The sequence below is a fragment of the Veillonella orientalis genome (genome assembly GCF_018406505.1).
Lineage (GTDB): Bacteria > Bacillota > Negativicutes > Veillonellales > Veillonellaceae > Veillonella > Veillonella nakazawae.
Genome location: NZ_AP022322.1, coordinates 1,803,357 through 2,034,042, shown reverse-complemented (window position 1 = coordinate 2,034,042; position 230,686 = coordinate 1,803,357). Strand labels below are relative to the sequence as shown.

Sequence of the window (230,686 nt, the reverse complement as noted above, 5' to 3'; positions counted from 1 at the left end):
TTACATACGAGTCATATGACGTGCTATACCTTATGGTAGGCACGTCTTTTTATATGTGTTGAGTATGGAAAAAGAATATATATGGAATATTGTATGTTGGCGTGACGAGGATAGACCTATAAGAATACAGGAAATATAAGGGGTTTTACAATCGAATGGGTAAAAAGTAAACCATTAAATAAGTATATTTTATGCGTAAAAAATTTAACATAATAAAAAGTCATGTTAATAATATGAAAATAAGTTTATATTTGTTTTAAATTTATGATATAATAATCTCCATAGAATGTTGGAGGTGAGAGTATATGAATTTTGTGGGACGTGCTGAAATTATTGAGAGTATCCAGTCCCGTATTGCGATGAATCAAATGAGTTTGTGTGTTGTGTACGGTCCGCATCGCAGTGGCAAATCCTATGTGGCTTCCCAGCTTGTACGACGTCATAAGGCGTTATACTTGGCAGGTCGCATGGCTAATGAAGCAATCCATGTAGCCGATATGAATCGAGCTCTTGAGGCACGTTTTGTTCCTACTGATGAGCAGGACAAATTCGAACCGATCACTAACTTGCAAGAGGCTTTTGAGGGTCTATTTGAAAGCAGTGTGAAAACGCCTCAGACTGTGGTGATTGATGATTACCCTTCCTTGGTGGAGGCTGTACCTCAGTTCCCCATACACTTGCGTGATTTATTAGATACCTATAAAGAAACGAGCCAGTTGAACATCATTTTGATGGCCAATGGTTTAGAACAGCTCGATGGTCGCATCATTGGCGATCGCAGTCTAATCGGTCCCTATGTGTCGGAATATTTTGAGGTAAAACCGTTCTCCTTGGTGGATATGAAATCCTTGGGCCTTCACTATGCGAAGGATGACTTGCGTACCGTATTCGCCGTAACAGGCGGTCTACCTGCGTATGTGCAGTACTTTGATAATGGTGAAAGCATCGATACGAATATCATTAATTTGTTCTTCTCTGTATCGGGTGCCCTATTTGAAGAAACACAACATATCTTACACCGAGATATGAAAAATATAACAGGTGCTAACGCTATCCTGTCTGGCCTTGCTACCCTTGAAAGACCATACTACGTGGAGCTTTTACAAGCTAGCCAAATTAAAAGCGGCACCTTTACATCTCGTTTAAATGACCTCATGGCGATGGGTCTCGTAGGTCGTATCCAAGCGAATAGCCGTGGACCTGCGAAATACGCAGACTACCACTTTACCAATAGCATGTTCCATTTCTGGTACCGCTATGTGTATAAATACTGGGGCGACATCGTGCGTGGCAACGGTGCAGACGTGTACCAAACCTACGTAAAACCACAACTGAAAGACTTTGTGGAAGCTTCCTGTATTGCAATTTAATCAGACAATTTAATCAGACACCACACTTCCTCTGTGGTGTCTTTTTGTGTTGTTTATTTATTTTGCCGTAGTATTCTTTTGAATCTTATTTATGTGCCATATTCTTTTGAATTTTATTTACGTGTCATATTATTTTGATTATATTTCATTTTCAGCAATTATCTATCTAGGTGTATAGTTATGTCCTTTCAGAGATAGAAATTAATATTAGATTGTAACAGAATATGACGGAATTCTAAGGAATTGTCAATTTGTCAAAATCTCCGATCCACGCTATTGTGTAGATAAGCGCTATGCCATGGCAGGAAAGGGGATTTATGTTATACACAAACGAAGAACCGTTAGTACAACGAACCTGTATTAAAACTGCAAGCTTACAATCGGAGAAATTAGTCACTAGAAAATCAATATCTGAAAAAGTACAATCTAAAAAATCACAATCTAAAAAAGCACAATCTGAGGAGCTATCACCTGCGGAAAAAACTTCTAACGAAGTACTTTCTAAGGAACCAAAGTACAAGGTGCCAGAGGAGTTGAAATTACAGACCCTCATTTGTGGGCATCAGGTATTAACATCCTTATCGGATAAAAGCCTTGTGTCGATTTGTCAAAATCCAAATATGCGGATTCAGACCGTTGGATATCAGCCTTGGTCTGTTGATGAGCTGCGCCATGATGCGGCACAAATAGAACTCTGTCGCAGGTATCGACCACTCATCTTGCACTATACGAATCGGACCGGAAACCGCGAGTTTAGGGAAGACCTAGAGAGCTATCTATGGGCCATACTCTTGGAATCGATATATAGCTTTGATCTGAAAGGGGCTGTACCGTTCCCTGGCTTTGTGAAAGCTGGTATTAGATATGGTTATATGCGGTATTGGAAACGAGAACGGTTACGTAATCATCGTGAGATTCATATACCAGATCGTATCACCGAAGATGGAGAGGTCACGTTTGGTATGGATATCTTCTCGTCTGGAGAAAATATAGCGGACATGATTATGACCGCCGATGAAGAACAAAGGCTGCGAGCGCGTCTCGTATGGGCGTTAGGCAGACTGTCTCCAGATCAGCGCGACCTATTGCGTCGCGTTTACGGAGAATGCCAAAGCTTGGTATCGGTCAGTGAAGAGCTGAACTGTAGCCGCCAAGCTATCCAAAGACGTCATGAACGAGCCCTCCGGAAGCTGCGCAGATACCTAACGACGGACTTTAAGAAACTACGAGTACACTAGATACGAATACAATAGGGCTATACATTCATTAGAGATATACACGTATTAAAGTTATATACATATGAGATTCTTAGAACTCTGAATCGATTAGAATATGTAGTGTAAACATATGAATATTAGTCTATTAGAGTCTAGTTCGTATTAAATAATATGTGTTAATATAATTTAATTTCTTATTTATATTCTGATTTTTGTATAATTACATTAATCTCGATTAATAGATATACATAAAATATGCAATTCTCAATTTAAATGAGAAAATAATGACACATATAAGTAACCATTAGTTTTACAAGATCTTAAAGTCTTTAATTTTACATAAATTTCTATAGTTTTGTGTATATATTTACAAATTATACAGACTGATATACAATTAAATCAACAGCAGATTAAAGCATGCGAATCTGCTTTCACAGAACACGTGTTCATTGTATTGTTGAAAGGAATGTTCCTAATTAGAGTGGAGAGAATTCCTATGATAACACATGATGAATTAACAGATATGATGGCCGCTCGGCTATCTAAGGGAGAGGATTTGGATTTGATCTATACGAATCCAAAGAACCACATTGTTTGTTTTATTCCTACTTATGAGCCTGGTGGTGGTGATAGTACGAAGTGCTATTTCGTAGATGGCCGTGAAGAACTGGTCTGTCTGCCGATGCGCACCATTACGCGAGAGCTGGCGGTACAGGAAGGGTTGAGGCCCAATTACATTATGACCAGCGACGGTCGGCGTAGTAGCTATACATCGCCTAAGACCTATGGTCCGCATCTGACCTTTGCCCATATCAAATGTCGGCGCCCTGTCGGCAAAGACGTGGTGTACGGCCTCTTTAACGTGGCTATACCTTATGAATATATCGTTACAGAAGGTCCAGAACCCGATACGAGCTATATTCACGTGGGGAACTTCGCACCGATTTTGGTGTACCAATCTCCGCGTCACGTTAAACACAAACTGAACGAAGCCATGCTAGAACACTGCAACTACGTGCGCAAAATGCTAGCCCGCATCAAACTCAGCCAAAACCTACAAGTTGTGGCCGAACTATTTATCGCCTGGAGAGACCTAACGAGATAACACGTTAGGGGGAAGAGATGGAATAGAAGGGGAGATGAAGTAATAGGGGAGAGAAAAAGGAGGAGAGCTATAGGGAGAAAAATATAATAGAGAAGACAAAAAATAAGGTGATCATAAATAAATAATACGCCTCAAACACTTAAATATATTCCAAAAAGAACCACCCCTGATAGGGGTGGTTCTTTTGTAGTTATCAATCTTAAAATCTATTATTATCCTGTTAATTAATAGCTATTCATTAATTATCTATGCATATTTAATGATTATTAAAGGTATTTATAATGAATTAATTGAATTTTGACATCAAAAAACTGATAATATAATTAATAATGAAAAAAATGTGAAGGTGTTTTGTAGTTGTTTGTAGTCAGGGGTTTTTAGTGTGGGCTTTTTTAGATTTAGAAGATCGATAAAGATTGCACCAGGAATTAAAATCAATCTTAATAAGAAAAGTACAAGTCTTACTATTGGTCGTAGAGGAATCCATACGACAATAAATGGATCAGGTGTTCGGAATACTATAGGTCTTCCAGGTAGTGGTCTTTCATATACTTCATACCAAAAGTTTAATGAGAGTTCCATTGCTAATGGAATTCCTTATACACGTGTCTGTCCTAACTGTGGTCATAATATGAGAAAAGCTTGGGTAAACTGCCCTAAGTGTAGTTTTAATTTATTATCTTTATATAGTAAAACAGAAGCTGATACATCTGAAAATTCTAGTCAAAAAGATATAAAACAAGGGAATATGGATTCAAACACTGTGGAAAATCCTAGTAAAGGTGAGACTGGATGTGGTTGTTTAATCATTATTTTTATAGTTTTTGTTATTTATAGGCTTTTAAGTTGATTATATAGTCATAGTTATAAAAAGTGAGGGTTATTATGAAAAAGTCTAAGAGAGCATGGTTAACATTTGTTACGGTTAGTTCTTGGGTATTAGCGCAATTGGGCTTACCTACTGCTGCGCAAGCTTGGGCACCTTATTCTGATGATTTGCAAACTCTGGATCATACTGGTGCAGTTAATCTCAATAAGTTTAAGGGTACTACGTTTAAGTCTAAAGACAGCTTACCTCAAAAACAAATATTTAATAGTATTGATGGTATTTTTTCTAATGATTTAGTGGAAATGGCACATTATAGTCATAGATCTCATTCTTCCCATAGATCTCATTATTCTCACTACTCTAGTTCTTATGGTCGTGGAGGATATTCTGGTGGATATTCGAGTGGTTCCTCAAGTTCTTCAGATGAAGGCTATGTTGCACCTGCACAACCTACAGATGTTCTCCCAATTGCAGATATACAAAAACAACTTAATGATTTAGGGTATTCTGTTGGAACTGTAGATGGTCAAAAAGGGCCTAATACTGTTCAAGCTATTAAGAATTTCCAAATAGAATATGGGTTACCTGTATCTGGTATTGTGGATTGGCAAACAGAGGCATATTTAAATAGTACTAATATTAATATTGTTCGGGCTGGATTACAACGACATGGTTATAAGTTCTCATCTGGTAGTGGTCGTACACAAGATGTTGTTGCAGCTATATATGATTTCCAAGCTAGACATGGATTACCACAAAATGGTCGTATATATTTAAAAATGAAACAAGCCTTGGGTGTTTAGTATGTCAAATTATTTTATTAGAAAAGAAAATGATTTCATTTATTTTGTTGAGTTGAAGAAAGAGTTTTATGAGCCTAAAGCTGTTATGTATGCAGCGAATATGTTTACAGATCAGTGCCATATTAAAGTTGATGAAGTAGACTTTGATACTGTTGGTGTTTGGTTTAAGTTAAAATTAGAGGCTGATAAAGACAAGTTGGAAAAGTTATTGGGTGACTTTTGTAATGAAGCATTAAAAAAGCAGGTTCAAATTGACTTAGATGATAGATTCGGTAAACTTAGAGAGATTATTTATCATAAAGCTTTTGATAAAGCAGGAGGGATAGACTAGTGTCAGCACTTCCTGAATTACATTATTTACCATTTGGATTTACAGAGTTACCAAATGGGATAATGGTCTTAGTTAATCAAGGTGGAGAACATTTATTTATAAATCGTGATGACTTCAATCATATTTTAAATAAAGATATCGATAGAAATTCTGATTTTTATTTCGCTTTAAAGGATAAACAGTTCTTAGCAGATGATCACGACCTTGAGATTCAGCTTGATGTATTAGCTAACCAACTAAAGAGTAGAAAAGCATACTTAGATGATTTCACATCATTACATATGATTGTTGTAACTGCAAGATGTAATTTTAACTGTCGGTACTGTCATGCCAGTAGTGCAAATGAAAAAGAATATGACTTAGACTTAGATTGGTCTACAGCAAAGCACATTGTGAATAAGATTTTTGAATCTCCATCACCAATCATAAAAATAGAATTTCAAGGCGGTGAACCATTATTAAACTGGCCTATAATTAAAGATATTGTAGAATATGCAGAGATAGTAAACCGGATTGCTAAGAGACGATTAGAATTTGTAATTTGTACTAATTTAACACTGGTTACTAAAGATATCTTAGAGTATTGTAAAAGTCATAATATTGCAATCTCTACATCTCTTGATGGAGATCAAGAGATTCAAAACTTTAATCGTAAGCCACGAGGCCCTATTGATGGATACAAGGTATTTGAAGAAAAGTTAGCTTTAACTAGATCTATTTTAGGGCAAGACGGTGCGTCACCATTGCTAACTGTTAGTAAGACTAATTTAAATAGTTTGCCTCTTGTTGTTGATGAATATATCAAACATGATTTTCATGGGATTTTTATTCGTGCTCTAAATCCTTATGGTAATGCTGTAGATAATGTAAATACGTTAGGCTATTCAACGGAAGAGTTTCTCAAAGCCTATAAGAATGCTTTAAACTATATTATTCAAAAAAATATAGAAGGGTGCCATTTTATTGAATATTATGCAGCATTGCTATTAGAACGTATTTTGACACCTTTTAGTACTGGATTTGTCGATTTGCAATCTCCATGTGGCAATATCATAAGTGGTGTTATTTACGATTATAATGGCTATGTTTATGCCTCGGACGAAGGGCGCATGTTAGCACGACGAGGAGACAAACGGTTCTGTTTAGGTCATGTGAAATCTAATACTTGGAATGAGCTCTTTAAAGGTGATATTGCTAAAGAGGTTGTTAAAGCATCCTGTGTTGAATGTTTACCTGAATGCGCAACCTGTGCATATCAATTGTACTGTGGTGCAGATCCTGTACGATATTATGCGGAAAATGGGACTCTTGAAGGGCATCGACCAAGCAGTAGTTTTTGTCAGAAAACTAAAGGTGCTTTAGATTATATTTTCTATTTACTAAGTTTAAACGATGATAGAATTAATAAAGTCTTTTGGTCGTGGATTAATTATTGAGGTTGATAATGTTAAGTACAAAAATTGAAGGTATTGATATCGAACAACCCTATATAGGTAAAGTGTATATCGAGGATGACTTAATTACTTGTAATAATGGTCATCTCAAATTAACCCTTTCGCCAAATGACTTCCTTAATTATGAATCTGGCGATATTGTCTCTATTATGCCAGATGGGATTGTTTCTATTTTATATCGTACTAGTTGGCAAGATCTGACACTTTTTATTACAAATCAATGTAATAGTGCTTGTATTATGTGTCCTCAAGTCTGTGATAATTCTGGTCATTTTTTGGATATGAATTTACAAATACTTGAATTAAGACCTGAGAATGTAAAGCATATAGGTATTACTGGTGGAGAACCTACTGTTTTTCCTGATGTGGTTGTTGAGTTATTAACTCGGGTCCATGATATATATCCAGATATTCCTGTTTCCTTTTTAACTAATGGACGTGCCTTTAAAAATATGAAATTAGTTGAAAAAATTACGAGTATTGGTCATTCTAAATTACTTTTTTGTATTCCTTTATACGCAGCAAATTATGAGCAGCATGATTATATAGTTGGTAGTAATGGTGCATTTGGTGATACTATTAAAGGGATTTTCAACTTATTTAGAATGAGGCAGTTAGTAGAGATTAGAACTGTTTTATTCAGTAAAACTATAGGCAATATTAAGTTATTAGCTGATTATATATCTAGGAACCTACCATTCGTACGACATGTTGCTATTATGGGTATGGAATATAGTGGATATGCAGCGAAAAATAGTGAGGAATTTTGGATCGATCCTTTTGATTATAAAGATACACTTGATTCTGCGGTATTATCATTACATAGACGAGGTATGATGACATCGATTTATAACATACCTTTATGTTTGCTGACAGAACATGTGCGATTTTTAGCAAGAGATAGTATCTCTGCTTGGAAAAAGACATATCCTGTTAGTTGCAATACTTGTAGTGTAAAAGAACAATGCTGTGGTATTTTTGAAACATCTATCAATATAAGTGAGCATATTATACCTTTATAAAGATATTAGTATGGTAGTTTTGTTAGATTAGGTGAATATGGAACTGATAATATCCATAGATTGAATGTCATTTGATATTACTGTTAGTTCTGGACCAATGGAATTGAGCAAGAGTATTTAAACTTGTTATGGATAACATCTAATATAAAAAAAATAAGGAGAGTACTTTATTTAAGTAGTCTCCTTATTTTTATGACTTATTTACAGGATATTGGGTGTAATAGTCAAATTTGCTTAAATATAATGCTTATTTTATAACTAGTTGTAATTTGTTTTTAGATGAAAAAAATATGAAAAAGTACTATAATTAATTTATTATATTCGTATTTTTATTAGTTGTGTGAGGGGTTATTCATGAAATATTGGGAGTTCCCAGGTGGATTTGGTCTTACACCTACTGGGTCTAATGGTGCAGGGATAGAAACATTCTTAGATAATATTCCTATGTCATTAACTCGTGAGGTTTTACAAAACTCTATTGATGCGCATCAAAAAAATCTTAATGCGCCTGTTCGTGTTGAGTTTAAATTTGAAACGATTCAAGCAAAAGACATTTTAGGTGAAGATGAATTAATAAATGATATTTTGCCTAAAGCTGAAAATTTTTGGAAAGAGAAGAATAATGCAGATACACTGCATTATTTGAAGACCTTTAAGTCGGTACTAACTAGTGAGACTATCGATATGCTAGTTATTAGTGACTATAATACAACTGGTCTAAATAATCAAAACTTCGCATCCCTTATTGAGGGTGATGGTTATTCAGAAAAGTCTGATGAGACTTCGGCGGGTAGTAAAGGTATTGGTAAGGCTGCTCCATTTGCTGCATCTAATTTACGTACTGTTTTTTATAATAGTATGTCTACTCATGATGGCAATAAATTTGCAGGCGTTATTAATTTTGTATCTTATCGTGATGATGAGAAAGTTTCCTTTGATGAATCTACTGCTAGTTATATTACACAAGCACGAGGACGTTTATCTTGTGATATCGAGGTGCCAGTAAGATTTACTCAAAATCGACAAGAGTATGGTACAGACTTGTTTGTAATGGGTTTAAAGAAGATAGAGAATTGGAAAGAAAAGATTATTTTAGCAGTTCTCAATAATTTTCTCGTAGCTTTACAGAATAATAAATTGGAAGTTGTTGTTGGTGATGAAAGAATTAATCAACTGACATTATCAGGCTATTTGAAATCTATTAAAGAAACACTAAAGATTGGTGACTATAATCTTTCTACGGATGAAAGAAATACTTTTTATAATACATACTCTTATTATCTAGCACTTTCATCAGAGAATAATAAAAGATTTTCTATTCCTGAAGAATGGGTAGAAGAATATCCGTTTATAGAGAATACAGGTGAAGCCACTTTGTACTTAGTATTGGATGAAGAACATCCAACAAGACGTGTCCTTCAAACCCGACGAAGTGGTATGACTATTTTTGAAAGAAATCGTATTAATGGCTCTATTCCGTTTTCTGGTGTTTTCTATGCTACAGGTCATAAACTAAACGTTTTTTTGAAAAAGTTAGAGAATGTTAATCATGATAACTGGAGTACGGATCGAGAAGATGATAGTAATAGAAAAAAATCTGAGCAATTCTTAAAGGCCTTATATCATTGGTATAAAGCAAAAGTTGAAGAATGTTTTGGTAGCGAAGATGGAGAAGCTATTAGCGCTTTTGGTTTAAATGATTTGTTGCCTATGATGGCGCCTAAAGATGGGGATGCCGATAAGATTGAGGATAGTGGTATTACTTCTCGAATTAGTAATGTTGCAATTAAAGAGAAAGCCTCTAAGCCGAGTGTCACTGATGAGGCTTCAGAGTCTAAAACATTAGACCGTATTATGACTGAAATTGAGTTAGGAGAGGGTGATTCTACAGGTTCTGGTAGCGAACGTAAAGGTGAAGGTGGAGGAAATTCTTCTGATAATCAATATGGTCATGGTGAGGATGAGCCAGGCGAACAAGGTGAAGTCGATGGTGGAGATCCTAGTGTAAGTGTTAAATTTACTGAAGTAAATAATCCAGATTACTTAAAAATGAAGATTATTGATGTAGATTCTGATAATGGAATGTACCGATTAATTGGTATTACGACTAAACGTAAGAATCGTTTAGGCTTTTCCTTCCAATCTATAGGGGAGAATGGAGTTGCCTATAATAAGACTATAAAAGATATAAGCTCAAAGAGTGGAAATCAAGTTAAATTACATGGTTCTAAAAAGTTTAGTGTAGAAGACTTAGAAATAAATAAACGATTTGTTGTAGATTTTACTATTGAAGATCGTATGCGTGTAAAGATGAAAGGGGTTACATATGAACTTAAAGGCTGATTTATTTCCATATCCTGTTCTAACCCCTGAGTTAGATGATTATCTCGATAATAATAGTTTTGATGCTCAAATTAATGTGAATCCTGAAAGCTCAGGTGTTATTTCTGTTGCTGCTGATTTTAAGCTTACTAATCAAGAATTAAAAGAATTGGTGGATTCCGGTAATGCCCGTTATGCACTTCATGTAGAAGGTGTAGCTAGTAGTTATCGTAAATTGTGGACTAATAATGAGGATCAAACTTTCATAAGAAATACTATATTTGAAGGGGATATTCGTAAAAAGCTACAAATCAATGCTATGGTTATTGCAAATGCGGATATTGATAACTATACAAATATTAACTTCAATGATTTATATTATGACGAAGACTATGCAGTTACAAATTTAAAAAAAGGTGATATTTTAGCATTCTTACCTACTAAAGAAGTTGTAATTGATCTTGACTCTGGTCGTAGTGGAACTGAGTCTATCTTCACTGTAGCACCTCATAACGAGCCATATATGAATGTAGAGTTGAGCGGGGATACTATTGTTTTAAATCTTCCTACAGAGGTATTTTCTATATATAAACATTGTGGGAATAGCATTCAATCTAAAGAATATTTTATTTCACTCTTCTTTATTCCTGCATTAACCTTTGTTTTATCAGAAATTAAGAATAAGAATGTATCAGAAGATTTGGATTGGTATCAATCTATAGATGCATTATTAACGCAAGAAGGAATTAATCTAAATAATGAAAGTACATTAGCTATAGCTCAGCGTTTGTTGAATTGTCCGTTGATCAAAAGTGTACATGATAAATTTGCTGGAGATGAAGTAAATGACTAGATATATTAAATATGTAACGGATGAATTCCTGAAAGAGTTTAAAAATGAATTTCTTGTAAATTATGCTCACCTTTATAAAAGTAATGATATGGATAAGTTAAAGTCAGTTTTTTCTAATTCTAATCATTTGATAGAGACAAGTATCGAGTACAAGTATGAACCATTAGAGGTTGAACCTAAGGAATATGATGCGGATATTGTAAGACGTAATATTAGACGCATATGGCAGAGTCTTAATGTGCTAACTCCAGTTCAAGCTGAAATGGAGAAAATTTGGGTTGCATTAGCGCATACAGATTATCTTGATTATCAGATGGGAATTTTTAACAGTCAAATTACTAATCCTGATAATAAAAAGCGTGAAGAATCTAGTTTAAAGTCACGCACTATTTTTGTTAATGGTGCAAAACGCTCTTTAGCTATACATAATCTTTCAATTTTATGGTGGTTAGCATATTATTTTAGAGATGATCAAAATATAGAAAATCCGTATCATTTAATAGATTTTTTTGTATCTACTCCATATCGTGGTAATGCGGTGGCTCTTTTATCTAGTAATATTATTTCTAATAAAGAAATTGCATTAGGTATTTTGGAGGCCGTAAAAATCCTTATAGAAGAAGAGGGGATGGTTGTAAATCGCTTCCCTTACTCTGAAGCGGGTAAAATCTTAAACGAGGTTGGTGGTGTTAGAATTTTAGATACTCTTACTCGTGAAGAAGTTAAAGATATTCTAATTAAAAATCTTCCTAACTCACATAAAGTATCATTTGTAAATGATAAAGGTGAAGATGATACATCTTTAGCTGTGGCTAAAGAGGAAAATCAAGATATAGAGATTACTGAATTGGAGCGACCGATAGAACCTACTGAAACCAATGATAACGTAATTATTTTGCCCGTAGAGCGTACAGATGCTAATGCTTCGGTGAGTGAAATAAATAAAGTAGCAGATTTTCCTGTTTTAGAAGGTACTACTCAACAAGAAGAAACGGAAGATGATGATATGTGGATTGCTCCTGTGTAAGAGAGGAGTAAGTGTATTCTAGGACTTCTTCAGATGAAAGATTAATTTAAGATAGTTAACATTAATATAATTGATAAAATTAGGATATAGTTAGTTAGTTAATTCCTATGTGTTATTAGGGAGATTTAATATGAAATCAAAAATTAGATTGCTTGTGTGTATGTGTTTTAGTATTGCTTGTTTATTTTCTACTTTAATAGTTGAGGCAGCTCAAATGCCATTAGATTTAGTTATTCGTGCTTCTCAAAAGGTTGCAGGTGACTGGTATGATGCTAGTGGCAATAAGGTATTAAGTATTTCAAACGGATATATTAATGGTTGCCGTATTGTTGATGGTGCTGATTTTGTTGGTGGTTATCCTGGAGCTGGTGTTTTTATTATTCAAGAGGCTCAAGGTAGAAAAGCTATTCATCTAGAGTGGTTGGGGAATGGTGAGCATAGAACCTTGATCATGAATAAAAAGAATCAATTAACTAATCAATTGCAAAAGGAGCATTATGAATCTGTTCGAGGCGTACATTTAGGAATGAATCGACAACAGGTAATTGATCTACTTGGTACACCAAATTCTAGTGAGGTTCGTGGCCGTGAGACACTAAAATATACAGGCTTAGGTCTTAGTATTGTCCTTGACCATAACATGGTCACAGTTATTACGCTTACTGGTAAAAATACTCATTTTGACAAATCTGGGTTGGGTATTGATTCATCTATGATTGACTACTATAACTTCTATCAATTTAATCGAATGCCATCTGAGCTTTCAAAGAATACATTCCAAGGTGTATTCTCTATTGGTCATGGTGAATACATATTCTTTGGTAGCAATGAGGTTTCATTGACTGTTTATAGTAATTAAAGCAGCAATAGTTATGTATTATTGGATTCATGCAATATAGGGTTTATATGGATAGGGTTCTAGCTGTAAATTTAAGGGGAATTATAATGAATAAAAAGTTTTTATTGTTAGCCGGTGTTGTGTCTGTGTTGAGTATGAATGGTTTAACGGTTCATGCAGATTCTACTGTTTCCACGAATAGTGAGAATTTGTTAGTTAATAGGAGTACGAATGCGGATGGTTCTACGAATTATGAGATTTCGACGACGAATTATCCTACATACCAAGGGACGTTTATAGGTTCTGGTGGTGATATTAACCATGGTATTCGCATCGAATCTGATGGTATATCTATTAGTGATACGGTAGAAGAGAATGCTGGCCATCCTGATGATCGTCATTCGCGCATTGGTGCGGGTTACTTTGATATGTATAACGGCACTCATGAGCTCGTTTGGTTAGAGGATTATGGTTTGGCCATCCTCGATCGAAAAGAAAATAAATACATGGCTCAGATGGAGCCTAAAACTTTCACCATGAGCAATGTACAAAGTGGTGATAAGTCTGAGCTCAGTACAGATGGCACGAAGATTGTGCACTATGATAATGAGAACAGCACTGAATACAATACGAATTATGGGTATAACGGGGTGACCATCACGACTACCGATGGGGACCATGATAATGAGAAAACGGTGTCTCTCACTAACAAAGGCCTAGATAATGGGAATAATAAAATCGTAAATGTGTCTAAGGGCGAGGTTTCCAAGACGTCTACTGATGTTATTAATGGAAGCCAGTTGCACGAAGTGAAAACGCAGGTGGACAATAATACGAATCGCATTTCTACGCTCGAAAATAACACGGTTAACATTGGTGACAAGGTCCTTAACAATGCCAAGTCCTATACGGATCGTCAGGTGTCCAAGGTTGGCGCTGCCTCTGCGGCCTTGGCGGGGCTTCATTATTTGGACTACAATCCAAATGATAAATGGTCCTTTGCGACTAGTGTAGGCCATTACAAGAACTCAAATGCGGGCGCTATCGGTGCGTCCTATCAGCCGAACGAAAACTCCATGGTTCATGCTGGTGTTACTCTTGGTGGTGAAAGCATGTTTAACATCGGCGCTTCTTTCAAGGTAGGCGAACAAGATCCAACACTCAAAACAAGCCGCTTTGAAATGGCGAAACAAATTAAAGACCTACAAGCTGACAACGCATCACTGCGTGCAGACAACGAAGAACTACGAGCTGAAGTTAACGAAATTAAAGCAGCACTGAAAAAATTGCAATAAGCATAAATAGGCACGTTCTCTAGGGTATAGTATACTTATACTAATGAGAGAACGTGCCTATTATTGTTTGAGAGGTGTTGTATGAAACTAAAAAGTACTTTGTTGAGCTTAGCTGTAGCAGTAGCTTTCACCATGCCTATTGATGCGGCGCAATATACTGTGCCTGAAGGACAGCCGCCTGTACCAGGGGCTGACGCTAGTATTCCAGATACTGCATATCAGAACTATCGTTACGGTGAAGCTCTGAATGCTAATGCGAGTGCAATTATTTTAGCGCGCAAGCACATATATGAAATGTTAGATAAACAGGTAGAAGAGAATAAAAGAAGTGTAGAAAACGCGGAACGATGGAAAAAATCACATGATACATATATGGACATATCTTCTCATGAATCAACCGTTATTCTGATACATGAAGGTGAACATCAAGCAAAAATTACTGTTCCTATTGTCGTAACAGCGGGTATGTATGGAATCTCTAATGATAAGAAAGAGATAAGCTCTATTGTCTTTGAAAGTAGTGCTCTTGCTGCGTTTATTAGTTCTAATAAACGTTTAGTAGATGATCCACATTATAAATCTGCTAAACAAAAGGGATCTTTTAACTATCCTGGCATTACTAAAGGGTACTGGGCTATAACAGATACATATTATGATAATAATACACCTTTTATGCTTGTAGCGGTTACATTTGATAAACAGCCAAACCATGATTATGGGGTAGCTATTGGCAATATAAATCACCCGATTACAAAGAATTTAGAAAGGACAATGGCTAATTTTGTAATACCTTCTATTCAACCTTTAGATAATTTAGATCAGATGAGTGAAGCGGTTACATGGGGAAATGTTACATATCGTTTGCCTAAGGGGCTGAAGTTAAAATCAGAAACGAATAATGGTCCTAGTTTACAAGGTCGTGTGTATGTGGGGCCAGGAATGGATTTAGTTGTTACAAGAGGTCCTGTAACTAGTAAAGATAATCCAATGCTTGCATATCCTAACCGTGTTTTGAAGAATTTTATTCATAAATCCTCTACACTATTGTTACAAAATGTACCAATCCAATCTGCGATGGTATTGAATAATGGGGTTCCTACATATCTCATGGATCAATATAATCGAGGCAAACAATCACGTATATTCCATTTGATTCAAGATGATGAATATGATTATTTTATGGTGCTTAGTTATAATGATGAAAAAGCTAAATATAATCATATGGAGTTACGAAATATGATGGAATATTTAGATTTTAAAAATGCTAAAGAGTTAAGAAGCAAAACAGAAACAAAGATAAAGAAATAAGTAAAAGATATACATAAAGACCGTACCTGTTGGTACGGTCTTTATGGTATTGCCTTTGGGGCATTAATAGCGCTTATTTGTCTTGGAAAAGACAAATAGCCCTTCGTTATCTTAGATGATTCGATAACTAAAAGGCCATTTCTCAAGATTCTTTGCTTTTAGAGATGAGCCTGACGTTACGACTCGTCTGACTATCTACTTATATTATAGTAAGGTTATGATATATCGTCAAATTGTGATGAATGTGTATAATACGTAATGTGTTGAGGTCTTGTAAAATAAGGAAAACTCCTATTGGCTTAGCCGATAGGAGTTTTTCTTTAGAGAACTCTTTTAGAATGTTCTCTTACATTATTTTTTAAGTTATTCTTTTAAATCATCAGGTATAGCCGGTGGAGCCGGTGGTTTACCCATAGATCTTTCAATGAACACCACAGCCACAAAGACGATGAGGCTGACGATGGAACCGAAGATGATGGACATAATGCCATATGGGTTGCCTACGAATTCCCAGTACACGCCTGCGATAGAGCCGAGTATGATAGACCAAATGCCAGCGCCTGCTGTTGCATTTTTCCATGTGAGTCCAAGTAGGAATGCGGCGAATGGGCCAGCGGATCTCATGGTGAAAGCAAATACGAGCATCGGAATGATGGCTTTGCTTACGAGAGAGATAACGATAGCGATGATGCCGAGGAATAGCACGCATAGACGGCTATATCTAGTGAGCTGAGCATCGGTGAGGCTTTTACCAAAATGATGTTCCACAATATCCTTGGTAAATACAGTAGCAGCGCCTAATAGGTCGCCTGCGCCTGATGAAAGCGTAGCCGATACGACAGCGGCCATAACGAAGCCCGCCATCACTGGAGGCATGAGATTAAGCGCTACCGTTGCCACCGCGTTGTTCGCTTCGATATTCGGGAACTCAGCCAATGCTACGAGGCCCAATACGGCAGGAACGAAGGCAAATAGAGCCATGATAATACCACAAATGATGGAACCAAGAACGGCTGTTTTTTCGTCCTTCGCGGCGAAGTACCGTTGTACGGACTCTTGGCCGGTGGAGAAGGTCATGAAGTACATGATAATAAGGCCGATGATGGTTTTCCAACCAACCTTAGTGAAGCCGAGCTGTTCAGGTGGTAATTTTGCCACTACCGATTCCCAGCCGCCCACATTGTGCAATACGAACGGCACAGCGAGGGAGAAGCCCCCAACGAGAACGAAGAAATGGATAACGTCCGTCATCGTTACGCTCCACATGCCACCGGACATGGTGTAAATTACGAGAACCGCACCGCAGATGAGGATGGCGAGCTCTGTTGAAAGCCCGGTGAGAACGCTAATAATAGTTGCTGTCGCTGTAATCTGTACGCCTGCAAGTGTAATGGTTGCGAGCATAGAGAGAATCGATGTAATGAGATGACTAGAGCCACCGAAGCGACGACCGATGATCTCTGGCACTGTTGTTGCCATAGCACGACGTAAAAGCGGTGCGATGAAAGCAACGAGAATAACCCCAATCCCTGCTGAAACTACGTACCAACCTGCAGATAAACCCCAAGAACCATACGCTTTCGCGGCTACACCAACGGTACTCCCGCCACCGATCTCCGTAGCTGCTAACGTGCCTGCCGTCATAAGAACCCCAATACGACGACCTGCGAGTAGATAGTCAGTACTATCTTTTACACGAATATGACAATACACGCCGACCAATAAATTCAGTAATAAATAGGCACAAACAATGACCCATATAATAGTTAAAGCGTCCATATGCCACCTCCTAAACTACAAACTAGTTAGAGACACATACTAAATTACCCTTACTACTTGCGGTGCATATATCAAGTATAGTTTAATTATCCATAAAAACTGGAGAAAATACAAAGAGGAGTTTCTTGGCGCGTTGGAGAATGTATATATATTAGGAACTAAAAAAATCCCGTCAATGACGGGATTTTTCTATGTATTTATCTGTATATCTCTATTATTCATTTCTTATTGTATCGCATATTAGTTCGTTTTATAATAGACTTAAGATAGTTAGACGAGGTTGGGTCTCTCTTCGTTTTGGAAGGGAGGGATAAGTCTATGAGTGATTATGAAATAATCATGCTCCTTTTACAAGTCTTGGCTATTGTCATTGCTTTTGGAGCCCTAGTAGCCCTTATTTGCCTTACAAAAAGCAAATAGCCCTCCGTTACCGCATGGTAGCTAAGTAAACAGAAAGGCCATTTCCTAATTTTTTACTGATTTAGAGATGAGCCTGACGTCACTACTCGTCTGACTATCTACTTATATTATAGGGATAAAGATATATATCGTCAAATGGAGATAAACCTTATAAATATCAACCTTATAAATAGCAATTAGAAGTAAATCCTATATACTAAATTATAAAATTATTAATAATAGGCACAACCTTGTTTGCATAGTATACTTATGCTAATAAGGTTGTGTTTATTTATGTTATAAATGTGAGAGAAGAAAAGAAGAGAGGGTTTTATGTTACGTAAAAGTGTAATTATGATGGCATTAGTGACTGCTTTCACCATAAATGTAAGCGCTGTGCAGATTGAAGTCCCAGCCGGACAGCCACCTATGCCAGGGGCTGATGTGAGTATTCCTGCTAATGCGTATGAGAATTATCGTCATATTAATGCAGTAGCAGAGCAAAAGGCAGAGTCATTTAGTCAATTTGTAAAATCAAAGCCTACAAATCCTCCATCTTCCTTTGAAAAGCTAAATTCCGAACATCCTGGTTTTGCTAAGGCGTTGGAGCTTGCAGATTATTCGCAGTCTACAGTGGTATTGATTCATGAAGGGGATAAAAATATCAGATTATCTGTACCAAATGTTAGCTTCCGTGGTGATGTTGTAGAAACAGAGGCTGGGAAAGGGCCGTTATTTGCCGTTCAAAGTCTCAGTACATTTTTAGTAGTAGGACCACCTCATGGGAAAGAATTTAGTAAATATGCTGAAGGTGAAGGAAAATATACGTATCCAGGCTTGAGGCATGCCTCTTGGAAGCTCATGTCAAACAATTCTCGCGTAATGTATACGGAATTTACTCCGAATGATACAAAGACAACGTATGGAATTACTTATGGTGGCTGGGTTAATACAGAAGATCCATATCAAAACAAAGCACCTGAGGTGGTGATGAGTAATTATATTATTCCATCCATAGAGTCTTTATCTAGCTTGGATAATTATAGCCAAATTGAGCATTGGGGCAATTATAGCTATCGTATTCCTAAAACGGCTAAATTAATCAGTGAAACCGTTGAAGATGGGGTGTATGATGTGAGACTATATGAAGATACAGGAGCTAAAATACGGGTAATACGTAGCTCAATTAAGGACAAAAAGAAAGATGTAACGATTATTAAGATTCCAATACTATATTTTTTACATAAATATAATGATTTAGAAACACCCACACAATACGCAGTAGTATGGAATAATGGGATTGCAGGTTCTTTGGTTGATGCTTATAAGCCTAATAGCGAATCCTATCTTCGTCATGTTGTGAGAGATTCTATTTACGTTTACAGCTATCGTATTAATTATGATGAAAGTAAAACGTCTTATACACATAAACAGCTAAGAGATATGATCGAATACGTAGGCTTTGATGATGCTGCAAGATTACGTAAAGATCCACAATGGCGAGAAGAAGGGACATATAAGGAGAGTCTTGAAAATAGTTCCATCTTTATTCCATGGTATATGGAATGGATTAAGCTATTGAGTAAATAAGCTGTATTTGACTGTTTAGTTTGAGAGAGGTTTTTATGGTTCAACGTATTTTAATGCTAGCCCTTGTGTTGCTGGCTTTCACCATGCCCACAGAGGCAATCACATTACAAGAATTACAGACATCGCCACAGTTCAAATTAGTTCATGTTCAGGCGATGAATCCTACGATGGAGCGCGGTGGTTTATATATCTATTTGAACACCTATTCTATTGAGGCGACTCATTATGCACCCCCACAATATTCTTTGCGTGGTACCTATTATGTCGTAATAGATACAGATTACCAATCTACGATTGAAGAGAAACAACTTACTGTGGATTATGATACAAACTATTCTCTAGCTACCTTAATCCATTCGTCTCATATGATGAATCCAAGCCCGTCTACGTTGGCTTTGATTGAGGCTAGTGAAAGTAAATCTGGCTTATCTCTAGTGGACGTAGCTGTGGCAAAATATTCATTCGATGGGGCAGCACAGCAAATGCAGTATCGAAATGATATGCGCAAGTTCCCACTCAAGCGAAATAATACCATTATGTATGGTATAGCAGAGGCTATGTTTATGGCTGCCTATCAGCAGTATTTTGATGATATTGTTGTACAGTGAGGTGGACGATGAAACGCATATATTTACTTTCACTATGGTTATTAGCCTGCCTCGTATTGCCTATGAAAGGTCAAGCCGTAGCACAGGCTGACTTATTAAACTCAGAGCGATTTGAGCACATCGATTCGAGTGCTGACTCTGGACGAGGGGATGGAAAATATTTGGACCTTTCATCTGTTAAGCCTGTATCGGCACCGAATGGTCATCGTCGTATCGAAGCGGTCATCTATGTTTCTATGCCTGCTGCTAATATGATTCAAGGACTTTCAGTACAATACGATTACCAAATGGATCGTTCTTTGCGCCATTTAATTAATGCTCATGATCAAGCTCTAAAACAAGGCAATAAGATACCGTATATCTCTATTTGGCGTACAAAACAAGGGAACTCAGGAATCACTGGAACTGTTAATGATGGCGGTACCTATTATAATGATGGACAGATTCGTCAACAACGTGTATATAAAGAAAATCTAAATGCTATGATTCTACCTGCTGATTTTGGTGATGAAAAATATAAATTGCCTAATTTGATGTATAAAAAAGCCTATGGTATTGCCTACGATGATGAGCCGTGATAGCTTATGAATAGTACTAGAATAGTTAAAGCCGTGGATAGACTTAAGTGGAGTACTAAACTTGTTTTAGGGCTCTTGTTAAAGCTTATACTTTTACTTATTTGGGGAGCCTCTATTTGGGGGATTTATACATTACTGTACGATCGATATGTATTAGAAGCATATCCATTAAGAGATTATGTGCCGGTATTGATTTTTTGCTTTGGGAATATTTGGGTTTTACCATGGGTAATTTTATGGTATGAGAAACTATATCCTGTGTTTGATAAACCGAAAATGTATTATAGAGTGAAAGCATGGTTCATTTCTTTAAAAGAACAATCTACCGTGGGTATGTGTATATATAGTTGTATAGATTTTTTAATAAAGTTATGTCTAATAACGTATGGCACTATGGCTGTTTTAGCTGGTTTTATTTTGGTTGGTGTTATATTAGTTATGCCTCTACTTATGATTCTTGGATTGATATTTCGTTAGCTCTTGAAAGCTTTTGAACACGCATATTTTATTTCTGATACGCTCTAAACCTATTTACACAATGTAAAAGCCAAGCTATTCATATTTAGAAATAGCTTGGCTTTTATTAGTGGAGCACTTGTGGTGCTTATTTGTCTTACAAAAGACAAATAGCCCTCCGTTGCCTAGTGTAACTAGATAACTGAAAGGCCATTTCTCTAAATCTTATGTTTTTCGAGATGCGCCTGACGTTACGACTCGTCTGACTATCTACTTATATTATAGGGATAAAGATATATATCGTCAAATGGAGATAAATCTTATAAATATCAATCTTATAAATAGCAATTGGAAGTAACTCCTATATACTAAATTATAAAATTATTAATAATAGGCACGACCTTGTTTGCATAGTATACTTATGCTAATAAGGTTGTGCTTATTTTGTTGTAATGTGAGAGAAAAAAAGAGGGTTTTATGTTGCGTAAAAGTATAATTATGATGGCACTAGCTACTGCTTTCACCATGAATGTAAGTGCTGTACAAATCGAAGTGCCAGCCGGACAGCCGCCTATGCCAGGTGCTGATGCGAGTATTCCTGCCAATGCGTATGAGAATTATCGGGCGGGTAGCTTGAGTAATGTGGGGGCTAGTGATGTTATAAAATTACATTCTGAATCTGATAAGCGTATGGAAATGTATAGAACTGACTGGGGACTAACACAAGATGAAGTCAATCAGATAGCAAGCGATTCTGAGAAGGTGATGGATTTGTTAGTTAATGAGTCTGCAGTTGTGTTGTTGCATGATGATCGTAATAACATCCGAGCATCTGTCCCTGGACTACTATTAGCAAGTAAATATTACCCCAAACGCAGTGATGGTGAGCGTTTATCTATTGTAAGAGAACATTCTGTGTTTTTTGCCATCGGTACGAAACAGAATTATGATGATGCATTAGGCAAACTAAAAACGGACCGAAAAGGGGAGTTTATATATCCCGGTATCACACATGGTAAATGGGCTATTGAAACAGAGTCTTTTGGCGAAAATACGCCTGCTATGGTTGCCGTAGTTGGTTTAGATAATCAGCCAAATCAAGAATATATGATAGGGCTTAGCTACAAAAATCAGCCCGTTACCGACAAGCTTGAGCGTGTTATGAGTAATTATGTAATTCCGTCGATTCACTCTTTAGATGATATGGATCAGTATAGTGAAAGTATCAACTGGGATAATCTCCTGTATCGCATTCCTAAAGGACTTAAACTAACAGCACAGAAGTCATTAAAGGACTCTGCCGAAATAAGGGACTATCGTGGATTAGGTATGCGACTTGTTGTGGCCAAGAAATCTGTAAAGGTAGATGATAAATATATTTACTCCTTTATTAACGAAATTTCGGAGGTAAAGCCAGAAAGTCAAATTATAGGTGATGCACCTATTCAGGCAGCATCTGTTTGGAATAATGGCGTGCCTAGTCTTTTAGTAGATAACTATCAACCAGGTAAAAAATCTTTAATGCATCGATTCTTACGGGATGACAAGAATATATATATTATGAGTTTAGTTTATATTGACGGAGCAGTGCCATATTCTCATATTCAGCTGCGTAATACAGTAGAATATTCTGACTTTGCAAATATTGAAACATTGAGGAATAAGGTAATCCGCATTCAAAGTCAAGAAAAAATGTAATATAGTTATGTGTATTTAGTTTGTATATTTTGATAGGGGTGAACTAATGAGTAAACTCAAATATATCAAAACTATATTAGTACTTTTGCTTAAGGCTTATCTGGTCTATCTATGGATTAACTTTGTAGAGACCTTTACTCAGCTACTCTATAATATCTATGTATTAAAAGTATATTCATTAGAGTATTTCGGCCTATTTCTATTCTTTCTCTTTGGTAATATATGTTGTATTCTGTGGCTTGTTTTATGGTGTAAGCGATTATCGCCAGCTTTTAACAAACCAAAAATATATTATAAAATTAAAGACTGGATACGATCCAAGAAACAAGAAGCACCTATCTATAAAGTCCTATTTGGCAGTTTATTGCTTTTGCTAAAACTATGTCTTGTAGTGTATATCTTAATCGCTATCTCTACTGTTTTAAGCATTCCACTGATAGATTATTAGTATTCTATCAAACGTTAAATTAACTAAAAAGCTGAGCTACTGCGTTGGTTAAGTAGCTCAGCTTTTATTAGTTTATTCGTATATTCATATAATGTAATGCTTATTGTATCGTATATTAGTTCGTTCTATAATAGACTTAGGATAGTTGGACGAGGTTGGGCCTCTCTTCGTTTTTGAAGGGAGGGATAAGTCTATGAGTGATTATGAAATAATCATGCTCCTCTTACAAGTCTTGGCTATTGTCATTGCTTTTGGAGCCTTAGTAGCCCTTATTTGCCTTACAAAAAGCAAATAGCCCTCCGTTGCCTAGTGTGACTAGATAACTGAAAGGCCATTTCCTAATCTTTTTTCAATTTCGAGATGCGCCTGACGTAACTACTCGTCTGACTATCTACTTATATTATAGGGGTAAAGATATATATCGTCAAATTAAGATAAACATTATAAGTACTAATAGCGCTAATCCCTTTATATTCTAAAATATAAACTTATAAATAATACGTAATATGCATAGTCTTATTTGCATAGTATACTTATGCTAATAAGGTTGTGCTTATTTATGTTGTAAAAGTTTAGAAAGATGAGAGGATATATGTTACATCGATTTTTAATAACTCTAGGGCTTATGCTTGCTTTCACCATCCCAGCTCAAGCAATCACGATTGAGAAGCTCACGTCTCAGCCGCAGTTTAAGCAGGTATCTCAGTTTGTATCGGATATTCCTAATATAGACGAGCGTGGCGCGTCCTATATTGACGTGAATACGGTGAAAGTAATCGGTTTTGAGCCGCCTATTTATACAATCAAGGCGACGGTATATAAAGCGTATCAGTGGAATGATGAGAAGGTGATTACCGTTAAGGACATGACTTTCACCTATGATAGTAGCAATTCAGCAGCTAGTAAGGTCTATCGGGCGCAACAGCAAGGGAAAACGGCGATTAATACTGATGCGGGTGCGAATATGGATATGAATGAAGATATGTGGTCTAATCCAGGTATTATGCGCGATGAAGAGGAAATCAGTCGCTTTGGCTTTGATGGAACGCCTCGGCCTATCAATCGTGGTGCCTTTCTGCGCAGACCCGTTGTGAAAGATTCTCTAAATAAAGAGTTTTACGATATCGCTGATGCAGTGTATTATGAAGTATATAAGGAACATTTTGATGAGGTTATTGTTAATTAAATTCTATGTTCGGAGGTTATTATGAAAGCATTTGAAACAAAAGATTATAAGGCGTTTACCATGTTTGAGGAACGTTGGGCTCTTGTTACAGCGGGTACGCTTGATGATTTTAATACGTGTACAGTTAGTTGGGGCAGTATGGGTAACATGTGGGGCATGCTTGGCAATGATATATCTACCGTGACTGTGTACATTCATCCAGCTCGCTATACTCAAGAATTCATGGCGAAATACGATACTTTTACAGTTAGCTTATTCCCTAACAGCCAGCGTAAGGCTCTTGGCTATTTAGGCTCTCATTCTGGTCGCGATGAAGATAAGGTTGCCAATTCTGGTTTAACACCAGTGGCAGTCGGTGATGGAGTGACCTTCAAAGAAGCAGATTTAACATTTGTATGTAAAAAGTTATATGAACACCAATTCGATGAAGCTCATTTGGCAGATAAAATAAAGGAATATTATGCAGCAAACCCTACTGCCTATACTCAAATTGGTCATGATCGTTGGGAACCACATTATATGTATATCGGTGAAGTACTTGAGGCTATAGAGGGCTAGTTTGTTCACGTAACAAATGAGGATGTGCATTCAATTTTCAATTCTTTGGAGTACTGTGAATGCTGTATCTGAGATAAATATATACTTATAAAGAAATAATGAGATATAAAAACAGCCAGTATTGCGATTTGCAGTACTGGCTGTTTGGTTTATACGGCTGATACTATTAGGTTGATTTTGAACGATGTTTTAATGGGCATGGCACTACTTTGTTTCTGGGAATAGAACATGCTCTTTCAGTTTAAAGCTAGGATTATTGGTAGAGTCAAAAAACTCAATCATATTCCGTAATTTTTGAACTTCCTCAGCATGTAAAAAATTTGGATAAATGATGGTATAGATAAAACTATAGGTTCCATCATAGGAGTAAAAGGTTAGGATGTGATCATCTTTATGGGGTTTATAGATGTGTATGGATAGTCCAGGAATATTATTATTCCATATAACGGCATAATTAATATAATCCGATGTTGGGTAGGAATAGTAAATATCCCAGGACGTATTTAACTCCGTTTTAAAATCGTAATGACCATTTACAACAAGTTCATGCGCATATGGGTTCTTAGGAACATTGTCAGTAGAAACAAAGAATATTATGTTCCCTTTTTTGTAGTGTCTAATATCTTGGTGGTCGGAGCCCTTACTTTGACCTTCGTATATGGCGTCTTTTGGTACGCGGTATTGTATACCATTTAAGTTTTCTATGCGTGAATATTGATTTAATTCATTTAGGTTTTGCACAGAAGGAAGCACATAATTAGCCAATAATTTATCTGTAGGAACTTTGTTCAGAACGGGGTTGTTATCATAATAGACAAACCCTGCGTGATATAAGGGATGACGCATGTTATAGCCCTTAAATTTAAAATTGATTGTGTCGATGGTAAGAGTTGTTTTTTTACCGTTTTCAAGGTGTGGCATCTTCATGCTATCCCAAGTGCTGTAGGTAACAGTAGGATATGAAAATACAGCACCCTTTATATCCGAAATGTGTTTTGCTGGCTTGCGTTTTGCCATACCTTTAAAGAAATCACGAACGTCTTTATCGGTTAGTTTATCATAAGCTATTTTTGTGTTACGCCAGTCATAGTCTTTGTAATCAGCATAGTCAATTTCTAAATTAAGACTTCCATTATCGGTAAACACTCGATAGTCCTCAATGGTTCGACTCGGATTTTTGTAACGCCCTATATTATAATCACTTTTTATGCCCGCTACGGGGAATGAAAGTCGAATTTGGTTGTATTTGTCATGAACGGAAATGACCGTATTATGGTAATGTTGACCGCGATATATGGCGGCAGCTTTAGCGTACTCCATTTCGCTTTTGTTAATACCTTCAGTTTTGTCCGTTGCTTTTAGTGTTTCCACATAGTTTGCTACATCCTTTTCAATATCAGGATTCGTAGTTTTGTAATTTATGTAGGCATCCTTTGGAATCTTCGAATCTGCACCAGGAATATTAACGTCGATGGCTCCTACTGATGATAATATGGTGCTCATCATGAAAATACCCGCTAATAGTGGTAGTTTGGTCATGGTAGTATCTCCCGTTTATACTCTCATATCTATTGATCTTGTGTAATCCATAGGCTAAGTTGTTAAGTATAATTATATAACTAAATGACTATATTTTTAAGTTGTATGTGGAATACAAAAAAGGCAGCCCTAAGAAGCTGCCCTTTTTGCATTGTTTATCAAAAGAAAGTGAGACGGTATTTACTAACTGTATTTATAATAACATAGGGTATGGGCATAAAATGCCACATAGTATTGATACAGATTCTTAGTTCTTTATTTTGGCTTTTATGTTACTTTGTATGCCGCATTTTTCTAAGGAATTTATCAAAATAAGTCATAATTTTGATGAAAAATTAGTATATATGAGTCGATAGTGATGGATAGCTTATATAGTGGGTTCTATTGTTGATAACTACTATAAATTGTATATTTTAGCAAAATTATGTGAATTTTAACCCCACAAAAAGGCCAAAATCTGATATAATAATAGTATAGAAATCGATGTATGAAAGGACTAAAAATTTTGAGTGTGAATTGATGTTTTTAGACTCACCTTTGGGCCTAAAAATATCCGTAGTTCTTATAGTTAAATCGATGCGATCGGAACGTTGTATATATGAAACGACTACGCAGATGCGTAGTTTTTATTATTTTGTGTTTGGTATAGGTAGTCCCATGAGTGTAGTGAAGCCCTTATTATGGCTATTAGAACCGTATATCGTATATAAAGCCTATTTGTGGGCTCTCCGCTTTATAGCACATCCAGTGACATGGGAAGGCGAAATAGATTTGTTCTCCTTGACCTTAACGGTGCTACTCATCCTTGATGCGGTGGTATTGCCATTGGTGATTTTGTATTGCCCTGGGTTGAACCATGGCAAGCGCGTTCCTGATTGGATTCGCCGCTTAGGCACGCCTATCTACATCGTTCACAATTGGCTTGATGGCAAGGTTGGCGGCGGTACATCTACGCCGATTGTATGGTTACGCAAAACCTTGCATTCCCTATTGTTATTTATCTATTTGCTAATCCCGCTCTACGTAGGCGGTCATCTCGTGATGGGTCTCGTAGTGGCTCTCATGTATGATGTCCTCGTGTGGGCACATGGAGGTGTGTGATGGCGACTTGCGAGTGGCCTACTACGCCTTTGTATCAGGCCTACCACGATCATGAGTGGGGGCGGCCTATTCATGATGATCGGTTGCAGTTTGAACATCTCTGTCTTGAAAGTCTCCAATGTGGCCTCAGCTGGCTTACGATTTTGAATAAACGAGACATTATCCGAGGCTGCTTTGATCATTTTGATATTGATACGGTTGCTAGTTATGGTGAAAGCGACGTAGAGCGAATCTTGCAGACCGAGGGTATGCTCAAGTCTCGCCCTAAAATCGCAGCAATTATAAACAATGCTTCCGCTTTTAAACGTATTCAATCTGAATTTGGTTCGTTCTGCAACTATATCTGGGCTTTCACAGACCATAAAACTATTATTTATGAAAGCCACCCTGATGGAAATATACCTGCGAAGAATGGCTTGTCCACACGGATTAGTAAGGATCTAAAGAAACGAGGCTTTAAGTTTGTAGGCCCTGTTACTATCTATTCCCATCTGCAAGCCAGTGGCCTTATCAACGATCACGGTAAGGACTGTCCTTGTTTTGACGAGATTAATGCAAATGCAGATATTATCCGACTACCTGCGGATGGTGAGAATTAATATAGTTCTTATTATTCTGTATCTAGCGTTATATTTCTTTACTTGTTTTCAATGCCTGTTGTAACGTATTTATATAATGATTAGTTAACAATAGTTTTTATACATGATTGATGTTACAAAATTGAACTTGTGTTAAACCACACTTTAAGGTGTACACTATAGTCGATGGAAAGATAGCGTTCCATCATATGTCGGCCCGCTTTATATACAAACACATATATTCTCTCTCTCCAAAGCGGGTCTCTCATATACTTCTCTCTCAAAGCTATAAACACAACATAAAGACCTTATCCTTTACTGGATAGGGTCTTTTTGCTATATGTTTTTATCTAGGGCCATATAACGGCATAGATTGGTTGTATACTATGCAGATTGATTTGTTTCGATATAGTTGGTATACTGATGATGAAATAAGCATTTACTTTCACAATTTAGAAAGGGATATATATGATTGGTTTGGGCACGGCCATTAACATTGGCCTCATCATAGCCGGCAGCTTGTGCGGCCTTGCATTTGGTCGGTTTATGAAAGAAAATTTGAAACAGACGCTCATGGTGGTGAGCGGCATTATCGTTCTCCTTCTTGGGATGAGCGGCGCCATGCAGTATATGCTAGTCATTGTAAACGGCACGCTGCAAACGACGGGGCCTATGCTCATGATTATTAGCATGGTGGCAGGCGCTATAATCGGCGAGCTTATCGATCTTAACCGTTGGATTACTGTTTTTGGTGACTGGGTGAAAGCAAAAACTGGCAACACTGGTGATCCGCAGTTTACGCACGCTTTTATTACAGCGTCCCTTACGTTTACCGTGGGAGCTATGGGTGTGCTAGGCTCTATTCAAGACGGCTTGACGGGTAACTATCAAACGCTATTGTTGAAAGGTATCCTCGACGGCATCATCGTTATGGTTATGGTGTCCTCTATGGGCAAGGGCGCATTGTTTTCCTTTATTCCTGTAGGGATTACTCAATGGATTATTACCGCTATGGCTCATATCGCTGCGCCGCTAATGACGCCGAGTGCTATCGATAACCTGTCCTACGTGGGATCTATTCTGATCTTCTGTGTCGGTATTGACCTCATCTGGCCTGGTAAAATCCGAATTGCCAACCTATTGCCAGCCATCTTCGTGGCTATGGGCTTAACATTCTTGCTGTAAATCATACTATAAATAGCATTATAAGAAACCTATATTCTCTAAACCTTTGATATGTACCTTGTACATGAGGTGGAGGATATAGGTCTTTTTATTTTCTGAAATTATTTTGTAATAAAATAACTTATGATATTTCTCCACTCAATCAAGTTAATGACATCCCTCAACCCAATTAAGTTGATAGATATAGATCCTTACGTTCCGAAATAGGTGACCAATAGAGTCATCATAATACTAGGATTTAATTGATGTTTTAGCGAAATCTTTTACCGAAATCATTTATAGAATAAAGTTATTCCACAATATACTCGTTTTACAGATATATATTATTGAGATATACCTGTAAAACAGGTATAATCAAAGGAGAGGTTCTATGATTATCGGCTTTAAAGATAAGGAGACAGAAAAGGTTTATCGACAAAATTTTTCTAAACGCTTTTCACCATTTGTACAACGGCTAGCTCTTCGTAAATTAATGTTATTAGATAATGCTGAATCAATACAAGATTTAAGATGGGCACCAGGTAATCGCTTAGAGTTGTTGCAAGGAACTCGATTTGGGCAATATAGTTTACGGATTAATAGTCAGTATAGGTTATGTTTTAAAGTGAAAGATAGTAATAGTTTTTATGATGTAGAAATTATAGATTATCATTAATAGAGAGGATATATATATGGATAAGTTTATTCCTACACCTACCATTAGTGAAATATTAAAAGAAGAGTTTATGGAGCCATTAGGGTTATCTGCGTATCGATTAGCTAAAGATATACATGTACCCGTTTCACGGATACAGGAGATTTTGAATGGGACACGAGCTATTTCAGCAGATACCTCTCTACGTTTAGCTAAATACTTTGGTGTTTCTGAAGGATATTTTTTGCGGTTGCAGATGGATGCGGATTTACGTATAGCAAAGCTTAGTACAGGGATGGAGGATGTACTAAACTCTATTGATCATTGTAATGCATTAGAACCTGTGGACTGTCAATGAGATATTGATAATTTTCGATATATTTGGTACACTTAATCTATAAATAAATCGTTATAACATTATGTATTACTATAAGGAGACGCTATGTTATTCGTTGAATATCCTAAATGCACAACATGCAAAAAAGCAAAGAAATTCTTAGATGATCATAATATTAAATATACAGATCGTGATATTAAATCTGAAAACCCTACAGCAGAAGAAATCGCTGCTTGGTATCCACAATCTGGTAAAGATTTGAAAGCATTCTTTAATACTTCCGGTATGATTTATCGTGAACAACAATTGAAGGATAAATTGCCAAACCTTAGTGAAGAAGAAAAACTAGCTTTATTAGCATCCAATGGTATGCTCGTAAAACGTCCTATCTTGGTTCTCGAAGACAAAGTTCTAGTGGGCTTTAAAGAAGCAGAATGGATTGAGGCGTTGAAGCTCTAATTTCATAACTTGGGTCAAAGCCCCTATCTCTAAAAGCCTCCATAGCGAGCTAAGTCATTTTTAGAGATAGGGGCTTTTCTTTTTATATGAAATTAGCGTCTTTAACTATGGCCTATTGAAGAGTTTCCAAAGCGAGCTAAGTCGTTTTTAGGGACCTATTTTTTCTAAATATAATAAAGAAATAAGAGTCTTCAACTAGAGCTTTAAAGGGAGAGGTCATTTTTATGATTTTACTCTTTTCCTATTTTGTAATGGAAATGCAGTTCTTTAATTATTTATCGAAAAAATTAATTTGTATATAATTTGTATGTTTTGTATAATATTTACATTGTAGATATACCCCTATGGGTACATAGAGGTTACATTACCTCAGGTATATAAAGTTTACATTACCTCAGGTATATAAAGTTTACATTACCTCAGGTACAAAGCGTTTTAAATTACCTTAGGTACAAAGCGTTTTAAATTACTTTAGGTAGAAAGTGTTTTCAATTACTTTAGGCACAGAGAGTTTCAAATTGCTTAAGGTATAAAAAGTTTTGAATTAGTATTGTTTTTGTGTTGTATTTCCGGAGCAAGTGAGGCCGGTTCTAGTGTATAGAGAGGTCTATATGAAGTTCTTACAGTCTTTATCCGCGCAGGTGTCGTTATTTACGCAAGGTGCTATTTTAGCATTAGGCGTTGTATTTATTCTTTTGGATGTGATTACAGAGTCATTAAATCCCGTTATAGATTTAGCATGGGTAACGGTTCTAGTTTGTGGTTTACCACTACTTATTAACAGTGTTCAAAGTATTTGGGAGCGTTTAGAGATCCATGCTAATTTCCTCATTGTAGTGGCCATGGTGGCGCTTATTTCCATTGGCGATTATCATACGGCGGCCTATGTGGGACTCATCGTACAGGCTGGTTTCTTCTTGGAACAGCTTATTACAGGTGAGTCACATTATACTTTAGATGATGATATGCTGCCTACAATGCCAGCACAACTCGTTGCTATGCGTCAGGGCATTAACAATTATTCATCTGTCATTGTTGTGGCTGTATTGCTATTATCTATGGGCTCCTTTGCATTGACACAGGATTTCAAACATACGGTAACATTGTTATTGGTACTATGCCCATGTTCTTTGGAACTTATTTTAGTGGCGCTTATGATGGGATCCCTTGTGGATGATGCATCTCCTGTATCGGAGCTTTCAAAAGGAATCAAGCAGTCTCATTTAGGTCTACTCATCGTGTCCATTGTATTCCACGTAGCGATCATCTGCGTGGGCGTACTTGGCCTTATCGCTCCTGTTACGGCCGTTGCATTGCACGGTTTGGCGCGACTTGGTCTCGTGTATAATTTGAAAGTTCTTAACAGTTCTTTGTGTATTGCATAATATAAAAAATCCCCTAGTAATGATATGTACCCATTTTCTTGGACACATATTATTTACTAGGAGATTTTTATGTTCATACAACAGCTAGTTGTAGATTATTCTTTTGCTTGGGATTTATCACCAAGTGTGAGAAGTAGGAATACGATAGCGAGGATACATGCACCAACGAGGGCCACGAAGCCGCCATCCCAACCATAAAGGTCAACCATGAGACCCATGAATGCACCAGCACCAGCGGAACCGATAAGGTAACCAAGAAGGCCTGTAAGACCAGTAGCGCCACCTGTTGCTACACGTGGTACCATGTCTGCTGCTTGAAGGCCAATCATCATAACAGGACCGTAGATGAGGAAGCCAATAGCGATAAGTGCTAAGTTATCAATAAGGATATTGCCTGCTGGGTTGAACCAGTAAACGAGGATTGCCAAGATAACGAATAGCATAAAGCAAATCGTAGCTGGAGCACGACGGCCACGGAATACGCGGTCACTCAAATAGCCGCTTACGAGCATGCCTGGAATACCAGCCCATTCGTACAAGAAGTAAGCCCAACGGGAACCTTCTTTTGTAAAGCCTTTCACAGCAGTCAAATAGGTAGGAGCCCAGCTTACTACGCCGTAACGGATGAAGTATACAAAGATATTTGCAATTGCAAGATACCATAAGTATTTGTTATGCAAAATATATTTGTAGAAGATTTCTTTGAAAGTAGTTTTGTTTTCATCACTTACTTCAGCTGCTACTGGTTCGTGCTTGTATTCTTCGATAGGTGGCAAGCCACAGGATTGAGGTGTATCTTTCAACAAGAAGAATGTAACCACAGCCAACACGATAGAAATAAGAGCAGGGAAGAAGAAAATACTATGCCATGTACCAAATAGATAGATACCTAACGTAGCAAGAGGTGCGATGATACCGCCACCAAGATTGTGGGATACGTTCCACCAGGACCACCAAGCACCGCGTTCAGAACGGGAGAACCAAGTTACCATATTTTTCGCATATGGAGGGTAACCCATGCCTTGGAACCAACCATTTAAGAAGGCGAGCACGCACATGATAGGAATACTGCTTAACACACCAGGTAAGGTGCCGAATAATAACATAACTAAAGCACTGAGCAATAGACCTACTGTGGAGAAGTATTTTGGGTTAGAGCGGTCAGACGCATTACCCATGACAAATTTACTTACACCGTACGCTACGGATAAGAGGGTCATGACAATACCAAGATCCGCTTTAGTGTAGCCGTACTCAGCAATCATGTACGGAACAGCCAAACTAAAGTTTTGGCGGATCAAATAGAATGTAGCATAACCAATAAAAGTACCTGCAAAGACTTCTTTGCGAAGACGTTTGTAGGTGGAATCGATTTGCCCCTCTGGTAATCTTTCAATATGAGGAGCTGGAGAGAAGATTGACATCATCACACATCCTTTCTACAAAATGCCATTGTAATCATACCATGTATGACTAAAAGTCGACTATATTTTATTTTTAATTATGATAAATAGTTATTTTAGTGCACCATTATGGGGCTAGCGCATAGGTTGTAGAACATCAAAATATCTTCTATTTAAAAATCCATCTGATTATTAAGATATATGAATGATTACTCATGCATTTGCGTAATATATCAATGCATGAATTATATAATGTCATTAGATCCAGTGTTTGACTATGTTTGGATCTGTATATGAATATTTGTACATATTTTGTTGTTGACACCAATATACCCATATGGGTATAACATAATTATAGGGTATACCCCCATAGGTATACAAAGAAAAATTTAAATGATAAACAACAAACTATAGAGAATAAGCAATAAGCAGATATATGTTGTTTATCCTAGGTCATATACATGGACGCATGTATATAGACCACAATAAATGTGTACAGATCATTATATAAGCTTTTACAGGAGGTACGTATGGAACGGTGGAGTAAAGTAGCAGAGTGGTTTGATTTGAATTGGGAAAAGATTACACTGGTAGTCGGTGGTATCGGTGTAGTATTTAGTTTATTAGGCATTCGTTTGGGATTACCTTTCGACTGGGCCTGGTTCACCATTTTCTTATGTGGTTTGCCTATCGTGTGGGGCGCAGCGGTCGCTATGTACGAAGAGTTTGACGTAAAGGCTGACCTTCTTGTGTCCTTGGCTCTCATCGCGGCTGTGGCCATCGGTGAAGTATTTGCGGCTGCAGAGATTGCTTTCATCATGCAATTAGGTGCCATGCTAGAAGAGTTCACAGTGTCTAAAGCACAAGCTGGTATCGAACGTCTCGTTAAATTGACACCAACCACAGCACGCATCGTTCGCAACGGTAAGGAAGAGGTGTTGCCTGCAGATATCGTAACAGTAGGCGATGTGATCCGCGTATTGCCAGGCGAGGTTATCCCCGTGGACGGCACGATTGTAACTGGTGATACAGCCATCGACCAATCCGTTATGACTGGCGAGTCCATGCCGGTCGATAAAACGATAGGCGACGAAGTATTCTCTGGTACGGTAAACCAATTTGGTGCTTTCGATATGACGGCTACCAAAGAGGGTGAAGATAGTTCTATTCAACGAATGATTAAGCTCGTTAAATCTACTGACCCAGGCAATGCAAAAATCGTTAGCCGCGCTGACCGTTGGGCTACATGGATTGTTGTGATTGCACTCTTAGCGGCGGTTGGTACCTATGTGGTGACTGGTGAAATCATCCGTGCTGTAACCATCCTCGTTGTATTCTGTCCTTGTGCTCTAGTATTGGCTACGCCGGCAGCGATTATGGCGGCTATTTCTAATGCTAGCCAACATGGCTTCCTCGTGCGCCGTGGTAATATTATGGAACGGTTGGCAAAGGTTGATACAATGACCTTTGATAAAACGGGTACATTGACTTACGGCACGCCTGAGGTGACTGCTGTTGAAACGGTAGGCTCCATGCATGCTGATGAATTGTATCGCTTGGTGGCCTCTGTAGAGACTAAATCTGAGCATCCTTTGGGCAAGGCAATTGTGAATGGTTTTACATCTCGTCATGGTGAAAGCTTCAATTCCGTCGACTCTTTCCGCATGGTGCCTGGTAAAGGTTTAGAGGCTACTGTAGAATCTAAATCTGTGTTAGCTGGTAACGAAGCGATGATGATTTTGTCTAACGTGTCTATTTCTGATGCTGTGAAAGATGCTGTTCATGAGCATTTGAACCGTGGTGCATCTATCGTATATGTTGCCGTTGATGGTGTACTAGCCGGTTATGTGGCTTTGGCCGATCGTGTTCGTCGTGAAAGCCGTGCCGTAGTAGAATCTTTGAATGATCTTCGTGTAATGCCTGTCCTATTAACCGGTGATCATGGGACAACAGCTAAAACAATTGGTAACCGATTGAATATTCCTAATGTTATCGCTGACTGCTTACCAGAAGACAAAATGGATACTGTGGCTCAACTGCAACAAGAAGGTAACATCGTTGCCATGGTAGGCGATGGTGTAAATGATGCGCCAGCCCTTAAGAAATCTGATGTAGGCATCGCTATGGGCGGTGTAGGCAGTGATATCGCTGTAGAAGCAGCAGATATTGTTCTTGTAAACGATAATGTGAAGGAAATTCCTCACTTAGTGGCCTTATCTAAACGCATGATGACTACCATTAAAATTAATCTTTCCTTCTCCTTACTTTTGAACTTTGTAGCTATCATCTTGGCTATGATTGGTACATTGCCTCCTGTATGGGGCGCCCTCGTTCATAACGGTGGCAGCCTCCTTGTCGTAGCGAACTCCGCATTACTCTTGCGCTGGGCTTATAAATCTAACCACGTCGTAGAAGATGACAATTCTGTCCTTGTAAAAGCAGCTCGCAAACGCGTCTTTGAAGGGTAATACTATATACTAAATAAAATAGCGCTATCTATTGTGAAAGAAACTCGATACGAGTATCCGGATAGATAGCGCTTTTATTTTATGTGTTATATGTAATCATACCATGATATAAGCGACTTCACTTATATTATGAAATAGATGTTTCTAGTGTCTATTAATCAATATATGTTACAGGATAGCCTTTTGCTTCGATTTCGCGGCGGTTAAGACCGTTTGGTAAGTCTGGATAGCCAATAGCAAGGCTAGCATATACTTTTTCACCTTCTTTAAGGCCTAGTTCATGCATTTTAGCTTGGATGCGTTCGTTGTCTTGAAGGTGACGGATTTGGTTTACCCAGCAGCTGCCAAGATCGAGTTCATTGCAAGCAAGCATCATATTTTGCATAGCACAAGACACATCGGCAAAGTTGTTTGCATAGCTTGCTTGGCTTGCTAGTACGATGAGCGCCGGTGCACCATAGTTAAATACAAATTTACCTTCTGCGGACATTTTAATGATATTCACCATGTAAGGTAATGTATTTTCTGTAATCGGCATTTTGCCGTATTCCTCTTGAACGAGTGTCACTAGCTCTTTGAGCACATCCTGGTTTGTAATGACCATAAAATGTGTCAATTGTGTATTACCACCAGATGGGGCACGGCGGCCAGCATCGAGGACTTGATCGATAAGTTCTCGAGATAATTGATCAGCTTTAAATTTACGCGTACTATGACGTGTTTTGATACATTCTAAGGTGTTCATATAGTCCTCCTATTATTAATTCGCTTTATATAGAATTTCTTTTATTATACTATATGACATAAATCTAGAAAGAAATCATATTAAGTAAAATGAAAAGGACGCTCATAAAATTGCTGAATTAATTGAGCATTCTATTCCAGAAGAATTGGATCATGCTAAACGTCTTGAAGAAGCGATGTCCGCATGTGGTATTGAATTCTAATATAAAAAAATTTTATTAATAGGTTCACAGTTTTATGGTGTGATTTCTGCCCATAAATTCTATAGATGCACTCATTTTCTTAATAAAAAAGAAAAAATATATTAATTAATTGACAAATTTAAAAATATCTGAACAAAGTAGGTTTTTACGTTGACTGCTTGCTGTAGAATTGTGTACAATTAATTTGTAGATTATTGTGTGCATATGGAGGTAGAATATGGCAGAAATTGGCGTACTCGAAGGTTACAAACATAAAGAAGACGTACCTGATGCAGAGTACATGAAATTAGACAACCAATTGAGCTTCCCACTTTATGTAGTGGCGAAGGAAATTGTTAATGCATATCGCAGTCACTTAGATCCGTTGAATTTGACATATACACAATACATCGTAATGATGGCATTGTGGCAATATGGTGATTTGTCCGTAAAAGAATTAGGCCAAGTATTGCGCCTTGATTCCGGTACATTAACACCACTTTTAAAGAAACTAGAAGCAAAAGCATTCTTAAAGCGTAAACGTAGTCGTCAAGATGAACGCGTCGTTATGGTAACCCTTACTGATACAGGTAAAGCATTGCGTGATGAAGCAGTTCATATACCACGTCGCTTGTCTGAAGCTGCAGGCCCGATTTTTGACGTTGAAGAAACCCGTCAAATGCGTATGTTGCTTAACAAATTGTTAGAAGCAATCGATAACGCTAATGCTAGAACAGCAGAGAAGCTTAAGCGCTAATGTAGCGTACTCTAGTAAGATCTCATATGCATACATTCTGTAATTTAATATATCTAATATTTTCATAAAATGTGATATACTATACATATAACGTATTGTACGGAGGTCATGTGAGAATATGACCTGTCGTGAGATGCCGTTAAGGCAAAAGGAGAGCATTATGAATAAAAATTTATTAGGCGCATTTGTATTAGCCGGTACATTATTAGTTGGTGGTGTTGCTAATGCAGCAAACTGGAATGGTTTAGCTAACTATCCAGAGGTTCCAAATAGTGCAAATGGTTCTGAAACATACTTCTTTGATAAAGCATCCCAATTCAGTGGTATTGATAGTAGCCGTAACTACGTATTCGGTATTAATGTAGTGAACATGCATAACAACCAATATGGTGAAGCTACATTGTTCAAATACATTGTTCACCCAAGCTTGCATACTGTATATCGTTTCTCTCCAGATGGTCAAGCGTACCAAATCACTCCTGGTTCTAATGAATACAACATGTTCTTGGCTGCTTGGAAAGAAGTATACGGCACTGATTTCTCTCTCCCAGCTTTATAATTTGATGGCGCAAGCCGTAATAATTACATAACTATTGCTGGTGAAAGCTCCTTTGAGCTTTCACCAGTGTTGTTTATGGAGGTTTCCTATGTCTAAATCTGAATTTGCTCAAGCCTACACGGAGCGAATGTTCCCTGATATTGCAGCCCCTGCAGGTTATATCGACCCTGAGTTTGAAGTATTGTTTGATAATTTCGCCTTTGATGAAGTTATTACCGAAGAGGGTCGCAATGTGCCTGCCAAGGATCGTTTCTTGGCTATCCTTGCCACGCTTGTAGGTGTATCTGCTGTCGATGAATATGCGTTGATGTTACCGGCAGCACTTAACTTTGGCTTGATTCCCGATGAAGTAATAGAGCTCCTTTATCAAGCGGTACCTTATCTTGGCATCGGTCGTGTACGCCCATTCTTTAAGGTAACAAATAAGATTTTTGACTATCGTGGGGAAACTGTTGTGGATCCGTCTCGCAGTACAATCACTAGTGAATCTCGCCTTGAAAAGGGCGTTGAAAAGCAAGTTGAAATCTTTGGTGAGTCTATCCGTAATTCTTACCAAGAAGGTCCTGAAGAGACACGCCACATCAATAAGTGGCTTGCTAATATGTTTGGCGACTACTACACTCGTAAAGGTTTAAGTGTGGCTCATCGTGAAATGATTACCTTCTGTTTCTTAGCGGCTCAAGGTGGCTGTGAACCTCAGCTGAAGGCTCACGTAGAAGGCAACTTGAACGTAGGCAACAGCAAACAATATTTGATTAACATCGCCTCCCAATGCGTGCCGTATATCGGCTACCCTCGTACATTGAATGCCCTTCGCTGCATTCAAGACGGCTACACCGCATGGGAAGCTAAACAATAAGAATTTATGTAATACATCAACGTGTTATGTAATCTATATATGATATATAGTTCATAAACATGTTAGGTAACATATAAAGGAGTTTTATGTTTGATTTAAATCCGATACAGATATTAGCTAGTATTCCTGCTATTATCATCGTTTTTTCTGTCTTTGGATATGCAGAGGCCAAAGTAGCTACCTGGTTTGGCGATCCAACACCTCGGATGGCGGGGCGCCTCACATTATCTCCTTTGGCACACCTTGATTTAATAGGTACTATCTGTATCATTCTAGTTGGATTTGGCTGGCCTAAAGGGATGGCTATTAATCCATCTTACTTTAAAGACCCACGCCGTGATATGAGCCTACTTGCTTTTGCAGGTCCTATAGCAGGCCTGATTACAGGGTTCGTATTTACTTTCATATACGTACTTTTGGGTAATTTGAATCTTATGCAGTCTCCGGGTTTACCAATGGTTATGCAATACATTATTTTGTATAGCATCGGCCTTTCCATTTTCTGCTTAATTCCATTCCCCCCATTACCTGGTTTTAATATCATTTTGCCGTGGCTACCGACAGAATGGCAAATTAAATATTACCAACTAGGGATGATTAACTTGATCTTCTTTATCATCCTTATTAATACACCGATTATTTCTATGGTAATCCGTCCATTGCAACAAACAATTTTCAAAATTTACTTTGCAATCATTGGGACGATTTTATAAATATATTTGGTGAAAGCCTCTACCGTATAGGTGATAAATCTATGGTAGAGGCTTTTTTGTGTTATAAGTATGAACAAAATTATGGTTATATTTATATTAAAAACTATCGATATAGTTCTTAATATATGATATACTGTGTATAGAAATCGTAAATTTTCGATATATTAATGTTATAGTGTATTATTAGATACTATGGATAGAGTAAATTGATCTACTATATCGATATGTAAATCAATACACTAAATCGATACATTAAATTGATACATTAAATTGATATAGTATATAGATATTCAAGTGAATAGAAGAGGAATACATATGGATTTTGAAGAAAATCAAGTGCCAGAAGCGATTCTGGACAAGCTTACAAAGGTGTGTACATGCCGTAGCATTACACGTAAAACGATTAAAGAAGCCATTTTGAATGGTGCTCATACATTTCCTGAGGTAAAAGAAGCAACTCGTGCTGGCACAGGCGCTTGCGGCGGTAAAGGCTGTGGCCCTCGCATCGTAAAGCTCTTAGCAGAAATGAAAGAGCAAGGTAAAATTTAAGGATAAGCAAAAGTTAAGTACAAGCAAAATTTAAGCGTAAGTTTGACCTTAACTTATATAAAGACTATTACTTGGAACTAATACGGTATGTATTCGTAGGTTTTGAGTAATAGTCTTTTTTACGCTCACGATGCACTACATGTATTGGCCTTGTTGGGGTTGTCTTTATTATTTGATATACTATACATAATACTTTTTAGAGATTTTGGAGGTATATATGTTTCGACGTATCGTAGCGGCTACGATGATTGGCGCATTGGCGCTTACAACGGGCTGCGGTTTACATAACCCATTTACTTCTAAGGCGGAGCCTGTAACCTATGAATCTGTGGCACAGAGCGAGCTTTCACCAGAGGAAAAGGTGGACAAATTAGTAGCTAATATGTCTGACGCGGACAAGGTAGGCCAATTGTTGATGATTGGTATCCACGGCAAGACCTTGAACGATGATGCGAAGTTTATGCTCAATGAGTACCGCGTGGGCGGCATCATCTTGTTTGACCGCAATATGGAGTCAAAGGATCAAGTGAAATCGCTCATTACAGATATTAATAAAACTGGTAAAAGCGCCGGTTTAACTCCATTGTTCATCGGCATCGACCAAGAGGGGGGCGCGGTGGCGCGCATGGAGGATCAGCTCATCAAGGTTCCTCCTGCAGAAGAATTAGGTAAAGAACCTATTGAACAAGCGGTATCCTTGGCAAAACAGTCTGGTACAGAACTAAAGGACTTGGGATTCAACATTAACTTTGCTCCCGTAGCGGACTTGGGCTTAACCTATGGCCGTTCCTTTAGCACAAATCCTGATGATGTTGTACGTTATGCCAGCGCTGTAGGTAAGGCCTATGATGAAGCTGGTTTATGGTATTCCTATAAGCATTTCCCTGGCATTGGCAAAACAGATGTAGACTTACATGCGGATACCAGTGTTGTGCCAGTGTCTAAAGAGACTTTGTTGAATGAAGATACGAAGGTATTCGTAGACCTCATTAAGCAGTCTAAACCGAATACATATGCAATTATGGTGTCCCACGCCATGTATCCTCAAATCGATGCAGAACATCCATCTAGTCTGTCTAAAGCGATTATTACTGACTGGCTTCGCAAGGATATGGGCTATAACGGCGTTGTCGTAACAGACGATATGGACATGGGCGCTCTTGCAAAACACTACACCTTCGGCGATATGGCGGTTCAATCTATCTTGGCTGGTAGCGATATCTTGCTCGTGTGCCATGAGTACGAACACATGCAAGAAGCGTACAATGGCCTTATGAAAGCCGTAAAAGACGGCCGAATCTCTAAAGAACGACTCGATGAATCTGTGAAACGGATTTTGCTTATGAAGATAACTAAAATTTCTTAGACTATTTGTTTTTGTTGCAGGAATTAATTAACCATATAACGAATATAGAAAGTGGAAGTACTATTCATTGAAATCGCATCTGAGTTGACACTCGAGGGAGAACTTTGTTATAGTTATTACACAGAGAAACTGTGCGAAGCTTACGGGCAACGTACAACGCTCGTCGACTCAAGGGTCGGCGAGCTTTTTTGTTGTACGCCGAATAGGCATGACTAAACCCCCAGTTAAACTGGGGGTCGATAAAAAATTCTTAGAGAAAAGGAAAGAACCTCCTAGTGATAGAATGAAGTTGGTCTGGCAACCACAACATTTCAACATAGGAGGTTCAATGTCAATGAATGACGTAAAAAGCTTATCACATAGTAAATGGAGATGTAAATATCATATTGTTTTTGCTCCAAAGTATAGAAGACAAATAATTTATGGTCGGATAAAAGCTGATGTAGGTAAAATCTTACGAGATTTATGTAAGAGAAAAAATGTAGAGATTATTGAAGCGGAATGCTGTCCGGATCATATTCATATGTTAGTAACGATACCACCACATTTAAGCGTATCGAGTTTTATGGGATATTTAAAAAGTAAAAGTAGCCTCATGATATTCGATAAACACGCAAATTTAAAATATAAGTATGGAAATAGACATTTCTGGTGTAGAGGATATTATGTGGATACGGTAGGACGATATGAAGGAGCGATAAAAGAGTATATTCGCAATCAACTACAAGAGGATATAGCGCAAGATACATTAAACTTTAAAGAATATACCGACCCGTTTACGGGTGAGCCAGTAAAATAGGCAAAATAAAAGCCCCCGAGTAGGGGGCAGCCAGTGGTAATAGAGTGGTTGTCAGATCATTCAATGCCCTCTTTAGAGGGCCACCACTAGAGAAAGACCCTTATAGGGTCAGAGCAAACCACCCGTTCTACGGGTGGTTATGATTTGTAGGAGGGACTTATGTCTAAGCCGTTTAAGTCTTTAGATTCCCTATTACGCTTGATGAGAAAACGAAATATTACAATTGGAAAGGGGAGCGAAGGTAGCAGAGTAAAAAGAATTTTAGCAAGAGATAATTATTATGCAGTAATCAATGGATATAAAGATATTTTTTTAGATAATAATGCAACATTAAATAGTGGTGATGACTATTATGTAACTGGGACAACATTCTTTCAAATATATGGATTATATTGTTTTGATCGTAATTTACGAATTATTTTATTAAAAGCTCTATTACAAGCTGAACAAAATATTTGTACTAAAGTATCTTATCGTTTTTCAGAGATATATACATCTGAATTTAGTCATTTGAATGTCAATAATTTTTCTAAAACAAATTTACCAAAAGCGACAGAATTAGTCTCTAAATTATCTAATGCTACACAACGTAATGCGAGACATACGATGTTTTCTCATTATTTAACAACACATCAAGATTTACCATTATGGGTATTGGTAACAAAACTTACATTCGGTGAAATTACTAATTTTTATAAATTAATTACACCTAATATACAAGAGAGAATATTAAAAGATATACACAAGGAATATACTGGTGAGTATAAGGTATCTATTACTGATCCAACATCTACTTTGATACCTGTTTTTAGTGAGATACTAGATGTTCTTGTGGGTTATAGAAATGTATGTGCGCATGGAGACAGACTTTATAACCATAGAATTATAGGTCCAAAGAAAACTATTAAAAAATTAACATATTATTTTGTACAAACTCCAAAAGGGAGTGAATCTTCAGTATATGGGGTGTTAATATCTTTAAGATTACTATTGCCTAGAATATCGTATAAACGTATTATTGATGAGGTAATTAATGAATTAATACTTTTAAGTGAAATATTACCTGTTATGCAGTTTAATCAGGTTCTAGCTAAAATGGAGTTAACCCTTCAATGGAAACAAACCTTAGAATTATTGCAATGATTATATAGTGTATACATAACACAGTTTCAAGGATTTTAATAAACCGATAGAGAATTACTTAGTATAGTTATTCTCTATCGGTTTATTTTTTATTCGTTAGGAGTGAATGTATATGGCTCGGAGAATTATGTTGAACGGTACGTCCTATTTTGGACAAGGGGCGATTCAGGAGATTGTGAACGAAATTAAGAATCGCCATTTTAAAAAGGTTCTTGTTACGTCTACACCTGATTTATTTGAGTTTAAGGTAGCTACAAAGGTTACAGATCTACTTGATGCAGCAGGTATTGCTTACGATGTATATGACAATATAAAGCCGAATCCAACCATTGAAAACGTAACATCTGGTGTGGCTGCTTGTAAGGCGGCAGGTGCTGAAGCTATCGTTGCTGTAGGTGGGGGCAGTGCTATCGATACAAGTAAGGCTATTGCTACGATTGTGACGAACCCTGAGTTCAGCGATGTGCGTAGCCTTGAAGGGGTGGCACCTACGAAACATCCATGCTTGCCGATTATTGCTGTGTCTACCACATCTGGTACGGCTGCAGAGGTTACTATTAACTACGTTATTACAGATGTTGAAAAGAACCGTAAATTTGTATGTGTTGACCCTCATGATATTCCAATCGTAGCCATCGTGGACCCTGATATGTCCGCATCTATGCCAACTGGCCTTTGTGCGTCTACCGGTATGGATGCCCTCGTGCATGCCGTAGAAGGTTACATTACAAAAGGTGCGTGGGAACTTACTGATATGCTTCATTTGAAAGCTATCGAAATCATCGGTCGTTCCTTGCGTAGCGCCGTAGCTGGTGATTTCGGAGGCCGTGAAGCTATGTCCCTTGGTCAATATATTGCAGGTATGGGCTTCTCCAACGTAGGTCTTGGCATCGTTCACTCCATGGCGCATCCATTGAGTGCTGTGTACGACATCCCTCATGGCAAGGCATGTGCCATGCTTTTAACAGCAGTATTGAAATTCAATGCCCCTGCAACAGGCGAAAAATATCGTGAAATCGCTCGCGTTATGGGCGTTCCTGATGTAGATAGAATGGATCAAGAAACATATCGTCAAGCAGCTATTGATGTAATCCAAAAATTAGCTGATGATGTTGACATTCCTAAATCCCTTAGCGAAGCAGGCGTAAAACGAGAAGACATTCCATTCCTCGCTGAATCTGCTTTCAACGATGCATGTACACCTGGTAATCCACGAGATGTGTCTTTGGAAGAAATTATTGGTATCTATGAATCCATATTCTAAGGAATTTTAGGACTTGTCTAAATAATCTAATAGCCTAAATGATGCTGAGCTCTGGCCCTAAGAACTTTACATCTTTAGTGTCTTTACATATTTCAGATGCCTCCGAATATGTAAAGAAAATACATTTATACACTTGCTTAACAAAACTAGCCATCTCATTGTAGAGGTGGCTAGCTTTGCGTTTGTAGCGTTGTCTTCTAATTAGATAACTGACGTTGTATGTAATCGTTTCTTGAAAATGATGGTTTACATAAGTATACTAAGGATATGAATACATAGTTTATGCACGAGTGTTTAAATTTGGCTAATGCTAAGGAGGAATAGTATGAGGTTATGGAAATTTAATAAGCGCAGTTCTACCTTAGCAGATATGTCCATGAATCGTATGTTGTTAACGGAGCTCATTGCAAAGGGCGCTCTTGTGGGCGTGATTGCAGGCTTTTGTGGTGCTACGTACCGTTATTTAATCCTTGAGTCAGAGCATATTCGTTGGCATTTGATGGACGGCATTACCATGGAATGGGCCATAGGCTGGCTTATAGTGATGGTTATCTTTGCCTTTATCGTCGACAGATTGCTTGCATGGGCTCCATTGTCAGGGGGCTCTGGTATTCCTCAAATTGAAGGGGAAATGCTGGGCCTCTTTGATATGAAACCGTATCGGACGTTGGCTTCTAAGATGATTGGTGGCGTATTGACTGGTTTTGCAGGCTTTTCTGTAGGCCGTGAAGGGCCAGCCGTACAAATCGGCGGCTCTGCCGGTAAAATTGTATCCTATTGGATGAATTCAGGGCTGCGTGAGCAGCGCATCTTGACTTCTGCTGGCGCAGGGGCGGGCTTAACGGCTGCCTTTAGTGCGCCTGTATCGGGAGCGATGTTCGTCTTTGAAGAGATCCATAAAAGTTTTTATCCTTACCTCGTTGTGCCAACCTTTGTGGCTACATTGATTTCTAACTATATTACGGTTAGTATATTTGGCCTCGACCCAGCTCTTGGATTTTCGGTAACATCAGGGGTTCCTCTTGAGTACTTCCCTGTACTGCTTATGGTGGGCGTTATCATGGGGCTCTGTGGGGTGCTCTTCTGTCGCATGATCTTTGCGTTTAAGAAATTCTTTGAGTGGCTTAAATGCTCTCGGTTCTTGAAATTAGCCCTCACTTTTGTGACTGTAGCCGTCATCGGCTATGACTCGCAACTTCTTTTAGGTGGTGGCAATGATCTGGTAGGACAGCTAGCCTTTCAATCGCATGGCGTATTGCTCTTGGGTGGTATCGTACTAGGTAAGATTTTACTTACCACCTTCTGCTATGGCAGTGGTGCACAAGGCGGCATATTCTTGCCAATGCTCGTTATAGGTGCCTCTGCAGGTGCTTTTTGTGAAAGCGTGCTTTCATCAATCGGTATTATCTCACCTGATTTTGTACCGCAATTCGTTATTTGTGCCATGGGTGGTATGCTAGCAGCTGCTATGCGGACACCAATCTTGGCGATTCTGCTCGTTCTTGAAATGACGAATAGCTTCTCAAATATTTACGCCATCGGTATTGTTACACTTGTGGCATACCTTGTAGCAGAGCTTTTAAAAGAGCCGCCAATTTACGATTCCTTATTGCAAGCCATGACCGGTCAAAGCCATTTAGAAGCAGTGCAAACCTTCTTCCAAACGAAGGTGCCTGTAGTGGCAAACTATACAGAGGTGCAGTTACAAGACTTGGCATTGCCAGATGGCACATTAATCGTAAGTATTCGCCGAAATGGTACCTACATTGTACCTCTTGGGGATGTGAAACTTGAACCAGGTGACGAGCTACAAGTCTCTTGTGAACGAGGACGATTAAAAGCAGCGAAAGACTTTTTCCAATCGAATTAGTTATAGCAAAGAGATATCTCCAATCTAAGTAAAGGGAGGCCTTATTATGCTGGATAACATTATAGTATTTTATATATTCTTTACCATAGTCGGCTTTTTAGCGGCTATGCTAGGCACCATCATCGGTGCCGGAGGGGGCCTAGTGTTCGTTCCTCTCTTCATGTACTGGTTCCCGGAGTGGTCCCCATCTATGATTGTAGGGACATCGCTCTTTTCCGTTATGTGTAACGCCGTTTCTGGATCTATTGCGTATATTAAGCAGAAGAAGGTACATATCAGTGCGGCCATAGTCTTTAGTTTATCTACCTTACCAGGTGCTATCTTAGGGGCCCAAATGTCTGGTTGGTTTTCTGGACAAGGCTTTATGTTTGCCTTTGGGTGCTTTATGCTATGCGCTTCTGGTTTGATTGGATTTAAGAACTTCAAAAAAGGGGAGCGGAAGGAAGAAAGCCTTACTCTTGATCAGCTAACGTATAGCAAGCCTATTGGCATTAGCATTAGCTTTTTTGTAGGGTTTATCTCCAGTATCTTTGGTATTGGTGGTGGCCTTATTCATGTGCCGGCCTTAATTTATCTCATGGGGTTTCCTACCCATATGGCTACAGCTACAAGCCAATCCATCCTTGCTGTATCTACAATGATAGGCGTTATAACTCATTTATTGGAAAATCATATCGTATTTAGTATTGCTATTCCTACTAGTATTGGCGCTATCTTTGGGGCCCAAGTAGGGGCGCGAATTGCTAAACGGTTGAAAGCAAAATCTATCCTTGCCCTTATGAGCGTTGCAGTCTTTGCACTAGCTGTACGTCTTATTCTTAAGTCTGGTATTTTGGGATAATATGGCTTCTCTGATCATCAATAGAAATTTGAATACTATACTGCTTATGTTCTAGCTAGTATGAGCCGATAGATTTGATATGTTTACTATAAGCCCTCTAGTGGTTGCTCGAAAGAGTTATATCGCTAGAGGGCTTTTTATGTGAAAGTGAACGATTATTAGTAGGGGAATCTAAAAGTTATGATTAAAAGTCATACTTAAATATAAATGAGAATGATAAAATTGAAATAAATGAAAATATACAGTTTTATGTATAATTTATGTAAACTATTTCCTATAGAATTATATACAGGATAAATCAAGTTTTATGGGCAATTTGGCGTTCATTTATTATAGAGTTCTTTAATTACTAAGTAATCAAAATAGTTTTATTTTAATATGTGAAAAAATGAGTACATGATAATGCCACTGAGATGCACTTTCAAGTAAAGAAATAAAAAAGCCATGCATATCGAGAATTATTAGGAGACATATAATTTATGCATAATTATAGTAGTGAGAATGAGAACGGCGTATACTAAATATAAGACAAATTCCTTAAGAGAGGATAGGAGGATATACAAGTGAGTACGCTTATAAAAGATTATGAACGTTTTGCCAAGGAGGCAAAAGAGATTTGCAAAGATCGTGTCTATACTGATCATTTACGTCGTTATGCATATGGTGTTGACGCATCCTGTTATAGCTATTTACCAAAGGTTGTTGTAAAGGCTGAGGATGAACGTGAAGTAAGACGCCTTATTCGTTTGTGCCAACAATGTGGTACACCATTTACATTCCGTGCAGCTGGTTCTTCTTTATCTGGTCAATGTTCCAGTGAAGACGTGCTTATCGTATGTAATGATGGCTTCAAAAAAATGGAAGTTATCGACGATGGCAAGGCTTTAAAATGCGAATGTGGTGTTATCGGTTCTGATGCGAATGATTTATTGAAACCCTATAACCGCAAAATCGGTCCAGATCCTGCTACACTTGCAACAGCATTAGTAGGCGGTATTTTGAACAATAACTCCTCTGGTATGTGCTGTGGTACGGCTCAAAACTCCTATAAAACAATCCGTTCCATCCGCGTTGTATTACTAGATGGTACTGTTCTCGATACATCCGACAAAAAATCTATTGAACAATTCCTTCGTGAGAAACCTCAAATGGTTGAAGATATCTTGCAATTGCGCAAAGAAATCTTGGCTGATGAAGAATTGACTCATTTGATTCATCACAAATATAAAATCAAAAATACTACAGGCTATGGCTTGAACTCTCTTGTTGACTTCGAAGACATCATCGACATCATCAATCACTTGTTTATCGGTTCTGAAGGTACATTGGGCTTCGTATCTGAAATCGTGTACAACACTGTTGAAGACGTACCTCATAAAGGTTGCGGTCTCATGTTCTTCAGCACATTGAACGATGCATCTCTTGCGGTTGTAGCCTTGGCTAATATGGGCCGTGAAAAGGTTGTTGCTGCAGAAATGATGGACTATCAATCCTTGAAAGCAGTTCAAACTCTTGAAAATGTACCTGACTTCGTTCGTGAAGTGCCAGAAGGTACAAGTGCTATCTTGTTCCAAACTGAAAGCTATTCCAAAGATACTGTAGATGAAAACTTAGCTTTCATTAAAGAACAATTGAAAGATATCCCAACAGCTATCCCAAGTCTTTATTCTCAAGATCCTAAAGAATACGATTCCTGGTGGGCAATCCGTAAAGGTATCTTGCCTATCGTTGGTGGTCAACGTAGAAAAGGTACGACTGTTATTACCGAAGACGTTTGCTTCCAAATCGAAGACTTCACTAAAGGCATTGAAATGCTTACTGAATTATTCCACAAATACGATTTCGTTGATGGTGGTGTAATCTTCGGTCATGCTTTGTCTGGTAACGTTCACTTTAACATTACACCTGACTTCAGCGACCCTAAAGATACTAAAAACTTCGGCGATTTGGTAAAAGAAATGTCCGAACGCGTATCTGGTTTCGGTGGTTCTTTGAAAGCCGAACATGGTACAGGCCGCATGGTAGCACCATTTGTTGAAATGGAATGGGGCAAAAAAGCGTACGAAATTAACCGTCGCATCAAAGCTATCTTTGACCCTGAACGCATCTTGAACCCAGATGTTATGATCACTGATGATCCAGATGTGTACAAGAAAAACCTTAAAGCTCAATGCGTTATCGACGATGCTTTCACAATCTGTATGGAATGCGGTTTCTGTGAAAAACATTGTCCAAGCCGTAATTTAACATTGACTCCACGTCAACGTATTGCATTGTTGCGCGAAACTAAACGCCTTGAAAACGAAGGCAATTTCACATTGGCATCTGAACTTAGAAAAGGCTATGAATACTTCGGCGTAGACACTTGTGCTGCATGCTCCATGTGTAAAGGCCTTTGCCCACTCAGCATCGATACTGCTCAAATCGCATTGTCCATGCGCCGCATCGACCCACCTGCACCTGAATTGGCTAAGAAAATCTACGATAACTTCTCCACAACACTTCAAATGTGTCGTGCTGGCGTAAGTCTTGAAGGCATTGCAGGTTCCATCATTACACAAAAAGCAATTTCTAAGATTACTGAAGGTTTGCATGGCGTAACAGGTGTTACACCATATGTTCCTAAAACAACTCCTAAAGCTAATCGCTACAAATTGAAAAACCGCATCAAACCAACTAACTTTGAAAAGGTTGTATACTTCAGTACATGTGCAAACCGCGCATTCAAACCAAACCAAGGTTATGACGATGATCGCAGCTTGCAACAAGTTGTAGAAAGTCTCTGCAACAAGGCTCATATCGATATTATCTATCCTCAACATATCGAAAACCTCTGCTGTGGCTTGAGCTTTGAAAACTACGATGACGTTCATGAACGTGCTGTAAAAGACTTGCACGATGCATTGATGAAAGCATCTCAAAATGGTAAATATCCAATCGTGATTGACCATAGCGCATGCTTCAACCATGCTTTCAAACACATGCCAGACTTAGAAATCAACGATATTTCTGAATTCTTGTGCAAATACGTAGTACCTCATCTCGACATTGAAAAATGCGATGAACGCGTTATCGTACATAAACAATGTAAGATTAAATCTTTGAATAAATCTCAATACATTGAAGACTTGGCTCGCCTCTGCACAGACCATGTATTCAATATCAAATCCTTCGCATGTGACGGCTTTGCTGGTCAAAAAGGTTTCTTTACACCAGAACTTAACAAATCTGCCACAAAAGACCTTGCTGGTGAAATTGCTGAATACGGTGCAACACTAGGCGTAAGCTCCAGTTCCACATGTGAAATTGGTCTTGGTGAAAACGGTGGCATCCCATTCGTAGGCGTTGCATTCCTATTAGACCGTTGCTCTAAAGCAAAAAAATAAGATTTATAACATTACCTACCATATAACGAAAAAGGACGAGTTGCAGCTCGTCCTTTTTCGTATATAGTTTTGGTATAATTGTAATGGTAATTAAAAAACTATGTGCTAGTATTTAATGAATTATATGATAGTGCTATATAATGTAATGATAGTAAATAGTCGATTATGTAATTGTATTAAATGGCTAATATAGAGGTATTGTATGAAATATATTCTATTATGTATTTGTTTGCTTAGCTTATTAGGGTGTGGCACAGATACTAAGACCCAACAAGATACTAAACCTACAACAACAGCTAACGAACAAGCTAAAACAGAGCAAGATGCTCATGTTATAGCCGCTAAGCAAGCTCTATCCTCTGGTGATTATGCGAAAGCCATCGAGGAAGCAACAGCTTCTATTAAGGATAATCCTAATAATGCAGAGGCGTACTCCATCCGTGGCTTCGCTACGGCGTTAAATGGTGATACAGCTAAGGGCTTAACAGATACTAAAAAATCATATGATTTAGATCCTAATAATGTAGCGAACTATTACAACATGGCCATGGTGTATAAGTTACAAGGCCAATTAAATGAGTCTAAACAATGGTTTGAAAAGGTATTAGAAAAGGACCCTAGCAACACTTGGTCTGTATATGGTATTGCTACCATTTATGCAGACCAAGGGGATGATACTAAGGCCCTTGAATGGCTTGAAAAAGCAATTAACATTGATCCATCTGTGAAAACCGTAGCCGCTGAACAAGACCATTTTGAACGCTTTCACAATAATACGCGATTTAAAACATTAGTAGGCTTATAGATATGGATGTAAAACAGATGATTCGCCTTGTTATAAAGGTGATAGGATTTATATATTGGTTTGTTTTTCTATACCTTGGTGGTCTAATGGTCGTAGACTGGGCAGGGTTTATGTCCCAACATAATATAGAAACACCTCTATTCCTTACATATTTAGTGTTTGTAGGTTGTTTTGTAACGCCGTATATCATGCTGTACTGGAAGAAGCTGAATCCTAATGCGAAAGCTCCATTTTGGGTGCGCCATCTCTCCGAATATATGGCGCGATTAGAAGATCGTCATAGTATATGGTTTGATATATTATATGTACTAAAATTATTGCTCTATTTTGTAATAATTCTGTGGATGCTTTGTATCATTTTACTCACCTTAGCAGTTATTGCGTGGACAGTAGTCCTAATTTTGCTAAGTAATTGATGGTGTAAAGGCTTTGCTCAATGGTGAATCCCAGTAGCGCGCAATAAATTTACATTGTCTTTTCTACTAATGCTTCTTGTAAAAGCTGAGAAAAATTAATTCCTTTAGCTAGCGCTCGATCATTTAGCCAAGCAGGAATTGTTAAGGTTTTCTTTACGGATTTACTATTTTTAGCTAAATCAATATCTGTTTGCACTAATGTAGGATACGTTGTATCCGTACAAGGTAAGTTGCGAATAGATGTAGGTGTAGGTAAACTTTCCCCATCTTCTAAAGCTCCTAAAATATACAATTCCATAGCCTCTTGCGCATTAGTTACGAGCTCTGTTAACGTTGAGCCAGTACTGCTGGTATATTCTAAGTCTGGAAACTCAGCCCAGAAACCATCAGCATCATCATGGATTATAGCAGGGTATATAAATTTCATAGGTCCTCCTTATTTTAGTCCCGTACGTTTTCTTTTATGGTAACACGTGTATACGTATAAAACAATTGTTAGGAGTTATATATTCTTATTTATAGTCTAACTGTATATAACAGAAAACAGGGGTGACCATTGGTCACCCCTGACTCTATCACTTGAGAAACTAGATGTATGCGTTGCGTGCATTAATTCTATTTGTATAAATTATATTAGTATATAATTAAGGTATATAAATCGGGTTGTATATTGATGAAAGGAGAGAATTCATCATGAAACCATTGGGTAAACGGATTGCAATGGCTGTGTTGTGTGCGGCGACGTTGACATCCCCCTTATTGTTGAGCGGTTGTAGTATGTCAGAATTATGGCAGGGCTCTGAACAGAGTCGCAAGGAAATTGCGCAGCGGTCCGAGCAGGATCAGGTGCAGTTATTTAATCAATATGTGAAAGCCATAAGCCGCTTTAATCGCATGGCAGTAATGTTTGATTATGCGAATAGGCCAACTCTTAATGAGTTAAAAGCGGGGCAGCATTTAACTGTATTTAATGCACCGAACTTTAAACAATTACAAAAAGAATTAGAAGAGGCTAAGCAAGCAGGTGTTCCGTATGATGAAATGAAAGAGCCATTAGATAAGCTACTTTCAAAATTGAACGAAATAACACCGGTTGCGGAAGAACTCGATGCATATTATAAATCTAAAGGGTATACTACAGATAACTATGCTAAGGAGCAACAATTAGGTCCTAAATATGTTCAGTTATACGAACAATTTATTCCTATTTATGCTGACTTTGATAATTTAATGCATAAGATTAACACGGACCGATTGCAACAACGGTTGCAACAATTGCGCGATGCAGGTAAGAAAAATGCAGCCGCTGCACAAGAGGTTTCTTTGCGACTTACTGCAGTCCTAGAAAAGCTAGATAGTGAAAAAGAACCAGATGTAAATGCGATCAATCAAGAGCTACAAGCCATTGGTGATTTAGCAAATGGTATTTCTAGTCCTAAGTATGACCCTGTTAAGACCTCTGTAAACTCAACGATTGGTGCTATTCGTACCTATATGGGATCCAAACAAGATAACGATTATAAACATATGGTTGAGGCCTATAATCGTTACATTTCCAATATGAATACGACCAATATGAATGAATTGGATCAATAAGCAAGCTAGAAGAATAGTGTGATAAATTAATAGGCATATATAAGATATAAAAAGAAAGCTGTATCGAATGAGGATATCATTTGATACAGCTTTTATGTGTTTATAGGTTAGATATAGTTGCTAAAATCTCTTGTGAGATTGCATGCAGATGGCATATGCTCTCTTGTACTTAACTACATTTTTCTAATGGTTGTAATTTGATTTGATAATGAGAACAACACTAAGGCTATCCAGATACAACCAAAGGCGATCATTTGTGGTGTGCCAAAGCTTTCACCAAAGTAGAAGATAGCTAGCAATAAAGCAATAGTTGGAGATACATATTGAAGGAAGCCTAGTAGGTTGAGCGGCAATAGTTGGGCCCCATAGGAGAATAGCACTAATGGAACCGATGTTGTTAGACCGCAGGCTATGAGTAGCATGGACGTATACCAATCTGTGCCGAAATAGGACCACACTGTATTATCGACCATGGTCGTATAGAGTAAGGCTAGTGGTGTTAATAGCCAAGCCTCAAAGGCGATGCTCGTAAAGGGAGAGATGAGCAGCTTTTTTTTAACGACCCCATAGAGACCAAAGGAAACGGCGAGAATCATCGACACTAACGGCAAGGATCCCACTTGATAGGTGAGCAAGGCGATACCGATGGTAGCGATGAGGACGCTTAGCTTTTTCGGTACAGATAGAACCTCTTTAAATAGGATGACACCTAACACTACATTAAAGAGTGGGTTGATGTAATAGCCAAGGCTCGTGTCCATAACTTGGTTGTTGGCGATGGCCCAAATGTAGGTAAACCAATTTACGCTGATGATGACTGATGCTACCAACAGTAGTAATAGTTGTGAGCGCTGTTCTTTTAGTAATTGAAAGTCTTTTTTGAACTGTTTAAAATGTAGGCCAAATACGACGATGGCCATGCAAATGCCTGACCAGATAATGCGCTGCGCCAGTATATTATACGGTGAAACATGGTTTAATAATGCCCAATAGAGAGGGAGTAAGCCCCAGATGATATAGCAACTAAGGGCTGTCATTAGACCTTTTTTACTTGTGTGCTCCATAATGCCTCCTTGTGATTGTATTCATTATATCACGCATTGTGCTTGCATTTGTGCGTAGGCTTAGATTTTATGATGATTTGTACTCGATTTATAACTCGATTTGCAGACAATGAATACGTATATTTGTTAGCGATGAATACGTATATTTGATTGTGATGAGTTTTTATCATTTTAAATATGCATTAGTTATAACCTAAAATTTGATACTTATGATTAACTGTTATGTTCATTGACTTTGTGCATAATCTTACACTATATTGGACTTAGAACAACGAATATAGAGAATAGGTGTCACAAGACTTAATAGAGAAATCGGTACAAGCCGATGCGGTCCCGCCACTGTAAGGACGAGCCTGCTTTCAAAAATGTCACTGGAGAAATCTGGGAAGGCGAAAGCGAGGTGATGAGCCCGAGCCAGGAGAACTGCCTATTTGATAATCACCGTTATGTACCTACGAGCGATAGGAAGGGGATTGGGGTATGCTGGTTTCAGTGTTTTTTGGCGTACCTTTCAATAAGAAACCTTACGTGTCACTTTTGGGTGGCACGTTTTTTGTTGCCCTTGAAAGTGGCTGTTAAACATATATATCAGGCTTCATAGTTAATGAATTGATGGACACATATTTGAGGTTGATGTGATCTAAATATAGGAAAGCTCGTGTGATGTATATGTATAACAATTCGCAGGTACGGTGCGCTGTTTCTCGGTATGGTTTCGAGTTGAAAAGGAGGCACATATATGTCTGACAAAAAGACTTCGAAGGACGCAGAACGCGATCTATTAGCACCTGTATCCTTTGACGAATTTGAGAAACCTACGTATGAACAATGGCAGGCTGAAGTTGAAAAGGCGTTAAAAGGTGGCGACTTCCACAAGAAGATGTTTACTAAAACCTATGAAGGTATTACGTTGCAGCCAATTTATACACCTGCACTGCATGCAGAAGCAATTCCAAAGGGCGTATACCCTGGGGCAGGCGAGTTCCTACGTGGTACTAAGGCAAGTGGTTATATTAAAGACTCTTGGGGTGTATCCCAATATGTAGATGACTCTTTGCCTAAGGATGCCAATCATGCAAGTTTATACGAGATTGTAAAAGGTGGCACCATTCACAACATCCGCCTAGATGAAGCAACACGCCATGATCAAGATGTGCAAGTAGGCGCATCCGTTGGCGTTGGTGGTACATCTGTATCCACTATGGATGACTGCAAACAATTGATTGACCGCTTCAATTTGAAGGAAAATCCTTTGTACATTGAAACAGGTGCTTCTGCAGCCATCTTGCTTGGCATGTTAGCGGCTACGGTGAAAGGCGCTAAAAAACAAACATCTGATTTGAAAGGTCTCGTTGGTGCAGACCCTATCGGTGTTTGGGTGAAAGATGGTGCTTTGCACATTTCCTTAGATACAGCCTTTGATGAAATGGCACATACTGTTGTGTGGGCTAAAGAACAAGCTCCAGAGCTTAAAACAGTACTCGTATCTGGCGATGTATACGCTAATGGCGGCGCTAACGATGTGCAAGAGGTTGCCTATGCATTGGCAACAGCTGTTTGCTACGTGCGTCAATTAGCACAACGGAACATCGATATTCACACCATCGCGAAGAGCATGATGTTCACATTCTCCTTAGGGGCTAATTTCTTTATGGAAATTGCTAAATTGCGTGCCTTGCGCGTACTTTGGGCTCGCATTATGGAAGCTTTCGGTGCTGAAGAAGCGGACCGTGCCGTTCATGTACACGGCAGAACATCGGCTTTCACAAAAACTGTATACGACCCATATGTAAACTTGTTGCGCAATACGACACAAGCATTCTCTGGTGTTGTAGGCGGTTTGAACAGCCTTGAAGTATCTCCGTTTGACCAACCAATTCGCAAAGCGGATGATTTCTCTCGCCGTATTGCCCGCAATATCCAAGTTATGTTGCAAACTGAATTTGAGTTGCGCCAACCTGTGGACCCTGTAGGCGGTTCTTGGTACGTGGAAACATTAGCTGCTGAACTATGCGAAAAAATCTGGTCTGAGTTCCAAACAATCGAGTCTAAAGGTGGCATCATTGCCGCATTGAAAGAAGGCTATCCTCAAACTCAAGTGAAAGCCATCCTCGATGAACGCTTTAAAAACCTTGCATTCCGTAAGGACGTAGCAGTTGGTAACAATATGTATGCGAATATGACAGAAGAGTTACTTGATCCTAAACCAGAAAATCAAGAAACATTGTGTCAAAAACGAGCTGCTCAAATTGATGAGTACTTGGCAGGTGCAGAGGCTGATGCGGTTGTGAAAGCACAGGCTACTCTAGAAGCAAGTACAACAGAACCAGGTGCGTTGATTGGTCTTATTGAGCTTGGGGCATTACAAAAATTGACAATCCGCCAAATCCGTAAGGCTTTAGATGCAGGCGATATTTCTTCTGAAACAATCGAACCAATTATTGCACATCGCTGGACTGAACAATTCGAAGCCCTCCGTATGCGCACAGAATCGTATAAACAACGTACGAAAGATAATGTTAAGGTGTTCTTGGCTAATATGGGCCCAATCCCTCAACATAAACCTCGTGCGGACTTCTCCACAGGCTTCTTCGAAGTAGGTGCTTTTGAAGTGATTAAAAATGATGGCCATGAAACAACGGCTGATGCGGCGAAGGCTGCCCGTGAAAGTGGTGCCGATGTTGTGGTTATCTGTTCCACAGATGATACATATCCAGAACTAGTACCACCACTCGCTAAAGAGTTGAAAGAAACTATGCCGAATGTAACAGTTATTTTGGCAGGGGCGCCTCCTAAGGACCTTGAGCCTGTATACCGTGAAGCTGGCGTAGACGACTTCATTTCCGTTCGTGCAAATTGCTACGAAATCTTACATACGTTACAAGATAAGAAAGGGATGTGAGCTCATGTTTAAAAATCCAGACTTCTCCTCTCTTGGCTTGGGATCTCAGTCGCCGACATCTCGCGATGCATGGCTTGCTGAACTTCAAAAAGAAACAGGAAAAAGCTTTGAAGATTTATATAATACGACAATGGAGCAAATCCAACTAAAACCTCTCTACACAGAGATGGATTATGAAGGCATGACACACCTTGATTACATGGCTGGTGTACCTCCATTCTTGCGTGGACCTTATTCCACAATGTACGTAACTCGTCCTTGGACAGTACGTCAGTACGCTGGTTTCTCCACAGCAGAAGAATCCAATGCGTTTTACCGTCGTAACTTGGCAGCGGGCCAAAAAGGTTTGTCTATCGCCTTTGACCTTGCCACACACCGTGGTTACGACTCCGACCATCCTCGCGTAGTAGGTGACGTTGGTAAAGCTGGTGTTGCGGTAGACTCCATCCTCGATATGGAAATTCTATTCTCCGGTATTCCTCTCGACCAAATGTCCGTATCCATGACAATGAACGGCGCCGTATTGCCTGTCATGGCGTTCTATATCCTAGCTGGTGAAGAACAAGGCGTTGATAAAAAGGTTATGGCTGGTACAATCCAAAATGATATCTTGAAAGAATTCATGGTACGTAATACCTATATTTACCCTCCAGCTACGTCCATGCGCATCATCGGCGATATCTTTGCTTACACCTCTCAGTACATGCCTAAGTTCAACAGTATCTCCATTTCTGGCTACCATATGCAAGAAGCAGGCGCTACTGCAGATATTGAATTAGGCTACACATTGGCCGATGGTCTTGAATACATCCGTACCGGTGTAAATGCAGGCCTTCACGTAGATAAATTCGCTCCACGTTTGTCCTTCTTCTGGGCAATTGGTAAAAACTACTTCATGGAAGTTGCGAAAATGCGTGCAGCTCGTATGTTGTGGGCTAAGATTATCAAGAGCTTCGGTTCTGAAAATCCAAAATCAATGGCACTTCGTACACATAGCCAAACATCTGGTTGGTCCTTAACAGAACAAGATCCATTCAACAACGTAGCTCGTACATGTATGGAAGCGATGGGTGCTGCATTGGGCCATACCCAATCTCTACATACCAATGCGCTTGATGAAGCCATTGCGTTGCCTACGGACTTCTCTGCTCGTATTGCCCGTAATACTCAGCTTTACATTCAAGATGAAACTAAGGTATGTAAAGTTATCGACCCATGGGGCGGTTCCTACTACGTAGAAGCCTTGACTGATGAATTGATTCGCCGTGCTTGGGGTCATATCCAAGAAATCGAATCCCTTGGCGGTATGGCGAAAGCGATTGATACTGGTCTTCCTAAGATGCGTATCGAAGAAGCGGCAGCTCGTCGCCAAGCTCGTATCGACTCTGGCCGTGAAGCAATTATTGGTATCAATAAATATCGTCTAGATAAAGAAGATCCATTGGATATCCTCGACGTAGATAACACGGCTGTACGAGAAGCGCAAATCCGTCGTCTCGAACAATTGCGTGCTAACCGTGATGAAGATAAGGTTCAATCCTGCCTCGAAGCGATTACCAATGCTACAGAATCTGGGGAAGGCAACTTGCTTGCTCTTGCACTTGAAGCTGCTCGTGCTCGTGCATCCTTAGGTGAAATTTCCTTTGCTGTTGAAAAGGTTTGCGGTCGTCATAAAGCGGTTATCCGCTCTATTTCCGGTGTATACTCCAGCGAATACGAAGATGACGATGTTATCAAAGAAGTTCGCCAAATGGCAGATGATTTCGAAGAACTCGAAGGTCGTCGCCCTCGTATTATGATTGCGAAGATGGGCCAAGACGGTCATGACCGCGGTGCCAAAGTTATCGCTACATCCTTCGCGGATATGGGCTTTGACGTAGATATCGGACCTTTGTTCCAAACACCAGAAGAAACAGCGCAAGATGCGGTGGATAATGACGTTCATATCGTCGGCTTCAGTTCCCTTGCGGCAGGTCACAAAACATTGTTACCTCAACTTGTGGAAGAACTCAACAAACGAGGTCGTGGAGATATTTTGGTTGCCATCGGTGGCGTAATCCCTGCTCAGGACTATGAGTTCCTACGCGAACATGGCGCAGTGGCTATCTTTGGCCCTGGTACAGTCTTGCCTGTAGCGGCTAAGAAATTGCTAGAAACATTGACTAGTCACGTTCAAGATGAAGGCAATGACTGATAATAAAAGGCCTACTCCGGATGAATTGCGCAATGCACAGGACGCTACTTTTATCACTGGTGAAGGTAAGGCGCCAGAATTAGGTGTAAAAAACGCAAATGCCGAGGGTAGTACCTACCGTCCGGACTGGGTGCCAGAAGATGCGAAGAAAGATGATACCTTTGCGTGTCACGTGATGAAAGGCGTCAAGGAAATGCACGACGGCCTCTTATCTAGCTCCGCGCATCTGGCTCCGTCGGTACGTCCCGTACAGCGGCGAAAGAAGTTAACTGTCGCTGATTATGTACGCGGTATCGAGCAGGGGGACCGCGTTATACTTTCACGGGCTATTACGTTAGTAGAAAGTAATAATAAGGAACACTTTAAATTAGCTCAACAAGTATTGCAAGCTATATTGCCTCGTACGGGCAAGGCGTTGCGCATCGGTATTACTGGTGTGCCTGGGGCCGGTAAAAGTACATTTATTGAAGCCTTTGGCAATATGCTCATTGAAGCAGGTTACAAGGTAGCCGTACTTGCGGTAGACCCTACAAGCCAAGTCACAAAAGGTAGTATTTTGGGCGATAAAACGCGGATGGAAACGTTGACGAAACATCCTGAGGCCTATATTCGTCCATCGCCGGCTGGTGGTACACTAGGCGGGGTGGCTCGTAAAAGTAGAGAGACCATGCTACTTTGCGAGGCTGCTGGGTACGATATTATTCTCGTCGAAACCGTAGGGGTTGGGCAAAGCGAAGTCACTGTGCGCTCCATGGTAGACTTCTTTATGCTCATCGTCTTAACTGGTGCAGGCGATGAATTGCAAGGCATCAAAAAAGGCGTTATGGAGCTGGCTGATGCTATTGTGGTTAACAAGGCTGATGGGGACAACCTCAAGCGTGCTCTCATCGCTCGTAGCGATTACGATCGGATGTTGCATTACATCCGTCCAGCTACGGAAAAATGGAAAACACAAGCCTATACTTGTTCAGCTGTTACGAAGGATGGTCTCGACGAATTGTGGGATGTAATCCAAGAATTTGCTGAACAAGGTAAAGAAAATGGCGTCTTCTTAAAACGCCGTCAAGAACAATCCCTCCGTTGGGTACGTGATATGATTGACGAACACTTGCACAACCTATTCTTTAATAATGTAGTCATTCAAGGTCGTATGGGCGAAGTCGAAAATGCTGTTTTAGACGGTGAAATGAGCGAATCACAAGCCGTTGAAGAATTAATTGGGGTTTTTGACAAGTCTATTAAATGAGTAGATAGCTATATACCTATTTGATAAGATGGCATAACTTATCTATTAAGACACTCCGATTAGCTATCATACTGATTTAGACATATAAGATGTATCCAGAAAAGGCATAGTATAAACATTACTATTGGGTTTAGCCCAATGAAGATGTATACTATGCCTTTTTATGTGCCTGTGAAAGCATATTCATGAAACAAATTTCATAAAAAACACGGTTGATACTTTCATAAATATCATATATGATATATAATTTAATCATAGATTGTTACTTGTATGTGATTAAAAAGAGAGGGTCATTATGAAACCACTAGTAAAGAAAATGCTAACAGTAGTATTGTGCGCATCAACTCTAACAGCACCATTATTCTTGACAGGATGTAGTGTTTCTAAGGTTGCCAATAGCGTACAACAAGGTGTTCAAAAGAAATCACAAGATGACGTTAAAGTGTTTAACAACTACATTAAAGCCGTTGGCGATTTTAACAGTCATACAGTGCGCTTTGGCTATGCTATCGGCCCAGACATTCAAAAACTAAGAGAAGGTCAACATTTAACAAGCTTTATGGCACCACATTTTGATTCTTTACAAAAGAACTTACAAGCCGCTAAGGATGCTGGCGTGCCATATGATGATATGAAAGAACCTTTAGATAATGTATTGGCTGTATTAAAGGATATTGTACCAGTAGCCAGTGAATTGGATACGTACTACGAAACTAATTCATATCAAGCAGATAATTATGCTAAGGAACAACAATTAGGACCTAAATACGTTCAATTATATGATCAGTTCTATGCAGCGTATAATCAACTAGACGCAGTAATTCACAAACACAATACGGAAAACCAACAAGAACAGTTGAAAGAACTTAAAGAGTCTGGCAAGAAAAATGCAGCGGCAGCTCAAGAAGTTCATTTACGTTTAACTGCTTTATTGGATGGCTTTGAAGAGGGTAAACAAATTGATGTAAATGCAGCTAACCAAGAGTTACAAGGCATCATGGACGTATCTAATAGTATTACTAGTCCGGAATATAACAGTACTAAGAATTCATTAAATACAGCTATTGGTAGAATTCGTACATTCTTAGGTGACCAAACAAATGATCATTATAATGATATGGTTGAATCCTATAATCGCTTCATTGGCAGTATGAATCGTTTGGATATGAACAAACTTGATAAATAATATCTAATGGTATATACCGTTTCGTATAATGTTAGAGAGGGTCTTAAAATGAGTAAAAAAATGTTGTTACCCGTTGGTGTAGTTGTTTTAATTATAGGTATTGTTATCCTGTTATTAAACCCAGATCCAGCTGCAACAAATTTAGAAATTGCAAGAAATGCTACTAATGCACGAGAGGCAGCTAAAGCAATTTCTTCTAACAATCAAACGTATGCTTGGATGTATTCCATCGGCATGTTCTGTAGTGGCTTTGGCTTGTCCTTAACAATCGGTGGCATACTTGTAAAATTCCTTAAAAAAGACTAATAAATCATACGAATGCAATGGTTATGCTATGGTTAAATCCTGACAGAATTAAGGTCCGGCAAAGGAAAAATAGAATTAGAGTAGAAGCAGAATAAAAGCAAAATTAAAGGCTATACTAATATGTGTATCATGATTAGTATAGCCTTTTTTTGTCTCATACATATTTTTAGATGCCCTAAAACGTGATATAATAAAGGTTATTGGGGCCTAGAGGGTGAAGGCTTTTGGAGGTTAGTATGAGTAGCATAGCGCATTTATTTGTGGCTGGTGGATTTGTTATGTATCCGCTAGTAATTTTTTTGCTCTTTGCATTGATGATTGGCATTGAGCGTATCATTTTATATCGTAAGTTTACAAAGGACTTGCGCCGTTTTAATAAGGTATTAGAGAAGAATCAATCTTGGGTCATGTTACCAAGTGTTCTGGAACGCGACACAGAGGAGCTTGGTGCTTTATTTGCTCGTGCTATGCGCAGTGCAAAGAACTATAATGGTTTAGAAAACCGTTTACAAGATGTAGTATCTTACGCCGATGAGCGTTTAAAACGCGGCCTTAGCTGGCTTAGTATGATCGTAACTATGGCACCGTTGTTAGGGCTGTTGGGTACAGTGCTGGGTATGATTCGCGCCTTTGCTGTCGTAGGTGGCGATATTGGTGCGCCTACCATCATTACAGGCGGTGTATCCGAAGCCTTGGTAGCAACAGCGACAGGCCTTACAGTAGCAATTATTGCGCTTGGCTTTCACAGTTACTGTGCAGCAAAGGTAAACGATTCTATTACTACATTAGAGCATGAGTGCGGCAACATCCTCGATGCGTACAACGAGGAACATGATATATGAGACGGCGCACATTAGGGGTTAAAAAAGAACCGACCATCATGATTATCCCTATGATCGATATCGTATTTTTCTTATTGGTATTCTTCATGGTTGGCACGCTGTACATGAATACAGAGCAACAAATTCCGCTCAATTTGCCATCTGCATCCACATCTACAGCAAAATCTATTGAACCTATTACGATTACGCTCACCACAACGCACACGCTATATATCGATAATCAGGAAATCTCTTCCGACCGATTGGCTGAAGAGGTACAATCTATCGTGAAGCAGGCACCTCGACAAGCTTTTGTCATTCGTGCATCTAAGGATGTTTACTATAGCGAGGTTATCGCCCTATTGGACATGCTCAAGGTGAATGGCGCTAAATATATTAGCGTCGCTACGGAACGGAAGTGATTCTATGTTTGAATCGCATTATTTGAAACCGTTCATCGTGTCCTTAGGTATTACGACGATACTCGTCTCTGGGATGGGTCTTTCTTTGCGGGGAATGGCAGGTACAGGTGCCGCCCATGATGCGGCGGAAATTAGCTTTAATTTGCCTGATGATGGTGAAAGCGATACAGGGGTTGAGGCTGTTGACACCGCACCGAAACCAGTGGAAAATCCTATGGAAAAACCACAGAATGTAACTCCAGAAGGCGCGACACCTAAGGCGAATTCTTTGGTGGATGAGCGCAAGCCAGAGGATGAGCGTACTAAAGAGTTAAGTGAAAGTACAGCAGCTTCTAGTGTACGCCGAGAATGGACCGTTCCAAAGGCTATTGAATCGGAAACGAGCAGCAGTGAACAAGCTGTAGTTACGCACGGAGCAGATTCTAAGGATGGAAAATCCTCCAAGAATAGTAAAGCGCCTATCGGTAAAGAGATAACATCAGATCCGAATGCAACTGGAGATGGATTGCCTGAATCTAGTGACTTATCTGTCTTATCTGATTTAGCATTGAGTTTATTGACGCCAGGACAACAAGCGCTTTTACAAAAACCAGATATTAATCCTCATGACTACTTGCGGACTGTGCAAGAACAGGGGCGAGCATCTGTCGTAACAGGCAAGGTGGTAGTACGAGTTAACTTTGATGTTAACGGTAATGTCATCGTTGGCGAACATACGCCACTGATCGTGGATGATGTACCACCAGCTGTACGAGACGAAGCACTGCGCATCATCAAAAGCAGTGGATCCATCGTTAACCGACGGGGTGAACCTGTTTACTTAGCAGTTCCCGTTATTCTAGGACAATAAAGAGGCATATCTCATACAAATGTATGTAAGATATGCCTCTTTTGTTATGTTTGCATTAGTCTTGATTAGTAAGCATTGTCTTAGTGGAGTTGAATACTGCAAGGTATACGATGGCGCCACCGATAAATAAAGTGATTTGCATAGGTGCGCTAAATTGATCGACGCGCCATAAAGCGAAAGCGTAGAAGAACATTGTTACTAGCATGATGAGGAATGCAATGATAACGCGTACATTGGTGTTAACAGCTAAGGATGTAGTGATGCGAGATTTATTGAGTATCACGTAAATTAAGGACACGATAATATCTGCTGTAAAGATAGAAAATACATAATTAAGATCGAACTCTCCAAATAGAACTACAGCCAAGCCGATAAAGCTGAGTCCAAAGAATAAGCGTAATAGTATACCTATAGTATTTGATTCGTTGCGCTGTGCACGACGCTCTTTGCGATTTAAATTTGCCATGAAAGCCTCCCCATAACGGACATAGTTAGTCTTACTACTATCATAAAGCTCAGTTATAAATAAGCTATTCTTCATAATAGGTTTAGTCTGTATGTTTATTATATATCACAATGTACAGCTATGATACACTTTAATTAATTTATTACTATATTAGTATATAGCTATATAAGCCTATAAGAACGTAAAGAGAGCGCCTATGATTCAAGTTATTCTTACCTATATCGTTAATGTCATTATTGTATTTGTCTTTTTCCCAATTTTAGAGTCTGCCGTGCAATTGGTGTACCCCTTTTCTTGGGATTGGTTTATAAAACCGTTACATTTAGCGGATAAGTTAGATGTGTATATTGTTTTGTCTATTGCGTTACCTATTATAGTGGCGATTGGATTATTTTTGCCACCTTTTAGTTGGCTAGCCCATTTGTTACAAGGTGAAAGAAAACCAAGTGCTGTAGAAGCTGAATATATTGAACCACTCTTAGAAGAATTATGTACACGTAGTGGCGTATCAAGAAATACTTTGACATTGCGTATGCGCACTGATGAGGATATCAATGCTTTTGCTTCAGGCATCAATCATATTACCATTCATACAGGCGCTTTGAGTGGATTAGATAAACGACATTTACTTGGCGTTTTGGCGCATGAATTGGGGCATTTAAGAAACCGAGACACGATTTACTTGACCATAACCTACGCTATGGACCGATTAGGACAATTAATATTAAACCTCGTTATACTTTTAAATGGAGCCTTAAATATATTGGCACTGATTCCTATTGTTAATATCGTCATTCGCATAATCCAAATAGTTCTTCTTGTTATGATTGCGGCGGTGGAGTATGTACTGCGCTTGCCGAAGTGGATTACCTACTATTTTGATAGCCGCCGTCGTGAGTATGCTGCAGATGCCTACGCCGTATCTATCGGTTTAGGGCGAGAGTTGCGAGAGGGCCTTGTTGCATTAGGCCTTGCCACTGAACAAATTGGTATGCTTGAAACTGGTGAATTATATGATCGTGAAAGTACGGGATTTTTTAGTCGGTTGTTTATTACTCATCCAAAAATGATTAAACGCATTCAACGCATAGATGAAGGTATAGAAATATACGAACTGAAACGAAGTCTCTTGTGGGACCGAATGATAAGAAAAGCTAAATGTATCCAATAGAGCCGAATAGAGGTCTTAATCTATATAAAACAAAAATAGAAGTTTGAATATAGTGAATGCTGCATAAACACGAACGATTAGTAAATTTAATATAATTATCATTCGGAAAATTTAGGTCCATTCATTGAATGGAGCTTTCACATATGGTACAATTATTCTATAAGAAATCTAGCTTTTATCATGCAAAGGAGACATCATGATACCACGTTATACACGAGAAGAAATGGGCCATATTTGGAGCGAACGCAATGAGTTCGACACAATGTTATTAGTAGAAACATTGGCATCCGAGGCGCAAGCTGAGTTGGGAGTTATCCCTAAAGAAGCGGCTAAAGCCATTCGTGAAAAGGGCAATTTCGACGTTGAACGCATTCATGAAATCGAAAAGGAAACAAACCACGATATTATTTCCTTCGTAACAGCAGTAGGCGAATACGTAGGTCCTGAAGCGGCTAAATATATCCATCTTGGCCTTACATCTACTGACGTTAAAGATACAGCACTTGGTTACATGATGAAACAAGCATGCGACATCTTGATTGAAGACTTGAAACGCTTGCACGAAGTATTGCGTCGTCGTGCAGCTGAGTTCAAATACACACCTATGATCGGCCGTACACATGGTATTCATGGTGAACCTACTACATTTGGTTTGAAATTAGCATTGTGGATGGCTGAAGTAGAACGCGACATCGAACGCATGGAGCACGCTCGCAAAAGCGTAGCTGTTGGTAAATTGTCCGGTGCTGTTGGTACGTACTCCAACATCGATCCATTCGTAGAACAATATGTATGCGAAAAATTAGGTCTTGAACCTGTTAAAATCGCTACACAAGTCGTACAACGTGACCGTCACGCTGAATTGTTGTCTACTATCGCTGTTGTAGGCGGTACATTGGATAAAATCGCTTTGGAAATCCGTCATTTGCAACGTACAGAAGTGCGTGAAGCGGAAGAATATTTCAGCCCTAAACAAAAGGGTTCCTCTGCGATGCCTCATAAACGTAATCCGATTACATGTGAAAGAATTTGCGGTATGGCTCGCTTACTTCGTGGCTATGCTCAATCTGCTTACGAAGACCAAGCTTTGTGGCATGAACGCGACATTTCCCATAGCTCTGTAGAACGTGTCATCTTACCAGATGCAACAATTTCGTTGAACTACATGCTTCACCTTACAATCCGTACAATTGATAAATTGTTGGTATATCCTGAAACAATGCTTAAAAACCTTAACCTTACAGGTGGTCTTGTATTCAGCCAAACAATTTTGACTCACCTTGTAGACAAAGGTGCCGTACGTGACGAAGCATACCGTTGGGTTCAAAAATACGCTATGGAACGTTGGCTTGAAGGTAAAGATTTCGCTACAGGTCTTAAATCTGATGAAAACATCAAGAAATACATGACTGCTGAAGAAATCGATGCATGCTTCGATCCACATAAATTGTTGAAACATGTTGATACAATCATGGCTCGCTTTGGCCTATAATTGTAGGGTACTTCCCACATAACATATGAAAGATTAGGGTAGGTATAGACCAACAAGCCTATGGCACATGCATTAGGTGTTGGCTATATCTACCTGTTTTTATTTATTTTAGGAGGTTATATGAAACGTATTATACGAAAATACGGACCGCCTATTTTTCATTGTATTAATGACTTTGGACAAGGATCTCTAGCGGCGCTTATACCGTTTTTTATTGCTAACTTTGGGCTTAATTACTATCAATCAGCATCTATCATTTTCTGTAACACCATCGTGGCTTCTATAGCCCAACCTATCTTGGGCTATGTGGCGGATCGGTGGCGCGTGCCTTGGTTCATTCCTGTAGGTTTTTCTATAACATTAGTCTCCATTAGTGCCATTGCACTGGCGACGAGCTATGAGATGATACTTGCTCTATCGCTCATTGCAGGCCTTGGGGCTGCATTGTTCCATCCTGAGGCGGCACTTCTTGTAAACCGTATGCAATCCAATGAGCTTGGTAATGCTATGGGGCGCTTTGCCGTAGGCGGTAGCGCTGGTTTTGCATTGGGGCCGCTCCTTGCTGGTGGTGTGTACGTCTTTGGCGCTCAGTTCCTTTGGGTGTTCACCGCTATTGCTTTGCTCGGTGTATTGCTATATCTCTATGCCTTTACGGGCGAGGCTGATACGACTAATATTGGTGAAAGTAAAAGCTCTGCTACATCTACTAAAACGGGTACGAATGATTGGTCGAGCTTTGGTAAGCTATTCTTTGTAATCGCTTCACGATCCATATTGTTCTCTGTACTATCTATCTTTATTCCTATTCTGTACATTACCGTTATTAACGGCGAAGCCAGCGCCTCTAGTTTGGCGCTAACTATGTACTTTGCAATGGGAGCAGTCCTTACCTATATGGGCGGGGCTTTATCTGATAAATTAGGCTTCCTTAAAACGGTGCGCTTAGGTAATCTTATCTTCTTGCCATCTGTTTTAGTGTTTATATTTGTGCCTAATATCTGGGGCTTCTTCGGTGCTATGATACCGATGGCCTTTGGCGTATTCTCACAATACGGACCCATTACCGTACTCGGTCAAAAATACCTTGCTAAAAATGCAGGCTTTGCGTCGGGGATTACACTAGGCCTTGGCATTACCTTAGGCGGCCTTGTAGCGCCATATGTAGGGCATCTAGCAGACATCTATGACGTGCAAACTGCTTTGATGACATTGATACCTGTAGGACTTATGGGGCTCCTAATGAGCCTATGGCTTAAAGAACCAAAATAGTACTGGCACAATAAATACTTTCACAGAGTCCGAACATTGTTGTATAATGTTAGTGAATTATTTAGACTTTCACATGGAGGATATAGATATGGCAACAAGTATGGTTATCGGCACTCAATGGGGTGACGAGGGTAAAGGTAAGATCGTTGACTGGATTGCGGAACGTGCGGACGTTGTAGTGCGCAGTCAAGGTGGTAATAACGCAGGTCATACTGTTGTAGTAGATGACAAAGCATTTGCGCTTCGCCTGTTACCAAGTGGTATCTTGTATGATGATAAACAAAATATCGTTGGTACTGGTGTTGTTATCGACCCTAAAGTTTTGTTACAAGAAATTGAAGGTCTTGAAAAACAAGGTAAATCTGCTAAATCTCTTCAAATTTCTGACCGTGCGCATGTTATCATGCCATATCATATCGCTTTAGATAATGCAGAGGAAGCATCTAAAGGGGATGCTAAAATCGGTACTACTAAAAACGGTATCGGTCCTTGCTATGCTGATAAGATTAACCGTATCGGCATCCGTATCTGCGATTTGTATGACTTGGATACATTCAAACAAAAATTAGCATACAATGTAGAATTCAAAAACAAAATGCTTACAAAGGTTTATGATGCTGAACCTGTTAACTACGATGAAATCTTAGCTGACTACATCAAATATGCTGAAGCATTGAAACCATATGTAACAGATACTAATATCGCTGTTTTGAAAGCAGTGCAAGAGGATAAAAAGGTGTTGTTCGAAGGCGCGCAAGCAACTATGCTTGACCTTGATCATGGTACATATCCATTCGTAACATCCTCTCATCCAATCGCTGGTGGTGCTTCCACAGGCGCTGGTATTGGTCCAAACTACTTGAAAAATATCTTCGGCGTAGTAAAAGCTTACGCGACACGCGTTGGTGCAGGTCCATTCCCTACAGAGCTTCTTGATGAAACTGGCGATAACCTTCGCAAACTTGGTCATGAGTTCGGTACTGTAACTGGTCGTCCTCGTCGTTGCGGTTGGTTAGATCTTATGGTTGTAAAATACGCGGCAGGTCTTAACAGCCTTGATTACCTTGCAATCACTCGTTTGGATATTCTTGATACATTCAAAGAATTGAAAATCTGCGTAGGTTATAAATTGAATGGTAAAGATGTAGAAGGCTTCCCAGCTAACTTGAAAGACCTCGAAGCATGCGAAGCAGTGTACGAAACATTGCCAGGTTGGGAAACAGATATCTCTGGTATCCGTAAATACGAAGATCTTCCTGAAAATGCTCGCAAATATGTAGAACGTATTGCAGAAGTAACAGGCGTACCTTTGGGTATCGTATCCGTTGGCCCTAACCGCAGTCAAACTATTGATTTAGTAAACGTATTTTAAGCTATACTAATTTGATATAATAGGATTGCTCTAGAGTAGACTAGAATTCATCATTATAAATTCTATGTTTTTCCTACTATACAATCGACTTATAGAATTATACAGATAAGGCCCCTCTATGAGGGGTCTTTTGTATTGAAAGTCATTAGAACACAAAATCGGTATAGTTTATATCTAATCCTTTAGATTGCTAATATAGTGCGGTATATCGAAGTATGCTATATGGTTATTAGAAAATCGCTATATCGAAAATCCTATAGAAAATAATTGCACAAAACCATTATATATACATTTTTATGTATAACTAAATAAATCTATGAGATGAAAATTTATTTAAAATATTCATAGCGAATAGCCTATAGTGTGCTGAAATTAGTTTATAATGTGGTAAAATTTACTCATATATAATTATTTGGTATTCATAATAAATTATTAAGATACAAATATAAAGAAAAAAATAGATTTACATTAAGAAATAGTATATAATAGTATCCATAAGTAGATTGACATTTTTTGATACGGATTTGAGGAGTTAAAGATATGGTTGAAGTTTCTTATGAACGTTTAGCGACGATTTTTAAGGCATTAAGCGATGAAACAAGATTACACATCATCGACATGTTGTCTTGCAATGAATTATGTGCAGCTGATATTTTAGCTAGCTTCAATTTATCCCAATCTACGTTGAGCTACCACATGAAAATCTTAATTGATGCAGGTGTAGTTAACTCTCAACGTAATGGCTTATGGACTCGTTATTCCATTAATGAAGCTACATTTGGCGATATTTTAGAGATCATCCCTCAACTATATAAATCTAAGGATGAGTGTATTTGCGCGCAAATTAAATACTGCCGTATTTCTGAGCACGAAAAAGAAGCGTAACAATGAGACGATGGATTATGCATGTTGATATGGATGCATTTTTCGCGTCCATCGAACAATTGGATCATCCAGAATATAAAGGCCACCCCGTAATTGTGGGTGGTCTTTCTTCACGTGGCGTCGTTGCCACTTGTTCTTATGAGGCTCGAAAATTTGGCGTTCACTCCGCCATGCCCATCTCTCGTGCTAAGAAACTCTGTCCCGATGGCGTCTATGTGTATCCGCGTATGGATCGTTACAAAGAGGTATCTCATCAGATTTTTTCTATTATGAAAGAATTTACTCCTCACATTGAGCCTCTATCTATCGACGAAGCCTTTCTCGAGGTTAGCGGTATGTCTACCATGTATAGTGGACCAAAAGCACTGGGCAGAGCCATTAAAGATCGAGTATTTGAGGAAACTGGTCTTATTATCTCTGCAGGGCTAGCACCGAATAAATTCCTTGCCAAATTGGCATCCGATTTAGATAAGCCCGACGGCCTCGTAGTCATACCTTATGGCCGTGAAAAAGAGATTTTAGCTCCATTACCGATTAAACGCATTTGGGGCGTAGGTCCTCGTACAGAAAAAATCTTGAAAACAGGGGGCTTTCACTTGATGCGTCATATTCAAGCGTTGCCTGATGAAAGCTGTTTAATTCCTCTCGTGGGCAACCAGGCGCGCCGCATATGGGAACTAGCGAATGGGATTGACGATAGACCAGTGGAAACCAATCGCAAAATACAATCTATCGGAGCTGAGGAAACCTACGAAGAAGATTTAACTGACGGCAGTGCCATTGAACTAGAGTTTAGATACTTTGCGAACCGCTTATCAAAACGATTGAGAAAACGTAATCTCTTAGGTCATACCGTATCCATTAAGGTTCGGTACGATGATTTCACTACCGTATCCCGCCAAAAGCGACTAGACACACCATCCGATCATGAGCATATATTCTTTGAAACCGCGCTACTTTTATGGAACAAACTCATGCAAGATAAGACGAGCAAGAAACCTAAAGGAAAAGCAAAAGAGCTTGAATCTTTAGGTGCTACAACTAAGGTACAGGCTAAAGCCTTTACGTATTCTTCTGAGGAAACCCGATGGATAGATCCTCCTGGCCCTATACGACTATTAGGTCTCACCGTAAGTGGCCTCGACGAAGAGGTGCCTATGCAAGAGAGCCTCTTTGAATCGTCACAGGATAAAACAGAAGATAAGCTAGCTAGCGTGTTAGATTCGTTAGAGTCTAAATTTGGTGAAACGGCTGTTATGAGTGGCGCATTATGGCAGCGCTTTCACGGAGACAATGGAACGCGTAGAAAGCGATCGGAACTAAAGGCCGCAGTAGATGCACAATCTACTAATGAGGATGTGGAATCTACTAGAATGGATAAGGTCCTTGGCCTAGATAAGAATGGTGATGTAGGCGACATTAACGAAGACATATAACTCGATACAATAGACTCATAAAGTTTATATTGAATACTTTCGCTAATATATTTATTCATGTTACAATATGGATATAGTGTTTAAAAATTACCGCAAGAGAGGTATAGATATGAGTTTATTTCGTGTAGCCATCCATTATGGCATCAACAGCAATGGCTTCTTGTCCTATGACACAGAAGCAAAAACAGTGTCCGTAGATTTACCTGAACAAGAGTGGGCTGATAAGGTTATCGCTTACTTGAACGACGAACATGCCATCGAGCATGCTACAGGTCTTGATACATATGAACGGATGACTGTAAAACCATTAGAATCTTTGGATAACTTAAAATTAGCTTTAACACGCATGTGGGAAGCTATCGACGTACAAGTCGACTGGAGCCGTCCAGCGTAAACAAAATGATACCCCTTTGTAACCATGTATTGGTTATGAAAGGGGTATTTTTTATAGTACCGCAAACTAAGACGAAGCCCCACCTTGCTATGTAGCTCATAGTAAGGTGGGGCTTTTGTCATGGTGAGTGTATTTAAATATTATTAATCAAATTTTTTATTTGTTAGGTCCTGATACATAAGCTTAGCGATTTCAAACTGTGGATCACCGGCTTGTAATTGGTGGGACGGTAGTTTAAATACAGCTTCAGCTCTTTCCTCTTTCTTGATATCGATACCCTTTACATCTTCGGACCGACTTATGGAAATGGTATGTGTTGTTGGATTTATGAAGTACGCATTTACATCAATGCTGAAAGCTTTGTTTTCGTCTTTTCTCATGATTACACGTAGAATCATAGCTGAAATAGCAGCGGTACCATCTTTTTCACCTAATAGCTGCTTAGATGTGTAGTCCACATAATCTGCATAGACATAAATATCGCCAGGTTTAGCCTTGTCATAATCTTGTGTATAGGCCTCTACTAAACGCAAATCTAGTTGTCTGCCGAATGGTCTAGAGAACATTTCGCTTTGTAATACGCGTGTTTCGCTTACCGGTGGATAGGACGGTATTGGTGTTAAACCCTTTAGCATATCTGTGCGTGTTTCGTCTTTTCTTTTAGCCTGACGTTCAGCAGTGACTTTATCTAAGCGTTTACGCTCTTTTAACATGGCTTTTTCTTGTTCTTCTTTAGTTTTGTAAGTTTTTACGGATACAACACGGTTACCAGACATAGTCACCGTTGAATAGATGGGCTTATCTTTAGTAGGTTTTCCCTTAGAAGCATCAAGCGTAGATTGCACCATAGCAGGTGTTGCGCTTTCGATAGATTTTTTTAACTCTGGAATATTAGAATAATCCATATCAACTACTGCGGCGTCTGTGCTTTCACTTGGCTGTACTGGTGCAGCCCCGTACGCAGATGATATAGCTAATACAGCTAATAGTGAACTGGTAATAATTGATCGTTTACATACTTTCATTACATATACCTCTTTTTATAAGAACTCTCTAATACTATCAACAGCTGTATTATAGCATAGTTCTTGTGTAAATCGATTAAAATACACAGATAGCCTATAAAGCTATAGAGGACTTTCGTATACCTATGTAGAATTACATTGTGTATTGTATTTGTACAGAGAGCAAATGTGGTTAGGAGGCAATTATGAAACGTAGTAGTTTGGCATGGTATGTAGGGGTGGCTTGCCTTGGCGGTAGCCTTTGCGTAGGTTCTGTAGTACAGGCGGATTCTCCGATGACAGTGAAGGCAAATCCTGTAGTTCCTACAGCGATGGTAGCGCAGGTTCAATCAACTCAACCGACTAATAGTATAGTGGCTACGAATACGGTAGCTAATACAGTAGCTGCTAACAGTGAGCCGGCAAAAGCTGCAGTAGTACTAGATGAGCAGGCAGCACTGAAGCAAAAACAGCAGTACCAAGCTGACACAGAGACGATGGGGCTGTTATGGATGCGCACCTCTGCTGAGTATAGAGCATTGGCATATCAGGGGTATAATGTGGCGCTGAATATTGTTAACATGGCTGTTACTGATCCATCTCATCAGAGAAAGCCTTTAGCTATCGTTCTTGATGCGGACGAAACTGTAGTGGATAATACTAAACTGATGGGTGAAAGCGTTGCTAGTGGCAATGGTCGCTTCGATGCTCCTTGGTGGCGTCAAGCGGTACATCAAGGGAAATCACAAGCCATGCCAGGTGCCGTTGAGTTTTTAAATGAAGTACATAAACAAGGGGTAGAAATCTTCTACGTATCAAATCGCTATGCACCTGTTAACTATGATGCAACAGTACAAAACTTTAAGGAACTAGGGTTCCCATCCGTCGATAAAGACCATGTACTACTATTCGAAAAAGACTCTGACAAACAACCTCGCTTTGATGCAATTGCTAAAAAATATTATGTCATTCTATACATGGGCGATAACGCTGGTGACTTCCCAATCGGCACAAAAGGTAAGACACTAGCTGAAAGAAATGGCATCATCGATGCTCATAAAGAAGACTTTGGTACTACCTTTGTGGTATTCCCAAACCCTGCCTACGGATCTTGGGTGAGTGCATTAGCGAAAGGCTACCAAAACCTAAGCCCAGAAGAACAAAAACAAGTGAATAACCAATACCTACAACAATAAGGATGCCTTGCGTATACTTTATTAAAAACGATATAATAAAGTATACATGCGTCTATAGCTCAGTAGGATAGAGCAGCAGTTTCCTAAACTGCGTGTCACTGGTTCGATTCCGGTTAGGCGCACCAGTATAGAAAAGAAGGCATACAGCTTTTATAAGTAGTATGCCTTCTTTTTTGTATTATCTTGCAATTCTTATGAGCTAGACTTATAATATTAGAGTAATATTCATATTTTATTCATATTTTGACAATGAATAGTGTATAGAGGGGTACAATAAGATTCAAGTTCCATTAGATAGGTTTGAATCTTTTTTTAGGTTTATTGTTTGTGTTGTCTTAAAAGGGGGAAACGAAATGAAAAAAGAATTACTGTTAACGGCTATGATTACCGCAGGTATTACTACAACAGCGTTTGCAGCATCCAATTTAGATATTAGTGCTACAACTGCTGCGCCACTAAGCATGAAAAATTCTATTGCTTATGGTGGGGATAATAAAGTTGAGCAGGGTATGTTCTCCCCTGTAAAAAATATATTGCTTGGTGGCGACAAGAATACCGTTCGACCTTCCGCTAATGATACTATCACCTCTGGTACTAATAATACTGTATCTGGCCCAGGGAGTATCGTAGCAGGTTGGTATAATACAAACTCTGCTACTCACAGCTTGGTAGTAGGTACTAGCAATACTGTTGGTGGTACTAATAATATCGTAGGCGGCTTTGGCCATGCCAATAATGACAATGCAATTAATTCTTTATTAGTTGGTTCATATAATAGTATTGACGGACATGACTCTGTGGCTTTAGGTAAGAATAATACCATTAAAGGTAATAATGCTTTGGTAGGTGGTACTGGTGCTAAGGTGCAAGGCAATAATGCTATCGCCTTTGGTGATACTGCGAAAGCAACAAGCGATGATGCGTATGCCATTGGTCGTAAAGCAGAAGCAACTGCTCTAAATACAGTTGCTATTGGTAATAATGCAAAGGCCAATAACATTATGGGCACAGCGATTGGCTATAATGCAAAAGCAAAAAATGATTACGCTACAGCAGTAGGTTATAGCTCCACAGGTTCTGGTAATCAGTCCTCTGCATTTGGTTTCAATTCGGAAGCAACTGCTATGAATACAACTGCAGTGGGATCTTATGCAAATGCTAGCGGTGCGTATTCTACCGCATTGGGCTTTAAAACTGCAGCTTCTAATGAGGACTCTGTAGCATTAGGCAACTATTCTACTAGTGCTGGTAAAAGTGCCTTTGCTGCTGGTACATTAGCTAACGCAGCAGAAAAGGACTCTTTAGCAATCGGTCATAGCGCAACTACAACAAAGGAAAATGGCATCGCTATCGGTACGAATGCGACTGTAGATGGCGTTGATTCTATTGCTATCGGTAAAGCAGCTAATATTGCTAAGGCAGGTAGTATTGTAATTGGTAGAAATACGACGGCTGATGAATTAGCCGTATCCATCGGTACTGACTCTGTAGCAACTGGCTGGGGTGGTACTGCAGTAGGTACTATTTCCAAAGCAACTGGTGCTCAATCCACTGCTATCGGTGATAATGCGCAAGCATCTGATACATATTCTACAGCACTTGGTGTGTCTTCCGTAGCGTCCGGCAGAGCCGCTAATGCGATTGGCCTCTCTAAAGCGACAGGCTTTGCATCCAATGCTATTGGTTTTGTCGCAGAGGCTTCTGGCAAGAATGCTACAGCAATAGGCAATGCAGCTAAAGCTCTTAATGAAAATTCCATCGCTATTGGTACAAATGCGAAGGCTGCTACAGATAATAGTATCGCGTTAGGTGCTAAGTCTGTTACTGATACAGCTGTATCTACTAGTTCCGGTATAATCGGCGGCAGAACATATAGTTTTGCTGGAGGAAATGCGGTTGGTACATTGAGTATTGGTGATAGTGGTGCAGAACGTACCATTACAAATGTAGCAGCAGGCCGTGTATCTGCAACCTCTACTGATGCAGTCAATGGGTCCCAATTACATGCCATTAAAGACGTGGTAGATAATCATGAAAACCGTATCACTACTATAGAAGGCGATATTAATACATTAAATAATCGTATTGTTAATGGTGGCGCTAATAGCTTAAATGAAGCTAAATCCTACACTGATCAACAAGTATCTAGCGTAGCAGCGGCTTCTGCAGCACTCGCTGGCTTGCATCCATTAGATTTCGATAAACATGATAAATGGTCCTACTCCGTTGGCTTTGGTAACTATAAAAATGCTAATGCAGCGGCGTTAGGTGCGTTCTATCGCCCTAATAAAAACACAATGTTTAATGCGGCTACTACCGTTGGTAACGGCCGTAATTCTATTAGCTTAGGTGCTAATTTCAAATTTGGTAAAAGCTCTGAAGAGGTAACTACTGAAGACGCTGCACAACTTAAGAAAGATATGAAAGACTTAGCTGAAAAGTATAATGAACTAGCACAAAAATATAGTGAATTAGCAGCTAAATTAGAATCTAAATAATATAATCAAAACTCCTACAAGGTTTCTCTTGTAGGAGTTTTTTTATCCTATGCTTTTATTATAAGTATTCCTTAATAATGATATAATTAAGATATATATTCAGTTACATATTCGGTTACATATTAGTTACATAGTCAGCTAAACATTATATGTAAGCAACAGTATATGGGGGAGAGTGTATATGAGCTTTTACAATTGGATTCAAGAAAAACTATTTGATAATTTCGAAGAATGGCGCTTGAAGAGCCCTGGTTCTAATGGAAACGGTTTTAATATAGTCGGAATAGATAATACCTTAAAGGCTATGCATGATGGATTTTATATGTACATGGAGTTATACCCACCTCATGCCATCGATGGATGTACAGCTATGAAAGCACGTGTAGGTAAAACGCAGGATGCAGTAGATTTATTCTTAGATATAGATGGCAAGACCTATCGTATGGCTGATGTAAGTTATCCTGACGCAGTGAAGATGATGCGGGCTTTTATGAAAAAACGCAGAGTACCTGATTGTAGTTCATGTGTAGAAGCAGTGTATCTAGATATTGATCAGATGCGATCTACATTTACAGAATTAGCAACGTTGTTGCTAGGCGATGCAAAACAAGCTAAATCGTTTATGACCAAGGTAAAGTTGAGCTCCCTGGAAGAATTGGAAGATAGCTGGTGGAACTTCTATGAGGAACTACTCTCTAAAGGATATGCCGTAGAGTTAGACTGTAAATGTGAACTAGAGGATTTTATTTATCATGTACAGAAGTTAATACGTAATAAGTCTTTAGATACTAGAGAAAATCTAACTATTGATACAGCAGCATTAGATGAAGATCAAGTTATTATGGACTGGTGTGCTAGTCTTAATTCTACGTGGGAAAACTATACGTTAGCAGGCATGGACACAGGAACCGATAGCTTTGTACTTATGGTGCTTTCAAATGAGGAATTTAAAACAGCCAAAGAACTAGCGAAAGAATTATTACATAGAATCGATGTAGCTGAGCGATTATGATGATGTTAGGCTATAGACTAGTTATATATTTGCTTGTATGTGAGATAAATAGGAGAGAGTCATATGAGTATTGTACGTCTACCAGAATATGAAGCAGAGTTTGAATCGGAAGAGTTTGAAATTTATGCATTACCACGCAGTGATGCGAATGGGGCTAGTCCTTATTTAGAGAAGTACCATAGACCACTGGTGGACACCGATGCTATCCTAGATACTCGAACTGGTATGCTTGACCGTAGCGAAGGCATTTTGACGTGGATTATTGAGGGCCTTGACGATAGATGGGGTTATTCTTTTGAGCCCCATGGCGTTTACAAATTGTTGGTTAAGAAAGCAAAGCCTTTAGAGGACTTGGGCTATATGCGTCCTTCTTGGAATAATCGCTATTATGTGCTTGAGGTGTTAGAGGAACATGCTAAACATAGTGAGTTAGAGGCCTTGTCGGCTTATTTGAAAACCCCTAAATACCTTCATACTGATAGGGGTGATTTCCTGTTAAATCGAGAGTATCAATATTACACAGCCAGAATTGATGATTATGCATTCACCCTTGATGTGGATGAGGGTTCTGATGAAAGCTGTACCGTAGCATTGGCTACTTTCAATACAATCGATAATTTCAAAGCATTTGAACAACGAATTAGTACCTATATTAGTGAGACCTTGTTAGAACTCGCTAATTATTGGCTCGACAATGACGACCAAGATCCGATTACGTCAGACGTATTTGCTAAGCGTATTACGATGGGAGAATTGGCGTTTCGCAATGATGGCACCATAGAGGTCTATTATGACGATGACGATATCTTCTGGGGGCACTGCATCATAGCTCATATTGATGCAGATGGAAATCCTACTGATGCGGATATTGCAGGATAATCAATTAATGGAGCATCCTAATGAGAAAATCGGAATTAATGACATTATGGAATGTTGAAAGCTGGTCTGAAGAACCGTATGGCGTTTACTTTGTATCTCGCAGATTGGGCACTAATTGTTTAGAGAAGGTAGGACAAGCCTTTCAAAAATTTAATATTAGTTGCACCAGTTATACTGAGGTTGAGGTGCTTTCACTACCAATGTGGAAACAATTATCTGTTGAATTAGATGAATTAGATCAACTAGCACAGGAACTCATACAACAGGAAATACCGCAAGAAGAGTCTGTTGTACTGATGCTAACGGATATAATGTTAGATAAATCAGGTTGTTACGATGCATTTGCACTAGGCTATGATGTGGGAGAATCCCCAGCAGGACATCTATATGTTTTGGTTTCTTTTGATGAAAACTTTACGGTTCAACAAGATGTGATTTATGAAACCTTATAGAGTTGTATTAAAGTGGTGATACTGGTGTTGTATTCTACCTAAAAATATAAGTGATATGCAGGAGAGAGACCATGGAAGATATGTATACATTAGTTAAAGATTTCTTTAGTCATGATATGGATTTAGTTGATTTATTTGATTCTGAAGCTATTATCTGGATTGATTGGCGCGAGGATGACGAAGATGTGGTGAACTATTTCAATGATATGATGGATGAACCTATCGACATTCAAACCGTTAGTAATGGCAAGTCCTATGGTGACGATATTGTGTTACAAAAGGGCGATAAAGAACTCTTAATTCCTTACGGTGATGAGAAAGAGCGGGATGTAACGATCAAATACTTCAACGAATTTGTTAAACCTGATTATGAGGTACGCTGGTTTACTGAAAGCCTTGGAAACGATACGCTTGGGTTTACCGTGCTTTCAGGGGCAGAATGGGCTAAATTAAACGATGAATTTGGGGCAGATACAGTTCGTTACTATTTTGAACCTATCAATCTTGAAAGTAACATGTTTAATCTTGATATGGACGAAGTATTTGCACTACTGGCATTACGAGAGTCCTAGAGGAGATTCATATGGCAATTGACGGTGTGAAAATCATAGATAGTGATGACGGTCATGATATTTATAATGCCATTGTTGAGCGGTACAAGGATGGCGTCAGTGTTGATACCATAATTTCTGAAATCTTAAGTGAAGAACAAAATTTTTGCATTGATGAGTTTTACACAGAGATTTATTGGACTGCTGTGGCTTATTCGTTGTGGAAGATAGGGCATCTAACAGATGACATTAAACAGAAAGCCTTAGATATAATCGCTCAGGGTCCTCATGAGTTTTGGCTAGAAATCGATGATAAGGCCCTTAAACAGCGTCAAAAGGTATTAGATAAGTTAGCCCTGCAGCTACAGAGCGAAAATCCGAAGCCTGTTAAGGTTCGTAAAGCTAAAACGAAGAGAGAACCTCATTTTAAGATGGGGGACGTATTAGCTGTTAAGTTTGAAAACAAGTATGGTGCTATATTCGTCTCTGACGTGGATCAATCGCCGCGGAAAATCGAATATCATTTAGCCTGTACGCGGCTTTTACAAGAAGAAAAACCAACGATGGAGCAATTTTTAAATAGCAAAATCGCATGCCGGAAAGATAATACAAATTTTGGTATCGATACAGATTGTTGGTTTAATCATAAGGACTTAGGCTTGTTACTGGATAATTTGGAAATTATCGGGACAGTTGAACTATATCCGTGTAAATTATGGACACTAGCACCAAGAAGAACGCTTGAGGATATCTATGAGGAGATTACAGACGAGCCAAGAATAGGTAGACTTCGCCTTATAGATACCTATGAATTGGTGAAAGCGGTTATTGAGAAATAATCATTGGCCGAAGGCGTTTCTATATGGGCGTATATATAAAGGTATAACTATAATGGATACTATGACGAAACAATATATAGAAACGGTAAAAGTCAGTGATATACCGTGGCATCGGTTAACCACAACCTATGGCCGTGCTACAGACTTTCCTACAGAACTTGATGTGTTGTGGAACATGGAAAGCATGGAAACTGTTGATGCGGCTGGTGAGGCGTTAGCACAGAATATTGAGCATCAATCGACGTTGTGGCATGCTACACCATTTGCCATGATTTTCTTGCTCCGTATTTTTAAGAAAGCTCAGGAAGAGAGCGCTCATAATGAGGTGGCTCAGTATTTAGCAGAACAATTGGTTGAGTTGTTTGTTGTGATTGCTGAGTGCATTCGAGATGGTCTTATGCTAGAGCATGCAGATCCATTGCCGAACTTTGAAGATATGCTCAACGAAGAATACCTTTGGTCGGAAGAATATGATGAAGACGAAGATGTTCTTAGATATGAGGAAGAGGACGTATTCCCTGATGATTTATTCTTTAGCTTTTATTATTACTCCTTGCAAGCACTTTTGTTAGCTATTCCGCTATTAGATACATCTGATGAAGGAGAGGCTAAATTGCTAGGAATAATTTCTGCTAATAGGAGCGTGTAAGATGGGTTATTTAGATATATTGCGAAATGATGCCAAGTTAGCTGAAAATTTTGATACACTATTTGATTTTCGCTTGCTAGATGCGTTGGAGGAACGAGATACGGCTGAAGGTCGCTGCACGTTCTCTGTGCCCGGTATGGCATTTGCTGTAGATGGCGCTGGCGGTGAATATCATCTATTGGAGGACGGATCCATAGGGTATTGGAGTAGCGAGGGTGCCGCTGGCCGTTTAGCTGAAAGTATAGACGATTTATTTCACTTAATCGTTTTTAGTATTTGTTGGCATGATTACTGTGACTCAAGTAAGTATTCTGATGCGGCAGTACTTGAAGAATATGGTCAGAATAAGCAGTCTCAGATTATCTCTTATTCGCCAATGGAACTATGGGAACCCATTGTGAAAGCTTTACATATGCCAATAGACATGAAACTTTCACTTGTATTACAGAAATTCTATGATGCGGCGCATCGTGAACCTGTATATACCTGCTATTTCCATGAAGATGATGGAAGTATTACAGAATCGGAAAATTTATTTTTCTAATGGTTAGAAGAGTTTATGAAAGGATTTAATTATGGGACTAATTGCCAATTATAGCTGTTTAAGCGATGTAAATTTAAAAGAGCTTAAAGCCATGGGCTCAGAAGAAGAGGAAATTCTTGAGAGCGTTGAAGAGTGGAATGACGATGATGAATTATTGCTTGATATCGACAAGATGTGGGATGTACTTCACTTTGTGCTAACTGGCGTAGGAACGGACCATAAGGATGATAATAACCCTCTTAGTCAAGCTGTGCTTGGCATAACAGCTGTTGAAGAAATATCGGATTACTTAGCGTATACCGAACACGATAAGTTAGCAGATATCGTGGCGGCTCTAGAACAGTTTGACATGGAAGCAGCTCTCGAATCTTTTGATATGGCAGCCTGCAAAGAGGCAGAGCTTTACCCAAATATTTGGGATTATGAAGAGGAAGAGGAAGAAATCAAAGATGAACTTCTTCATGATTTCGAGCAGATGAAGGTGTTCTATAAAAAAGTGCTAGAAGCGAAGGGGCATGTGCTCGTATCAATTTGTTAGGCCCGTTATAATCTGTTGGTCATGGCTCTGGTTATAGATAAATTAATTATAGGACTGACGAAGATGAGGAATTGTAAATGGCAGTGTTAACGGAAAAGCAAATTAAATATGGCTTTGACTACTATCATAAGGATGAGACACAGCTAAAATCTGTGGTTGAGGTTTCTGAATATGATGGTGAAGACAAGCTGATGATTAATTGCACACAGCTAGATGAAGACTATTCTGCTAAAGATAAGAAACGCATTTTACAGGAGTGGTGTGATTTTTTAGTTGAACATCCAGATAATTTTACAGAGCTCATGTTTTGTACAAGAATGCCACAGGAGTTATTTGATGCGGTGTGTGCCCAACAGAGACTCAAAAAATTACATATAAAATGGGGCGTTTATCCAGATATTTCAAAATTAGAGAACTTACAAGAACTAGAATACCTACATATTGGGTCCGGAAGAAGTGTATCGAGCTTAGATCCTATTTCCAGATTAGTAAATTTAGTAGCGCTGTCGATTGAAAACTTTCAACAAATTGATGATTATACGCCATTAGCTAATCTAAAACATCTTGAAAGTCTCGCCTTAGAAGGTGATTTTGCATCGCCCAAAATTCTTAAGGTTCAATCATTAGGATTTTTACGCCATATGAAACAGTTGCGTTTTTTTAGCTTTTTAACGGCAAAGGTGATAGATAAAGACTACTCTCCCATTTTAGAACTCAATAATCTAGAACATCTTACGTTAAAATCTTGTAAAGAGGTTAAGCAGTTGTACCCTCAATTAATTAAACTACCAAAGTTGAAGTATGGCACTGTATTAGAACGACCGGAATTATATGAGAAATAAGGCTTGAGATATAAGTCATGAGCTATAACTTATAAGACATAAAAGGGAGTAATCATAATGGATAAAGCGCGTAAAAAGGAATTATTGAAAGGCTATAAAGCTAAAGAAAAACAGAATTTTAAAGATAGTTTACCTATGGACGAAGAATTATTTTGGAATCTCTTTGATTATGTAGACGAGAAATTAGAAAAAAATGACGGTTGCGATCATAGTCTGACTTTCACAAGAGAGTTTTTAGAAAAACAAAAGGTAGATGTTGAAAGCGTACTAGACTGGATTATCAACGAAGGTGGCGGTTGTGATTGCGAGGTTCTCTACAATGTAGAGGAACGTTTTGAAGAGTACTGTTAATAGTATTTTTTATATTTAATTCTATGTATTTGCAGGTGTTACCATAAAGGTATATAGTATAGGCATGTGATGGATATAGTCACATGTCTATTTTTATAAGGAGGACGCTATGCAACACGTTCAAAACCGCAGTACTACGTCCGCGTTAGTACTCACAGCCGTATTGATTGCCCTCGCAACACTGTTTACCATGTACACAAAAATTCCAGTACCTGGCATTCGCGGCTATTTCAATGTAGGAGATGTCGTTATTATGACGTCAGCTCTATTATTAGGTCGAAAATATGGCGCCTATATTGGTGCTATCGGCCCGGCGCTAGCTGATTTGTTTCTCGGCTACGTAGTCTTTGTACCAATCACCTTTGTGGTGAAAGGCATTGAAGGCTATCTTGTCGGTACTGTCTATAACAATAAGACAACTACCTCTGCCTTGGTGGCAACCATTGTAGGTGGCATTATCATCGTAGCAGGCTACTTCATCGCTGAATACTTTGTATTCGATCCAGGCGTAGCCATTGCTAGTATTGTGACCAATACCATTCAAGCCGTTATGAGCGTTATTGTTAGTATGATTCTCTATGCTATCTTGCGTAAACGATTAGGATAGGATTAGTGATTCACAATTCATATACAAATTATGATATAATTTGTATATGAGGAGGTGCTTTTATGGGGTTATTACGTGAAAGTATCCGACCATCGTCGGATTTAAGAAATAAATATAATGAAATCTCTACAGTTTTGAAAACAGGGGACGAAGCTTGTATTATGACGGTAAATGGTCGTGGTGATACGGTATGTATGGGATATGAAACCTATAATAAATTGAAAGCACAGATCGAATTATTAGAGGCTATTGCATTGGCTGAGGAAGACGAACGAAAAGGTAGAATGGGTCCTATTGAGGATACTTTTATCAGCATAGAAGCGTTGTTAGCTGAGGCCGAATAGTTATGGAAGACACTGCTTATCGTATCATTATTATGGCACAGGCCGATCAGGCATTGCATCATATTGTTCTGCATGTAAAGCAATCTTTTTCCAATGAAATTGCCAAGTCTGTTTATCAAGATATTAAGGATAGAATCCTTTTATTAGCGGATAATCCTTATATGGGCACGATTCCAAGACATACTGTTTTACGTAATAAAAACTATCGAATGTTGATTATTAATAAAAATATTATTTTATATCGTGTCTTTGATGATGAAAAAGAAGTGCGTATATATAATATATTTAGTCAACGGCAAGATTATTTACAACTTCTGCAAGGATTGTAGATGTTTAGTTGATTTGGTATGATTGGTGTTAAAGAATAGCTTGTTATTTATATTCTATTTCATTTTATAATATCCTATAAGGACGATGTAAATTGACAGCCTCTAGAATTCAGACTATACTATAAGTACAAAAGAGCCAGTTAACGTGTTCTAGGCGTTAGGCTCATCAAAGAATTACGAATTTGATAAACCTAACGTGTCTAAGTATTGCAGTACTTAGTCTTAAACGTTAGGTTTATCTTATTTTGTAACTATTTACTAGTTACTTTTTAAGAATTAACACTACGAGGGTAGCGAATAAAATCATTAATGATAATGCTTCGTATACAGTCATAATGTCACCTCCCTCGAAAAGACGGAGATGAACCTAACTCACGTTAATGGCTCTTTCGTTATTAGTATATAGCGGATTTTGAATATTGAAAAATACGAATTAATTTCGTACAACTTTTACACGAATAAAAGGGAGACTTTATCAAGAGTCTCCCTTTGTTAGTTTTAAATAGACTAATATTTATTAATAGATTTTTATTACTGTCGTTCCTTAATTACAGTATGTTTCGTTCTTCAAAGACCGCTTTCACCGTGAACAGTGCGTTCAGCACGCGTGGAAATCCCGCATAGGGGATGCAGTGGGTACAGACCTCTACGATTTGCTCGGGCGCAATACCGACATTGAGTGCCGCATTGGTGTGTACTTTCAGCTGTGCCTCGCAACCGCCCAGCGTTAATAGGGATGCGAGCGTAATCAGTTCCCGTTCCTTGAAATCCAGGTTGGGGCGCGTGTAGATGTCGCCGAACAGCTCGACCAATAAATCGGCTATGGCCGGTGAAATCTCTTGAATTGTGTTATACACCTCCTCGCCGTGCAGCCCGTCAATTTGTTTCAATGTGTTCATACCGATGTTAAAACGTGTTTCTTTCATAATTATTACCTCCGTCTAGACGTATGATATATGCTCGAGTATACTTGAGGTCAAGGTGGTGAAAGTATGAAAATCGGTGAATTTTCAAAATTGGTAGGGCTGTCTATTTCTACATTGCGATATTATGAGGATCAAGGGTTCCTTCACATCGAGCGACAGAACGGCATTCGCAATTATCATGCGGAGGACGTAGGCTTTGTGCAGTTTATTAAACGTTTGAAAGATATGGGAATGCCGCTTGCGAATATCAAGCGATATGCGGACTTACGGTATGCCGGATCTCATACGGTCCATGAAAGAATGACACTGTTACAGGAACACTATCGATTTATTGAGGCCGAAATCAAACGATTGGAAGGCTATAAGAATAATTTAGAAGATAAGTTAGAGTTGTATGAAACTTTAATAAAGAGAAATGAGATTGATTAGGTTTTTTATTGTAGATATTATATAGCCTTTGTATCAATATGAAGCCAATGGTCATCATATCAATATAGAGCTCGGCTTCTAAGGTATGGTATAATACTTTCATTATGTAGTGAGAAAAGGAGATCTAAATGGCAAATTTACCTAACTGCCCTAAGTGTGGCGACGAGTACACATATGAAGATGGTCATATGTTTATCTGTCCTATGTGTGGCAATGAATGGACAGCGGCTGACGCGCAAGCTGCAGCTGAAGCAGGTATCATTCGCGATGCTAACGGCAACGAGCTAGCTGATGGCGATACAGTTGTTGTTGTAAAAGACCTCAAGGTAAAAGGTGCGGGCATCTTGAAACAAGGTACGCGCGTAAAGAATATTCGCCTCATCACTGGTGCCAGTGATGGCCACGATATCGATTGCAAAATCGATGGTTTCGGTGCAATGGCCTTGAAATCCGAAATGGTTAAGAAAATCTAACTATAAATAAATCCCTACTGATTATGCATCGGTAGGGATTTTTTCGTGGTATAATCAACGTATACTGCGTGTAGCGTGAGAGTATTTAGTCGAGAGGAAACTATGTTAAAACGTGTTGTGTTACTAGCCTTATTGGCGTCTACGATAGGAACTGTTAGTTCTTTGGCGGCTGATTTAAAGCCTACAGATAAGCGTACCTATGAATTACAGCAACAAATCTCTTATAATGTCATCATTCCTAGTGAGGCTTTCAAAACGAGTGCTGACGGTACCTTGATTGTTCCAGTGGAGATTAAGACCGATGATAAGGGTAATATTGTGGCTGTTGAAGCAGGGCCTAATAATTGGAAATTAGATCGAGAGGCTTACCCTATCTTTGAAGAGGCTGCCAAAGAAGCGGCTTGGAATACAAAGCATGTCGATACAGAGGAAGAATTGGTGATAACCATTCCAGTTAGTATTGTTATGCTATCCGGTGATAAGTCTAAGAAAACATAAAGGAGCACTTATGGAATCTACAAAAGATTTAGAGCAATATACTTATGATCTATTGGCGGAGCGTGGCGTTACGGTAGAGGATATTGCAGAGCTCGTTTTATACGTTCAAAAACCGTATATGCCGAATTTAAAGATTGAAGAGTGTCGTGAGCATGTGGCATCCGTGCTTTCAAAACGAGAGGTCCACAATGCGATAATTACGGGTATTGAACTCGACAAGTTAACGGAACAAAATAAATTGTCTCAGCCTTTGCAACGCATCGTGGCTAATGATGAAAGCCTCTATGGTATCGATGAGATTCTAGCCTTTTCCATCGTTAATCTGTATGGCTCTATAGGCTTTACGAACTATGGCTATTTAGATAAGGTAAAGCCAGGTATTATTAAGAAGCTAGATAGTGAAGAGGGCGGTCACTGTAATACATTCCTCGATGATCTTGTAGGTGCCGTGGCGGCCGCTGCAGCAGGAAAGCTAGCTCATAATGAGCCACACCGCGTACGTCATGCGTTAGCTGAGGAAAAAGAATAAATTTCTAGTATTGATGTCATTGAGTATAAAGAGTATAACTAGTATAGTGAATAAATAATTTATTACTGGTAGGTTATATACAGGAGGAACTATGCAAAAGGTTCTAGTTGTTATTGATATGCAAAAAGACTTCGTAGATGGTGCCCTTGGCTCAGCTCAAGCACAGTTAATCGTAGATAATGTGCGCCAAAAAATTGAGAACCATGACGGGCCTATTATTTTTACGCGCGATACGCATGATACTAATTATCTTGAAAGCCAAGAGGGCAAGTTCTTGCCTGTTACACATTGCGTGAAGAATACAGAGGGATGGCATATTGTGCCGAGCTTAATCGAAGCTGCAGAAGGGCGTCCTGTCATGAGCCCTGTATCCTTTATCGATAAGCCAAACTTTGGATCCTTTGAATTATTATCCCGTTTGGAAGGCATGAACTCGGTAAATCCTATTGAGTCTATTACGCTCGTTGGTTTATGTACTGATATTTGCGTTGTTTCTAATGCGATTATACTGAAAGCAGGTTTGCCAGAAATCCCTGTTTACGTAGATTCTAGCTGCTGTGCTGGCGTTACGGAAGAATCTCATCAAGCAGCATTAACAACAATGAAAATGTGTCAGTGTATCATTGACTAATCGAGCTTGTTGCAACTGTATTAGTTTGAAGTACAAGGGTGTATAACGTACCTTTAGTATGGATGTATTCAAATCGTATATTGATTAACTTATGTAAAGGCTATAGGTTATTCTATAGCCTTTTTACATGGGAAATCATATTGACGATTTTCTATATACAATGTACAATAAATAATGATAATTCATATCAATTAAATAAAATAAAGATGCAGGTGCATCGAAACGCTTTCACAAGAACGATACCTAGTATTTAAAATCGTTCGTGCCCTATATTTAAGGAGGACTATTATGAAACCTTTCGAACTTGCACCATTACCGTATGCTTACGATTATCTTGAGCCTGTTATCGATGCAGAAACAATGAAATTGCACCATGATAAGCACCATCAAGCGTATGTTAATAATTTGAACGCTGCTATCGCAAAATATCCTGATCTTGCTTATGGCTGTGTAGACTGCATCCTCGGCGATATCGCTAATGTGCCAGAGGACATCCGTCAAGCAGTTATCAACAACGGTGGCGGTCACAAGAACCACACTATGTTCTGGGATATCATGACAAAACCAGATATGTCTAAGTTGGAAGGCCTTTTGAAAGAGGCTATCGACGCTGAACTCGGCGGCTATGATGCTTTTGTTGAAAGTTTCTCCGCTGCAGCAGCAACACGCTTCGGCTCTGGTTGGGCATGGCTTGTGGTAAACAAAGATGGTAAACTCGAAGTGACATCTACTGCGAACCAAGATAACCCTCTATTAGAAGGTAAAACAGCAATCCTTTGCTTAGACGTTTGGGAACATGCATACTACTTGCACTACCAAAACCGTCGCCCAGACTATATCAAGGAATTCTTCCGCATTATTAACTGGGATAAGGTTTCTGAAAACTACGAAAAAGCATTGAAACCTCATCATCAATAAGATAGCTTTTAACACTGTATATCTCTCAAACTAGTTGATCTCAGAAATATATAAATCTCTCATTTTACTAACTCTCTTAAAATACCAAACCTTTCAAAACTAATAAATCTCTCAGAACTTTCATCTCTCTAAAAACTAGATATATATTTTTAATAGATAACGGATAGTTCATATATTCTCCGCCATGCTTGACTGGGGATGTATTATCTATCCGTTATTTTTATATAAAAATGTTGATATTTTTAGAAAGAACTTTCAAAAGTATAGCCATGGATACAGATTTTATAATCGATATCGTTTATCATAGGGTCATAGGTTATGTTAGATAAACCTTTCACAGTATATATTGCCTTGTATACACAGTGGTACGTATAGAGGGCTACTCACATAAGTAATAAACAATATTTTTGACACGAGGGGATCAAAATGGAAAAGAAATTAGATTTGTCCAAATCTGTATATGATTTGGTAACAGAATATCCTGAAGTAACAGAGATTATGAAAAGTTTAGGGTTCAGCGAAATCACTAATAAAGTGATGTTGAACTCTGTTGGTAAAATTATGACCATCCCAAAAGGGGCTAAGATGAAGGGCGTATCCATGATCGATATCGTGAGCGCATTCATGAAAGCTGGTTTTACCTTGGAAGGTGAAATGCCAAATCTACATGGTGATGATGCATCTGCTAAGGGTGCTCCTGCAGAGGCAGCTACTACTCACACAGAGGCATCTAATGCTAATGACATTGCAGAAGCTAATGCTACTAAAAATGTAGAATCTAATGTAGAGGACACTGTTACAGATAGCGAACGTGTAGAGCAATTGAAAGGCTTCTTGAAACGGTTAGGTACTGGGGAAGAGCTTGGTGCTGTTCGTGAAGACTTTGCGAGCCAATTCAAACATGTTGAGGCTAGTGAAATCATGAAAGCTGAACAGGGTCTTATGCGTGAAGGTACACCTCTAGAAGAGGTACAACAATTATGTGACCTTCACTCTGCATTGTTCCATGGTTCCACCATTCATGAACAAATGGATGCAGAACATGCTAAGGTAGAAGCGGTTCTAGAAGCTCAAGAAAAGAGCAAGAGCGTTGTGGGTTTGGTAGAGACTGCAGGTCATCCATTAAACCGATTAACAGAAGAAAATAAAGCGCTCGACGAGTTGATTGAGGCTATTCGTCCAAAAGTAGCAGACAAAACTGCCACTTATGATGATGTGAATACAGTGCGTCAACTATCTGTTCACTATGCTAAAAAAGGCGATTTATTATATCCAAAATTGAAAGTGGATTATGCAATTGGTGGTCCATCCATGGTTATGTGGACTGTTGATGGCGATATTCGTGACCAATTAGGTGATTTAGCAAAATCTAGCCAAAGTGTAGATGATTGGTATAGACGTTTTGATGAGCTTCTTACACGTGCTCAAGAAATGATCTACAAAGAACAAAATATCTTGTTCCCAATCTGTGCAGAAAACTTCAGCAAAGAAGATTGGTATCAAATTTACAAAGATACAGCGCAGTATGAAGACATCTTTGGGGTAACACGCATTGCTTGGCCAGAAGCTGATGCCGCATTAGCTGCGCAAACTACAAAATCAAGTGGTGATAATAATGCTATCGGTTTAATTGGTGGTACTTTAACTGTAGACCAACTAGATGCTATGCTCAATACAATGCCAATGGAGGTAACCTTCGTTGACCATGAAGATATTAACCGTTACTTCAACGATGGTGAAAAGGTATTCAAACGTCCTACTACAGCAATTGGCCGCGACGTGTATTCCTGTCATCCGCCAAAGGTAGAACCGATTGTACGTGGTATTATCGACTCTTTCCGTAAAGGTGACCGCGATAATGTGGCAGTATGGCTTGAAAAACAAGGTCGTCCATTCTATGTAAACTACATGGCTGTACGCGATCAAAACAATAACTATATTGGTACATTAGAACTCGTACAAGACATGCAATTTGCAAAGGAACATTTTGAAAGAATTAAATAAAATCCTATGTAACGCCAATCGTGCAATACGGTGAAATTAGAATACAAACATGTGTGAACTGTACTATCCACATGTAGTATAAACTTATAATACAAAGAGGCTACTCTAACATTGAATGATGCTAGAGCAGCCTCTTTTATTGTTTTATTTGTACGAAATGAATTCTTTAATATGATTAATGTATTTCTTGATGAGAGGCTCCTATTAAGGGCGTACGTACTTGATAATATTATGGGTAGCAGTCTTAATATTTTCAAGGCTAGTAGCCAAGTTTAGGCGTACAAAGGTGGCGTAGTTTTTGCCGCCAAACCATTCGCCAAAGCTTGGTGCAATGCGGCATTTATTTTCGAATAAGTCGTGCATATCTTCAGCCTTAACATAGGCACCAAAATCAATCCATGCTAAATAGGTGCCGTCCATAGGGCTGATGCGGATTTGTGGTAATGCCGTACAAAGCTCTCTGCACAGATATTCATAATTTTCACGTATAACAGTCAGTACATCTGTGAGCCATGCCTCCGACTCTGGATGTGTGTAGGCTACAGTGATGGCCGTTTCAGCAATAACATCGGAGTCCGTATGGTATACATGGGCTTTATAGAAGTTGAATTGGTCTCTCAGCTTTTCGTTTGGAATGATAACCTCTGCATGATGCAAACTAGCCATATTAAACGATTTGGACAGGGAAGACATAGCAATAATATTATCGGCATAGGCGCCGCTAGCTACTGTTAGAGCCGATGTAAATGGTGTTGAATCTGTAATGAGGTCCTGATGGATTTCGTCGCTGATGATGAGCACCTTATGTCGCTCACAAATGCTAAATAACCGAGCCATCTCATTTTCTGTCCATACGTGACCTACAGGATTATGAGGATTGCAGTGAATGAACAGTTTAACATCGTGCATGGTAATCGCCGTTTCAAAGGCCTCGTAATCTACGGTATAGCGATTATCGTCACTGCGTTTCATAGGAATAGCGATGATCTGACGCTGTGCATCGCTAGCGCTCGTATCAAAGGCGCCGTACACAGGACTTAGAACGGCAATGGCATCATTTGGTTTTGTGAAAGCCCCAATACACCACATAATGCCTGTAATGACATTTGGAGCGCTGGTGAGCCAGTCTTTAGAAATTATACAGTTGTGGCGCCGCTTATACCAATCTATGACTGCTTTAAGATACTTGGGATTTGTCATGGTATAGCCTAAAGGTTGGGCTTTTACATAGGTACAAATAGCCTCTTGTATGCACTGAGGTGGCATAAAATCCATATCTGCTACCCATAGGGGTAATAAATCGATGCGGCAAAATTTTAAGTGCTCGCCGTCCCATTTGCGAGAATGGGAACCGCGGCGATCTATATAGTATGTTTTAGTAAAGTCTATTGTGTTCATAGTGAACCTCTATACGTGTATGTTAATGTGGTGGAAATTAATTACTCTATCTATTATCAGTATACATGCATGGATATATATGTAAATATACCCTTAAGAATGGCTGTTACAGTATCTTCTTTTTCTATGCAATCCTTGCATGAATAGGGGCTATATTGGTATACAAAAGGTGCTATATTTGCTTGACTGTTGGGACTTTCACAATTTAGAATATACTATAGAATAGTGTGTGTCTGACCAGTGACCACACGTCTATCGAATGGTTACAAAAGATAAATCTTAGCAGCATGTGGCGGCATCCCTATGTGAGAGGGCTCATCGGATTGCTCAGGTACATGCAACGCTGTATAAGTATAGTACTGGATCCTTGTTAGGAGGCATGTGCCATGAGTAACGAATTAAAACCACTACATTTTGATGCGGATTATACAATGGAGGAAGCGCTCGCTGAGGCGAAACGTTGTCTGAATTGTCCAAAACCATTGTGCCGTATGGGTTGCCCTATTGAAAACGAAATCCCTCGTTTTATCCAAGCTATTGCACACGGTAACTTCGGTTTAGCCAACGATATCTTGGCAGAACGTACAAACTTGCCATCCATTTGTGGCCGCGTATGTCCACGCGAAAACCAATGCGAAGGTAACTGTATCATGAATAAGGCGAAGAAACCGCCTATTAATATCGGTAAATTGGAACGCTTTGCTGCTGATTTTGAAAGCATCAATGAACTTCGCAAACCTAAGAAAATCAAACAAGATCTTGGTAAGGTTGCCGTTGTAGGTTCCGGTCCTGCAGGCTTGTCCGTAGCCGGCGATATCGCTAAACTTGGTTATGATGTAACTGTATTTGAAGGCCAATCTGAACCAGGTGGTGTACTTTTATTCGGTATTCCTGAATTCCGTTTGTCTAAATCCGTTGTACGTCGTGAAATCGCACGTCTTGAAGGTTTAGGCGTTAAATTCGTATGTAATACATTTATCGGTCAAGATAAAACATTGGATGAACTCTTCGCAGAAGGTTTTGACTCCATCTTTATCGGTACTGGTACACATATTCCTCAAGAAGTACGCATGGAAAACGATGAAGTGCACGGTGTATTCCAAGCAATGTACTTGTTGACGAATGTACAATTAGTAGAAAATGGCGAGCTTGATGAAGCTCAAATCCCTGTTAAAAAAGGCGACCGTGTTATCATCATCGGCGGTGGTAACGTAGCGATGGATGCGGCACGTACATGCGTACGTTTAGGCTGTGAAGCCGTAACGGTAGCGTACCGTCGTAGCCAAGAACAAATGCCAGCATTGTTGTCTGAATACGAAGAAGCACGTGCCGAAGGCGTTCAATTCCAATGGTTCGCTTCTCCAGTAGGCGTAGAAGGTAAAGACAAGGTAGAAGGCTTCAAATACGAAGTGATGGCTCTTAACGAAGATGGTGCTGGTATCCATGGTACTGGTAACTTCCAAGTTATGCCTGTAGATAAAATTATTATCGCTGCTGGTCACAAACCAAATGCACGTCTTATCGGCGAAGGTAATAACTTGAAAGTAGATGAAAAAGGCTATATCATTACATCTGAAGATCCATATGGCATGACTAATCGCGCTGGCGTCTTTGCTGGCGGTGACGTTGTACATAAACCTGCTACAGTAGTACTCGCTATGCGCGAAGCTAAAAAAGCTGTTGATGGCATGGTTAAATACATGGAAATCAAAAAAGCTCAAGAAAGTGCTAATCAATAATCTTATAGAGATAATCAAAGAGGCCTATACTTAGCATAGGCCTCTTTTTACTATAAGGATTTGATTATTATAGTGTTTTAAGTGTTTTAATAGTATTTTATTATTGGTTTCAGTTTACGGTCAAAGTGGAAGGTCATGTATATATACCTATTATGATGTAGGCTAATCTAGTGTGATATTAGAATTCAAATTTATGTTTCCTGCATAGATAATGTATAGAAATTACGATAAATGCTTATAAAACCTGAGCTTATCGATTACAATACCTGTATTTTTAGTCTTAATTATCTCTAGATATACTAAAATTCCACGAATTGATGAAATCGGACATAACTTAATATGCAAAGAAAAAAGCCTCGATAGAACTAATTTATGCCTTAGTTTTTATGGAGGCTTTTCTGTTATCGCATTTCAACTGCTACTAGTCACGGCCTTGGGCTAGACGTATAGTAAAGGCATAACCATGTGTTGAGTGTGAAAGTAGATAGAGGTTGCTTATGAATTCTATCCTATGTTGTCGTGATATACAGGTTCGACAAGAAGTTCACAAGCTAGGAGTATTAATTTTACTTTGGCGTAGACAATTGGGTATGACACAGTATCAATTAGCAGATAAATCAGGTCTAGCTCAATCTTATATAAGTGATCTTGAAAGTGGTGCTATTGATCCGCGGTGGTCCACAATATATAGGGTTGTATCTGGATTAGGGCAAATGAGCGTACAAGATTTTCTAAATGGTCCACAAACCATTAGAAGCCTAAGGATTCATTGATGATAATAATCTCCATGGTTTGCATGTTACGCATCTTTTTATAGTAAATAGTTAAGGCATTACATATACGATCTGGAGAGCCGCAGTCGTAGCATTTTTCGTCCAAGGTAGCACACGGATTGAGAGAGCTCTTTTTGTTTTTCTTACTGTTAAGTGGGGCTGCTACATTTCGTGCTCGATAAATGGCGGACGCTAAGTCAGGCGTTATTTTATTAACTCCTAATACAAAGAATACCTCTTGAGAACCAAATAGAGAGGCTGCCACACGATTGCCTGTGCCGTCGATATTCACCATCTCTCCCGTTTGTGAAAGGGCGTTTACCGAGGTGAGAAATACATCGCGTCCCATTGTGCGTAACGCAGTATCGCGAAAGCTTTCACCAGGCAGTGGACGCTGAATGTCTGTTATGTCCTCGTTGACCTCAGATAAAGCATCATGAACACCTATTTCTAATAAAGTGCGAGAATCGCCAATGGCTACACATTTGTTTTGAATGCGATTTTTTAGATACGCAATGGCTTCGGCGCCCGTTTCAAAATAATGAACTACGAATTTATTGCGCTCTAAAGCTTTGATCGTTTTCTCTATATCGATGGGGGTATCGTTGTTTTGAGGATTGATAACTGCGTTAATCGTCGTTTCTGTATTGGCCATGAGTCCTCCTGAATAGGTGTTTGTGATTAGAAGCTAATGTTTCGATTAGTAGTGTTTGCTATTTACTATTGTATCGTTTTATAGGCTTAGAGTTCAATGAAAGCTATATATCTTCCTTGGTATAAGAACAAATAGAGGTGAGGTATTACAATTTATTAGATTAATTATAGGAATAAAATCCAAATTATGTATCTATACAATAAAACTTTGGAATGAAATCCAACTTTGTGGTAATATTAGTATAAAGTTGGAATGGAATCCAAGTTTTGTAGGTAGTCGATATGATGACTGACAATAACAGTAATTGGGTTCCATCTATGAGCAAGTACATAGATGAGGAGGCCCTTATGAAGTTGATTCAGCGCCATGGGTATATAGAGTTTTTACGACGGAATCGTGAACGGTCTATTATTAAAGTCGTTTCTGGCATACGTCGTTGCGGTAAATCGACATTATTTCGTCTGTTTAAGGATGAGCTACTAGCAGAGGGAGTAAAACCGGAACAGATTATATCTATAAATTTTGAGGAGTTAGAATACGAACCTTTACGAGAGTATCATGCGCTGTATCAATATATATTAAATCAAATGCAGCCTAATCAAATGAACTATATTTTTCTTGATGAGATTCAACATGTCGATCAATTTCATCGTGTTGTAGATAGCCTATTTGTAAAAGAGAACACGGATATTTATATTACAGGTTCAAATGCATATTTTATGTCTTCTGATATTGCTACACTATTGACTGGTCGATATGTAGAAATTCAGATGTTACCACTGTCCTTTGCTGAATTTTACTTTAGCAAATATGAAGAACAGCAGTACTCTTTGATTCCTGCCTATGAGGCGTATCTTCGTGAAAGCTCGTTCCCTTATACACAACAATTGGGTGGCGAAGATTTTGATATTCAAGAATATCTTCGAGGGCTCTTTAATACCTTGTTATTACATGATGTAGTAGCTCGATTAAAAATTAATGATGTCATGATTTTACAAGATATTGTGCGATATATTATGGCGAATGTGGGAAGCTTGCTTTCACCAAATAAAATAGCTAAATCTCTTGTTAGTGCTGGCCGAAAGATTGATAATAAAACGGTAGAACGATATTTACAAGGGTTACAAGATAGTTTATTACTATACAAGGTGAATCGCTATGATGTACGAGGCAAAGAATTACTACGCATTAATGCGAAATATTATAGTGTTGATGTAACCTTGAGAAATTTGATTGTTGGCAATACAAGCCGCGATACAGGTCATATATTAGAAAATATTGTTTTTCTAGAACTCATACGTCGTGGATATACTGTATATGTAGGTCAACTAGCTAAGGGTGAAATTGATTTTGTGGCAGAAAAAGCTGGCATTACTGAATATTATCAGGTTAGTGAAACTGTGCTCGATCCAAATACGTTAAATCGTGAACTGGCGCCTCTAGAGGCTATCAATGATCAATATCCTAAGTTTTTGCTTACCTTAGATGAACTCAATAAAAATGCAAATTATGACGGAATTCAACAACGAAATGTTTTAGAATGGTTGTTAGAGAGCTGTTAACTTGCTATAATAATAGTATTGATATGGCATAAAGCCAATGTTAAGGAGGCAAAAATCGTGGATTTAATTCAAAAATTAAAAGACCAAGTAAAACCATTAGGTAAAAAAATCGTGTTGCCAGAATACAAAGATGAACGTGTATTGAAAGCAACTGAAATCATTTTGAAAGAAGGTTTCGTAACACCTGTATTGGTAGGTAATCCTGCTGAAATCGCTGAAGCTGCTAAAGCTGTTGGCGTATCCATCGAAGGTGCTGAAATCATCGATCCAGCTAACTACGATCGTTACCAAGAAATGGTTGATACATTCGTAGAATTGCGCGCTAAAAAAGGTATGACTCCTGAAAAAGCTGACGCAACTATGAAAGGTGACTGCTTATTCTTCGGCGCTATGCTTGTTCGTCTTGGCGCAGTAGATGGCATGGTTGCTGGTTCTGCTTGCCCAACTGCAAACGTATTGCGCGCTGCATTACAAGTTGTAGGTACTAAACCAGGTCTTAAAACAGTATCTTCTTCCATGTTCATGTTCACAAGCAAAAAAGAATATGGCGACGACGGTATGCTCGTATTCTCCGACTGCGGCGTATTGCCTAACCCAACTAGCGAACAATTGGCTGATATCGCAGAATCCACTGTAGAAAAAGCTCGCAAAGTTGTTGGCATGGCTGACCCTCGCGTATCCATGTTGTCCTTCTCCACTAAAGGTTCCGCTTCCACTCCAGAAGTAGACAAAGTAGTAGAAGCTGTTAACATCTTGAAAGAACGCAATGTTGACTTCAAATTCGACGGCGAATTACAATTGGACGCTTCCATCGTTCCTTCCGTAGCAGAAAAGAAAGCTCCTGGCTCCAACGTAGCTGGTAAAGCTAACATCTTGATCTTCCCTGATCTTCAAGCTGCTAACATTGGTTACAAATTGGTACAACGCTTCTCCGGCGCTGACGCTCTTGGCCCATTGATTCAAGGTTTGGCTAAACCAGTTCATGACCTTTCCCGTGGTTGCTCTGCTCAAGACGTTGTAGATGTTGCTGCTATCGCTGCTGTTGAAAGCATCTAATTTCAGCTAAAACTTCATTTGAAACTTTTTAATGAAATAGAAAAAGCTGATTCTTCGGAATCAGCTTTTTTGTTTTATACAGATATTGTTTGATATCTTTTGTAAATATATCTATTGTAAATATATTGGTAAAACATCTAGTGTTTGTCAGATAATTTAGAATATAGAGTGTGAGAAAAATATAGTAGTTGTTTAAACTTATATAGAAGGTGTATGATTAAGTTGATAATATTTGATTAATATATTTAATCAATGCTTGCGTGAATACACTTGATATGCACAAGTGTAATTGTGTTTAGAGTCGTGAAAAGGAGAGGGCTATGATTTCTGTATTCGACACAAATCCTGTTGTTTTTGAAAGTAATGATCGTACTTTAACAATTAGTTACAATGGTGTACTTTGCAAAGATGCAAATGGACAGGTTATTACTGACATTGATTTTGAAGATGTAAATGAGCTATATCTTACAAGATATCTAAATTCAAATAGTAACTATACGATTATGTTTAGAGACCATAATTGGAAAAATATAGAAGGTCAAGATTTAGATACAGATCGTACAAAATCTAACACTGGTCATAACATTCGTGAAATAAAAGCTATTCTTACAGCCTTTGCTCGAAATAAATTGACCGCAGATTTTCCTGCGAACTTAGATACTCTTCAATTGCCATTAGACTCTTCCTTTATGGGTAAACGAGAAATTACTATTAAGAACGGTGTCATCTCAAATGGCAAGGTAGATATTCCTATTAAAGATATTCGTCGCGTAGTATGTGCATCTAATGGCACGATTAGCAAGCTTTTAGTGTACAAGGAAGAAAAGCCTAGTTCTTTCCTTAAAAAAATCTTTGATTCTCCTGATATGAAAATCACGTTGAATGCTATTACGTTGCCATTATTGGAAGCCATTGTAACACGCAATACAGGTCATGGCATTGACTTCAGTCGTGGTAATGGCTTTGATCAAAAAGATTCCAACTACATCATCATTCGTTACCTCGACTCTGGATTCTTCCTTGAGAAAGACGGTACAGCACCTACAGAATGGCAAAAAACTGCGGCTGAAAGAACGGCTGCTTTCAAATATGATGTAAATCAACTTGTTTAAGTATAAACTCAATATATAAATAAGAGCCTCTATGGATTCCCTATTGATGAAGGAATGCCCGTAGAGGCTCTTTTATAGTTGTTTTTAGCTATAATCTTGCTATTTACTTGTACTAGTTGTTGCCTTCAAAAATAAATCCCGTCATCGACAGGGAACCTGAATTATAACTTTGGTTAAAGGCTGTTAGTTTTGTACCGCAGTAAAACGTTGACGCCCAAACTTGTGGTTGTTGATTTCATCCACTAGAATTTGTGCGAATGTAGCATATGAGATATAAGGTTTGCCTTCTTTGTTTAAGATAACATTTTCATTACCTAATACATAGTCATTAGATTCAGGACCTTCTGCATCTAGGATTGGTGGTGGGGTAAACATTGTCCAGTCTACATTGCTAAATTTACGCAAGATATCGTCAGACTTACCATGAGTTTTTGAACGAGCTAAAAATTCTTTTGGAAACTCTGGTGTATCATTTAATTGAACTGTGTGATCTTCGTCTACATAGAGACTGCCTGCACCACCTATAGCGATGAGGCGCGTATTTGTGTTAGCTAATGCTTTTACAAGCAATAATGTCAAATCTGCTGGTAAATGATATGTATCTGGTGTGAAAGCGCTTGTAGCATTTACGACTACATCAAATTGAGTTAGTTCTTGTTTTGTTAATTGTAACGCATCTTTTACGATGGTTGGTATTCCTTCGATAGCGCCTTCACGGCGAACAACGCCTGTTACTTGATGACCTGCCTTGAGGGCTTTTTCTACAATACGACGACCTGCATTACCATTTGCACCGATTACTAAAATATTCATGATGATTCTCCTTTTTGTGAAAGTCTCTTTTATTGAGCGCATAGTTATTTATGTGATGGAGTAAAGTTATTTTCTAGATACAGGTTAGTAAAGTTTACTTCGTGGTTGTTATTGTGTTCAGCTGATGACCTCATTATATAAAGGTGCAAATATTTTGAATAGTAGAATTATTTATGATAGGTACTATCAAAAGTGATAGAATTATGATAAATACTGATTAAAATTTTTTCAAAATATTTTGTACCCTAAAAAATGATACTGTAAAATGCTTGCAATATGATAAATTTGTGATATGATTTGAACTACATTAGAATGACATATTTCTAATACTGAAATGGAAATAGTAGTATAGCTATACATAGTTGAGCTTAGCTATAGAGGTTTAGCCTTGTTATAACGAGCTACTTAAGCTATATAGAGAAGGAGAATTACAATGGCAGAGCAACTCGTAAATGTTCATGATTTAGTGGGCCGCTGTCCTTTTGCAACGAGTCAAAAGTTATTAGCCGGCAAATGGTCTTTGTTGATCATGCACGAATTAGCCGAAGGGCCAGTGCGTTTCCGTGAATTAGAGCGTCGCTTATACCCAATTACACAAGCAACACTTACTAGAGCGTTACGTCAATTAGAGGATGATGGCCTTGTGCACCGTGAAGTATACGGCACCATTCCACCAAAGGTTGAATATAGCCTTACGGAAGTCGGAGCTGGATTCAAAACTGTTCTTGCATCTCTTGAAATATGGGGGAACCAATATATTGATTATATGAAAGCCGCTGGCCGCATGTAAGAAGCGGCAGCGGCATTTCTGCCCTTATTATGATATACAGATGGGGGTCAATATATTTGATAAGGCTATAAAAAGGTCTTTATATATGTTATAAATAGCCATTTGTTTATGCCATGTATTTAGAAAAATATGGTATAATAAACAATACGAATGATATAAATTCTCAATAAATGAGGAGTATTGATAATAATGTTGCATGTTACGTTTTTAGCGCATAGCGGTTTCCTCGTAGATGATGGTAAGCGTTGCTATGTATTTGATTATTATAAAGATCCTAATAATATAGTTTGGCAATTAGCGAAACGCGGTCGTGAGCTTTGGTTCTTTGTGAGTCATACTCACGGTGATCACTTTAATCCGTCTATTACAGAGTTTGATGGTCCTCAAACTCGTTATATTTGCCATCAAGATGTGCCATTAGAGGGCAAGGTAAAGAAATGTATTACTATGCGCCCTGGCCAAGATGCCACATTAGATGATGTAGGCATCCATATGTATGGTAGCACCGATGAAGGCGGTTCTTTCTACGTAAAGACAAATACGGCTGACATCGACTCTGATTCTATCTTCCATGCAGGTGACCTTAACTGGTGGCATTGGCTTGGTGATACTCCGGAGAATAATGCTGATGCAAAACGCATGGCATGGCGTGAGTTTAAGGAATTAGACGGCTTATCTGTAGACGTGGCGATGTTCCCGGTAGATAATCGTCTAGAAGACGCTATGGAGTGGGGCAGTATTGAGTTCTTGCGCCGTGTAGAGGTAAAAAAAGCCTTTATTCCTATGCATCTAAATGGTCCACTATGGACACCATCCGTGTATTTTAAAGCACTCTTTGGCGATGTTCCTGTATGGGAGCCTCAAAAAGATGGCGATGAATGCACATTCTAAATATACTTTCACAAGTTGTAGTATGTGAAAGTTCGTGGCCTATATGGTCACTACGTTATATGGGGAGAGTCTATATACGTAATTTAGTAAGTTAGGATCAAGTGATGATGAAAACTAAACCAGTGGCAACTACCCTATTAGTTGTCATGGCTATTATATTTTTAATTTCATATCCACAACGGCAAGATATGTTTTGGGCATTTATCATGCACGTATCTGGGGCCGCTATGATCGGTGGCTTGGCGGACTGGTATGCGGTAACGGCACTCTTTACGAAGCCTTTGGGTATTCCCTTTAAGACAGCCATCTTGCCGCGTAGCAAGGAGCGTCTTATTCAAATGGGGCGCACCATGCTCAGTGAAGAGTTGTTGCGCGTGCCGCAGATGTATTATGCCATAAAAAAAGAACGCGTTATGGTCCGTATCATCGAATACGGCATGAGCGATGTAGGGCAAGGCCAAATGCGCGATATTTTATATGGTGTAGGTAATCAGGTTTTGTCTCATATGGACATTGAGCCGATGCGTCAGGAAATCAATAAGGCTATTTACAAAGGTGTCACCAATTGGAAGGCGACACCGCTCGTTATCTTGTTTGGTCGCTGCATGTTAGAGCTCCAAACAGCAAGTGTTTTCTGGCTTTACTTTAACCGTACATGTCAACGTGTCATCGCATCTAATCAAGTATATCCGTACTTGTACCGCGTTATGCTAGACATTATGAAAACCTATACGAAGGACTCTTTCTTCCGTGAATTGGCTATTGCCTTTGGCGGTGATGGGCTTTCACCAGAACGATTGGTGGAAACGGTGCAGAAAAAGGCCGTTCAATTCCTCAAGGAAAATGAGTCCATTGATTCTGCGCTAGGTCGCTACGTATGGGGCCAAGCCATTCGTTTCTTCAATAATTTGGAAACTAATACAGAGTGGCAAGCATTTATCGAAGAGCACAAAGATCAATGGATTAAAATGGTTCTCGAAGAATGGGAAGGCAAGCTCATCGACGGCGATACTGTGGACTGGAAACGCCTCATGGATATCATTATCGGTCGCTTTAATGTGCTCGGTACGGAAATCTTGTTGAACCCAGATAAGCAAGCGCCCTTTGAACGGTTCTTCTTGCTTCGTAGTATTCCGTGGTTACAAAAATTGAACCCTCTTATCGATAAGGTGGTAGGGCAGGAACTATCTCGCTATTCACCTGAGGAAATCACCCAAATCGTACGCGGCAAGATGTACTATGACCTTCAAATGGTTCGTATTAACGGCTCACTCGTAGGGGCTGTTTTAGGTGGTATATTCTACGGTTTATACCTTTTGATAGAGGGGGTGCTCAAATGATTCAGTATTTGAAATCCCTCACCTTGCGGCAGCGCGCAAACGGTATTCTTGGTTTGACTGCTGTATTGTACTGTTTTGTTTTTATAGGTCAATTTTTCTATGGCTATGAAAGCTGGTATCAGCCGCTTTATTGGGCTGTACAGTCTGCGCTCATCGGCAGTGTAGCCGACTGGTTTGCCGTAACTGCTTTGTTCCGTAAGCCGCTCGGGTTCCCGTATCATACAGCGTTAATTCCTCGAAATAAGGATCGCCTTATCAACGGCGTTATCAAGCTCGTTGAGACAAAGATGCTTACCAAGGATCGTTGCAAGGTATTGTTAAATAATGTGGAATTTGTTCCATTGTTTGAAAAATTCTTGCTATCACCAGAAGGGCAACGGGCAGCGCGTCTCGTGATTCATCAAGGGTTGCATCTATTATGGAAATCTCAAACGAGCGAGGAATGGGCTCAATGGGGGGCAAAACGTATTCGCGGTTTACTAGAAAAACACTCCCTCGTACCTGTATTAAAACACGTATTGCTCGATTTATGTGAACATAATCGCTATGAAAGCATGGTTGTACAGGTATTGAACGTAATTCAAGAACGTATCAACCATCCAGCTATGGTGACATGGCTTACAGCGGTTGTAGCAGAAGAGGCCCATAAGAAAAAGAGAAAAGGCTTTTGGTCCGATTTCCTCATCTCCATGTCTGAAGCGACCGATGTGGTGAACTATCATGAGTTGGCACAGGCTATCGTTCAAGAGGCTTATGCTATGCTTGAAAACTGGAAACGACCAAATAGTCCTGAACGGACTGCATGGCTTCGCCAATGGGTAGATCCAATTCGCCATATTGAAGAAAACCGCGAGGTTTGTAATGCTCTCGATGAAGCGTGGGAACGTTGGATTCGTGAACAAGATTGGGAATCTGTCATTGAAAACCATTTATGCCCGTATGTAGAGGAATTGTTACTCGTAGGGGATGAAAATGGGGAAACACCAGCACAAGTTCTCGTGAATATTGCGCTTGAATTGTGGACCGTATATGGTCAATCCGAAGATTTGAGAAACCGTATAGAAGATACATTGCACAATATTGGCATCTATGTCCTCGAACAGGGCTACGATCTCATTGAAACCATCATACGCCAAGTGCTCGGCGGCCTTAGTACAGAGAAGTTTATTTACTTCATCGAATCTAAGGTGGAGGACGACCTCAGCTGGATTCGTATCAATGGTGCCATCGTTGGTGCTGTAGCGGGTCTTGTTGTATGGACCTTCCTGGAATACGTTTATATGCCGCTATGGCAACAATTCATAGGCTAAACCATTCAAGGTTAAATACTATAAACGCTACATAATACAAAAACGCTACATAATACAAAAAACGCTATATAATACAAAAAACGCTAGCAACGAGACGATGTCTCTGTGCTAGCGTTTTGTTATATGTATGTAAGCTTTAGCTTATTCTTCAATTCTATTGTATGGCAATCGAACTGTAAATGTAGTTTTTACTTGAGGTTCACTGGTGGCTGTTACTGTGCCGTGGTGCAAGTTAATAACTTTGTTTACAAAGTACAGGCCAAGGCCAATACCATGGTTGGATTTCTTGTTCCGAGATTGCTCTGTTTGATACATTCGATCCCAAATATGCTCGAGGTTTTCCGGCTCGATACCGATGCCGTTATCTGTTACGGTGATAATCAGTTCACCACCTGCAAGCTTAGCTGAAATGTCGATAGTGGAGTTCGTAAACTTGATAGCATTGTCAACTAAGTTTGTGATGGCACGACGTAAGGATACTTCATGAGCGACGATACGCATATTAGGTTGAATGGTGGATGTGATGGAAATCTTTTTTTCTGTATTTTCTGCACAGAGCCGTGTATAGTCATGTACCATGTTCGTTAACATTAACGACACATCTACAGGCACTAAGTTAAGGTCATGAGCATTTTCAAGGCGTGCTACATCGAGCAATTGGCTTACGAGGTTTGTCATAAACTTGGCTTGTTCCAAGATATGTGTCAGACCTTCACGTAAATCATCCTCCGTACGACCGTATTTTAAAGCAAACTCACTTTCCGCTTTAATAACCGCAATCGGTGTGCGCAATTCGTGGGATACGTCAGAACTAAATTGCTTCTCCCGATTGGAGGAGTCTTCAAGACCTGAAAGCATGCGGTTAAATGTGGTAGTAAGCTCGTATATTTCATCTCGTGCTGTACGGGATGAAATATCAATACGGCGACTTAAGTCGTTATTCTTACCGATAACCTTAGCTGTTTTCGTCAAGGTTCGGACCGGCTTGAGACCTTTCTTGATGAATAGATAACCGCCTAATGATGAAATTAACAAGAATATAACATCACCTAATAATAAACTATATAAAAGGTTTTCTGTTTTTTTAGAGGCCGTTTTTACCTTTGTAACGGCGCGCAAAATACCGCGATAATTTGGTTCGTTAACCGGTGTATCGTAGTAGTAGAAGGTATCATCGCCAACAGCGATTTCTCCAACCTGCCCCAAGGATAGGACTGTTTGATTAGGGAAGCCATCTGGTAGCGCACCTTTAATAATATAGCCGTCCTGGGTTGATACAAAGAAGAATGTGTTATCTTGGTACGGCTTAAATTTACGAATATCCGTAGCCATGATCATTGCTTGCTGCTGTAAGCGCTCGCGAACTTCTTTGTTATCGGATTCGTGCGTATATGCATAAATCCATGCGGATGCAACCATCAAAATGATAAGCAAAAAGATGGTATACCAAGACATGATTTTAAAAGTTAGGGGCAGCCGATTAAATAAATCGGTAGCTGCCCCAGACATGGTGTCTAGATCTCGGTGAGGATCATTAGTTTTCTGTTTTGAGGACATACCCTACTCCACGAACTGTTTGAATGAGTTTTACATTCTCATCAGTATCGATCTTTTTACGTAAATCTTTGATGTATACATCGATAAGATTAGAGTAGCTTTCATAATCGTATTCCCAAACGTGATCAAGAATTTGTTGACGGGATAATACGATGTTTTCGTTACTTGCTAAATAGTATAAGAGGTCGAATTCTTTTGCTGTCAATGTGATTGTTTCGCCGTCGCGTTTAACTGTACGTTGAGGCACATTGATAGTAAGAGGACCAACATGGATATCATTTTGTGCATGACGTGCGTTACGGCGAGCCAATGCATAGATACGAGCGGTTAACTCTTCAAGATCAAATGGTTTTACAAGGTAATCATCAGCACCGGTGTTGAGACCTGTAACTTTATCTTGTAAGGAATCTTTTGCAGTTAAAAGCAATACAGGTGTTGTATTGCCATCGTTACGCATTTGAGCAAGAGCACTAATACCATCGAGGATCGGCATCATGATATCCATAACGATAACGTCATAGCTGGATGTGTTTACATAATCAATCGCTTGTTGACCGTTGAAGCATGTATCAACCGTCATATTCTCTGCACGTAAATATTTGGCGGTAATGCCATTCAGCATTTCTTCGTCTTCTACAAGTAAAATTTTCATTCTCTGTTCTCCTTATGTATGAGTTAAAAATATAGCTCTCCAACTACATTAATATAGTCATTATATATATAAGCTTTCTTTTTGGTGAAAGCTACAACACCATATAAGGGTGACTATATATATAATATTATATAACTTATTTATCTATTATCATACCTTATACAACAGGAATGAGCAAAAGATGAATGTATATGCGAGTTTATAAGCGTCTTCTTCATGTTTTGAAAGCCAAAAGATGGGAAAAACTTGAAACTTAATGAATTCTGCTAATGAATGAAGATGAACTATATCGAAGATTGCCGTATGCGCATAGATAGACCTTATTTTACCGATTTTGGCGAGTGTGAAAGAAATCACTAAAAAAACTTGTGATAATAATTATCAGAGAGATAAATACCAATAATAGTCGTAGAAATTTAATGATTTTCGATGGTTAAATTCGAGGTAGTTTTGGTAGGAATTTAACGGATATTAATTATTATGAATGATTTCGATGTTGAATAAACACAGTATTTATAAGGCTAGTTGATGTCTTGTAAGAAATAAAAATATACAAAAATTTCGGAACCGAATTACTTTCGTAATATCCTTAACTTCTTGTATGAAATATTCATAAATCTATTTTAAATGTTCATAAGTAAACAAGAAAAATACTAAGTGAAATAAATTATCAGTTAGATTAATCAAAATTAATTATGCATAATAGGGTTTAGACATCACACCAAATGCTCTCTATAATTATATGTAAAGCTATAAGAAAAGTCGCATAAGTATGGGGCTTTTCTTGAAAGAAAAATGATTAGGTTATCAAAAATTTTTATAAGTTTTTGAAATGAGATAGTCTAACAAATTTTCTTATTAATAGGTAGTTATGAGGAGGTCATTATGGAACAGTTTGATGTTCTAGTAGTAGGTAGCGGTGGCGCTGGTCAACGCGCGGCTCTTGAAGTTGGTCGTCGCAAAGGCTTAAATGTAGCTCTTATTACTAAAATTTTCCCAACTCGCTCTGCAACAGCAATGGCGCAAGGCGGTGTAAATGCATGTTTGAATAACGTTGCAGCTGAAGATACAGTTGAAACTCATACTTTCGACACAGTAAAAGGTTCTGACTATCTTGGTGACCAAGATGCGATCGAATTCTTCTGCTCTCGTTGTCCAGAAGGCGTACTTGAAATGGACCACATGGGTGCTCCATTCTCTCGTACAGAGCAAAACAAAATTGCTCAACGTAACTTCGGTGGTCAATCTTATCCACGTACTTGCTACTCTGCGGATAAAACTGGTCACGTAATTTTGCACACTACTTATGAACAATGCTTGAAAGAAGGCGTACACTTCTTACAAGAATGGTACCTTTTAGATCTTGTTAAAGACGCAAACGGTCACGTTGGTGGCGCAGTTGTGTGGAACATGAAAGAAGGTCGCGTAGAACAAATTAAAGCAAAAGCAGTTATCTTGTCTACTGGTGGTGCAGGTCGTATTTTCTGGACTCGTACTACAAACCCATTCCTTTCCACAGGCGATGGTATGGCAGCAGCATTCCGCGCTGGTAATGCATTGAAAGATATGGAAATGATCCAATTCCATCCAACTGGTCTTGGTCGTACTGGTATCTTGATGTCTGAAGCAGTTCGTGGTGAAGGTGGTTACCTTCTTAACGCTGAAGGCGAACGTTTCATGAAAAAATATGCGCCTAATAAAATGGAATTAGCATCCCGTGACGTTGTAGCGAAAGCAATCGAAGATGAAATCGCTGCAGGTCGTGGTTTCGGTTCTGGTCTTAATGCATACGTAGTAGCTGACCTTCGTCACTTAGGTCCTGAAGTTATCATTGAAAAACTTCATGGTATCCGTGACTTGGCTATGACTTTCGAACATTGCGATCCATTAGTACAACCAGTACCTATTCGTCCTACATGTCACTATACAATGGGCGGTATCGACGTAGTTGATTACAAAACTTGTGCATGTGAATTGCCTGGTTTGTTCTCCTCCGGCGAAGCTTCTTGTATCTCCATCCACGGGGCTAACCGTTTAGGTGGTAACTCCTTGGCAGACGGCGTAGTATTCGGTAAAGTATCCGGTGCTGGCGCAGCTGACTATGCTGAAACACATGAACAACCTAACGTAGATGCAGAATTAGCTGCAGCTGCAAAAGCTTGGGAAGCTAAATTCACTGAAGTAACAACTCGTGAAGGCGGTCGTCCTGTAGTTGAAATCCGCGATGCATTGGCTGATGCAATGTGGAACAAAGTAGGTATCTTCCGTAATGAAGACGGTATTACTGAAGCATTAAAAGAAATCGATCAATTGATGGAAGATTACAAAACTTGTTATGTAGGTGACCCTGAACGTACTTACAACATGGCATTCGTTAACTATTGTGAAATCGGTTCCATGTTAACAGTAGCTAAAGCTATTGCTATGGGCGCTTTACACCGTCGTGAATCTCGTGGTGCTCATATCCGTGAAGACCATCCAAAACGTAATGATGAAAGATACTTAAAACACTCTTTGATCAAATTGGGTGCTAACGGCGAGTACGAATTGACTGAACGCGACGTAGTGTTCACTAAATACGAACCACAAGAAAGGAAGTACTAAGATGAGACAAATCACCTACCATATTCACCGTTACCAACAAGGTCGCGCGTTTGTACAGACTTTCAAATTTGACTATGAAGCTGACCGTACAATTCTTTGGGGCCTTCAAAAAATTAAAGATACTCAAGATCCAACTTTAACATTCTTGGCAGCTTGCCGTTCCGCAGTTTGCGGCGCTTGCTCCATTCGCGTAAATGGCGAAGCAATGCTTGGTTGCGAAGCTAAAATCGACGAATTAACAGAACGTTATGGTACTGATGAATTGACAATTGCACCTATCGGCAACTTCCGCGTTATCCGCGACTTAGTTGTTGACTGGGAAGCAAAAGTTGATCGTTTGAAAACAGTTGCTCCTTGGATCTTCCTTAAAGCAGAATTCAACGAAGGTGACAAAATCGTTCGCCAAACTCCAGCTGACTTCAAAAAATTCGTTGCTGGTACAGAATGTATCCTTTGTGGTTGCTGCGCATCTGAATGTAACAAATTGACTGCACGTCAAGATGACTTCTTAGAACCATATGTATTCACAAAAGCTAACCGTTTCGTATTGGATAGCCGTGATGATGCACCTATGGCTCACATTCAACCTGCATTCGACAACGGTCTTTGGAAATGCGTTCACTGCATGAACTGTATCTCCCGTTGTCCTAAACACTTAAAACCTGCTCAAGATATTTCCAACTTGCGTAAAGAAGCTACAAAAGCTGGTCTTACTAACAGCAAAGGCGTTCGCCATGCAGTTGCTTTCAAAGACGATCTCTACAAAACTGGTCGCTTGAAAGAAGTTTCTATGAGCTTGAAATCTGATGGTGTTGTTGATTCCGCTAAACAAGCATTCTATGCTTTACGTTTGTGGAAACACAGCAAAATCAATCCATTCGAACTTGTAGTACCTCAAAAACCTGTAAATGGTATTGATGGTGTTCGCAGACTTATGAAAGCAGCTGAGGAGGTAAGCAAATAATGAAATACGCATTTTTCCCAGGTTGCGTTCTTGAAAGCGCTGCCAAAGAAGACTACTTAGCAACAGTTGCTGTAGCTAAAAAATTAGGCATCGAGTTGGAAGAGCTTGACGGTTGGACTTGCTGCGGCGCGTCCCACGTTCAAGACATCGCTCCAGAAATTACACTTGCTACAAATGCTCGTAACATTGCATTGGCAGAAGAAAAAGGTTTGAACCTTTTAACTGTATGTAACACTTGTACTTTGATGCTTCGTGAAGCTAAAAACGAGCTTGATAAAAACGAAAAAGAAAAGAACGAAGTTAACAAAAAATTAGCTCAAATCGGTAAACAATACCGCGGTACAACTGATATCACTCATTTCTTATGGGTATTGATCCGCGATTACGGTTTGGATAAATTGAAAGCTAAAGTTGTTAAACCTTTAACTGGTTTACGTGTAGCTGAATACTATGGTTGCCATATTCTTCGTCCTCAAACTGAATTGGGCTTCGAAGATTATCAAATGCCTACATCCTTAGCAGATTTGATCTCTGCTATCGGTGCTACACCAATCGACTTCTCCCGTAAACTTGATTGCTGCGGTTTCCATGCTGTATACCCTGCACATGATTCCGTAATGCAAATGACTGGCTCCATCAACAAAGATGCAGCTACAGAAGGCGCGGATTGCGTAGTAACTCCTTGCCCACTTTGCCAAATGCAACTTGATATGTTCCAAAAAGAAGCAAAAGAAGTTGTTGGCGGTGGCAAAGATATGCCAATCTTGCACATGTCCCAATTAGTGGGTCTTGCTCTTGGCATTTCCCCTGAAGAAATGGGCATGCCTAAACGTCACTTAACTGATACTGCAGCAGTGACTAAATTCGTTGGTTAATTCGTTTGATTTAGACATGACCTCAGTTGGTCCTCGTATTGTCTTAAATCTAAACCTATTATCATAATTACCAGAAGAACCCCCTAGCTTAGGCTAGGGGGTTTTTCTTTTGTGGGTTAAAACCAAGGTAAGTTATTTGAGATTAACATGAAGAGTTTGCCGATAATACAGTGTTTATCTATATTGGTGAAGTGAATTCTCTTTGATATGAGATGATAATTGTAGTATAATAAATACATTAATTGTATACACTTAAATGAGTAATAGCTACTATGTTATTACTCATAAATTATTTAATATTATATATTTCGAGGAATATAACAATAGAAGGGTAAATTGTTATATTATATTTTTTTTGAAATATATGCCTGAGGGACACTAGTGTTGTAGAGTGTTATACACAGGGAGGCTATAATGAATGATATGTTATTAGAATATATTGATCGCATAATCGATGAAGAGAAAGACCATCGTGTTTTTCCTGTAGAGTTTAATGATAAAACCTATTATGTAAAACAAGATATCAGTAATCACCGCTCTAGTTGGATTAAACCAGCTCCTAGAGCTTCTTTTGATTATGAGTTTTATAAAATTTCCTTCGTAAATACTCAGTTGCCTGTAGCGCCAGTGATTGCTGGTTTTAGAGAGCATTATTTCGTTACAGAAGGGTCTGGTAAAACATTAACCTATTATAGTGAATTGCCAGCGCAACATCCTGATGATGATAGCTTACAAGATATGGTCACTCATATTTTCTATAGCTTTGGTAAAACATTGGGACAACTTCATGACTATGGTTTGTCCCATGGCCGTCCTGCCATGCGAGATATCACCTATGATCCAGATACTGATAAGGTTACTTTATTAGATTGGGAAAATGGTCGTCGTTGGCCGGAATTTACACCGCAAGGTTGGGATTTACTCATCTTTGTGCATAGCTATTTGCGTGAAGATAATCTACCGATTTCTTACCTATACGCTATGATGAATGGCTATAGTTCGGCTCGTACGGCGCGCGATACGGTGTTACATGTAAAAGAAATTTTACGTAAACATGAATATCTCTTTAAATTCTGTCGCTTATTAAACCCGCTACACTTTGTAGATACTGAAGCAGCTGTAAAAGCACATGACTTTATGCTAGCCTTGAAAACTGAATAGTATTTATCTATTGAGCACAGAACTTAATAATGGTTTATGGTACTTTATAGATTTTCATTGCCTTTTATGGGCTTATGTAGACCTTTACGGTTGTTAGTTATATTTGTATAGCTAATGACTTGTAAGGGTCTTTTTCTGTATTTATGACAAGTTTATAGCGTGTATGCTCCTATATTGTTTGTTAGATTTATATAAATACTGTAAGAAGTATAGATTTAAAGTTGTTGTTCTCTGACTTTCACAATGATTACCGCAATTACTTTAGAGGGGGTTGTCGAAGGAGGACCTCAGGAATATAAGAGGGTGAAAGGAGGTGATACGATGGCTAACATTAAACGCACTAAATTGGTGTTGCGTTTTAACATCGGCACCGAAGATGCGCCGAAGTACAAAGACGTAACCTATACACGTGTTGCAGAAGAAGCGTCCGACGATAATATAAAAACCGTTGGTAATGCGCTGGCAGCCTTGTATGACCACAGCTTGTCCGACGTGGTCCGCGTCAATGAAGTATCCTTAGGACATTAATTGAATCTTATCTATTCGTTTTTTAAGTGATCCAAACACATTCTTATTGCTAGTTTTTATATCCTCCCATAGTCGTAACAGGATATAAAGATTGCAAACCCTCACATTCCCATCCTTATTGATATGAATCGTAGATAGATATATTTAATCTAAGTGTAATTTGTGTAATTACAGAATTGCAGAGTTACAGAAATCATCCTATTCTATCTAAATTCGAGAACTTGTTTATGAAACGTGAAAGGAGGCGCCCACATGGCGGAAAAACGCGTTGTATATCTTACATTTTCTACGGTCGGTGGTAAAAGCACATCAGTCACAATTAGTGCTCCTCGTGCTGGAATTACTTTACAAGATGCTAAAACAGCGGCTAATGCGCTAGTAGCTAACAAAGTAATCCTTGGTTCTGGTGATGCAGAACTTGCTGCATTTACTACGGCTCGTGAAGTAACAACTCAAACTACTGAATTGCAATAATCGTATACAGTTAAATGGTAAAAAGGCTTTCACCTGTGGTGAGGGCCTTTTTATTATGGTAAAATATAAGGTATACCGAATAGGTATGGTAATGATGAAAATACTATGCCCAAAAATTTGTGCATAATGGACCCATATGGGGATTTAAAAGGGGTAAAACAGTGGAATATATTATTTCGTTCATGGAAACGTATGGCTATGCAGCCATGTTTATTGCAATGGTTTTGGAAAATGCTAACATTCCTATTCCTAGTGAAATCGTCTTAGGTTTTGCAGGATATCTGATTGCTCAGGGCGTATTTGATTTACATACGACTATGGTTGTAGGTATTTTAGCAGGCATTGTAGGCTCTATCGTATCCTACTGGATGGGTGAGTATGGCGGACGTCCACTCCTTTTGAAATACGGTAAATACATATTCTTTAATGAACATAAATTTGAGCTAGCTGAAAAGATGTTTAATAAATACGGTGGTGCCGCGGTGTTCTTTGGCCGTTTGTTGCCAGGTGTTCGTACATTTATTTCTTTCCCAGCTGGCATGGCTCGTTATCCAATGTGGCATTTTGTCATTTGGACTGTACTAGGCACGATTCCTTGGACAATCCTTCTTGTTTACCTGGGTAAAGTACTCGGTGAAAATTGGAAGGATCTTATCCAATACAATCATGAATTCTTGATTGTTATGATTGTTGTATTCGTTATTATAGCGGCTGTATTGGGCTTTAAATACTATCGTAATCGCCGATAAGGAGGCCCTTATGAAACTTTCACGATTAACGCCAGTCGTATTTATTGTATGGCTTGTTTTTTATCTGTTTGGCAATAATATGTTGCCTGTTACGGATCCTGTGGAATCCAACTATGCCTTAACTGCTAAGGAAATGGTTCTCTCCGGAGATTGGTTGTCGCCTCAAATTTACGGAACCTATTGGTACGATAAACCGATTATGATTTATTGGCTCATTGCTCTTGGATTTAAAATCTTTGGTATTGCCGATTGGGTGGTTCGTTTACCAAGTGCTATCTTTGGCGCTTTATCTGTAGCGACTATGTATCAATCGACGCGTACTATGAGCGGCAAGTGGGCCCTCGGCTTAATTGCGGCTGGTGTTCTTGGTACATCCCTCATGTTCTGGACCGTAGCCCATGGCGTTATTACGGACATGGTGCTACTTTATACGACGATCATGGTCATGATTTATTCCTATAAGGGAATGGTGGAACAGAAACCACATGCTATGATTGTGGCCTATATCTTTGCAGCCCTCGGGGTGCTCACAAAGGGGCCTGTAGCACTCGTTTTGCCGGGGATGATTTTACTCGTTTTTGCCGGTATCAATCGTTCTTGGTCGATGGTGAAAGCTATCTTTGATTGGCGTGGCATTCTTGCCTTTTGTGTAGTCTGCTTGCCGTGGTATGTGTATATGTACAGCGTTCACGGTCAAGATTTTATCAATGGCTTCTTAGGGCTTCACAATGTAACACGGGCCACACAATCTGAACATCCTGAAGATAATGTGTGGTGGTATTATATCGCCATCTTCCTAGGTGCTTCTTTGCCGTGGACTGGTGCTGTTATTTACGGTATGATTGATGGTTTTAAACAGCGTCATACAGCCTTTATCTATAACATGACTTGGGGTGTTGGGGTCGTTTTGTTCTACACCTTAATGGCTACAAAATATCCTTTATATACATTCGTGAGCTTAGTTCCCTTTAGTGCCATCGGCGCTATGGGCGTTATGAAGATTATACGTAAAGGTAAATCTAGAGCGGTTAAATGGGTCATTATGGGACCTACCTTACTCTTATGGATTGCTTATGTAGCGGGATCATTCTTCGCTCCATGGGGTTTCTATTTCTTGCTCTATGTTGTGGCGGCTGTAGCCGTAATCCTTTTATTCCACGCATGGTATACGAAAAAAGGGTATCGTCTTGTTAGTGTCATTGTCCTAGGTACGATGGTTATTTCTTCCATTGTTGTGGTAGAAGGGTTAGAACCATTTGTAAAACAGCGTAGTAATATCGATGTAGTACCTGTGGTAGACTCCTATGATGGGGATATCTATTACTACAACGGGTACAGTACATCCGCTGTATACTATACAGGTCATAAGATTATTAAAATCAACGGTGATGAAAGTCGCTGGGATGATCGAGATAAAATTAAAAAACGCAGTGCCGAGTGGTCAAAGAAATATCTTATGGAACAAGTTAACGAAGAGGAATTTAACAAGATAATCGCCTCTGGTAAACCTCTAATGCTCATCGTTCCAAAAGGTGAAATCAAGCACTTCCGTCAGTCTACTATCTATCCAAATGTATCTGAGTCTAGCGAAGCTGGTACAGCGGAAGTATATATACTAAATAAAAAGACACTGTTTTAAGTGAATCTTCACATACAATCTAACAATAAGTGAAAAACATTAAAGCTGAAAATAGTAAAGCTAGTAGCAGGTAGTATCCAATGGATACTACCTGCTTTTTTGTTATTGTCTTTAGACTGGTTCGCGACGTAGTCGCGAATCATTAAACCACCCGCTATGCGGGTGCGGCAACGAAAGTTATACAAAAAAATCACCTTGCTTAAGTATAATGTAGGTGTTCAAGCCGCATTATATGCAAAAGAAAGGTGATTTTATATGGCAACAAAGACACAGAGCCTTGCGCACACAAAATGGTTATGCAAATACCACATAGTATTTACACCTAAGTATAGACGTAAAGTTATATATAATCAATACAGAAATAGTTTACGTGAAATACTGAGACGTTTGTGTGAATATAAGGGCGTCAAGATTATAGAGGGGGAGCTTATGGCAGATCATGTGCATATGCTAGTATTAATCCCACCTAAAATATCAGTTTCATCTTTTATGGGATATCTAAAGGGTAAAAGTGCACTAATGATGTTCGATAAACACGCAAACTTAAAGTATAAATTTGGAAATAGACACTTTTGGTCCGAGGGATATTATGTAAGTACGGTAGGTTTAAATGAAGCTACCGTAAAAAAATATATACGTGAGCAAGAGTTACATGACCAGATGAAAGATAAACTTAGTGTAAAAGAATATGAGGACCCTTTTAAGGGTAGCAAGTAATACATATCCCCTTTAAGGGGAGCGTTACGAGTCAATGGCTATGCGGCTTGAACGTAGTGAAAGCCAGCGCCTTTAGACGCTGGCCTAGTACTACGGGCTTATAGCCCGTGAGCAAACCACCCGTTTTACGGGTGGTTCTGATTTAGTGATAGACTACTATATTTATTTGGATTTATTTGGTCTATATTGATGTATTTCGTACCTAAATAATAATACCTACAATATTACTGTGTTTTATTGACATAATTAATACATATTGATATAGTAGGGTATAAATAAGTTTAGAAGACAAGGTATTCTAGAACCAGACTTCATCTAGGTTTTAGAAAAGTGTGAAAAATGACATGTGTCAAAATCGCCCCTTGTTATGAGGTAGAAAGAGGGGAAGTTATGAAGAAGACATGGTATCTAATCATCGGAGTGGTTCTCTTGGTTATTGGCTGCATAGCCTATGGTTATCATGAATACCATAAACCAAAGACGGCACAAGAATTAAAGACTGTACGCGTAGCCTATTTACCAATTACTCATGCATTACCAGTATTTGCTACAAAAGAGCTGGAAACGGCAGATGGTCCTGTTCATGTAGAGCTTGTTAAATATGGGTCTTGGCCAGAGCTTATGGATGCGTTAAATACTGGTAAGGTAGATGCCGCAGCTGTTCTTGTTGAACTGGGTGTAAAGGCTCGTGAACAAGGCATTGATGTTCGTGCTGCTGCACTTGGTCATACAGAGGGTAATATTATCATCGTCAATAAGGATATTAACTCCGTTCAAGACTTAAAAGGCAAATCCTTTGCTATCCCTCATAAACAATCAACTCAAAAAGTTCTCGTGGATTGCATGCTTGAAGAAGCGGGTCTTTCTGAAAAAGATGTACAAATCGTAGAAATGAGCCCTCCAGAAATGCCATCTGCTCTATCGGTAGGTCAAATTGCTGGGTATAGTGTAGCCGAACCATTTGGCTCTCTAGCCCTTGAAATGGGAACTGGGAAGGTCTTCGAAGATCCTGACCATCTCTGGCATGATAATATTTGCTGTGCCCTCGTGTTTAATGGTCAATTCGTCGATGAACATCATGACTTGGCAAAAGCTTTCACAAAAGCCTATCTCGATGCAGGTAAATACCTAGATGAGCATCCAGAGTCCCAAAAAGAAATTGCCTTAAAATATTTAAAGTTTAAAGATCCTATTATTGAACGTTCCTTACAAGTGATTGGGTTTAAAGATTTAGCCCTTACAGAGGACCGTTATAATGCGCTTGTGCATCATATGACACATATTGATTTAATCAAAAACGTGCCGACCTATTCAGAGTTTGTAGATACATCATTGTTACCATAGGAGGGGGACCATGAAGAAATATACATATGTGCCAGGTTCGTTTATCGCAGCTTGGCTAATTTGGGAGTTGATCGTTCGCCTCGGCGGTTTTAATGAAGCGCTATTTCCAACGCCATATAAGGTATTACTCGGATTTGGAGAACTTATAGGCGACGGTGTTCTTTTTAAAGATATTGCAGATAGTTTAGTGCGTTTCTTTATCGGTTACATCATTTCCGTTGTGGCTGGCGTATTCTTCGGCCTTATCTTGGGGTGGTATAAGGGGATTTGGAACTACATCAATCCAATCGTTCAAGTCATTCGACCAATTTCTCCTGTGGCGTGGTTACCCTTTATCGTTCTCTTCTTCGGTATCGGCCAAGCACCAGCTATCGTTATCATCTTTATCGCAGCATTCTTCCCGGTGCTATTGTCCACCGTATCTGCTATTCAAAATATTGACCCTGTGTACATCAAGGTAGCACGCAACTTTGGTATTAAACAGCCAGAACTATTATTTAAAATCGTGTTGCCTGCCGTATTCCCTGGTATTGCATCGGGTCTTCACATCGCTCTCGGTACGGCGTGGATATTCCTTGTAACAGGGGAAATGGTAGGCTCCCAAACAGGCCTTGGCTTCCTCATTATCGATATGAGAAATAACTTGCGTAACGATCTCTTGATGGTAGCTATTTTGACCATCGGTTTCGTTGGGCTTTTACTCGATTGGGGCGTGTCCCTCATCGAAAAATGGATTTACAAACGTTGGGGTATTGAGAAATAGGAGGTGGCCTCATGGGTTACATTTCGGTGCGCAATGCACATAAGGAATTTATGAAAGATGGGGAACCACTCACCATTCTTGAAGATATTAATCTAGACATTGAAAAGGGCGAGTTTATTTGCCTCTTAGGCCCTTCTGGTTCCGGTAAAAGTACGCTGTTAAACGCTATAGCGGGCTTTGAGCTCGTTACATCTGGTTCCATTACTATCGACGGTGAAGAGGTGAAAGCGCCTCAACTCAGATATGTAACGGTATTCCAAAATTATGGCTTGTTGCCATGGCGTACGGTGGAAAGCAATATTGAGCTAGGCCTTGAAAGTAAAAAGGTGCCTAAAGAAGAGCGTCCTGCTATCATCGATAAATACGTTAAAATGGTAGGCCTTGACCACGCTCGTAATCGCTACCCAGCAGAGTTATCTGGGGGCATGCAACAACGTGTATCCATTGCCCGTGCACTAGCGGTAGATCCAGATATTATCTTTATGGACGAGCCGTTAGGCGCCCTTGATGCGTTAACACGCATCAATTTGCAAGACGAAATCTCTCGTATCTGCCGCGAAGAAGGCAAGACGGTTGTATTTGTTACCCACGATATTGAAGAAGCCGTAGTCCTTGCGGACCGCGTCGTAGTACTAGCGGCAAATCCAGGTCGTGTACAAACTATCATCCCTGTAAACATCATCGACCGAACAGACCGTACATCGCCGAACTTTGTTAATATACGTAACCATATCTTCGAACAATTCCAACTCGCAAAAGAAGACAAAATCGAGTTCTATATTTAGTTTTATATATCAGTTATATACATCTCAAAAGAAACACCCAAGAACTTTTCTGCTTGGGTGTTTTATAATAGACAAAACTCTAAAATAATGTATACTATAAGTAGCTGAAGGATTGTAAGAATTCACTGTTAGCACAAAAAAACTCCCTCAAGAACCGCGAAATACTTGAGGGAGTTTTTTATTGCTTATGGTCGTCTAAGCTAACGGGGTTAATCACCATGAAATTTCCTATCTAACCACTTGCAAATGAGATAGCTGGTCACATTTACCACGATAGGAACTAGAAGGATTATAAGAATATCTTTCACTGTTGCACCTCCTTTCTGTACCTGTTTCCCCAGAACGGAGTGGTGACATCTTGATTGTAGTACATATAACTATATATTTCTTATGCAATTCGTGTAATTATCATGTATAGTAGATATATATCGGTAATAACATATGAAATTTAAATTGGAGGCTGTATGTCTTTGTTTGAGTTAGAGAAGACCTTGTCTTTTGATGAATATATAGGGTCCTTTGATACAGAGCGCGTAGAGACGGTGCGCGGTTTTGTAGATTGGCTCGCCCAGTATTCGGGGAGTCTTGTCCATAATCCTTGGGGTGAGGTTAATCCTGATTTAGAGATTGTCACAAAGGGCTTTGATGCGGCCCGAGTGCGTCGAGATAATTTGGTCGCTTATTTATTGCCGCGCTTAGGTCGAGCTAAGGTTTTTGTGGTGGCTGAGGCTGTAGGCTATCAAGGGGGCCGCTTTACAGGTATTGCTATTACTTGTGAAAGAATGTTACTAGATAAGCATAAAACCATTCGTGCGAAGGATGTAACGCCTATTCGCTTAGAACGAACTAGTTCTCCTAGTAGTCATCTGTTGAAGGGAACACAGCAAAAGGACGGCTTTAACGAGCCTACTGATACTGTTGTTTGGAGTGCTATTATTGAAAAGGGTATCAATCCTTATGACACATTGTTGTGGAATATATTCCCTTTTCACCCGCATAAGGAAGGAAATCCACTGACGAATCGCACGCCTACGGATAAAGAGCAACAATTAGGTTGGGACTATACAAAACGCTTGTTAGATTTACATCTTGAGTTAGGTGGTGTAGAACCTCTTATGCTCGCCGTAGGTCAAAAGTCTGCTGATACGATGGCTAAATTTGGCCTGTCTGCTATTGGCTTGCGCCATCCTGCAAACGGAGGAGCTAATCTATATCGACAAGGATTTACTGAGGCGGTAGATACCTATTTAAAATAATAGGTGATTGAGATTATTAAAATAATAAGTAATTGAGATAGTTAAAATAATAAAAGATTGAGAGTGTTGGAGAGAAGTTTATGAAACGTTATTGTGATGCTTGCCGTCATTATTGTGATGAGGCGGCTATGTTTTGCCCTACCTGTGGGCAGTATACAGTGGCAACAGAGGTGGAGCGTATCGCACCAGAAGGCGATGTAATCTATCCTTTCGCCCATTACCAAATGAGTTATAAGGATACATTCCTCTATGTAATGGGGAAAAAGTTCATGGATACGGATGGGCGTGCCTCTCGTAGAGAGTTTTTCCAGTTTCTATTGTTGTGGCATATTGCTATTGTCGGCTTGCTAGCAGTATTTTATGGCTTAACCGCCATATTCCATACGGGGCCGTATCTAATCGGGTTGGCAGGTCTTATCGTTGCCATACTCAGCTTAGTATCCTTGATGCCTTTGGCTGCGTTATCTGTACGACGCCTCCATGATACAGGTAAAAGCAGTGCTACATTGTTGCTGTTTCTTATTCCCTTTGTAGGGCCTTTGATCTTATTAGGTTTGTTATGTGTAAAAGGACAGCCACAGGATAATCAATATGGCAGCGCATTGCAACATATCGTCATAGATAAGCGCTTGGCATCTATTATGAAGGTATCTCCTACGAGTAGTGCTTTAACTACACGTGTTCTAGTGGGATTACTTGTTATAGTAATCTGTGTGTTTGGCGCATCTTTACGTGCGATGGGCCCAGCTAATGAGGTATTCCCTGACGGATGGCTTACAAACTCTATCGTTGGTGAAGGCAGTGCGGAAGCAGCGCGAGCTTCTGTGCAAAATTATTTTGATGCCCTGAATAACAAGGATTATGATAAGGCTTTCACCTATATCATTAGCCAAGCTAGTACAAACCCGACAGAAAAACAAAAATGGCTAGCATCTATGAAACAAGCGCCAAAGGTGGATGTAGTATCCCTAGGTGTTACAAGGGTGAGTCGCACAGGGGATTTGAAGCGCATTGTCTTTGATGCAAGCCTACAAACCACAAGGGTTGGCGCCGGTGTTGTAGAATCAACGCCGATGAAGCGCTATATTTCTGTCATTGAAGAGAATGGTGTGTGGCGTATCGAAGGGTTTTACAAAACTATGCCAGATGATGATAAATAGAATATGATATATCTAAATAGCGTTAACATGGGGGCTACCCTCTTTTGTTAACGCTATTTTTATGTTACAATAGACATAGCGTATGAAAGCGAGGCTTTCATCAAAATCGATCGGATTATATTGTAAAGATCATTAGATTGGAACGAAGAGAACGTACCCGTCGCGGCTGACATGTCTAATGATGGCAATATACTCATTTGCTATGGCAAATGGTCACAACAGCACTAGGAACGGCAAAAATTGATAGCGCATTTTTGCGCCTATTTGACGAGACGCTAGTATTTTAGCGCCTTTTTCTTTGTGTGGCCTCCATAGCATAGATCAATTCAAGTGATAGGTGAGAAAAGAAACTATGTTAAATAAAATAATGAACAAAATTTTAGGAGGAACTGTGAATACAACAGATAATCAGGTTACTGCACAAGTGAAAGCAGAACCAACAGTAGCAAAACCTGCTACTCGTACAGCTGCGGCTGAAGGCGAACATAAACAGACTCGCCGCCGTACTAATACACGCCGCCCTGCTGGCGAGGGTCGTACTCGTCAACATGCAGCTGGTGAAGGTGAAGGCACAACACGCCAACGCCGTACAAATACTCGTACAAATGCAAATGGTGGTCGTACTAATACGCCACGCCGTACAAATACACGTCGCAATGCTGAGCAAGGTGAAGGTCAAGAACGTACAGAACGTAAACCTCGTCAAACTCGTGCACCACGTGGTGAACGTAGTGAAAATACGCGTAATACGCGCTCTAACAATGGTCGCAATAGTCAAAACCGTAACAACAACCGTCCAAATAATCGCTCCACAAACCGCAACAATCAAGAGGCTCCTGTGGAATTAGTAGGTCGTACACCAAATGGTGCTAATAAGGGTAAATTCCAAATCATCCCTCTTGGCGGTCTTGGTGAAATCGGTAAAAACATGACCATCTTCCAATATGAGGACGAAATCATCGTTCTCGACTCTGGTCTTGCGTTCCCTAGCGAAGATATGCTTGGCGTAGATATCGTTATTCCTGATATGAGCTATATCATCGAGAATAAGGATCGCGTGAAAGCTGTCGTAATTACCCATGGTCACGAGGACCATATTGGTTCCTTGGCATACCTTATGAAAGAAATTAACTGCCCAGTATATGCAACAAATCTCGTTTGTGGTTTGATTGAAGGCAAGTTTAAAGAACATAAGGTATCTCCGAAATGTCTTCGTACTATTGCTGCAGGCGATGAAGTTCAAATTGGTCAAGTGAAGGTTGGTTTTATCCAAACAAACCACTCCATCCCTGACTCCTGTGCTGTGTACTTCGATACGCCAATCGGCACTGTACTTCATACAGGTGACTTTAAAATCGACCAAACACCAGTTGATGGCCGTTTGATGGATATGCACAAATTTGCTGAGCTCGGTAATAAAGGTGTATTGGCCTTGATGTCCGACTCTACAAACGTTGAAAAACCAGGTACTACAGGTTCTGAAAGTTCCATAGGTCCTGCTATTAAACAAGCTGTTGGAGAAGCAAAGGGGCGCGTTGTGTTAGCTACATTTGCATCTAACGTATCTCGTATCCAACAAGCTATTGATGCGGCAGTTATGTTCAACCGTAAGGTTGTCGTTATGGGCCGCAGCATGGTAAATGTTACAGAAATCGCTCAAGAACGCGGTTACTTGAACATTCCACCAAATACAATTATCGACGTAGATGTAATGCACAACTACACAGATGACCAAATTATGATCTTAACAACTGGTTCTCAAGGTGAACCGATGGCAGGCTTGTCCCGTATGGCTACAAGCAACCACCGCACTGTAGAGTTGGCACCGAATGATACAGTTATTATCTCTGCTACACCAATTCCAGGTAACGAAGGTGCTGTAGGTAGAACTATCGATAACTTGCTCCGATTAGGTTGTCACGTTGTATATGGTAAAGATCGTGGTATCCACGTATCTGGTCATGCGAGCCAAGAAGAGCTTAAAACAATGCTTAACCTTGTTCGCCCAGAATACTTCATTCCAGTTCATGGTGAGTACCGCATGTTGCGCCGTCATGGTGAACTTGGCGTTGCTATGGGCGTAGATCCTAAGAAAGTCCTTATCGGCGACAATGGTCAAATCTTTGAATTTGATAAAGATGGTGGCCGTAAAGGTGGCCGTGTACAAGCTGGCGCTATCTTCGTAGATGGCCTTGGCGTTGGCGATGTAGGTAACATCGTTATCCGTGACCGTCAACAATTGGCACAAGAAGGCATGGTTATCGTTGTAATGGCGATGGATAAGGCTTCTGGTACAATCGTAGCTGGTCCAGACCTCGTATCTCGTGGCTTCGTATACGTACGCGATGCAGAAGAACTTATGATTGCTGCAGAACACCGCGTAGACCAAGTTCTTGAAGAATGCGAAATGCAACGCATCAAAGATTGGACTACTATTAAGCAAAACGTACGCGACGCGTTGGGTAAATTCTTCTACGATAAAACTCGCCGCCGTCCTATGATCTTGCCGATTATTCAAGACGTATAATCACATATAATAAACAAAAGTACCGCACCCTATGGTGTGGTACTTTTAACATTTTAAAAAGGACCTATGGAATCTACTATAAATAGCGGTGTCATCGCATTTGTCTACTATATAGGGTATTTGAAGTTACCTTTTTAAACTGTTATAATTAAAAGATACCAATTAATCTATCTTCTTTTATTTAGAATGGAGATTTATGAAACAAACAAATACAAGAGCGATGGTAGAAACAGGATTTGTTAGTGCTATAGGTGTCATCCTTAGTGCTGTTAGTGTGTATTTACCAGCTTTCGCTTTTTTATCATTTTTTGTTACACCTGCAGCCATTGGCATAATTGGAACAAAATGGGGTCGCAAGTATAGTATATCGGCAGCTGTTGTTACTACTTTCTTAGCGGTAGTTTTGTTTGGACCATGGAATGGTATACCTGTTGGCTTATTTGCTGCGGTAGGTGTAGGGGTAGGAGAAGGAAATCGTCTTTCTTTAGGGACGATTAAGCGACTACTACTCCCTAGTATTGCTATGTTTGTTGCTGTATTAGTAACTTTAATGGCACAAGTATATGTATCTGGTATTACTCTATCAATGATAGATACACAGATGACTGAGCAAGCCCGTATGATTGCTGATCAAGCATTACAGACGAATCCTAATATCACACAGGAACAAGCTGATTTATTTGTGAAAAATATAGATAAGCTTGCTACTGGTTTGAAAGATGCGTTTTTTGTGGCTGTAGCTATAGCGGCAGTTTCATATAGTTATATAACTATTCAGATATCTATATGGCTAGGTAAGCGATTACGTATCTCCATACCTCGATTTTTACCAATTGAAGAATGGAGGATGCCTGTCTGGAGTGCAGGGCTATACGCTTTAGGTATTATTGGTATATATGGTACGCCGCATATCAATATGGACTCTTCCTGGGTCATAGCCATTAGTACTAATGTATTACTCCTTGGTAGCTCTATGTGTTCTATTCATGGTTTTGCAGCTTTAGCAGATTTGATGAGTAGTTACCGCATGAGTAATAAATTGAAGTGGATACTGCTAGGTGTGTATGCCTTTTTCTTTGGACAAGCATTAGCTATATTTGGTGTCATAGATATGTTTTTAGATTTACGGACACGTTACAAAGCGCGTCAATAGTAATAGAAAGGAGGCCGTTATGAAATCCTTTCAACGGAAATGGGAAGGTTTAGAAATTACCATTATTACCGTTATCGTATTATTGTTATTATTGTTGGCCTATCTAAATTGGGCCATTGCAATTCTAGCTTTAATTATCGTGGTAGCGGCGTATTTGGTTAACTATAACACCATTCATAACCGGCGTCGTTTAGCAAGGGAACAGTTTGGGGCGATGATGAAAAACGTCACACAAGCTTCGAACTTTGCCTTACAAAACTTGCCAATGGGGATTGCTCTTGTTAATAAACAAGGTACCCTCGTATGGAATAATAGTGTCTTTGCAGACTGGGTTAAGGTAGACTGGAATAAACTTCAAAAAATGTCTGCTCTTATGCCTGGCTTCCGTATTGATAAAATCTGGGGAAAATCTGGATTTATGACGGAACAGTATGGAGATAAGTATTTCCAAATTATTTACAAATTCATTGATCCTCGTGATGCACGACCAGATATTCATAGTGAAGATGAATTGGCAGAGCATGCAGTAATGGCTCTTTACTTTAAGAATATTACAGACTTAGAAAAGGCCCGTATTAAAGCCGAAGAAAATCAGCCTGTGTGGGGCATGATTCAAATCGATAATCTCGAAGAATTGACAAAAGGTCTTAGTGACCGCGAGTATACTAGCGTTTGGACAGATATTAATAACATTATTATGGATGAAATTGATAGACAAGAAGGCTTCATTCGTAACTTCCAAGATGATATGTATACCTTTGCTATTTCTCGTGGTGCACTTCATGCGATGGAGGAAGATGGGTTTAAAATCCTTGAGAGAATCCGTAAATTGCCTTCACCCCGTCAAGTGCCTGCAACGATTTCTATCGGGATTAGCGAGAACGTAGGCTCTGTAAAAGAGGTTTCTAGTCGTGCTCGCGCCGCCTTAGATATTGCATTAGGTCGCGGTGGTGACCAAGTGTGTATTATGGATGGTGAAAGTACCCGATTCTTTGGGGGCAATACAGCTGGTGTTGAGAAGAATACCCGTGTTCGTGCTCGTGTTGTATCGCAAGCTTTACATGAGCTTATGCTTGATTCCGATAAAATCCTTGTGATGGGTCATAAGCGTGAAGACTATGATGCGTTAGGTGGCATTGTCGGTGTTGTAGCTATTGCGCGTACCTTGGGTAAAGAATTACGCATCGTACTTTCAAAGGAAACGAGCGCCATTGATAAAATGGTGACTGTTCTGAAAGAGGATGAGTTCTGGACAGAACATATTATTACTCCTGAAGCGGCAAAAGCTTGGGTAGATGCTAATACGCTCACCATTGTATGTGATACACATCGCCAAGAAATGGTCGCAGCTCAAGAGGCTCTTGAAATTTCTGAACGACGCATCGTTATCGATCATCATCGTCGTGCAGCGGACTTCGTAGAAAACCCATTGCTTACATACTTGGAACCAACTGCATCATCTACATCTGAGCTTGTTACAGAGCTTGTACAATACGCAGGTGGTGGTGTAAAACTTTCAAAAGCAGAAGCTACAGGCATTTATGCGGGTATCGTGCTTGATACGAAGAACTTTGTGCAACAAACTGGGGCACGTACCTTTGAAGCGGCCGCATTCTTACGCCGTGCAGGGGCAGATATTGAACGTGTTAAACAATTATTTATTGAAACCTTCGATTCTGTTCAATTGCGTGCTAAAATGGTATTTGAAGCCAATCGAACTGAAGGAATTGCTATTTCTGTAGCTCCTGAAGGTTTGAAGGATATGATGGCATTAGCTGCACAAAGTGCAGACATGCTCATCAGTAATGAAGATATTGAAGCAGCCTTTGTACTGTATTCCTTGAATGACGGCGGTATCGGCGTTAGTGCTCGATCCAAAGGCAAGGTAAATGTACAGGTTGTAATGGAAGCCTTGGGTGGCGGTGGTCACAGAACCGTGGCTGGTGCCCAATTACAAGGTATGACGATAGAGGAAGCGAAGAAGGCTATCTTAGACCATGCTCTTGAAGCCCTTCATTCCGCAGAGAAAGAGGAGGAAGAACAATGAAAGTAGTATTGTTAGAAGACGTTAAAAAAGTTGGTAAAAAAGGCGAAATCGTTGAAGTTAGCGATGCATATGGCCGTAATGTATTAATCAAAAAAGGTCTTGGCCTTGAAGGTACAGCAACTAACGTAAATAATGCGAAACAAAAGCAAGAATCCATCGCTCACAATAAAGCTGTTGCCAATGACGAGGCTAAAATCTTGGCAGCTCAATTGGCTAAGGTTGAAGTAACTGTAAAAGTTCGCATGGGTGAAGAAGGCCGTGTATTTGGTTCCGTTACTGCAAAAGATATTTCCGACGCAGCTAAAGCGCAATACAAAGTAGATATCGATAAAAAGAAAATCGAAATTAAAGAACCATTGAAAACATTAGGCGTACATGACGTACTCGTTCGTGTTCATCCTGAAATTACAAGTACTATCAAGGTTAACGTAGTAGCTGAATAATAGTGTTCACCATGCTCTTTGAGTATGGTGAATTCTTTTATCCATAGTGGTTTTGTAAAGGGGATTATCATGGATGTACGCATTCCACCGCATAATCTAGATGCGGAAAAAGCCGTTTTGGGGGCTTTATTAACGAATGGATCCAACTCGGGCGCTGTTGTTGATACAGTGACGAGTATTCTAAAATCTGAAGACTTTTACCGCGATGCGCATCGTATTATTTATGATGCCATCTTAGAAATTGTGCATGCTAACAAGACGGCAGACTTCATTACTGTAGGTGAAGAGTTAGACCGTCGCAAGCGACTCGATGCGGTAGGTGGTCTTGCTTATATTACATCTCTCGCCAATGAATCTGTGTCCTACAATGTAGAGGAACATGCGAAGATCATTAGCGAAAAAGCTCAGTTGCGCCGCCTTATCGATGCAGGGAACAAAATCGTAGGTATGACGTATGCTGGTGAAGATGAACCAACGGCTATTCTCAATAAGGCTGAGCAAATGGTACTAGATGTAAGTGGTCAAACACAGTCTGAATCAACCTTTGCGCCTATTGGTGAGGTAGTATTATCCAATCTAGATAAGCTAAATGCATTGCAACAGCATGATGGTGCTATTACAGGCGTTCCAACAGGCTTTAAGGATGTAGACCATGTATTTAATGGTCTACAAAAATCTGACCTCATCCTCGTAGCAGCCCGTCCTGCGATGGGGAAAACGGCTTTCACCTTGAATATTGCTCAAAACGTAACGATGTTGTACGACAAGACGGTAGCGTTCTTCTCCTTAGAAATGGGTAAGGAACAGCTCGTTGGTCGTATTCTATCCTCCGTGGCAGGTGTGAGTTCTGAAAAATTGCGCCGTGCGAACATGGACCCTACTGACTGGGAAAAGGTTATCGCCGCTGCGGACCGCATGAGCAAATCCAAGCTCTTTATTGATGATACGCCGGGCCTTACCGTACAAGATATGCGCTCTAAATTGCGCCGTCTTAAGGTGGAACATGGTCTCGATCTCGTTATCGTCGACTATATTCAGTTGATGCAAGGCCGTAACTCCGGCAAGGGTAGTGAGAACCGTCAACAAGAGGTATCTGAAATCTCTCGTAACCTCAAATTGATCGCTCGTGAGTTCAATGTGCCGCTCATCGCCTTGTCTCAGTTGTCTCGTAGTGTTGAAAGCAGACCAGATAAACGGCCTGTACTTTCTGACCTTCGTGAATCTGGTTCTCTTGAACAAGATGCGGATATCGTTATCTTCTTGTACCGCGATAAATATTACGATGAAAACTCCGAAAAAGGGGACAACGCAGAAGTCCTCATTCGTAAGCACCGTAATGGCTCCGTCGGTACCGTGGAACTCCAATTCATTGGGGAATTAACACAATTTAGAGACGTGGAATTCCGAGATATGGGGCCGGAACAATAATGAAAACTATCGTGGGTGTGCCTATATTGATGGGGCCCGACTTTATTTCGACAACTTAGTTACAAAAAAGCACCACCTATCTCGTGGCTCCAAACGACGCGTAAGTCGCCCCTCAATAGGTGGTGCTCTTTTTGTATTACATTACCGAAAATAAGTCCCATCAATATAGTGGCACTCAATAATTTTCATTGTATTGTTGGGAGAGGAGTATGTGATGGATAGAGGCATGGAGTTTTTTGTATTTTACTTTTATTGTGTGGCTTTTGGGCTAATACTTAGTGGATTGTATTTAATTATCAGACGATTTGTATTGCGTCGCAATGGAACTCCAGTAACGATTGTGTCTATACTTCCACGAGTTATAAATGAAATACCATTTGTAGCTCGTGGTATGGATAAATATATTTACGGTTATGATATTAAGTATATCTTGAATGGTGAGATTCATACTGCTGAAAGTGTAGAGTTTTATATTTCTTTTGGGCCAATCGGTGGACCTGTAGTTTTATTTAGTCCGACAGGTGTGCTTGCAAAAAATGGAGAAGTAAGTATAGATAATGTAAGGGTAACTATTGTGTATGGCCTTGCTTCAATTGCATTAGGGATATGGGTATTTTTGAGGATGTTGGATTTTGTTTGAGAGAAATAAATAGCTATATTTAATTATGTGTTAAATATATGGGCATCTAATATTAGATTATATATCTAGTGTTAGGTGCTTTTTATTTTCTATAAATTTATCTTTATAATAACAAACATATGTTTGAAAATACTCCGTATTTTTGTTATACTAATCATAGAAATTATTCTTCTTGTAATTCTTATAAACTTCAGGTATTTAGCGGTTTAAGGAGGTGTTTGTATGGGTTCAGCTGATACGGATCGGATGTATATGTGCATTGATTTGAAGAGTTTTTACGCGTCTGTGGAGTGCGCCGATTTGGGGCTGGATCCGTTTACAACGCCTTTGGTGGTGGCCGATGGGTCTCGTGGCAAAGGGGCTATTACATTGGCCATTTCACCGGCCTTAAAAAAGTTAGGTGTTAAGAATCGCAGTCGTCTTTTTGAGATTCCTCCGCACATTGAGTATTTGACGGTGAAGCCTCATATGAAGCGGTATATGCAGGCGTCTGCTGAGATTTACGGGACTTTACTCAAGTATGTGGCACCTGAGGATGTACATGTATACTCTATCGACGAGTATTTTATCGATATTACGCCTTACTTACCGCTCTACAAGAAAATGCCTCGAGAGCTGGCGCAGATGCTACTTGACGCGGTGCTAGAGGCGACTAAGATTTATGCCACTGTTGGGATCGGCACAAATTTATTCCTCGCCAAGGTTGCCCTCGATATTCTCGCAAAACATGCGCCTGATTTTATAGGGTATCTTGATGAAAGCCTCTTTAAAGAGAAAATTTGGTATCATCAGCCCTTGACCGACATTTGGCAGATTGGTAAGGGCATAGCCAACCGCTTACATAAATATGGAGCGTATGATTTGCATGGTATCACCATGGTTCCAGAGGCTAAGCTATATAAGGAGTTTGGCGTTAACGCCGAGCTCATCATTGATCATGCTTGGGGCCGTGAGCCGTGTACGATTGCAGATATTCATGCGTATCGTCCTATTAAGCATTCTATCTCGCATAGCCAGATTTTGTTGCGTAACTATACCTATGAAGAGGCGCACGTGCCTATGCGGGAAATGGTGGAGTCCTTGGTGCTAGAGCTTTTACAAATCAAAGGGGTTACGAACCATATTCATGTTCATATTGGCTATGCAGATGAAATGGTGCGCTCTACTGGAGGTTCTAAAAAGCTTAAACAGTACACTGATTCATTGCAAGCATTAACGACGGCAGTAATTAAATTATATGAACAACATTGCCATAAAAATGAACTTATACGGCGTATAGGCGTAAGCTTTGAGGATTTAGTCAATCGCTCTGCTATACCTCAGGAGGTAGATTTATTCAGCTCTCTTGCGACGGAGGAAGAGGAAAAGGAGCGGCAAGTACATGAGGCGATGTTATCTATCAAGGAACAGTTCGGCAAAAACTCTATTCTACGTGCCTCTAGCTTGCAAGATGAAGGGACAATGCGCTTTAGAAATACCTTGGTAGGTGGCCATAATGGGGAATAAACTAATGAAACATCGTATGTCTCGTTTACAACGGGCGAAACAATTTATGCCCTTTGCGGCATTAAAGGGATTTGAAGTATTACTGGCAGCGGTGGCACGGCCTAAAGAGAATCGTGTAGAGCTATCGGAGGATCAAATAGAGGAATTAAACCGTACTATACAATCCTTGGTGGAAGGGGATTTTGTACGAGTGCTTTATTATACAGGTCATTGCTATACGGAATTAGTAGGGACTATCGAGGCGATAGGTAAACCTGCACATAGTCTATCTATTGAGGGCGTAGCCATTGCTTTTAAAGATATAAAGGAAATTAATCTTTTTGAATAAGAACCCTTTTGAATAAGAACCTTTGAAGAGTTGATAATAATAACACTAATGTAATTGGTAAAGTAATCAAATAAAGAAACTCAGTAAAGTAAATTGTAAAGTGAAGAAATATAGATTTGGCCTATGCTCATGTATGATGAGTATAGGCTATTTTACTATTGTTTATTATCATAGATATTTTGATAATTCTTCTTGACATACACCATATCTTCTATTAAAATAAACGTATGAACAGGTATTCATATAAATAAAATATCTGATGAAAAATGTTTAGGAACATATATAACAAAATATGAAACAAGATATGTCTAATAAGTATTAGAAAAATATTACCTATTAACTTACAATACAGGATAGAAGCTTTCACTATTATCAAAGGAGATATCATGGAAGAAACATTGTTATTGAAGAATTTGAACTGTCCGAACTGCGCAGCAAAAATTGAAGATCGTATCCGTAAAATGGATGTGGTAGAGACTGCCAATTTCACACTTGCTACACATCAATTAAAATTAACCGGCTCTTGGGAAGACCGTGAAGCTCTTAAACGTGACATTCAAGACATTTGTGATGCCATCGAAGAGGGCGTAACCGTAGCAGATTATGAACGTAAATCTAAAGCGGCTGTGGATGACCATGGTCATGATCACGACCACGGCAGTGAGGCAGTAACAATTGCAGTTATCATAGCAGGCCTATTGTTTATGGCTTACGAAGCATTGACTACAGTTGTTCCGTCCATCAGCTTGCCAGAGTCTATCGAAACTCCAATTTACTATATTGCCTATATTCTTCTTGCGTTCCCAGTATTGCGCATCGCAGGTCGTAATATCCTAAAAGGTGAAGTATTTGATGAAAACTTCTTGATGTCTATCGCTACATTGGGTGCTATTGCTATCGATGCATTGCCTGAAGCCGTAGGCGTTATCTTGTTTTACCGTATTGGTGAGTTCTTCGAAGAAAAAGCAACAGATCGTAGTCGTACAGAAATCATGAACGCTGTTGATATGCGTCCTCAAGAGGTGCGCGTTGTAGATACAGACTGCGGTGGTGAAATCGTAGTTATGGCTCCTGAAAAGGTTGAAGTAGGCTGGACTATCGAAGTTCGTCCTGGCGATTTAATCCCTCTAGATGGTACAGTTCTTGAAGGTGAAACTCGCGTTAACACAGCGCCTGTAACAGGTGAGCCTGTTCCTGTTCGCGCCGTACCTGGTACTCAACTTATGTCTGGTTGCATCAATGAATCTGGTCGCATTACGATGCGTGTAGATAAGGTTCTTGAAGAATCCATGGTTACTAAAATTCTTGATGCCGTGGAAAATGCAGCATCTTCTAAACCTAAAATCGACCGTTTCATTACGCGTTTTGCTCGCGTGTACACTCCAATCGTTGTATTCCTTGCTCTTGCTGTTGCAATTATCCCATCCCTTATTACAGGTGAATGGCATAAATGGATCTACACAGCCTTAACATTCCTCGTTATTTCTTGCCCATGTGCATTGGTGCTTAGCGTGCCACTCGCGTTCTTCTCCGGTATCGGCAATGCGTCTAAACACGGTATCTTGTTAAAAGGTGGTAGAGTTATCGAGGCGTTGGCTAATGTGAAAGCAGTAGCTCTTGATAAAACTGGTACTATCACATCTGGTGAGTTTAAAGTTCACAGCGTAGAAACTGTAGGCTCTCATGTAAGTTCCAGTCAATTGTTATCCATGGCGGCAGCTATCGAAGCCGTTTCTACACATCCAATCGCAACAAGCATCGTGTCTGAAGCAAAAGATCAAGGCCTTACAGTGGAACCTTCTGATTTCGTTCAAGAGTTAGCTGGTGAAGGTATGGTGGGTATGACTGATGGTCAACAAGTACTTATTGGTAACCGCCGCCTTATGGAACGCTATAATGTGCAAGGCTATCCAACAGAGGTTGCTGAATATGGCACAGAAGTTCTTGTGGCAGAAGGTAATACATACTTAGGTCGTATCATCATCGCCGATGAAGCTCGCCCAGACTCTGCTGAAGCGATTGCTAATCTTAATGGTCAAGATATTAAAACTGTTATGCTTACAGGTGATGCTGAAGCAAGTGCAAATTACATCGCTAAAGAAACTGGTGTAAGTGCTGTTCGCGCTCAGTTGTTGCCACAAGATAAATTGTCCGTAGTACAAGATATTCGCTCTGAATATGGTCCAACCATGTTCGTAGGGGACGGCATCAACGATGCTCCAGTGCTTGCTGGTGCTGATGTTGGTGGTGCGATGGGTAGCGGTGCTGATGCGGCTATCGAAGCAGCAGATGTTGTGTTCATGCGTTCATCTTTGACTGCTATTGCACACGTTCTTGACTTGTCCAAAGCGACATTACGTGTAGCATGGCAAAACGTAGTGTTCGCTATTGCTGTTAAAATCCTCATCATGGCACTTGGCCTTATGGGCTACGCATCCATGTGGTGGGCAGTATTTGGTGATACTGGCGTATCCATCCTTTGTATCTTGAACTCTATTCGTATCTTGCGCCGCAATTAGGTGAAAGCAGAGTTTATAGCTCTGTAGAGGAACGAAATAAATTACATTATCCTGATCTGAATGATTAGGGCTGATATAAATAACCTCTAGGTTAGTAATTGGCTAACTTAGAGGTTATTTTATTGTGTGAATTAAACATTTACGATACTTTTATTAGATGATGAATTGTAAAATATATCGTGACATACATTTGTACATCATAAATAGACATAAAACTGTATATGTATGTTCTAGATACACAAAACTTTCACAATTGAATTGAATAATAGCTATAAAATAGTATATAATTTATTAGATGATTACTATAAGTTCGTTGGAAGGAGGGATAGCATGATTACGGTGTATAAACACATAGAAGAAGAGTTAATTTCCGATAGCACTGTATCAGATGCCACAAAAGGTTCTTGGGTAAATTTGGTGAACCCAGACCCCGATGAGTTATCCCTTATCAATATTTTGACGGAAATCCCAACGGACGTTTTAAAGACTGCTCTCGATATGGAAGAACGTTCTCACGTGGAGTTAGAGGATAACTACATCTTTATCGTTATCAATATTCCGGTTATCCGCGGTAACGATATGTATGATACAGTACCGCTTGGTATTTTCTTGACGCCAGACTTCTTCATTACTATCTGCTTAGAAGAGTCTGAAGTGTTGTATCCATTTATTTCTAATCAGATTTCTACGTTCTATACATATAAAAAAACGCGGTTCTTATTCCAAATCTTGTATCGCACAGCAACTATGTTCTTGCGCTACTTGCAACAAATCAACCGTCGTACAGACGACATTGAAGTCCAATTGCGTCATACTACAAAGAATAAAGACTTCTTCCAATTGTTGGAATTACAGAAATCCATGACATACTTTACCTCTGCATTGCGCACGAATGGTACCGTTATGGAACGACTATTGCGCTTGCGTGGTCATAGTTCCTATAAACATCTTCTCAAGATGTACGAAGAGGATGAGGACTTACTAGAGGACGTTATTATCGAGAATAAACAGGCCATCGAGATGGTTGAAATGTACTCCAATATCTTGATGAACATGATGAACGCCTTCACATCCATTATTTCTAACAACCTTAACTTGGTTATGAAAATGTTGGCGACCCTTACTATTGCTATGGCGGTGCCAACAATCGTATTTAGCTTGTGGGGAACAAACGTGCCATTGCCATTCCAAGAGGATCCAGAGGGATTCTATGAGGTTATAGGTGTTGCATTAGTATTCTCTATTATTGCTATCATTGGTATGTGGAAAAAAGATTTATTCTAATTTATGATAATTAGTGAATACTTAATTTAATAGTAAATAGTTGAAATATTAATTTAATAACAAATACACATGAAAAAGCTGGCTTTGAGCCAGCTTTTTTACTTGCTTAACTATTACGTTATTGCTTATTATTGGGCCAATCTGATATAATAATACCGTTATGGAGAGGTGTCCGAGTGGTTTAAGGAGCTGGTCTTGAAAACCAGTGACTCCGCAAGGGGCCGTGGGTTCGAATCCCACCCTCTCCGCCACAATTTAGAAAGCCCTTTAGGTTATGATATGTACCCCCTTTACTGGACAACCAGTAAAGGGGGTATTTTAATGAGATATAGTTATGAATTTAAAAGAAAAGCAATTGAATTATTCTATCAAGGTTTAAGGGAAGTAGCTATTGTAGCGGGTATTAACTCTGGACAACTGTATCAATGGGTTCATAAATACAAAATTTGGGGATACAATGGTCTTATAAATAAACCTAAAGGTCGAATCAAGATCCTACAGTAGTTAGCAAGGTTATTTAAGGTAATTAAAATGAAAAAGCTTTTTTTTAATCTAGAAGTAATTGATGGTTATCCTCCAGTATCTATGGAAAGCATTTGGGCAGAAGTGACTGAAGAAGGCTATCTTAAAATAAATAATATTCCTTTTTATAGCAAAGAAATCTCTTTAGGTGATATTGTTAGTGTAATACAAAAGGAAGAAGATTATTTATTATATGATAAAACTATAATTCATAGTAAAAATAGTACATTGCGGATTGTTTTCTTTAATGAAAACCAGAAATTTAAAGATAAAATATTAACTAAACTAATAGAACTTGGATGTGAGTATGAAGCATTTAATGTAAATTTCTATGCAATAAACATACCAATTCAAGTAGATATAGAAGAAATATATCTTTTCTTAGATGAGTTTGTGGAAACTGACGATTTAGATTATGACACAGGGTATTTGGCACAATAATTTATGCAAGCTATATCTTGCATAATATCGTAATATCTAGAAAATTCTAGCATTGTTTACGTAATAGAAATTTTAAGACGATGTGAAGGCAGACATCTATTACAGGAGATCCAATATGAAAAAAAACTGATTATTTTTGGTTTAAAGAATGTCCTATATGTGATGGACAAGGAAGATTAATTATTAAAAAAAACATTAACTTTAATAAGTTATTTTTCTGTTGCGATGAATGTATGAGTTGCTGGGAAAATGAGGATGACTTAACTCAACAAAGAAAAAAATTTATGGAATATTCTATCAAGTCAAAGATAGTGAATGCTTCAGAGGCCGATATTAGTAATTTTCATTGGGAAAAATATAAACTACATAAGTGTTCTGATACATTCATCTGATTTTATTAACTGTAGCAAGCGTAAGTTGGGTCGAGACCCAACAAAATATTAAGGTCGTCTGAAATAACCTTCAGACGACCTTTCTTATGATTTTTATCAAAAAAATACTGACAAAGGTATGCCTGGGAAAATAGTCGGTTAGCTATCACAAATGAAAACAGTACGTGCTACCGCTTTGCCTACGACGTACTCGACCGCCTTAAAACCTACCACGGCACGACCTATTACTACGACTGCACCGGCAACCTGATCCACCGCGAACTGGCCGACGGCGAAAGTCGCCAACAAACCCACTACTTCCACTGCGACCAAATCGGCATCCCGAGAGAGATGATTGATAAGGACGGTAAGCTGGTTTGGCTCAGGGATTATTACGGTTGGGGAAAACTAAAGAGCGAAACCAAAGTAACAGATAGCGCATACGAGCCCTTCCGCCTGCAGAACCAATATGTCGACCGTAAGACGGGGCTGCATTACAACCTGATGCGTTATTACGAGCCAGAGGCCGGGCGGTTTGTGAATCAGGATCCTATTAAATATTTAGGAGGTACAAATTTTTATACTTATGCATTTAGTATCGTAAATTGGGTAGATTTTCTAGGATTAAATCCCTTTAGAGTGTTTTGCAAAGTTACAATAATTGTTTAACAAAGCAAATAAAAAAATAATAAATCTGATAAACGTGATCGAGAATATCAACTAGCGAAAAGGTTTTGTGATACTCCAGTATCACCTCAAGCGTCTATATGCGCAACTCTAAGTGCGCAAATTAATCATGCCAAAAGATGTATCGAGTTATAACTAATTGGGACAGAAAAATGTAACCCTGGAGACATACAATCAAAATAAATGGTTGTTAAAATAGGCTAGATGCTTTAAAAGAAAAAGCAAAATCTGAATATACTAAATAAATTCTTTATGAGGCTAAATTATGAATAATTCCTTGAAAAATCTTTTTTTTAAATATCGGGATTTCCCTAGTTTTTTGAATCATAGTCCTATAACCTCCGTACATGACTTAGGATCTATGGGAGAAACATTATTAAATTTAGCAGTTAATTCCCAATCTAAAAAAGATGTTATTCTATTAATAGAAAATGGAGCAAATGTCAATCAACAAGGTGAATTAAATTTCACTCCTATTCAAAATGCTTGTCTTCATGGAAATCTTGATATTATTGAAATTCTTTTAAAAAATGGAGCTAAAACAAATATAAAAAATGAGTTTGGATATGATGCAAAACATTATACATCTGAAGAATATCACGATAAAAAGAAATCTAAAGAAATTAGAAACCTAATGGGATATTACAAATAATAAGTTACATATTTAATAGAAACCTGATAAAACATTAAGGCCGTCTGAAAAACGAAGAAGTTTCAGACGGCTTCGAAGAGGAAACCGGATTTGTTTGGGACGGCAGTTACCTCTTGCAGAAAGTTCAGCCGGATGGTAGATATACCTATATCTACACCGATTCCTATAGCTATAACCCTTGGCACAGGTACACAACCGGACCAACATGGTAATAAATACTCTTTAAAGAATGCACATAAGAAGGAGAAATTATGTATTTAGATCAAGTAAATTATGAATTAAACAAAAAAATCAATGAGTTTGTATGTAACTCAAATGATGCTACTACGCCGGAGGAAAGTATTGATATTCTGAATCAAGCATGGGAACTTTTACCTAAACCAGCCACTCAGTTCGTTGAGCCTACTTCGGCAATCGCCTGTGGTGTTTCAGAAAATTATAAAAAATTAGGTGATTATCAAAAAGCCCTTGAGTGGATGTTAATTGCACTTGAGGCACGAAAAGATGAACCTGCAGCAGGTGTGTTTATATGGACAGGAATCGTTTATTACGAATTGGGTGATATGGAAAATGCCTATAAATATTTTGACCTAACTTATAATGAGCTACGTTACACACCTTTCTCTATGGAAGACAAAAAATATTGGCAATTTTATAAGCAGCGTAAAGAAGAACAAAATCCTAAGAAAAAAACCAAAAAGTAAGATTCGATATTTTCAGATGACCTATTTGGTACCGTACTTAACCGCCGCTACGCCTACGACCCGTTCGGCATACCGAGAGAGATGACTGACATCCACGGCAACCTCTTGTGGTTCGGCGAATACATCGCATGGAAAAATCACTATAAATGTAAAAGTTATCTAGCATAATGGAGATAAATATGCCCTTCTTGAAAATTCCTTATAGAGATTATCCTAAAAAAGGATTGTTCAAAAAACTTTATCGAGAAAACATCTATAAAATAGAGGAATTTAAAGATGAATTTAAGTATTACGAATATACCCCAATAGAGAAAATTATTATTGATGAACATAATTTAGTACCATTTATCTTTTTTTCACCAGAAGGAATAAATTATTTAATGCCTAAAATTATTGATAGCATCAGTAATAGTATTAGAAATGATGATATTCCAGTAAATATAGAAGAATTTATTATAAATATACCTACCGCAGAAAACATCACTCATGCTTTAAATCTCTTAAAAAAAGATGAGCTTATAATTCTTAAAAAGTATTTAGAAAAAATATTATTTGGGGGTCCATCAAATTTGATACAGCAAATAGGTGAACATTATTTATTCAGAAGTATTGAATATCTCGAAAAGTTAATAAGTAATTCCTAAATCTACTTATTATTTTGTTAATCGAATACATAAGCCAAGGTTTCTAGAAAAGTAGCCGTAGCCCGCATGAAACCTCCAATCCCGATATAGGGTGTGCGCAGTACTGCATTACCTACACAAGCACAATCGATTTTTAAATTTTGGTATTAAGGAAAGAATGATGAACAAAATCCGTCTCTTTACTATATTAGTATTTCTTTGTTTTACTTCAGCTTTTGCAAAAGATTTTTTAGACAAAAAGGAGAGCAATATGTTAGTCAGTTCAAAAAATATGGCGCTTGATCTTGCTGAAACATACATAAAAAACGTATATGGAAATACCGTTTCAATAAATCAAAAACCATATCGTATTATTGAAGAGAAAGATGTCTGGATCATTAATGGAGCCCCTCCAAAAGCACTAGGTGGTAATTTCCATATAGTTATTTCTAAAAAAGATGGGAGAGTAGAAGAAATAACCCATTCAAAATAGCAAGCCGTAGCCCGTACGAAACCTCCAATCCCGACGTAGAGCATTGTGGTACGCACGAAGGCGGTTTCGCCTGTCTAAACCACATCAGCGAAGACTACGAAAACTGCCAACAAACCCACTACTTCCACTTCCACTGAGACCAAATCGGCATCCCGCGCGATATGACCGATAAGGATGGCAATTTGTTGTAGTTCGGCAACTACACCGGCTGGGAAAATCACTATAAATGTAAAAGTTATCTAACATATTGGTAATCAAAAAGGTAAAGGTGTAGGAAATGACAGTGTCAGACATGATTTTTGAAATTGCCGTATAGAATATTGGAAATATAGAGCCAGAAAAGAGTTAAGACGTAGAGACCTAAAAGCAGGTAAGTCTTATTAGTTTAATAAGGAGTATTTATGTTAAACAAATTTGTTTTAGAGCAGTTAATTGCTTTCTTTCAAAAAAATCCAGTCGCTCAAGGAAAGCCAACAACTGATGATGAGGTCCTCAATGTAGAGAAATCACTTAATATCAAGTTAGATGACGATTTTAAAGAATTTACAATGAGATTTGGGGGGGGTGTCATTAGGGATGCTCAAATATATGGAATACATAATTCCGAATTTCTTGGGGAAGATACAATTATTGATTTAAATAAAGAATTTTCCGATTATCTTAAAGATGGTCAAAGTAATTTAATAATTGGCACCGATGGATGGGGAAATCCTATTTATATTTCCCCATCTAAAACGGTAATGATTTACAATCATGATACTGATGAATTGCTAACTTTAGCAGCTAATTTTTCAGATTATTTAGAGAAAATTCTTAAAAAACAAATTTAGTAAACTATTTAAACTCAAACTATTTCAGACGGTCTCGATACCTCTTTGAGGTAGTCTGAAAAGCAGTCAAGAAGTTTCAGGTAGCCTCGAAGAGGACACTGAATTCGTTTGCGGTGGCAACCTGTTGTGGTACGGCGAATATATCGCCTGGGGGCGTCTGAAAGAGAAAACCCAGCTAACGGATAGCGCATACCAGACCTTCCGCCTGCAAAACCAGTATTGCGATCGTGAAACGAGGTTGCACTACAACTTCTTCAGGTATTATGAGCCTGATGCGGGACGGTTTGTGAATCAGGATCCGATTGGGTTGGATGGCTGTGATAACCTTTATTGGTTTGCACCGAATGTATCTATTTGATTAGATCCTTAGGGTTTAAATTGTAATAGCCGAAAGAAAAATCCTAGGTTTAGGAAAAGGAGGAAAACCATGTATTTATCTGATATTAATCCTGAGTTAAATAGTGAAATTAATAATATTATATGTGAGTCGAGACAAGCTAAAACTCTTCAGGAAAGGATTAATGAGTTAATGAGGGCTTGGGATTTAATTCCAAAACCTGCTACTCAATTCGTAACCCCAACTAGTGGGCTATGTTCTGAAATTTCTGGCAGATTTAAAGAGTTAAAGGATTATTCTAAGGCACTTGAATGGATAAATATTGCATTAGAGGCGCGAAAAACAGTTCCTGATGGCAGTACATTTCTATGGGCAGGTATTATCTATTACGAACTAGGTGATATGGAAAATGCCTATAAATATTTTGACCTAACTTATAATGAGCTACGTTACATACCTTTCTCTATGGAAGACAAAAAATATTGGCAATTTTATAAGCAACGTAAAGAAGAAATAAATCCTAAGAAAAAAAATAAAAAGTAAGATTCGATATTTTCAGACGACCTTTTTTGTATCGTACTTAACCGCCGCTACGCCTACGACCCGTTCGGCATACTGAGAGAGATGACCGACATCCACGGCAATCTGTTATGGTGCGGCGAATATACCACATGAGGTCGTCTGAAAAAGGACGGGCGGGTTTAAAAGGATGCGCATCAGCCGTTCAGATTGCAAAACCAATACTTTGATAAAGAAACCGGGCTGCATTACAACCTGATGAGATATTACGAGCCTGAGGCCGGGCAGTTTGTGAATCAGGATCCGATTGGGCTTTCAGGTGGAGACAATCTGTATCTCCAGTAGGAATACCATACTCTATGAGAGTCTTACCTCCTGGTTCTAATCTAAAGCCTTATACCATATATAGGGTACTGAAATCAATTGATAATGTAGCTGCAAGTAAAATTATGTCGTTGTTCGGAGAGATTGGATTAGGGACACAGTATGAATTACCAAAATCTGTTAAATCATATAGAATCTGGGCATCTGGAAGAGGTGAAAATAGGAAAATGTTAAAAATTAATGAATTAAATTCATATCTTAAAAGTAAAGGAGTACCAGAAGATAGTTACTCAATCAATGAAGTAAATGATGAATCATTATGTATTGTTGAAGAAAATAAAAAATGGCATATATTCTATTCTGAAAGAGGATTGAGAACCGAAGAATATTGTTGCCAAGATGAACATTTGGCAATTCTATATTTTATAAATCGCTTATCAAAAATGTTAAAATTTTCATTTGAATGAAAAAAGCAAACTGTAGTCTGTATGAAACTTTTAATTATGGTATCCAAATTTCTCTCTTGTTGGTCATACCGCAAACTACGGCTACAACGCCCAATGGCTGCCCGAAACCATTACCGACGCCTACAATACGACAGTTACGAACACCTGCTAGTACCCCAGGAACTGCTCTATTATCTAAACCAAGAATACCTTTGAAAGATATACAACCAGACCCTATAGATTGGTGGTAATAAAAATGATATCAAATGACATTCAAGAATTACTTAAAAATATTACAAAGTCTCTAATTAAAATCGAAACAAAAGAGTTAGATGCTTTAATTTCTAGACAGTTAACCCATATAGATAATATTGATTTTCACAGATACGAAATATCCCATAGGAAAATTGAAAGTCTCAAATTTTCTTTCTGTTCATTTCGTGGTGCGTTCATAAGCTATAGTTCCTTTACTAATTGTAATTTTATTAATTGTTCTTTTATTACGGCAATAGTTTGTAATACAAAATTTACTAATTGTACATTTATTAATTGTGTATTCAGATCAATGCATATACAAGATCATTTAATATCTAACTGCTCTTTTCAAAACTGTCATATAGAAGATAATATATTTTCTACAAATAAAACATAATTTATGACAATGTTGAATAAGGCATTCGGGCCGCCTTTTAGGTGGAAAAATTCCCATGTCTTATTGAATTACAGAAAGAAACTTTTAAAAATGGCAAGAAAAAAACAGAAATGGCAGGTAGGCGATTATTTTGGCATTCCCATAGAAGATGATTTTTAGCTGTTGGACAGATTCTTGGAAGATATGATTGGATAGGTGTAGCCTGCTTAATTACCAAAATGAAAATTTCCTCAAAAAACCTTCCTTTATATGAAGATATAAAAATAGATAAAAACGATGTTATTGCTGCTATGTTTATTACTGAAGAATCGTTAGATAAAGGATTCTGGCCAATTATTCAACAAGGTATAGTAAATAAAAATATACTGAAACAATATTTTCCTAATATTGATTTAATTGAACAAGGAAATATTATTGGTATTAATACCGAAGGTTCAGCTATTATTGATGATTTTATTAAAGCTTATTTTAGTCTAGCACCTTGGGATGACTGGCATGACCCCGAATACCTTGATAAACTTCTTATTTCTCCCGACAAAAAACCTGAGAATCTCATCTATAAGAACAAATGATCTATTCCAACTCAAAGCTTATCCTGAAAGTAAAATGCTTCGTACTCTTTGAAAAGCCTTTTGAATGCCTCACGAATATATGAATAGCAATTGATGTTTGGTCTAGATATGATGTGCTAAATGGTATAGATAAATATATACAACGCATAACAGTTTGTTTTTTGTATCCTGATATAACTGATTTAAATAATAATGAAATAGATGATTTTCAAGAGCTATTTTTGAATTTATTACTTGATATTAAAGATGGTTTATGTAACCAAAATGGAACCTCATGACTAATATTGCTCAATTTAAAATGAAATCAGGAACAACTATTATTGAAGGTAAAGCTGCACCTCAAGGTTTGGGGTTGCCTGGTGGATAAACACAAAAATATATTAATGTCTTAGAAAGGTTAATAAGACAATGAATCAGGAGCAATTTATAAAAAAGATTAATATAGTTTTAGTCGAAATTGATAAAATGATTAATAATTGTGATGAATATAGTTATACAAATAAACAGCAGTTGGTTTCTATAAAAAATGAACTATATGACATGATTAATTATCTAAATTCAGAAAGTATTTTTCAACAAAAAAAGGGAAAGAATTTTTATTATCTCGGATAGTAATTGATTCTTGGCCATTTAATAATGAAGTTGGTAAACTCCTTGTAGAATTAGAAGAAGATTTCAATTCTTTGACAAGAGAAAATATAAAAATGTCTAAGTTAAAAATTTTGAATGAAACTCCTTTAGACTTTCAAGAAAAAAATTTTTTTGACGAATGGGAAGTCAGTTACCTTGATTTGATGGAAGTAAATCAAGGTTCTCCCTTAGTTGGAAGTCTATCCATTAACGGTCAAGTTATTATTAAAGAACAGGGGTTTGGAGGGCCTTTGTTGTATTTCAATAGAAAAATATATATTCCAGTTTTTATTAGACGATTTTGCGTTGTTGGATTTAGGCTTGCAACATTAAATTTAGATAATTTATCAATTGGGTATATTGGGGGGATCGAAGACTTGGTTTATCTGAAAGAGATAAAAGATAATAGAATTTATTTCTATACAGATATATATAAAAGCACAGAAAAGAATTTAACTTTATATGAACAAATATAACTTAAGGATATGCTATAAACATCATAACCAAAGGACTTCCATATTAATTAAATTTGAAGAATTTATTCAAAAGTATTGGATAAGTATAACAAAGCTCAAACAGATAGATACATGAGTAAGTAATTGACTAGAATTGGTGGTAAGGTTTTTGGAAAATACGGATCACCTAGTAAATGTGCATAGAAACTGATTGATAATAAAAACTTATAAAAGGAAAACTAAAATGAGTATTTTAAGTAATTATATAATTCAAGATTTAATCCAGAATGTATCTAAAGGAGTTACAGAGTCATTTAAATTTGTATTAGAAAGATATAATTCTAATGAAGTTTTTGCCTATACATTATTTATTGATGACTATTGTTCATATCTGGGGTGGGCTGCTAACACTATTTCTCACTACGAAATAGAAAAAGTAAACTACCCAAAAGAAGACCAGCCTTTTATTAAATGGTATTACCCTCAATTTGCAATAGGACTTGGAGAGGTTCCTGAGAAAATAGATAGTATATTCAATAATGAGATTCAAAATATTCTTAATGATGGAAATACATTAATATCTGAAGATAATTTTGAGCAATATCAGGCGGAAGTATATGATTCAATTATAGAAGGATTTAAAAAAGCGATAGAAAATATAGATAAGAAAAAAACAAATAATGTCATATTTTTTGTTTCTATTGTAGATAGTGATAATACTGAAATTATGGAAAATTATTCTGCTGAACAACTAAATTCATATGATAAATTCCTTACGTTCAAAAATAGATTTCAAAGCAAGCGGTAGCCCGTTCCTTGTATAATACTAGAGAGAACCCTTTATCGTTTTGGTAACGGGTTCTTTTTTAGTTTGAAAAACTCTTTCTATTTATAGTATGATAGCTTTATATGTTATTTTTCTGTAGAAAGGAGCTCGTATGAATCGACTTAGTTTCTCACGAACTCAGATTTTAATTCTTGTCAGCGTGTGGCTAACATTTTTGATTAGTTTTGTTATGCGCTTATCTTGGGCGTCCTTGATGCCTATTGTTAATGAAGCGTTGAGTTTTACTCCTCAAATGGGTACGGCCTATTTATCCGCCTTTTATATGGGCTATGCTATCATGGTTCTACCAGGTGGTATCTTAGCGGATCGCATTGGTTATCGTTACACCATTTTGGTAAGCTTACTTGCCATGGCAGTTATTACGGCATTGATGAGTACTATCGATAATTACACCTATGGATGGGTATTACGTTTCTTATTAGGTATTGTATCTGGTCCGGTACAAGCATCTTGTTTAAGTGCTATTGGGGATTACTTTGGGCCTAATCAACGTGGTGCGGCCGTGGGTATCTTCATGTCCTGTACATCCCTTGGATTGACTACTGTAAACCTTTATGCACCATATGTGGCAACTAATTATGGTTGGCAAAATGCATTTCTTTTAACAGCAGTATTACCAATCCTTGTTTTCATTCTTAGCTACTTTACGGTTCGTAAGCCAAGTGCTGAGATTTTAGCTCAACGAGAAGCAGAGGTGAGTGCTGCATCTGCTCATATAGGGGAAAAGACTTCTTTAAAGGAAAACTTGTTACATGTTTTGAAGAATCGCAATATTTGTTGTCTTGCCTTTGCAGGCTTCTTTGCTACCGGTGCTACCTGGGCGGTGGCGCAATGGTCAAACTTGTACATGGTTAAACAGCTCGGCGTTAATGCCATCTATGCAGGTCATGTAATGTCTGCCTTTGGTTTAGCCGCGCTTATTGCGAAACCGACTATCGGTATTTTGTCCGATATATTACCGATTAAGAAGAACCATTTGGTGGCGCTTGTTATGTTCTTATTTGCACCAGCATTGATCCTCTTTGCGAGCACCACAAATCCAGATATGCTCTTTATAACAGGTCCAATTCTTGGTATTGGTGCTTTCATGCATAGTGCTTTAACAAATGCTCTCGTAATTCAATCCGCAGCACCTCATTTACGCGGTACAACTGCAGGCTTTGTAAACTTGTTTAATCAGATTGGCGTTATGTTGGCACCTATGATTTTAGGTAGCATGTTAACAGCTACAGGCAGTTATCAATCTGCATTGATGACCCTTGCCATTGCACCAGTTATCGGTGCTATTGCATTGTTCTTTGTACGTCTTAAATAATGTGAAAGCATCATACAATAGGTTCCTCTGATTGTATGGAAACAAACAAAATATGAAACAAAAGAGACTGAATTAGATCTCCTAATGAACTGCACCCCAAAAATTGGACACAATTTTTGGAGGTGCAATTCAAAATAGGGGACAGTTCAGTCTCTTTTTATACGTTACGAGTAACTATATTTTTTGATTATGGTTTTTGCGGTGCATGATAATCAGGTTGAGGCCTCCAATCACTCATAGGTGTATTTGGATCGGGCATGTCCTGATTTTGAATGTCGAGAATCCAATCACTAGGTCGAGGCCCTTGAGGCGGTGGTGGTGGAACGGGTCCATATATACCTAATTTAGAAGGAAATAACCGTGGTTGATTAGATGTATAAGGAGATTCTAATTGGTTTAGCGGTTTATAGATACCTTCTGGTGGCTGAACTCCAAATAATGGCCTACCTTCTGTTGGAGCCGGTGTACTTAATGGTTTATATGGACGAGGTGGTACGTATGGGTTCTTAGATGTATAGGTAATACGCTCTAATTCCAATGCATTATGTAAAATAAATTGACCTATTTCAGCTACAGGAGAACCCTTTGTAGCGACGTGGGTACCTGTAGATAGAACAGAACGTTGATTGTTAGCAGTTCCTATAGGTGCGCCATTTACTTGGTAGAATTTCGCCGGTGCTACATGCCAATCCATGAGGTAAATATCTTTAGATGTGTTACCACGATGGTATGTATAATTAGTTGAATAATCAGCAATAATATTCTGCTTTTTATAGAGACTAATTGTACGAGCGTGAAGCGTACTATATGTAGGACCTGACTGCGCTAGACTAAGTGTACTTAAGTCGATATACACAGTCTCCGAAGGGCTATTATAAGCAACTTGGTATTGAGTAGGCTTGTTCTCTAATTCATATTGTGAAATCGCACTAGCTGATTGTAATGTTGCTAATGCTAGTATTAAAAAGGGATATAGTTTTCTCATCTTTGACCTCTCTTATGTGGAATTAGTATACCATAGTCAAACATGTAATTCTATAAAAAATGCATATAAAAATCCATAGTATGTATATTGTATATAATTGTCATTTTGTTATATGATTAATGCATAGTACAGGAGGTCTAGATATGGAAATTATCTGTTTTGGCGATAGCATCACCCGCGGTTATGATGTGCCTTATGGCCAAGGTTGGGTTGAAATTTGTGATGCATCTATAGAGGGTGTACATTTTACAAATTATGGTGAAGACGGCTGCTCCGTTCAGGGCATGATTTATAACATTGAAAAATGGCTACCTACAGCTGTAGCTGATTCAACGCGTCATATCTTCTTAATGTGTGGTACTAATGATATTTTGCAAGGTCGAGATAGCACATATGTGTTCAAGACCTTGGTGAAAGCTATTGAACTAGCGAGCACAAAGGGGAAGGTTATTATTGGTTTAGAAACACAAATCGATAGTGATATGGATGGACTCGACATTGTGGTGCGAGAGGTCAATGAACAACTGAAAGCCTATGCTAGAGAGCATGATTTGAAGGTTATAGACTTTTATACAACATTATACGAAGCGGATCAAATCGGCCAAATTGTCTTTGCTGGTGAAGTACATCCTAATGCACGAGGCTATCGTTTGATGGCTTATAAAGCGTTAGAAGTATTTACAAGATTATCGTAAAAAATAAATCTAAGAATTCAATTGGTAAGATGCATAAAAAGAATTCAATTGGTAAGATGCATAAAAAAGCCCCGAATGAGATATGATATGTACCCCCTTTACTGGACAACCAGTAAAGGGGGTATTTTCATGAGATATAGTTATGAATTTAAAAGAAAAGCAATTGAATTATTCTATCAAGGTGAATGGCCCAAGACACCTAAAGGTGTGAGGACAGATACATTTCATAGACAAATAAGGGACTGGGTTAAATTAGAACGACTTCATGGTTCAGATATTAATAAATGTCGAGGGACTAATAAGTATTGGTCTCCAAAAGAAAAATTTGAGTTAGTATGCCAAGTTCTTTCAGGTCAAGGTTTAAGATCAGTAGCTATTGTAGCGGGTATTAATTCTGGACAACTGTATCAATGGGTTCATAAATACAAAACTTTGGGATACAATGGTCTTATTAATAAACCTAAAGGACGACCACCAAAGGATTGCAAAATGAAAGTACCTAAGACTATCTCACCTCGAGAGCTCAAAGAGAGTGAATATGAGGAACTCATTCGCTTACGAGCTGAAATTGCTTATATTAAAGCTGAAAATGAAGTCATAAAAAAAGAGATTGCCTTGAGAGAAGAAAAGGAAGCTGCGCGTCTCAAGGCGAAAAAGCAGCGATTATCAAAACGCTCCGCCAACAAGGCTATCAACTAAAGCATCTTTTGAAAGCTATGCCAATGTCCAAATCTACCTATTATTTTGAAATTACTAAAGTAGATCTTGTAGATAAAAGAAATACAGAGCTAAAAGATGAAATTCAAAAGATTTTTACAGAACATAAAGGTCGGTATGGTGTACGCCGTGTATACCAAGAACTTCTTAATCGAGGTTTTGTAGTTAATCATAAACGAGTGCAAAGACTTATGCATAGCATGGGACTCGCAGGAAAGCGACCGAAGGAAAAGTATCACTCTTACAAAGGAAAAGTCGGTAAAGTAGCAGAAAATATCGTCAATAGAGATTTTAGTACAACTGCACCATTACAAAAATGGACTACTGATGTATCTCAATTTAATTTCTCGTGGGGAAAATGCTATTTATCGCCTATTTTAGATATGAATACGAATGAGATTATTGCTTATGACTTAGCATTAAGGCCTAACTTAGAACAGATTTCTCGTATGTTAGAGAAAGCCTTTAAGAAGTTTACTAATCTTTCGGGATTAATCTTCCACTCTGATCAAGGCTGGCAATACCAACATAACTATTTTAGACAAGCACTTAAAGAACATGGCATTATTCAGTCTATGTCTAGAAAAGGAAATTGTTATGATAACTCTGTGATGGAAACCTTTTTTGGTAGATTGAAAACAGAAATATATTATGGTTTTGAAACAGAATATTCATCATTTAATGCTTTTGCAGTAGCAATAGAAGAATACATTAACTATTACAACAACAAAAGGATCCAGAAAAAAACAAAATGGATGCCTCCTGTAAAATACAGGGAAGCATCCATGTGTTTAGGCTAGTAAATAATATGTGTCCAGGAAAATGGGTACATATCAATATCTCATTCGGGGCTTTGGTGATTTATATAGTCTTTAGGTGTGAAGGCTTGTAGCTTTCACCATTATAGTTAATTCGTAACGAATTATAGTTAGAATTAGCGAGTACGTGCGTTAGATACGCGAGCGGATTGTGCAATTGCGTATGCAGTACCTTTAACTAAATCGTAAGTATCAGCAGTGTTGCCAGATACTGTTACAGCTGCTACAGTGTCGTCAGTTACTGCGAACAATGCAGTTGCGTAAGGGTGTTGTGCACCATTTGGAACTGTTACAGCACCAGATTTAACAACGATGTAACGGTTGCCGTTGTTGAATACGTCGTAATGAGCAGCTTGTTTTACCCCATCATAGCTTTCATTGTAAGCGAACAATGCAGCTACTTCACCGCCTACTACTTGACCAGTTTGTTGCATGGAACGCAATTTAGCAGCTGCTACAGCTGTTGGTTGAGTCATGTTAACAGTGATACGCAAGGAGTTGTTGTTTACAACTGCTTCAGTGATTACGTTTGTAGAGAATACATTTGCAACGCCGTCGCCAGCACGGTTGTAGGAGCTAGCAGTTTTCACTTGGTAGCCGTTAGTGTATGCAGGCAAGTCGTAAGTGTAAGATTTGCCGTTCAACAACAAGTCGAATGCGTTTAATTGGTTAGTTTTATAACGGGAAACATATGCACTGCCGTTACCATTAGCTGTTACGGAAGTTACAGTTTCTTGGTATACAGGTTGGCTGTTAGTAGCGATAGGGTCCATGATTTGAAGACCTACAGCTGTTGTTTCAGGTGCTACGAAGATTGGATCGCCTAATTCTTTAGATACAGGCATTTGTTGAGCCATGTCACCTGCTGTGTAAGGTACCGCTGGTAAAGGTTTGTAACCAGGGCGTGGTGCGCTTGTTACATAACCAGATTGGTAAGCTGGTGTAGCCGCTTGAGGTGCTGCGTAAGTATATTGCTCTGCTGCAGCGCGTTCGTAAGCACGTGCATTAGCATCAACGGATGCTGCGAAAGCAGAGAAAGACATAGTTGTAGCTGCAAATACTGCGAAAGCAGCTGCTAAATGTTTTTTGTTCATAATAGTTCACTCCTAAATACATGATTTTTACAAATAACACAAATACTAACATGTATTATATATGAAATTCTGTTAATTGTAAATAAAATATAAATTTTTTTCTTAATTATAAACAAATATAATCAAATGAATCAAATTTTGTACAATTAGCTTAAATTAACCCCAGAATTAAGCACAGAATATCATATTACTATATAATAGTATTTATGTATAATGACATTATTATATCGAAAAAAATAGTTTTAGGCTATACCTAAGAACAAGAAATATATAAATTAGATGAAATTTGTGAATTATATAAATTATATAAATTGAGATGGTGAAAGCTTCACTAGGGAGGTCTCATGAGTATTAGCGTCTATTATGGACGAGCAGGATCTGGTAAGACCCGTGCCGTATATGAACGGATACGTCAAGTCATGACAGATTGTCCAGGGGAACCCATAATCTTACTCGTTCCTGAACCAGCTACCTATAGGGTAGAGCGGGAACTGGCAGAATTTATGCCTGAAAAAGGTTTTACTACGGTTCGCGTCGTAGGTTTTGGTCGTTTGGGTTACCAAGTATATCAATCCATAGGCTCCAAAGGGGCCGGTCAATCAAGCTTATCTAGCTTTGGCCGGTCTATGTTGTTGCGCCTTGTTATGAAACGAAAACAAAAGGAGCTAGGCCTCTTAGAACAGGCTACAAAACGGCCTGAGTTTTCTTCTGTATTGCAACAGCTTTTTTCTGAGTTTCGCGCATTCCGCGTTGGTCCTACAGACCTAGAACGTGGGGCGGAGTCCGTAAAAAATAAAGTATTACAAAAGAAATTGCGCGAACTTGCCATTTGTATGGCTGCCTATGAGGAGGAAATCAGTCGTCATGGGGAGCGCGATATCGATCCAATTATGGAAATCGTTGAGGCTTTGCCTCAATCTCCACTGATGGAAAATAGCCATGTCTTTATCGATGGATTCCATTGGTTTACACCTACACACTATGAGTTGATTTATACCTTATTTGATTTGGCAAAGGAATCGGTTATCACTATCGACTTGCCAATGGCTCCGAAAAGCTTAAATCTTGCTCGTCGAGGGGAACATCTCTTTAGTCGTCCTTTAGAGATTTATGATACCTTAGTGGCTCGTTATGGCACTAGTATTAATTGGGTTGGATTTGACGGCAAACGGGGCCCTCAAATCGTACAAGAATTAGAGGCTAATTACTTTACTAGTCCTAGTAAGCAAAACTCTACTGATACTACGATTCCGCTCATTCGAGGTTATAACCGGGAACGGGAAGCTGATGCGGTGGCTCGTCGTATTTTAGCTTATGTAGAATCTTCTCCAGAGGCTCGATACCGCGATGTATGTATCATGCTTCGCGAGTCGGAAACGTACGGGGATACCTTAGAAAAGGTCTTCGGTCGGTATGGCATTCCGCATTTTATCGACCGTCAGCGGCCTATGAAAAACCATCCATTAGGCGAATTGTTGACAGCCCTCTTTGATATCGTGCGCCATAGCTACAGTCGAGACAGCATGTTCTTATTGCTTAAAACAGACTTGATGCCCCTTACTCGTGAGGCCGTAGATGAATTAGAAAACTACGTACTCGAGTTTGGTATCGACCATTATAAATGGGAACGTGAAAGCTGGCCGTATTTACGAGGCTTTCATGAAGGGCAAGATGAAGAAGGTCACGCTGATGCACCTCGTAGAGCTCGTGTCAACCAAGCAAGGCAAACCATTATGGACATCCTATCCCCATGGTTTGACTTTGCCGCTCATAGCGAAGGTCATACGGGCGCTGATTGGGGCGAACAGCTGTATGGTTTGTTAGAAACCTTGCAAGTGCCACAGCGTCTCTATGAATGGGCAAAAGATGCAGAAACGGTGGGGGATCAAGAGTCGAAAGCCAGCCATGAACAGATGTACAATGCGGTTATTTCTTTCATAGATGAAATCTCTATGGTCATGAAGGATGAAGTGTTGACCCTAGATGAGATGATGTTGCTCCTCGAAGAAGGCTTGAGCGATGTAAATTATTCTATGATTCCTCCGTCCTTGGACCATGTGGTAATCACCACCATCGAACGTGGTTATAGCCAATGGTGGCCTAAGGTATTCGTCATGGGCCTCAATCAAGGCGTATTCCCACAAAGCATGGGCGATGAAGGTCTTATCAAGGATAAGGAACGTCAAGAATTGGCGGAGGCCGGCATTACTTTGGCGGAAGGAGCGTTGCCGAAGGCTTTCAACGAAAATTTCCTATTATACCTAGCTATGACGCGAGCATCCGATTCCTTGACGCTGTCCTATGCAAGTTCTGGCGAAGATGGAACCGGTCTTGAGCCATCCCTCGTGGTGAAACGACTAGAATCCCTTGGTTATGTAGATACGGCGGTAGAGATTCCACTCTCTATTGCACCTGATACGGAGTCGGATTATGTATGGAGACCTTTACAGAGTTTGTCCCTATTGTCTGAGCGCTGGGGCGCCCTCTTTAGTGGGCATGAGGTCAATCCATTGTGGTGGGGCCTCTATAACTGGGCTCGTGAAAGTGACACCTACCGTCCTCGTTTAGGGGAGGTGTCTCGTGGTATTCGAGATAATAATGATGTGCCGGTCATTACGAAGGATTTAGTGAATGGATTGTTCCTATCTAAAGGCTATATGTCTGGTTCTGTGACGCGTCTAGAGAGATATCAGCAATGTCCGTTCAAGTTCTATGCTCAATATGGTTTAAAACTAGAACCGCGTCGTGTACGTTCCTTTGGTGCTCCTGAAATTGGTACATTCCTTCACGCTAATTTAGAGCGTTTAGGTAATTATCTATTAGATAACAATAAACAATGGCGTGACCTTAACGAAGCGGATCAACAAAATTTGTGCCGCTCCGTGGCAGAAGAAATTTTACAAGAAAATCAGGGCGGCGAGGAAACGAGTGACGCCTACCAAAAGGCAATCGAGCAGCGTGTACAAAGAACATTACATGTGACGGTAGACCGCCTTGTGGAGTGGTCGAAGCGCAGTGATTTTGATACGAAATACTTGGAGCAAGATTTTGGACGTCAAGGCGGCTGGGATCCGATTCGCGTGCCTCTTGGAGAAGACCGTTATTTACGCCTCATCGGTCAAATTGACCGCATTGATGAATATACACGAGATGGTCAAACTTATGGCATGGTTATTGACTATAAGTCGGGCGGTGCCCACGTAACGGCCCAAGATGTGTACTATGGTCTTAAATTACAGCTCATGACCTATCTATTGGCCTTAGAATCCGCTTATGGCAAAACGCATGGTGGCTCCATGTCACCGGCAGCTGTGGTGTATTCCTATGTGAAAAATCCTAAAATTCCTGCCGATGCGCCTATATCTTATGAAGATGCAGTATCTTTGGCTAAGGAAAGCGATGCATGGCAAAACAGTGGATACTTCTCTGATGATATCGAGTTGTTGACGCATATTGACAATAAATTTTTGTCCTATGGTCTTAAACGAGGACCATATGTACCAATCGCTACGAAAAAGGATCAAACTATTTCTAGTAGAGACTTGCGTAAGGTTAAGAATCCTGGTGAATTTGACGTAATGTGTCGTTACACCAATCATGTAATGGCTGACATTGGTCGCCACATCGGAGACGGTCAATTCCCAATTCAGCCGTACCAGTTACATAAGAATAGACCTTGTACATACTGTGACTACAATACTGTATGCCGTTTTGACTCTAGCCGTAATAAGTATAACTATCTGTCAGGCTTATCTGAAGATGATGCATTAGAACGGATGAAAGAGGTTCTAAACGACGGAAACAACAGTAACGACAGCAATAATAGTTATGACGGAAATAATAGTAACGAAGGAGGTGAAAACCATGGGTGTTAAATGGACGCCGGAGCAGGAGTCTGCCATCATAGCGCCGAAGGATTCGTCCTTAGATAATCAAACCTTGCTAGTCGCTGCAGCTGCGGGCTCTGGTAAAACGGCAGTTCTCGTAGAGCGTATTATTACGCGGCTTAAAGATATGGATAATCCTTTATCCGTTCAAGAGCTCATGGTTGTAACCTTTACGAAGGCGGCAGCTCAAGAGATGAGCGCTCGTATTGGTCTTGCTTTGGCGAAAGCCATGGAATCCACCGAGGATGCAGCCATGCAAGAGCGCCTTGAACGACAGCTTAATCTGTTGCCGTCTGCTCATATTTCTACATTGCACTCATTCTGCCAATGGGTGATTCGATCTTATTTCTATAAGCTGGATATTAACCCAACAGCTCGTATCGGTAACGAAGCAGAAATGGCATTGTTACAACAAGAGGTGCTAGCTGATTTATTGACTAAATCTTACGAAGAAGGTCTTTATAACATCTATGAATTGGCGGATTTCTTTAGTGATGATAAATCGGATGCAGGCTTAACGGCGAAGATTATGTCTTTATATAACTACGCCATGTCCCTTGCTAATCCTGATGGATGGTTACGTAAAGCCTTAGAGCCTTATAAAGAGGCTATGACTGTAAATCCTAGTGAGACCCTATGGGGCCAATATATGTGGGATCAACATGTAGCTGTTATTGACCGCATTCGCGAGCGCTTAGAACGGATGGAGCAAATCTTGCTCGATCCAGTGGGGCCTCATAAATGGCAAAATATTTATGATAACCAACTAGCCGCACTAGGCATGCTTTCATCAGCTCAAACTTGGGATGATATGGGTGAAGCTTGTAAGCATACGGATACCTTTATTAAGGACCAGTTCCGCATGGGGTCAAAAGAGGCACAAGCTTTTGATCCCATATTGGTAGCAGAGTTTAAATCCTTAGGTTCCCAAAATAAGGAAGACCTCAAAGGAATGCAAGCGGCTGTGTTTACCGTGCCTGAATCTACCTTACAAGAACAGTTCAAGGCTCAATATCCCATCATTGAAGGTTTAGTGGAGCTCACCATTGCGTTCCACCAAGCCTATCGGGATATGAAGCAAGAGCAAGGTATCATGGACTTTAGTGATTTGGAGCATTTATGTTTAGCCCTTCTTGTTGAACCTGGTACAGAGGATGATCCTCAGCCGTCTGAGGTGGCAAGGGAGCTGCAAGATACTTTCAAAGAAATCATGGTCGATGAATACCAAGATACAAACGGCGTGCAAGAGACGATTATTAACTTGATTTCTCGCATCGATAATCGGTTCTACGTGGGTGACGTGAAGCAGGCTATTTATAGCTTCCGTATGGCTGACAGTTCTCTATTTATGGAGAAATATAATACCTATGGCGGTAATGATGAGGTAGAACGTCGTATCGACCTAGCGAAGAACTTCCGATCTCACGAAAATATTTTGGCTGCTACAAATTTCTTATTCTATCAAATCATGACAGAAGAGGCGGCGGAGCTCAATTATACTGAGGCGGAATCCCTTATTCCGGGCCGCATCGTAGAGGATGCACCGGAGGATTGGGTTGGAGGAGACGTGGAATTGCAGCTCTTAGATGTGAGTAAGGATACCCTCAGCGCTAGTGAAAGCGACGAGGACGAAGACGAAGGGGATGACCCTGAAAACAACGAGCGTGAGCTAGATTTCATTATCCAAAAGATTAAGGAAATCCATGCGGCTAAGAAAAAGGTGCAAAATCCAGATGGTACATTCCGTCAAATCGAGTGGCGTGACTTTGCTATTTTGCGCAGATCCTTGGCTGGTTGGGGCACTCGTGCAGTAGAAGCCATGCGCCAAGCGGGCATCCCTGCGGTGGTAAACGAACGAGATGGCTACTTTGAAGCACAAGAAATTCAGCTCTTACTAGCGTTGTTATCCATCATAGATAATCCTGAACAAGACTTGCCGATGGCGGCGGTATTACACTCTGGCCTCGTAGGTCTTGATGCAAACGAACTAGGCGCACTGCGCCTATCTGGCGAGGGCTCTTTGTGGTCTCTTATGCCAGCCTATGCTAAAGAGGTTCAAGATGAGCGTTTATTAGCGTTTATTGACCATATGGAGCGGTGGCGTACCTTATCGCGCCATCACGGTGTAACAGATTTGCTATGGGATATTTACGAATCTCAAGACTATGTTAACTATGTAGGAGCCATGCCGAACGGTCTCGTGCGCCGTGCGAATGTACTCGCTCTGTATGACCGAGCTAAGGGCTATGAGGCCTCTGGCTTCCGTGGACTCTTTAGATTTTTGCGCTTTGTGGAAAGCTTGCGTGATAGCAACCAAGATATGCCTCTTGCCAATGTGGTGAGCGAAGCGGACAATGTGGTGCGCCTCATGACCATCCATAAGAGTAAGGGCCTTGAGTTCCCTGTGGTATTCTTATCTGGCGTTCAAAAACGGTTCAATATGATGGATCTTCGTTCAGAACTCCTCATCGATAAAAACGCAGGACTTGGTCTTAAAGGGTACTTCCCAGATATTCGGGTGTCTTACCCAACTATGCCGTGGTTCTACGTGAAAGACGTCAAAGAAGCAGCCCTCAAGGCCGAGGAACAGCGTATTCTCTATGTGGCGTTAACACGGGCACGAGATAAGCTGATTATGACAGGTCATTTTAAAGGCTTTAAAAATGCTAAAGGTAAGTTGAGTACCTTAGGTGAACTCATTAAAAATGCAGCGTCAGTAGAAGGTCAACAATTGCCGACGGATATTATCACCCAAGCCAATACGTACTTAGATTGGCTCATTATGGGCTTTGCTCGTCATTTGGATGGTGGTAATCCATTGCGTGTAGCCATTGAGTACGAAGGGCCGACCTATTTTGACTTACCAGATAAAAAGTGTCGCATTAAGGTGGAAATTCATGATGGTTCTCTCTATGGTGATCTCGATTACAAGGCGGATATTGACGAAACGACTATCAATAAGGTGCGTGAGTTGAAAGCAGTTAATGCTGTAGAATTGCCACAGGAAATCGAAGACCGGTTCAACTATAGCTATCCGTACAGCGACGCTACGCGGCGCACGGCTAAGATTTCCGTCAGTGAATTGAAACGACGATTCCAAGAACGTGAAATTGAAGCAGGCACTATTGATACTTTGAACGAACCGATTGTAACGGTCGATACAGAGGCTAAACGAGCTGTTTCAGATGCAATATTAGGTCAAGCTATTAAGCTAGATATTCGTAATGCTGATAGGGACGCTACAAATAATGAATCTGTACCAACTATTACAGTTTCCGCTGATGATTTAGCTAATTCCGTATTCGGCCGCAAGCCGCAAGCACTGCAGTCCGAAGAGGATGTGTTGACAGGGGCTCAATGGGGTACCTTGATGCATGAGGCCATGCAATGGTTACCTCTTGCGCAGTATACTCAAGCTTCTTTAACGAAAGAGCTTGATGGACTTGTAACGAAAGGGACTTTCACAGAGGAAGAACGAAATCTATTGAGTGATACAAGTCTATATAAATTCTTTAGTTCTGATCTTGGGAAGCGTCTTATCAATGCGAAGCGCATCGAACGTGAATTGCCGTTTAGTATGCTTTTTGAAGGGAAACGCGTATACGATAGCTTAGAGGACGGCGAAAATCTATTCCTTCAAGGTATTATCGATACTGCCTTTGAAGAAGACGGTGAGTGGGTTCTTGTAGATTACAAGACGGACCGCGTCAAATCTGGGGAAGACCTCATCAAGCGCTATAAAATACAAATGGATCTCTATAAAGAGGCCTTGCAGCGATTGACAGGGATGCCTGTGAAAGCATGTTATATCTATAGCTTCCGTTTGCATGATGCTATCAGCATAGACTAGCCTTGTAAGTATATGCTTAACTTAGTGCTATGCATGAGAAATATGCAGGGACTAGGTAGGTATTTCCTATAAGGTAATGAACATAAAAAAGGGTTATAGGACAAAAAGTGTTGCTGTTAATGCCGATGGAGGTAGTTAAATACTGGCTCTATCGGCATTTTATCTTTTTGAGTAACTTTTACATATAGGACAAAAAGTGTTGCTAAAAAGTCTGAACTCCCTTGATTTTACTGACTCAAATAAGGTTTTATCTTTCTAGAAAGATATATTTTTTAGAAGGAGTATAATTATGAAACTAGTCAGATGCCCTAGTTGTGGTTTCATTTGTAAGAAAAATGGTAGAACAAATGCGGGTTCTCAACGTTGGTATTGTAATCAATGTTCTTGCTCATTCACAAATAAAGTGAATAAAACTAACAATAATTTACAGATGTTTTTGGATTGGTTATTTGGTAAACACACACAGTTAGATATGGCTGGTGATGGACGTTCATTTCGGAGAAAAACATCACAGTTTTGGGAACTTTGGCCATTACCACCAAAAGTTGAATCATCAAGTAGCGTAGTATTTGTTGATGGTATTTATTTAGCTAGAAATGCTTGCATTTTAATCTGTTGTAATGAGACGCATGTCTTAGGCTGGTATGTTTGTAGATATGAACATTCTAAGGCTTGGGAGGCTTTATTACGACGTATTTCACCACCTACAGTAGTTGTATCCGATGGTGGTACCGGCTTTCAAAAGGCATTAAAAAAAGTTTGGCCGAAGGCCAAACTACAAAGATGCTTATTTCACGCATTTCAACAAGTAAAACGCTATACAACAATACGTCCTAAAACGATTGCTGGCCGTGAATTATATGGAATTGCAAGGGATTTATTAACGATACACACACAAGATCATGCCGTAAAGTGGGTACAAAACGTTATGTCATGGAAAGTACGACATAGAGTATTTCTATCAGAAATGACCGTTGACGAAAATGGTACGATACGACCTAAACACGAACGACTCATAAAAGCAGAAAATTCCTTAATTAAATTAATCAATAAAAGATGTTTGTTTACTTACTTAGATACATCATTAACATGTACCTGTCCGGCTACTAATAATCGTATAGAAGGTGGCGTAAATGCTCAGTTACGCGCTATGTTACGTAATCATAGAGGAATGTCTATTGAAAGACGAATAAAAGCGGTGTTCTGGTGGTGCTATATGCACTCACCGAACCCGCTTTCTAATGCAGAAATACTTAAGGTTATGCCGACCAACAAGAGTATTTCTGATATATATCATACCATACATGAACAATCTAGGTTAGAAGCCTCTATTCCAACTTGGGGTGATGCTATTGTTTGGAGCGATTTGCATAATTATGATCGCCTATTTACCAATCTTTGGGACTGAAATAGCAACACTTTTTGTCCTATAACCCATAAAAAAGCTCTCTATTCTTGAATAGAGAGCTTTTATGTTATAGATTGTTATATAGTTTTGTCCTGTAGATTTCTCTACAATTTATTAAATATGTGGTAGTATAGGCAAATTCAAAGCCTTTTTCTTTTTGTGTTTTGCTGGGGCAAATACTTTTAGAACCCGTGGCAATACTTCGATATCTACTGGCATGGATGGGCCTTGGTCGCCATCCATATTAGTAGGTAGATCACCGATATTAGATAATAACTCAATATGAGCCTTTTTCACGGTTAGTGTTGTTGTATAACGGGAGTTGTAGATGGCACCACTAATGATAAGCGGCAATACGCTTAGGATATCGAGGATGAAGTATTCCTTGAATATTATGATGCGCATATAACCATCATCTACAGATGCTTCCGGCATGAAGCGTTCAAAGCTAGATACTACATTGGTGAGCAATGCAAGAACGAGTGGGGATTTACAGATAAAATCGTCATTCTCTGTTTTGATGCGGTATGTGTAGTCCTTTGTTGTAAATAAGGCTTGCCCTGCGCGTAAAAAGTAGGCTAGAGGGCCTAAGATGCTCTTTTCCTTTGGGGTAACCTCTTCGATTACCTTTGGAATAACACCGGCTGCGATATTATTGCAGAAATATCTGTCGTTACAACGACCGATATCAATGGTACGTGTTTGATTGATATCAATTCGTTTGATCGCCTGTGTTGGATTCTGATGAATACCAAGGGCACGAGACATATCGTTTACAGTACCAACAGGAATGAAACCAAAGGTAGATTTAAAGCCACCTTGGGCAATACCGTTAACGGTTTCATTTACGGTGCCGTCACCGCCCATGCAGAACACAGCATCGAATCCGCGTTCGCAAGCATCCTTTGCGAAACGTGTAGCATCGCCTTCACCAGTAGTGAATTTGACCTCAATCGTTTCAAACAAGGTGCTCAATTTCCATTGTAAATCGAGGGCATAGCGACGTGCCGCACCGCCACCTGATACAGGATTTATGATAACTAAACAACGGCTCATGGTACAACTTCCTTACTTTCAAAAATGAGATATAGCTATTATCTATCGTTAAATTGACAGTCTTAGATGTGAGCTCTATAATTATACTATATGTACTAAATCACATATAACATATTTATTCAAAATACAAAATATATCGTACAATATATTATACTCATTTTAGCCGTTCTTTGAAAGTACGAATGAGTTGAGGGGATATAAGATTAGGGGATATTAATGGGACGACAAGATTCTAAAGATAAATACAAATTGTCCGCTGTGGACTCCATTGAAAGATTACCACTTAGTGAACAAGTTTATTTAACATTAAAAACAGCTATCTTAACAGGCGAATTGATGCCACAAGAAAAGCTTAACGAAGTAAAAATTGCAGAACAATTGCAAGTGAGTGCTACACCTGTTCGCGAAGCATTCCGTAAATTGGCTAAAGATAATCTCGTAGTTATCGTTCCTTGGAAGGGTGTTACTGTAAAGGCGGATACTCCTGAAGAGATTATTGCATTGTATCAAGTGCGTGAAGTAATGGAAGGCCTTGGTGCGAGACTTTGTGCCCGTCATGCGACAGATGAACAAATTAAAGAGTTGCGTGAAATTTGCAAAGAAATGCATGAAATTGAAGAAGCTACAGAACGCGTTGAAGTAAACAGTCGTTTCCATACTATGATTGCTCATTATTCAGGTAATGAACGCGTTGTAGAATACTTAGCGAGCTTCCGTGAACGCGTTAACCGCGACATGTACATTAGCTCTTTTAATGCAGTGCGTACCCATGATTGCGACGATGAACATGATCATATCGTAGATGCTATTGAGCGTCATGATGAAGTGGCAGCAGAAACTGCTATGCGTCAGCATATTAATAATGCATTTATCTTCAAAAAAGCAAATGCTGAAGTGCAACACAAAAAACTTAATGAAGTATAATGCCTATTGTTGGCATGCTTAATGAAAGGCTCCGCCGTTGGCGGGGCCTTTTCTGTACGAGCGTTAACACTGTATTTGATTAGCTTAACTTAGCTTTGGCTTAACTTTAGTTAGCGCACTGTTTCTCGTATGACTTAGAAATTCTAATCGTTTATAGTGTGACGTAAGATGAGCATTGCAACTTTTATAATCTATGATACGCAACCTTACAAGCTGACCTACATCAATTTGGAATGCTTGAGCGATTTTAAATAAAATTTCTAAAGACATGCCGGATATGCCTGTGCCACACTCTAGCTTACTCAGATAACTGCGACTAATCCCAACGTGGCGTGCTAGCTCGTGTTGGGACATATTTAGAGATATGCGAATGTTGGCAATTTTATGACCTAAACACACATATTGATGTTGTAAAAATGGGTCTTCGTAGGTATTTATTCGCAGCTCAGTTAACGGTGTTGTTAGAGGTTTCATAGGGATTCCTTTCTTTTCCCTGCTCTCTAAATATAGTATACTGAGACTGTTGGTCGTTGACTAATATAGAAAACTAGATATTTATCGGTTATTTCAGATAATTACACGGATTGTGAAATCGTAGGATACTACTGTAAGTATAGGAGGCAATATGGAAAAATACATTGCAGTTGCCATTGGTGGAGCTGTTGGTGCGTTGTGTCGCATGGCTCTTGGCGAATGGGTTATGACAAAGGTGAGTTCCTTTCCATATGGAACGGTTGTAGTAAACCTCATTGGTTGCCTCATTATTGGCCTTGTACTAGGTCTATATATGCAAAAGCCAGATTTATCGCAGTTGGCGAGATTTTTCCTCGTTGTTGGTGGACTCGGTGCATTTACAACATTTTCAACCTTTGCCTTTGAAATGTTACAACTCATGATGACAGAGTCTTATGTACAAGCTTTATTCTATGGCTCTGTACAAGTTGTAGGGGGCTTAATCCTTTGCTGGATTGGTGTACTACTTGCGCGTATACTCGGTGCGATCTGATCTTACTGAATAAGGTGACTTGAGTTACAGCATATATAAAGCTATTTTTATATGATTAACACATAAGACTATTTAGGTCTTATTCGGAAGATATTTATAAACTAATTTGCAAGAAATTCAGAATAGGATTAGGTACATTTTGTTGTTATAACATACATTGTATAGAATTCAGAATTTAAAGTTTAAATATAATTTTTGGTCTAATACAGTACACAGAATTCTAGATTATAAAGGGAGATATTATGAAATCCATTAGAACACAAGATGCCGTGGGGCATGCATTAATACATGATTTAGTACGCATTGTCATAGGAGAGGTGAAAGATACGCCATTCCGTCGTGGCCATGTTATTACGGAAGAGGATATTCCGAAATTACTAGACCTTGGTAAAGAGCATATCTTTGTGATGGAACCTGAGGATGAAGGATTCTTGCACGAAGAGGACGTGGCACGTGCTTTGTACAATATGGCAGGTGGCGAAAATATGCACGATGGACCTATGGCGCAAGGTAAAATCGAAGCTATTGCGGACGTAGACGGTCTCTTTAAAGTTGATGTAGAGCGACTACATGCTATTAATAGCATTGGCGAGCTTACTATCGTAACGAGATTTAATAATACACCGGTGAAAGTAGGCGATAAATTAGCGGGCATGCGTTGTATTCCATTGTTATTAGAGGAACAACAAGTGGAGGATGCGAAGAAAATTGCTAATGGCAAGCCTTTACTTAATGTTAAACCATTCGTACGCAAAACAATGGGCATTGTTACTACAGGTTCCGAAGTATTTGAAGGCCGTATTAAAGATGCTTTCACCCCAATCATTGAGGAACGTTGTGCAGAGTTTGGTGTAAATAAAGTAGCCCATGAAATCGTAACGGATAATACAGACGATATTGTAGCGGCTATCGATAAGGTAAAAGCAGCTGGTGCTGATATTATTTTCTGTACCGGAGGCATGAGCGTTGACCCTGACGATTTAACACCAGGGGCCATTAAACGTTATGCAGATCGCGTAGTGACATACGGATTACCTGTGTTGCCAGGTTCTATGGTTTGTATTGCTTACTGTGCTGATGGTACACCGATTCTTGGCGTTCCAGGTGGCGTATTATTTAGCAAACCAACGGCATTTGATGAAATCTTGCCACGCCTCGTAGCAAATGATGAAATTACTAAAGAAGACTGCATTCGCATGGGGCATGGCGGATTCTTGGGATAATCCTTTTATGGAACATCTAAAAACTGTATAAGTCCATACAAAAAACGGGTAGATATCTACCCGCTTAAGTGGAAAAATAAGGTGAAAAATGAGTAAGATTATAATATTAGGAAATATATTTATTTTGGCATCTATAATTTCTGGTATAGCCTTATATAAACTTGAAATTCGTAAAACTGCTATTAATGAAGAGTATGAATATATAAAAAAACATAGAGTTTTTGGTAGTTTAACAAAATATTTATCTATTATTTCTCTTATAAGCTTAATACTACTAATTCTTAAAATTATAATTGATAGGGATTATAAAGTAATTGTAAATTATGGAAGTGTTTGGACTATTTTTACACTGATTACACTGTGTACAGGCTATTTTCAAAAACGAGATAGCTTATATTATAGGCGTGGACTTATTGCTATATTTTCGATGTTAATGTTCATTGCTGTCTGTATATATGCGTTTAGACGGATATTATTTTAAATAGGAAATGCATATAAAATATTAAGAAAGACTAAGATTATACAAATCTAATTTGTCCTATAACCATCTAATTTTCTTGATGTTTTCACATTTTAAAGGGGTTACAATTAATGCGTTATCACCGCATTTAGTTGTAACCCCTTTTTCTATTAAAATGATTTTTTTCCTAGTGTAGGATGGCTACAACGTTTTAGTGTTAATGTGTCAATCATGTGGACCGCTTCGTCCAATGTGATATCCTCACGCTTTGTCGGTGTTTCTAGGACCGCCAAAGGATGGTCTGTGCCTACTTCACCAGAGGGCAAGTAAATATATTCTTGGTTGATAGTATCACCAAAGATATATCCTGCTTGTAAATGTTCTTTATGAATGCGACTCATGGTCTCTCCTTACATAATTTCTTTCAGTCTAAAGTCTAGGTAATCTGCAGACACTAGCTCTAATTTAGTAGAACCAAATTCCTTTGGAATGCGCTTAAAGGATATTTGATCGTGTAAATGTCCAAAGATACAAGTATCTACATTGTATGTCTCCATGAGTGCTGTAAAGCCTGAAGGATTGTTGGACTCATTGAACGGAGGGTAGTGCAACAATAACAGTTTTGTTACTGGTGTGTTGTCTATATCTATTGCTGATAGATAGGCCTTATCAGAATCTGTTGTATCAGCCTTATTAAGATTTGTTATATCAACCTTTGCTTCAGCAGTAATTTCTTCTCTTAGTATGTCTACAGCTTTATCCATTTCTTGTAATGCTGCTTCGGTACGTATCAGTTCTCTATCGTAAATGGATTGGTCTGTTTCAGGAGTGAAATGGGAGTCTCCAGGGCAGAGGTAGGCCCGTGTTCCACCAAAGGCAATGATGCGAGGGCCTTCTTCTGTTTGAATAAGCTGTGCTGTACCATGACCTTGCAAGAAGGTGATAGCATCGCCCATGAGGTTTCGCATCTTGTTGGCAGAGGCCCACCAGTAATCGTGATTGCCTCGAATCATATATTTCTTACCCGGCATGGATGCGATTTCTTGTAAGTCGCAAGCCGCTTCATCTAGGCGAAGAGCCCAACTCATGTCACCTACGAGAAAGACTATATCTTCATCTGTTACACGGTCGATCCAATCTTCCTTGATGCAGCTCCAGTGGTTATCCCAATGGGGACCAAAAATATCCATCGGCTTCGTCGGAGGATTGCCAGATAGATGGAGATCGCCGATGGCAAATACTTTCATAAACATCCTTTCAAATATATCATCAAAATTATTTAGATACAATTTGTATATTAAACTATTTAGAGGCGTGGAAGTACGGCGCAATGTCTTGAATAATTTTTGCAGCTCGTTCCTCGTCGCAAGTTTGAGGAATTTTGTAACCCACGTAAAGTGGTGTTGTGACATAACGGGCTACTACCTTGATATAGTCGTAGCCGTCTTCAAGATTATATACAAAATAGTTATAGGATTGGCTATAATTGGCGATGCTGCGCAATACATAACGCAATACTTGCTGTAATCTTAGCGCTACGGAGCGCACAGGTGCATCTGGTTTAAAGCGTATATTGTACTCGAAGAATCCAATGATGGGCTGCGTGGACAAGGTGATGCGCACATCTTGATCCTCGTGTAAGAGCCAGCCCTCCATATTTTGAGCTGTAATATCTTCGTGGTAATCGTAATCTTCTAGGCCTATGATTTGGCTGTGAGGATGACGAATGGAACCACCCGACATATAGCCATGGTTTTTAAAGAATAATACGGATTTGAATTCTTTCCGTTTACGTGTTTCGCGCCATTTATCAAGGCCGAATTGGAGAATACGAGCTGCTTCATCAGCCGGCAAGGTGGAAAACTCACCTTCGTCCGTTTCTGTTTCAATAATAACCGTGGGCCATGTTTTATCTAGTACAGGATATTTGTTCATGAGCCAAATGATATGACCCGATGTATCTAGGATATCCGTTAATTTTGAACGATCACAGAAGGGGCAGCGCACTTCTTCGTTCCGAATATTAACAGGCTTTGTGCGCCCTAGTGCGATGTTAAATCGTAGTGGTTTATTCATCATGTGCCTCCTTCCGTATAAGAAAATCTATACTCTTAATCATACCATAATTAGCCCATTCGTACATGAAATAATGGTATAATAATAGGGTATTATTTTAACGATTAAGGAGGCCCTATGAAACCGACGACGCTCGTATTTCCTATTGATGAACAAAATCGCATATTGCTAGGTCGTAAGAAACGTGGTTTTGGGGCTGATAAATATAATGGATTTGGCGGTAAACTCGAGGCTGGTGAAAGCTTCCGAGACTGTGCTATTCGCGAATTATTTGAGGAATCTGGACTTCATGGTCGCCCAGAAGATTTAGAATGTGTGGCTGCTTTTGATTTTCAATTTCCTTTTGATGAAAGCTTAACCCATGTAGGTTATGTATACTTTTTGCGTACTTTCACAGGCAATGTAGAGGAAACAGACGAAATGGAACCTCATTGGCTAACGATCGATGAAATTCCCTATGAGCACATGTGGGATGGTGACCGCCAATGGTTGCCGATGCTGCTAGAAGGCAAGAAGTTAAAAGGGCCTATCGTATTTGGCCGAGACAACAGTACGGTAGATAAGATGGATCTGACCACTGTGGATACCGTTCTTGAAAGCGAACACTTGGCGCGCATTGATCTGTATATTAATGGATAATCTGTACCTTATTGGCTGCAACATATATGCAATATGCTTGTGATATGTCTATAGTCAAGAAAGTGGTATTAGAGTCCTAAGTTTATAATATTTTGAGGTAATATGACTGATAAAAAGAACCCTAAGTGGGTGCCACAGCTATTGGCGTGGTATGATGTGCATAAACGGACATTGCCGTGGCGCGATTGCGGAGACCCTTATAAGATTTGGGTGTCCGAGGTGATGAGCCAACAGACGCGCATTGAGGCAATGAAGCCCTACTATGACAACTGGATGCGTTTATTCCCAACTTTAGAGGATTTGGCAAAGGCGTCTGAGGATGAAGTTGTTCACGCTTGGCAGGGTCTTGGTTACTATAGCCGTGCTCGTAATTTGCGCCTTGGTGTAAAGGACGTGGTGGAAAACTACGGTGGTATTGTGCCCCGTGATCGTAAGACAATGGAGTCCTTGAAGGGTGTAGGATCTTATACAGCTGGGGCCGTGCTATCTATGGCGTACAACGAACCAGAGGTAGCTGTAGACGGCAATGTGCTGCGTATTTACGCTCGTTTATATCGCATCTTTGATGATATTTTGAGCACTAAAGGTAAGAAGGCTATAACTGCTATTGTAGAGGAAACATTACCTCACGATCGGCCTGGTGATTTTAACCAAGCCTTAATGGATTTTGGCTCTGCCGTGTGCATTCCAAAAACTCCGCGCTGTGGAGAATGCCCTATTGTAAACATGTGCGAAGCATACCAACATAAGGATACGGACAAATTACCTGTGCGTATCAAGAAAACGAAGGTTGTAGAGGTGCCTCTATTTGTAGGCATCTTGCAATACGAAGACTACTACCTATTGCATAAACGCCCGAATCGTGGGTTGTTACGGTCCATGTGGGAATTCCCTTCGGTGGAAATGGTATCTGCCTTTGACGAAGGTGAACGAGGCCTTGAAGAATTAGTTAGGGACCTAGGTTTTGAACTAGCTTTACAACCTGTCTTAGTAAAAGAAATAACACATATTTTCTCTCATAGAAAATGGTTTATGAAAGCATTCCGCGGCGATTTGACGTACGCAGGAGATGCTAAAAATATAACGATCGGAGTCATCCAAAAGCAATTGCCAAAGGACTGGATGCTCATCAAGCGCGACGAGTTCGCCGATTATGCTTGGGCAGGTCCTCATGGTAAATTGACGGAGATGGCAAAATAATTTGTAGGAGCAATGAATGAGAATTCTATTTAATATCATTTTTTCTGCTATCCTTGTAATAGGATTGGTAGGATTTTGGGCGCTTTTCCTCAATTTGTGGAAGCCTAAAAAGAAATGGCCTGCTTGGGTGGGTTATATAATTATTATCGGTGCGTGGTTCGCTGCCATCCGATACTATATACTCAATCAAGTGGATCTATACGGAACGATGTATTATCCGTTGATGAATCTATTCCGTACTGAAAGTTACGGTTTTCTCTTTGGCCTATTCTTGGCTATTCCTGTATTCATCGTCCTAGGTTTACTATACTGGGCGGTTAATAAAATTTGGAGCAAAACGCCAGAGGAAAATAGAACAGGCCGTCGCGCCTTCTTTAGAACGGCAGCCACAGTGGTGCCATTAGCAACCATAGGCGGTTCTAGCTATGCAGCCTATGTAGGTCAACATGAGATTGAGGTTACTCATGAAAGCTTCGGTTATACAAACTTACCGCCTGGGTTAAAGGACTATAAAATCGTTCAACTCAGCGATATTCATGTAGGGCCAAGCATAGACTTAGATGATCTTGATGAAATTTTAAAGCTCGCCCTTGTAGAAAAGCCCAATCGCGTTGTTATTACTGGTGACCTCATCGATAAAATCGCTTGGTTGCCTCAGGTTTGTGAAAGACTGACAACCTTTGCAAAACAAATTCCAGATGGTGTAGATTTTATATTAGGTAACCATGAGTACCATCACGATGTGAATAAGGTACTAGATGAACTGAAACACAATACACCGATGAATATTCTTGTGAATAGCAATATTCAAATTATGGGTGGAAAGCAACCGGTATATATTGCTGGTGTTGCGTACGACAATGATCGGGAAAAAGAAAAGCGTGAAGCCATGATTGATAAGGCTTTATCCGGTATTCCCGACTATGCCTTTGTTATTCTATTGGCTCATCACCCTGAATTCTTTGAAGAAGCCATTGAACGTAAAATTCCGTTGACCCTCTCTGGTCATACCCATGGTGGACAAATCGTATTCATGGGCATGTCGTTGGTACCAACAGGTACACCATATACAAAAGGGCGCTACGTAGAAGAACAAAGCGTGTGCTACGTTAATAATGGTACAGGCCACTGGTTCCCAATCCGTATCAACTGCCCACGAGAAATTACAGTCATTACATTCTTTGATGGAGTGGCTTAGGTCAAAAGTTATGCTCCTTATAGGGATACAATCATGTATAATAAATCCTTTATCCATAAATTTCTTATATGTACCATTCTACTTGTGCTATTTGATATCTCTCTACTCTACGATATGACAGCGGATATATATAAAGGATATCTTAAAATAGCAGTACTAGTAGCAGTTGGATGCCATTTAGATCTATACCTGGAACTCAGTAAACAAGAAGAACTGATAATACAGGCATTCAAGAATGATACATTTAACGAGACCTATGAACTGCTAACTACGAAAGATATGATTTTCATCCTATCTTTGATGCTGTTAATGACTATAAACCTTATAAAATATTAGAAAACCATAGGGTACAAATAAAAAGAGGTATTGTATGTGAAAATACAATACCTCTTTTTATTATATGAACTTATATGATAATTGTGATATATTAGAGTTAAAAATTTGATTGTGTTGATTAAAGAAGAGAGTGCATTATTTATATTTTATGACAGCTATATTATTGTGGATGATATTTAATTGAATGATTGATTAGATTGAAGCATTGATATGGTAGGGCTATTTTATAGGTGTAGATTAATGTATAGTAAATTTTTTATCTACAGAGTTATTATATGTACTATTCCGCTTATTCTTATGGATATAGCTCTTATCTGCTCAATGATAACTGGTGGATACGAAGGAAATTTAAAAGCAACAATACTAGCGGTGATAGTATTGCACATAGTTTTATATATATTAAGTCGTAAACAAGTAAAGTTATTAATGCAAGCATTTAAGCAAAATGGATTTAAAGAGATTAATAATGTATTCAATATGAAATATGTTTTTATAATCGTATTTTTTATAATATTAATAGCTATAAAACTTATGAGATATTAGAATAGTAAAACGTAGGATATAAAAGAGTATTTATATAGAGTTTTTTGTTTTGTGGGAGCAGTAAAGTGAAAGGTATTTTTAAGTTTTTATTTTATAGTATTATAATCGTAGCTATTATATTTCCTATAGTTCAGATTTTATATCGTCTTTTAAATGGTATTCCAATTGATGAATTGCTAAGTTCATTACCATATGTATATCTTGGTGTATTAATTTTTTATGCTTTAGGTTTTCTTTTTATTAAGTATGTATTGAAGTCATAATTTATAAATAAAAGTCCCGATACTATATCGTATCAGAGCTTAAGACAGATGAGGTAAGATATAATGAATAATATATGGGTTCCAGCTTATAAAATTTTGTCTAATACTACTTTTTTGGATATAACCTCTTTTAATTATGATTTAGATAGTATTAAGTTGATTTTAACTGATGTTAATAATAAAGAGTTATCTGTAGAGGCTAATGAAATAATAAATTTCTCCTATATTAATGAGCAAGCCTTATATTTGAATGAATTTAACTTTACCTCAGCTGTAGATAGAAAGGACTTTCCACATCATTTTTTCTATAAAGTTACTAACTCTACATTAATAGAGCAATTAGTGCATGATAGTGCAAATCTTTTAAACGCCAATGATCTAGAACATTTTTTGATACGTCTTTCTGACGGTTTGTTTAATATTGTATGTAGAAGTGGTAATTATAAAATTAGCGAAATAAGTCGACATGTTTAAGAAGAATCGTAATTAGTATTTTTTACTATATTAATTTATTAATAAGAACCCCCGATACGCTTTCGTATCGAGGGTTCTTTCCGTTATTGTCTTTAGACTGGTTCGCGACGTAGTCGCGAATCATTAAACCACCCGCTATGCGGGTGCGGCAACGAAAGTTATACAAAAAAATCACCTTGCTTAAGTATAATGTAGGTGTTCAAGCCGCATTATATGCAAAAGAAAGGTGATTTTATATGGCAACAAAGACACAGAGCCTTGCGCACACAAAATGGTTATGCAAATACCACATAGTATTTACACCTAAGTATAGACGTAAAGTTATATATAATCAATACAGAAATAGTTTACGTGAAATATTGAGACGTTTATGTGAATATAAGGGCGTCAAGATTATAGAGGGGGAGCTTATGGCTGATCATGTGCATATGCTAGTATTAATCCCGCCTAAAATATCAGTATCATCTTTTATGGGATACTTAAAAGGGAAAAGTGCACTAATGATGTTCGATAAACACGCAAACTTAAAGTATAAATTTGGAAATAGACACTTTTGGTCCGAGGGTTATTATGTTAGTACAGTAGGTTTAAATGAGGCTACAGTAAAGAAATATATACGTGAGCAAGAGTTACATGACCAAATGAAAGATAAACTTAGTGTAAAAGAATATGAGGACCCTTTTAAGGGTAGCAAGTAATACACATCCCCTTTAAGGGGAACGTTACGAGTCAATGGCTATGCGGCTTGAACGTAGTGAAAGCCAGCGCCTTTAGACGCTGGCCTAGTACTACGGGCTTATAGCCCGTGAGCAAACCACCCGTTTTACGGGTGGTTCTGATTTCATTTGAGGTATGAGAGGATGTTACAGATATGTCATAGAGATGAGAGATTTTATTTCATGCGAACTGCTTCAGCGAATTCGCCTTCGGTCATGAGTTTTTCTTCCAAGATAATCTCTTTAATAGAGCAACCGCGTTTGTACGCTTCTTTTACAACCTTAGCACTCTTATCGTAGCCGATGTATGGTGTTAAGGATGTAGCGATCATGAGGGATTGTTCTACAAAGAAGTTGAGTTTTTCTGGTACAAATTCTACACCGTCGATACAGTGTGTTGTGAAAGAATTCATCGCATCTGCAAGGAGGCGACAGCTTTCAACAAAGTCATAAATCATGATAGGCATGTACACGTTCAATTGGAACGCACCGCTACCTGCACAGATGGTCATAGTCGTATTGTGACCGAATACTTGGGCGCATACCATGGTCAAGGCTTCGCATTGTGTAGGATTTACCTTGCCTGGCATGATGGAGGAGCCCGGTTCATTTTCAGGTAGATGCCATTCGCCATAGCCACAGCGAGGACCAGAGCCTAAGAAACGGACATCGTTGGCGATTTTAAATAGCGTTGTAGCCAATGTGTTAAGTGCACCGTGGGCCATCATAAACGCATCTTTTAGGGAGAGCCCTTGGAATTTGTTGTTCTTCACGCGGAATGGAGCACCTGTTACCTCTGGCAATACAGTTTCCATAACGTCTAGATAGCCTTTAGGCGTGTTTACACCGGTGCCGACTGCAGTGCCACCAAGGGCTACATCGAGTAGGTAGTCAGCGTTTTGAAGGAGCATAGTTTTAGCAGTTTTTAAGCCGTCCACAAAGGCGCTAATTTCTTGGTCCACCATGATGAAAGTCGCATCTTGTAGGTGAGTACGACCAACCTTTTGTAAGCCTTTTCCTTTTTCTTGTAATTTTTCAAAGGATGCGATAAGGCCGTCCAATGCAGGGATTACCCGTTTTGTAATTTCAAAGTATCCACAGATATGCATTGCCGTAGGGAATGTATCGTTTGTACTTTGGCCGCGGTTTACATCGTCGTTAGGATGGAGCGGGTTGCTTTCATCTAACTGTTTAGCCCGGTGAGCGATTACCTCGTTCACATTCATGTTGGTTTGTGTGCCAGAACCTGTTTGGAATACGGTTAACGGGAACTCATCATCCCATTTGCCGTCTACGATCTCATCAACTACTTGAGCGATGAGTTTCGCTTTTTCCTCAGTTACTGCGCCACATTTTGCATTGGTTAAAGCACATGCTTTTTTTACAAGCGCAAGCGCTTTGATTTGTTCAATAGGGATACGGTGGTCACCGATCTTAAAGTTATTGAACGAGCGTTGCGTTTGAGGTCCGTAAATTCGTCTAGCGTCGACTTCGACTGGTCCCATTGAATCGTATTCAATTCTTGTTTCCATAATGTTTACAACCTCCTTAAAAGACATGCCGACCTTACTGTCGGTTCTTTTTTATTATATGATGAATTGTAAAATATATTGCGACAAATAAAAAGACTCATATTGGAGATCTCGTGTAAAATGTAAATAACCACAAATACATGACACGGAGGTCTCTAATATGAGCTACATACATCTTACCATAGAAAAACGAAGTCAAATAGAAGTTTTACGAAAAGAAGGATACTCTGTTCGTAGAATTGCTAGCTTAATCGGTGTCCACCATTCTACTGTAGCAAGAGAATTAAATCGCGTTAAAGGTGAATATTCTGCGATTAAAGCTCAACAGTTAGCAATTAGTAAGTCTGCTAATAAAGGTAGACCAACAAAGTTAACCCCTCAATTAGCGGCTTTAATTGAATCCAGGTTACAACAAACTTGGTCTCCAGAAGAAATAGTTGGTTCTGAATTAGTTGGGGTTCTAAGCTTTAAAACAATATATTCTTGGATCCATCGTGGTTTTCTTGCTGTAATAGAGAAAGTACTTCGCCGGAAAGGAAAAAAGCCCGGCACACAGGAAACCCGTGGACGCTTCAATGTTAAAAGGACCATTAAAGAACGACCTCAAGAAGTTGAAAACCGGGAGATTTTTGGTCATTGGGAACTAGATACAATGGTTTCTTCCAGAGGTCAAAGCAAAGGCTGTTTAGCTACATTTGTTGAACGTAAAACACGATTCTATGTGGCCATAAAAATGAATGATCGATCTAAAGATTCTATGTTTTTAGCTATTAGTTCTCTGTACAATACATTAACCAGCAAATTACTTAAAACCTTTACGGTGGATCGTGGTAAGGAATTTGCTTGCTATGAACAGGTTGAAAACGAGTTTGGAATCCCCATGTATTTTGCCGATGCCTATGCAGCATGGCAACGAGGTTCTAATGAAAATAGTAATGGTTTACTTCGAGAATTTTTTCCTAAGAAAACCGATTTAACTAAAGTTACACTAGATAAACTAACAGAAGCATTAATGTTGATTAATAATCGACCTAGGAAATGCCTTGGGTTTAAAACACCATTTGACATGTTTAAACATGAGATTAGAAAATTGATTTAATTTTGTCGCATTACTTATTGCAATTCATCATATGCTAAAAAAAAGAAAAAATATAATAGAAAATGATAATAAATACCAATTAGATATAATTAAAGGGGTATAATTACCTTTACACATAGTATTCTTATACAGATGAGAGCTTGAATGATCTGAAATGTCTATACTTATTGAATGATAATGAGGCACAATCTGGAAGGGTAGTTTTTTGTACATAGTATTTTCTGCCGTGTATACATAGTCAGAAAATAGGGATTTTTATTGTCAACATCGCTTTAACACGATAAAATGGAAGTAGCTTATTATATTGTTGTAAGCTCTAGTTTCACAGAGGAGGTAAGTACTTATGAAACATGACTTTATGAGCCATGACCTTCATCTGCCGGAACTGACACTACGTGGGATGCTACTTGGTGCATTAATTACTGTTATTTTTACAGCATCTAACGTATATCTCGGTTTGAAGGTTGGTTTGACATTCTCGTCATCCATTCCGGCAGCCATTATTTCAATGGCAATTTTACGTTTCTTCAAGGATTCTAACGTTCTTGAAAACAACATGGTACAAACACAGGCTTCCGCAGCCGGTACTTTGTCCGCAATTATCTTTATCTTGCCAGGTCTACTAATGCTTGGCTATTGGAATGGTTTCCCATTCTGGCAAACATTCTTGCTCTGCGCATGCGGTGGTTCCCTTGGTGTGTTATTCACCATTCCATTGCGTCGTGCCATGGTAGTAAATAGTGATCTACCATATCCAGAAGGACGTGCAGCAGCAGAAATTTTGAAAGTTGGCTCTCACAATGCTGGCGAGGGATCTCAATCTAGCTCCGGTATGGGTGACATCGTATCCGGTGGTTTGGTAGCTGGTCTTATCAGTCTTTGTGCGAACGGCTTCAAAGTGCTTGGGGACAGCATGAGCTTCTGGCTTCCTGTAGGTAGCAAGGGTATTACTCAAATTCCGTTGGGCTTCTCTACAGCGTTGTTAGGTGCTGGTTACCTTATCGGTATCGCTTCTGGTATCGCTATCCTAGTTGGCGTACTCATCGCTTGGGCTGGCTTTGTACCTTACTTGACTAATATGCTTGCTCCAGACGGCGGTGCTACAGCTAAATTTGCTATGGCTGTTTGGAAATCTAAAGTTCGTTTTATTGGTGCTGGTGCTATCGGTATCGCAGCGATTTGGACTTTGATTACATTGATCAAACCTATTATCGAAGGTATGAAAATTTCTGTTAAATCCATGAACAGCAGTTCTAGTGAACGTGCGTTGCATCGTATGGATACAGATATGAGCACAAAATCTGTTATCATCGTGTTCGGTATCATCCTTTTAGGTTTAGTTCTTACATTCTGGGACTTCGTATCTGCAGTACCTATTAGCGCGGGCTTAATGTGGACACTTGTTATCGTAGGTGTTCTCGTAGCATTGCTAATCGGCTTCTTCGTAGCTGCTGCATGTGGTTACATGGCAGGTCTTATCGGTACATCTGCATCTCCAATCTCTGGTATTGGTATCTTGGCGACTATTATTTCTTCTTTAGTGGTGTACTTCATCGCTTCTGAAAATAACTTGTTCGCTACAGAAGCAGGCGTACAATTCGCTACAGCTATGGCTATCTTCATGACATCCGTAGTTATCGCCATTGCATCTATTTCTAACGATAACTTGCAAGACTTGAAAACAGGTCAACTCGTTGGTGCTACACCTTGGCGTCAACAAATTGCGTTGTTACTTGGCTCTGTAGCTGGTGCAGTTGCAATTGCTCCTGTTCTTAACTTGCTTTACCAAGCATATGGCTTCACAGGTGCGTTACCACGTGCTGAAATGGACCCTAATGCTGCATTATCCGCTCCACAAGCAACTTTGATGACTACAATTGCTCAAGGTATCTTCAGTTCCAGCATGGATTGGGATTACATCTTGATTGGCGTTTGTGTTGGCGTAGTAGCAATCATCGTTAACTTGATTCTTAAGAGCACAACAGCTTCTTTAACATTGCCTCCATTGGCAGTTGGCATGGGTATCTACTTACCTCCAACATTGGAAGTGCCACTCATCTTAGGTTCTTTCATTAGCTATTTCGTAGGCCGTTACCTAGTGGCTCGTGCTAAAATGCGTGCTGGCGAACTCGCTGAGTACGATGTTGAACAATCTAACCGCCGTGGCGTTCTCTTCGCTTCTGGTTTGATTGTTGGTGAAAGCTTGATTGGTGTAATCATAGCTGTTATTATTGTATTGTCCGTTACAACTGGTGGTGGTGAATCTCCACTTGAATTAGTAGGCCCTGATTTTGAAAGCACAGCACAATGGTTAGGATTGCTTGCATTCATCTTCTCTGGTTTATACCTTGTTCGTCGTGTTGTAACTCACAAATTCAATAAAGAAGAAGCTTTAGCAATGAAAGCTGAGCAAGAACAACAATAAGAGGTTAAACAATGAAATTAAAACAGTCTGTACTCATCATGATGGCTGCTGCATTGCCAGTAGTATCTTTCGCAGCAAGCGAAATTCCTGTAACTAAAGACACTGCCACAGTGCAAACAGTTCAAGCTGATACGAATAAAGTAAATCGCAACGATTTAACATACCGTATCTCTAGTACTGCTACACCAGAGCAAAACCGTGCGTTGCGCTCTGTAGCATCTAAGGTTGATCGCGATGCAGTTGAAGTAGTAGCACCTAATGCGGACCGCTATATGGACCGCAAAGAGGTGGCTGTATCTCCAGTGGAATCCACTACAGATCATCTTGATCTAGTGTTCCCAACAGTTAAATCTGTTAGTCCAATTGTAGAAAAAGCAATCAATAATACTATCAAAAAATACGTTGCCAAAGTACAAAACGACGTAGAAAAAATGAATGCCAAAGACGCTGATAAAACAAATGTGGTTATGTACTACGATGTTAAAACAGATAAAAATGGTATCTTCAGTGTATTGATTCATACGTACACAATGCGTGATCGTGCTGCTAATGGCGTCAACTATGTAAAAGGCTTCACATTCAACACTACAACAGGTCGTCAATTATCCTTGTATGACCTTGGTGGTCTTAACAAAAAAGAATTAGTGAATGCTATCGAGAATAATCAAGATGTGAAAAATCAATTGGGCGGCGAAGTAAACATCGATAAAATGCCTACTGAATTCTACACAACTGATGATTATTCTGTTGTAATGGTATTACAACAAGACGTGGATACAATCCACAGTGCAGGTACCGTATATGTACCAGTTGGTAACTTACGTGACCGCCAAAATGATGTGACAAAAAAATAATCGAACTGTGTGAATTCGATTATGTGTGTATAGTAACAGCTGTTTTATTGTGAGAGGAACCGCTCCTTCGGGGGCGGTTCTTTTTTGCATTATAGGTCTTATAATAGGGGTTATAGGACAAAAAGTGTTGCTGTTAATGCCGATGGAGGTAGTTAAATACTGGCTCTATCGGCATTTTATCTTTTTGAGTAACTTTTACATATAGGACAAAAAGTGTTGCTAAAAAGTCTGAACTCCCTTGATTTTACTGACTCAAATAAGGTTTTATCTTTCTAGAAAGATATATTTTTTAGAAGGAGTATAATTATGAAACTAGTCAGATGCCCTAGTTGTGGTTTCATTTGTAAGAAAAATGGTAGAACAAATGCGGGTTCTCAACGTTGGTATTGTAATCAATGTTCTTGCTCATTCACAAATAAAGTGAATAAAACTAACAATAATTTACAGATGTTTTTGGATTGGTTATTTGGTAAACACACACAGTTAGATATGGCTGGTGATGGACGTTCATTTCGGAGAAAAACATCACAGTTTTGGGAACTTTGGCCATTACCACCAAAAGTTGAATCATCAAGTAGCGTAGTATTTGTTGATGGTATTTATTTAGCTAGAAATGCTTGCATTTTAATCTGTTGTAATGAGACGCATGTCTTAGGCTGGTATGTTTGTAGATATGAACATTCTAAGGCTTGGGAGGCTTTATTACGACGTATTTCACCACCTACAGTAGTTGTATCCGATGGTGGTACCGGCTTTCAAAAGGCATTAAAAAAAGTTTGGCCGAAGGCCAAACTACAAAGATGCTTATTTCACGCATTTCAACAAGTAAAACGCTATACAACAATACGTCCTAAAACGATTGCTGGCCGTGAATTATATGGAATTGCAAGGGATTTATTAACGATACACACACAAGATCATGCCGTAAAGTGGGTACAAAACGTTATGTCATGGAAAGTACGACATAGAGTATTTCTATCAGAAATGACCGTTGACGAAAATGGTACGATACGACCTAAACACGAACGACTCATAAAAGCAGAAAATTCCTTAATTAAATTAATCAATAAAAGATGTTTGTTTACTTACTTAGATACATCATTAACATGTACCTGTCCGGCTACTAATAATCGTATAGAAGGTGGCGTAAATGCTCAGTTACGCGCTATGTTACGTAATCATAGAGGAATGTCTATTGAAAGACGAATAAAAGCGGTGTTCTGGTGGTGCTATATGCACTCACCGAACCCGCTTTCTAATGCAGAAATACTTAAGGTTATGCCGACCAACAAGAGTATTTCTGATATATATCATACCATACATGAACAATCTAGGTTAGAAGCCTCTATTCCAACTTGGGGTGATGCTATTGTTTGGAGCGATTTGCATAATTATGATCGCCTATTTACCAATCTTTGGGACTGAAATAGCAACACTTTTTGTCCTATAACCCTATAATAGTCTTATTATACATTTTGATGGGGATACAATAAAAAGCCGTGTAAGAACACGGCTTTTTATTATTGAGCTTATTTAATTATTTATTTGTTGTATCGTAGTAGTTTACGCGTGGAGGCAATGGGAATTGGATTGCTGCATCCGGTTTTACTGTCTCTGGTTGTGGTAATTGTACTACTACATTGTTTTTGAATTTCTTTTTGAAAGCTTTCACAGTGTCCTTTTGAACGGAGTCTGCTGTGATGATAAGAGCGCTTGTGTCGTCATTAGGACGGATGGAGATGATATTACCTTTTGGCTCTTTAGCTTTGTATAAATCAAGCGCGTCGGATTGATAATCTTCAAGTTGAGCTTGATTTAATTTACCTTGAGATACTACAAGAGCACTTTCAAGTTGTGGATCTTGAGTTTCAGAAATTGCATGTGCCACAGCATCAGCTTTTTTCTTATCTGTTAAAGAAGCATGTAACTTGCCGCCATCCCAGAAGAGGGCACCGTCTTGACGGAATTTTGTGAAGTCGTTGCCATAGCCTAATGTTTTATCGATAATAGTAGCTGTTTTATTTTCTACTTGTTGCTTGAACAATGTGTTGTGGAATGCAAGTGCTTGCTCTGTTTGCGTCATGCGGTATGCAATCTCAGCTGCTTCAGCACGTGTTACATATTTTTCAGGGTTAAATAATGTGCCAGGAGCGTAGTTTGTGAAGCCAAGGTATGCAAGTTCACGAACTGCATCTTGAGCCCAAGGAGCTACGAATTTTTGGTCTCCATAAGCAATATTATCAAGTGCTGTTGGATCTTCTGTTGTGTATCCTAAGTAGTGAATGTAGTTGTCAGCTACTACTGCAAATTCTTGGCGAGACATATATTTTTCTGGTTTGTATGTGTTATCGCCATAACCGCTGATGATGTTTTTACGCGCTACAGATTCGATAGCAAGAGCGGACCAACGATCAGAGGTAATATCTTTAAATTTGGTAGATAAGAAGGCTGCTGTACCATCATCTGTGATGTTGTTGAAGAGAGCAGCTACTTCTTCACGAGTCATAGGTTGGTTAGGTCGGAATGTACCGTCAGAATAACCTTTCATAAGATTTGCTTTCGTTACAGTACTGATAGAGTTGGCAGCCCAGAAATCGCTAGGTACATCAGAGAAGATGTGGGCACGGATTTTTTGAATATCTTGAGGCGTACCAATAGATGTATTTACAACCATAGGTGTGGCAGCTTTAGCAGCATCAAATTTAGGAGACTCTACTTTAGTTGCTTCTACGTTAGAAGCATCTGTTTTTGGTGTAACTGCTTTTGTATTGACTACTGTAGACGCTTCAGCTTTTGTGGAGGCTACTGCAGGAGCATGAGTTGTAGTATTAGCAGACACAAAACTAAGGCCTGTTGTAGCTAATAGTGTGCCTAAAACAAGGGCACGTAATACATAAGGGGTATTCTTGTACATAAAAATCCTTCCTAATTATGGTAAACGGCTAATGTTCTATAGCCGAAGAATATAAACTTTCACCAACAATAAAATCTATATCCATTATATAGCGAATAATAAGGCATGCATAGTGATATAAACAAAGCAGCGTAATACTAAACGTATACGCTGCCTTGGCTAGTTGAGTGAACGCCTATTAGCGTTTAACTGTCATTTTTACTTTGGAACCGAATAATTTAGACATTCCTTGTTGAGTTTCTTTAGATGCAGTTGTTACAACAGCATAAAGTTGGTTGTTTTCTACATCAGGGAATGTAGCTAGGATTGTACCAGCTTTTTCGTTTTTGTTGTAGTAGTTGCGGAAGTTCGCATCGATTGCATCATATTCTGTTTGGCTGTATTGGGATGGTTCAACTACAACATAGTTGTTTACAGTAGAATCACCACGTGCAGCAAGGTTAGCTTTTACTGTGGAGATATCGCTATCTGTTTTCAATGCTACGTGCAATTGATTATCGCGCCAGTACATTACACCATAATCTTGGAACGCATCTTCTGTTTTATATGTTTTATTCAATTCATTGAATACTTTATCTTCTAAAGCAGCTTGTTGTTTTTGATCAAGTGCTTTTAAAGTACTGCGACGAACAGGGCGAACTGTGCGAGTAGGTTCAGTTTTTTGAGCTACTGCAGCATTTTTATTGCCTTTTACGTCTTTTTCAACTTTTTTTGCATCAGCTTTTGCAGCTTTGTCAGCTTTAGCTACATCTTTTTTTGCATCTTTACTTACTTTGGATGCATCTTTTTCTGCTGCTGTATCAGCTTTTTTTACATCTTCTTTTACAGCTGTTTCAGCTTTAGCTTCAGTTGTAGTATGTTTTTGTGTTGCAAGGCCAGCACCATTAAGCATGCGGTTCAAGATTGTTGCCGCTTGTGCTCTTGTTACAGGTTGTTTAGGGTTAAAGTTTTCTGTTGCCCCAGATGCTACAATGCCACGTTGTGCCATGTATTGAATATCTGCTAAGTAAGCAGAGGAAATACTAGCTTCATCTTTAAATGTTACTTTTTCTGTTTTTACAGGTGTGGAAAGATTTAATTTCTTAGCCAAGCTTGCTGCGGATGCTACGAATTGTTCGCGGTCCATAGTTTTGCTAGGTGTGAAAGCTGTTTTAGATGTGCCTTCCATTACGCCTGCAGCACTTACTAATTTGATAGCAGAGCTGGACCAACGATCTGCTTCTACGTCAGAGTAGGATGTAGAAGATTCTTTTGTTACGATATCAGCTAATTCTTGTTCGTTTAAGTTATGTTGTAATACTTTGCCGTAAATAGCAGCTGCTTGTTCACGCGTGATTTGAGCGCTAGGTTTAAATGTGTTATCTGCGTAACCAGAAAGGTAACCAGCTTGTGTCATTGCTTGGATAGCATCGCGAGCCCAGTTATCTTTAGTGTCAGGATATACACCAGCAGGTAAGTTTTCTTTAGCTTTTACAGCTTTTTTACCTTCTACTTTAGCAGCATCTTCTTTAACATCATTTTTTACAGATGTATCAACGCGTTTAGCGTCGTTTTTTACAGAAGTGTCAACACGTTTTGCATCGTTTTTCACAGATGTATCTACACGCTTAGCATCGGCTTTAGCGGATGTATTAGCATGTTTTGCATCATGTTTTACAACTGTAGTGCCATGTTTAGCATCATTTTTAACAGATGTATCAACGCGTTTAGCATCATTTTTTACGGAAGTATCTACGCGTTTAGCGTCATTTTTTACAGATGTATCTACACGTTTAGCATCGTTTTTTACAGAAGTATCAATACGTTTAGCATCATTTTTAACAGATGTATCTACACGGTGTTCATCAGCTTTAGCAGCCACTTCAGCTTTATTAGCTGTAGCAGATATTTCAGATTTTACATGAGCCGCAGTTGTTTCAGCGTGAGCCATGCCGAATGTGGAACCGAGGGCTAATGTAATAGCTAAGGATAAAGATAATTTATTTAGTTTCATTGAAAAGGCTCCTTTCAAACTATACTTATATAAAATAAATTATAACACTTTTTAAATTTATACACTACTATAAGAAAATGTAATATATAAGGATAAAAGTTACATGAATTTGAAAATTAAAGCCTATTTATATAAATATTCAATGAATTATAGGTAAATAACGATATGAGAGCCATTGGAAAATGCGAAATGATAAACATTCCCAAAATCTAGAATTTAAGGGACTTTTACATGAATAATTTATAAATAAGAAGGCATTTGTGATAAAATGCAATGTTTGCTATTACAAAAAGTCATAACGATATGAGAAATAAAAGGGTGCATACTAATATAGCAATTCTTTGGACATTTTCTATATGATTAATTTATAATTATATCGATAAAGCTTTTGAATATTTATTTAAAAGCATAAGTAATGTTTCGGGCAGAAAATTATTGAAAACTTTCACTAGAATTCTTGCCATAACACATACATATCAAAATTTTTTATTAGGTTAAGTACTAGAAAAGACGAGGACGATAATATGAAAATTCATCTTTTCCAACAGTGTTTGATTGACATGTTCTACCCACATGTAGGCATGGCTGGTGTAGAAGTACTTGAAAGATTAGGTTGCGAGCTCGTAGTACCTAAGAAACAAGTATGTTGTGGCCAAATGTTCACTAACTCTGGTTACAACGAAGCAGCTATGGATGCAATTAAGAATACAATCGAATGCTTCGAAAACGCTGAATATGTAGTCAGCATGTCCGGCTCTTGCGCATTTGCAATCCGTGATGAATATCAACATTTCTTGAAAGATCAACCTGAGTGGTTGGCACGTGCAGAACGATTGAGCGGCAAAATTTACGAATTCACTCAATTCATTACTGACGTATTAGGTGTTGAAGATGTAGGCGCTCGTTTCAACGAGTCCGTTACATACCACACATCTTGCCACGTAACTCGTTTGATGGGCATTAAAGAGCCTCCTTTCAAACTCCTTAAAAACGTTAAAGATATCAACTTGATCGAATTGCCACGTGCAGACCGTTGCTGTGGTTTTGGCGGTACTTTCTCTGTTAAAAACCCTGAGATTAGTGAAGTTATGACACGTGAAAAAGCATTGGAAATCGCTAGCACAGGTGCTAATGTAATTTCCGGTTCTGACCAAGCGTGCTTGATGAACATCGCTGGTATGCTAGACCGTCTTCATAAAGAAGGCGAAATCAATCGCCGTATCAAAGTAATGCATATTGCTGAAATCTTAAACTGCCGTTAAGGAGGAGACGACATGGCACTTATATATGACAATCGCCCCTATAAAACACGTATAAAAGAATGTTTGGCTGACGATTTCAAAGTTGCAGCTATCAAAAAAGCACAAGACGTGTTTTATGATAAACGTAATACAGTAGTTGCGGATGTTCCTGAATGGTTAGATTTCCGCGCTGAAGCAGCTGAAATTCGCGATCATGTGCTTAAGCACTTAGATTACTATGTAAATCAATTTGCTGAAAACGCTGAAAAAGCTGGTTCTAAAGTTCACTTTGCATTCGACGATAAAGAAGCGACTCAAATCGCTTTAGATATTCTTCGTCAACGCGAAGCAAAAATGATCGTAAAATCCAAAACTATCTTAACTGAAGAAATTGGTTTGAACGAAGTATTAGAAGAAGCTGGTATCGAAGTAAACGAAACTGACTTGGCTGAATTTATTTTGCAAACTGCAGTAAGCCCACCATCTCACATCGTAGTACCTGGTCTTCACTTTGAACGTAATAAAATCCGTGAAATCTTCGCTGAAAAATTAGGTTACACAGGTACTGAAAATCCTACAGAAATGACTCACTTCGTACGTGGTTATGTACGTGAGCGCTTCTTGAAAGCTGACGTAGGCGTTAATGGTTGTAACTTTGCGGTAGCTGAGTCCGGTACTTGTACTATCGTTTCCAACGAAGGTAACGGTCGTATGGCCAGCTCCATTCCTAAGACTCAATTGATCTTCTTGGGTACTGAGCGTATCGTTCCTGACTTTAAAGCTCTTGACGTTATGATGGAAATGTTGAACCGCTCTGCAGTAGGTGCCAAAATTTCCAACTACTTCTCCATGATGACTGGTCCTGCTCGCGCTGGTGAAGCTGATGGTCCTGAAGAAACTCATATCATCATCATCGACAACGGTCGTTCCGGTATCTTGGGTGGTACATTCCAAGAAATGCTTCGTTGTATCCGTTGTGGTGCATGTATGAATATCTGCCCTGTATACCGTCACGTTTCTGGTCACGGTTATGGCTCCGTATATCCAGGTCCAATGGGTGCTGTATTGACTCCATTGTTCAAAGGTTACGAAGTAGCAGGCGACCTTCCATACGCTTCCACATTGTGTGGCGCATGTACAGAAAACTGTCCAGTAGCTATTCCATTGCATGAGTTGTTGATGGAACACCGTCATATTATGGCTGACATCGAAAAAACTCGTCCAAAAGCTGAAGAAGCTATCTTCACAGCAGCTGCTAAGATGTTCGGCAACTCCACATTGTTCGACCTTGGTACAAAAGCTGGCGCTATCGGTATGAACTTAATTAGTAACAAAGAAGGCAATATGCCTGAATGGACTCAAGCTATTCCAGTAATGAATGGCTGGACTAAATCCAAAGAAATGGGTACATTGAAGTTCAAGAAATTCCGTGATTTGTATGCTGAACATGAAAAGAACAAGAAAAAGGAGAAAAAATAATGGATGAAGTTAAACGTAATCAATTTGTTGCACGTTTATCTCGTGCATTAGGCCGTGATCAAGTGCCTACATCTGTACCGGCTTTTGATTATAGCCATGGTCCTCAAGAAAATATGTTCAAAGAATTATCTCGTGAACAAGTTATCACTATGTTCAAAGAGCAATGTGAACGAGTAGGTACAAAATTCGTAGATACTACACCTGATAAATTGGGTGAAACTATTATGGCTGTTATCGAAGAACGTGGTAATGGTAAGGTAATCTTCCCAAGTACTTCTGAGGTTGAAGAATATAAATTAAAAGAATTATTCGAAAAAGACGCAGCTTCTAATGGTGGTGTTCGTACGTACTTCCAATGGGACCCAGCTAAAGGTCGTGAAGAAAATATTTCTAACACAGCTAATGCTGATATCGGTATTACATTCCCATTCTGCGGTATTGCTGAAACAGCTACTGTAGTACAAGCATCTTTTGAAGAATCTGGTCGTGCAATCAGCTTGTTGCCAGAAACTCATGTTGCTGTATTATATACTGATACAATCAACCCACGTATGACACAAACTATGGAACATTTGGCTGAACGTTACCATAACGATCCATCCAAATTCCCTACAAACGTTTGCTTGATTTCCGGTCCGTCCCGTACGGCTGATATCGAGTTGGTAACTGTAGATGGTGCTCATGGTCCTATCCGTGTTACATATATCTTAGTTAACAGATAATATAACAACTAGATACACTAAAGGCGATCTTCCTTGGAAGGTCGCCTTTTTATATACTTACGATTCTAAAAAACTTTATCATTGTAAAGTACATTGCAGAATCAGCATAGTTAAACTTAGAGAATCTTAATTGTTTTACTTGTATTTTTTTCGATATATGCTATACTAAGCTTATAACCTATTATTATGATATGAATTAAAAGAGGTGTATTATGAATATTCCATTCTTTACAGATTACCTCATGTTAAGCAATCCACTAAGTATTGGTATTATCGCGGTGTTTGTACTTGCGTTAATTGGTATTTATGTGTTGCAACGCAAGGGCACATCCTTCGGTAATCTCGTTATTATTGGTACCATTGTTGGTGCCGTACTCGGTATTGCAGTTCAAATCATTGCGGGCTTCCCAGATGATCCATCTAAAGTGGTTTACATCAAAGAAAGTACCAAGTGGTTCTCTCTAGTAGGGGGCGGCTTCATCGATTTGATCCGTATGCTTGTTATTCCTATCGTTTTTATCTCTATTGTACACGTTATCTTGCACATGGAAGCAGGTGCTAATCTTAAGAAATTAGTAGTGGCAATGATTTCTACAAACCTCGGCATGGTAGCAGTTGCTGCTGTGGTTGGCCTAATCTTAGGTAACGCCTTTGGTTTAGGTCAAGGCTTTGATATCGTTGAATCCGGTAAAAAAATCCGCGAAATCAAACCAATGGTTGATACATTCCGTGCTTTGATTCCAAGCAATCCAATTCAAGCAGCTGCTGAAACTAATGTTATTGGCATCGTAGTATTTGCTATTATCTTGGGTAGTGTTGCTCGTTTGTTGAAGAAAACAGGCACAAATAGCATGGAAATCTTCACTAAGTTATTTGATGAACTTCATCAATTGATTTCTTGGGTAGCAGACTTCATTATTGGTCTTATGCCGTACGGCGTAGTTGCATTGTTGGCATCTACATTGGCAACACGTGGCTTGCAAGCTATCTTAGACATGGGTCTATTCGTAGTATTGCTTTACGTTGGTCTTTTGATTATGTTCGTTGTTCAAGCTATCTTGATTGCTAGCTTTGGTTACAACCCAATTACATACTTCAAAAAAGCAAAAGCTCCACTCTTGTTAGCTTTCACATCTCGTTCCTCTATGGGCGTATTGCCATTGACTGTTGAAACGTTGACAAAACGTCTTGGTGTAAATGCTACAACAGCTAATACAGTAGCATCATTTGGTACTACTGCGGGCATGCAAGGTTGTGCCGGCGTATTCCCAGCACTCGTAGTTGTATATATCTCTAATGTAGCAAATATTCCATTCGATTTGACTATGTACATCATGAGTGTTATCGTTATCGCAATCGGTTCCGTTGGTATCGCAGGTGTTCCTGGTACTGCTACAATGGCTGCATCTGTATCCCTTAGTGGTACAGGCCTTGGTGCGTACTTCACATCTATCAGCCCAATCCTTGCTATCGATCCATTAATCGACATGGGCCGTACATGCTTGAACGTATCTGGTTCCTTAACAAATGCGCTTGTAGTAGATAAAATCATGGGCACTATCGATAAAGATGCCTATAACAATCCTAATGAAGGTCGAGTTTAATAGGTAGACTTAGAATTATCTCTACACAGTACAATTTAATAATAATGAAAGAACAGCCTTTGGGCTGTTCTTTTTTTATGTGATTAGGATTTTTCAATACCCTAATTAAAAGTGATTATTATTACAGATTGTAAAGCATATTATTTGTAATTGATATTAAAATTGTGAGCTTGGCTACTAACATATGTATGCGTATATGGTATACTAACCAATACAAAGTTTTGTATTATGCTTAATAGATATAAGCCAAGAGGGTAATAGTATGATTACACAAGAATTGAAAGATCGATTAATTGCAGATTATCCAAAGTTTGAAGATATGACGCACAAATTCTATAAGAAAGAAATGTCTATTGCGGACTATAAAGGCCAATCTGGTGCTTATGGTAGTTACGCCGAACGCGGTGCTAACTCCGGTATGAGCCGTTGGCGCTTTAATGGGGGCCGTATGACGCGCGAGCACATGCAGTTCTTAGCAGATGCTATTCGTAAATATAACTTACAACACGTACATTTCACTACCGGCCAATGCTTACAAATGCATGGCCTCGATGGCGATACTATTTTAAACCTCTATAAAGAATGCTATGACCATGGTATCTATAATCGCGGTGCTGGTGGAGACAATCCGAATGTAGTGGCTAGTATTTTGCGCGGTATTGATCCTCGTGAAACCCTCGACATAACGCCGTATGCAACGGCTATTAGCGAGTTCCTTTTAGAGCAAATGTTCTATATCAAAATCCCTCGCAAGTTCAAAATGGGCATCGACAATGGCTTTGATAGTACGCCTCATGCTACATTCAAGGACCTTGGTTTCAATTTAACGAAACACAATACTTTTGATGTATACGCTTGTGGTGGTATTGGCCCAAATCCTCGCATTGGTATTCCTGTGGCACATGATGTGCAACCTGAGGATGTATTGTATCATGTGAAAGCTATGCTTATGGTTTTTGCTAACCATGGCAATTTCAAAAACCGCGGTAAGGCTCGTACCCGTTACATGCCTGCTGAAATGGGCGGGGCTGAAGCTTTCATCAAGACTTATGAAGAAACATTGGCAATGGTGAAAGAAGTTGAGCAATTAACCATTAATCCAGCTGACTATGCGTATGAAATTACGAAAACAGGTAAGCGTGATAATTCTGTGGAAAATGATCGTATTCACCGTCAAAAACAAGAAGGTTTATACTATGTAGAATACCATCCGGCAGGTGGCGATGCTAATGTAGAACATCTATTGGCTGCTCTCGACTATGCAGTAACACTGGATCAAGTGGAGGCTCGTATTGCGCCAGACCAAGCATTGTTCTTCATCAACCTTACTGCTGATGAGGCTCGTAAAATTGCAGAATTAACAGATGATAGTGCAGAAAATGACTTCCGCCGCTCCGTATCCTGTGTAGGCTCTACGGTTTGTCAAATCGGTATGCAAGACTCCAATGGTCTGTTGAAAGATATCTTCGGACACCTTGAAGAAAAAGGCGTAGATACAAGAAAAATACCCCGTTTACACATCTCTGGCTGTCCACACTCCTGTGGTACACACCAAATCGGTGAAATTGGCTTTCATGGTGCTGTAAAACTAGTAGATAAAAAACCAACTGTGGCATTTATTCTTGTGGACGGTGGCTCAGAACATATGGGTTCTGAGAACTTTGGTAAAATGGCAGGTAATATCGTAGCTACAAAAATCCCAGAATTTCTAGAAGCCTTGGCTAACATTCTTAACCAATCTCCAGAACCAGACTTTGGTACCTGGAGAATGACACACAAAGCGGAATACATGGAACTTATAAAAGCATTTGAGTAAAATCCTTTCCGCTTGTGATGGGGCCCCAGCAATTGAGTAGATATTATGTCGTTTGCTATGGGGCCCCGTTTCACTACGACAACTTAATTAAAAATAAAACTAGGTATCTCCTTGCTCCGTCCTTCGTAAAGTCGCTGCAGAAATACCTAGTTTTATTTTTATAACACCTAATATGAATTAGTCCCATAGCAAGCGACTAATCTCCTTCTATATATTGATGATCCCTATCACAAGCTGCATCTGACATTTACTCAATCTGCTTTGGGGTGGGAGATTTTAGAAAATTAGGTATCTCCTTGCTCCGTCCTTCGTAAAGTCGCTGCAGAAATACCTAGTTTTATTTTTATAACACCTACTATGAATTAGTCCCATAGCAAGCGACTAATCTCCTTTTATATATTGACGACTCTCCATCACAAGCTACATCTGATATTTACTCAATCTACTTTTGTGGGGCGAGGGCGGTTATATTTATGAGGTTTGATACAGTTCTGAGTTTGGATTGTATATAAAGATATATGTCAATTAGATTTATATTTTTGTTGACGTAGCCTTTAATAAGGTTTATTATTAAATCAATATAAGGATTGGCGAGTAAATCCTCCAATATTGTGAGTGTTTCGAAACCCAGTCATAGAAAGGCCGTTTTACGGCCTTTTTTTGTATCTTGATATAATCGGGAGGGGATCATGCAAAAGGTTGCCATTATGGTTGATGGAGGTTTTTTTGTAAAGCGATTGTATTCAGAGTTAGGGTATCTTGATGCGGATACTGCAGCAAAGTTTTTGATGAAATATTGTTTGTCCCATTTGAAAGCAAAAGGGAAAAATGAAGAATCAAAAACCTTATATCGTATTTTTTATTATGATTGCTTACCAAGTGGTAAAAAGGTTTTTAATCCAATTACGAGAAAAACCGTTGATTTAAGTAAAAGTGAGTTATATTCCTGGATGCATAGCTTTATAGATACATTACGATCACAAAGAAAAGTGGCTTTGCGGTTGGGAAAGTTATCGGATGCACATGCAGGATATTATTTATCGGTAGATACTACTAAAAAGCTTATACAAGGTCGTATTGGCGAGTTGGAAGAAAAGCACCTACAACTAAAAGTCGAGCAAAAAGGTGTAGATATGAAACTTGGAATTGATGTGGCGAGTTTAGTATTAAAAAAACAAGTAGATCAAATCATTCTTATTTCTGGGGATAGTGATTTTGTTCCTGCTGCTAAGTTGGCAAGACGTGAAGGTGTAGATTTTGTATTGGACCCATTATGGGCTCATGTTTCGCCTGATTTATTTGAACATATAGACGGAATGAAATCACATCACTTTAATCAAATTAAGAGGAATTAAAACTACCTTTAGCTCATAGAGATATAAGAAAGTTTTTATCAGTTGGAGGGCGTGGCGCCACTACTATAAAGTTTATTATGATGCGTGAAATCATGGTGTTTTCTGAGTTTTATTTTAGGGATTAATTGTAATGGAGCTAGGCTAGTTTTATAGATAGATTATATCTGCCTTTGGGATGGGACACCTTTATAAGTAAAGTGATAAAAAAGTAAGTATACACTTGTGCAGCGACATTGCGAAGAACGGAGCAAACAAGTGTATACTTACTTTTTTTACCAAGTTGTACTAACGAAACGGGGCCCCATCCAAAAGGCAAATGTAGAAATAGAGATTAGCTCCATTACAATTAGATTGATTGGTTAAAACTAGATATCATATGATTTTGTGTGTTATAATAAGCTTTATAGTAGTTTTTGGAGGATTTATCAGATGTTATTTACCGTCAATACAGAAGTCTGTACACGATGCGGCCTTTGCGTAGCTGACTGTCCGACAGGCTTGCTAGTGATGTCCGAAAATGGACCTGTAACTGGCAAAGGAGGTTGTATCTCCTGTGGGCATTGTATTTCTGTATGCCCTACACTTGCTCTTGATAGTGATATGACACCACGTAAAGAGCAAATTGATATCACAAAAGAACAAAAATTAACGCCAGAGCAAGCTGAGTTATTCTTACGCAGCCGTCGCTCTATTCGTAATTATCAAAATAAACCAGTACCTGCTGAGCTTATTCGCAAGGTATTAAACGTTGCGAGAATGGCTCCAACAGCGACAAATACACAAGGTATTTCCTATATTGTTATTCGGGATAAACAAAAGTTGCGCCGCATTGCAGATCTCGTTCTTGAGTGGATGCATTTAGCTGCAAAAACTGTGCCTATTATGCGTCTTTATGCTCGTGCAGCACAAGCTGAAGTGGATAAAGGTAAGGAATATATCTTGCGTGATGCGCCTGCGTTAGTAGTGGCTATCGGTTCTAAAAAGGATATTCATCGTACTCACGATAGTGGTCATTCTTGCTTGTCTTATGCAGAGTTGTATGCACCAACATTAGGTTTAGGCACTTGTTGGGCAGGCTTCTTTGAACATGCTGGAGAAGCAGAATATAAACCATTATTGGACCTATTAGGTGTACCTGAGGATAAAATCATTGCTGGTGGTATCTTGATGGGCTATCCAAAGGTCCGTTACCGCAATATTGTGGAACGACAACCATTGGACGTTACATTCGACACTGAAGAATAAACGTGAGTGATACTAAAGAATAAAATAAGAGCGATACTCTAAAAAGTTAGGGTATCGCTTTTTAGCATTATAAATAAAAGAACCGGCCTCTAATTTGATAGAGGTCGGTTCTTGTTTATTTAGTTTGCAGAGGTAATGCTACCTTTGAAAGTATCGTTGATGAATTGTTTAATTGCATCAGATTTGTAAATGTCTGCAATTTTTTTGTAAGTTTCATTGTCTTTGTCTTCACTACGTACCGCAAGTACGATAACTGTTAGTGGTTCATCTTTTGATTCGAAGAAGAAGCCTTGTTTTTCTACACTAAGGCCAGCACTTTGTACATAATTCATTGGAATAACTGCAATTGTTACATCATCTAGACTACGAGGTAATTGAGCTGCTTCTAATTCTTGAATCTTTATATTTTTCGGGTTAGATGTGATATCTGCAACAGTTGCTTTGAAGCCGACACCATCTTTTAACGTAATTAATCCAGCTTTAGCTAATAATACTAATGCACGACCACCATTAGTAGGGTCATTTGGAATAGAAACCGTAGCGCCTTCAGGTACATCTTGTACGCTATGTACACTATTACTATATAATCCCATACGCACTAAAAGGGTTTTACCGATTGCTACTAAGTTGGAACCATTTTGTTTGTTAAAGTTTTCCATAAATGGCACGTGTTGGTACGCATTCAATTGAATGTCACCATCAGCGAGGGCTTTATCTGGTGTTACATAATCGGAGAACTCTACAACTTTAAGGTCGATACCTTGTTTTTTAGCCTCTTTTGCAACGGCTTCAGCAACTTGAGCATGAGGACCAGCAGTAGCACCGATTTTAATTTCCTTTGGTGCCTGACTAGATTGATTTGTATCTGTGCCACAGCCTGCGATGGCGAATGCTAAAACGCCAACGAGAAGAGGGGCAATAAATTTTTTTAATTTCATGTGAACATCCCTTTCTATATATATATAATGGATATATCCTATCATGTAAATGGGGTTTTGTATATAGATAAAAATATAGGGGTTGGCTATAGATTAAAACTATGGCTTTTACGATGATTGTAAAGTAGCGTTATTAAGTAATCGAAAGTAGCGTTATCTAGATATATCTAAAAAAATCGAAATATGATATAATAAAGATAAGTTTTATACAATTAAAATGGTGGAATACAAACATAATACTTAGGAGGTCCCCATGTTTAACTTTGATTTTTATAACCCTACACATATCGTATTTGGTAAAGATCGTTTAGGTGAATTAGATACATTGGTTCCAAAGGATGCAAAGGTGCTTATTACTTACGGCGGTGGATCTGCTGTGCGCAGTGGTCTTATTGACCGCATTGTAAAGGCACTTGGTAATCGTAAGGTAGAGCAATTCGGCGGTATTGAGCCAAACCCATCTCTTGAAACGTGTGAACGTGCGGTAGCTTTCATTAAAGAACATGGAGTAGATTTCGTTCTTGCTGTAGGCGGCGGTTCTGTAGTAGACGCTACAAAACTTATCGTTATGGGCGCTACTTATGATGGTCCTGTTATTGAGGTTATGAAAGCTGGTGTACCAGCGGTTCCAGTGGAAATGGTGCCAAATCCATTACCATTTGGTACAGTTATGACACTTCCTGCTACGGGTTCCGAAATGAACAATGGTGCCGTTATTACTTATGGTGATGGTAAATATCCTGTGTTCAGTAGCTTAGTATTCCCTAAGTTCTCCATGCTCGATCCAACATTGACTTTCACATTGCCTGAAAAACAAGTTAAGAATGGTGTTATTGATACCTTTGTGCATACCACAGAGCAATATTTAACATATCCTGTAGAGGGCCGTATTCAAGACCGTTTTAGTGAAGGTATTTTAAAAACTATGATTGAAATCGGCAAAGAAACGGTAGAAAATCCAGAAAACTACGATATTCGTGCCAACCACGTGTGGGCCTCTACCTTAGCATTAAACGGCTTGATTGGTGCCGGCGTGCCACAAGACTGGGCAACACATCTTATCGGTCATGAGTTAACTGCGGCGTACCATCTCGACCATGGGATTACATTAGCTATCGTATTGCCTGCATTGTTAGAAGTGAAAAAAGCAGACAAGCTTGAAAAATTGGCACAATATGCTACACGTGTATGGCATATCACAGAAGGTACAAACGAAGAAAAAGCAGATAAGGCTATCGCTAAAACGCGTGAATTCTTCGAGTCCCTTGGCGTATCTACACATTTGAAAGACTATGGTCTAGGCGAAGAAGCAGTTGATAAAGTTGTGAAACAATTAGAAGACCATGGCATGACTCGACTTGGTGAAAAAGGCGATGTAACACCAGACGTAGCTCGTGAAATTTTAACGCGCGCTTTATAATACATTTGGTTAAAGCCATCAAAATTTGACACTAATTATATACAATGTATAATAAAATAGCTTATATAAAAGACACCATATGGTGTCTTTTATTATTGTTCAAATTAGTTTTATCGTCTAGAAGAGGACTAAGATTAGTTTTGACTATCGTTTACATAATATATAATGTATGATTTCGAAAGGAGAAAATCCTTTGAGTGACATAAAGTATCGAAGTGCCTTTTCTTTTGCATTTCCTATCATGGTTCCTATGGGCATAAGTTTCTTTTTCATAGGCTTAGGATTTGGTTTATATGCTACGAGCCAAGGATTCCCTTGGTGGACGGCGCCTGTTTTAGCAGCCACTATTTTCGCAGGTTCCATGGAATTCGTAACTATTGGCATGCTTATGGCGGGCTTTGATCCGTTAAACGCTTTTGTTTTGACCATGTTCGTCAATGGCCGCCACTTCTTCTATGGTCTATCTGCGCTGCAGAAATATGTACATATGGGATGGAAATGGTTCCCTACCGTAGCTTGGATGTGTGATGAAAGCTTTGCTATTAATATGGCTACAAAATTGCCTGATGATGTAGATGAAAAGTGGTTTTATTTCCACGTGTCTTGGCTCAACTATGTATTCTGGGTATTTAGTACCTTTATAGGCGGTTTATTTGGTAATCTATTGGCTGCTGTAGATTTACGAGGCATTGACTTTGTATTACCTGGACTATTCATTGTGGTATTCCTTGAAATGCTACTTAATGCAAAGAATAACAAAATTAGAGCCTTTGGTGTAGCTGGTGCAGCTATGGCGATCGTGATGCTCTTGTTGGTGGGAAAATCACTCTTTATGCTTTTATCTATGAGCTGTATGTTGGTAGCCTGCTATATTGCGTACAAGTGGGGAGGTGTACATCTTGACTAGTACAGAAATGGTCATTACTGTTGCTATTGTTGTGGCAGGTACATTACTTACTCGTTTTGGAGCTTTCCTCGTGTTTCCACAAGGAAAAAAGGCACCGGACTTTGTGCTCTTTTTAGGCAAGGCTTTGCCGACTGCCGTTATGGGTATGCTTGTAGTATATACCTTTAAGGAGACCGTTGTTTTATCGTATCCATATGGTATTCCTGAGCTTATTGCCTTACTAGTTACGGTAGGATTACATTTATGGAAACGTAATATGCTCGTATCGATTGCGGCAGGAACAGTTATCTATATGATACTTATACAAGCCGTCTTTAATGTGCCTAAATAGAATAAAGTACAATAAAATAAATAAACCACTTATATCTATTCCTAAAGGAAGATGATATAAGTGGTTTTATTTTTATATTCTATTTTAATTGTAATAATCTTTCTAGACCTGGCGCGGTGTGGTGGTCTTCCAAGAAGTCTTGTTGATCTAATAATTCCATAACGTCCATGTCGATGTTAGTAAGCTTGAAGTCGAATACATCAAAGTTAGCCTCCATGTGGCTTACATTATTTGCCTTTGGCAATGGAATGATGCCTCGTTGGATGTGCCAACGTAAGATGATTTGGTGTTTACTAACGCCGTACTTTTCAGCCAAGCTCTTGATGATAGGGTGGTCAAATACAGGTTGGCGATCACGAGTAAATGGAGACCACGCCATACCTACTACTTGATGTTTACGCATTAATTGTAATAAGGACTGACGTTGGTTAAACGGGTGACACTCGATTTGGTTCACCACAGGCTTTACATTACAGTGGTATAGCAAGTCGATGAGGCGATCTTCGTAAAAGTTAGAGAGACCTAGACCACGCAATACATTTTGGTCGTATAACTCCTCCATAGCGCGCCAAGAACCATAGTAGTCGCCAAGGGGTTGATGTACTAGCATGATGTCGATATAATTAGTGTCTAATTTCTTTAGAGAGCTTTCAACAGCGCGCATTGTATTATCGTAGCCTGCGTCGGTGTGCCAAATTTTTGTAGTAATAATGATATCTGTACGATTAACGCCAGATGCTTTGATACCTCTACCAACGGCCTCTTCGTTGCCGTAGTAGGCGGCTGTATCAAGTAATCGATAACCTACGCCAAGTGCATTACAAACGGCTTGCTCCGTTTCTCCTTCGGTGCCTGTTTTATAAGTGCCATAACCGATAGAAGGAATGAAGCTGCCGTTATTTAATATTCTAAAGTCCATCCGTTCTTCCATAAGAACCTCCGTTATATCCATAAATTAAAGGAATTAGCTTTCATACAATTCTAATTGATTTTATGATATACTAAGGTATTGATAAAAATCAATATGACAGGAAGTGACAGAATGAAATTAAAACGAATTTATTCGGTAGTTGCTATGCTTGGTGTTGTGATGATGGCCTTAGCCATTGCTGGTTGCGGTACGAAAACTGTATCCGTTGCTGATGTAACATACAAGGATATGCCGCTACAGATTCATAATGATGCCAATGTAACAGCTCTTAACAAGGCGACGGTAACGCCGACGTTGACCGGGCAGGTCGCGTATGCTGTAAAAGTAGGCGATCAAGTACAACAAGGTCAAACCTTGGCCACTGTAGATACATCGGCTTTACAGCAACAGCTAGCATCCTTACAAGGTCAGTTAGCGCAAGCCTCAGCTCAGTCCTATGCGACATCCGTTACAACTACGACGGCAGCATCTGTGGATAGTGGTCAATTAGCACAAGCTCAAAAGATGCGTGAAGCGGGTATGATTACTCAAAAAGAATATGATCGCATTGTAGAGCGGTCTCAGCCACAAACTACGACGGTAACAACTGGTGGTGGCGGTGGTGGTGCCAATACGGCAGCTATTGAGGCTCAAATTGCTCAAGTATCTGCACAAATGGCAGCATCTACAATCGTAGCGCCTATAGCTGGTACAGTGACTGCTATTTACAATGAAGACCGTCAAATGGCCATTGCAGATCGTCCGTTCATGATGATTCAACAATCTACACCAATGGTAGCTTCTCTTAGCATCCCTCGTGATGCGGCGATGAAATTGGGTACACCAGATGCTAAAAAGGGTATTAAGGTACTCCTCAAGGTAGGTGACCAAGAGTTACCAGGTGAATTGACATATGTAGATGTGACTCAGCCAGAAAATGTGCCAAGCGTTCTTGTGAAAGCTACTTTCAACAATGACAAAGGCCTAATCAAGGCTGGCGAATTCTATACGCTTATCATCGAGTCAGATATAAAAGCGAAGATGCTCACTGTACCAAGCAAAGCGGTTCGCGAAAACCAAGACGGCAAATACGTATATGTATTGACTGAAAATAATACAGTTGACGTACGTGTCGTTGAGGTTGGTATGACAGAAGACGATAATGTAGCAATTATTTCAGGACTAAACGAAGGCGATAAGGTAATTACAACCGACGGAAACTTTGAATTAGGCGAATCTGTTAAATTATAATGAACGACCATGTGGTGATAGGTACCCATGGTAAATACCTCGACCGAGGAATTTGATAGGAGGGATTATTATTTTAGAATTTAAACGTTTTGAACTAAGAGACAAACCATTAATCGACAAATATTTTGAACAACATCATTATGAAGCATCTGATAATTGCTTTACTACATTATTTATGTGGCAAGATGCGTATGGTATTCGTTGGGCTGAGGAAAACGGCGTATTGTATATCCAAGGTGGCGGTAAACGTGAACCATTCCTATTGCCTCCGTTTGCCGGTAAAGATGCAAAGTTCCTTGATGGTTTGTTACGCGCTAAAGAATGGTTCGTAGAAAATAATTTGCCATTCCTTTTCAAAGGTGTTAGCAAAGTTGTAAAAGAGCGTATGGAAGAGTTATGTCCTGGGCGTTATGAATTTACACCTGACCGCGACAACTACGAATACATTTACAAATCTGAAGATCTTATCAACTTATCTGGTAAGAAGTTCCGTCAAAAGAAAAACCATTTGAACCAATTCCGCATGCAATATTCTAACTATGAATATATGCCAATTACAGAAGATATCATTCCATTGTGCCGCGAAACAGCAGCATCTTGGGTAGAAACTCATCATGAAGAAGGTATCGAAGATGAATTGGTTGCTATTAACTTATTATTCGATAATTGGGAAACACTAGGCCTTAAAGGTGGCGCCATCAAATTGTTTGGCCGCGTTGAAGCTTTCAGTATCGGTGAATTATTGAATGATAAAATGGCGTTGATTCACATTGAAAAAGCAAATCCAGATATCCGTGGTTTGTATCAAGCAATCAATAATGAATTCATTCGTCATGAATTTAGCGAAGTAGAATTCATCAACCGTGAAGAAGACATGGGCTTGCCTGGTCTTCGCCAAGCAAAAGAATCTTACAATCCAGATCATTTTGCTGAAAAATATGACGCAGTATATGCTAATGAAGCAGATAATGCAACAGGCGGTAAATAAAAATCTGAGCTATGAAGTCGATGCGCTTCATAGCTCATTTTTGTTATAATAGAAGTGTTAGCCTATCTATTTGATTATATTTTGCATCATCATGGTGATGCCACAGATAGAGAGTAGTTTTTATACTATAACGAGGATATACTTATGGAATATAGAATTGCAACAGCTCAAGATACGCCACATGTGGAAAATCTATGGGCGTACTGCTTTGAACCAAAGGAAGATCCATTCTTCCAATATTACTTTACAAATTGCTATGAACCAGAAAATACAATGGTTGGTCTTGAACAAGATCAATTATTGAGTACCGTTCATTTGCGTCAATATAATATCAATGTTCGTGGTGCTGTATTGCCTACAAGCTATATGGTTGGCGTAGCCACACATCCAGCGGCTCGTCGTGGTGGCGTAGGTGGTGCGTTGTTAAAGGCTTCTCTTGAAGAACTTCGCAACCGAGGTCAAGCATTGACGATTTTGATGCCTTCCAAGGCTGCATTCTACCAACAATATGGTTGGGAACTCTATGCTCATCAATGGGTGAACGCTATGTCTCTTGAAGACTTGCGCCCTATGACTGATAAATCCTTGAGCTTTGGTTTACTTAATAGCGTTGACCAATGGACATTGCTTGATCCTGTATATAAAACATATACAGCCCGTCTTTCTGGTTATGCAGAGCGCGGTGAAAAGGAATGGAAACGCTTGCTCGGCAGCTTCTTTGCGGAAGGCGTGAATATCGCTGTAGTGCGCAATGATGAAGGGAGTATTGAAGGCTATGCGGTATATCGCTTAGGTCAACCAGAAATTCCAGTATCCGAATTAGTCTATACTACACGTCGTGCACAACGAGCATTGTTGAACTACTTCTATAATCACCGTTCTCAAGGCACTACGATTCGTTGGAATGAGGGCCTTCACGATACATACTATCGCTTCTATCCAGATGGTAAAAGCGGACATTCCACAATGCCGTACATGATGAGCCGTATTGTAGATGTGAAAGCTGCCTTCGAATCCATTCCTGTAAACCCAGAGGCTTTGATGATGCCTATTACAATGACCTTTGGTGTGAAAGATAGCCTTTGTGAGTGGAATGAAGGACGCTATGAAGTCCAATATGGCGGCGCATTGACACCAACTGTTAAAAAGGTGTCTGACACATTAGATGGGGACATAGATATTACTGTTGAAGTCGGCGCTTTAAGCCAACTCTTAATGGGCACATTAACCGCTCGTGATCTTGCTTTTGAAGGTAAACTTTCAGCTAATGAGGAATGGCTAGAATTCTTCGATATTCTCTATCCTGAACAAAAAACATATATTAACGAATGGTGGTAATATGAGCTGGAAAACGTATACAGTGAAAGAACCAACAGAATTGACGGTCTCTAAATATGTAAAGGAACGCTTTTCATTATCCTCTCGAGATATTCAAATGATGTTCCGCAAGAAACGGGTGAAAGTAAATAGTCGTGTAGCCCATTCCCAGCGTTCTCTCAAAAAGGGTGATGTATTAACTTTGGAATTACCACAGGATAAGGACTATGGCGTCGATGTAGAAAAAGGTCCTATTACAGTTCTCTACGAAGATGCTCATACCTTGGTGGTTGATAAAGCTCCATTCATGCTTGTTCATCCAGCGGGACAAACTAAATCTGGTACATTGAGTAACTATGTGGCTGGGTATTATGCGAAAAAAGGTGTAGTTCACAAGGTGCGCCCTGTACATCGTCTTGACCGAGATACATCTGGTTGTATTCTCTTTGGTAAAACAAAGGAAGCTCAGCAATATTACACTGATGAATTACAAGCTGGTCGTATCGACCGTATCTACACAGGCTTAGTTGAAGGCTGTATTAATGAAGATGGCGTAGTTGATGAACCTATTGGTGTTGATCCAGTATTTGATAATCGCCGTGTCATCGATGAGTTTGGTCAACCGGCTCAAACGGAATATACCGTTCTTGGTCACGAAGGCGAACATACGCTATTGAAGTTTAAATTATTAACCGGTAGAACACATCAAATCCGTGTGCACATGGAACACATTGGTCATCCTATTGTGGGAGATGCCATGTATGGGGTACGCAATAAACCCTATACACGTCAATGCTTACATGCGTCAGAACTCACCTTTGTACCCTATGGTAAGGACGAGGCTATGACGGTAACCTGTGAAGTAGGGGACGACTTTGGTCGTGAGAAGTAGTAATTGTGTATTTGTGTATACAAAAAACAATAGTGATAAAAATGCATAGTCTATGACTTAAAGTCATGGACTATGTTTTTTTTATATTTTCAATTCACAGTGGACAGGAGTATACTATGTATAGACAAAAATTCTATAGAATTTAAAATTTAGATGAGGTTATGGACGGTTACAGCCGATAATATCACTATAGAATGGATTCTTTAGAAGTAGTTTATAGTTATACTTTCACCAAGACCGAACGGAACGATGCCGCAGCGCTTGGGATGATCAAGTGATATGAAGGAGTGCACGTTATGGATATGAATCAGAGCACAATCGAGCAACAACGTCTAGATCAAGCTAGACTAGAAGCTAATGGTATGTACAGCAGCCAATTTGAAAAGGATGCGTGCGGCATGGGCTTTGTCGTTAATATTAAAGGTAAAAAATCCCACGATATTATCGATGATGGTTTGCGTATTTTAGAGCGCCTTGAACACCGTGGTGGTGCTGGTGCCGATAAGGACACAGGGGATGGTGCCGGTATTTTGGTACAAATTCCTCATGAGTTCTTTAAACGCGAATGCGAAGTGCTTGGTATCAACTTGCCTGCAGCTGGTGAGTACGGCGTAGGTATGATATTTGCCCATAAATATGAAAGCCTCCGTAACGAGCAAAAACGCATTTTTGAAGAGGTTGTACGCGAAGAAGGTCAAGTTGTTCTTGGCTGGCGTGAAGTACCAGTAGATGGTACAAAGGTTGGTAAAGAAGCAGCTGCTATCCGTCCTTGGATGATTCAAATCCTCATCGGCAAAGGCCCAGACGTAACTAATAATAAAGAATTTGAACGTAAATTATATATTATTCGTAAATTAGCAGAAAAACGCATTGTTCCATTGAGCAAGGAATTATCTAGTGATTTCTATATTGCATCCTTGTCCTCTAAGACAATCGTATATAAAGGTATGTTGACACCTGGTCAATTGCGTGACTTCTACCTTGATTTGAGCGACCTTGACTTTACATCTGCATTGGCTATGGTTCACTCCCGTTTCAGTACGAATACATTCCCAAGCTGGGCTCGGGCGCATCCTAACCGTTTCTTAGTGCATAATGGTGAAATTAACACAATCCGTGGTAACGTAAACTGGATCAATGCTCGTGAAGGTAAAGCGGAATCTCCATTATTCCCAGATATTAAAAAGGTATTCCCTGTAGTAGATGACAGCGGTTCTGACTCCGCTATGTTCGACAATACTTTAGAATTCTTGCACATGACAGGTCGTTCCTTGCCTCATGCGATTATGATGATGATTCCTGAACCTTGGGAACGCAATAATCTCATGAGCCAAGAAAAACATGACTTCTATGAGTTCAATAGCTTCATGATGGAACCATGGGATGGTCCTGCCGCTATGGGCTTCACTGATGGTACTGTTATCGGTGGCGTACTTGACCGTAATGGTTTGCGTCCTGCTCGTTACTATGTAACAACTGATGATCGCGTTATCATGGCGTCCGAAGTGGGTGTAGTAAACGAAAATGCTGAAAATATTCGCGCTAAAGGTCGTTTGGAACCGGGCAAAATGCTTCTCATCGATACAGAGGAACAACGCATTATTTCCGACGAAGAAATCAAACAACGCGTTGCTACTGAATTGCCATATGATGAATGGGTAAAAGAGCACGTAATCCACTTGTCTGAAATTACGCAAGCTGATGAAAGCGATATTCCAAAAGTAGACGATTTGTTCAAAAAGCAACAAGCCTTTGGTTATACTCAAGAAGATCTTGTGCGTATGATAGTACCTATGGCAAAAGATGGTAAAGACCCTGTAGGTGCAATGGGTGCCGATGCTCCACTTGCTATCTTGTCTGATAAACCACAATTGTTATACAGCTACTTCAAGCAAATGTTCGCGCAAGTAACAAATCCTCCAATTGACTCCATTCGTGAGGAAATGGTTACATCTACTCGTGTTATGCTTGGTAACTCTGGTAACTTAACAGATCCTAATAAAGCTGGTACCTATGCGTTGTCCATGCGTACACCAATTCTTACAAATCAAGAATTGGCGTCCATTAAGGCTCTTGACTGCCGTCGAATGAAATCTGTTACATTGCCAATCCTCTTTGACCCAACTAAGGGTGCGGATGGCTTGCGTGATGCGTTGACTGAATTGTGCGAAAAAGCAGAAGAAGCAGCACGTACAGAGCAAAATGTATTGATTTTATCCGACCGTGGAGTCGATGAAAATCATGCACCAATTCCAGCGTTGTTAGCTGTAGCAGCTGTTCATAATCACTTAATTAGAAAAGTATTGCGCACAGAAATTGGTCTTATCCTCGAATCTGGTGAGCCTCGCGAAGTACATCATTTCTGTACATTGATCGGTTATGGCGTAACAGCTATCAATCCTTACTTGGCTCTTGAAACTGTACGCGATTTACAAGCTCGTAAACGTCTTGGTGATATTACACCTGAACAAGCAGAAAAGAACTACATTAAAGCAGCTGTAGGCGGCATTATGAAGGTTATGTCCAAAATGGGCATCTCCACAGTTCGTTCCTACCATGGTGCCCAAATCTTCGAAGCTTTGGGCTTGAATACCAACTTTATTAATAAGTTCTTCGTAAATACACCAACACGTATTGGCGGTATTGGTCTTGTAGGCGTTGCCAATGAAGCATTGGCTCGTTATGACCGTGCTTTCAAATCCGATGAATCTGTGCTTGAACCAGGTGGTTGGTATGGCCCTGTAAAAGATGGGGAAGAGCATTTGTTCAACCCTAAAACAATTGATCTTTTACAAGAATCCCTTATTAACGGTGATTACGCAAAATATAAAGACTACTCTAAAGCGATTCGCAACGATTACCATGTAACATTGCGTTCTTTGATGGAATTGAACTACCCTGTAGGCGGCGGTATTCCTATCGAAGAGGTTGAACCTGAAGAATCTATCGTAAAACGCTTTAAAGCGGGCGCTATGAGTTATGGTGCTATCAGTAAAGAGGCTCATGAAACGATTGCTATCGCTATGAACCGTCTTGGTTCCACATCTAACTCTGGTGAGGGCGGCGAAGATGTAGCTCGCTTCAAACCATTGCCAAATGGCGACAGCATGAACTCCGAAGTAAAACAAATTGCATCTGGCCGTTTCGGTGTAACTGCAAATTACCTCATTCATGCAAAAGAGTTGCAAATTAAATGCGCACAAGGTGCTAAACCAGGCGAAGGTGGTCAATTACCAGGTAAGAAAGTATACCCTGAAATCGGGAAAGCTCGTCACTCCACTCCAGGCGTTGAACTCGTATCTCCACCACCACATCATGATATTTACTCCATCGAAGACTTGGCTGAGTTGATTTACGATTTGAAATGCGTTAACAAAGATGCTCGTATTTCCGTTAAATTGACATCTGAAGCTGGCGTTGGTACTATCGCTGCTGGTGTGGCAAAAGCAAAAGCAGATAATATCTTAATCTCTGGTTACGATGGTGGTACAGGTGCGGCAGGCCGTACATCTGTAAAACACGCTGGTGTGCCTTGGGAATTAGGCTTGTCTGAAACTCATCAAACATTGATGCTCAACAGATTGCGTGACCGCGTTAAATTGGAAGTAGACTCCAAGTTGATGACTGGTTTCGACGTAGCCGTTGCTGCTATGCTTGGCGCTGAGTTATTCGGTTTCGGTACATTGCCACTCGTTGCTGTAGGCTGTAAAATGGCTCGTGTATGTAACCTCAACACATGCCCTTATGGTGTAGCCACACAAGATGAAAAATTGCGTGCTCGTTTTACAGGTAAGCCTGAGTACGTAGAAAACTTGATGATCTTCATCGCTCGTGAATTGCGTGAAATCATGGCTCGCTTAGGTATACGCTCCGTAGCTGAACTTGTAGGCCGTATCGACCTTGTTCGTCAAAAATCTCAAGACGATAACTTCAAATTGTCTCGCGTTGACCTTAAACGCGTATTGTTCCATCCATACATCGATGCATCTGTAGGTCATATGCACATGATTGACCAAGATCACGAATTGGAACGCACATTGGACATGTCCAAGCTCTTGCGTATGTGCCGTCCTGCCATAGAGGACCAAAAACCAATTCGCGCTAAATTGGCTATCAACAACATTAACCGTGTTGTAGGTACCTTGGTTGGTTCTGAGGTGACACGTCGTTATGGTGAAAGCGGCTTGCCAGATAACACAATCAAGTTGAACTTTGAAGGCTCTGCAGGTCAATCCTTTGGTGCTTTCATTCCTAAAGGCATGACATTAGAACTTGAAGGTGATGCGAATGATTACCTCGGTAAAGGCTTGTCCGGTGGTACAATTACTGTATATCCTCCTAAGAAATCCATCTTTGAAGCTGATGAAAACATCCTTATCGGTAACGTTGCCTTCTATGGTGCCACATCTGGTACAGCCTACATTAACGGTGTTGCTGGTGAACGTTTCGCTGTTCGTAACAGTGGTATCACAGCTGTTGTAGAAGGTGTAGGCGACCATGGTTGTGAATACATGACTGGTGGCGAAGTGCTTGTACTCGGTAAAATCGGACGTAACTTCGCAGCAGGTATGTCCGGTGGCTATGCGTACATCCTCGATTGCGATGAACGTTATGTAAACACAGGTCTAGTAGAATTACGTCCTGCTAATAATGATGACCTTAAACGCATTAAAGAATTAGTAGAACAACACGTATTGCACACTAATTCCGCTAAAGGCCGTCACATCCTTGAAAATTGGAATAACTTTGTAAATAGATTTACAAAAGTCGTACCTGTAGCATATGAAGAAATGCACGCTGCTATTGAACGCTATAAAGAACAAGGCTTATCCTTGGAAGAAGCTCAATTGGCTGCATTCAAAGAAAAATATTCAAAATAATTTCTAATCTAATTGAATATCCTTTAGATAAGACATATGAAATGCCTCTATAGCTTTGACTATAGAGGCATTTTCATGTATAATATTTGTATTGCAATATTGGATCATGGCAGTTCTCGGGCCTGTGCAATGGGGGCCTGTGAATCGTGTCAGGACTGAGAGGTAGCAGCACTAAGCGGTAACCCTCATGTGCCACGGGGAACCCGGGGGCTGTCGTGATCGAATATTGCAAGGCGGCCTATGGGGCCGCTTTTTTTATGCTTAATTGATAGAGGGAAATGGGGCGTATAAATTAATGATAGAACTCTATAAAATGAGTAAGATTTCCGTGAATATGGTATAATAAAGTATTGTAATTTTCGGAAAAGGGGGTGTTCCAATGGCATATATTGCGTTATATCGTAAGTACCGTCCACAGACGTTTACCGATGTGGTTGGTCAGCATCAGGTGTCTGATACATTGATGCGTGCTATCCGCGAAGATAAGGTGGCTCATGCGTATTTGTTTGCTGGTCCGCGAGGGACTGGTAAGACGAGTATGGCTAAGATTTTCGCGCGCGCTATCAATTGCGAGCATGGGCCAACGGATCATCCTTGTAACGAGTGTAGTGCTTGTAAATCGATTTTGAGCGGTCAGTCCATGGACGTTCTTGAAATCGACGCTGCATCCAATCGTGGTATCGATGAGGTGCGTGCTCTTCGTGAAAGCGTCAAATTCATGCCGGTTGAAGGCCGTAAAAAGGTGTTCATCATCGACGAAGCCCACATGCTCACAACTGAGGCGTGGAATGCGCTTTTAAAAACTATCGAAGAGCCACCGGCTCACGTTATGTTTATCTTTGCTACTACAGAAATTGAAAAATTGCCTGTTACTATCGTGTCTCGTTGTCAGCGCTATACCTTTAGACGCATTACCTCTGATGATATCGCACAGCGTTTATCCTATGTAGCGGAAAAGGAAGGCTTTGGCTTAGATCCTGCAGCAGCACAGCTCATCGCTGTCCATGCAGATGGCGGTTTGCGCGATGCGTTGAGTATCTTAGACCAATGTGCCGGTATGGCAACAGGCACTATTACGCCGCAAGTAGTAGAAGAACTGATTGGTCTTGTTAGCAAGGAATGGATTATTCATTTCCTTGATGCGCTGCGCAACGGGGATGGTCCCAAATTGTTGTCCTATATCCACGATGCCTTAGCAGAAGGTCGTGATGCGACGCAGATTATGGAAGCCCTCATTCAGCACGTGCGGGCCTTACTAGTTGGTAAGGTCGCACCTGATGCGGATGAGCTCAAGGTATATGATGCCTTTAAGGCTGAGTTTTTAGCTCAAGCTGAAAGCATCGATTTTAATGAGCTTAATCAGTATGTGCGCAGTGCGCAATCCATCATGAATGATGCAAAACAAGTGGATAATCCACGAACTATTATCGAAATGGGCCTTTTGGTGCTTTGTGCTAAATTAGGCTCTGTTGATGAAAGCTTAGAAGACCGTGTGTATGCATTAGAGTCTTCAGAACGATCTGAACGCAACGATTTATTGAATCGCATGGCTCAATTAGAACAACGAGGTCCAGCTGCCGTAACTGCACCTGCTTATGGTGCTAATTCCTTTGGACCGCCAGGTGGTTATGCCAATAGTTTTGTTTCTGTAGATAATGCTGCTGTACAGAATGCTTCCATGAGTAGTACTCAAAATAGTACTGTTGGTACTGTGCCGCCTCTAAGTGGAGTGGGGATGACACCACCGCCTGCGAGTGTAGGCATGACACCTCCACCTATGAGTGCACCAGGTAGTATACCGCCTCCTATGAATGGAGTAGGCATGGCTCCGCCTCCAATGGGCAGTATTAGTATGGCGCCACCAAGTACAAGCAGTGCGCCAGAACGATCGGCTAGAAATCAAGCCAAAGGTCGTGGTAAAAAAGGTATTAGTACACAGGCTATCATTAGTGATCAAATCTTGTCGGCTCAAGAGTATCGCAATGTACAGTCCAATGTTATTAAATACTTGAAGGACAGCAATCGCAATATGACCTCTACCGTAATTGGACAAGGTCAACTTGTATACGTAGACCAAAGCAAGGCGGTTATGGCCTTCAAAAATACATTGCATCTCAATGTAATGACCAACGAAGTAAACTTAGCAGAAGCAGCAGATGCTTTCACCTATACGCTAGGCTATCCAGTACATGTAGAAATTGTTGATGCCCTCACACAAGTTTACAAAGACTATAAAAAGGCCTCTGGTAGTACGACGCAACACCAAGTAAAAGCGCCGCAACGTCCACCAGAACCGATGGTTGACGTACAGAAAACCTCTGGTGGTCAACCGGCACAAATGGATTTAACAAATCCATCGGCACCACAAGGCACTAATAATGCTCCAGTGGGAAATAGCTCAGCAGGAGCTAATAGCGCTCAAGGTAGTAACGCGTCACAAGCTCAACAACCTATCGCACAAGTTGGAGGTCCTACAACTGATGAGCAATCAAGTAAGCCTGATTCTACAGCGGTAGATGCGGCAAAGGCCGCAGCGTTAGCCTTCTTGGCGAAAAAGTCGGGCGGTGCTGCTGTAAGTGCCACAACTGGTGCTGATACGAGTGAGGTCGGAGCAGAAACATCACCAACTGGTAGAGATGTACCGATTACATCCTTTGATGGCAGTCCGTCTGTACCCGTTCCAGATGGAGAAATCCCTATCGAGTCTCTAGCAGGTTCTATTGAAGGCGATGATATTCCAGTTCATTCCTTTGATGATGTTCCTGTAGACGATATGGAGGAATCTTACGTATCATCTTTAGATGATATGCCACCACATCCGTTAGATAGTGTTACTGTTATTAGCGATGATGGGGAGGTCTTAGAACGCCCTATGGATAGCGGTGCCCATATTGAGGTAGAAGCTGTCCCAAAGTCTAATGGGGGCGAACAACAGGGAACCCCTTATCAAAGTGATGATCATGCTATGCTTTCACAAGCACCTATTGAAGTGGCGCCCATCGATAGCGTGACGGTAGCTCGTGAATACGCATGGGATCCAGAGCATATGACAGAAGAGGAGCGAAACAATCCTCTCTTGGCAGAAACATTAGAGAAATTATCTGAAGACCACGACATTATCGTCGAGGTCATTGAAGAATAAATTTTTGAGTATACCTGTTGGTCCTAAGGCCGTAGGTGACACATATGTTAAAATCTATGTCGCATGTTAGAGTTATGGGCATAGACAGTTAGTAAGGACAAGATCCTAAAAGGAGGAATTACAATGTTTGGTAAAGGTATGGGCAATATGGCTGGCATGATGAAAAAAGTTCAAAAAATGCAAGCAGATATGAAGAAAATGCAAGAAGAATTAAAAACTCGTACAGTAGAAGCTTCCGTTGGTGGCGGTGCTGTAACAGTTGTAATGAACGGCGAAAAAATCATCGAGTCTTTGAAGTTGAACCCAAATGCAGTTGATCCTGAAGACGTAGAAATGTTAGAAGATTTAGTAATGGCTGCTGTAAACGAAGCTAGCAAAAAAGTAGACGACCTCTTGGCTCAAGAAATGGGCAAAGTAACTGGTGGTCTTAACTTGCCAACAGGTTTATTCTAAATGACAAACGCTTTAGAACGGCTCGTAGAGCAGCTGCGCCGCTTGCCAGGTATCGGCTCCAAGTCGGCTAGACGCTTGGCCTATCATTTGGTAGAAATGCCGAAGGAAGAGGTAGACCGTCTCGTGGAAACCATCGTAGAAGCGAAGGGGGCTACACGTCACTGTTCTATTTGCTTTAACTTATCAGCTCAAGACCCTTGCGAATTCTGTAGCAATCCGAACCGCGATCAAACGACGATTATGGTCGTTGAAACATCTCGCGATGTCATTGCTATTGAGCGCAGTGGTGACTATAAGGGCTTATATCACGTATTGGAAGGCGCCTTGTCCCCTATGGAGGGCATCGGTGCTGACGATATTCGCGTAAAAGAATTGATTGCTCGCCTTCGAGATGGTGTCGTACAAGAGGTTATCCTCGCTACTGACCCAGACGTAGAAGGGGAGGCGACAGCTCTCTATTTGGCTCGTTTATTAAGCCCAAGTGGCATTAAGGTAACGCGTATTGCCCGCGGTGTTCCTGTGGGTGGCGATATCGAATATGCCGATGAATTAACGTTAGGCGGTGCCGTAGTGAACCGCCAAGAAATGAAAGGATAATATGGGAGCTTTATTAGCATCACCGATTATATCGGCGGTTGTATCCGTTGCTGTAGCCTACATTGCTTTCAAAGTAGCATTTTTCACCATTAAACGAGTGGCTATGAATGCAGTAACTGGTATTTTGACGTATTTAGTATGCGTTCATATCCTCAATATTCCTATGGATATTGGTTTGGGCGTATGGGCTTTAACAGCAATTCTAGGCCCTATTCCAATGCTCATTGCTGCCGGATGGTACGGCTTTTTAAAATAGGAGGACCTCATGCTTATCAATCGTGAACAACAACGCGTTATTGATGAAGTTGAACAGAATATCCTCTTGTTAGCGTCCGCTGGGACGGGAAAAACGAATACACTTGCTTATCGAGTGGCTCACCTCATCGAGGGCGGCTATGCGAAGGCGGAGAATATCTTGTGCATGACCTTTACAAATAAGGCGGCAAACGAGATGAAAGACCGCATTCAATCGCTCGTAGGCAGTCCTGCAAAGGCTGTGGAGGTTAGTACATTCCACAGCTTTTGCTTTTTCGTGCTCCAACAAGAGGGGAAGCGCAATGAAACCTTATATACGGATGTAACTATCTTTGATGAAGAGGATTGTAAGGAATTGTCTGAACCGTATCGTCCAGGTAAGTTGCGAGAAATGTCCTTTGCCAACATCATCGGCATGGTAAAAGAATATCGTTCCTTATATGGGTTCTATTCTGATGATCTCCTAGGCGATTATAAACGAACTATTGATCGTTTGCAAAAGGAACAGCGTCCTGCTATTGAGCAACAGTTTTCTAGTTTTGGTAATGTTCTTTATAGTGAACTTCATGATTTCTTGAACCATGGTCACGAATGGATTGCCGGCTATGATGAAAGCTTAGCCTCTGTACATGGTCTAGATTTCACAGATCTCATTTGCGGTGTTCATCGCCTGTTCCAAGATCCCGTAGTTCGGGAGCGATGGCGCAGTCGTTATAGTTATATCTCTGTAGATGAAATGCAAGATACAGGTGTACTAGAGTACAAGGTTCTAGAAATGCTGTGGGAAGGTAATCACGTCCTATTATGTGGGGACTATTTCCAAACTATATACGAATGGCGTGGGTCTGATCCATTTCGTTTGCTCAAGCAGTTTGATGCGGACTTTATGCCTTTAAAAATTATCTTCTATGAAAACTACCGCTCTAACTGGACTCTCTTTACGATGGCTTTCAAAACATTGCAGAATATGTTCCCTGATCTGGTAGGCTCTATTTATACTGAATTGCCTCGCGCCAATAGTGAAAGAAAGGGTAAGCCTGTTCTCATAAAAGGCTGTAAAAATAGCTATCTTGAGGGACGGTATATCTATGAAGCTATCTGCGCCTTGCCAAAGGATGCCAATATTGGCGTTTTAGTGCGGGATAATAAAAAGGCACAACGGCTGAGCGACTCCTTTGAACGCCTCAACAATGAAAAGCCTGAAGACGAACGCCGTCATTTTATGATTATTGATGAGTTTAAATTCTTTAGACGTCAAGAAATCAAAGATGTTATGGCTTACTTTAAACTGCTTATGAACCCGAATGACTCGGTCAGTGCTAAGCGCATTATAAAACGTTACGTTGCTGGTATCGGTGACGCGCGTATCTCCGCTATTGAAAGCCCTGAGACGCGACAAGTAGGCTTAAAATTGACGGACTTTATGGATATGCCTATCTTTGAGGCAGAGCCTTATGCGAAGCTCGTCAGTGGTTTAGAAAATCATGAGGTCGTCGTGTATGACGTAGAAAGTACTGGTACCGATACGTCCCAGGATCGCATCATTCAAATTGCGGCTATCCGCATCGATGAAAAGGGAAAGATCCTAGAAACCTTTGAACGCTTTATCAACCCCGGCGTACCTGTGGGACAATCCGAAGAGGTACACGGCTTCTCTGATGCGTATTTACAAGAACACGGCGAAGAGCCAGCTATAGTGCTACAAGCCTTTAAGGAATTCTCCAAGAATGCCATTATCGTAGGCCATAATGTAAACTACGATGTGACTATCTTTACTAATGAATTGGCACGCCATAATTTAGGTAATCCAGAATTCAAGGCTATCTACGATACACTCGATATTTACCGTCGTTTCTATCCTAATTTGCCAAACCATAAATTGGGCTTCCTAGCATCAGAGTTTCCTATCAATCATGAGCCTACGCACAATGCGATGGACGATATCTTGGCCACAGCACAGCTTTTAATCTATGCAGTGAAAGAAAATATCGTGCCTACAACAACTGGTCGTATGGTGGCAATCAATAAGTATAAGGCTGCTTTCACCAATATTGCGTCCCAAATGGCAACGTTACGTAGAAAGGCCTATACAGAATTACCAACAAAGTTATTGGCGTACATTATGAATCAAATGGGGGTTCTAGAATACTATAAATCCCATGGGGAAGCGGCGAAGGTAGAGCATATACGCGATCTATATCGCATTATGGAAAAACTAGATGCTGCCTATGAGGGCCCAGCTGGGTTAGCTCGATTAAATCAAATCTTGCAGATGGCGGCCCTTACCGCAGGTGAGCCAGCTCAACAGGTACGAAACGAAGATCGGATTCCTATCATTACCATCCACCAAGCAAAGGGGAGCGAGTTTGACCATGTATTCTTAGCAGGCCTTAACGAAGGTACCTTTCCAAGCCCGTTTGCCATTGCAGAAGGGCGTGAAGATGAAGAAAAGCGCTTGTTTTATGTGGCCATAACGCGCCCTAAGCAAGAGCTGACTATTACCTTTGAACAAACGAATATACGTGGTCGAGCGGTTCAACCAAGCTCGCTACTGAACTATATGCCACGAGACAATGAGCTCGTAGAAAGGAGATACTAATGGCGAGAAAAACACATCGTCCTGATGATATTTTGTGGACCGTAACTGCTGCAGATATAGACGCTGCACGTAGTGAAAAACAGGATGTTACATTAGGTGACGTACTAGATACAAAATATCCTCGTAAGTCTTTAGTAAAGTTATTTGAGGAAAAACTAATCCACATCAACGGTCATAAAGCAACGCCAAAGGATGTTATCTCCGAAGGTGACGAGATTTGGATTGCCATGGCGAAGGAAAAAATAGATCATGAACCAATTGAAATGAATCTACATATCTTATATGAAGATGATGATCTCCTCATTGTGGATAAGCCGGCTGGTGTGACAGTAAACTCCAAAGGCCAAGTATCCCTTGCCAATGGTGTGGCTTACTACTTTAAAGAACATGGTATTAAGCGAAAGGTACGTTTCTTGAATCGCTTAGATAGAGATACAACGGGCTGTATTGTGATTGCTAAAAGTGGCTTAGCTCAAAGTCTTTATCAACAGCAAATGGATGATAATACCTTTGAAAAGTGGTATATGGCTACTGTGGAAGGTATCGTAGAAGCTGATGAGGATTCCTTGGTATTATCTATGGAACGCAGTGCTGATGGGATTCATTACGAAGTAAATCCTAAGGGAAAAGAGACTCGTACAGATTATTCCGTCCTATGTAGACATCAATCACAGCCTGTGGATAAGTCTGTGAATAAGTCCAAAAATTCTGTGGATATAGCATCAAAAAATGTGGATATAGAACTATCAGATGTGGATAAAAGTGGTCAAAATGTGGACAAATCTGTGTATAACTTCCAAGAATGTGGATATACAGAGGTTTTAGTCCGTTTGTACACAGGAAAAACACATCAAATTCGTGTGGCTTTCAGCCATATAGGTCACCCTCTCGTAGGGGATACCTTATATGGCGCACAGCCAACGGGGCAGCCGTTCCAATTGCGTGCCCAAAAGGTTGTATTTACACACATGCGCACAGGCGAGCGTATTACGGTTACTGCATAATTACCTCTAATTACTTTGATACTTATCACTAGGTAAGTATTAAGAAGTGCGTAATATATAGTACGTATTAATAATTAGATAGTAGTTTATTAACAATAGATCTACACTATAGATTGTGAAGTCACAATACATCAAATGTTCTAATTGAGAAATGAGAATTATTGATAACTCAGTAAAATCAATGATTTTATAGAAATTTTTCAAAAAATATAATGACAAATGATAATCGATAAGCTATAATAGAAATGTAAATAAATCGATAGGCTTCGATTTGTAGCTTAGTGAATTGAATGTAAGAGGTGTAGTTCAATATGATTTTGCAAGAAAATGGTGCAGCACGTAATCGGGGGATTACGCTTGCTAGTATAAAAGGTATTATAGGTAACGTCGTTCTCGTTATTTTTAAAATGATTGTAGGCCTTGCATCTAACTCTATCGCCATCATCCTTGATGCGGTAAACAACTTAACAGACGTTTTGTCCTCTGTGTTAACTATTGTTGGTACAAAATTAGCAGCTAAGGGTGCCGATAAGGAGCATCCATTTGGTCATGGTCGTATCGAATATATGACTACCATGGCCATTGCTTTCATCATCCTTGGTGCAGGCATTGGATCCCTCAAGGAATCTATTGAAAAAATTCTTCACCCTGAGGTATCTACCTTTGATGTTCCAAGCTTGGCCATTATCGCTGTCGCTATTGTGGTGAAAGTTGTGATGGGCCGTTATATTAAGGCGCAAGGTGAAAAATATAAATCCGATGCTCTTGTAGCGTCTGGTATAGATGCCCTTTTTGATGCGGTAATTACCTTTGCAACTTTGGTATCTGCAGGCTTAGTATTCTTCTTTAACTTTGATATTCAAGGTTATGTAGGGGCTGCTATCTCCGTATTGATTTTGAAAGCATCTTATGACATTTTAAAAGAAATGTATAATCACTTGCTTGGCGTTCGTGCCGATGATAACTTAGTTCGTGAAATTAAAGAAACTATCGCTCAACATCCAAATGTGGGTGGTGTATATGATTTAGTATTAAATAGCTACGGTCCTGGTGAAACAATTGGATCCGTTCATATTACAGTGCCAGATACGATGACGATGGCGGATATCCATCCACTAACAAAAGGTATCGCTGTTCATCTTTATAAAAAATTTGGTATTGCTATGACCGTTGGTGTATATGCTGAAAACCAACCAAGTGTGGAAGTACTTGAAATTAGACAAGCTCTTGATCAAGTTGTAAGTTTATATACTCATGTAGTACAAGTACATGCCTTTTACGTACACGAAGAAAAGAAAGTTATCTACTATGATATTATCTTTGACTTTGACGAAGAAGATCCGCATGGCACATTAGAAAAAATTAAAGCAGAAATGCAAAAACGCTGCCCTGAATATACACAATTTGCTATTGTGGATACTGACTTTAGTAACTAGTTCAAAAAATATAGTTATGTTATAAGATAAAAGACTTTTACCGATGATTGATAGAATATCTGGTCAAAAATTGGTAAAAGTCTTTTTCTTTTATTAGACTATAAAGTTAGCTATACTATAAGTAAGAGAGAGGGAGTTTTATATTACTATGAAACTAGGTAATTAAGGATACAAGTTTAGAAAATAGACTGACTTGAAATTTATTCCCTAAGTGAATATAATATATTGTATAAAATGTAAATTGTTTTGGAGACCTTTATGAGGAGAGATATAATGAAGAAATTTGCTCTTACAACGTTAGCTGTAATGGCGGCCGTTGGTGTGTTGGCGGTTCAGCCTGCAGATGCGAAAAAGGTACAACAAGATCCTAGTATGGCACTTATTGATATGCCTATGAATGATGAAATTCAGCAAGTCAATGGTGTATCTAAATCTGCAAATAAAGAAACACAACGTTTATCTAATAAGTTAGCAGATGCTACAAGAGTGATGGTTAAGAAAAATTGGAAAATCATCTATATTAAAGCTGTACCTACAGGAGATAAAGCAGCTGTACGTTTCTATTACACAGATAAAAATGGTCAAGTATATAATGGCCAAGTCATTAGAAATACAGGCCTATCTAAAGGTAAATATATGACTGGTTCGTTGCGACAAGTTGAAGCGCTACAAGAATTAGTAAATCATTTACAACAAAATGGTCAAGAGGTACCATCCTCCATTGATCTTATTATTACCCAAGGCGGATATCGTACTAAGACGATCTTTAATTATGGCGAAGATACAAGTAATCTACCTGCTTATCAACAACAGTATGAACAACAAAACTTCCCTACTATGAAGTAAGAGAAAAGCCCGTGCATAGCACGGGCCTTTTTGTTAGATTATGTAATCGTCAGAATCTTCTTTTTTGGGTTTTTTGTAAATTTCTTTTACACCAGCCATCTCGATAAGTTCCTCACTGAGAGCATCTTCATCATCTGTATTAAGCATGGAGTAGAAGGCCCAGAGAATAACGAACCAAATTGGTGTAAACAAGAGGGCAATTCGAGTGTCTTCGTTTAAGGCGAGAATACCTAGAATGAAAACAAAGAATGCAAGGATGATGTAATTCATCACAGGGAATAGAGGCATTTTGAATTTAGATTGTGCTGCTAATTCTGGATTTTTCTTGCGATATTTAAGGTGACAAATAACCATCATGGCCCAAATAAAGATGAAGCAGAATGTAGAGATAGATGTAATCATAACGAATACTGCTTCTGGCATTACATAGTTGAGTACAACCGTAATCAATAGTACTGCAGCAGAGAAAATCGTTGCTTGGTATGGTACACTGCTGTGTGTTAAGCGGCGCATAGAGCTTGGCGCATGACCGCGTTTAGCAAGGGCGTAAATCATACGGCCTGTACTAAAGATACCAGAGTTTGTTGCAGATGCAGCAGATGTAAGAACTACAAAGTTTACGATGCCTGCAGCGGCTGCAATACCAACTGCTGTAAATACGGCTACAAATGGACTAGCAGATGGATTAACGGCTGTCCAAGGGTAAATACTCATGATGATGGCCAAAGAGCCCACATAGAACAAAATAATGCGTAATGGGATGTTATTGATGGCCATAGGAATAACCTTTTCAGGATCCTCTGTTTCACCAGCTGTCAAACCTACGAGCTCGATACCTGTGAAAGCGAAAACAACCATTTGGAATGATAAGATAAAGCCCATCGTTCCGTTCGGGAACCAGCCCCCATAATTCCACATATTACTAAAGGCGGCAACGCCTGCATCTGTAGTAAAACCTGTGACAATCATGATGATACCGATGATGATGAGGGAGATGATGGCAATTACCTTAATCAAGGCAAACCAGAACTCCATTTCACCGAAGTATTTTACGGCTGTTAAGTTCATTAATAGCAATGCCACTAAGACGACAAGGGCGGGTATCCATTGAGGTAGCCACGGTATCCAGAACTGCATATAGAGGCCTACGGCTGTTAAATCGGCCATGGCTAGTGAAAGCCAACAGAACCAGTATGTCCATCCTGTGATAAAGGCTGCTCGATCACCTAAATAATCTTCTACGAAATCGATAAAAGAGTGGTGATTCAAGTTGGATAATAACAATTCGCCTAATGCTCTCATGATGAAGAAGCAGATAATACCTGTAATAAGGTAGGCGAAAATAATGGATGGACCTGCCAAGTGAATGGCACGGCCGGAGCCTAAGAACAAGCCTGTACCGATGGCACCGCCGATGGCGAGCAACTGTACGTGCCGGTTCTTAAGGCCCCGTTTTAACTGATGCGTATCAGACATAGTAAAGACCTCTTTTCTACAAACTATCTACAAATATAAAAAGCCATGGATGACCATAGCTTTTATAATCTATAGAATCAATAAAACTATTTTCTTATAATACAGTATCTATTACAAAAAGTCAAATGTATTTATACAGTGGACACATAGGAAAAATAGTATTATTAATATACGAATAAAAGAGAAATTATTCATTTAAAGAGAATACTTAGCCTTAAAAAGTTTCTAAAATTTGCTATAATGATACATAGATTATTTTTTACGTAAAACTGTGGAGACTATTATGAGACGACAAGATCGCAAGGTTACAGATATAGATGAAATTAAGGGCATTTTAAATAGCACTCGTATCATTCACCTAGGTTTGATGGATGGTGATTACCCTTACGTGGTACCCTTACATTTTGGATATGAATTTATAGATGAGGTACTTTATATCTATGTACATGGCCATTATGAGGGGAAAAAGTTTAGTTTGATTCAAGCGAATCCCCATGTATTTATTGAAATTGATGGTAGCGATGAAGCCCTCGTTTCAGGTGGAGATATACCATGTAAATATAGCTCGGTATACTCTAGTGTGATGGGTCGTGGAGAGGCTACCTATTTAGAGGCTATTGATGAAAAGTCTCATGGCTTACAAGTATTGATGAAACATCAGACAGCTCGTGAGTTCACTTTTACGGAAGCCATGATAAACTCTGTGGGCGTAGTTCAAATTAAAATTGTCGACTATACGGCCAAAAGACGAAGACAACTTGAACAAGATACTATTATGCCTCCATTAACTAAATAATGACACAACAATCCTATTGAACTCTATTATGATATAGCGTTCAGTAGGATTTTTTTATATCGAACCTAAGTATTAGATACATTCGTTGATGATGCCTATGCTTTCACAAAAGGAAAGATAAAAGTTTTATGAAGTAGCTAGGGATACAGAATAGGTTTCTTGATTCTGATATAAATAAGAAAATATATCATTATATGTGTGAAGGATATTATAAAATTTTATAAGCGGAGAGAATATGAGAAAATTAATATGTAAGTCCGTTTTAGCTGTTATTGCTGCTGGGTTATTATCTGTAGGAATGGCCACAGCAGAAACGGTAGATACTCCTGATACTACAGATCAGGCTGGATCCACTAAAACACTTAAGCTAGGACATAACTTTAAAAATGTTGAGCCTAGAATGGATACCCTACAGTGGCACTTTCATGATTGGCCTATAGAGAATACACAAAAGGCTCATACTTTTAAGGGACAACTAAAAGAGGCAGTTCAGAAGCTTCCATATGAAGTTAAGGCACCTAGTTATATCCCTTATGGTTATGAAATCTATACAGTGCGGCAAGACAAAAATGATGTATTAGAGGTTGTATATTTTATAAAAAATTCCCAAACATATCGAGTTGGGAAGAGAAACTCTGGTAGTATTTTCGTTTATAGAATGGGCTATTCAGTGAACGATGTAAAAGACGTACCGTATGTTTCTGCTGAGTATAAGGACTTTGAATGGTCTGAACAAGGTGAATCCGGTGAGATCTTTTACACTGGGGATCCAGCAGCGCAACTAATTCGCAGCATTACATGGACAAAAGACGGTATGGCATATTCCTTATTGTTCTTAGAATCTGTGAAATCAGTTGATGCTGAATTCTATAAGGAGCATGTGGAGCCTGTAAATTATACGGCTATATAAATATACGATATTGGAAAAGCGGAAATCTGTGTAACCGCTCGAAGAGGAGAGAATATGAAGAAACTAATAACATCTGCTGTTTTATGTGCCGCGATGGCTACTGCAGTAAGTACGTTTGGTGTGCAGCCAGTTAGTGCCACATACCCATTAATTGATAAAAATGGTAATACCGTTCCTGTTGAACGAGATGTAGATGATAAAAATCTCATCGATGATAATAAAAAACTCACTGATCGTTATCGTTGGTATGATCAAGTTGATGATTATGATTTAGTTAATACTAATATTGAGAGTACCGCGCAGGAATTTGGCTATCCTATACAAGTTCCGTCTTATATGCCTAAGGATTATGCAGTACGTGATGTAAAGGCCAAGGATCATGACGTATTAGAAATTGTTTATACAGAAACGGGCCGTGATGGAGAATTTGGTCCGAAATTAACCTTCTCTAATACAGATATTGTATATCGCATGGGGTGGGCTATCGATACAGTGGTAACACCTATATTAGAAAAGACAAATTACAACGCTAAGGATGCAGTTAGCTTTACTACCCCTAATGGGATCGCTGTACATACGTTAGGTTATAGTAAAGACGCTATTCAAATTGCTTATTGGAAAAAAGATAATAAAGTTTATATGCTCTACTTTGCTTCTTCAAGGAACCAAAGCTTTGTAAGCAAAATTGTAGACTCTGTAGGTCCTGTGAGTAACGTAGCCGCTGATGATACTAGGTTACGTGGTGATCGCAATGATAAGCAACATGTTGAAGAAAACGATGCGAAAAAGGTTAAACCAAATGATGAGCCTGAATGGCCTCCTTATGAATCGATTGGGTTGCCATTGCGTACACATACGAATTCCGTATGGCCTATACTTACCAGTAAATCCAAGGGCTTACCAAGTGGTGTAATTGATGCATCTCATAAGGTGTCCTATGACGTATCTGTACCAAGTTATTTACCGCTTGGTTATACATACTATGCTACACATTTTTATGACAATGATGTATTAGAAACTGTATATTGGAAGCAAGGTGAAGAGTATCAAGAGCGCAGCGGTCGTTGGGTAACTCATACGATGGTCTTCCGCATGAGCTACTCTATGGATACTGTATGGCCTGAAGAATATATCCCATGGGAGTACCATGACGTACAGTGGAGCGACTCCACTCCAATAGGGGAGGTTCAATATACAGGGGATGTAGATAAGGGCTTAGTACGCAGTGTTACGTGGTACAAGGATAATATGGCGTATTTCTTGTTCTTCCAAGTGCCTGTGAAAGCATCTGAAGCAGACTTTTATAGAAATCATGTAGTGCCATTAAAAGATATCGATCCAAGTCGTACAGACTTAATTGGTGTAAAAACAATTCGTTAATACTAAATAGTAATAAAAAAGAACCTATCTCCTAGATATTTTACTAATATCTTTAGAGATAGGTTCTTTTAGTTATTAATTAGAAGAATACGTAGCGGATGATGACGAGTACCGCCAATACGTACATAATCCAGTTAACCTCTTTTGCACGACCTGCAATAATTTTGAGTAGAGGGTATGCAATAAGACCTGCAGAGATACCGTTAGCGATGCTGTATGTGAACGGCATCAAAACGATAACGAGGAATGCAGGGAAGCCTTCTGTCCAATCATCGAAATCGATATTGCGAATAGCACCTAACATGAGGGCACCAACGATGATAAGAACAGGTGATGTGGCTGCGTTTGGCACCAAGGATACGATAGGAGCCAAGAACAAGCAAATTAAGAATAATACGCCTGTTGTGACCGCCGTTAAGCCTGTACGGCCACCAGCACCTACACCTGCTGCACTTTCAACAAAGGCAGTAATTGTAGAAGTACCGAGCAATGCACCAGCACTAACGCCAATAGCATCGACAGTCATAGCTTTACCAAGACCTGGGAATTTACCAGATTTAGGATCTGCAATTTTCGCTTCTGTAGCCGTACCAATCAACGTACCCATGGAGTCGAACAATTCTACGAAGGTGAAGGAGAAGATAATCGTGATTAAGCCCATGTGGAGCGCACCAGGAATATCTAATTGAAGGAATGCTGCTTTAGAGAAATCTGGAACTGCTAATACAGTAAAGTTCTCAGGCATTGTGGAAAGGCCAGTAGCATAGGAAAGAATTGTTGTTGCTGCCACACCAATCAAGAGGGAACCTTGAATTTTACGAGCCATCAATAGAGCTGTAAAGATGAGGGAGAATAGAGCCAACAATGTTTCGCCACTGTGCAAATTACCGAGCGTTAAGAGTGCTTCGGACGCAGGGGGCACTAAATTACCGTGTGTTTGCACAACTTGACCTAAGGAGTTTGGAGACAAACTAATGGAGATAGCCATCAAGCCGGACAATTTCAAGCCGATGATAGCGATGAAGAGGCCGATACCAACGGTAATGGCAACCTTCATAGAGGCAGGGATGCCTTCAACAATCATTTGTCGTATCGACGTAAGTGTTAATACGAGGAATACGAGACCTGAAATGAATACCGCACCTAATGCTGTTTGCCAGGATACGCCCATACCGAGAACTACGGTAAAGGAATAAAAGGCTAAGAGGCCAACTCCAGGAGCGAGGGCAATCGGATAGTTTACGAATAAACCCATAGCAATCGTTACAAGGCCGCCACCTAAGGCAGTAGCGATGAGGACTGCATCTTTATCCATCCCTCCGAGACTAAGAATGTTTGGCGCCAAGAATAGGATGTACGCCATCGTGATAAACGTAGTAATACCAGCTAAAATTTCGGTTTTAACAGTTGTACCGCGTTCACTGAGTTGAAATAGTTTATCTAACATTAGATAACATCCTCCTATATGAAATTAAAAAATACCCAAATAAAATATTTCGATATATGTATAGTGTATCATATTTCCCACCATTTTTTGTATGAATTTGTGATATACTATAAATATATTATGAATGACTTAGAGGTTAACTTATGAAAATATCTACAAAAGGGCGCTATGCCTTACGGATATTGGCGGATATTGCAGAGCACGGGGTAGAAAAAAATGTACCAATTCGTGAGATTGCAGAACGCCAAGGATTTTCCGATAAATACTTAGAGGGGATTGTATCTCGCTTATCCTCCGCTGGCCTCGTTAAAAGTGGACGTGGTAAATACGGTGGATATCGCTTGGTGAAATCGCCTGCTGAATACAATGTATATGAAATTTTATATGCTGCAGAGGACTCCATTGCTCTCGTATCTTGCTTAGAAGACGATGTAGAGCCATGTCCGATGTTTAACGATTGCTTGACTGCTCCATTGTGGCAGTACTTGCAAGATGAATTCCGTCACGTTATGGAACGCGTATCCTTACAGGATGTAATGGATCACAAGTTTCCAACGGAATAAATGAGAGAGTCGCGTATCATATGCGGCTCTTATTTATATAGAATGTAAAAGTATCTTGCTATATATACTTTTATATATGAAAGGAGGGACCGAATGAGTACAACTACATATGACGCTCGCGGTGGCATGCGCAATGTATGGATTATTACGGCGGCCATGACAGTGCTAGCCATATGTTACACTATGATCATTCCGTTTTTGCCTATCTATCTCTTAGAATTAGGCGTTCCAAAGGCTGACGTAGCTCTTTGGTCGGGCCTCGTTTTCGGTATTACCTTCCTCATTGCAGGTATTATGGCTCCTATATGGGGCAAGATTGCGGATAATAAAGGGAAAAAGCGGATGGCCTTGCGTGCTGGCTTTGCCATCGCTATCTGTTATGTATTAATTGGCTTAGTTACAGACCAATATCAATTACTCATGGGTCGTGCCCTCGTTGGTTTTGCTAATGGATTCTATCCAGCGGCAATGACCATGGTATCCCTCAGTGTTGATGAGAAACAGGTTGGTCGAGCTCTAGGTATTTTCCAAACGGGTCTTATCTTAGGCAATGTCATTGGCCCGTTTTTAGGTGGCGCTGTTGAGAGTGTTGTAGGCATGCGACCTGTATTTTATGTATCTGGTATTGTTGTATTTATTGCGACTTTGGCCGTATTATTTTTTGTGAAAGAACCAAAATTACATGCTGTGGGTGCCGATGGAAAAGAACAAGCTGCTCACCATACCAAATCTACATCCTTACGTGAAGACTTTAAAGCGGTTCAACAACAGCCTGTATTAGTACGATTACTTTGGATATTCTTCTTCATGCAATGCGCTATTATGATGTTGCAACCTATTTTGGCCCTCTATGTAGGAGATATGCAAGGCACTATGGAAGGGGCTGCTATTATTTCTGGCACCATCCTCAGTATTGGCGGCTTAGCAGGATCCTTAACGACGAACCTATGGGTCCGCCTTGGTGAACGCCGTGGTTATTTTAAGACTATCTCCTACTGTATGATGGGGAGTGGTGTTGTCCTCTTACTCCAAAGCTTGCCAGTAGGTATTTGGTGGTTTGGTGTGTTACAAGTCTTAATTGGTTCTTGTATTGTAGGGATTAACCCATCCTTAAGTGCAGCGGTAACCCTCAATACAGACCCAAGTTTTAGAGGTCGAATGTTTGGTATGACTACGACAGCTCAACAATTTGGGTCTATGGTTGGCCCTGTATTTGCCAGTATTGTATCCACTTATATAGGTATATCCTATGTATTTAGTATTACAGGCTTGTTATTGTTATATATGGCATTCCAATCTAGAAAACTATCTGCCAAGCACGAATAATACCATAAAAGAAAGCTCCACACGGTTATGTGTGGAGTTTTTATTTGGACAGATTATTTAGATAGATTAGATATACTCATTAGGATTGAATAATATGACCAATTTTAATAAGACCGTGAAAATAGGATATAACAAAAAATTATGTTAATCGTTAATCTAAGAATACGGTTTTAGTGCATAATAACCGGCTTTCATACGGTTTTTGTGAATAGCAATCCAATATAGGTAGATTGATTGCTTTTACCAAAATATTGGTATATAGTTAGTTTAAGGTAAGTCATTTGTCTCACCCTGTGGGACGGAAAGGAGTTATTATGGTCCGTATCGGTCATACTGTACTCGGCGAAAAGGGTACAAAGATATGTGTGCCTATTGTAGGTACAACAATGAAAGAAATTTTAGATGCCACTGCAGTTGCATGTAATACACCGTGTCATGTAGTGGAGCTACGCATTGACTATTACGAGCGGGCCCACTCCATTGACGCTATTATTGAACTGTTAATGCTCATCAAGCCTCAATTGAAAGGTCGTGCCTTATTATTTACATGGCGCACAAAGGGGGAAGGTGGGGAGAAATCTATTTCCTCACAAGATTACTTCACAATGTTAGAGCGTATTATTCCTACTGGATTAGTAGATGCTATCGACATTGAACTATTCTTTGATCAAGATAGAATGCTCAAAACCATTGAGTTTGCCAAGGTACATGGTATTACGATCATTATGAGTAACCATGATTTTAATGGCACCCCAAGTCATGAGGTTATTGTAAATCGCCTCATCCAAATGAAAGAATTCTTAGCAGACGTGCCAAAGATGGCCGTTATGCCGCATACAACGGGCGATGTTCTTACACTCCTCGAAGCGACGGCTGAAGTGAAAGCCTTATATCCATCAGATCCAATCATTACGATGGCAATGGGCCCACTAGGTGCTGTTACACGAGCTGCAGGCGCTCTGTTCGGCAATGCTATGACCTTTGCCTCTGCAGGCAAAGCATCTGCACCAGGCCAAATCGATGTACATGAACTAAAACGAATTCTTGACACCATCGACGTAGATGGCGTATTCGATGAACAACAACATAAACGCGTAAAAGTACATTAAAAAAGTCGGCGATAGCCGACTTTTTTAATTATTGTCTTTAGACTGGTTCGCGACGTAGTCGCGAATCATTAAACCACCCGCTATGCGGGTGCGGCAACGAAAGTTATACAAAAAAATCACCTTGCTTAAGTATAATGTAGGTGTTCAAGCCGCATTATATGCAAAAGAAAGGTGATTTTATATGGCAACAAAGACACAGAGCCTTGCGCACACAAAATGGTTATGCAAATACCACATAGTATTTACACCTAAGTATAGACGTAAAGTTATATATAATCAATACAGAAATAGTTTACGTGAAATACTGAGACGTTTGTGTGAATATAAGGGCGTCAAGATTATAGAGGGGGAGCTTATGGCAGATCATGTGCATATGCTAGTATTAATCCCACCTAAAATATCAGTTTCATCTTTTATGGGATATCTAAAGGGTAAAAGTGCACTAATGATGTTCGATAAACACGCAAACTTAAAGTATAAATTTGGAAATAGACACTTTTGGTCCGAGGGATATTATGTAAGTACGGTAGGTTTAAATGAAGCTACCGTAAAAAAATATATACGTGAGCAAGAGTTACATGACCAGATGAAAGATAAACTTAGTGTAAAAGAATATGAGGACCCTTTTAAGGGTAGCAAGTAATACATATCCCCTTTAAGGGGAGCGTTACGAGTCAATGGCTATGCGGCTTGAACGTAGTGAAAGCCAGCGCCTTTAGACGCTGGCCTAGTACTACGGGCTTATAGCCCGTGAGCAAACCACCCGTTTTACGGGTGGTTCTGATTGTCTTGTAGTTCTTGTAATATATTCATACGAGATGGTCGAATATAGAAAATATAGATATAATTACCTATAACTTTATATAGAATAAGATACTTTTTGTATGATAATTTTCTGTATTTTTCCTTACTATCTACAATAGGATAGCGCTCAGGAAAAATAGATAATGAACATATTTTTTGGTAAATTTGCGATAATTCTTTTTGGATAAACGCAGTGTCTATAAAGCGTTGCTTTAATGAAAGTTTAAGATTTACTATGTCAGATTTAGCAGTAGGGGTCAAAATTATTGTATATCTCATTTTAACCTCCATACTTATAAATCTTTAAGGAGCTCATTAAAGACTTTTTCAGCAGGTTCGCCAATTCCCTTTTTTGCTTGATTAAGTCCTATCTCTATTCTTGTGTTTAAATCTTCTTTAGTCCATAAATCATCATTTATAGCATCAATCCATTCTGGACGATGGATAGTTTGAGGAATATCGTTAGTGAATTGTATTTGTTTAGATACAAGTGTGACGGTTTGAGATATGGTTAATCCCATTTCTTTTAGAATTGCCGTAGTTAGTGTCTTAACTTTAGGGTTTATACGGATATTGAGTATGCCTGTTTTATCAATTTTATCAAAGGATATTTCTATTTCGTTTTCTGTTGATGTTCCGTACGTATTTATAGTATCTGAGGCCTTTAATGTTCTTCGAGGTTGTTCGTAGGTGCCGTCATTCTTGAGTGTACTAGGCGTTGGTGTTTTTTCGGTAGGAGTTGTTGGTAAAGCAATGGCAAATGGGATACGACGTTCTTTTATAATTTGACGAAATAGTGCGTCTAGCATAGAGGTGTAGGATAGGCGCTGTGCCTTTAATATGCTAGATACTTCCTGTTTTAGATCTTCGTTGATGCGGACTTGTAGGTTTACTGTTTTCATAGTATCTCTCCTAGTATTCTTTTGGCTTGTGACTGTAATTCGTTGGTCATATTATTGATTTTATATTAAAAGTTTGTTAAGTTAATTAATTCCGTTTGTAATTACATTGTAATTGCACATGTGGATTTTTACAAATACATATAAAACATAGGGGAAATAAAAAAGCAGTAGTTATCAATAGGATAGCTACTGCTTTTCAGTTTATATCATTGATGTCATGATATGAGTTTTAGTTTTATCTAGAAATACAGATGTAAAGTATTTTACAAATTTGATATATAAGCTCTTACAATAAGTTTGCTTCGAAGTCTTCTAGGATAGCTGCTACTGTTTCTGGTGCATTGCGGTTATGTTCTATTATGCATTGAGCGAAGCTTTCATACATTGGTGTACGAATTTCTTCGAGCTCGCGTAAGCGCTCGATACCGCCACTAGAGAGTACGCGGCCGGTGGTAGATAGGTTTTCTATAGGTTGTGTTAATTGGTAGATACGACTGTTTTGGCGTAGGTGTGCAAAGTTTTTAGGCACTGTTACACAGCCACCGCCAGTGGATATAACAAGGCCTGTTTGAGTGCCGAGTTTTGCAATCATTTCTGCTTCTTTTTCGCGGAACGCTGGTTCCCCTTGTTCCGTAATATAGGTAGAAATGTCACCGATTTCTTTTTCTAGTTCTTGATCCACATCAATGCAAGTACGGCCCATTTTTTCGCCAAGGGCTTTACCAACCGTTGTTTTACCTACACCAGGCATGCCAATGAGGATGATATTTTCCTTTTCACGTCGCATATCGCGCAAGATTTGCTCGATTTCTTTCGTGCCAAAGCTTTCACCTTGGAAATGGTTAGCGGCCTCAACGCCTTGGGCTACAAGGAATGGCAAGCCATCACAATGAGGAATTTCCATCATTTCTGCTTGTAACAGTAAAATCGTACGGCGTGGATTATAGATGAGGTCTATAACGCCTTCCAATTTAGAAAACTGCGTAATATCGATGAGATTGGCTGGATTATGAGGATACATGCCGATAGGGGTGCAGTTAATAATAATCTGCGCTGTTTCATAATAGTTTGGCGCATCACCATAGAATGGAGCTGTTTTGCGAGATAAATGAACGATGTTTTTAGCGCCTAAATCTTCGAGAGCTACGTGAACGGTAGCAGAGGAAGCGCCATCGCCAAGAATGATACATTCCTTGCCAGATACATCGATGCCTGCATGTTGTAGGGTAAACACGAAACCATCATAGTCTGTATTATAGCCGTGCCATTTACCATCCTTGCGAACCATTGTATTTACACAACCGATGCGTTCTGCACGAGGATCCACAACATCACAAGCTTCAAGGGCATTTACCTTGTAAGGAATGGTAATGTTAATGCCTTGTAGTTCTGGATCAGCGAAGAACTCTTGTAGTTGGCTTGGTTCGCGTTCAAATAATTCATAATTTGTATTCCCTAACGCACTGT

Annotated in this window: 211 protein-coding genes, 2 tRNA genes, 1 other RNA gene, 2 pseudogenes and 1 riboswitch (1 of these 217 running past the window's edge); of the genes and pseudogenes, 184 read left to right on the top strand and 32 right to left on the bottom strand. The window is 39.3% G+C overall.

All coding sequences use genetic code 11. The annotated features are described in order from the left end of the window. Positions 1-305 precede the first annotated feature (305 nt). The 14 genes from VEIS1202513_RS09420 to VEIS1202513_RS09355 all read left to right on the top strand — a co-directional run bounded on the left by VEIS1202513_RS09420 (position 306) and on the right by VEIS1202513_RS09355 (position 15,774). Positions 306-1,370, top strand: a complete 1,065-nt coding sequence (locus VEIS1202513_RS09420; RefSeq protein ID WP_060924839.1) for an ATP-binding protein — start codon at positions 306-308, stop codon at positions 1,368-1,370. Between the two features lie 293 nt (positions 1,371-1,663). Next, positions 1,664-2,608, top strand: a complete 945-nt coding sequence (locus VEIS1202513_RS09415; protein WP_371732217.1) for a sigma-70 family RNA polymerase sigma factor — start codon at positions 1,664-1,666, stop codon at positions 2,606-2,608. Positions 2,609-3,083: 475 nt separating this feature from the next. Further along, entirely contained in the window at positions 3,084-3,692 is a 609-nt protein-coding gene (locus VEIS1202513_RS09410) for a hypothetical protein (protein WP_213467409.1), read from the top strand. A gap of 382 nt (positions 3,693-4,074) precedes the next feature. Then, on the top strand, positions 4,075-4,542 hold the full coding sequence (locus VEIS1202513_RS09405; protein WP_213467408.1) for a DUF4236 domain-containing protein: 468 nt from the start codon (positions 4,075-4,077) through the stop codon (positions 4,540-4,542). A 35-nt stretch (positions 4,543-4,577) separates the two neighbouring features. Next, a complete protein-coding gene (locus VEIS1202513_RS09400) occupies positions 4,578-5,324 on the top strand; it encodes a peptidoglycan-binding domain-containing protein (RefSeq protein WP_213467407.1) in 747 nt (248 codons plus the stop codon). 1 nt (position 5,325) lies between these two features. After that, on the top strand, positions 5,326-5,655 hold the full coding sequence (locus tag VEIS1202513_RS09395) for an HxsD-related protein (RefSeq protein ID WP_213467406.1): 330 nt from the start codon (positions 5,326-5,328) through the stop codon (positions 5,653-5,655). Then, positions 5,655-7,091, top strand: a complete 1,437-nt coding sequence (gene hxsB / locus VEIS1202513_RS09390; RefSeq protein ID WP_213467405.1) for a His-Xaa-Ser system radical SAM maturase HxsB — start codon at positions 5,655-5,657, stop codon at positions 7,089-7,091. The genes VEIS1202513_RS09395 and hxsB overlap by 1 nt, the downstream gene beginning before the upstream one ends. An 8-nt stretch (positions 7,092-7,099) precedes the next feature. After that, entirely contained in the window at positions 7,100-8,131 is a 1,032-nt protein-coding gene (gene hxsC / locus VEIS1202513_RS09385) for a His-Xaa-Ser system radical SAM maturase HxsC (protein ID WP_213467404.1), read from the top strand. Positions 8,132-8,467: 336 nt separating this feature from the next. Beyond that, complete coding sequence (locus VEIS1202513_RS09380; RefSeq protein WP_213467403.1) at positions 8,468-10,474, top strand: hypothetical protein; 2,007 nt, start codon at positions 8,468-8,470, stop codon at positions 10,472-10,474. Further along, positions 10,458-11,306 (top strand): hypothetical protein, encoded by an 849-nt coding sequence (locus VEIS1202513_RS09375; protein ID WP_213467402.1) that lies wholly within the window; start codon positions 10,458-10,460, stop codon positions 11,304-11,306. The genes VEIS1202513_RS09380 and VEIS1202513_RS09375 overlap by 17 nt, the downstream gene beginning before the upstream one ends. Continuing rightward, complete coding sequence (locus tag VEIS1202513_RS09370) at positions 11,299-12,333, top strand: DUF6339 family protein (RefSeq protein WP_213467401.1); 1,035 nt, start codon at positions 11,299-11,301, stop codon at positions 12,331-12,333. The genes VEIS1202513_RS09375 and VEIS1202513_RS09370 overlap by 8 nt, the downstream gene beginning before the upstream one ends. Before the next feature lie 130 nt (positions 12,334-12,463). Next, positions 12,464-13,192, top strand: a complete 729-nt coding sequence (locus tag VEIS1202513_RS09365) for a hypothetical protein (protein WP_213467400.1) — start codon at positions 12,464-12,466, stop codon at positions 13,190-13,192. A gap of 86 nt (positions 13,193-13,278) precedes the next feature. Beyond that, complete coding sequence (locus tag VEIS1202513_RS09360) at positions 13,279-14,466, top strand: YadA-like family protein (RefSeq protein WP_244856263.1); 1,188 nt, start codon at positions 13,279-13,281, stop codon at positions 14,464-14,466. Positions 14,467-14,547: 81 nt separating this feature from the next. Next, positions 14,548-15,774 (top strand): hypothetical protein, encoded by a 1,227-nt coding sequence (locus VEIS1202513_RS09355; protein ID WP_213467399.1) that lies wholly within the window; start codon positions 14,548-14,550, stop codon positions 15,772-15,774. Positions 15,775-16,137: 363 nt separating this feature from the next. Here VEIS1202513_RS09355 and VEIS1202513_RS09350 read toward each other — a convergent pair whose 3' ends face one another. After that, on the bottom strand, positions 16,138-17,553 hold the full coding sequence (locus VEIS1202513_RS09350) for a sodium:solute symporter family protein (protein ID WP_213467398.1): 1,416 nt from the start codon (positions 17,551-17,553) through the stop codon (positions 16,138-16,140). Between the two features lie 732 nt (positions 17,554-18,285). On the opposite strand from VEIS1202513_RS09350, the gene VEIS1202513_RS09345 reads away from it, so the two are divergent. The 7 genes from VEIS1202513_RS09345 (at position 18,286) to VEIS1202513_RS09315 (ending at position 25,074) form a co-directional block, all read left to right on the top strand. Then, positions 18,286-19,542, top strand: a complete 1,257-nt coding sequence (locus VEIS1202513_RS09345; RefSeq protein WP_213467397.1) for a hypothetical protein — start codon at positions 18,286-18,288, stop codon at positions 19,540-19,542. Between the two features lie 35 nt (positions 19,543-19,577). Then, positions 19,578-20,150: a hypothetical protein gene (locus VEIS1202513_RS09340; protein WP_213467396.1), complete on the top strand. Its 573-nt coding sequence runs from the start codon at positions 19,578-19,580 to the stop codon at positions 20,148-20,150. 8 nt (positions 20,151-20,158) lie between these two features. Further along, on the top strand, positions 20,159-20,728 hold the full coding sequence (locus VEIS1202513_RS09335; RefSeq protein WP_213467395.1) for a hypothetical protein: 570 nt from the start codon (positions 20,159-20,161) through the stop codon (positions 20,726-20,728). 6 nt (positions 20,729-20,734) lie between these two features. Continuing rightward, entirely contained in the window at positions 20,735-21,205 is a 471-nt protein-coding gene (locus VEIS1202513_RS09330; RefSeq protein ID WP_213467394.1) for a hypothetical protein, read from the top strand. 456 nt (positions 21,206-21,661) lie between these two features. Beyond that, a complete protein-coding gene (locus VEIS1202513_RS09325) occupies positions 21,662-22,882 on the top strand; it encodes a hypothetical protein (protein WP_213467393.1) in 1,221 nt (406 codons plus the stop codon). 1,040 nt (positions 22,883-23,922) lie between these two features. After that, positions 23,923-24,516 (top strand): hypothetical protein, encoded by a 594-nt coding sequence (locus VEIS1202513_RS09320; RefSeq protein WP_213467392.1) that lies wholly within the window; start codon positions 23,923-23,925, stop codon positions 24,514-24,516. Between the two features lie 21 nt (positions 24,517-24,537). Further along, positions 24,538-25,074 (top strand): flavin reductase, encoded by a 537-nt coding sequence (locus VEIS1202513_RS09315; protein ID WP_119206384.1) that lies wholly within the window; start codon positions 24,538-24,540, stop codon positions 25,072-25,074. Between the two features lie 204 nt (positions 25,075-25,278). On the opposite strand, the gene VEIS1202513_RS09310 is transcribed toward VEIS1202513_RS09315, so the two are convergent. Next, on the bottom strand, positions 25,279-26,613 hold the full coding sequence (locus VEIS1202513_RS09310) for a hypothetical protein (protein WP_213467391.1): 1,335 nt from the start codon (positions 26,611-26,613) through the stop codon (positions 25,279-25,281). Between the two features lie 657 nt (positions 26,614-27,270). Between VEIS1202513_RS09310 and VEIS1202513_RS09305 the strand changes: the two genes are divergently transcribed. The 7 genes from VEIS1202513_RS09305 (at position 27,271) to VEIS1202513_RS09275 (ending at position 32,292) form a co-directional block, all read left to right on the top strand. Continuing rightward, entirely contained in the window at positions 27,271-27,714 is a 444-nt protein-coding gene (locus tag VEIS1202513_RS09305) for a hypothetical protein (protein WP_213467390.1), read from the top strand. Further along, complete coding sequence (locus VEIS1202513_RS09300; RefSeq protein WP_213467389.1) at positions 27,714-28,313, top strand: DNA-3-methyladenine glycosylase I; 600 nt, start codon at positions 27,714-27,716, stop codon at positions 28,311-28,313. Before VEIS1202513_RS09305 ends, VEIS1202513_RS09300 begins: the two co-directional genes overlap by 1 nt. A gap of 447 nt (positions 28,314-28,760) precedes the next feature. After that, entirely contained in the window at positions 28,761-29,477 is a 717-nt protein-coding gene (locus VEIS1202513_RS09295; protein ID WP_213467388.1) for a DUF554 domain-containing protein, read from the top strand. Positions 29,478-29,847: 370 nt separating this feature from the next. Continuing rightward, a complete protein-coding gene (locus VEIS1202513_RS09290; RefSeq protein ID WP_213467387.1) occupies positions 29,848-30,132 on the top strand; it encodes a type II toxin-antitoxin system RelE/ParE family toxin in 285 nt (94 codons plus the stop codon). A 16-nt stretch (positions 30,133-30,148) separates the two neighbouring features. Beyond that, a complete protein-coding gene (locus VEIS1202513_RS09285) occupies positions 30,149-30,469 on the top strand; it encodes a HigA family addiction module antitoxin (RefSeq protein WP_213467386.1) in 321 nt (106 codons plus the stop codon). A gap of 84 nt (positions 30,470-30,553) precedes the next feature. Continuing rightward, the gene (locus tag VEIS1202513_RS09280; protein ID WP_005384960.1) at positions 30,554-30,907 is read left to right on the top strand and encodes a Spx/MgsR family RNA polymerase-binding regulatory protein; all 354 of its coding nucleotides are present in this window, start codon (positions 30,554-30,556) and stop codon (positions 30,905-30,907) included. Positions 30,908-31,518: 611 nt separating this feature from the next. After that, on the top strand, positions 31,519-32,292 hold the full coding sequence (locus VEIS1202513_RS09275; RefSeq protein WP_213467385.1) for a hypothetical protein: 774 nt from the start codon (positions 31,519-31,521) through the stop codon (positions 32,290-32,292). Between the two features lie 95 nt (positions 32,293-32,387). On the opposite strand, the gene pgtP is transcribed toward VEIS1202513_RS09275, so the two are convergent. After that, positions 32,388-33,716, bottom strand: coding sequence for a phosphoglycerate transporter protein PgtP (gene pgtP / locus VEIS1202513_RS09270; protein ID WP_060923715.1), 1,329 nt, complete (start codon positions 33,714-33,716; stop codon positions 32,388-32,390). A 509-nt stretch (positions 33,717-34,225) separates the two neighbouring features. Here pgtP and VEIS1202513_RS09265 point away from each other — a divergent pair. Then, positions 34,226-36,163, top strand: a complete 1,938-nt coding sequence (locus tag VEIS1202513_RS09265; protein WP_213467384.1) for a heavy metal translocating P-type ATPase — start codon at positions 34,226-34,228, stop codon at positions 36,161-36,163. Positions 36,164-36,317: 154 nt separating this feature from the next. Here the strand turns inward: VEIS1202513_RS09265 and VEIS1202513_RS09260 are convergent, their stop codons facing one another. Beyond that, positions 36,318-36,908 (bottom strand): nitroreductase family protein, encoded by a 591-nt coding sequence (locus tag VEIS1202513_RS09260; protein ID WP_213467383.1) that lies wholly within the window; start codon positions 36,906-36,908, stop codon positions 36,318-36,320. A gap of 419 nt (positions 36,909-37,327) precedes the next feature. Here VEIS1202513_RS09260 and VEIS1202513_RS09255 point away from each other — a divergent pair, with 419 nt between their 5' ends. From VEIS1202513_RS09255 to VEIS1202513_RS09190, 14 genes are all read left to right on the top strand, one after another. Continuing rightward, complete coding sequence (locus VEIS1202513_RS09255) at positions 37,328-37,846, top strand: MarR family winged helix-turn-helix transcriptional regulator (RefSeq protein ID WP_213467382.1); 519 nt, start codon at positions 37,328-37,330, stop codon at positions 37,844-37,846. A gap of 160 nt (positions 37,847-38,006) precedes the next feature. Further along, positions 38,007-38,405, top strand: coding sequence for a hypothetical protein (locus tag VEIS1202513_RS09250; protein WP_213467381.1), 399 nt, complete (start codon positions 38,007-38,009; stop codon positions 38,403-38,405). 88 nt (positions 38,406-38,493) lie between these two features. Further along, positions 38,494-39,264, top strand: a complete 771-nt coding sequence (locus VEIS1202513_RS09245) for a carboxymuconolactone decarboxylase family protein (protein WP_155087044.1) — start codon at positions 38,494-38,496, stop codon at positions 39,262-39,264. Positions 39,265-39,350: 86 nt separating this feature from the next. Then, positions 39,351-39,977: a site-2 protease family protein gene (locus VEIS1202513_RS09240; RefSeq protein ID WP_024047872.1), complete on the top strand. Its 627-nt coding sequence runs from the start codon at positions 39,351-39,353 to the stop codon at positions 39,975-39,977. A gap of 315 nt (positions 39,978-40,292) precedes the next feature. Beyond that, positions 40,293-40,526 carry a (2Fe-2S)-binding protein gene (locus tag VEIS1202513_RS09235; RefSeq protein WP_024047871.1) on the top strand — a complete coding sequence of 78 codons (234 nt, stop codon included), beginning with the start codon at positions 40,293-40,295 and terminating at the stop codon, positions 40,524-40,526. 217 nt (positions 40,527-40,743) lie between these two features. Further along, a complete protein-coding gene (locus VEIS1202513_RS09230; protein WP_213467380.1) occupies positions 40,744-41,892 on the top strand; it encodes a glycoside hydrolase family 3 N-terminal domain-containing protein in 1,149 nt (382 codons plus the stop codon). 334 nt (positions 41,893-42,226) lie between these two features. Beyond that, complete coding sequence (tnpA, locus tag VEIS1202513_RS09225) at positions 42,227-42,691, top strand: IS200/IS605 family transposase (protein WP_038125930.1); 465 nt, start codon at positions 42,227-42,229, stop codon at positions 42,689-42,691. Between the two features lie 159 nt (positions 42,692-42,850). Then, the gene (locus VEIS1202513_RS09220; protein WP_213467379.1) at positions 42,851-43,834 is read left to right on the top strand and encodes an Abi family protein; all 984 of its coding nucleotides are present in this window, start codon (positions 42,851-42,853) and stop codon (positions 43,832-43,834) included. Positions 43,835-43,946: 112 nt separating this feature from the next. After that, positions 43,947-45,098, top strand: coding sequence for a lactaldehyde reductase (gene fucO / locus VEIS1202513_RS09215; protein WP_213467378.1), 1,152 nt, complete (start codon positions 43,947-43,949; stop codon positions 45,096-45,098). Between the two features lie 325 nt (positions 45,099-45,423). Next, positions 45,424-46,968 (top strand): ClC family H(+)/Cl(-) exchange transporter, encoded by a 1,545-nt coding sequence (locus VEIS1202513_RS09210; protein WP_213467377.1) that lies wholly within the window; start codon positions 45,424-45,426, stop codon positions 46,966-46,968. Positions 46,969-47,014: 46 nt separating this feature from the next. Next, complete coding sequence (locus tag VEIS1202513_RS09205; protein ID WP_178885862.1) at positions 47,015-47,809, top strand: sulfite exporter TauE/SafE family protein; 795 nt, start codon at positions 47,015-47,017, stop codon at positions 47,807-47,809. Positions 47,810-48,372: 563 nt separating this feature from the next. Then, on the top strand, positions 48,373-51,195 hold the full coding sequence (locus VEIS1202513_RS09200; protein ID WP_213467376.1) for an FAD-binding and (Fe-S)-binding domain-containing protein: 2,823 nt from the start codon (positions 48,373-48,375) through the stop codon (positions 51,193-51,195). Positions 51,196-51,397: 202 nt separating this feature from the next. Beyond that, complete coding sequence (locus VEIS1202513_RS09195) at positions 51,398-52,000, top strand: tetratricopeptide repeat protein (RefSeq protein ID WP_213467375.1); 603 nt, start codon at positions 51,398-51,400, stop codon at positions 51,998-52,000. A gap of 2 nt (positions 52,001-52,002) precedes the next feature. Beyond that, positions 52,003-52,416: a hypothetical protein gene (locus VEIS1202513_RS09190; RefSeq protein ID WP_024064170.1), complete on the top strand. Its 414-nt coding sequence runs from the start codon at positions 52,003-52,005 to the stop codon at positions 52,414-52,416. Between the two features lie 49 nt (positions 52,417-52,465). Here the strand turns inward: VEIS1202513_RS09190 and VEIS1202513_RS09185 are convergent, their stop codons facing one another. After that, positions 52,466-52,843 (bottom strand): type II toxin-antitoxin system HicB family antitoxin, encoded by a 378-nt coding sequence (locus VEIS1202513_RS09185; protein WP_005384984.1) that lies wholly within the window; start codon positions 52,841-52,843, stop codon positions 52,466-52,468. A 266-nt stretch (positions 52,844-53,109) separates the two neighbouring features. Between VEIS1202513_RS09185 and VEIS1202513_RS09180 the strand changes: the two genes are divergently transcribed. Then, a complete protein-coding gene (locus VEIS1202513_RS09180) occupies positions 53,110-54,012 on the top strand; it encodes a DUF3829 domain-containing protein (protein WP_213467374.1) in 903 nt (300 codons plus the stop codon). A 173-nt stretch (positions 54,013-54,185) separates the two neighbouring features. On the opposite strand, the gene rarD is transcribed toward VEIS1202513_RS09180, so the two are convergent. Then, a complete protein-coding gene (gene rarD, locus VEIS1202513_RS09175) occupies positions 54,186-55,076 on the bottom strand; it encodes an EamA family transporter RarD (protein ID WP_105086062.1) in 891 nt (296 codons plus the stop codon). 269 nt (positions 55,077-55,345) lie between these two features. Then, positions 55,346-55,521, top strand: a riboswitch (cobalamin riboswitch). Positions 55,522-55,815: 294 nt separating this feature from the next. Here rarD and VEIS1202513_RS09170 point away from each other — a divergent pair. The 8 genes from VEIS1202513_RS09170 (at position 55,816) to VEIS1202513_RS09135 (ending at position 65,003) form a co-directional block, all read left to right on the top strand. After that, positions 55,816-57,978, top strand: a complete 2,163-nt coding sequence (locus tag VEIS1202513_RS09170; protein ID WP_213467373.1) for a methylmalonyl-CoA mutase family protein — start codon at positions 55,816-55,818, stop codon at positions 57,976-57,978. Between the two features lie 4 nt (positions 57,979-57,982). Then, positions 57,983-60,172, top strand: a complete 2,190-nt coding sequence (gene scpA / locus VEIS1202513_RS09165; RefSeq protein ID WP_178885852.1) for a methylmalonyl-CoA mutase — start codon at positions 57,983-57,985, stop codon at positions 60,170-60,172. Continuing rightward, complete coding sequence (gene meaB, locus VEIS1202513_RS09160) at positions 60,165-61,418, top strand: methylmalonyl Co-A mutase-associated GTPase MeaB (RefSeq protein WP_213467372.1); 1,254 nt, start codon at positions 60,165-60,167, stop codon at positions 61,416-61,418. The genes scpA and meaB overlap by 8 nt, the downstream gene beginning before the upstream one ends. Positions 61,419-61,713: 295 nt before the next feature. Then, positions 61,714-62,604, top strand: a complete 891-nt coding sequence (locus VEIS1202513_RS09155) for a DUF3829 domain-containing protein (RefSeq protein ID WP_060923732.1) — start codon at positions 61,714-61,716, stop codon at positions 62,602-62,604. 48 nt (positions 62,605-62,652) lie between these two features. After that, positions 62,653-62,910 carry a hypothetical protein gene (locus VEIS1202513_RS09150; RefSeq protein ID WP_024066613.1) on the top strand — a complete coding sequence of 86 codons (258 nt, stop codon included), beginning with the start codon at positions 62,653-62,655 and terminating at the stop codon, positions 62,908-62,910. Positions 62,911-63,146: 236 nt separating this feature from the next. Beyond that, positions 63,147-63,752: a MotA/TolQ/ExbB proton channel family protein gene (locus VEIS1202513_RS09145; protein WP_178885844.1), complete on the top strand. Its 606-nt coding sequence runs from the start codon at positions 63,147-63,149 to the stop codon at positions 63,750-63,752. Continuing rightward, the gene (locus VEIS1202513_RS09140) at positions 63,749-64,153 is read left to right on the top strand and encodes an ExbD/TolR family protein (protein ID WP_009352440.1); all 405 of its coding nucleotides are present in this window, start codon (positions 63,749-63,751) and stop codon (positions 64,151-64,153) included. Before VEIS1202513_RS09145 ends, VEIS1202513_RS09140 begins: the two co-directional genes overlap by 4 nt. Before the next feature lie 4 nt (positions 64,154-64,157). Beyond that, positions 64,158-65,003 carry a hypothetical protein gene (locus tag VEIS1202513_RS09135; protein ID WP_213467371.1) on the top strand — a complete coding sequence of 282 codons (846 nt, stop codon included), beginning with the start codon at positions 64,158-64,160 and terminating at the stop codon, positions 65,001-65,003. A gap of 55 nt (positions 65,004-65,058) precedes the next feature. Here the strand turns inward: VEIS1202513_RS09135 and VEIS1202513_RS09130 are convergent, their stop codons facing one another. After that, positions 65,059-65,469 (bottom strand): CAAX protease, encoded by a 411-nt coding sequence (locus tag VEIS1202513_RS09130; protein ID WP_119209198.1) that lies wholly within the window; start codon positions 65,467-65,469, stop codon positions 65,059-65,061. 196 nt (positions 65,470-65,665) lie between these two features. Here VEIS1202513_RS09130 and VEIS1202513_RS09125 point away from each other — a divergent pair, with 196 nt between their 5' ends. From VEIS1202513_RS09125 to VEIS1202513_RS09095, 7 genes are all read left to right on the top strand, one after another. Continuing rightward, positions 65,666-66,640, top strand: coding sequence for a M48 family metalloprotease (locus VEIS1202513_RS09125; protein ID WP_213467370.1), 975 nt, complete (start codon positions 65,666-65,668; stop codon positions 66,638-66,640). A 196-nt stretch (positions 66,641-66,836) separates the two neighbouring features. After that, positions 66,837-68,132, top strand: coding sequence for an adenylosuccinate lyase (gene purB / locus VEIS1202513_RS09120; protein WP_060923735.1), 1,296 nt, complete (start codon positions 66,837-66,839; stop codon positions 68,130-68,132). Between the two features lie 120 nt (positions 68,133-68,252). After that, positions 68,253-69,401 (top strand): MFS transporter, encoded by a 1,149-nt coding sequence (locus VEIS1202513_RS09115; RefSeq protein WP_213467369.1) that lies wholly within the window; start codon positions 68,253-68,255, stop codon positions 69,399-69,401. 88 nt (positions 69,402-69,489) lie between these two features. After that, positions 69,490-70,773, top strand: a complete 1,284-nt coding sequence (locus VEIS1202513_RS09110; protein ID WP_178885836.1) for an adenylosuccinate synthase — start codon at positions 69,490-69,492, stop codon at positions 70,771-70,773. A 540-nt stretch (positions 70,774-71,313) separates the two neighbouring features. Beyond that, positions 71,314-71,658 carry an ArsR/SmtB family transcription factor gene (locus VEIS1202513_RS09105; protein ID WP_009352539.1) on the top strand — a complete coding sequence of 115 codons (345 nt, stop codon included), beginning with the start codon at positions 71,314-71,316 and terminating at the stop codon, positions 71,656-71,658. A gap of 2 nt (positions 71,659-71,660) precedes the next feature. Next, on the top strand, positions 71,661-73,094 hold the full coding sequence (gene dinB, locus VEIS1202513_RS09100; RefSeq protein ID WP_213467368.1) for a DNA polymerase IV: 1,434 nt from the start codon (positions 71,661-71,663) through the stop codon (positions 73,092-73,094). A gap of 109 nt (positions 73,095-73,203) precedes the next feature. Further along, positions 73,204-73,488, top strand: coding sequence for a hypothetical protein (locus tag VEIS1202513_RS09095; RefSeq protein WP_213467367.1), 285 nt, complete (start codon positions 73,204-73,206; stop codon positions 73,486-73,488). Positions 73,489-73,631: 143 nt separating this feature from the next. Here the strand turns inward: VEIS1202513_RS09095 and VEIS1202513_RS09090 are convergent, their stop codons facing one another. Next, positions 73,632-74,513: a hypothetical protein gene (locus VEIS1202513_RS09090; RefSeq protein ID WP_213467366.1), complete on the bottom strand. Its 882-nt coding sequence runs from the start codon at positions 74,511-74,513 to the stop codon at positions 73,632-73,634. Between the two features lie 185 nt (positions 74,514-74,698). Between VEIS1202513_RS09090 and VEIS1202513_RS09085 the strand changes: the two genes are divergently transcribed. From VEIS1202513_RS09085 to VEIS1202513_RS09010, 16 genes are all read left to right on the top strand, one after another. Then, positions 74,699-75,688, top strand: coding sequence for a 5'-nucleotidase, lipoprotein e(P4) family (locus VEIS1202513_RS09085; protein ID WP_213467365.1), 990 nt, complete (start codon positions 74,699-74,701; stop codon positions 75,686-75,688). Positions 75,689-75,736: 48 nt separating this feature from the next. After that, positions 75,737-75,813, top strand: a tRNA-Arg gene (locus tag VEIS1202513_RS09080). Positions 75,814-76,041: 228 nt separating this feature from the next. Further along, positions 76,042-78,186: a YadA-like family protein gene (locus VEIS1202513_RS09075; RefSeq protein WP_213467364.1), complete on the top strand. Its 2,145-nt coding sequence runs from the start codon at positions 76,042-76,044 to the stop codon at positions 78,184-78,186. Positions 78,187-78,367: 181 nt separating this feature from the next. Continuing rightward, complete coding sequence (locus tag VEIS1202513_RS09070) at positions 78,368-79,198, top strand: DUF6630 family protein (protein WP_156719883.1); 831 nt, start codon at positions 78,368-78,370, stop codon at positions 79,196-79,198. Between the two features lie 63 nt (positions 79,199-79,261). Then, on the top strand, positions 79,262-80,077 hold the full coding sequence (locus tag VEIS1202513_RS09065; protein ID WP_156719884.1) for a DUF2262 domain-containing protein: 816 nt from the start codon (positions 79,262-79,264) through the stop codon (positions 80,075-80,077). Positions 80,078-80,097: 20 nt separating this feature from the next. After that, positions 80,098-80,529, top strand: coding sequence for a hypothetical protein (locus VEIS1202513_RS09060; RefSeq protein WP_213467363.1), 432 nt, complete (start codon positions 80,098-80,100; stop codon positions 80,527-80,529). Between the two features lie 71 nt (positions 80,530-80,600). Next, positions 80,601-81,101: a hypothetical protein gene (locus VEIS1202513_RS09055; RefSeq protein WP_178885820.1), complete on the top strand. Its 501-nt coding sequence runs from the start codon at positions 80,601-80,603 to the stop codon at positions 81,099-81,101. Between the two features lie 11 nt (positions 81,102-81,112). After that, positions 81,113-81,919, top strand: a complete 807-nt coding sequence (locus tag VEIS1202513_RS09050; protein ID WP_213467362.1) for a hypothetical protein — start codon at positions 81,113-81,115, stop codon at positions 81,917-81,919. 52 nt (positions 81,920-81,971) lie between these two features. Beyond that, the gene (locus VEIS1202513_RS09045; RefSeq protein ID WP_213467361.1) at positions 81,972-82,568 is read left to right on the top strand and encodes a hypothetical protein; all 597 of its coding nucleotides are present in this window, start codon (positions 81,972-81,974) and stop codon (positions 82,566-82,568) included. A gap of 1 nt (position 82,569) precedes the next feature. Next, positions 82,570-83,112: a hypothetical protein gene (locus tag VEIS1202513_RS09040; protein ID WP_156719889.1), complete on the top strand. Its 543-nt coding sequence runs from the start codon at positions 82,570-82,572 to the stop codon at positions 83,110-83,112. A gap of 31 nt (positions 83,113-83,143) precedes the next feature. Next, the gene (locus VEIS1202513_RS09035; RefSeq protein ID WP_213467360.1) at positions 83,144-83,650 is read left to right on the top strand and encodes a YfbM family protein; all 507 of its coding nucleotides are present in this window, start codon (positions 83,144-83,146) and stop codon (positions 83,648-83,650) included. 77 nt (positions 83,651-83,727) lie between these two features. Then, positions 83,728-84,492 carry a leucine-rich repeat domain-containing protein gene (locus VEIS1202513_RS09030; protein ID WP_213467359.1) on the top strand — a complete coding sequence of 255 codons (765 nt, stop codon included), beginning with the start codon at positions 83,728-83,730 and terminating at the stop codon, positions 84,490-84,492. Positions 84,493-84,549: 57 nt separating this feature from the next. Continuing rightward, complete coding sequence (locus tag VEIS1202513_RS09025; protein WP_213467358.1) at positions 84,550-84,843, top strand: DUF2695 domain-containing protein; 294 nt, start codon at positions 84,550-84,552, stop codon at positions 84,841-84,843. A gap of 109 nt (positions 84,844-84,952) precedes the next feature. Further along, complete coding sequence (locus VEIS1202513_RS09020) at positions 84,953-85,450, top strand: ECF transporter S component (RefSeq protein ID WP_105093716.1); 498 nt, start codon at positions 84,953-84,955, stop codon at positions 85,448-85,450. A gap of 62 nt (positions 85,451-85,512) precedes the next feature. Beyond that, on the top strand, positions 85,513-85,794 hold the full coding sequence (locus VEIS1202513_RS09015) for a type II toxin-antitoxin system Phd/YefM family antitoxin (RefSeq protein ID WP_105093715.1): 282 nt from the start codon (positions 85,513-85,515) through the stop codon (positions 85,792-85,794). A gap of 2 nt (positions 85,795-85,796) precedes the next feature. Beyond that, the gene (locus VEIS1202513_RS09010) at positions 85,797-86,123 is read left to right on the top strand and encodes a type II toxin-antitoxin system RelE/ParE family toxin (protein WP_105093714.1); all 327 of its coding nucleotides are present in this window, start codon (positions 85,797-85,799) and stop codon (positions 86,121-86,123) included. 262 nt (positions 86,124-86,385) lie between these two features. Here the strand turns inward: VEIS1202513_RS09010 and VEIS1202513_RS09005 are convergent, their stop codons facing one another. Together VEIS1202513_RS09005 and VEIS1202513_RS09000 are read right to left on the bottom strand one after the other, a co-directional pair. Beyond that, the gene (locus tag VEIS1202513_RS09005) at positions 86,386-86,457 is read right to left on the bottom strand and encodes a putative holin-like toxin (protein ID WP_219565824.1); all 72 of its coding nucleotides are present in this window, start codon (positions 86,455-86,457) and stop codon (positions 86,386-86,388) included. A 214-nt stretch (positions 86,458-86,671) separates the two neighbouring features. Next, positions 86,672-87,049 carry a carboxymuconolactone decarboxylase family protein gene (locus VEIS1202513_RS09000; protein WP_038141050.1) on the bottom strand — a complete coding sequence of 126 codons (378 nt, stop codon included), beginning with the start codon at positions 87,047-87,049 and terminating at the stop codon, positions 86,672-86,674. Between the two features lie 66 nt (positions 87,050-87,115). Here VEIS1202513_RS09000 and VEIS1202513_RS08995 point away from each other — a divergent pair, with 66 nt between their 5' ends. The 7 genes from VEIS1202513_RS08995 (at position 87,116) to VEIS1202513_RS08965 (ending at position 92,531) form a co-directional block, all read left to right on the top strand. Further along, positions 87,116-87,478, top strand: coding sequence for a MerR family transcriptional regulator (locus VEIS1202513_RS08995; protein ID WP_213467357.1), 363 nt, complete (start codon positions 87,116-87,118; stop codon positions 87,476-87,478). A 128-nt stretch (positions 87,479-87,606) separates the two neighbouring features. After that, positions 87,607-87,951 (top strand): zinc ribbon domain-containing protein YjdM, encoded by a 345-nt coding sequence (locus tag VEIS1202513_RS08990; RefSeq protein ID WP_060923753.1) that lies wholly within the window; start codon positions 87,607-87,609, stop codon positions 87,949-87,951. 102 nt (positions 87,952-88,053) lie between these two features. Then, positions 88,054-88,449, top strand: a complete 396-nt coding sequence (locus VEIS1202513_RS08985) for a hypothetical protein (RefSeq protein WP_213467356.1) — start codon at positions 88,054-88,056, stop codon at positions 88,447-88,449. 10 nt (positions 88,450-88,459) lie between these two features. Continuing rightward, positions 88,460-88,978 carry a phosphatidylglycerophosphatase A family protein gene (locus tag VEIS1202513_RS08980; protein WP_213467355.1) on the top strand — a complete coding sequence of 173 codons (519 nt, stop codon included), beginning with the start codon at positions 88,460-88,462 and terminating at the stop codon, positions 88,976-88,978. A gap of 91 nt (positions 88,979-89,069) precedes the next feature. Beyond that, a complete protein-coding gene (locus VEIS1202513_RS08975; protein ID WP_213467354.1) occupies positions 89,070-89,609 on the top strand; it encodes a cysteine hydrolase family protein in 540 nt (179 codons plus the stop codon). Positions 89,610-89,897: 288 nt separating this feature from the next. Beyond that, positions 89,898-90,527 (top strand): superoxide dismutase, encoded by a 630-nt coding sequence (locus VEIS1202513_RS08970; protein WP_213467353.1) that lies wholly within the window; start codon positions 89,898-89,900, stop codon positions 90,525-90,527. 426 nt (positions 90,528-90,953) lie between these two features. Further along, a complete protein-coding gene (locus tag VEIS1202513_RS08965; protein ID WP_213467352.1) occupies positions 90,954-92,531 on the top strand; it encodes a DUF438 domain-containing protein in 1,578 nt (525 codons plus the stop codon). A 204-nt stretch (positions 92,532-92,735) separates the two neighbouring features. Here VEIS1202513_RS08965 and VEIS1202513_RS08960 read toward each other — a convergent pair whose 3' ends face one another. After that, entirely contained in the window at positions 92,736-93,929 is a 1,194-nt protein-coding gene (locus VEIS1202513_RS08960) for a MalY/PatB family protein (RefSeq protein ID WP_213467351.1), read from the bottom strand. Between the two features lie 386 nt (positions 93,930-94,315). On the opposite strand from VEIS1202513_RS08960, the gene VEIS1202513_RS08955 reads away from it, so the two are divergent. Both VEIS1202513_RS08955 and VEIS1202513_RS08950 read left to right on the top strand, forming a co-directional pair. Continuing rightward, the gene (locus VEIS1202513_RS08955; RefSeq protein ID WP_213467350.1) at positions 94,316-95,668 is read left to right on the top strand and encodes an NAD(P)-dependent oxidoreductase; all 1,353 of its coding nucleotides are present in this window, start codon (positions 94,316-94,318) and stop codon (positions 95,666-95,668) included. Between the two features lie 497 nt (positions 95,669-96,165). Next, positions 96,166-96,441, top strand: coding sequence for a helix-turn-helix domain-containing protein (locus VEIS1202513_RS08950; protein ID WP_213467349.1), 276 nt, complete (start codon positions 96,166-96,168; stop codon positions 96,439-96,441). Here VEIS1202513_RS08950 and VEIS1202513_RS08945 read toward each other — a convergent pair. Further along, positions 96,419-97,096 carry a lactate utilization protein gene (locus tag VEIS1202513_RS08945; RefSeq protein WP_213467348.1) on the bottom strand — a complete coding sequence of 226 codons (678 nt, stop codon included), beginning with the start codon at positions 97,094-97,096 and terminating at the stop codon, positions 96,419-96,421. The two genes, VEIS1202513_RS08950 and VEIS1202513_RS08945, sit on opposite strands and share 23 nt — an antisense overlap. A 347-nt stretch (positions 97,097-97,443) precedes the next feature. Here VEIS1202513_RS08945 and VEIS1202513_RS08940 point away from each other — a divergent pair, with 347 nt between their 5' ends. The 3 genes from VEIS1202513_RS08940 (at position 97,444) to VEIS1202513_RS08930 (ending at position 100,826) form a co-directional block, all read left to right on the top strand. After that, entirely contained in the window at positions 97,444-98,658 is a 1,215-nt protein-coding gene (locus tag VEIS1202513_RS08940; RefSeq protein WP_195186237.1) for an ATP-binding protein, read from the top strand. A 57-nt stretch (positions 98,659-98,715) separates the two neighbouring features. Then, positions 98,716-99,714, top strand: coding sequence for a phosphate acetyltransferase (gene pta / locus VEIS1202513_RS08935; protein ID WP_008602113.1), 999 nt, complete (start codon positions 98,716-98,718; stop codon positions 99,712-99,714). A gap of 320 nt (positions 99,715-100,034) precedes the next feature. Beyond that, positions 100,035-100,826, top strand: a complete 792-nt coding sequence (locus VEIS1202513_RS08930) for an HAD hydrolase family protein (RefSeq protein WP_213467347.1) — start codon at positions 100,035-100,037, stop codon at positions 100,824-100,826. 183 nt (positions 100,827-101,009) lie between these two features. Here the strand turns inward: VEIS1202513_RS08930 and VEIS1202513_RS08925 are convergent, their stop codons facing one another. Continuing rightward, entirely contained in the window at positions 101,010-101,639 is a 630-nt protein-coding gene (locus VEIS1202513_RS08925; RefSeq protein ID WP_213467346.1) for an NAD(P)-dependent oxidoreductase, read from the bottom strand. A gap of 433 nt (positions 101,640-102,072) precedes the next feature. Between VEIS1202513_RS08925 and VEIS1202513_RS08920 the strand changes: the two genes are divergently transcribed. The 4 genes from VEIS1202513_RS08920 to VEIS1202513_RS08905 all read left to right on the top strand — a co-directional run bounded on the left by VEIS1202513_RS08920 (position 102,073) and on the right by VEIS1202513_RS08905 (position 105,970). Continuing rightward, positions 102,073-102,429, top strand: coding sequence for a winged helix-turn-helix transcriptional regulator (locus tag VEIS1202513_RS08920; RefSeq protein WP_060923763.1), 357 nt, complete (start codon positions 102,073-102,075; stop codon positions 102,427-102,429). A 189-nt stretch (positions 102,430-102,618) separates the two neighbouring features. After that, positions 102,619-103,320: an MBL fold metallo-hydrolase gene (locus tag VEIS1202513_RS08915; RefSeq protein ID WP_156719904.1), complete on the top strand. Its 702-nt coding sequence runs from the start codon at positions 102,619-102,621 to the stop codon at positions 103,318-103,320. A 104-nt stretch (positions 103,321-103,424) separates the two neighbouring features. Next, positions 103,425-104,660, top strand: coding sequence for a DUF445 family protein (locus tag VEIS1202513_RS08910; RefSeq protein WP_213467345.1), 1,236 nt, complete (start codon positions 103,425-103,427; stop codon positions 104,658-104,660). After that, a complete protein-coding gene (locus VEIS1202513_RS08905) occupies positions 104,657-105,970 on the top strand; it encodes a DUF445 domain-containing protein (protein WP_213467344.1) in 1,314 nt (437 codons plus the stop codon). The genes VEIS1202513_RS08910 and VEIS1202513_RS08905 overlap by 4 nt, the downstream gene beginning before the upstream one ends. A 141-nt stretch (positions 105,971-106,111) precedes the next feature. On the opposite strand, the gene VEIS1202513_RS08900 is transcribed toward VEIS1202513_RS08905, so the two are convergent. Further along, on the bottom strand, positions 106,112-107,527 hold the full coding sequence (locus VEIS1202513_RS08900; protein ID WP_213467343.1) for a sensor histidine kinase: 1,416 nt from the start codon (positions 107,525-107,527) through the stop codon (positions 106,112-106,114). After that, on the bottom strand, positions 107,505-108,179 hold the full coding sequence (locus tag VEIS1202513_RS08895) for a response regulator transcription factor (RefSeq protein WP_024066445.1): 675 nt from the start codon (positions 108,177-108,179) through the stop codon (positions 107,505-107,507). Before VEIS1202513_RS08895 ends, VEIS1202513_RS08900 begins: the two co-directional genes overlap by 23 nt. An 885-nt stretch (positions 108,180-109,064) precedes the next feature. Here VEIS1202513_RS08895 and VEIS1202513_RS08890 point away from each other — a divergent pair. The 43 genes and pseudogenes from VEIS1202513_RS08890 to VEIS1202513_RS08680 all read left to right on the top strand — a co-directional run bounded on the left by VEIS1202513_RS08890 (position 109,065) and on the right by VEIS1202513_RS08680 (position 148,493). Beyond that, positions 109,065-110,783 carry an FAD-binding protein gene (locus VEIS1202513_RS08890; protein ID WP_156719811.1) on the top strand — a complete coding sequence of 573 codons (1,719 nt, stop codon included), beginning with the start codon at positions 109,065-109,067 and terminating at the stop codon, positions 110,781-110,783. A 1-nt stretch (position 110,784) separates the two neighbouring features. After that, positions 110,785-111,747 (top strand): succinate dehydrogenase/fumarate reductase iron-sulfur subunit, encoded by a 963-nt coding sequence (locus tag VEIS1202513_RS08885; protein ID WP_005385096.1) that lies wholly within the window; start codon positions 110,785-110,787, stop codon positions 111,745-111,747. After that, positions 111,747-112,622, top strand: a complete 876-nt coding sequence (locus tag VEIS1202513_RS08880) for a CoB--CoM heterodisulfide reductase iron-sulfur subunit B family protein (protein ID WP_060923769.1) — start codon at positions 111,747-111,749, stop codon at positions 112,620-112,622. The genes VEIS1202513_RS08885 and VEIS1202513_RS08880 overlap by 1 nt, the downstream gene beginning before the upstream one ends. Before the next feature lie 414 nt (positions 112,623-113,036). Beyond that, positions 113,037-113,783, top strand: coding sequence for a BUD32 family EKC/KEOPS complex subunit (locus VEIS1202513_RS08875; protein ID WP_213467342.1), 747 nt, complete (start codon positions 113,037-113,039; stop codon positions 113,781-113,783). Positions 113,784-114,104: 321 nt separating this feature from the next. Beyond that, positions 114,105-114,311, top strand: coding sequence for a DUF1659 domain-containing protein (locus VEIS1202513_RS08870; RefSeq protein WP_105093692.1), 207 nt, complete (start codon positions 114,105-114,107; stop codon positions 114,309-114,311). A gap of 252 nt (positions 114,312-114,563) precedes the next feature. Then, positions 114,564-114,785: a DUF2922 domain-containing protein gene (locus tag VEIS1202513_RS08865; RefSeq protein ID WP_009352278.1), complete on the top strand. Its 222-nt coding sequence runs from the start codon at positions 114,564-114,566 to the stop codon at positions 114,783-114,785. A 161-nt stretch (positions 114,786-114,946) separates the two neighbouring features. After that, positions 114,947-115,534 carry a DedA family protein gene (locus tag VEIS1202513_RS08860; protein WP_213467341.1) on the top strand — a complete coding sequence of 196 codons (588 nt, stop codon included), beginning with the start codon at positions 114,947-114,949 and terminating at the stop codon, positions 115,532-115,534. 10 nt (positions 115,535-115,544) lie between these two features. Then, entirely contained in the window at positions 115,545-117,173 is a 1,629-nt protein-coding gene (locus tag VEIS1202513_RS08855) for an ArnT family glycosyltransferase (RefSeq protein ID WP_213467340.1), read from the top strand. A 255-nt stretch (positions 117,174-117,428) separates the two neighbouring features. Beyond that, complete coding sequence (tnpA, locus tag VEIS1202513_RS08850) at positions 117,429-117,890, top strand: IS200/IS605 family transposase (protein ID WP_005380067.1); 462 nt, start codon at positions 117,429-117,431, stop codon at positions 117,888-117,890. A 390-nt stretch (positions 117,891-118,280) separates the two neighbouring features. Then, the gene (locus VEIS1202513_RS08845; protein ID WP_213467339.1) at positions 118,281-119,234 is read left to right on the top strand and encodes an ABC transporter substrate-binding protein; all 954 of its coding nucleotides are present in this window, start codon (positions 118,281-118,283) and stop codon (positions 119,232-119,234) included. A gap of 10 nt (positions 119,235-119,244) precedes the next feature. Further along, a complete protein-coding gene (locus VEIS1202513_RS08840; RefSeq protein WP_038122972.1) occupies positions 119,245-119,997 on the top strand; it encodes an ABC transporter permease in 753 nt (250 codons plus the stop codon). An 11-nt stretch (positions 119,998-120,008) separates the two neighbouring features. Next, positions 120,009-120,782 (top strand): ABC transporter ATP-binding protein, encoded by a 774-nt coding sequence (locus VEIS1202513_RS08835; RefSeq protein ID WP_105081743.1) that lies wholly within the window; start codon positions 120,009-120,011, stop codon positions 120,780-120,782. 464 nt (positions 120,783-121,246) lie between these two features. Continuing rightward, positions 121,247-122,038 carry a uracil-DNA glycosylase gene (locus tag VEIS1202513_RS08830; RefSeq protein WP_213467338.1) on the top strand — a complete coding sequence of 264 codons (792 nt, stop codon included), beginning with the start codon at positions 121,247-121,249 and terminating at the stop codon, positions 122,036-122,038. Positions 122,039-122,118: 80 nt separating this feature from the next. Further along, the gene (locus VEIS1202513_RS08825) at positions 122,119-123,198 is read left to right on the top strand and encodes a DUF805 domain-containing protein (RefSeq protein WP_213467337.1); all 1,080 of its coding nucleotides are present in this window, start codon (positions 122,119-122,121) and stop codon (positions 123,196-123,198) included. 391 nt (positions 123,199-123,589) lie between these two features. Then, positions 123,590-125,725 carry a ribonuclease J gene (locus VEIS1202513_RS08820; protein ID WP_244856258.1) on the top strand — a complete coding sequence of 712 codons (2,136 nt, stop codon included), beginning with the start codon at positions 123,590-123,592 and terminating at the stop codon, positions 125,723-125,725. Positions 125,726-125,921: 196 nt separating this feature from the next. After that, positions 125,922-126,878, top strand: a complete 957-nt coding sequence (locus VEIS1202513_RS08815) for a DUF2232 domain-containing protein (RefSeq protein ID WP_213467335.1) — start codon at positions 125,922-125,924, stop codon at positions 126,876-126,878. A 19-nt stretch (positions 126,879-126,897) separates the two neighbouring features. Then, a complete protein-coding gene (locus tag VEIS1202513_RS08810; RefSeq protein ID WP_213467334.1) occupies positions 126,898-128,925 on the top strand; it encodes a DHH family phosphoesterase in 2,028 nt (675 codons plus the stop codon). Continuing rightward, entirely contained in the window at positions 128,922-129,368 is a 447-nt protein-coding gene (gene rplI / locus VEIS1202513_RS08805; protein ID WP_213467333.1) for a 50S ribosomal protein L9, read from the top strand. Before VEIS1202513_RS08810 ends, rplI begins: the two co-directional genes overlap by 4 nt. A gap of 69 nt (positions 129,369-129,437) precedes the next feature. Then, entirely contained in the window at positions 129,438-130,796 is a 1,359-nt protein-coding gene (dnaB, locus tag VEIS1202513_RS08800; RefSeq protein ID WP_213467332.1) for a replicative DNA helicase, read from the top strand. A 214-nt stretch (positions 130,797-131,010) separates the two neighbouring features. Continuing rightward, positions 131,011-131,436: a hypothetical protein gene (locus VEIS1202513_RS08795; protein ID WP_213467331.1), complete on the top strand. Its 426-nt coding sequence runs from the start codon at positions 131,011-131,013 to the stop codon at positions 131,434-131,436. A gap of 222 nt (positions 131,437-131,658) precedes the next feature. Continuing rightward, positions 131,659-132,942, top strand: a complete 1,284-nt coding sequence (locus VEIS1202513_RS08790; protein ID WP_213467330.1) for a Y-family DNA polymerase — start codon at positions 131,659-131,661, stop codon at positions 132,940-132,942. A gap of 4 nt (positions 132,943-132,946) precedes the next feature. Next, complete coding sequence (locus VEIS1202513_RS08785) at positions 132,947-133,270, top strand: YolD-like family protein (protein ID WP_213467990.1); 324 nt, start codon at positions 132,947-132,949, stop codon at positions 133,268-133,270. Positions 133,271-133,656: 386 nt separating this feature from the next. Beyond that, complete coding sequence (locus VEIS1202513_RS08780; protein ID WP_213467329.1) at positions 133,657-135,789, top strand: heavy metal translocating P-type ATPase; 2,133 nt, start codon at positions 133,657-133,659, stop codon at positions 135,787-135,789. 330 nt (positions 135,790-136,119) lie between these two features. Beyond that, positions 136,120-137,073 (top strand): magnesium transporter CorA family protein, encoded by a 954-nt coding sequence (locus tag VEIS1202513_RS08775; protein ID WP_105085129.1) that lies wholly within the window; start codon positions 136,120-136,122, stop codon positions 137,071-137,073. 162 nt (positions 137,074-137,235) lie between these two features. Continuing rightward, positions 137,236-137,324 (top strand) — tRNA-Ser (locus VEIS1202513_RS08770). A gap of 70 nt (positions 137,325-137,394) precedes the next feature. Then, positions 137,395-137,577 carry a helix-turn-helix domain-containing protein gene (locus VEIS1202513_RS08765; RefSeq protein WP_233187859.1) on the top strand — a complete coding sequence of 61 codons (183 nt, stop codon included), beginning with the start codon at positions 137,395-137,397 and terminating at the stop codon, positions 137,575-137,577. 27 nt (positions 137,578-137,604) lie between these two features. After that, positions 137,605-138,036, top strand: coding sequence for a DUF4265 domain-containing protein (locus VEIS1202513_RS08760; RefSeq protein ID WP_105085128.1), 432 nt, complete (start codon positions 137,605-137,607; stop codon positions 138,034-138,036). 638 nt (positions 138,037-138,674) lie between these two features. Then, positions 138,675-139,076 carry an RHS repeat domain-containing protein gene (locus VEIS1202513_RS08755; protein WP_371732236.1) on the top strand — a complete coding sequence of 134 codons (402 nt, stop codon included), beginning with the start codon at positions 138,675-138,677 and terminating at the stop codon, positions 139,074-139,076. A gap of 283 nt (positions 139,077-139,359) precedes the next feature. Then, positions 139,360-139,746, top strand: coding sequence for an ankyrin repeat domain-containing protein (locus VEIS1202513_RS08750; RefSeq protein WP_244856253.1), 387 nt, complete (start codon positions 139,360-139,362; stop codon positions 139,744-139,746). Positions 139,747-139,997: 251 nt separating this feature from the next. Beyond that, on the top strand, positions 139,998-140,450 hold the full coding sequence (locus tag VEIS1202513_RS08745; RefSeq protein WP_213467327.1) for a tetratricopeptide repeat protein: 453 nt from the start codon (positions 139,998-140,000) through the stop codon (positions 140,448-140,450). A gap of 81 nt (positions 140,451-140,531) precedes the next feature. Then, positions 140,532-140,618, top strand: coding sequence for a hypothetical protein (locus VEIS1202513_RS08740; RefSeq protein ID WP_371732235.1), 87 nt, complete (start codon positions 140,532-140,534; stop codon positions 140,616-140,618). Positions 140,619-140,629: 11 nt separating this feature from the next. Continuing rightward, positions 140,630-141,094, top strand: coding sequence for a hypothetical protein (locus VEIS1202513_RS08735; RefSeq protein ID WP_206602787.1), 465 nt, complete (start codon positions 140,630-140,632; stop codon positions 141,092-141,094). 157 nt (positions 141,095-141,251) lie between these two features. Next, entirely contained in the window at positions 141,252-141,566 is a 315-nt protein-coding gene (locus tag VEIS1202513_RS08730; RefSeq protein WP_105093675.1) for an NTF2 fold immunity protein, read from the top strand. 401 nt (positions 141,567-141,967) lie between these two features. Further along, a complete protein-coding gene (locus tag VEIS1202513_RS08725) occupies positions 141,968-142,396 on the top strand; it encodes an SMI1/KNR4 family protein (RefSeq protein ID WP_213467326.1) in 429 nt (142 codons plus the stop codon). Positions 142,397-142,520: 124 nt separating this feature from the next. After that, positions 142,521-142,754: an RHS repeat-associated core domain-containing protein gene (locus VEIS1202513_RS08720; protein WP_206602786.1), complete on the top strand. Its 234-nt coding sequence runs from the start codon at positions 142,521-142,523 to the stop codon at positions 142,752-142,754. A gap of 69 nt (positions 142,755-142,823) precedes the next feature. Continuing rightward, positions 142,824-143,276 (top strand): hypothetical protein, encoded by a 453-nt coding sequence (locus VEIS1202513_RS08715; protein WP_105093672.1) that lies wholly within the window; start codon positions 142,824-142,826, stop codon positions 143,274-143,276. A 180-nt stretch (positions 143,277-143,456) separates the two neighbouring features. Next, a pseudogene (locus VEIS1202513_RS08710) lies at positions 143,457-143,597 on the top strand (RHS repeat-associated core domain-containing protein); the annotation flags it as partial. After that, positions 143,597-144,043: pseudogene (locus VEIS1202513_RS08705) on the top strand (TNT domain-containing protein); the annotation flags it as partial. The pseudogenes VEIS1202513_RS08710 and VEIS1202513_RS08705, both read left to right, overlap by 1 nt. 235 nt (positions 144,044-144,278) lie before the next feature. Continuing rightward, positions 144,279-144,674, top strand: a complete 396-nt coding sequence (locus VEIS1202513_RS08700; RefSeq protein ID WP_105093670.1) for a pentapeptide repeat-containing protein — start codon at positions 144,279-144,281, stop codon at positions 144,672-144,674. A gap of 218 nt (positions 144,675-144,892) precedes the next feature. Further along, on the top strand, positions 144,893-145,246 hold the full coding sequence (locus tag VEIS1202513_RS08695; RefSeq protein ID WP_244856250.1) for a hypothetical protein: 354 nt from the start codon (positions 144,893-144,895) through the stop codon (positions 145,244-145,246). A 704-nt stretch (positions 145,247-145,950) separates the two neighbouring features. Continuing rightward, positions 145,951-146,352 (top strand): hypothetical protein, encoded by a 402-nt coding sequence (locus VEIS1202513_RS08690; protein ID WP_206602788.1) that lies wholly within the window; start codon positions 145,951-145,953, stop codon positions 146,350-146,352. Positions 146,353-146,575: 223 nt separating this feature from the next. Next, entirely contained in the window at positions 146,576-147,139 is a 564-nt protein-coding gene (locus VEIS1202513_RS08685; protein ID WP_105093668.1) for a DUF4303 domain-containing protein, read from the top strand. Between the two features lie 130 nt (positions 147,140-147,269). Next, positions 147,270-148,493, top strand: coding sequence for an MFS transporter (locus VEIS1202513_RS08680; RefSeq protein ID WP_060924489.1), 1,224 nt, complete (start codon positions 147,270-147,272; stop codon positions 148,491-148,493). A 187-nt stretch (positions 148,494-148,680) separates the two neighbouring features. Here VEIS1202513_RS08680 and VEIS1202513_RS08675 read toward each other — a convergent pair whose 3' ends face one another. Continuing rightward, positions 148,681-149,478, bottom strand: a complete 798-nt coding sequence (locus tag VEIS1202513_RS08675) for a hypothetical protein (protein ID WP_213467325.1) — start codon at positions 149,476-149,478, stop codon at positions 148,681-148,683. Between the two features lie 143 nt (positions 149,479-149,621). On the opposite strand from VEIS1202513_RS08675, the gene VEIS1202513_RS08670 reads away from it, so the two are divergent. From VEIS1202513_RS08670 to VEIS1202513_RS08660, 3 genes are all read left to right on the top strand, one after another. Beyond that, the gene (locus tag VEIS1202513_RS08670) at positions 149,622-150,173 is read left to right on the top strand and encodes an SGNH/GDSL hydrolase family protein (protein WP_213467324.1); all 552 of its coding nucleotides are present in this window, start codon (positions 149,622-149,624) and stop codon (positions 150,171-150,173) included. Positions 150,174-150,302: 129 nt separating this feature from the next. Then, positions 150,303-150,872, top strand: coding sequence for a helix-turn-helix domain-containing protein (locus VEIS1202513_RS08665; RefSeq protein WP_244856214.1), 570 nt, complete (start codon positions 150,303-150,305; stop codon positions 150,870-150,872). Continuing rightward, positions 150,836-151,690 (top strand): IS3 family transposase, encoded by an 855-nt coding sequence (locus VEIS1202513_RS08660; RefSeq protein ID WP_244856321.1) that lies wholly within the window; start codon positions 150,836-150,838, stop codon positions 151,688-151,690. Before VEIS1202513_RS08665 ends, VEIS1202513_RS08660 begins: the two co-directional genes overlap by 37 nt. Before the next feature lie 134 nt (positions 151,691-151,824). Here the strand turns inward: VEIS1202513_RS08660 and VEIS1202513_RS08655 are convergent, their stop codons facing one another. Next, on the bottom strand, positions 151,825-152,802 hold the full coding sequence (locus VEIS1202513_RS08655; protein ID WP_213467323.1) for a hypothetical protein: 978 nt from the start codon (positions 152,800-152,802) through the stop codon (positions 151,825-151,827). Positions 152,803-153,146: 344 nt separating this feature from the next. Here VEIS1202513_RS08655 and VEIS1202513_RS08650 point away from each other — a divergent pair, with 344 nt between their 5' ends. The 3 genes from VEIS1202513_RS08650 to VEIS1202513_RS08640 all read left to right on the top strand — a co-directional run bounded on the left by VEIS1202513_RS08650 (position 153,147) and on the right by VEIS1202513_RS08640 (position 161,947). Continuing rightward, positions 153,147-156,677, top strand: coding sequence for a PD-(D/E)XK nuclease family protein (locus tag VEIS1202513_RS08650; protein ID WP_213467322.1), 3,531 nt, complete (start codon positions 153,147-153,149; stop codon positions 156,675-156,677). Next, a complete protein-coding gene (addA, locus tag VEIS1202513_RS08645; protein ID WP_213467321.1) occupies positions 156,667-160,539 on the top strand; it encodes a helicase-exonuclease AddAB subunit AddA in 3,873 nt (1,290 codons plus the stop codon). The genes VEIS1202513_RS08650 and addA overlap by 11 nt, the downstream gene beginning before the upstream one ends. 289 nt (positions 160,540-160,828) lie before the next feature. Beyond that, positions 160,829-161,947, top strand: coding sequence for an IS1249 family transposase (locus VEIS1202513_RS08640; protein ID WP_213466934.1), 1,119 nt, complete (start codon positions 160,829-160,831; stop codon positions 161,945-161,947). A gap of 114 nt (positions 161,948-162,061) precedes the next feature. Here VEIS1202513_RS08640 and VEIS1202513_RS08635 read toward each other — a convergent pair whose 3' ends face one another. Further along, a complete protein-coding gene (locus VEIS1202513_RS08635) occupies positions 162,062-163,003 on the bottom strand; it encodes a diacylglycerol/lipid kinase family protein (protein WP_156719570.1) in 942 nt (313 codons plus the stop codon). A 216-nt stretch (positions 163,004-163,219) separates the two neighbouring features. Between VEIS1202513_RS08635 and VEIS1202513_RS08630 the strand changes: the two genes are divergently transcribed. After that, positions 163,220-163,927, top strand: a complete 708-nt coding sequence (locus VEIS1202513_RS08630; protein WP_024064500.1) for a GntR family transcriptional regulator — start codon at positions 163,220-163,222, stop codon at positions 163,925-163,927. A gap of 84 nt (positions 163,928-164,011) precedes the next feature. On the opposite strand, the gene VEIS1202513_RS08625 is transcribed toward VEIS1202513_RS08630, so the two are convergent. Further along, on the bottom strand, positions 164,012-164,401 hold the full coding sequence (locus VEIS1202513_RS08625) for a helix-turn-helix domain-containing protein (protein WP_213467320.1): 390 nt from the start codon (positions 164,399-164,401) through the stop codon (positions 164,012-164,014). 151 nt (positions 164,402-164,552) lie between these two features. Here VEIS1202513_RS08625 and crcB point away from each other — a divergent pair, with 151 nt between their 5' ends. Both crcB and VEIS1202513_RS08615 read left to right on the top strand, forming a co-directional pair. Further along, positions 164,553-164,933 (top strand): fluoride efflux transporter CrcB, encoded by a 381-nt coding sequence (gene crcB / locus VEIS1202513_RS08620; RefSeq protein WP_213467319.1) that lies wholly within the window; start codon positions 164,553-164,555, stop codon positions 164,931-164,933. A 242-nt stretch (positions 164,934-165,175) separates the two neighbouring features. Continuing rightward, positions 165,176-166,156 carry a molybdopterin-binding protein gene (locus VEIS1202513_RS08615; RefSeq protein WP_213467318.1) on the top strand — a complete coding sequence of 327 codons (981 nt, stop codon included), beginning with the start codon at positions 165,176-165,178 and terminating at the stop codon, positions 166,154-166,156. Between the two features lie 630 nt (positions 166,157-166,786). Here the strand turns inward: VEIS1202513_RS08615 and VEIS1202513_RS08610 are convergent. Genes VEIS1202513_RS08610 through VEIS1202513_RS08600 form a run of 3 tightly spaced genes read right to left on the bottom strand, consistent with a single transcriptional unit; the run spans position 166,787 to position 168,692 of the window. Further along, complete coding sequence (locus VEIS1202513_RS08610) at positions 166,787-167,017, bottom strand: hypothetical protein (RefSeq protein WP_005385164.1); 231 nt, start codon at positions 167,015-167,017, stop codon at positions 166,787-166,789. 9 nt (positions 167,018-167,026) lie between these two features. Beyond that, complete coding sequence (locus VEIS1202513_RS08605) at positions 167,027-167,863, bottom strand: metallophosphoesterase (RefSeq protein ID WP_213467317.1); 837 nt, start codon at positions 167,861-167,863, stop codon at positions 167,027-167,029. 55 nt (positions 167,864-167,918) lie between these two features. Next, positions 167,919-168,692, bottom strand: a complete 774-nt coding sequence (locus VEIS1202513_RS08600; RefSeq protein WP_213467316.1) for a DUF4931 domain-containing protein — start codon at positions 168,690-168,692, stop codon at positions 167,919-167,921. 117 nt (positions 168,693-168,809) lie between these two features. Between VEIS1202513_RS08600 and VEIS1202513_RS08595 the strand changes: the two genes are divergently transcribed. The 6 genes from VEIS1202513_RS08595 to tnpA (VEIS1202513_RS08570) all read left to right on the top strand — a co-directional run bounded on the left by VEIS1202513_RS08595 (position 168,810) and on the right by tnpA (VEIS1202513_RS08570) (position 174,043). Next, entirely contained in the window at positions 168,810-169,331 is a 522-nt protein-coding gene (locus VEIS1202513_RS08595) for an 8-oxo-dGTP diphosphatase (protein WP_213467315.1), read from the top strand. A gap of 102 nt (positions 169,332-169,433) precedes the next feature. Further along, the gene (gene mutY / locus VEIS1202513_RS08590) at positions 169,434-170,531 is read left to right on the top strand and encodes an A/G-specific adenine glycosylase (RefSeq protein ID WP_213467314.1); all 1,098 of its coding nucleotides are present in this window, start codon (positions 169,434-169,436) and stop codon (positions 170,529-170,531) included. A gap of 16 nt (positions 170,532-170,547) precedes the next feature. After that, positions 170,548-171,729 (top strand): metallophosphoesterase, encoded by a 1,182-nt coding sequence (locus tag VEIS1202513_RS08585; protein ID WP_213467313.1) that lies wholly within the window; start codon positions 170,548-170,550, stop codon positions 171,727-171,729. Between the two features lie 633 nt (positions 171,730-172,362). Continuing rightward, complete coding sequence (locus VEIS1202513_RS08580; RefSeq protein WP_213467312.1) at positions 172,363-172,608, top strand: hypothetical protein; 246 nt, start codon at positions 172,363-172,365, stop codon at positions 172,606-172,608. 326 nt (positions 172,609-172,934) lie between these two features. Beyond that, entirely contained in the window at positions 172,935-173,345 is a 411-nt protein-coding gene (locus VEIS1202513_RS08575) for a hypothetical protein (RefSeq protein ID WP_213467311.1), read from the top strand. 236 nt (positions 173,346-173,581) lie between these two features. Continuing rightward, positions 173,582-174,043 carry an IS200/IS605 family transposase gene (gene tnpA, locus VEIS1202513_RS08570; RefSeq protein WP_005380067.1) on the top strand — a complete coding sequence of 154 codons (462 nt, stop codon included), beginning with the start codon at positions 173,582-173,584 and terminating at the stop codon, positions 174,041-174,043. Positions 174,044-174,237: 194 nt separating this feature from the next. Here tnpA (VEIS1202513_RS08570) and VEIS1202513_RS08565 read toward each other — a convergent pair whose 3' ends face one another. Further along, entirely contained in the window at positions 174,238-175,593 is a 1,356-nt protein-coding gene (locus VEIS1202513_RS08565) for a class II fumarate hydratase (protein WP_213467310.1), read from the bottom strand. Between the two features lie 160 nt (positions 175,594-175,753). Here VEIS1202513_RS08565 and VEIS1202513_RS08560 point away from each other — a divergent pair, with 160 nt between their 5' ends. From VEIS1202513_RS08560 to VEIS1202513_RS08545, 4 genes are all read left to right on the top strand, one after another. Beyond that, a complete protein-coding gene (locus VEIS1202513_RS08560; RefSeq protein WP_213467309.1) occupies positions 175,754-176,692 on the top strand; it encodes an IS30 family transposase in 939 nt (312 codons plus the stop codon). 343 nt (positions 176,693-177,035) lie between these two features. Further along, positions 177,036-179,117: an OPT family oligopeptide transporter gene (locus VEIS1202513_RS08555; RefSeq protein ID WP_213467308.1), complete on the top strand. Its 2,082-nt coding sequence runs from the start codon at positions 177,036-177,038 to the stop codon at positions 179,115-179,117. 11 nt (positions 179,118-179,128) lie between these two features. Beyond that, positions 179,129-179,971 carry a polysaccharide deacetylase family protein gene (locus VEIS1202513_RS08550; RefSeq protein ID WP_213467307.1) on the top strand — a complete coding sequence of 281 codons (843 nt, stop codon included), beginning with the start codon at positions 179,129-179,131 and terminating at the stop codon, positions 179,969-179,971. Between the two features lie 306 nt (positions 179,972-180,277). Further along, the gene (locus VEIS1202513_RS08545; protein WP_213466934.1) at positions 180,278-181,396 is read left to right on the top strand and encodes an IS1249 family transposase; all 1,119 of its coding nucleotides are present in this window, start codon (positions 180,278-180,280) and stop codon (positions 181,394-181,396) included. A gap of 112 nt (positions 181,397-181,508) precedes the next feature. On the opposite strand, the gene VEIS1202513_RS08540 is transcribed toward VEIS1202513_RS08545, so the two are convergent. Together VEIS1202513_RS08540 and VEIS1202513_RS08535 are read right to left on the bottom strand one after the other, a co-directional pair. Beyond that, positions 181,509-182,885, bottom strand: coding sequence for an S-layer homology domain-containing protein (locus VEIS1202513_RS08540; RefSeq protein WP_213467306.1), 1,377 nt, complete (start codon positions 182,883-182,885; stop codon positions 181,509-181,511). Between the two features lie 178 nt (positions 182,886-183,063). After that, positions 183,064-184,878: an S-layer homology domain-containing protein gene (locus VEIS1202513_RS08535; RefSeq protein ID WP_213467305.1), complete on the bottom strand. Its 1,815-nt coding sequence runs from the start codon at positions 184,876-184,878 to the stop codon at positions 183,064-183,066. 524 nt (positions 184,879-185,402) lie between these two features. On the opposite strand from VEIS1202513_RS08535, the gene VEIS1202513_RS08530 reads away from it, so the two are divergent. The 7 genes from VEIS1202513_RS08530 (at position 185,403) to VEIS1202513_RS08500 (ending at position 194,340) form a co-directional block, all read left to right on the top strand. Next, complete coding sequence (locus VEIS1202513_RS08530; RefSeq protein WP_213467304.1) at positions 185,403-186,140, top strand: (Fe-S)-binding protein; 738 nt, start codon at positions 185,403-185,405, stop codon at positions 186,138-186,140. A 12-nt stretch (positions 186,141-186,152) separates the two neighbouring features. After that, on the top strand, positions 186,153-187,598 hold the full coding sequence (locus tag VEIS1202513_RS08525) for a LutB/LldF family L-lactate oxidation iron-sulfur protein (RefSeq protein WP_213467303.1): 1,446 nt from the start codon (positions 186,153-186,155) through the stop codon (positions 187,596-187,598). Beyond that, positions 187,598-188,320: a LutC/YkgG family protein gene (locus VEIS1202513_RS08520; protein ID WP_213467302.1), complete on the top strand. Its 723-nt coding sequence runs from the start codon at positions 187,598-187,600 to the stop codon at positions 188,318-188,320. The genes VEIS1202513_RS08525 and VEIS1202513_RS08520 overlap by 1 nt, the downstream gene beginning before the upstream one ends. 212 nt (positions 188,321-188,532) lie before the next feature. Continuing rightward, on the top strand, positions 188,533-189,924 hold the full coding sequence (locus VEIS1202513_RS08515) for a cation:dicarboxylate symporter family transporter (protein WP_213467301.1): 1,392 nt from the start codon (positions 188,533-188,535) through the stop codon (positions 189,922-189,924). A gap of 262 nt (positions 189,925-190,186) precedes the next feature. Continuing rightward, entirely contained in the window at positions 190,187-191,740 is a 1,554-nt protein-coding gene (locus VEIS1202513_RS08510; protein ID WP_213467300.1) for a nitrite/sulfite reductase, read from the top strand. A gap of 689 nt (positions 191,741-192,429) precedes the next feature. After that, positions 192,430-193,095 (top strand): NYN domain-containing protein, encoded by a 666-nt coding sequence (locus VEIS1202513_RS08505; protein ID WP_213467299.1) that lies wholly within the window; start codon positions 192,430-192,432, stop codon positions 193,093-193,095. 429 nt (positions 193,096-193,524) lie between these two features. Then, on the top strand, positions 193,525-194,340 hold the full coding sequence (locus tag VEIS1202513_RS08500) for a nitroreductase family protein (RefSeq protein WP_105085051.1): 816 nt from the start codon (positions 193,525-193,527) through the stop codon (positions 194,338-194,340). A 119-nt stretch (positions 194,341-194,459) separates the two neighbouring features. Here the strand turns inward: VEIS1202513_RS08500 and VEIS1202513_RS08495 are convergent, their stop codons facing one another. After that, positions 194,460-195,278, bottom strand: a complete 819-nt coding sequence (locus VEIS1202513_RS08495; RefSeq protein WP_105089831.1) for a MetQ/NlpA family ABC transporter substrate-binding protein — start codon at positions 195,276-195,278, stop codon at positions 194,460-194,462. 253 nt (positions 195,279-195,531) lie between these two features. Between VEIS1202513_RS08495 and VEIS1202513_RS08490 the strand changes: the two genes are divergently transcribed. The 3 genes from VEIS1202513_RS08490 to VEIS1202513_RS08480 all read left to right on the top strand — a co-directional run bounded on the left by VEIS1202513_RS08490 (position 195,532) and on the right by VEIS1202513_RS08480 (position 197,936). Next, positions 195,532-196,698 carry an iron-containing alcohol dehydrogenase gene (locus VEIS1202513_RS08490; RefSeq protein ID WP_213467298.1) on the top strand — a complete coding sequence of 389 codons (1,167 nt, stop codon included), beginning with the start codon at positions 195,532-195,534 and terminating at the stop codon, positions 196,696-196,698. A gap of 241 nt (positions 196,699-196,939) precedes the next feature. Further along, positions 196,940-197,605 (top strand): AzlC family ABC transporter permease, encoded by a 666-nt coding sequence (locus tag VEIS1202513_RS08485; protein ID WP_178886042.1) that lies wholly within the window; start codon positions 196,940-196,942, stop codon positions 197,603-197,605. Beyond that, the gene (locus tag VEIS1202513_RS08480; RefSeq protein ID WP_305847105.1) at positions 197,598-197,936 is read left to right on the top strand and encodes a branched-chain amino acid transporter permease; all 339 of its coding nucleotides are present in this window, start codon (positions 197,598-197,600) and stop codon (positions 197,934-197,936) included. Before VEIS1202513_RS08485 ends, VEIS1202513_RS08480 begins: the two co-directional genes overlap by 8 nt. Positions 197,937-198,015: 79 nt before the next feature. Here VEIS1202513_RS08480 and VEIS1202513_RS08475 read toward each other — a convergent pair whose 3' ends face one another. Continuing rightward, the gene (locus tag VEIS1202513_RS08475) at positions 198,016-198,867 is read right to left on the bottom strand and encodes an aldo/keto reductase (RefSeq protein WP_213467297.1); all 852 of its coding nucleotides are present in this window, start codon (positions 198,865-198,867) and stop codon (positions 198,016-198,018) included. A gap of 93 nt (positions 198,868-198,960) precedes the next feature. Here VEIS1202513_RS08475 and VEIS1202513_RS08470 point away from each other — a divergent pair, with 93 nt between their 5' ends. The 14 genes from VEIS1202513_RS08470 to VEIS1202513_RS08405 all read left to right on the top strand — a co-directional run bounded on the left by VEIS1202513_RS08470 (position 198,961) and on the right by VEIS1202513_RS08405 (position 218,506). Next, positions 198,961-200,097: an efflux RND transporter periplasmic adaptor subunit gene (locus tag VEIS1202513_RS08470; RefSeq protein ID WP_371732215.1), complete on the top strand. Its 1,137-nt coding sequence runs from the start codon at positions 198,961-198,963 to the stop codon at positions 200,095-200,097. Between the two features lie 52 nt (positions 200,098-200,149). Further along, a complete protein-coding gene (locus VEIS1202513_RS08465) occupies positions 200,150-201,085 on the top strand; it encodes a DUF2156 domain-containing protein (RefSeq protein ID WP_060924459.1) in 936 nt (311 codons plus the stop codon). A 144-nt stretch (positions 201,086-201,229) separates the two neighbouring features. Further along, entirely contained in the window at positions 201,230-202,423 is a 1,194-nt protein-coding gene (locus tag VEIS1202513_RS08460) for a GNAT family N-acetyltransferase (protein ID WP_213467295.1), read from the top strand. 1 nt (position 202,424) lies between these two features. Next, positions 202,425-203,294, top strand: coding sequence for an RluA family pseudouridine synthase (locus VEIS1202513_RS08455; RefSeq protein ID WP_213467294.1), 870 nt, complete (start codon positions 202,425-202,427; stop codon positions 203,292-203,294). A gap of 296 nt (positions 203,295-203,590) precedes the next feature. Next, positions 203,591-208,174, top strand: coding sequence for a glutamate synthase large subunit (gene gltB / locus VEIS1202513_RS08450; protein WP_213467293.1), 4,584 nt, complete (start codon positions 203,591-203,593; stop codon positions 208,172-208,174). Between the two features lie 113 nt (positions 208,175-208,287). Beyond that, positions 208,288-208,387: signal recognition particle sRNA small type (gene ffs, locus VEIS1202513_RS08445), an RNA gene on the top strand. Between the two features lie 166 nt (positions 208,388-208,553). Continuing rightward, entirely contained in the window at positions 208,554-211,316 is a 2,763-nt protein-coding gene (gene dnaX / locus VEIS1202513_RS08440; RefSeq protein ID WP_213467292.1) for a DNA polymerase III subunit gamma/tau, read from the top strand. Positions 211,317-211,439: 123 nt separating this feature from the next. Next, positions 211,440-211,769: a YbaB/EbfC family nucleoid-associated protein gene (locus tag VEIS1202513_RS08435; RefSeq protein ID WP_213467291.1), complete on the top strand. Its 330-nt coding sequence runs from the start codon at positions 211,440-211,442 to the stop codon at positions 211,767-211,769. After that, entirely contained in the window at positions 211,770-212,366 is a 597-nt protein-coding gene (gene recR / locus VEIS1202513_RS08430; RefSeq protein ID WP_004694915.1) for a recombination mediator RecR, read from the top strand. It begins immediately after the preceding gene. Between the two features lies 1 nt (position 212,367). Beyond that, the gene (locus tag VEIS1202513_RS08425) at positions 212,368-212,622 is read left to right on the top strand and encodes a hypothetical protein (protein ID WP_005385224.1); all 255 of its coding nucleotides are present in this window, start codon (positions 212,368-212,370) and stop codon (positions 212,620-212,622) included. Positions 212,623-212,631: 9 nt separating this feature from the next. Then, entirely contained in the window at positions 212,632-215,220 is a 2,589-nt protein-coding gene (locus VEIS1202513_RS08420; protein ID WP_213467290.1) for a 3'-5' exonuclease, read from the top strand. Further along, the gene (locus VEIS1202513_RS08415) at positions 215,220-216,224 is read left to right on the top strand and encodes an RluA family pseudouridine synthase (RefSeq protein ID WP_213467289.1); all 1,005 of its coding nucleotides are present in this window, start codon (positions 215,220-215,222) and stop codon (positions 216,222-216,224) included. The genes VEIS1202513_RS08420 and VEIS1202513_RS08415 overlap by 1 nt, the downstream gene beginning before the upstream one ends. A gap of 311 nt (positions 216,225-216,535) precedes the next feature. Then, positions 216,536-217,660, top strand: coding sequence for a cation diffusion facilitator family transporter (locus VEIS1202513_RS08410; protein ID WP_213467288.1), 1,125 nt, complete (start codon positions 216,536-216,538; stop codon positions 217,658-217,660). A gap of 273 nt (positions 217,661-217,933) precedes the next feature. Further along, positions 217,934-218,506, top strand: a complete 573-nt coding sequence (locus VEIS1202513_RS08405; RefSeq protein ID WP_024064398.1) for an immunity protein YezG family protein — start codon at positions 217,934-217,936, stop codon at positions 218,504-218,506. Positions 218,507-218,539: 33 nt separating this feature from the next. Here VEIS1202513_RS08405 and VEIS1202513_RS08400 read toward each other — a convergent pair whose 3' ends face one another. Beyond that, positions 218,540-219,982: an amino acid permease gene (locus tag VEIS1202513_RS08400; RefSeq protein ID WP_060924449.1), complete on the bottom strand. Its 1,443-nt coding sequence runs from the start codon at positions 219,980-219,982 to the stop codon at positions 218,540-218,542. A 283-nt stretch (positions 219,983-220,265) separates the two neighbouring features. Between VEIS1202513_RS08400 and VEIS1202513_RS08395 the strand changes: the two genes are divergently transcribed. The 3 genes from VEIS1202513_RS08395 to VEIS1202513_RS08385 all read left to right on the top strand — a co-directional run bounded on the left by VEIS1202513_RS08395 (position 220,266) and on the right by VEIS1202513_RS08385 (position 223,068). After that, on the top strand, positions 220,266-220,778 hold the full coding sequence (locus VEIS1202513_RS08395) for a pyridoxamine 5'-phosphate oxidase family protein (protein ID WP_213467287.1): 513 nt from the start codon (positions 220,266-220,268) through the stop codon (positions 220,776-220,778). 235 nt (positions 220,779-221,013) lie between these two features. Beyond that, entirely contained in the window at positions 221,014-221,688 is a 675-nt protein-coding gene (locus tag VEIS1202513_RS08390) for a hypothetical protein (RefSeq protein ID WP_213467286.1), read from the top strand. Positions 221,689-221,742: 54 nt separating this feature from the next. Then, on the top strand, positions 221,743-223,068 hold the full coding sequence (locus tag VEIS1202513_RS08385; protein ID WP_213467285.1) for a hypothetical protein: 1,326 nt from the start codon (positions 221,743-221,745) through the stop codon (positions 223,066-223,068). Between the two features lie 79 nt (positions 223,069-223,147). Here the strand turns inward: VEIS1202513_RS08385 and VEIS1202513_RS08380 are convergent, their stop codons facing one another. Next, entirely contained in the window at positions 223,148-224,515 is a 1,368-nt protein-coding gene (locus VEIS1202513_RS08380; RefSeq protein ID WP_213467284.1) for an NCS2 family permease, read from the bottom strand. A gap of 143 nt (positions 224,516-224,658) precedes the next feature. Here VEIS1202513_RS08380 and VEIS1202513_RS08375 point away from each other — a divergent pair, with 143 nt between their 5' ends. The 4 genes from VEIS1202513_RS08375 to tnpA (VEIS1202513_RS08360) all read left to right on the top strand — a co-directional run bounded on the left by VEIS1202513_RS08375 (position 224,659) and on the right by tnpA (VEIS1202513_RS08360) (position 228,156). After that, positions 224,659-225,078: an RrF2 family transcriptional regulator gene (locus VEIS1202513_RS08375; RefSeq protein ID WP_005385239.1), complete on the top strand. Its 420-nt coding sequence runs from the start codon at positions 224,659-224,661 to the stop codon at positions 225,076-225,078. A gap of 93 nt (positions 225,079-225,171) precedes the next feature. Next, complete coding sequence (locus tag VEIS1202513_RS08370; RefSeq protein WP_213467283.1) at positions 225,172-226,404, top strand: MFS transporter; 1,233 nt, start codon at positions 225,172-225,174, stop codon at positions 226,402-226,404. A gap of 314 nt (positions 226,405-226,718) precedes the next feature. Next, positions 226,719-227,513, top strand: a complete 795-nt coding sequence (gene aroD, locus VEIS1202513_RS08365; RefSeq protein WP_105089809.1) for a type I 3-dehydroquinate dehydratase — start codon at positions 226,719-226,721, stop codon at positions 227,511-227,513. 181 nt (positions 227,514-227,694) lie between these two features. After that, positions 227,695-228,156, top strand: a complete 462-nt coding sequence (gene tnpA, locus VEIS1202513_RS08360) for an IS200/IS605 family transposase (protein ID WP_005380067.1) — start codon at positions 227,695-227,697, stop codon at positions 228,154-228,156. Positions 228,157-228,281: 125 nt separating this feature from the next. Here tnpA (VEIS1202513_RS08360) and VEIS1202513_RS08355 read toward each other — a convergent pair whose 3' ends face one another. The 3 genes from VEIS1202513_RS08355 to VEIS1202513_RS08345 form a co-directional block, all read right to left on the bottom strand. Next, the gene (locus tag VEIS1202513_RS08355) at positions 228,282-228,596 is read right to left on the bottom strand and encodes a type II toxin-antitoxin system RelE/ParE family toxin (protein WP_213467282.1); all 315 of its coding nucleotides are present in this window, start codon (positions 228,594-228,596) and stop codon (positions 228,282-228,284) included. 14 nt (positions 228,597-228,610) lie between these two features. Further along, on the bottom strand, positions 228,611-229,219 hold the full coding sequence (locus VEIS1202513_RS08350) for a type II toxin-antitoxin system RelB/DinJ family antitoxin (protein WP_213467281.1): 609 nt from the start codon (positions 229,217-229,219) through the stop codon (positions 228,611-228,613). 286 nt (positions 229,220-229,505) lie between these two features. Then, positions 229,506-230,686: the 3' portion of a shikimate kinase gene (locus VEIS1202513_RS08345; RefSeq protein ID WP_213467280.1), read on the bottom strand. Its footprint extends 55 nt past the window's final position; 1,181 of the gene's 1,236 nt are visible here — the last part of the coding sequence; its start codon lies beyond the right edge, outside the window — the gene reads right to left on this strand; its stop codon occupies positions 229,506-229,508.

What these genes read in the sequence shown, in the direction of transcription:
- VEIS1202513_RS08425 (WP_005385224.1), top strand. Translation starts at nt 212,368, where the DNA reads ATGGGAGCTTTATTAGCATCACCGATTATATCGGCGGTTGTATCCGTT.
- tnpA (WP_038125930.1), top strand. Translation starts at nt 42,227, where the DNA reads ATGAATGACGTAAAAAGCTTATCACATAGTAAATGGAGATGTAAATAT.
- VEIS1202513_RS09410 (WP_213467409.1), top strand. Translation starts at nt 3,084, where the DNA reads ATGATAACACATGATGAATTAACAGATATGATGGCCGCTCGGCTATCT.
- VEIS1202513_RS09185 (WP_005384984.1), bottom strand. Translation starts at nt 52,843, where the DNA reads ATGAAATTTATATACCCTGCTATAATCCATGATGATGCTGATGGTTTC.
- purB (WP_060923735.1), top strand. Translation starts at nt 66,837, where the DNA reads ATGATACCACGTTATACACGAGAAGAAATGGGCCATATTTGGAGCGAA.
- VEIS1202513_RS09135 (WP_213467371.1), top strand. Translation starts at nt 64,158, where the DNA reads ATGTTTGAATCGCATTATTTGAAACCGTTCATCGTGTCCTTAGGTATT.
- VEIS1202513_RS08375 (WP_005385239.1), top strand. Translation starts at nt 224,659, where the DNA reads ATGAAAATATCTACAAAAGGGCGCTATGCCTTACGGATATTGGCGGAT.
- VEIS1202513_RS08905 (WP_213467344.1), top strand. Translation starts at nt 104,657, where the DNA reads ATGATTCAGTATTTGAAATCCCTCACCTTGCGGCAGCGCGCAAACGGT.
- VEIS1202513_RS09290 (WP_213467387.1), top strand. Translation starts at nt 29,848, where the DNA reads ATGATTATCGGCTTTAAAGATAAGGAGACAGAAAAGGTTTATCGACAA.
- VEIS1202513_RS09205 (WP_178885862.1), top strand. Translation starts at nt 47,015, where the DNA reads ATGCTGGATAACATTATAGTATTTTATATATTCTTTACCATAGTCGGC.
- VEIS1202513_RS08910 (WP_213467345.1), top strand. Translation starts at nt 103,425, where the DNA reads ATGATGAAAACTAAACCAGTGGCAACTACCCTATTAGTTGTCATGGCT.
- VEIS1202513_RS09045 (WP_213467361.1), top strand. Translation starts at nt 81,972, where the DNA reads ATGGATACTATGACGAAACAATATATAGAAACGGTAAAAGTCAGTGAT.
- VEIS1202513_RS08745 (WP_213467327.1), top strand. Translation starts at nt 139,998, where the DNA reads ATGTATTTAGATCAAGTAAATTATGAATTAAACAAAAAAATCAATGAG.
- VEIS1202513_RS08900 (WP_213467343.1), bottom strand. Translation starts at nt 107,527, where the DNA reads ATGTCCTCAAAACAGAAAACTAATGATCCTCACCGAGATCTAGACACC.
- VEIS1202513_RS08605 (WP_213467317.1), bottom strand. Translation starts at nt 167,863, where the DNA reads ATGAAAGTATTTGCCATCGGCGATCTCCATCTATCTGGCAATCCTCCG.
- VEIS1202513_RS08395 (WP_213467287.1), top strand. Translation starts at nt 220,266, where the DNA reads ATGAGACGACAAGATCGCAAGGTTACAGATATAGATGAAATTAAGGGC.
- VEIS1202513_RS09070 (WP_156719883.1), top strand. Translation starts at nt 78,368, where the DNA reads ATGAGCTTTTACAATTGGATTCAAGAAAAACTATTTGATAATTTCGAA.
- VEIS1202513_RS08830 (WP_213467338.1), top strand. Translation starts at nt 121,247, where the DNA reads ATGTCTTTGTTTGAGTTAGAGAAGACCTTGTCTTTTGATGAATATATA.
- gltB (WP_213467293.1), top strand. Translation starts at nt 203,591, where the DNA reads ATGGATATGAATCAGAGCACAATCGAGCAACAACGTCTAGATCAAGCT.
- rarD (WP_105086062.1), bottom strand. Translation starts at nt 55,076, where the DNA reads ATGGAGCACACAAGTAAAAAAGGTCTAATGACAGCCCTTAGTTGCTAT.
- VEIS1202513_RS09365 (WP_213467400.1), top strand. Translation starts at nt 12,464, where the DNA reads ATGAAATCAAAAATTAGATTGCTTGTGTGTATGTGTTTTAGTATTGCT.
- VEIS1202513_RS08940 (WP_195186237.1), top strand. Translation starts at nt 97,444, where the DNA reads ATGAAGTTGATTCAGCGCCATGGGTATATAGAGTTTTTACGACGGAAT.
- VEIS1202513_RS08585 (WP_213467313.1), top strand. Translation starts at nt 170,548, where the DNA reads ATGAGAATTCTATTTAATATCATTTTTTCTGCTATCCTTGTAATAGGA.
- VEIS1202513_RS08670 (WP_213467324.1), top strand. Translation starts at nt 149,622, where the DNA reads ATGGAAATTATCTGTTTTGGCGATAGCATCACCCGCGGTTATGATGTG.
- VEIS1202513_RS09250 (WP_213467381.1), top strand. Translation starts at nt 38,007, where the DNA reads ATGAATAAAAATTTATTAGGCGCATTTGTATTAGCCGGTACATTATTA.
- recR (WP_004694915.1), top strand. Translation starts at nt 211,770, where the DNA reads ATGACAAACGCTTTAGAACGGCTCGTAGAGCAGCTGCGCCGCTTGCCA.
- VEIS1202513_RS08380 (WP_213467284.1), bottom strand. Translation starts at nt 224,515, where the DNA reads ATGTTAGATAAACTATTTCAACTCAGTGAACGCGGTACAACTGTTAAA.
- VEIS1202513_RS08695 (WP_244856250.1), top strand. Translation starts at nt 144,893, where the DNA reads ATGAAAATTTCCTCAAAAAACCTTCCTTTATATGAAGATATAAAAATA.
- VEIS1202513_RS08880 (WP_060923769.1), top strand. Translation starts at nt 111,747, where the DNA reads ATGAAATACGCATTTTTCCCAGGTTGCGTTCTTGAAAGCGCTGCCAAA.
- VEIS1202513_RS08875 (WP_213467342.1), top strand. Translation starts at nt 113,037, where the DNA reads ATGAATGATATGTTATTAGAATATATTGATCGCATAATCGATGAAGAG.
- mutY (WP_213467314.1), top strand. Translation starts at nt 169,434, where the DNA reads ATGACTGATAAAAAGAACCCTAAGTGGGTGCCACAGCTATTGGCGTGG.
- VEIS1202513_RS09345 (WP_213467397.1), top strand. Translation starts at nt 18,286, where the DNA reads ATGTTACGTAAAAGTGTAATTATGATGGCATTAGTGACTGCTTTCACC.
- VEIS1202513_RS08460 (WP_213467295.1), top strand. Translation starts at nt 201,230, where the DNA reads ATGGAATATAGAATTGCAACAGCTCAAGATACGCCACATGTGGAAAAT.
- VEIS1202513_RS09260 (WP_213467383.1), bottom strand. Translation starts at nt 36,908, where the DNA reads ATGAACACCTTAGAATGTATCAAAACACGTCATAGTACGCGTAAATTT.
- VEIS1202513_RS08470 (WP_371732215.1), top strand. Translation starts at nt 198,961, where the DNA reads ATGACAGGAAGTGACAGAATGAAATTAAAACGAATTTATTCGGTAGTT.
- VEIS1202513_RS08675 (WP_213467325.1), bottom strand. Translation starts at nt 149,478, where the DNA reads ATGAGAAAACTATATCCCTTTTTAATACTAGCATTAGCAACATTACAA.
- VEIS1202513_RS09060 (WP_213467363.1), top strand. Translation starts at nt 80,098, where the DNA reads ATGAGAAAATCGGAATTAATGACATTATGGAATGTTGAAAGCTGGTCT.
- VEIS1202513_RS08595 (WP_213467315.1), top strand. Translation starts at nt 168,810, where the DNA reads ATGAAACCGACGACGCTCGTATTTCCTATTGATGAACAAAATCGCATA.
- VEIS1202513_RS09095 (WP_213467367.1), top strand. Translation starts at nt 73,204, where the DNA reads ATGAGTTTATTTCGTGTAGCCATCCATTATGGCATCAACAGCAATGGC.
- VEIS1202513_RS08420 (WP_213467290.1), top strand. Translation starts at nt 212,632, where the DNA reads ATGCTTATCAATCGTGAACAACAACGCGTTATTGATGAAGTTGAACAG.
- VEIS1202513_RS08500 (WP_105085051.1), top strand. Translation starts at nt 193,525, where the DNA reads ATGTTATTTACCGTCAATACAGAAGTCTGTACACGATGCGGCCTTTGC.
- fucO (WP_213467378.1), top strand. Translation starts at nt 43,947, where the DNA reads ATGGCTCGGAGAATTATGTTGAACGGTACGTCCTATTTTGGACAAGGG.
- VEIS1202513_RS08350 (WP_213467281.1), bottom strand. Translation starts at nt 229,219, where the DNA reads ATGAAAACAGTAAACCTACAAGTCCGCATCAACGAAGATCTAAAACAG.
- VEIS1202513_RS09105 (WP_009352539.1), top strand. Translation starts at nt 71,314, where the DNA reads ATGGTTGAAGTTTCTTATGAACGTTTAGCGACGATTTTTAAGGCATTA.
- VEIS1202513_RS09375 (WP_213467402.1), top strand. Translation starts at nt 10,458, where the DNA reads ATGAACTTAAAGGCTGATTTATTTCCATATCCTGTTCTAACCCCTGAG.
- VEIS1202513_RS08895 (WP_024066445.1), bottom strand. Translation starts at nt 108,179, where the DNA reads ATGAAAATTTTACTTGTAGAAGACGAAGAAATGCTGAATGGCATTACC.
- VEIS1202513_RS08495 (WP_105089831.1), bottom strand. Translation starts at nt 195,278, where the DNA reads ATGAAATTAAAAAAATTTATTGCCCCTCTTCTCGTTGGCGTTTTAGCA.
- VEIS1202513_RS08970 (WP_213467353.1), top strand. Translation starts at nt 89,898, where the DNA reads ATGAAACCTTTCGAACTTGCACCATTACCGTATGCTTACGATTATCTT.
- VEIS1202513_RS08775 (WP_105085129.1), top strand. Translation starts at nt 136,120, where the DNA reads ATGATTACGGTGTATAAACACATAGAAGAAGAGTTAATTTCCGATAGC.
- VEIS1202513_RS09420 (WP_060924839.1), top strand. Translation starts at nt 306, where the DNA reads ATGAATTTTGTGGGACGTGCTGAAATTATTGAGAGTATCCAGTCCCGT.
- VEIS1202513_RS08950 (WP_213467349.1), top strand. Translation starts at nt 96,166, where the DNA reads ATGAATTCTATCCTATGTTGTCGTGATATACAGGTTCGACAAGAAGTT.
- VEIS1202513_RS09230 (WP_213467380.1), top strand. Translation starts at nt 40,744, where the DNA reads ATGTTTCGACGTATCGTAGCGGCTACGATGATTGGCGCATTGGCGCTT.
- VEIS1202513_RS08925 (WP_213467346.1), bottom strand. Translation starts at nt 101,639, where the DNA reads ATGAATATTTTAGTAATCGGTGCAAATGGTAATGCAGGTCGTCGTATT.
- VEIS1202513_RS08560 (WP_213467309.1), top strand. Translation starts at nt 175,754, where the DNA reads ATGAGCTACATACATCTTACCATAGAAAAACGAAGTCAAATAGAAGTT.
- VEIS1202513_RS09040 (WP_156719889.1), top strand. Translation starts at nt 82,570, where the DNA reads ATGGGTTATTTAGATATATTGCGAAATGATGCCAAGTTAGCTGAAAAT.
- VEIS1202513_RS09360 (WP_244856263.1), top strand. Translation starts at nt 13,279, where the DNA reads ATGAATAAAAAGTTTTTATTGTTAGCCGGTGTTGTGTCTGTGTTGAGT.
- VEIS1202513_RS08965 (WP_213467352.1), top strand. Translation starts at nt 90,954, where the DNA reads ATGGAAAAGAAATTAGATTTGTCCAAATCTGTATATGATTTGGTAACA.
- tnpA (WP_005380067.1), top strand. Translation starts at nt 227,695, where the DNA reads ATGGCAACAAAGACACAGAGCCTTGCGCACACAAAATGGTTATGCAAA.
- VEIS1202513_RS09395 (WP_213467406.1), top strand. Translation starts at nt 5,326, where the DNA reads ATGTCAAATTATTTTATTAGAAAAGAAAATGATTTCATTTATTTTGTT.
- VEIS1202513_RS09035 (WP_213467360.1), top strand. Translation starts at nt 83,144, where the DNA reads ATGGGACTAATTGCCAATTATAGCTGTTTAAGCGATGTAAATTTAAAA.
- VEIS1202513_RS09315 (WP_119206384.1), top strand. Translation starts at nt 24,538, where the DNA reads ATGAAAGCATTTGAAACAAAAGATTATAAGGCGTTTACCATGTTTGAG.
- VEIS1202513_RS09000 (WP_038141050.1), bottom strand. Translation starts at nt 87,049, where the DNA reads ATGAAAGAAACACGTTTTAACATCGGTATGAACACATTGAAACAAATT.
- VEIS1202513_RS08930 (WP_213467347.1), top strand. Translation starts at nt 100,035, where the DNA reads ATGATTTCTGTATTCGACACAAATCCTGTTGTTTTTGAAAGTAATGAT.
- VEIS1202513_RS08740 (WP_371732235.1), top strand. Translation starts at nt 140,532, where the DNA reads ATGACTGACATCCACGGCAACCTCTTGTGGTTCGGCGAATACATCGCA.
- VEIS1202513_RS09025 (WP_213467358.1), top strand. Translation starts at nt 84,550, where the DNA reads ATGGATAAAGCGCGTAAAAAGGAATTATTGAAAGGCTATAAAGCTAAA.
- VEIS1202513_RS08855 (WP_213467340.1), top strand. Translation starts at nt 115,545, where the DNA reads ATGAAACTTTCACGATTAACGCCAGTCGTATTTATTGTATGGCTTGTT.
- VEIS1202513_RS08955 (WP_213467350.1), top strand. Translation starts at nt 94,316, where the DNA reads ATGAGTAACGAATTAAAACCACTACATTTTGATGCGGATTATACAATG.
- VEIS1202513_RS09090 (WP_213467366.1), bottom strand. Translation starts at nt 74,513, where the DNA reads ATGAAAGTATGTAAACGATCAATTATTACCAGTTCACTATTAGCTGTA.
- VEIS1202513_RS08665 (WP_244856214.1), top strand. Translation starts at nt 150,303, where the DNA reads ATGAGATATAGTTATGAATTTAAAAGAAAAGCAATTGAATTATTCTAT.
- dnaB (WP_213467332.1), top strand. Translation starts at nt 129,438, where the DNA reads ATGGATGTACGCATTCCACCGCATAATCTAGATGCGGAAAAAGCCGTT.
- VEIS1202513_RS09050 (WP_213467362.1), top strand. Translation starts at nt 81,113, where the DNA reads ATGGCAATTGACGGTGTGAAAATCATAGATAGTGATGACGGTCATGAT.
- VEIS1202513_RS09330 (WP_213467394.1), top strand. Translation starts at nt 20,735, where the DNA reads ATGAATAGTACTAGAATAGTTAAAGCCGTGGATAGACTTAAGTGGAGT.
- VEIS1202513_RS09355 (WP_213467399.1), top strand. Translation starts at nt 14,548, where the DNA reads ATGAAACTAAAAAGTACTTTGTTGAGCTTAGCTGTAGCAGTAGCTTTC.
- VEIS1202513_RS09220 (WP_213467379.1), top strand. Translation starts at nt 42,851, where the DNA reads ATGTCTAAGCCGTTTAAGTCTTTAGATTCCCTATTACGCTTGATGAGA.
- crcB (WP_213467319.1), top strand. Translation starts at nt 164,553, where the DNA reads ATGGAAAAATACATTGCAGTTGCCATTGGTGGAGCTGTTGGTGCGTTG.
- VEIS1202513_RS09145 (WP_178885844.1), top strand. Translation starts at nt 63,147, where the DNA reads ATGAGTAGCATAGCGCATTTATTTGTGGCTGGTGGATTTGTTATGTAT.
- VEIS1202513_RS08990 (WP_060923753.1), top strand. Translation starts at nt 87,607, where the DNA reads ATGGCAAATTTACCTAACTGCCCTAAGTGTGGCGACGAGTACACATAT.
- VEIS1202513_RS08835 (WP_105081743.1), top strand. Translation starts at nt 120,009, where the DNA reads ATGGGTTACATTTCGGTGCGCAATGCACATAAGGAATTTATGAAAGAT.
- VEIS1202513_RS09075 (WP_213467364.1), top strand. Translation starts at nt 76,042, where the DNA reads ATGAAAAAAGAATTACTGTTAACGGCTATGATTACCGCAGGTATTACT.
- VEIS1202513_RS08390 (WP_213467286.1), top strand. Translation starts at nt 221,014, where the DNA reads ATGAGAAAATTAATATGTAAGTCCGTTTTAGCTGTTATTGCTGCTGGG.
- VEIS1202513_RS08725 (WP_213467326.1), top strand. Translation starts at nt 141,968, where the DNA reads ATGTTAAACAAATTTGTTTTAGAGCAGTTAATTGCTTTCTTTCAAAAA.
- VEIS1202513_RS08680 (WP_060924489.1), top strand. Translation starts at nt 147,270, where the DNA reads ATGAATCGACTTAGTTTCTCACGAACTCAGATTTTAATTCTTGTCAGC.
- VEIS1202513_RS08945 (WP_213467348.1), bottom strand. Translation starts at nt 97,096, where the DNA reads ATGGCCAATACAGAAACGACGATTAACGCAGTTATCAATCCTCAAAAC.
- VEIS1202513_RS09085 (WP_213467365.1), top strand. Translation starts at nt 74,699, where the DNA reads ATGAAACGTAGTAGTTTGGCATGGTATGTAGGGGTGGCTTGCCTTGGC.
- VEIS1202513_RS09020 (WP_105093716.1), top strand. Translation starts at nt 84,953, where the DNA reads ATGCAACACGTTCAAAACCGCAGTACTACGTCCGCGTTAGTACTCACA.
- meaB (WP_213467372.1), top strand. Translation starts at nt 60,165, where the DNA reads ATGACTGATAATAAAAGGCCTACTCCGGATGAATTGCGCAATGCACAG.
- VEIS1202513_RS08785 (WP_213467990.1), top strand. Translation starts at nt 132,947, where the DNA reads ATGAAACATCGTATGTCTCGTTTACAACGGGCGAAACAATTTATGCCC.
- VEIS1202513_RS08475 (WP_213467297.1), bottom strand. Translation starts at nt 198,867, where the DNA reads ATGGAAGAACGGATGGACTTTAGAATATTAAATAACGGCAGCTTCATT.
- VEIS1202513_RS08795 (WP_213467331.1), top strand. Translation starts at nt 131,011, where the DNA reads ATGGATAGAGGCATGGAGTTTTTTGTATTTTACTTTTATTGTGTGGCT.
- VEIS1202513_RS09325 (WP_213467393.1), top strand. Translation starts at nt 21,662, where the DNA reads ATGTTGCGTAAAAGTATAATTATGATGGCACTAGCTACTGCTTTCACC.
- VEIS1202513_RS09350 (WP_213467398.1), bottom strand. Translation starts at nt 17,553, where the DNA reads ATGGACGCTTTAACTATTATATGGGTCATTGTTTGTGCCTATTTATTA.
- VEIS1202513_RS08615 (WP_213467318.1), top strand. Translation starts at nt 165,176, where the DNA reads ATGAAATCCATTAGAACACAAGATGCCGTGGGGCATGCATTAATACAT.
- VEIS1202513_RS08405 (WP_024064398.1), top strand. Translation starts at nt 217,934, where the DNA reads ATGAAGAAATTTGCTCTTACAACGTTAGCTGTAATGGCGGCCGTTGGT.
- addA (WP_213467321.1), top strand. Translation starts at nt 156,667, where the DNA reads ATGGGTGTTAAATGGACGCCGGAGCAGGAGTCTGCCATCATAGCGCCG.
- VEIS1202513_RS09210 (WP_213467377.1), top strand. Translation starts at nt 45,424, where the DNA reads ATGAGGTTATGGAAATTTAATAAGCGCAGTTCTACCTTAGCAGATATG.
- VEIS1202513_RS09305 (WP_213467390.1), top strand. Translation starts at nt 27,271, where the DNA reads ATGAGTGTAGTGAAGCCCTTATTATGGCTATTAGAACCGTATATCGTA.
- VEIS1202513_RS09400 (WP_213467407.1), top strand. Translation starts at nt 4,578, where the DNA reads ATGAAAAAGTCTAAGAGAGCATGGTTAACATTTGTTACGGTTAGTTCT.
- VEIS1202513_RS08790 (WP_213467330.1), top strand. Translation starts at nt 131,659, where the DNA reads ATGGGTTCAGCTGATACGGATCGGATGTATATGTGCATTGATTTGAAG.
- VEIS1202513_RS08555 (WP_213467308.1), top strand. Translation starts at nt 177,036, where the DNA reads ATGAAACATGACTTTATGAGCCATGACCTTCATCTGCCGGAACTGACA.
- VEIS1202513_RS09295 (WP_213467388.1), top strand. Translation starts at nt 28,761, where the DNA reads ATGATTGGTTTGGGCACGGCCATTAACATTGGCCTCATCATAGCCGGC.
- VEIS1202513_RS08510 (WP_213467300.1), top strand. Translation starts at nt 190,187, where the DNA reads ATGATTACACAAGAATTGAAAGATCGATTAATTGCAGATTATCCAAAG.
- VEIS1202513_RS09320 (WP_213467392.1), top strand. Translation starts at nt 23,923, where the DNA reads ATGTTACATCGATTTTTAATAACTCTAGGGCTTATGCTTGCTTTCACC.
- VEIS1202513_RS08575 (WP_213467311.1), top strand. Translation starts at nt 172,935, where the DNA reads ATGAATAATATATGGGTTCCAGCTTATAAAATTTTGTCTAATACTACT.
- VEIS1202513_RS08520 (WP_213467302.1), top strand. Translation starts at nt 187,598, where the DNA reads ATGGATGAAGTTAAACGTAATCAATTTGTTGCACGTTTATCTCGTGCA.
- pgtP (WP_060923715.1), bottom strand. Translation starts at nt 33,716, where the DNA reads ATGTCAATCTTCTCTCCAGCTCCTCATATTGAAAGATTACCAGAGGGG.
- VEIS1202513_RS08845 (WP_213467339.1), top strand. Translation starts at nt 118,281, where the DNA reads ATGAAGAAGACATGGTATCTAATCATCGGAGTGGTTCTCTTGGTTATT.
- VEIS1202513_RS08750 (WP_244856253.1), top strand. Translation starts at nt 139,360, where the DNA reads ATGAATAATTCCTTGAAAAATCTTTTTTTTAAATATCGGGATTTCCCT.
- VEIS1202513_RS09125 (WP_213467370.1), top strand. Translation starts at nt 65,666, where the DNA reads ATGATTCAAGTTATTCTTACCTATATCGTTAATGTCATTATTGTATTT.
- VEIS1202513_RS09140 (WP_009352440.1), top strand. Translation starts at nt 63,749, where the DNA reads ATGAGACGGCGCACATTAGGGGTTAAAAAAGAACCGACCATCATGATT.
- VEIS1202513_RS09190 (WP_024064170.1), top strand. Translation starts at nt 52,003, where the DNA reads ATGGATGTAAAACAGATGATTCGCCTTGTTATAAAGGTGATAGGATTT.
- VEIS1202513_RS08865 (WP_009352278.1), top strand. Translation starts at nt 114,564, where the DNA reads ATGGCGGAAAAACGCGTTGTATATCTTACATTTTCTACGGTCGGTGGT.
- VEIS1202513_RS09255 (WP_213467382.1), top strand. Translation starts at nt 37,328, where the DNA reads ATGGCAGAAATTGGCGTACTCGAAGGTTACAAACATAAAGAAGACGTA.
- VEIS1202513_RS08975 (WP_213467354.1), top strand. Translation starts at nt 89,070, where the DNA reads ATGCAAAAGGTTCTAGTTGTTATTGATATGCAAAAAGACTTCGTAGAT.
- VEIS1202513_RS08980 (WP_213467355.1), top strand. Translation starts at nt 88,460, where the DNA reads ATGGAATCTACAAAAGATTTAGAGCAATATACTTATGATCTATTGGCG.
- VEIS1202513_RS08885 (WP_005385096.1), top strand. Translation starts at nt 110,785, where the DNA reads ATGAGACAAATCACCTACCATATTCACCGTTACCAACAAGGTCGCGCG.
- VEIS1202513_RS08985 (WP_213467356.1), top strand. Translation starts at nt 88,054, where the DNA reads ATGTTAAAACGTGTTGTGTTACTAGCCTTATTGGCGTCTACGATAGGA.
- VEIS1202513_RS08715 (WP_105093672.1), top strand. Translation starts at nt 142,824, where the DNA reads ATGTATTTATCTGATATTAATCCTGAGTTAAATAGTGAAATTAATAAT.
- VEIS1202513_RS08385 (WP_213467285.1), top strand. Translation starts at nt 221,743, where the DNA reads ATGAAGAAACTAATAACATCTGCTGTTTTATGTGCCGCGATGGCTACT.
- VEIS1202513_RS08410 (WP_213467288.1), top strand. Translation starts at nt 216,536, where the DNA reads ATGATTTTGCAAGAAAATGGTGCAGCACGTAATCGGGGGATTACGCTT.
- VEIS1202513_RS09180 (WP_213467374.1), top strand. Translation starts at nt 53,110, where the DNA reads ATGAAACCATTGGGTAAACGGATTGCAATGGCTGTGTTGTGTGCGGCG.
- VEIS1202513_RS09340 (WP_213467396.1), top strand. Translation starts at nt 19,578, where the DNA reads ATGGTTCAACGTATTTTAATGCTAGCCCTTGTGTTGCTGGCTTTCACC.
- VEIS1202513_RS08565 (WP_213467310.1), bottom strand. Translation starts at nt 175,593, where the DNA reads ATGGAAACAAGAATTGAATACGATTCAATGGGACCAGTCGAAGTCGAC.
- VEIS1202513_RS09275 (WP_213467385.1), top strand. Translation starts at nt 31,519, where the DNA reads ATGAAGTTCTTACAGTCTTTATCCGCGCAGGTGTCGTTATTTACGCAA.
- VEIS1202513_RS09370 (WP_213467401.1), top strand. Translation starts at nt 11,299, where the DNA reads ATGACTAGATATATTAAATATGTAACGGATGAATTCCTGAAAGAGTTT.
- VEIS1202513_RS08435 (WP_213467291.1), top strand. Translation starts at nt 211,440, where the DNA reads ATGTTTGGTAAAGGTATGGGCAATATGGCTGGCATGATGAAAAAAGTT.
- VEIS1202513_RS08685 (WP_105093668.1), top strand. Translation starts at nt 146,576, where the DNA reads ATGAGTATTTTAAGTAATTATATAATTCAAGATTTAATCCAGAATGTA.
- VEIS1202513_RS09155 (WP_060923732.1), top strand. Translation starts at nt 61,714, where the DNA reads ATGAAACCACTAGTAAAGAAAATGCTAACAGTAGTATTGTGCGCATCA.
- VEIS1202513_RS09015 (WP_105093715.1), top strand. Translation starts at nt 85,513, where the DNA reads ATGGGGTTATTACGTGAAAGTATCCGACCATCGTCGGATTTAAGAAAT.
- VEIS1202513_RS09300 (WP_213467389.1), top strand. Translation starts at nt 27,714, where the DNA reads ATGGCGACTTGCGAGTGGCCTACTACGCCTTTGTATCAGGCCTACCAC.
- VEIS1202513_RS08700 (WP_105093670.1), top strand. Translation starts at nt 144,279, where the DNA reads ATGATATCAAATGACATTCAAGAATTACTTAAAAATATTACAAAGTCT.
- VEIS1202513_RS09110 (WP_178885836.1), top strand. Translation starts at nt 69,490, where the DNA reads ATGGCAACAAGTATGGTTATCGGCACTCAATGGGGTGACGAGGGTAAA.
- VEIS1202513_RS08915 (WP_156719904.1), top strand. Translation starts at nt 102,619, where the DNA reads ATGTTGCATGTTACGTTTTTAGCGCATAGCGGTTTCCTCGTAGATGAT.
- VEIS1202513_RS09115 (WP_213467369.1), top strand. Translation starts at nt 68,253, where the DNA reads ATGAAACGTATTATACGAAAATACGGACCGCCTATTTTTCATTGTATT.
- VEIS1202513_RS09130 (WP_119209198.1), bottom strand. Translation starts at nt 65,469, where the DNA reads ATGGCAAATTTAAATCGCAAAGAGCGTCGTGCACAGCGCAACGAATCA.
- VEIS1202513_RS09010 (WP_105093714.1), top strand. Translation starts at nt 85,797, where the DNA reads ATGGAAGACACTGCTTATCGTATCATTATTATGGCACAGGCCGATCAG.
- hxsC (WP_213467404.1), top strand. Translation starts at nt 7,100, where the DNA reads ATGTTAAGTACAAAAATTGAAGGTATTGATATCGAACAACCCTATATA.
- VEIS1202513_RS08600 (WP_213467316.1), bottom strand. Translation starts at nt 168,692, where the DNA reads ATGAATAAACCACTACGATTTAACATCGCACTAGGGCGCACAAAGCCT.
- VEIS1202513_RS08760 (WP_105085128.1), top strand. Translation starts at nt 137,605, where the DNA reads ATGAAAAAGCTTTTTTTTAATCTAGAAGTAATTGATGGTTATCCTCCA.
- VEIS1202513_RS08635 (WP_156719570.1), bottom strand. Translation starts at nt 163,003, where the DNA reads ATGAGCCGTTGTTTAGTTATCATAAATCCTGTATCAGGTGGCGGTGCG.
- VEIS1202513_RS09065 (WP_156719884.1), top strand. Translation starts at nt 79,262, where the DNA reads ATGAGTATTGTACGTCTACCAGAATATGAAGCAGAGTTTGAATCGGAA.
- aroD (WP_105089809.1), top strand. Translation starts at nt 226,719, where the DNA reads ATGGTCCGTATCGGTCATACTGTACTCGGCGAAAAGGGTACAAAGATA.
- VEIS1202513_RS09265 (WP_213467384.1), top strand. Translation starts at nt 34,226, where the DNA reads ATGGAACGGTGGAGTAAAGTAGCAGAGTGGTTTGATTTGAATTGGGAA.
- VEIS1202513_RS09055 (WP_178885820.1), top strand. Translation starts at nt 80,601, where the DNA reads ATGGAAGATATGTATACATTAGTTAAAGATTTCTTTAGTCATGATATG.
- VEIS1202513_RS08550 (WP_213467307.1), top strand. Translation starts at nt 179,129, where the DNA reads ATGAAATTAAAACAGTCTGTACTCATCATGATGGCTGCTGCATTGCCA.
- scpA (WP_178885852.1), top strand. Translation starts at nt 57,983, where the DNA reads ATGTTTAAAAATCCAGACTTCTCCTCTCTTGGCTTGGGATCTCAGTCG.
- dinB (WP_213467368.1), top strand. Translation starts at nt 71,661, where the DNA reads ATGAGACGATGGATTATGCATGTTGATATGGATGCATTTTTCGCGTCC.
- VEIS1202513_RS08920 (WP_060923763.1), top strand. Translation starts at nt 102,073, where the DNA reads ATGGCAGAGCAACTCGTAAATGTTCATGATTTAGTGGGCCGCTGTCCT.
- VEIS1202513_RS09240 (WP_024047872.1), top strand. Translation starts at nt 39,351, where the DNA reads ATGTTTGATTTAAATCCGATACAGATATTAGCTAGTATTCCTGCTATT.
- VEIS1202513_RS08400 (WP_060924449.1), bottom strand. Translation starts at nt 219,982, where the DNA reads ATGTCTGATACGCATCAGTTAAAACGGGGCCTTAAGAACCGGCACGTA.
- VEIS1202513_RS08415 (WP_213467289.1), top strand. Translation starts at nt 215,220, where the DNA reads ATGGCGAGAAAAACACATCGTCCTGATGATATTTTGTGGACCGTAACT.
- VEIS1202513_RS08540 (WP_213467306.1), bottom strand. Translation starts at nt 182,885, where the DNA reads ATGTACAAGAATACCCCTTATGTATTACGTGCCCTTGTTTTAGGCACA.
- VEIS1202513_RS08530 (WP_213467304.1), top strand. Translation starts at nt 185,403, where the DNA reads ATGAAAATTCATCTTTTCCAACAGTGTTTGATTGACATGTTCTACCCA.
- VEIS1202513_RS09335 (WP_213467395.1), top strand. Translation starts at nt 20,159, where the DNA reads ATGAAACGCATATATTTACTTTCACTATGGTTATTAGCCTGCCTCGTA.
- VEIS1202513_RS08535 (WP_213467305.1), bottom strand. Translation starts at nt 184,878, where the DNA reads ATGAAACTAAATAAATTATCTTTATCCTTAGCTATTACATTAGCCCTC.
- VEIS1202513_RS08580 (WP_213467312.1), top strand. Translation starts at nt 172,363, where the DNA reads ATGGATATAGCTCTTATCTGCTCAATGATAACTGGTGGATACGAAGGA.
- VEIS1202513_RS08890 (WP_156719811.1), top strand. Translation starts at nt 109,065, where the DNA reads ATGGAACAGTTTGATGTTCTAGTAGTAGGTAGCGGTGGCGCTGGTCAA.
- dnaX (WP_213467292.1), top strand. Translation starts at nt 208,554, where the DNA reads ATGGCATATATTGCGTTATATCGTAAGTACCGTCCACAGACGTTTACC.
- VEIS1202513_RS08455 (WP_213467294.1), top strand. Translation starts at nt 202,425, where the DNA reads ATGAGCTGGAAAACGTATACAGTGAAAGAACCAACAGAATTGACGGTC.
- VEIS1202513_RS08545 (WP_213466934.1), top strand. Translation starts at nt 180,278, where the DNA reads ATGAAACTAGTCAGATGCCCTAGTTGTGGTTTCATTTGTAAGAAAAAT.
- VEIS1202513_RS08825 (WP_213467337.1), top strand. Translation starts at nt 122,119, where the DNA reads ATGAAACGTTATTGTGATGCTTGCCGTCATTATTGTGATGAGGCGGCT.
- VEIS1202513_RS09310 (WP_213467391.1), bottom strand. Translation starts at nt 26,613, where the DNA reads ATGACCAAACTACCACTATTAGCGGGTATTTTCATGATGAGCACCATA.
- VEIS1202513_RS08525 (WP_213467303.1), top strand. Translation starts at nt 186,153, where the DNA reads ATGGCACTTATATATGACAATCGCCCCTATAAAACACGTATAAAAGAA.
- rplI (WP_213467333.1), top strand. Translation starts at nt 128,922, where the DNA reads ATGAAAGTAGTATTGTTAGAAGACGTTAAAAAAGTTGGTAAAAAAGGC.
- VEIS1202513_RS08815 (WP_213467335.1), top strand. Translation starts at nt 125,922, where the DNA reads ATGAAACAAACAAATACAAGAGCGATGGTAGAAACAGGATTTGTTAGT.
- VEIS1202513_RS08355 (WP_213467282.1), bottom strand. Translation starts at nt 228,596, where the DNA reads ATGAGATATACAATAATTTTGACCCCTACTGCTAAATCTGACATAGTA.
- VEIS1202513_RS09285 (WP_213467386.1), top strand. Translation starts at nt 30,149, where the DNA reads ATGGATAAGTTTATTCCTACACCTACCATTAGTGAAATATTAAAAGAA.
- VEIS1202513_RS08810 (WP_213467334.1), top strand. Translation starts at nt 126,898, where the DNA reads ATGAAATCCTTTCAACGGAAATGGGAAGGTTTAGAAATTACCATTATT.
- VEIS1202513_RS08730 (WP_105093675.1), top strand. Translation starts at nt 141,252, where the DNA reads ATGATGAACAAAATCCGTCTCTTTACTATATTAGTATTTCTTTGTTTT.
- VEIS1202513_RS08630 (WP_024064500.1), top strand. Translation starts at nt 163,220, where the DNA reads ATGGGACGACAAGATTCTAAAGATAAATACAAATTGTCCGCTGTGGAC.
- tnpA (WP_005380067.1), top strand. Translation starts at nt 173,582, where the DNA reads ATGGCAACAAAGACACAGAGCCTTGCGCACACAAAATGGTTATGCAAA.
- VEIS1202513_RS09280 (WP_005384960.1), top strand. Translation starts at nt 30,554, where the DNA reads ATGTTATTCGTTGAATATCCTAAATGCACAACATGCAAAAAAGCAAAG.
- tnpA (WP_005380067.1), top strand. Translation starts at nt 117,429, where the DNA reads ATGGCAACAAAGACACAGAGCCTTGCGCACACAAAATGGTTATGCAAA.
- VEIS1202513_RS09170 (WP_213467373.1), top strand. Translation starts at nt 55,816, where the DNA reads ATGTCTGACAAAAAGACTTCGAAGGACGCAGAACGCGATCTATTAGCA.
- VEIS1202513_RS09030 (WP_213467359.1), top strand. Translation starts at nt 83,728, where the DNA reads ATGGCAGTGTTAACGGAAAAGCAAATTAAATATGGCTTTGACTACTAT.
- VEIS1202513_RS08515 (WP_213467301.1), top strand. Translation starts at nt 188,533, where the DNA reads ATGAATATTCCATTCTTTACAGATTACCTCATGTTAAGCAATCCACTA.
- VEIS1202513_RS08995 (WP_213467357.1), top strand. Translation starts at nt 87,116, where the DNA reads ATGAAAATCGGTGAATTTTCAAAATTGGTAGGGCTGTCTATTTCTACA.
- VEIS1202513_RS08765 (WP_233187859.1), top strand. Translation starts at nt 137,395, where the DNA reads ATGAGATATAGTTATGAATTTAAAAGAAAAGCAATTGAATTATTCTAT.
- VEIS1202513_RS08625 (WP_213467320.1), bottom strand. Translation starts at nt 164,401, where the DNA reads ATGAAACCTCTAACAACACCGTTAACTGAGCTGCGAATAAATACCTAC.
- VEIS1202513_RS08870 (WP_105093692.1), top strand. Translation starts at nt 114,105, where the DNA reads ATGGCTAACATTAAACGCACTAAATTGGTGTTGCGTTTTAACATCGGC.
- VEIS1202513_RS08655 (WP_213467323.1), bottom strand. Translation starts at nt 152,802, where the DNA reads ATGAACAAAAAACATTTAGCAGCTGCTTTCGCAGTATTTGCAGCTACA.
- VEIS1202513_RS08650 (WP_213467322.1), top strand. Translation starts at nt 153,147, where the DNA reads ATGAGTATTAGCGTCTATTATGGACGAGCAGGATCTGGTAAGACCCGT.
- VEIS1202513_RS08370 (WP_213467283.1), top strand. Translation starts at nt 225,172, where the DNA reads ATGAGTACAACTACATATGACGCTCGCGGTGGCATGCGCAATGTATGG.
- VEIS1202513_RS08485 (WP_178886042.1), top strand. Translation starts at nt 196,940, where the DNA reads ATGGTTCCTATGGGCATAAGTTTCTTTTTCATAGGCTTAGGATTTGGT.
- VEIS1202513_RS08640 (WP_213466934.1), top strand. Translation starts at nt 160,829, where the DNA reads ATGAAACTAGTCAGATGCCCTAGTTGTGGTTTCATTTGTAAGAAAAAT.
- VEIS1202513_RS08490 (WP_213467298.1), top strand. Translation starts at nt 195,532, where the DNA reads ATGTTTAACTTTGATTTTTATAACCCTACACATATCGTATTTGGTAAA.
- VEIS1202513_RS09150 (WP_024066613.1), top strand. Translation starts at nt 62,653, where the DNA reads ATGAGTAAAAAAATGTTGTTACCCGTTGGTGTAGTTGTTTTAATTATA.
- VEIS1202513_RS08610 (WP_005385164.1), bottom strand. Translation starts at nt 167,017, where the DNA reads ATGAGTCGCATTCATAAAGAACATTTACAAGCAGGATATATCTTTGGT.
- VEIS1202513_RS09235 (WP_024047871.1), top strand. Translation starts at nt 40,293, where the DNA reads ATGGATTTTGAAGAAAATCAAGTGCCAGAAGCGATTCTGGACAAGCTT.
- VEIS1202513_RS08780 (WP_213467329.1), top strand. Translation starts at nt 133,657, where the DNA reads ATGGAAGAAACATTGTTATTGAAGAATTTGAACTGTCCGAACTGCGCA.
- VEIS1202513_RS09415 (WP_371732217.1), top strand. Translation starts at nt 1,664, where the DNA reads ATGCCATGGCAGGAAAGGGGATTTATGTTATACACAAACGAAGAACCG.
- VEIS1202513_RS08735 (WP_206602787.1), top strand. Translation starts at nt 140,630, where the DNA reads ATGCCCTTCTTGAAAATTCCTTATAGAGATTATCCTAAAAAAGGATTG.
- VEIS1202513_RS08840 (WP_038122972.1), top strand. Translation starts at nt 119,245, where the DNA reads ATGAAGAAATATACATATGTGCCAGGTTCGTTTATCGCAGCTTGGCTA.
- VEIS1202513_RS08690 (WP_206602788.1), top strand. Translation starts at nt 145,951, where the DNA reads ATGTCTAAGTTAAAAATTTTGAATGAAACTCCTTTAGACTTTCAAGAA.
- VEIS1202513_RS08960 (WP_213467351.1), bottom strand. Translation starts at nt 93,929, where the DNA reads ATGAACACAATAGACTTTACTAAAACATACTATATAGATCGCCGCGGT.
- VEIS1202513_RS09245 (WP_155087044.1), top strand. Translation starts at nt 38,494, where the DNA reads ATGTCTAAATCTGAATTTGCTCAAGCCTACACGGAGCGAATGTTCCCT.
- VEIS1202513_RS09195 (WP_213467375.1), top strand. Translation starts at nt 51,398, where the DNA reads ATGAAATATATTCTATTATGTATTTGTTTGCTTAGCTTATTAGGGTGT.
- VEIS1202513_RS08505 (WP_213467299.1), top strand. Translation starts at nt 192,430, where the DNA reads ATGCAAAAGGTTGCCATTATGGTTGATGGAGGTTTTTTTGTAAAGCGA.